162 protein-coding genes (1 of these 162 cut by a window edge) are annotated in these 205,434 nt (G+C 54.6%); 125 read left to right on the forward strand and 37 right to left on the reverse strand.

The window, feature by feature from the left end; all coding sequences use genetic code 11:
* From BLR08_RS00800 to BLR08_RS00815, 4 genes are all read left to right on the forward strand, one after another.
* Positions 1-114: the 3' portion of a carbohydrate ABC transporter permease gene (locus BLR08_RS00800; RefSeq protein ID WP_072330048.1), read on the forward strand. Its footprint begins 723 nt before the window's first position; 114 of the gene's 837 nt are visible here — the last part of the coding sequence; its start codon lies beyond the left edge, outside the window; the stop codon is at positions 112-114.
* Between the two features lie 122 nt (positions 115-236).
* The gene (locus BLR08_RS00805; RefSeq protein WP_072330050.1) at positions 237-1,550 is read left to right on the forward strand and encodes an ABC transporter substrate-binding protein; all 1,314 of its coding nucleotides are present in this window, start codon (positions 237-239) and stop codon (positions 1,548-1,550) included.
* Positions 1,551-1,811: 261 nt separating this feature from the next.
* The gene (locus tag BLR08_RS00810; RefSeq protein WP_072330052.1) at positions 1,812-3,107 is read left to right on the forward strand and encodes an MFS transporter; all 1,296 of its coding nucleotides are present in this window, start codon (positions 1,812-1,814) and stop codon (positions 3,105-3,107) included.
* A 513-nt stretch (positions 3,108-3,620) separates the two neighbouring features.
* Positions 3,621-4,628, forward strand: coding sequence for an NAD(P)/FAD-dependent oxidoreductase (locus BLR08_RS00815; protein ID WP_072330054.1), 1,008 nt, complete (start codon positions 3,621-3,623; stop codon positions 4,626-4,628).
* Between the two features lie 49 nt (positions 4,629-4,677).
* Here BLR08_RS00815 and BLR08_RS00820 read toward each other — a convergent pair whose 3' ends face one another.
* Positions 4,678-5,577 carry a DUF2161 domain-containing phosphodiesterase gene (locus BLR08_RS00820; protein ID WP_083537038.1) on the reverse strand — a complete coding sequence of 300 codons (900 nt, stop codon included), beginning with the start codon at positions 5,575-5,577 and terminating at the stop codon, positions 4,678-4,680.
* A 277-nt stretch (positions 5,578-5,854) separates the two neighbouring features.
* On the opposite strand from BLR08_RS00820, the gene BLR08_RS00825 reads away from it, so the two are divergent.
* Entirely contained in the window at positions 5,855-7,750 is a 1,896-nt protein-coding gene (locus BLR08_RS00825) for a PrkA family serine protein kinase (RefSeq protein ID WP_072330056.1), read from the forward strand.
* Between the two features lie 96 nt (positions 7,751-7,846).
* Here the strand turns inward: BLR08_RS00825 and BLR08_RS00830 are convergent, their stop codons facing one another.
* Positions 7,847-9,406: an ATP-binding protein gene (locus BLR08_RS00830; protein WP_072330058.1), complete on the reverse strand. Its 1,560-nt coding sequence runs from the start codon at positions 9,404-9,406 to the stop codon at positions 7,847-7,849.
* A 264-nt stretch (positions 9,407-9,670) separates the two neighbouring features.
* On the opposite strand from BLR08_RS00830, the gene BLR08_RS00835 reads away from it, so the two are divergent.
* The 22 genes from BLR08_RS00835 to BLR08_RS00935 all read left to right on the forward strand — a co-directional run bounded on the left by BLR08_RS00835 (position 9,671) and on the right by BLR08_RS00935 (position 33,237).
* A complete protein-coding gene (locus BLR08_RS00835; protein WP_072330060.1) occupies positions 9,671-10,435 on the forward strand; it encodes a tyrosine-protein phosphatase in 765 nt (254 codons plus the stop codon).
* Positions 10,436-10,711: 276 nt separating this feature from the next.
* Complete coding sequence (locus tag BLR08_RS00840) at positions 10,712-13,123, forward strand: S-layer homology domain-containing protein (protein WP_072330062.1); 2,412 nt, start codon at positions 10,712-10,714, stop codon at positions 13,121-13,123.
* A 143-nt stretch (positions 13,124-13,266) separates the two neighbouring features.
* Complete coding sequence (locus BLR08_RS00845) at positions 13,267-14,031, forward strand: YveK family protein (RefSeq protein ID WP_072330063.1); 765 nt, start codon at positions 13,267-13,269, stop codon at positions 14,029-14,031.
* Complete coding sequence (locus BLR08_RS00850; RefSeq protein ID WP_072330065.1) at positions 14,012-14,713, forward strand: CpsD/CapB family tyrosine-protein kinase; 702 nt, start codon at positions 14,012-14,014, stop codon at positions 14,711-14,713. Before BLR08_RS00845 ends, BLR08_RS00850 begins: the two co-directional genes overlap by 20 nt.
* Positions 14,714-14,739: 26 nt before the next feature.
* On the forward strand, positions 14,740-16,563 hold the full coding sequence (locus tag BLR08_RS00855) for a polysaccharide biosynthesis protein (protein ID WP_072330067.1): 1,824 nt from the start codon (positions 14,740-14,742) through the stop codon (positions 16,561-16,563).
* Between the two features lie 120 nt (positions 16,564-16,683).
* Complete coding sequence (locus BLR08_RS00860) at positions 16,684-17,799, forward strand: DegT/DnrJ/EryC1/StrS family aminotransferase (protein WP_072330069.1); 1,116 nt, start codon at positions 16,684-16,686, stop codon at positions 17,797-17,799.
* Entirely contained in the window at positions 17,799-18,443 is a 645-nt protein-coding gene (locus BLR08_RS00865) for a sugar transferase (protein ID WP_072330339.1), read from the forward strand. The genes BLR08_RS00860 and BLR08_RS00865 overlap by 1 nt, the downstream gene beginning before the upstream one ends.
* Positions 18,440-19,060 carry an acetyltransferase gene (locus BLR08_RS00870; RefSeq protein ID WP_072330071.1) on the forward strand — a complete coding sequence of 207 codons (621 nt, stop codon included), beginning with the start codon at positions 18,440-18,442 and terminating at the stop codon, positions 19,058-19,060. Before BLR08_RS00865 ends, BLR08_RS00870 begins: the two co-directional genes overlap by 4 nt.
* 16 nt (positions 19,061-19,076) lie before the next feature.
* Positions 19,077-20,300 carry a glycosyltransferase family 4 protein gene (locus BLR08_RS00875; RefSeq protein ID WP_256257579.1) on the forward strand — a complete coding sequence of 408 codons (1,224 nt, stop codon included), beginning with the start codon at positions 19,077-19,079 and terminating at the stop codon, positions 20,298-20,300.
* A 16-nt stretch (positions 20,301-20,316) separates the two neighbouring features.
* Positions 20,317-21,342: a polysaccharide biosynthesis protein gene (locus BLR08_RS00880; RefSeq protein ID WP_072330073.1), complete on the forward strand. Its 1,026-nt coding sequence runs from the start codon at positions 20,317-20,319 to the stop codon at positions 21,340-21,342.
* Positions 21,343-21,473: 131 nt separating this feature from the next.
* The gene (locus BLR08_RS00885; RefSeq protein WP_072330075.1) at positions 21,474-22,466 is read left to right on the forward strand and encodes a glycosyltransferase; all 993 of its coding nucleotides are present in this window, start codon (positions 21,474-21,476) and stop codon (positions 22,464-22,466) included.
* 91 nt (positions 22,467-22,557) lie between these two features.
* On the forward strand, positions 22,558-23,967 hold the full coding sequence (locus BLR08_RS00890) for an oligosaccharide flippase family protein (RefSeq protein WP_072330077.1): 1,410 nt from the start codon (positions 22,558-22,560) through the stop codon (positions 23,965-23,967).
* Between the two features lie 4 nt (positions 23,968-23,971).
* A complete protein-coding gene (locus tag BLR08_RS00895; protein WP_143014309.1) occupies positions 23,972-25,243 on the forward strand; it encodes a glycosyltransferase in 1,272 nt (423 codons plus the stop codon).
* Positions 25,244-25,273: 30 nt separating this feature from the next.
* Entirely contained in the window at positions 25,274-26,092 is an 819-nt protein-coding gene (locus BLR08_RS00900) for a LicD family protein (protein WP_072330081.1), read from the forward strand.
* The gene (gene tagD / locus BLR08_RS00905) at positions 26,093-26,494 is read left to right on the forward strand and encodes a glycerol-3-phosphate cytidylyltransferase (protein WP_072330083.1); all 402 of its coding nucleotides are present in this window, start codon (positions 26,093-26,095) and stop codon (positions 26,492-26,494) included. It abuts the gene before it with no gap.
* A 97-nt stretch (positions 26,495-26,591) separates the two neighbouring features.
* Positions 26,592-27,860, forward strand: a complete 1,269-nt coding sequence (locus BLR08_RS00910; protein WP_072330085.1) for a hypothetical protein — start codon at positions 26,592-26,594, stop codon at positions 27,858-27,860.
* A 121-nt stretch (positions 27,861-27,981) separates the two neighbouring features.
* Positions 27,982-28,473 (forward strand): acyltransferase, encoded by a 492-nt coding sequence (locus BLR08_RS00915; protein ID WP_072330087.1) that lies wholly within the window; start codon positions 27,982-27,984, stop codon positions 28,471-28,473.
* A 209-nt stretch (positions 28,474-28,682) separates the two neighbouring features.
* Complete coding sequence (locus tag BLR08_RS00920) at positions 28,683-29,261, forward strand: hypothetical protein (protein ID WP_072330089.1); 579 nt, start codon at positions 28,683-28,685, stop codon at positions 29,259-29,261.
* Between the two features lie 41 nt (positions 29,262-29,302).
* On the forward strand, positions 29,303-30,331 hold the full coding sequence (locus tag BLR08_RS00925) for a copper amine oxidase N-terminal domain-containing protein (RefSeq protein ID WP_083537039.1): 1,029 nt from the start codon (positions 29,303-29,305) through the stop codon (positions 30,329-30,331).
* A gap of 325 nt (positions 30,332-30,656) precedes the next feature.
* A complete protein-coding gene (locus BLR08_RS32055) occupies positions 30,657-30,842 on the forward strand; it encodes a transposase (RefSeq protein WP_371117076.1) in 186 nt (61 codons plus the stop codon).
* 678 nt (positions 30,843-31,520) lie between these two features.
* On the forward strand, positions 31,521-32,078 hold the full coding sequence (gene rfbC, locus BLR08_RS00930) for a dTDP-4-dehydrorhamnose 3,5-epimerase (protein ID WP_072330092.1): 558 nt from the start codon (positions 31,521-31,523) through the stop codon (positions 32,076-32,078).
* Between the two features lie 370 nt (positions 32,079-32,448).
* Positions 32,449-33,237 carry a class I SAM-dependent methyltransferase gene (locus BLR08_RS00935; protein WP_072330094.1) on the forward strand — a complete coding sequence of 263 codons (789 nt, stop codon included), beginning with the start codon at positions 32,449-32,451 and terminating at the stop codon, positions 33,235-33,237.
* 515 nt (positions 33,238-33,752) lie between these two features.
* On the opposite strand, the gene BLR08_RS30925 is transcribed toward BLR08_RS00935, so the two are convergent.
* Positions 33,753-33,920 carry a hypothetical protein gene (locus BLR08_RS30925; protein WP_176835381.1) on the reverse strand — a complete coding sequence of 56 codons (168 nt, stop codon included), beginning with the start codon at positions 33,918-33,920 and terminating at the stop codon, positions 33,753-33,755.
* Between the two features lie 246 nt (positions 33,921-34,166).
* On the opposite strand from BLR08_RS30925, the gene BLR08_RS00940 reads away from it, so the two are divergent.
* From BLR08_RS00940 to BLR08_RS00985, 10 genes are all read left to right on the forward strand, one after another.
* The gene (locus tag BLR08_RS00940; RefSeq protein ID WP_072330096.1) at positions 34,167-36,086 is read left to right on the forward strand and encodes a DUF2334 domain-containing protein; all 1,920 of its coding nucleotides are present in this window, start codon (positions 34,167-34,169) and stop codon (positions 36,084-36,086) included.
* A gap of 96 nt (positions 36,087-36,182) precedes the next feature.
* Positions 36,183-38,279, forward strand: coding sequence for a sensor histidine kinase (locus tag BLR08_RS00945; RefSeq protein WP_090585816.1), 2,097 nt, complete (start codon positions 36,183-36,185; stop codon positions 38,277-38,279).
* Between the two features lie 79 nt (positions 38,280-38,358).
* Entirely contained in the window at positions 38,359-39,135 is a 777-nt protein-coding gene (locus tag BLR08_RS00950) for a response regulator transcription factor (protein ID WP_083537041.1), read from the forward strand.
* A gap of 16 nt (positions 39,136-39,151) precedes the next feature.
* Positions 39,152-39,436, forward strand: coding sequence for a hypothetical protein (locus BLR08_RS00955; RefSeq protein ID WP_072330098.1), 285 nt, complete (start codon positions 39,152-39,154; stop codon positions 39,434-39,436).
* A 217-nt stretch (positions 39,437-39,653) separates the two neighbouring features.
* The gene (gene glcT, locus BLR08_RS00960) at positions 39,654-40,520 is read left to right on the forward strand and encodes a glucose PTS transporter transcription antiterminator GlcT (protein ID WP_072330100.1); all 867 of its coding nucleotides are present in this window, start codon (positions 39,654-39,656) and stop codon (positions 40,518-40,520) included.
* A 20-nt stretch (positions 40,521-40,540) separates the two neighbouring features.
* Positions 40,541-41,047 (forward strand): PTS sugar transporter subunit IIA, encoded by a 507-nt coding sequence (locus BLR08_RS00965; RefSeq protein WP_072330102.1) that lies wholly within the window; start codon positions 40,541-40,543, stop codon positions 41,045-41,047.
* Positions 41,048-41,072: 25 nt separating this feature from the next.
* Positions 41,073-42,545 carry a PTS transporter subunit EIIC gene (locus BLR08_RS00970; protein ID WP_072330104.1) on the forward strand — a complete coding sequence of 491 codons (1,473 nt, stop codon included), beginning with the start codon at positions 41,073-41,075 and terminating at the stop codon, positions 42,543-42,545.
* Between the two features lie 81 nt (positions 42,546-42,626).
* Positions 42,627-42,908, forward strand: a complete 282-nt coding sequence (locus tag BLR08_RS00975) for an HPr family phosphocarrier protein (RefSeq protein WP_072330106.1) — start codon at positions 42,627-42,629, stop codon at positions 42,906-42,908.
* A 1-nt stretch (position 42,909) separates the two neighbouring features.
* A complete protein-coding gene (ptsP, locus tag BLR08_RS00980; RefSeq protein ID WP_072330108.1) occupies positions 42,910-44,649 on the forward strand; it encodes a phosphoenolpyruvate--protein phosphotransferase in 1,740 nt (579 codons plus the stop codon).
* Positions 44,650-44,907: 258 nt separating this feature from the next.
* On the forward strand, positions 44,908-46,020 hold the full coding sequence (locus tag BLR08_RS00985) for a PQQ-dependent sugar dehydrogenase (RefSeq protein WP_256257584.1): 1,113 nt from the start codon (positions 44,908-44,910) through the stop codon (positions 46,018-46,020).
* Positions 46,021-46,111: 91 nt separating this feature from the next.
* Here BLR08_RS00985 and BLR08_RS00990 read toward each other — a convergent pair whose 3' ends face one another.
* Positions 46,112-48,301, reverse strand: coding sequence for a PAS domain S-box protein (locus BLR08_RS00990; RefSeq protein WP_072330111.1), 2,190 nt, complete (start codon positions 48,299-48,301; stop codon positions 46,112-46,114).
* Positions 48,302-48,514: 213 nt separating this feature from the next.
* Here BLR08_RS00990 and BLR08_RS00995 point away from each other — a divergent pair, with 213 nt between their 5' ends.
* Both BLR08_RS00995 and BLR08_RS01000 read left to right on the forward strand, forming a co-directional pair.
* Complete coding sequence (locus BLR08_RS00995) at positions 48,515-49,297, forward strand: Cof-type HAD-IIB family hydrolase (protein WP_072330113.1); 783 nt, start codon at positions 48,515-48,517, stop codon at positions 49,295-49,297.
* Between the two features lie 280 nt (positions 49,298-49,577).
* Positions 49,578-49,778: a cold-shock protein gene (locus tag BLR08_RS01000; protein WP_072330115.1), complete on the forward strand. Its 201-nt coding sequence runs from the start codon at positions 49,578-49,580 to the stop codon at positions 49,776-49,778.
* A 463-nt stretch (positions 49,779-50,241) separates the two neighbouring features.
* Here the strand turns inward: BLR08_RS01000 and BLR08_RS01005 are convergent, their stop codons facing one another.
* Positions 50,242-51,678, reverse strand: a complete 1,437-nt coding sequence (locus tag BLR08_RS01005; RefSeq protein ID WP_072330117.1) for a SpoVR family protein — start codon at positions 51,676-51,678, stop codon at positions 50,242-50,244.
* Positions 51,675-52,835, reverse strand: a complete 1,161-nt coding sequence (gene yhbH, locus BLR08_RS01010; RefSeq protein ID WP_072330119.1) for a sporulation protein YhbH — start codon at positions 52,833-52,835, stop codon at positions 51,675-51,677. Before yhbH ends, BLR08_RS01005 begins: the two co-directional genes overlap by 4 nt.
* 442 nt (positions 52,836-53,277) lie before the next feature.
* Here yhbH and BLR08_RS01015 point away from each other — a divergent pair, with 442 nt between their 5' ends.
* The 6 genes from BLR08_RS01015 to BLR08_RS01040 all read left to right on the forward strand — a co-directional run bounded on the left by BLR08_RS01015 (position 53,278) and on the right by BLR08_RS01040 (position 64,534).
* A complete protein-coding gene (locus BLR08_RS01015) occupies positions 53,278-53,847 on the forward strand; it encodes a Uma2 family endonuclease (RefSeq protein ID WP_072330121.1) in 570 nt (189 codons plus the stop codon).
* Between the two features lie 350 nt (positions 53,848-54,197).
* The gene (locus tag BLR08_RS01020; protein ID WP_083537043.1) at positions 54,198-56,546 is read left to right on the forward strand and encodes a helix-turn-helix domain-containing protein; all 2,349 of its coding nucleotides are present in this window, start codon (positions 54,198-54,200) and stop codon (positions 56,544-56,546) included.
* 195 nt (positions 56,547-56,741) lie between these two features.
* A complete protein-coding gene (locus BLR08_RS01025) occupies positions 56,742-57,716 on the forward strand; it encodes an ABC transporter permease (RefSeq protein ID WP_256257585.1) in 975 nt (324 codons plus the stop codon).
* A 15-nt stretch (positions 57,717-57,731) separates the two neighbouring features.
* Positions 57,732-58,625, forward strand: a complete 894-nt coding sequence (locus BLR08_RS01030; RefSeq protein ID WP_072330125.1) for a carbohydrate ABC transporter permease — start codon at positions 57,732-57,734, stop codon at positions 58,623-58,625.
* A 55-nt stretch (positions 58,626-58,680) separates the two neighbouring features.
* Positions 58,681-60,150 carry an ABC transporter substrate-binding protein gene (locus BLR08_RS01035; protein WP_072330127.1) on the forward strand — a complete coding sequence of 490 codons (1,470 nt, stop codon included), beginning with the start codon at positions 58,681-58,683 and terminating at the stop codon, positions 60,148-60,150.
* Positions 60,151-60,247: 97 nt separating this feature from the next.
* Complete coding sequence (locus tag BLR08_RS01040) at positions 60,248-64,534, forward strand: CBM96 family carbohydrate-binding protein (RefSeq protein WP_176835382.1); 4,287 nt, start codon at positions 60,248-60,250, stop codon at positions 64,532-64,534.
* 83 nt (positions 64,535-64,617) lie between these two features.
* On the opposite strand, the gene aguB is transcribed toward BLR08_RS01040, so the two are convergent.
* Together aguB and BLR08_RS01050 are read right to left on the reverse strand one after the other, a co-directional pair.
* Positions 64,618-65,493, reverse strand: a complete 876-nt coding sequence (aguB, locus tag BLR08_RS01045; protein WP_072330131.1) for an N-carbamoylputrescine amidase — start codon at positions 65,491-65,493, stop codon at positions 64,618-64,620.
* Positions 65,494-65,547: 54 nt separating this feature from the next.
* Positions 65,548-66,588 (reverse strand): agmatine deiminase family protein, encoded by a 1,041-nt coding sequence (locus BLR08_RS01050; protein WP_072330347.1) that lies wholly within the window; start codon positions 66,586-66,588, stop codon positions 65,548-65,550.
* 107 nt (positions 66,589-66,695) lie between these two features.
* Here BLR08_RS01050 and BLR08_RS30930 point away from each other — a divergent pair, with 107 nt between their 5' ends.
* Both BLR08_RS30930 and BLR08_RS01060 read left to right on the forward strand, forming a co-directional pair.
* Positions 66,696-66,902, forward strand: a complete 207-nt coding sequence (locus tag BLR08_RS30930; RefSeq protein ID WP_072330133.1) for a hypothetical protein — start codon at positions 66,696-66,698, stop codon at positions 66,900-66,902.
* A 2-nt stretch (positions 66,903-66,904) separates the two neighbouring features.
* The gene (locus BLR08_RS01060) at positions 66,905-68,647 is read left to right on the forward strand and encodes a sensor histidine kinase (RefSeq protein ID WP_072330135.1); all 1,743 of its coding nucleotides are present in this window, start codon (positions 66,905-66,907) and stop codon (positions 68,645-68,647) included.
* 103 nt (positions 68,648-68,750) lie between these two features.
* Here the strand turns inward: BLR08_RS01060 and BLR08_RS01065 are convergent, their stop codons facing one another.
* Positions 68,751-74,006 carry an immunoglobulin-like domain-containing protein gene (locus BLR08_RS01065; RefSeq protein ID WP_072330137.1) on the reverse strand — a complete coding sequence of 1,752 codons (5,256 nt, stop codon included), beginning with the start codon at positions 74,004-74,006 and terminating at the stop codon, positions 68,751-68,753.
* A 284-nt stretch (positions 74,007-74,290) separates the two neighbouring features.
* On the opposite strand from BLR08_RS01065, the gene BLR08_RS01070 reads away from it, so the two are divergent.
* The 10 genes from BLR08_RS01070 to BLR08_RS01115 all read left to right on the forward strand — a co-directional run bounded on the left by BLR08_RS01070 (position 74,291) and on the right by BLR08_RS01115 (position 86,775).
* The gene (locus BLR08_RS01070) at positions 74,291-74,920 is read left to right on the forward strand and encodes an SGNH/GDSL hydrolase family protein (RefSeq protein WP_072330349.1); all 630 of its coding nucleotides are present in this window, start codon (positions 74,291-74,293) and stop codon (positions 74,918-74,920) included.
* 343 nt (positions 74,921-75,263) lie between these two features.
* Positions 75,264-76,223, forward strand: coding sequence for an ABC transporter permease (locus tag BLR08_RS01075; protein ID WP_072330139.1), 960 nt, complete (start codon positions 75,264-75,266; stop codon positions 76,221-76,223).
* A 21-nt stretch (positions 76,224-76,244) separates the two neighbouring features.
* Positions 76,245-77,108: a carbohydrate ABC transporter permease gene (locus BLR08_RS01080; RefSeq protein ID WP_072330141.1), complete on the forward strand. Its 864-nt coding sequence runs from the start codon at positions 76,245-76,247 to the stop codon at positions 77,106-77,108.
* 200 nt (positions 77,109-77,308) lie between these two features.
* Complete coding sequence (locus tag BLR08_RS01085; protein ID WP_072330143.1) at positions 77,309-78,325, forward strand: response regulator; 1,017 nt, start codon at positions 77,309-77,311, stop codon at positions 78,323-78,325.
* Positions 78,322-80,142, forward strand: a complete 1,821-nt coding sequence (locus tag BLR08_RS01090; protein ID WP_072330145.1) for a cache domain-containing sensor histidine kinase — start codon at positions 78,322-78,324, stop codon at positions 80,140-80,142. Before BLR08_RS01085 ends, BLR08_RS01090 begins: the two co-directional genes overlap by 4 nt.
* A gap of 195 nt (positions 80,143-80,337) precedes the next feature.
* On the forward strand, positions 80,338-81,525 hold the full coding sequence (locus tag BLR08_RS01095; protein ID WP_072330147.1) for an MGDG synthase family glycosyltransferase: 1,188 nt from the start codon (positions 80,338-80,340) through the stop codon (positions 81,523-81,525).
* Between the two features lie 53 nt (positions 81,526-81,578).
* Entirely contained in the window at positions 81,579-82,928 is a 1,350-nt protein-coding gene (locus BLR08_RS01100; RefSeq protein ID WP_072330149.1) for a polysaccharide deacetylase family protein, read from the forward strand.
* Positions 82,882-84,027 carry an MGDG synthase family glycosyltransferase gene (locus BLR08_RS01105; protein ID WP_072330351.1) on the forward strand — a complete coding sequence of 382 codons (1,146 nt, stop codon included), beginning with the start codon at positions 82,882-82,884 and terminating at the stop codon, positions 84,025-84,027. Before BLR08_RS01100 ends, BLR08_RS01105 begins: the two co-directional genes overlap by 47 nt.
* A 21-nt stretch (positions 84,028-84,048) precedes the next feature.
* Entirely contained in the window at positions 84,049-85,236 is a 1,188-nt protein-coding gene (locus BLR08_RS01110; protein ID WP_072330151.1) for an MFS transporter, read from the forward strand.
* Positions 85,237-85,608: 372 nt separating this feature from the next.
* On the forward strand, positions 85,609-86,775 hold the full coding sequence (locus BLR08_RS01115; protein ID WP_072330153.1) for a sensor histidine kinase: 1,167 nt from the start codon (positions 85,609-85,611) through the stop codon (positions 86,773-86,775).
* A 35-nt stretch (positions 86,776-86,810) separates the two neighbouring features.
* Here the strand turns inward: BLR08_RS01115 and BLR08_RS01120 are convergent, their stop codons facing one another.
* On the reverse strand, positions 86,811-87,017 hold the full coding sequence (locus tag BLR08_RS01120) for a hypothetical protein (RefSeq protein WP_176835383.1): 207 nt from the start codon (positions 87,015-87,017) through the stop codon (positions 86,811-86,813).
* Positions 87,018-87,252: 235 nt separating this feature from the next.
* Between BLR08_RS01120 and BLR08_RS01125 the strand changes: the two genes are divergently transcribed.
* The 3 genes from BLR08_RS01125 to BLR08_RS01135 all read left to right on the forward strand — a co-directional run bounded on the left by BLR08_RS01125 (position 87,253) and on the right by BLR08_RS01135 (position 90,210).
* Entirely contained in the window at positions 87,253-87,552 is a 300-nt protein-coding gene (locus tag BLR08_RS01125) for a hypothetical protein (RefSeq protein ID WP_072330155.1), read from the forward strand.
* Positions 87,553-87,686: 134 nt separating this feature from the next.
* The gene (locus BLR08_RS01130) at positions 87,687-88,058 is read left to right on the forward strand and encodes a DUF423 domain-containing protein (RefSeq protein WP_072330157.1); all 372 of its coding nucleotides are present in this window, start codon (positions 87,687-87,689) and stop codon (positions 88,056-88,058) included.
* Between the two features lie 187 nt (positions 88,059-88,245).
* The gene (locus BLR08_RS01135; protein WP_256257586.1) at positions 88,246-90,210 is read left to right on the forward strand and encodes a putative bifunctional diguanylate cyclase/phosphodiesterase; all 1,965 of its coding nucleotides are present in this window, start codon (positions 88,246-88,248) and stop codon (positions 90,208-90,210) included.
* 32 nt (positions 90,211-90,242) lie between these two features.
* On the opposite strand, the gene BLR08_RS01140 is transcribed toward BLR08_RS01135, so the two are convergent.
* Positions 90,243-90,761, reverse strand: coding sequence for a hypothetical protein (locus BLR08_RS01140; RefSeq protein ID WP_072330159.1), 519 nt, complete (start codon positions 90,759-90,761; stop codon positions 90,243-90,245).
* Between the two features lie 196 nt (positions 90,762-90,957).
* Between BLR08_RS01140 and BLR08_RS01145 the strand changes: the two genes are divergently transcribed.
* The 4 genes from BLR08_RS01145 to BLR08_RS01160 all read left to right on the forward strand — a co-directional run bounded on the left by BLR08_RS01145 (position 90,958) and on the right by BLR08_RS01160 (position 94,034).
* Complete coding sequence (locus BLR08_RS01145) at positions 90,958-91,260, forward strand: YunC family protein (RefSeq protein WP_072330161.1); 303 nt, start codon at positions 90,958-90,960, stop codon at positions 91,258-91,260.
* 198 nt (positions 91,261-91,458) lie between these two features.
* Positions 91,459-92,418, forward strand: a complete 960-nt coding sequence (locus BLR08_RS01150; RefSeq protein ID WP_072330163.1) for an alpha/beta hydrolase — start codon at positions 91,459-91,461, stop codon at positions 92,416-92,418.
* Between the two features lie 73 nt (positions 92,419-92,491).
* Positions 92,492-93,205: a FadR/GntR family transcriptional regulator gene (locus BLR08_RS01155; protein ID WP_072330165.1), complete on the forward strand. Its 714-nt coding sequence runs from the start codon at positions 92,492-92,494 to the stop codon at positions 93,203-93,205.
* Between the two features lie 247 nt (positions 93,206-93,452).
* Positions 93,453-94,034: a hypothetical protein gene (locus BLR08_RS01160; RefSeq protein ID WP_072330167.1), complete on the forward strand. Its 582-nt coding sequence runs from the start codon at positions 93,453-93,455 to the stop codon at positions 94,032-94,034.
* 464 nt (positions 94,035-94,498) lie between these two features.
* On the opposite strand, the gene nagA is transcribed toward BLR08_RS01160, so the two are convergent.
* The 6 genes from nagA to BLR08_RS01195 all read right to left on the reverse strand — a co-directional run bounded on the left by nagA (position 94,499) and on the right by BLR08_RS01195 (position 99,031).
* Complete coding sequence (gene nagA, locus BLR08_RS01165) at positions 94,499-95,680, reverse strand: N-acetylglucosamine-6-phosphate deacetylase (protein WP_072330169.1); 1,182 nt, start codon at positions 95,678-95,680, stop codon at positions 94,499-94,501.
* Positions 95,677-96,405 (reverse strand): glucosamine-6-phosphate deaminase, encoded by a 729-nt coding sequence (nagB, locus tag BLR08_RS01170; protein ID WP_072330171.1) that lies wholly within the window; start codon positions 96,403-96,405, stop codon positions 95,677-95,679. Before nagB ends, nagA begins: the two co-directional genes overlap by 4 nt.
* Before the next feature lie 11 nt (positions 96,406-96,416).
* On the reverse strand, positions 96,417-97,274 hold the full coding sequence (locus BLR08_RS01175) for a MurR/RpiR family transcriptional regulator (protein ID WP_072330173.1): 858 nt from the start codon (positions 97,272-97,274) through the stop codon (positions 96,417-96,419).
* A gap of 644 nt (positions 97,275-97,918) precedes the next feature.
* Positions 97,919-98,107 carry a sporulation histidine kinase inhibitor Sda gene (gene sda, locus BLR08_RS01185; RefSeq protein WP_072330175.1) on the reverse strand — a complete coding sequence of 63 codons (189 nt, stop codon included), beginning with the start codon at positions 98,105-98,107 and terminating at the stop codon, positions 97,919-97,921.
* 19 nt (positions 98,108-98,126) lie between these two features.
* A complete protein-coding gene (locus BLR08_RS01190) occupies positions 98,127-98,564 on the reverse strand; it encodes a hypothetical protein (RefSeq protein WP_072330177.1) in 438 nt (145 codons plus the stop codon).
* A 266-nt stretch (positions 98,565-98,830) separates the two neighbouring features.
* Entirely contained in the window at positions 98,831-99,031 is a 201-nt protein-coding gene (locus BLR08_RS01195) for a hypothetical protein (RefSeq protein ID WP_072330178.1), read from the reverse strand.
* Positions 99,032-99,248: 217 nt separating this feature from the next.
* On the opposite strand from BLR08_RS01195, the gene BLR08_RS01200 reads away from it, so the two are divergent.
* The 3 genes from BLR08_RS01200 to BLR08_RS01210 are packed head-to-tail and all read left to right on the forward strand — an operon-like array spanning position 99,249 to position 103,026.
* Positions 99,249-101,441: a sensor histidine kinase gene (locus BLR08_RS01200; RefSeq protein ID WP_176835384.1), complete on the forward strand. Its 2,193-nt coding sequence runs from the start codon at positions 99,249-99,251 to the stop codon at positions 101,439-101,441.
* Positions 101,438-102,082, forward strand: coding sequence for a response regulator transcription factor (locus BLR08_RS01205; RefSeq protein WP_072330181.1), 645 nt, complete (start codon positions 101,438-101,440; stop codon positions 102,080-102,082). The genes BLR08_RS01200 and BLR08_RS01205 overlap by 4 nt, the downstream gene beginning before the upstream one ends.
* A 2-nt stretch (positions 102,083-102,084) precedes the next feature.
* Positions 102,085-103,026, forward strand: coding sequence for a polyprenyl synthetase family protein (locus BLR08_RS01210; protein WP_072330182.1), 942 nt, complete (start codon positions 102,085-102,087; stop codon positions 103,024-103,026).
* A 246-nt stretch (positions 103,027-103,272) separates the two neighbouring features.
* Here BLR08_RS01210 and mtnA read toward each other — a convergent pair whose 3' ends face one another.
* The 3 genes from mtnA to BLR08_RS01225 all read right to left on the reverse strand — a co-directional run bounded on the left by mtnA (position 103,273) and on the right by BLR08_RS01225 (position 106,084).
* On the reverse strand, positions 103,273-104,361 hold the full coding sequence (mtnA, locus tag BLR08_RS01215) for an S-methyl-5-thioribose-1-phosphate isomerase (protein ID WP_072330184.1): 1,089 nt from the start codon (positions 104,359-104,361) through the stop codon (positions 103,273-103,275).
* A gap of 28 nt (positions 104,362-104,389) precedes the next feature.
* A complete protein-coding gene (gene mtnK, locus BLR08_RS01220; RefSeq protein WP_072330186.1) occupies positions 104,390-105,604 on the reverse strand; it encodes an S-methyl-5-thioribose kinase in 1,215 nt (404 codons plus the stop codon).
* A 309-nt stretch (positions 105,605-105,913) separates the two neighbouring features.
* A complete protein-coding gene (locus BLR08_RS01225; RefSeq protein ID WP_072330189.1) occupies positions 105,914-106,084 on the reverse strand; it encodes an asparagine synthase in 171 nt (56 codons plus the stop codon).
* 196 nt (positions 106,085-106,280) lie between these two features.
* Between BLR08_RS01225 and BLR08_RS01230 the strand changes: the two genes are divergently transcribed.
* The 7 genes from BLR08_RS01230 to BLR08_RS01260 all read left to right on the forward strand — a co-directional run bounded on the left by BLR08_RS01230 (position 106,281) and on the right by BLR08_RS01260 (position 113,730).
* A complete protein-coding gene (locus BLR08_RS01230; RefSeq protein WP_072330191.1) occupies positions 106,281-106,865 on the forward strand; it encodes a DUF1802 family protein in 585 nt (194 codons plus the stop codon).
* A gap of 164 nt (positions 106,866-107,029) precedes the next feature.
* On the forward strand, positions 107,030-107,863 hold the full coding sequence (gene sufC, locus BLR08_RS01235; protein WP_072330193.1) for a Fe-S cluster assembly ATPase SufC: 834 nt from the start codon (positions 107,030-107,032) through the stop codon (positions 107,861-107,863).
* Between the two features lie 34 nt (positions 107,864-107,897).
* Positions 107,898-109,208: a Fe-S cluster assembly protein SufD gene (sufD, locus tag BLR08_RS01240; protein ID WP_072330195.1), complete on the forward strand. Its 1,311-nt coding sequence runs from the start codon at positions 107,898-107,900 to the stop codon at positions 109,206-109,208.
* Positions 109,205-110,431 carry a cysteine desulfurase gene (locus BLR08_RS01245; RefSeq protein ID WP_072330197.1) on the forward strand — a complete coding sequence of 409 codons (1,227 nt, stop codon included), beginning with the start codon at positions 109,205-109,207 and terminating at the stop codon, positions 110,429-110,431. The genes sufD and BLR08_RS01245 overlap by 4 nt, the downstream gene beginning before the upstream one ends.
* Positions 110,418-110,840, forward strand: a complete 423-nt coding sequence (gene sufU / locus BLR08_RS01250) for a Fe-S cluster assembly sulfur transfer protein SufU (protein WP_072330199.1) — start codon at positions 110,418-110,420, stop codon at positions 110,838-110,840. Before BLR08_RS01245 ends, sufU begins: the two co-directional genes overlap by 14 nt.
* Before the next feature lie 44 nt (positions 110,841-110,884).
* Positions 110,885-112,282, forward strand: coding sequence for a Fe-S cluster assembly protein SufB (sufB, locus tag BLR08_RS01255; RefSeq protein WP_072330201.1), 1,398 nt, complete (start codon positions 110,885-110,887; stop codon positions 112,280-112,282).
* 332 nt (positions 112,283-112,614) lie between these two features.
* On the forward strand, positions 112,615-113,730 hold the full coding sequence (locus tag BLR08_RS01260) for a C40 family peptidase (RefSeq protein WP_256257587.1): 1,116 nt from the start codon (positions 112,615-112,617) through the stop codon (positions 113,728-113,730).
* Between the two features lie 117 nt (positions 113,731-113,847).
* Here BLR08_RS01260 and BLR08_RS01265 read toward each other — a convergent pair whose 3' ends face one another.
* The 3 genes from BLR08_RS01265 to BLR08_RS01275 form a co-directional block, all read right to left on the reverse strand.
* Positions 113,848-114,933, reverse strand: a complete 1,086-nt coding sequence (locus tag BLR08_RS01265; protein ID WP_072330357.1) for an HD-GYP domain-containing protein — start codon at positions 114,931-114,933, stop codon at positions 113,848-113,850.
* A 177-nt stretch (positions 114,934-115,110) separates the two neighbouring features.
* On the reverse strand, positions 115,111-116,184 hold the full coding sequence (locus BLR08_RS01270) for a ThiF family adenylyltransferase (protein WP_072330205.1): 1,074 nt from the start codon (positions 116,182-116,184) through the stop codon (positions 115,111-115,113).
* The gene (locus BLR08_RS01275; protein ID WP_072330207.1) at positions 116,181-116,915 is read right to left on the reverse strand and encodes a molybdenum cofactor biosynthesis protein MoaE; all 735 of its coding nucleotides are present in this window, start codon (positions 116,913-116,915) and stop codon (positions 116,181-116,183) included. Before BLR08_RS01275 ends, BLR08_RS01270 begins: the two co-directional genes overlap by 4 nt.
* Before the next feature lie 192 nt (positions 116,916-117,107).
* Between BLR08_RS01275 and BLR08_RS01280 the strand changes: the two genes are divergently transcribed.
* The 15 genes from BLR08_RS01280 (at position 117,108) to BLR08_RS01350 (ending at position 142,402) form a co-directional block, all read left to right on the forward strand.
* Positions 117,108-117,575 carry a hypothetical protein gene (locus BLR08_RS01280; RefSeq protein WP_072330209.1) on the forward strand — a complete coding sequence of 156 codons (468 nt, stop codon included), beginning with the start codon at positions 117,108-117,110 and terminating at the stop codon, positions 117,573-117,575.
* Positions 117,576-117,587: 12 nt separating this feature from the next.
* Positions 117,588-119,042, forward strand: coding sequence for a bifunctional metallophosphatase/5'-nucleotidase (locus BLR08_RS01285; protein WP_072330211.1), 1,455 nt, complete (start codon positions 117,588-117,590; stop codon positions 119,040-119,042).
* A gap of 166 nt (positions 119,043-119,208) precedes the next feature.
* Positions 119,209-120,309: an HD-GYP domain-containing protein gene (locus tag BLR08_RS01290; RefSeq protein WP_072330213.1), complete on the forward strand. Its 1,101-nt coding sequence runs from the start codon at positions 119,209-119,211 to the stop codon at positions 120,307-120,309.
* A gap of 145 nt (positions 120,310-120,454) precedes the next feature.
* Complete coding sequence (gene yfkAB / locus BLR08_RS01295) at positions 120,455-121,588, forward strand: radical SAM/CxCxxxxC motif protein YfkAB (protein WP_072330215.1); 1,134 nt, start codon at positions 120,455-120,457, stop codon at positions 121,586-121,588.
* 47 nt (positions 121,589-121,635) lie between these two features.
* Complete coding sequence (locus BLR08_RS01300) at positions 121,636-123,021, forward strand: hemolysin family protein (RefSeq protein ID WP_072330218.1); 1,386 nt, start codon at positions 121,636-121,638, stop codon at positions 123,019-123,021.
* Positions 123,022-123,045: 24 nt separating this feature from the next.
* The gene (gene ytvI, locus BLR08_RS01305) at positions 123,046-124,098 is read left to right on the forward strand and encodes a sporulation integral membrane protein YtvI (RefSeq protein ID WP_072330220.1); all 1,053 of its coding nucleotides are present in this window, start codon (positions 123,046-123,048) and stop codon (positions 124,096-124,098) included.
* Positions 124,099-124,241: 143 nt separating this feature from the next.
* On the forward strand, positions 124,242-125,051 hold the full coding sequence (locus BLR08_RS01310; protein WP_090585854.1) for a YitT family protein: 810 nt from the start codon (positions 124,242-124,244) through the stop codon (positions 125,049-125,051).
* A gap of 225 nt (positions 125,052-125,276) precedes the next feature.
* Positions 125,277-125,969: a hypothetical protein gene (locus BLR08_RS01315; protein WP_072330224.1), complete on the forward strand. Its 693-nt coding sequence runs from the start codon at positions 125,277-125,279 to the stop codon at positions 125,967-125,969.
* Between the two features lie 384 nt (positions 125,970-126,353).
* A complete protein-coding gene (locus BLR08_RS01320; protein ID WP_371117031.1) occupies positions 126,354-127,847 on the forward strand; it encodes an alpha-L-fucosidase in 1,494 nt (497 codons plus the stop codon).
* Positions 127,844-128,854, forward strand: coding sequence for an SGNH/GDSL hydrolase family protein (locus tag BLR08_RS01325; protein ID WP_072330226.1), 1,011 nt, complete (start codon positions 127,844-127,846; stop codon positions 128,852-128,854). The genes BLR08_RS01320 and BLR08_RS01325 overlap by 4 nt, the downstream gene beginning before the upstream one ends.
* A gap of 42 nt (positions 128,855-128,896) precedes the next feature.
* A complete protein-coding gene (locus BLR08_RS01330) occupies positions 128,897-131,155 on the forward strand; it encodes an AraC family transcriptional regulator (protein ID WP_072330227.1) in 2,259 nt (752 codons plus the stop codon).
* 365 nt (positions 131,156-131,520) lie between these two features.
* A complete protein-coding gene (locus BLR08_RS01335) occupies positions 131,521-132,372 on the forward strand; it encodes an ABC transporter permease (protein ID WP_371117077.1) in 852 nt (283 codons plus the stop codon).
* Between the two features lie 17 nt (positions 132,373-132,389).
* Entirely contained in the window at positions 132,390-133,265 is an 876-nt protein-coding gene (locus BLR08_RS01340) for a carbohydrate ABC transporter permease (RefSeq protein ID WP_072330232.1), read from the forward strand.
* 93 nt (positions 133,266-133,358) lie between these two features.
* Positions 133,359-135,008 (forward strand): extracellular solute-binding protein, encoded by a 1,650-nt coding sequence (locus tag BLR08_RS01345; RefSeq protein WP_072330233.1) that lies wholly within the window; start codon positions 133,359-133,361, stop codon positions 135,006-135,008.
* 131 nt (positions 135,009-135,139) lie between these two features.
* Positions 135,140-142,402 carry an Ig-like domain-containing protein gene (locus tag BLR08_RS01350; RefSeq protein WP_176835385.1) on the forward strand — a complete coding sequence of 2,421 codons (7,263 nt, stop codon included), beginning with the start codon at positions 135,140-135,142 and terminating at the stop codon, positions 142,400-142,402.
* A gap of 125 nt (positions 142,403-142,527) precedes the next feature.
* On the opposite strand, the gene BLR08_RS01355 is transcribed toward BLR08_RS01350, so the two are convergent.
* Positions 142,528-143,226: a C40 family peptidase gene (locus tag BLR08_RS01355; RefSeq protein ID WP_072330237.1), complete on the reverse strand. Its 699-nt coding sequence runs from the start codon at positions 143,224-143,226 to the stop codon at positions 142,528-142,530.
* A gap of 108 nt (positions 143,227-143,334) precedes the next feature.
* Here BLR08_RS01355 and BLR08_RS01360 point away from each other — a divergent pair, with 108 nt between their 5' ends.
* The 6 genes from BLR08_RS01360 (at position 143,335) to BLR08_RS01385 (ending at position 147,303) form a co-directional block, all read left to right on the forward strand.
* Complete coding sequence (locus BLR08_RS01360; protein ID WP_072330239.1) at positions 143,335-143,535, forward strand: spore coat associated protein CotJA; 201 nt, start codon at positions 143,335-143,337, stop codon at positions 143,533-143,535.
* 28 nt (positions 143,536-143,563) lie between these two features.
* Complete coding sequence (locus BLR08_RS01365; RefSeq protein WP_072330241.1) at positions 143,564-143,827, forward strand: spore coat protein CotJB; 264 nt, start codon at positions 143,564-143,566, stop codon at positions 143,825-143,827.
* A gap of 47 nt (positions 143,828-143,874) precedes the next feature.
* Positions 143,875-144,444 (forward strand): manganese catalase family protein, encoded by a 570-nt coding sequence (locus BLR08_RS01370; RefSeq protein WP_072330243.1) that lies wholly within the window; start codon positions 143,875-143,877, stop codon positions 144,442-144,444.
* A 294-nt stretch (positions 144,445-144,738) separates the two neighbouring features.
* Positions 144,739-145,890: a polysaccharide deacetylase family protein gene (locus BLR08_RS01375; RefSeq protein ID WP_083537051.1), complete on the forward strand. Its 1,152-nt coding sequence runs from the start codon at positions 144,739-144,741 to the stop codon at positions 145,888-145,890.
* 127 nt (positions 145,891-146,017) lie between these two features.
* Complete coding sequence (locus BLR08_RS31975) at positions 146,018-146,521, forward strand: CBO0543 family protein (protein WP_305367642.1); 504 nt, start codon at positions 146,018-146,020, stop codon at positions 146,519-146,521.
* A gap of 83 nt (positions 146,522-146,604) precedes the next feature.
* The gene (locus tag BLR08_RS01385) at positions 146,605-147,303 is read left to right on the forward strand and encodes an HAD family hydrolase (RefSeq protein WP_072330247.1); all 699 of its coding nucleotides are present in this window, start codon (positions 146,605-146,607) and stop codon (positions 147,301-147,303) included.
* A 542-nt stretch (positions 147,304-147,845) separates the two neighbouring features.
* On the opposite strand, the gene BLR08_RS01395 is transcribed toward BLR08_RS01385, so the two are convergent.
* The 6 genes from BLR08_RS01395 to BLR08_RS01420 form a co-directional block, all read right to left on the reverse strand.
* On the reverse strand, positions 147,846-148,949 hold the full coding sequence (locus BLR08_RS01395) for a YheC/YheD family endospore coat-associated protein (RefSeq protein ID WP_072330251.1): 1,104 nt from the start codon (positions 148,947-148,949) through the stop codon (positions 147,846-147,848).
* A gap of 15 nt (positions 148,950-148,964) precedes the next feature.
* Positions 148,965-150,095, reverse strand: coding sequence for a YheC/YheD family endospore coat-associated protein (locus BLR08_RS01400; protein ID WP_072330253.1), 1,131 nt, complete (start codon positions 150,093-150,095; stop codon positions 148,965-148,967).
* The gene (locus BLR08_RS01405; RefSeq protein ID WP_072330254.1) at positions 150,096-151,463 is read right to left on the reverse strand and encodes a YheC/YheD family endospore coat-associated protein; all 1,368 of its coding nucleotides are present in this window, start codon (positions 151,461-151,463) and stop codon (positions 150,096-150,098) included. It abuts the gene before it with no gap.
* A gap of 138 nt (positions 151,464-151,601) precedes the next feature.
* On the reverse strand, positions 151,602-152,828 hold the full coding sequence (locus BLR08_RS01410) for a YheC/YheD family endospore coat-associated protein (RefSeq protein ID WP_072330256.1): 1,227 nt from the start codon (positions 152,826-152,828) through the stop codon (positions 151,602-151,604).
* 24 nt (positions 152,829-152,852) lie between these two features.
* Positions 152,853-154,220, reverse strand: a complete 1,368-nt coding sequence (locus BLR08_RS01415; protein ID WP_072330258.1) for a YheC/YheD family endospore coat-associated protein — start codon at positions 154,218-154,220, stop codon at positions 152,853-152,855.
* Positions 154,221-154,503: 283 nt separating this feature from the next.
* Complete coding sequence (locus BLR08_RS01420) at positions 154,504-154,830, reverse strand: hypothetical protein (protein WP_072330260.1); 327 nt, start codon at positions 154,828-154,830, stop codon at positions 154,504-154,506.
* 217 nt (positions 154,831-155,047) lie between these two features.
* On the opposite strand from BLR08_RS01420, the gene BLR08_RS01425 reads away from it, so the two are divergent.
* Both BLR08_RS01425 and BLR08_RS01430 read left to right on the forward strand, forming a co-directional pair.
* A complete protein-coding gene (locus BLR08_RS01425; protein ID WP_072330262.1) occupies positions 155,048-156,145 on the forward strand; it encodes an acyltransferase in 1,098 nt (365 codons plus the stop codon).
* A 68-nt stretch (positions 156,146-156,213) separates the two neighbouring features.
* Positions 156,214-156,495: a hypothetical protein gene (locus BLR08_RS01430; protein WP_072330264.1), complete on the forward strand. Its 282-nt coding sequence runs from the start codon at positions 156,214-156,216 to the stop codon at positions 156,493-156,495.
* Positions 156,496-156,645: 150 nt separating this feature from the next.
* Here BLR08_RS01430 and BLR08_RS01435 read toward each other — a convergent pair whose 3' ends face one another.
* Positions 156,646-156,972, reverse strand: coding sequence for an LSm family protein (locus tag BLR08_RS01435; protein ID WP_256257593.1), 327 nt, complete (start codon positions 156,970-156,972; stop codon positions 156,646-156,648).
* A gap of 203 nt (positions 156,973-157,175) precedes the next feature.
* Between BLR08_RS01435 and BLR08_RS01440 the strand changes: the two genes are divergently transcribed.
* On the forward strand, positions 157,176-158,525 hold the full coding sequence (locus tag BLR08_RS01440; protein WP_072330266.1) for a DRTGG domain-containing protein: 1,350 nt from the start codon (positions 157,176-157,178) through the stop codon (positions 158,523-158,525).
* 83 nt (positions 158,526-158,608) lie between these two features.
* Here the strand turns inward: BLR08_RS01440 and BLR08_RS01445 are convergent, their stop codons facing one another.
* From BLR08_RS01445 to BLR08_RS01455, 3 genes are all read right to left on the reverse strand, one after another.
* On the reverse strand, positions 158,609-158,905 hold the full coding sequence (locus BLR08_RS01445) for a YtpI family protein (protein WP_072330268.1): 297 nt from the start codon (positions 158,903-158,905) through the stop codon (positions 158,609-158,611).
* Between the two features lie 68 nt (positions 158,906-158,973).
* On the reverse strand, positions 158,974-159,495 hold the full coding sequence (locus BLR08_RS01450) for a sporulation membrane protein YtrI (protein WP_072330270.1): 522 nt from the start codon (positions 159,493-159,495) through the stop codon (positions 158,974-158,976).
* Positions 159,492-159,824 carry a YtrH family sporulation protein gene (locus tag BLR08_RS01455; protein ID WP_072330365.1) on the reverse strand — a complete coding sequence of 111 codons (333 nt, stop codon included), beginning with the start codon at positions 159,822-159,824 and terminating at the stop codon, positions 159,492-159,494. The genes BLR08_RS01450 and BLR08_RS01455 overlap by 4 nt, the downstream gene beginning before the upstream one ends.
* Positions 159,825-159,992: 168 nt before the next feature.
* Between BLR08_RS01455 and BLR08_RS01460 the strand changes: the two genes are divergently transcribed.
* The 8 genes from BLR08_RS01460 (at position 159,993) to ppk1 (ending at position 171,253) form a co-directional block, all read left to right on the forward strand.
* On the forward strand, positions 159,993-163,829 hold the full coding sequence (locus tag BLR08_RS01460) for a DNA polymerase III subunit alpha (RefSeq protein ID WP_072330271.1): 3,837 nt from the start codon (positions 159,993-159,995) through the stop codon (positions 163,827-163,829).
* 117 nt (positions 163,830-163,946) lie between these two features.
* On the forward strand, positions 163,947-164,432 hold the full coding sequence (locus BLR08_RS01465; RefSeq protein ID WP_072330273.1) for a phosphatidylglycerophosphatase A family protein: 486 nt from the start codon (positions 163,947-163,949) through the stop codon (positions 164,430-164,432).
* Between the two features lie 137 nt (positions 164,433-164,569).
* Complete coding sequence (locus tag BLR08_RS01470) at positions 164,570-164,761, forward strand: glutamate decarboxylase (protein ID WP_072330275.1); 192 nt, start codon at positions 164,570-164,572, stop codon at positions 164,759-164,761.
* Between the two features lie 66 nt (positions 164,762-164,827).
* On the forward strand, positions 164,828-165,754 hold the full coding sequence (accD, locus tag BLR08_RS01475; protein ID WP_072330277.1) for an acetyl-CoA carboxylase, carboxyltransferase subunit beta: 927 nt from the start codon (positions 164,828-164,830) through the stop codon (positions 165,752-165,754).
* On the forward strand, positions 165,744-166,718 hold the full coding sequence (locus BLR08_RS01480; protein WP_072330279.1) for an acetyl-CoA carboxylase carboxyltransferase subunit alpha: 975 nt from the start codon (positions 165,744-165,746) through the stop codon (positions 166,716-166,718). The genes accD and BLR08_RS01480 overlap by 11 nt, the downstream gene beginning before the upstream one ends.
* The gene (pyk, locus tag BLR08_RS01485; protein WP_072330281.1) at positions 166,711-168,471 is read left to right on the forward strand and encodes a pyruvate kinase; all 1,761 of its coding nucleotides are present in this window, start codon (positions 166,711-166,713) and stop codon (positions 168,469-168,471) included. The genes BLR08_RS01480 and pyk overlap by 8 nt, the downstream gene beginning before the upstream one ends.
* Positions 168,472-168,553: 82 nt before the next feature.
* Positions 168,554-168,976, forward strand: a complete 423-nt coding sequence (locus tag BLR08_RS01490; RefSeq protein WP_072330283.1) for an acyl-CoA thioesterase — start codon at positions 168,554-168,556, stop codon at positions 168,974-168,976.
* A gap of 168 nt (positions 168,977-169,144) precedes the next feature.
* Positions 169,145-171,253: a polyphosphate kinase 1 gene (gene ppk1, locus BLR08_RS01495; protein ID WP_072330285.1), complete on the forward strand. Its 2,109-nt coding sequence runs from the start codon at positions 169,145-169,147 to the stop codon at positions 171,251-171,253.
* On the opposite strand, the gene BLR08_RS01500 is transcribed toward ppk1, so the two are convergent.
* Positions 171,219-172,760, reverse strand: coding sequence for a Ppx/GppA phosphatase family protein (locus BLR08_RS01500; protein ID WP_072330287.1), 1,542 nt, complete (start codon positions 172,758-172,760; stop codon positions 171,219-171,221). The two genes, ppk1 and BLR08_RS01500, sit on opposite strands and share 35 nt — an antisense overlap.
* A gap of 310 nt (positions 172,761-173,070) precedes the next feature.
* On the opposite strand from BLR08_RS01500, the gene citZ reads away from it, so the two are divergent.
* The 9 genes from citZ (at position 173,071) to BLR08_RS01545 (ending at position 190,527) form a co-directional block, all read left to right on the forward strand.
* Positions 173,071-174,183, forward strand: coding sequence for a citrate synthase (gene citZ / locus BLR08_RS01505; RefSeq protein WP_072330289.1), 1,113 nt, complete (start codon positions 173,071-173,073; stop codon positions 174,181-174,183).
* A gap of 177 nt (positions 174,184-174,360) precedes the next feature.
* Entirely contained in the window at positions 174,361-175,656 is a 1,296-nt protein-coding gene (gene icd / locus BLR08_RS01510) for an NADP-dependent isocitrate dehydrogenase (RefSeq protein WP_072330291.1), read from the forward strand.
* Between the two features lie 122 nt (positions 175,657-175,778).
* Positions 175,779-176,720, forward strand: coding sequence for a malate dehydrogenase (mdh, locus tag BLR08_RS01515; protein WP_072330293.1), 942 nt, complete (start codon positions 175,779-175,781; stop codon positions 176,718-176,720).
* A gap of 249 nt (positions 176,721-176,969) precedes the next feature.
* Positions 176,970-179,312: a helix-turn-helix domain-containing protein gene (locus tag BLR08_RS01520; RefSeq protein WP_072330295.1), complete on the forward strand. Its 2,343-nt coding sequence runs from the start codon at positions 176,970-176,972 to the stop codon at positions 179,310-179,312.
* Positions 179,313-179,479: 167 nt separating this feature from the next.
* Positions 179,480-181,108, forward strand: a complete 1,629-nt coding sequence (locus BLR08_RS01525) for an extracellular solute-binding protein (protein WP_072330297.1) — start codon at positions 179,480-179,482, stop codon at positions 181,106-181,108.
* Between the two features lie 153 nt (positions 181,109-181,261).
* On the forward strand, positions 181,262-182,218 hold the full coding sequence (locus tag BLR08_RS01530) for an ABC transporter permease (RefSeq protein ID WP_072330299.1): 957 nt from the start codon (positions 181,262-181,264) through the stop codon (positions 182,216-182,218).
* A 16-nt stretch (positions 182,219-182,234) separates the two neighbouring features.
* Complete coding sequence (locus BLR08_RS01535) at positions 182,235-183,113, forward strand: carbohydrate ABC transporter permease (RefSeq protein ID WP_072330301.1); 879 nt, start codon at positions 182,235-182,237, stop codon at positions 183,111-183,113.
* A gap of 55 nt (positions 183,114-183,168) precedes the next feature.
* The gene (locus tag BLR08_RS01540; protein WP_083537056.1) at positions 183,169-189,948 is read left to right on the forward strand and encodes a polysaccharide lyase family 8 super-sandwich domain-containing protein; all 6,780 of its coding nucleotides are present in this window, start codon (positions 183,169-183,171) and stop codon (positions 189,946-189,948) included.
* A gap of 153 nt (positions 189,949-190,101) precedes the next feature.
* Positions 190,102-190,527, forward strand: coding sequence for a hypothetical protein (locus BLR08_RS01545; RefSeq protein WP_072330304.1), 426 nt, complete (start codon positions 190,102-190,104; stop codon positions 190,525-190,527).
* Positions 190,528-190,595: 68 nt separating this feature from the next.
* Here the strand turns inward: BLR08_RS01545 and yfbR are convergent, their stop codons facing one another.
* Positions 190,596-191,180, reverse strand: coding sequence for a 5'-deoxynucleotidase (yfbR, locus tag BLR08_RS01550; protein ID WP_072330306.1), 585 nt, complete (start codon positions 191,178-191,180; stop codon positions 190,596-190,598).
* 236 nt (positions 191,181-191,416) lie between these two features.
* On the opposite strand from yfbR, the gene BLR08_RS01555 reads away from it, so the two are divergent.
* The 5 genes from BLR08_RS01555 (at position 191,417) to BLR08_RS01575 (ending at position 197,950) form a co-directional block, all read left to right on the forward strand.
* Positions 191,417-192,958 (forward strand): fumarate hydratase, encoded by a 1,542-nt coding sequence (locus BLR08_RS01555; RefSeq protein ID WP_072330367.1) that lies wholly within the window; start codon positions 191,417-191,419, stop codon positions 192,956-192,958.
* Positions 192,959-192,998: 40 nt separating this feature from the next.
* Positions 192,999-193,973, forward strand: a complete 975-nt coding sequence (locus BLR08_RS01560) for a bile acid:sodium symporter family protein (RefSeq protein ID WP_371117032.1) — start codon at positions 192,999-193,001, stop codon at positions 193,971-193,973.
* A 61-nt stretch (positions 193,974-194,034) separates the two neighbouring features.
* Positions 194,035-195,831 carry a two-component system histidine kinase PnpS gene (gene pnpS, locus BLR08_RS01565; RefSeq protein WP_072330310.1) on the forward strand — a complete coding sequence of 599 codons (1,797 nt, stop codon included), beginning with the start codon at positions 194,035-194,037 and terminating at the stop codon, positions 195,829-195,831.
* 102 nt (positions 195,832-195,933) lie between these two features.
* Positions 195,934-196,653 (forward strand): response regulator transcription factor, encoded by a 720-nt coding sequence (locus tag BLR08_RS01570; protein ID WP_072330312.1) that lies wholly within the window; start codon positions 195,934-195,936, stop codon positions 196,651-196,653.
* A 208-nt stretch (positions 196,654-196,861) separates the two neighbouring features.
* Positions 196,862-197,950 (forward strand): Gfo/Idh/MocA family protein, encoded by a 1,089-nt coding sequence (locus tag BLR08_RS01575; RefSeq protein WP_072330314.1) that lies wholly within the window; start codon positions 196,862-196,864, stop codon positions 197,948-197,950.
* A gap of 92 nt (positions 197,951-198,042) precedes the next feature.
* Here BLR08_RS01575 and BLR08_RS01580 read toward each other — a convergent pair whose 3' ends face one another.
* Positions 198,043-200,001 (reverse strand): methyl-accepting chemotaxis protein, encoded by a 1,959-nt coding sequence (locus BLR08_RS01580; RefSeq protein WP_072330316.1) that lies wholly within the window; start codon positions 199,999-200,001, stop codon positions 198,043-198,045.
* 223 nt (positions 200,002-200,224) lie between these two features.
* On the opposite strand from BLR08_RS01580, the gene BLR08_RS01585 reads away from it, so the two are divergent.
* From BLR08_RS01585 to phoU, 5 genes are all read left to right on the forward strand, one after another.
* Positions 200,225-201,223, forward strand: coding sequence for a PstS family phosphate ABC transporter substrate-binding protein (locus tag BLR08_RS01585; RefSeq protein WP_072330318.1), 999 nt, complete (start codon positions 200,225-200,227; stop codon positions 201,221-201,223).
* Between the two features lie 98 nt (positions 201,224-201,321).
* A complete protein-coding gene (gene pstC / locus BLR08_RS01590) occupies positions 201,322-202,266 on the forward strand; it encodes a phosphate ABC transporter permease subunit PstC (protein WP_256257595.1) in 945 nt (314 codons plus the stop codon).
* A complete protein-coding gene (pstA, locus tag BLR08_RS01595) occupies positions 202,266-203,135 on the forward strand; it encodes a phosphate ABC transporter permease PstA (RefSeq protein ID WP_072330320.1) in 870 nt (289 codons plus the stop codon). The genes pstC and pstA overlap by 1 nt, the downstream gene beginning before the upstream one ends.
* Positions 203,136-203,161: 26 nt before the next feature.
* Positions 203,162-203,917 carry a phosphate ABC transporter ATP-binding protein PstB gene (gene pstB / locus BLR08_RS01600; RefSeq protein WP_072330322.1) on the forward strand — a complete coding sequence of 252 codons (756 nt, stop codon included), beginning with the start codon at positions 203,162-203,164 and terminating at the stop codon, positions 203,915-203,917.
* A 23-nt stretch (positions 203,918-203,940) separates the two neighbouring features.
* Complete coding sequence (phoU, locus tag BLR08_RS01605) at positions 203,941-204,600, forward strand: phosphate signaling complex protein PhoU (protein ID WP_072330324.1); 660 nt, start codon at positions 203,941-203,943, stop codon at positions 204,598-204,600.
* The last annotated feature ends 834 nt before the right edge of the window (positions 204,601-205,434 follow it).

A 205,434-nucleotide genomic window follows, 5' to 3' on the forward strand; every position in this document is an offset into this window, starting at 1 on the left:
TGGGATCTGGCGCTCGCCGCGCTGGTGCTTGGGGTCATCCCGATCATTATTTTCTTCCTGTCGATGCAGAAGTATATTATTGAAGGGATTACCGCAGGTTCTGTCAAAGGCTGATCATGGTGTCAACAAATTCCACTATTTCGATCAATTTAATCGGTGTATTTGATAGCGGAACTTTGATTACAATAAAAGTGTAGAAAGTAAAACGTTTTCATAGAACAAGGGAGGTTTTATACATGAAAGCAAAAAAAATCGTTAGCTTGAGCTTGGCCGCGGTACTGGCGATGACAGCCGCCGCAGGCTGCGCGAAAAAAGAAGAAACACCGGCTCCGGGCGGAGGCACAACAGGCGGCACAACGGGCGGAGCCAAAAACGTCACCTTGAAAATGTTCCAGTTCAAAGTCGAAATCGCCGAGCCGCTTGCAAAGCTGGCTGCGGAATACGAGAAGTCGAATCCGGGCGTGAAGATTCAGATCGACACGGTCGGGGGCGGTGCCGACTACGGCGCTGCGCTGATGGCCAAGTTTAACTCGGGCGACAAGCCGGACATTTTCAACAACGGCGGTTTCTCCGACCTCGATAAGTGGATCGAGCATCTGGAAGACTTGTCCGCAGAGCCATGGGTGAAGGATCTGGTTGAAGTAGCGAAGGAGCCTATGACCAAGGACGGCAAGCTGTACGGCCAGCCGCTTAACCTGGAAGGCTACGGCTTCCTGTATAATAAGGATCTGTTCGCGAAAGCCGGCATCACCGAGCTGCCGAAGACGCTCACGCAGCTTGAGGCTGCGGCGAAAAAGCTTCAAGGCGCTGGCATTACGCCATTCGTCAACGGTTACGGAGAATGGTGGGTGCTGGGCAATCACTTCGTAAACCTGCCGTTCGCTTATCAGCCGGACCCTAATAAATTTATTGCCGGGCTGAATGACGGCTCCGCTAAAATTGCCGGCAACGCCGGATTCGAGAATTGGGTGAAGCTGTTCGACCTGCAGCTGCAATATGGCAACAAAAATCCGCTGCAAACGGACTACAAAACCCAAGTAACCGACTTCGCAACAGGCAAAGCGGCTATGACGCAGCAAGGCAACTGGACGCAATTGCAGCTGACGCAAACCAACCCTGATCTCAAGGTAGGCTTCCTGCCGATGCCGATCAGCGATGACGCTGCCGCAAGCGACAAGCTGCCTGTCGGCGTGCCGAACAACTGGGTAATCAACAAAAACTCGGCCAACAAGGAAGAGGCCAAGAAGTTCCTTAACTGGCTCGTGACCTCGGACATGGGCAAGAAATACATGGTGGAAGAGTTCAAGTTCATCCCGGCCTTCACGACCATCTCGGCTGACGAGAAAATTCTCGGACCGCTTGCCGCCGATCTGATGAAGTACAGCAAGGAAAACAAAACGCTTAGCTGGAACTGGTTCAAATTCCCTGGCGGCGAAGCGTCGAGTAAGAAGTTTGCCGCTACTATGCAGGCCTATGCCGCGAAGCAAAAAACGAAGGATCAAATGTTCGCCGAGTTCCAGGAAACATGGGACAGCCTGAAGAAAAAATAAAGCAAGCCGCATGTGACGCCGTCCGGACAGCCGGGCGGCGTTTTTGGCGACTAGGTGACCGGGGGAACACTGGCTTGGGCGAGAAAATGTAGAAGATACTCCTATTCTCCTGCGGAGATCGCGCTCCAGGCCCGATTATGGTCTCAAACGCGCCAAAAGCGGTTTTTTACGGGTTTTCAAGCTGAGGGGGCGTTGATACAATGAACCTGATCGGTACATATTTAAGCAGCGTGAGAGACTAGAGAGGCGGCATGGTGGCGGATGGGCTCAAAGTACGGAGCGGCGTTCACGGAATGGCTGGAAGCGAGAAGGCCGGCGATTCCGCCGGACAAACAGTTATCCAAGGAAGCAGGCGTGTCGCTTTTTATCCATTTTTGTTTTCAATTCGGGGCGTCGATGTCCGGCGTGTTCCTGACTCTGTATTTGTGGCGACTGACGCAGAGCATGATCATTAACGGCATTTATTTTGCGGTGAACTACGTGGTGGTGGCGATAGCGTTCGTGCTGGGAGGCTGGCTTATCAAGCGCAAGGACCGGATGGTCGTATACCGGATCGGGATCGCCATGAATGCTATCTTCTATTTGGCTGTTGTATTCGCTGGAGAACGAGTCGTTACATTCTATCTGCTGTTTGCCATCTGCAACGGAATTGCGAGCGCCTTCTATTGGGTCGGCTATCTGACATTGATGTACGACGTTTCGACCGACCGCAACCGAATACGATATCTGGCGGTGAATACGATCACCTTTACGCTCGGAGGGCTGATCGGGCCCGCGCTTGCCGGCTTTCTGATCCGCTCGGCCGATGGGCTGCAGGGCTATACGATGGTGTTCGGTACAGCCTGCGCCATGTTTCTTATAGCGAGTATCGGCAGCTTGCGTATCCGGACGAAGCCCTCTCATCATAAAGCGTACTATTTGAAATATACGAGTCTGCTGCTGCGCAAACATCCGCGATGGACCAAGTCGCTGCTCTCGTTCTTTACGCTGGGTCTTCAGCAGGGGATTATGCTGTTTCTTCCCAATATCCTGCTGTACCGGATCGTGGGGCGCGAGGATGTCGTCGGCTATTTGGGCGTGTTGTTTGCAGGACTCAGCATCGGGGCAGGCTTCTTCATTTCCCGCTTCGGCACGGAGGAGCGCTCCAGAAGCTTCATTTTATATACCTCGGTTGGCTTTGTCATCGGGGGACTGAGTCTGCAAGCCGGCATAACGCTGCCGACCGTGCTCATTTTCATGATCATCTATTCACTTTGTTCGCCTGTGCAAGGCAATACGGTCAGCTCGTATTTCTACCGGCTGATCGGGGATTTGCCGCTGCGCGGCGAGCTGCGGGTGGAATCGGTCGTGCTTCGGGAAATCTTCATGAATGCCGGACGGGTAGTGTCGATCGTATCGTTTGTGCTGATCTCCGCTCGCTTCGGGTTCGAGCTGCTGCCATGGATCGTACTCGCCGGGGCGCTGCTGCAGTTTTTGATGGTTCGTCTGATCGAACGGGATAAGGCAGCGGGAGCGGGAGAGAGCAAGAACAGGAGCAAGAGCGAGGTGGCCGGCTGACCTAGATAGGAACGTGCTGGAGGCAGGCAGGTTAAAAATGCGGGAGAAGGTGAAAGCAGTTCACCTTCTCTTTTTTTCTCTATAATAACGTTCCTTGCGGTGATGCCGCACATAGCTGTGATTTTGCCAGGAGCCTTCTTTCTTATATAACGTCTTCATGAAGCGGTGATACAGAATCAGAATATGTCGCAGCACATCCAACACCTCACCTTATTGTAAGCGGTTAATTCTTGTCATTCTATTGTAACTGAATGTTTGATATGGGTCAATTTTCCTATAGATTTCTTAATATTTAGGTCTTGGGGTACAAATTTCACAATGCATGATTTGGTCTGGAAAAGGGGGACACTGGTAATAGGAAAGCGATCCGCTCAGGCTGCCGAAAATGATAGGATCGCTGCAGCAAAGCAAATACAGCAGGCGCTTACGCGGCTCCGAGGGTAAAGTTCGTGTGAAGAAGGGGCAGCGTAGGCCGTGCGGGGCCTTGCAAGCTAGAGCAGAGGAGGAAGCAGGATGTACGATTGCTTGATTGTCGGGGGCGGCTTTGCCGGTCTGCAAGCTGCTATCCAGCTGGGCCGTTACCGGTATTCGGTGCTTGTCGTGGATAAAGGGAGAGGGCGCTCTACGCTCTGCGGCAATTACCGCAATATTATCGGCTGGCCGGACGGAGTGTCAGGAGACAGGCTGAGAAGTTTGGGACGGGCGCAGGCGGAAAGCTACGGGGTGCATTTTATTCAGGATGAAGTCATTGGGGCCGCCCGTCACGGGGAAGGCTTTGAGCTCGCGCTCGGATCGAGCGGGGGGAGCTGCAGAGGGAGAACGCTGCTGATCGCGACAGGCATTTCGGACCGTTATCCGGCAATTCCCCGTCTGGAAGAGAAGCTGGGCCACAGCGTGTTCGTCTGCCCGGATTGCGATGGCTATGAGACGGCCGGCAAGCGGACATTGGTGCTTGGCTCAGGCACTGCAGGCGCAGGCATGGCCTTGACGCTGCGGCATTGGTGCGAGGATCTCGTCTACGTCAATCATGAACGTCAGGCTATCGGCAGTGCACAGCTGGACGAGCTTCAAGCTCAGGGGATCGCGTATATCGAAATGGAGATTGCCGAAGTGCTCGACGGCTCCGAAGAGCGGCTGGCGGCGGCGGAAGCCCATGGGGGCGCCGGGGAGCAGGGGGAGAGCAGCGAAAGGGATGGCAAAGTACTGCCTGTCGCCTCCTCGTTTGGCGGCGTGCTGCTGAAGGACGGCACCGTCCTTCGCGGCAGCAGAGGATTTATCGCGTTCGGGGGCAATCAGGTTCACTCCGACTGGGCGGTTCATCTGGGCGTCGAGCGGATGGAGAATCGTCATATCGTGACGGACCCGCGGACGAAGAGGACTCATGTACCCGGCGTCTGGGCGGCTGGGGACATCGGAGTACATGCGGAGCAGTCCGTCATCGCCATGGGAGAGGGGGCCCAGGCCGCGATCTGGATGCATAAGGAGCTGTCCAGGCGGCGCAAGCAGTCTTCGGATTATTAACCCGGACCACGGACTGAAGCGCGGACCGGCAAAACCTCGTCCTCGAACCTCAGGTCGAGCGGCCCGAGCCTGCTTTCCGGCGTGCAGGCCGCCGGGTGCCGCTCGCGGTTGCAGATAGCTCCGCGGCGATGTCTGACAAGGCCGCCGCGGCTTCAGATTTCAGGGTCTCACTCACTGCAGATTTCAAGGGTTCGCGTGCTTCAGAGGGAGGACCCTCCGCTGTTCGATACGCCTCCACCACATGCGCGAACGTAAGCAGCGCTTCCTCGCCCTGCGGCGACAGGCGGTATATTCCCCGCTCCACCCGTTGAAACCACAGGTATACATTCTTTTGAAGCATGTCCGCAGCCCGGCTGTTCCCGCACAGCTCCCGCAGCTTGCGGGGCGGCAGCGGCCCGTGAGTCGCAAGCATGGCGGCCAGGCGCAGCGATTTCTCCCGGTAGGCGGTTACAAGCTTCTGCTTGGAGCTGCCCCCTACATTGTAATCGCCATGGCGCTCGCGGAATTCCTGCTCGAGCTTGTCGGCGGCGTACTTGCTGCGCCTTGGCTTGCGCGCAGACGAAACACCCGCCGCGAGCGTCAGCTCGGGCGGATGGCATTCGACCTCCACGCGGGGCTTGCGGGTGCGATAGAACTGCACGGTCATCATACCGATCCCAAGCATGCCGCACAGCCGCCTCAGCTCGGGCCAGCTCGCTCCGTGCGGCGCGCGTCCTTTGTTCGGCCGCTCGAACGCGACGTAAACCGTCCGCGACAGGCGAAGCCGGTCGATCCCCTGCAGCAGGAGGGGGACGGAGAAGCTCCGCTTCAGCTCTACGATAACCGGCGGCTCTTTTCCCCGGATAGCGACCAGATCGCAATGCCGCACCTCTCCGCGCACTTCATAGCCCTGCTGCTCCAGGTAGGTCTTGACCGGTGCGTACAGCTCCGTTTCGCTCTTGATCGGCACCTCGTTCACATCCCTTGCACGAACATGTTAAGTACCCACATTATAGGCCAATTGAGCTGGTTTGTCTAAAGGCTGCCGGGTATTTCTCCGTTTTTCCAACTTCATTAAAATATCGGTCAAGTTCGTACGAGTTCATGCATAGGTATTTAATACACTTCGGATTTCTGACGAGCGCTCCCTCATAACTTAAGTTAAGTCACTGACCGCCCCAAAAACTGTGCCGACATCTTGAAAGCTGGTTTTGCCTGCTGCGCAAAGCCCGGAGGAGGTAAGAAACATGAACATATTCAAGAAAATCGCCGATTATCGCACCGAGACGGAGAGGCTGGCCTGGACCGGCACCTTTGCCGAGTACATGGAAAAGCTTCGCGACAATCCTCGTCTTGCTATGACGGCGCATGCGCGCGTTTACGAAATGATCGCCTCTCACGGCATCATCGACGAGGGCGGGCATCGGAAGTATCAGTTTTTCGAGAAAGAGATTTTCGGTCTGAACTCCGCCGTAGAGAAGCTGGTAGAGGAATACTTTCATTCGGCGGCAAGGCGTCTGGATGTGCGCAAGCGGATATTGCTGCTGATGGGGCCGGTAAGCGGGGGGAAATCGACGCTCGTGACCATGCTTAAGCGGGGGCTGGAGCAGTTCTCACGCACGGAGGACGGCGCGGTTTATGCGATCAAGGGCTGCCCGATGCATGAAGAGCCGTTGCATCTGATTCCGCATGAGCTGCGCCCCGAAGTGGAGCGCGAGTTCGATGTGAAGATCGAAGGCAATCTGTGCCCTTCCTGCCAGATCCGGCTTCGCGAGGAGTATGGCGGACGGATCGAGGATGTCATCGTGGAGCGCGTGTTCATCTCCGAGGACAGCCGGACGGGCATCGGAACGTTCAGTCCGTCCGATCCGAAGTCGCAGGATATCGCCGATCTGACGGGAAGCATCGACTTTTCGACGATTACGGAATACGGCTCGGAATCCGATCCGCGCGCCTATCGCTTCGACGGCGAGCTGAACAAGGCCAATCGCGGACTCATGGAATTCCAGGAGATGCTCAAGTGCGATGAGAAATTTCTCTGGAATTTGCTGTCGCTGACCCAGGAGGGCAACTTCAAGGCAGGACGGTTTGCGCTGATCAGTGCGGATGAGCTCATCATCGCTCATACGAATGAATCCGAGTACAAGTCGTTTATCGCCAACAAGAAAAATGAAGCGTTGCAGTCGCGCATGATCGTGATGCCGATTCCATATAACCTCAAGGTGTCGGAGGAAGAGAGAATTTATACGAAGCTTATCGGCCAAAGCGACATGAAGCATGTACATATCGCCCCGCACTCGCTCCGCGCCGCAGCCATCTTCTCGATCCTTACCAGGCTGAAGGAGTCCAAGAAGCAGGGGATGGATCTGGTGAAGAAGATGCGCATGTATGACGGTCAGGAAGTGGAGGGATATAAGGAAGCGGATCTGAAGGAGATGCAAAGCGAATATCTGGAGGAAGGGATGACCGGCATCGATCCGCGTTATGTCATCAACCGAATCTCCAGTGCGCTGATTCGCCACGATCTGGAGTTTATCAATGCGCTGGACGTGTTAAGGGCGCTCAAGGACGGTCTGGACCAGCATCCGTCGATCACCAAGGAGGAGCGGGAGAGGTACCTGAACTTCATCTCGATCGCGCGGAAGGAATATGACGAGCTTGCCAAGAAAGAGGTGCAGAAGGCATTCGTATACTCCTTCGACGAATCGGCCAAGACGCTGTTCAACAACTATTTGGACAATATCGAGGCTTATTGCAACTGGTCGAAAATCAAGGACCCGCTGACGGGAGAGGAGATGGACCCGGATGAGCGGCTGATGCGCTCGATCGAGGAGCAGATCGGCATTTCGGAGAATGCAAAGAAAGCATTCCGCGAAGAGATCCTGATTCGCATGTCGTCTTATTCCCGCAAGGGCCGCAGATTCGACTACAGCAGCCATGAACGGCTGCGGGAAGCGATCGAGAAGAAGCTGTTCACCGATCTGAAGGATATCGTCAAAATCACGACGTCCACCAAAACGCCGGACGAGAATCAGCTGAAGCGGATTAACGAAGTGATCAAGCGGCTGGTAGAGGAGCATGGCTATACGACGGCATCGGCCAATGAGCTGCTCCGCTATGTAGGCAGCCTGCTGAACCGGTAGGACGGTTCCACGTACGATATCCCTTCAGGAAAAGGAGAAGCCTGCCGAACCATCAAGCGGCTCAGCAGGCTTCATTTTCTTGTGCGCAGTTATTATTCATAAGTCAGGAAAGGGGGGCGCTTCCGGCGGTTTGACGGCCGGCATATAGATTTCAACGGTCGTGCCTTGGCCGAGCTTGCTGCGGATCTTCATCTCGCCGCCATGATTCTCGATGATCTTGAACGTAACCATCAGTCCGAGCCCGGTTCCCTTCTCCTTGGTCGTATAGAACGGCTCTCCGAGCCGTGAGATGCGGTCATCCGGAATACCGCAGCCCTGATCTGTAAAACGCATCAGCACCCGTCCGTCGGCATTCAGCTTGAACTCGGCCTTGATCGTGCCTCCGTCCTTCATCGAGTCCACGGAGTTGTTCAAAATATTGATGAACACCTGCTTAATCTGATTCTCATCGCAATTGATCATAGGAAGATCGGGATCGGCCAGCGTGTCGATATGAACATTATGGATAATAGCCTGCGAGCCAGTCAGCAAAATCGTATTTTGCAGGATGGCCACAGGGTCCCTCGGCTGAAACAGCACCGCTTGCGGTTTCGCAATGACCAGAAACTCGCTGACGATGAAGTTGATGCGCTCCAGCTCTTCGAGCATAATGTTGAAATAGTGATCGAAGCCGTCCACCCGCGACTGCATCAGCTGAACAAAGCCTTTGAGCGAGGTCAGCGGATTGCGGATCTCGTGAGCGACGCCGGCGGCCATCTGCCCGACGACGGACAGCTTCTCGGAGCGCAGCAGCATCTCCTCGGCCCGCTTGCGCTCGCTGATGTCCTGCCCGATCATAAACACCCCGGCGATCTGCTTGCCAACGAAGATCGGGAAGCTGTGCATGCTCAGCTCAATCCGGTGGCCGTCCTTGCGCCGGAAAGCGATCTCATAATGGGAAGGCGTACCGCCCAAGGTGAGCAGGAAGTTGGTTGACCACACGGTATAGTGCTCCGGAAAAAGCAGCGCATCGATCGTTTTATTCAGCAGCTCCTGCTCGGTGTATCCGGTAGCGGCGTACATGACCGGATTGATGCTCGTAATCTGCCCGTTCAGGTTGAACGAGCAGATCGGGTCCGGGTTATGCTCGAACAAGGACTTGTAGCGAAGCTCGCTTTCCTCCAGCAAAATCTCCGCCTTGCGCTTCTCATACAGCGCTTTGATCATGGCGTACGAGCGGGCGAACCGATGATCCTCCTCCTGAGCCAGGATCGTCTCGAAGATATCGTCCTCTTCCTCCGGAATACCGTGGTCCAGATCTTTCATTTTACGCAAAAGACTGATCACGTTCGTGATATGCTCGCTGTGAATCCATGCCGCCGAAGCGGTTTTGTAGGGCGAGGCAGGCGTGGGCTGCAGCTTGACCGTGCCTTTGCGGGATTCGTATTCGGTCACATGGTTCATATTGACCACATTCATCTGATCAATGAGCCGGAAGCCCTCCTCGAACAGCCATTCCTCGAACGCCTCCAGCGAAGCCGCCCAGTAAAATTTATCGTTTACGGTATGAATGATATATTCCTTATCGCGGATGCACTCGATCTTGACCACTTCATCCGAGGGAATGATAAAAATATCGGAACTCTTCTTATCGCGAGTCACTGGTATTTTTTGCATAAAATGAAATCACCTGCCTGTCACAATTCGATTCATTATATCATGGAAGCTTTCCGTATCCTAGCAAAAAAGCTGCGAGAATCTCGCCAGATTATCTCATTATAGCGCTTGTCAAAATATGAAGTAAATAATCATTGCAGAACGGGGAAAAACAATGCTTTAGTGGAAAAGTTCACATAATCTGGTCATGACAAATGGCGTTATTTTCATTATAATTTAGTAAAGCAAGGATAATAGAGTTCAGGAAGATAAGGAGATTGCATCTTGATCGACATACATACCCATATCCTTCCGGGGATTGATGACGGTGCCGCGAGCGAAGAGCAGGCGGTTCGTATGGCCCAGGCCGCCGAGCAGGAAGGCATCCGGACGCTGATCGCCACTCCACACCACGCCAATGGCAAATATTCGAATCCGGGACTGCATATCCGGCAGGATGTGGAGACGCTGATCCGGCTGTTCTCCGCCCGCGGCGTGTCTGTAGACGTACTGCCCGGCCAGGAGATTCGCATTCACCGCGAGCTGCTGGAGGAGCTGCAGGAGGGAGTAGCGATCGGGCTTCATGACACGCCCTATTTGCTGCTGGAGCTGCCTTCCTCGGACGTGCCTGCTTATACGGAAGAGATGATCCATGAATTGCGCATTCTCGGTCACACGCCCATCATCGCACATCCGGAGCGCAATGCCGTACTGGCCGCCGATTCGGACAGACTGTCGCGGCTGATCGAAGCCGGGGCGCTGTCGCAGCTGACCTCGCACTCCGTCAACGGCGCCTATGGCCGCAAGCTGCAGAAGCTGTGCCTGGAGTGGTGCGGGCAAGGGTTGGCCCAGTTCATTTCCTCGGACGCGCATAATCTGGAGCACCGGGCATTCGGACTCAAGCAGGCCTACTCGCTGATCGCTCAAGAATGCGGAGGAACGCTGAGCGCTTATTTGAGCGATAATGCTCACAGGCTCCTGCAGCATGAGGAGATCAAGTTCCTGACGATGCCCCAGGCTGGCCGCAAGCGTTGGTGGAAGATTTGGTAGTTCTCTTTTAAAGGTGAAATTATGGATATACCTGGAAAAATAAAAAAACCTTTATATTCTTTGAAATCCAGTTTATTGAATTGACCATTTCTTGATAATCATGTAACATTTCACTTTGTACGCGATTGGCTTATATCAATCTTGTAATCTGCCGATAAAGATGTAGAAGAGACGCTTCTCCTGTTCGTTATATACTACAATCGCAGCGGGAGCCGGTGTCTTTTCTACTAAATTCTTTATACATAATATTGTTGGACGAGGAGAGGAATGTAAATAGTGAAGAAAAAAATAATCGCAACTACTGTAGCCGCCAGCTTGACTGTCGCATCCTTCGCGGGCCTGCCGCTTAGCCAGAAGGGTTTGTTCGAGAAAATCGGGTTCAGCAGCACGGCGCATGCCGCTACGCTGGATGATGTAGCGGGCAAGATTCAGACGTTGAAGAGCTTTTTGTGGGAAGAGGGCGAGTTGGCTTCGATTGAGACAGCTAACACAGCGCTTAAGGGACTGACGGACACTTCGTTGATTCAGCCGCTGATTCAAGACATCGACACTACTACTTATCCGATTGACGCCGAAGGCGTATTGGATCTTTTTACTGAGCTTACCCCGTTCTTTGATACGAACAGCACTAATATGAAAGAGTACCTGAATAAACCGTTTGTCCGGGGCATTCTTCATCAGCTGGAGGCGGCCTCGGGCGTGGATCTCAAGGAAGGCGAAGTCACGACGGACGATGTGATCAACTATGCGTCGAAGTTCCAGTCCGAAGTATTCAAACAGCTCGAGAGCGCCGGTTTGGAAAGCTTGGGCAAGTTGGCTCTTAATGACAGGGACGAGCTAAAAAAACTTATCAAACAAGCTGCAGACGTAGTGATGAGCGATACGACCAATTCCTTTAATCAAATCTTGCAAGGACTTAGCATCACCTCCACGGATATCGCTGAGACTAGCGTGAACTTCGTGACTGCCGCCGACCCTGATCATAAAGCTACTTATAACCTTGGCGTAGCGGCGCTTCGTTACAAAATCAACCAAACGTATAAGGTTATTGAGAACTCCAGCAGCAGCGGTACTTATAAAGCGCAATTCAACATTGCCGGCATTAAGTTCCCTGCAGCCTTGTTGAAAGTCAGCTTCGAGCCGGCTAACGGCAATGTCTCGATAAGCTATGACGGTGCCACGGGCACTATCTCGGCTAGCAGTTCTTCTGCGGGCAGCTCGATTGGCGGACAAGTGACAGGACGCATTAACCTGCCGGGTAATGCGCTCCACGACAAGCTGATTATTAAGCAATCCATTACCCTTTCCAAGGATGAAGATAAGCCTTCCAGTGGCGGAGGCGGCGGTGGTGGCGGCTTCTCCAGCACTACTGATCCAGCTGTTGACGCTGTAAGCAAAGAGCTCGACAATGCGGCAGCCGAGATCGCCAAGCTCGAAGGCACTGCCAAGCAGGAGTATCTGGATAAGCTGGTCGAGAAAGCTTCCGAAGCGCTGGCCAAAGCAGCCACGCTCGACCTCGCTAATAAAATGACTGTCACGGACGGCAAGGCTGAGCTGAAGATTGACGCGGCTGATCTGGCCAAGCAAATCCAAAATGTCCTTGACCAAGCAAAGCTGCTCGGCGACAAGCTGGACAAGCTTGGCGTAAAGACAGACCTGGCAGCCAAGCTGGAGCTTAAGCTGAACCTGGGAACGGTCAATGCCGCTTCCATCGCCGTACCGCTGCCGAAGGCTGTTCTGTCCGCCGCACAAACCGGCAAAATCGACAGCATCGCCATTCAAGTGAACGGCGTTGGCGTTGCGCTTGATCCTGATGCATTCAAGGGCGACACGAACCTGGCGATTCAAACGAAGGATGCGTCCGCAGCCAAGGAGGCAACAGATCTTCCGGTCGCTTCCAAGGTTTATGAGTTCACCATCACCGTGGACGGCAAGAACGTATCCACGTTCTCCGAGCCGATCGTGCTGAGCCTGCCGGTTGGCGACGTATCCAAATTCGACGCCGAGAAGCTGACGCTCGCCAAGATTATTGGCGACAAGCTGGAGTTCTACGGCGGTAAGTATGATGCCGGGTCCAAACAGCTCTCGCAGCAACGCAGCTCGTTCTCGTCCTATACGGTTGTAGAGAACAATGTCAAGTTCGACGATACGGCTTCCGTGCAAGCATGGGCTGGCCGTCAGATCGAGGTTGCTGCTGCCAAGGGTATCGTAGAAGGCCGCGCAGACAAGCAATTCGTACCGAACGAAACCGTGACCCGCGCCGAATTTGCGAAAATGATCGTCAATACCTTCGGCCTGCAGGCGCCGAACGCCAGCGAAAGCTTCGATGATGTCGATGCTTCCGACTGGTTCCAGCCTTATGTGGCGTCCGCTGTGAAGCACGGTCTGGTCAACGGCCGCTCCGAAGGCAAGTTTGAGCCGAACGGCAAGATCACTCGTGCCGAGATGGCTACGATTGCGGCACGTGCGCTGACCTCCGTCAAGGAACTGGCTGCCGTTAAGGACACCGATGCAGCGCTGAAGGGCTTCGTAGACAGCGCGGATATCAATGATTCGCTCAAAGCCGGAGTTGCTTTGTCCGCTTCCGCCGGCATCGTCGTCGGCGAAGAAGGCGACAAGTTTAACCCGAACGACAACTCTACCCGCGCGCAAGCTGCGGTTGTTATCTACCGTTTGTTGAACAAGTAATCAAGCTTACAGTTGGATACCTCCTCTCCTCGTGAGGGGAGGTATCACCTTTGGCGATATCCGCGAAATTTGCGGAATGAACTCGAAGATTATTAGGTCACAAGCATGTTCATAAGTTGTTTTTCTAGGAATGGGGGTACATCATGGAACTCGATTTAAAGGATTATATCAAGATCATTCGCAAGCGGATCTGGCTAATCCTTGCTTTTGTATTACTGTGCACACTTTCAACAGGTATTGTCAGCTATTTCTTCATGGAGCCGGTCTATGAGGCTTCTACGAAGCTTATCGTGAACAAGTCAAGCGAACAGCAAGGCCTGCAGCAGGTAGACATCAACTCCGTTAATTTGAATATCCGATTGATCGATACGTACAAAGAGGTCATCAAAACGCCACGGATCATGGACAAAGTTGCCAAGGATTACCCGCAATTTAACCTCAATTCGGATCAACTGATCAAGAAAGTTCGAGTTAGCTCTGTCAACAACACCCAGGTCATGACACTTATCGTACAAGACAACTCTTACAATAAAGCAGCGGATATCGTAAATGCGGTGTCCAAGGTATTCCAGGATCAGATACCATCCATTATGAAGGTAGATAATGTATCACTTCTGAACGAAGCGACTTATCTGGAAAATCCGACTCCCGTGAAGCCCAACCCGAAGCTCAATATTGCGATTAGCCTCGTCGTTTCCTTGATGATTGCCATCGGTCTGGCCTTCCTGATGGAATATCTCGACGACTCGATCAAGACAGAAGAGGATATCAAGCAATATTTGGATCTCCCTACCGTCGCGATGATTGCCAAGATCAAGGACGAAGATTTGCTGGGAACCAAATCAACCGCCTCTTCACATAAATCCGGACAAGTAGGTGAATTGACCCGTGCAACCATCCACAAATAACCGCCGGCCGATCATCACACACGAAAATCCGAAGTCTCCGATCTCCGAAGCCTACCGTACCCTGCGGACGAACATTCAGTTCTCCGCTATTGATGAGGAGCTGCGGGTGATCATGGTCACGTCGGCAGGTCCGGGTGAAGGGAAATCGACCACCTTGACCAACCTGGCCGTAGCCTATGCTCAGACGGATATGAAGGTCGTCGTCATCGATGCCGATCTGCGCAAGCCGACCATGCACCATACGTTCTCTGTGACGAACCGCTGGGGACTAACGTCCATCCTGGCCGGTCAGGCAAAGCTCGGTGACGTGGTCCAACATACCTATGTGGATAATTTGTCACTGATCACATCCGGACCGATCCCTCCGAACCCTTCGGAGATGCTTGCTTCCAAGCGGATGACGGCGCTGCTCGATGAGCTGAAAGGCATCTACGATATTATTCTTATCGATGCTCCGCCTACCTTGGCCGTAACGGATTCCCAGATCGTGGCGACCAAGTGCGACGGTGTCATCCTCGTCGTCGATTCAGGCAAGGTCAAGCGAGACATGGCGATCAAGGCGAAGGCCAACCTGGATCATGTCAAAGCCCGTATCCTGGGCGTCGTCTTGAACAACATGGACCGCAAAAATGCGGAATCGTATTATTACTACTACTACGGGACCACCGAGTCCCCCAAATAAGGGTTGCTAGATAACGGAGGATGGACATGAGTTACGAGAAACGACATTCGCTGCTGGTTGTACTGGACATGGCGATCGTTTGGTTCAGCATTTTAACCGCATATGTACTTCGTTTTGACGGAAGCATCCCATCCTCCTTCATCCGGCAAGCACTCATCTATGGGGCTGTATCCTGTGTCATCTGCTTTCTTACGATGCGATACTTCAAGCTGTACAATCGGGTATGGCAATACGCCAGTATCGGAGAGATTCTGGCGATCTTCAAGTCGGTGACCGTGGGCGTCCTGCTCTCGTTTACCGTTACATACGCTATTACTTTAGAGAGAGTGCCTTTGTCCATCCTGCTGCGGCATTATGAGACCCTGCTGCTTTTTGTCGGAGGCTCAAGATTTGTCTGGCGTATCGTGCGGGATAAATTTCTGATCAAGAAGCCTGCGAGGCAGAAAAGCGCCCTGATCTTCGGTGCAGGGGATTGCGGCGCGCTGATCGCCAAGGAGATGCTCAGTCAGTTGGATGCGGATCTGTATCCGGTGGCCTTCATCGATGACGACCGCTTGAAGCATAAGCAGCGCATTCATGATCTGCCTGTCCTGGGCTCGCGGAAACAACTGGCAACCATAGTAAGTTCGATGCATATTGACGAGATTATTATCGCGATCCCGTCCCTGTCCAAGAAGGCAATCGCCGAGATCATCGAGGTTTGCAAAGGGACAAAAGCCAAGCTGAGAATCATCCCCAATCTCAATGATCTGATCAACGGGAAAGTAACCGTCAGGCAGATTCGCGACGTTGAGGTCGAAGATTTGCTCGGACGCGATCCTATCAAGGTTGACCTGGAGGGTATCGCCAATTACGTAGAAAATAAAACGGTGCTCGTCACAGGGGCCGGAGGCTCCATAGGCTCGGAGCTATGTCGGCAAATCGCTCCTTTCCAGCCAAGCCGTCTGATACTGCTCGGCCATGGCGAGAACAGCATCTACAATATCGAGATGGAGATGCGCAGGAAATATCCTCTAGTTCCGATCGAGACCGTTATTGCCGATATACAAGATAGAGAGAGAATCGATGAAGTATTCCAGATGTACCGGCCTGAGGTCGTCTTCCACGCAGCTGCCCATAAGCATGTGCCGCTGATGGAGCGCAACCCGGCCGAGGCGATCAAGAACAACGTGTTCGGTACGAAGAACGTCGCCGAAGCCGCCGACCGCTATGGCAGCGAGCGCTTCGTCCTCATCTCGACCGACAAAGCCGTCAACCCGACCAGCATCATGGGTACAACGAAACGCATCGCCGAGATGATCGTCCAGTCGCTGGGTCGCACAAGCAAGACCAAGTTCGTCGCCGTTCGTTTCGGCAACGTCCTCGGCAGCCGCGGCAGCGTCATCCCGCATTTCAAACGCCAGATCGCGCTCGGCGGTCCGGTCACCGTCACTCATCCGGACATGATCCGCTACTTCATGACCATACCGGAGGCGGTGCAGCTCGTCATCCAGGCAGGCGCCTTCGCCAAGGGCGGAGAGATCTTCATCCTCGACATGGGCGAGCCGGTGCGGATCGTTCAGCTCGCCGAGGACCTGATCCGGTTGTCCGGCTTCGTGCCGTATGAAGACATCGACATCGAATTCAGCGGCATCCGGCCCGGCGAGAAGCTGTATGAGGAGCTGCTGACGGATGAAGAGGGAATCGGTTCGACGACGCATGACCGGATATTTATCGGCAAGCCGACACTGGTCAATCAAGCGCAGTTCGAACTGGAGCTGAAGATGCTGGAGAAGAGCTTGAGCGGAGATCGTACGGAGATCCGGGAGAGCTTGAAGAGTATGGTGCCTACGTTTTTGAATGTGAGTTAGTATGCTGTCGCGCAGGATAAAGCTTCGGATAGAGTCTGTTCCGTTGGGGCATGGCGGATCGGAGGCTTTATTTGCTTAAGGAGAGCGTGGTTAATACATACGGGAGGAAGTTCTCAAGTCATGGGAAATCGAATATTTCTTTCATCGCCGCATATGAGCGATGAAGGGTATGAAATGCAATATGTCAAGGAAGCTTTCGATACGAACTGGATTGCCCCTCTTGGTGAGAATGTCAACCAGTTTGAGCAAGAGTTAGCGGACAAGGTCGGATCCAAAGCCGCAGCGGCATTGTCCTCAGGCACAGCTGCGATTCATCTGGCCCTCAAAGCAGCCGGAGTTGGGGAAGGGGATATTGTGTTCTGCCCGTCACTGACATTTTCGGCTACAGCCAATCCTATTATTTATCAGAATGCCATTCCTGTTTTTATAGATAGTGATTACGAGACTTGGAATATGTGTCCGCAGGCTCTCGAGAGGGCATTTGAAAAGTATCCGAATGTGAAGGCAGTAATTGTCGTACATCTTTACGGCTTATCGGCGCAGATGGGGGCCATCGTAGACCTCTGCCGGAAGCACAATGTCGTATTAATCGAAGATGCAGCTGAAAGTCTAGGTACTTATTATAAAGGTAAGCATACAGGGACATTTGGGGATTATGGGATATTTTCCTTTAATGGAAACAAGATCATAACAACCTCAGGCGGCGGGATGCTGGTATCGGATAATGTGGAAAGTATCGCCAAGGCCAGATTTTGGGCAACTCAGTCCAGAGATCAGGCCAGACATTATCAGCATAGCGAGTTAGGATTTAATTATCGGATGAGCAATGTAGTTGCCGGTATTGGAAGAGGACAGCTTAAAGTTCTCGATCAGAGAGTCGCAAAGAAACGATATATTTTTGAATTCTACAGAAGCGCGCTGTGTGAGCTGGATGGTATTGAATTTATGCCCAGCAATGATTGGGATGAGCCGAATTATTGGTTAAGCTCTATGATGCTAAACGGGAAGGTCAGACCGATAGATATTATGGAGGCTCTTGAGAAGGAAAATATCGAGTCCAGACCGATCTGGAAGCCCATGCACAAGCAGCCGTTTTTTGAAAAGTACGATTTTATCGGAACGAATGTAGCAGAGCAGCTGTTTGAGAATGGCGTTTGTCTGCCTTCTGATACGAAGATGACGGATGAGGAATTGGAGAGAGTTGTAGAGATTATCAGGAGATTGTGGTGGACATGATGGGGCATTTTAAGGGTGGTTTCTATCAAAAGTTTATGAAGCGGCCTATGGATGTCGTCCTATCTTTGGTGGCTATTATTGTTCTTTGTCCGTTGATTCTGCTGCTAGCGTTGTTAGTAAGGAACAAGTTAGGCAGTCCTGTATTTTTCAAACAACAAAGGCCGGGCCTGCATGAGAAGATTTTTATGATGTACAAATTTAGAACGATGACCGACGAGCGGGACGGTAACGGGGAGCTGCTGCCTGACGCTGTACGGCTGACCAGGTTCGGTAAATTCCTGCGCTCTACATCACTCGATGAACTCCCAGAGTTGTTTAATATTTTAAAGGGTGATATGTCGATTGTAGGGCCGCGGCCTTTGCTTGTGCAATACCTGACTCTATATAACGATCATCAGAAACGACGTCATGAGGTAAGGCCAGGATTATCCGGTCTCGCTCAGATCAGCGGCAGGAATGCTATTGGCTGGGAAGACAAGTTTGATCTGGATGTACAGTATATAGACAATATAAGCTTCATTGAAGATTGGAAGATTATTTTTCTGACGATAAAGAAAGTGTTTGTTAGAGAAGGTATACATTCGGAGACGGCTGTTACGATGGAGCCTTTTAAAGGAACGTCAAGGGAAAGAGTAAACATATGAGAGAACAATTACTCATAATTGGCGCCGGAGGGCACGGAAGAGTTATTGCTGACATTGCGTTGAAAATGAATACTTGGAAAACTATTGCTTTTCTCGACAATGATAAGCTTATCCAATCATCAATGGGGTTAGAGGTTGTCGGTAAATCGGACGATATGCTTGCATTTATTGACGATTGGGACATCTTCGTTGGTATTGGTAATAATGCGTTGAGAGAAAGGATCCAATCAAAGCTAGAGGTTGCGGGAGCACATATAACAACTTTAATTCATCCTAGGGCCGTTATAGGTGAGCAGGTTGAATTGGGCGTGGGAACTGCAGTAATGGCTGGTGTCGTGATTAACTGCTGCACCAAGGTTGGAAAAGGCTGCATTATTAATACTGGAGCTACGATAGACCATGACAGTTTAATTGAAAATTACGTTCATGTATCGCCGGGGGTTCATATGGCTGGGACTGTGAACATTGGTGCTGGAGCTTGGTTAGGCATTGGAAGCATTGTGAGTAATAACGTAAATATCACGAGTAATTGCATAATTGGTGCCGGTGCTGTGGTGGTAAGGGATATTGTTGACGCTGGGACTTATATGGGTGTTCCGGCTAGGAGAGTTTATTAATTTTTGGAGACCAATAATGATGAACATATTGTTTATATCCTTATTAGATTTTGATAGTTTAGATGAACGAAATATATATACAGATTTACTTAGAACTTTTTTAAAACACGGTCACTATGTATGTGTTGTATCTCCTGTTGAAAGACGTAAGCATAAAAGGGCACTTCAGCTAGAAAGCGAAAATTTACTTATTTTGAAGCCGAAAATCGGAAATACGCAAAAGACTAATTTAATTGAGAAAGGTATATCTATTCTAAGGTTAGAGTCGAGATTGAAGCAAAGCATTAAAAAGTTCACAACACATATAAAATTCGATTTGATTATATACACTACCCCGCCGATCACGTTTTACAAGGCGGTTAAATATGTGAAGAAAAGAGATAATGCCAAAACTTATTTGCTTTTAAAAGATATTTTTCCTCAAAATGCTGTAGACTTAGGTATTCTTAGTAAAAAAGGGTTAAAGGGAGTTGTATACAAGCATTTTAGACATAAGGAAAAAAGGTTATATAGAGTATCCGATTATATTGGATGTTTATCTCCAGCAAATATTAGATTTTTATTAAGGCACAATCAGGAAAATGTCTCAAAATCTATTGAGGTTTGTCCAAACAGTATTGAACCTCAGTATATTGTGCCAAGAGACAAAGGATTACTAAAGAGGCAATTTGATATACCTGAAGAAAGTACAGCATTTATTTATGGTGGCAATTTAGGTAAACCTCAAAATATTGATTTTATTATTTTATGTTTGAAGAAAAATATTAATATGGATGATCGTTATTTTATTATCTGTGGTACGGGGACAGACTATTACAAGTTGGAGGAGTTTTTCAGCAAAGAAAAGCCTAGAAATATGAGATTAATAAATGGTTTACCTAAAGAGAAGTATGACGAGTTGGTATCATCTTGCGATGTGGGCTTAATATTTTTAGATTGTCGATTTACAATACCCAATTTTCCTTCTCGATTGCTTTCTTATATGGATTATTCTATGCCTACACTTGCCTGTACAGATATTAATACTGATTTAGGGGAAATAATGGAAAAGGGGAGTTTTGGATGGTGGTGTGAAAGCAATGATGAAGAAATGTTTCTTGAAAAAATAAACTATATTTGTGAACATAAAAATGAGATAGAAAAATTCGGGTTAAATGCTCGGGAGTATCTCGAAAAAAACTATACTTCGGAACGAAGTTATCAAATCATAATGAAACATTTTACGAACAGCGTTTTATAAGATGGGGGTAGTTGAAATGTTTAAAGATAAAATTTTATTAATAACAGGTGGGACAGGTTCGTTCGGAAACGCTGTGATGAAACGTTTTTTAGATACAGAGGTAAAGGAAATACGTATATTCTCTAGAGATGAGAAGAAGCAAGATGATATGAGAAAGTTATACAAGAATGATAAACTTAAATTTTATATTGGTGATGTTCGTGATTTAGCAAGTGTTAAAGATGCAATATATGGGGTAGATTATATTTTTCATGCAGCGGCTCTTAAACAAGTACCGTCATGTGAGTTTTTTCCATTAGAAGCTGTAAAAACTAATGTTATGGGAACTGATAATGTTATTACCGCTGCTATTGAAATGGGAGTAAAGAAAGTCATTTGTCTTTCTACCGATAAGGCTGCATATCCTATTAACGCGATGGGAATCTCCAAAGCTATGATGGAAAAAGTGTTTGTGGCAAAATCAAAAACTGTAAATCCTGAAAGAACACTAATTTGCGGTACCAGATATGGGAATGTAATGGCTTCTAGGGGATCGGTTATTCCGTTGTTCATAGAGCAAATCAAAAATGGACAGGAACTAACTGTTACCGATCCAAAGATGACGAGATTCTTAATGAGTCTTGAAGATGCAGTAGAACTTGTGGTATTTGCTTTTCAAAATGCAGCTGCGGGAGATATCATGGTTCAAAAAGCACCTGCCTCAACAATTGCTGATTTAGCTCAAGCACTTAAAGAGCTATTTAATGTTAATAATGATATAAAAGTTATTGGTACAAGGCACGGAGAGAAGTTATACGAGACTCTTCTTACAAAAGAAGAGTATGTAGTAGCTCATGACTTTGGGGAGTATTATAGAGTCCCTGCTGATACTAGGGATCTAAATTATGACAAATATTTCATTGAAGGAAACGATCAACTACAAAAAATTGATGATTATAACTCACATAATACAAGCCGCCTAGATATTCAAGGAATAAAAAATAAATTACTTAAACTTAACTATATTCAAGAGGAACTGAAGAATTGGAGGTTAAGTAGATGAAAATTCGTGTATTCGGTTCAACTGGTATGGCGGGGGATCTAATTTCTAGATACTGGATGAATAAGGTTACATTCTTTTAAGATTATTCAAAATTATATGGGGATTGTGAATAGAATGGTATGGAAAAAGGTATGAATATTATGGTATTTGATGTGCCTGCTGAAAGTGGTGGAGCCCTTTCGGTCTTAATTGATTTTTACAATGATTACAAAAACGATAAAAACAACAAGTATATTTTTATAGTAAGTAAACCATTATTAACAGATTTCCCTAATATTAAAGTATTACGTTTTCCATGGATTAAGAAAAGTTGGCTGCATCGCCTGTATTTCGATATGTTTATTGCTCCAAAACTAGTAAAAAAGTATGAAGTAGATGAGATTTTGTCACTTCAAAATATTATTATCCCATTCGTAAAGATTCGGCAAATTGTATATGTTCACAATTCTCTCCCTTTTGTGGAATATAGATTTTCGATATTTAATGATAGGTTACTTTGGTTATATCAAAATTTATTGAGTAAAGGTATCTATCGATCGATAAAACGAGCGGATAAGGTAATCGTTCAGACGGAATGGATGAAAGAAGCGTGCGTGGAAAAATTATATATTGATAAGGAGAAAATTGAAGTAAAACCACCAAAAATCGAAATTGAGGTTAAAAGGCCCTATAAGAGGACAAATGAAAGCTTAAAAACTTTTTTCTATCCTGCTAGTGGCTTGCCGTTTAAAAATCATAAGCTAATTATTGATGCTTGCTTGAAATTGAAAGAGGAAGGTTTAATTGATTATGATATTGTATTTACGTTAAATGGAAATGAAAACAAAAACATTGCAAGTTTATATAGAATTGTGAAAGAAAATAAGTTACCAGTAACTTTTATGGGAAAATTATCGAGGGAAAAAGTGTTTGAATATTACTCAAAATCTTCGTTAATTTTTCCTTCATATATTGAAACAGTTGGCTTGCCATTAATCGAAGCGAAAATGCATGGGACTCCTATTTTAGCTTCTAATTGCAATTTTTCACATGAAGTGTTGTTCGATTACACACAAAAAAAATTTTTCAATCCATTTGATTCAAGTGAGTTGTTTAAATTATTGAAAGTTCAGTTATTCAGTTGAGGCAGTGAAACCACAGCATGTTGTTCAATTTGCACAACTTTCCGAAGGAAGCATGTTATCAAAAAATTGATATAAGAGATGAAAAGTAAAAATGTCTAAAGACCAAATTATTAAATCAGGATTAAGAAATATAGTGATAGTGGTTTTCGCACAAGCAACGAGTCTTGTATTAGGAATTATCAAGATTCTCTGTTTGCCTTTAATGCTTGGAATTACAAATAATGGTTACTGGCAAATTTATTTATTGTATCTATCGTATGCTGGCATTTTTGCGTTAGGTGTTAATGATGGAATATATCTACGTTATGGAAAGTATAACTATGAGGATTTGCCTAAGAAATTATTTCGATCAAGTATTAAAATTTTTTTAATACTCCAACTGTTGATTGCTATAATTGTTTCCTTATTTGTTTTACTCGAGACAGATGTAGAGAAGCAAAAAGCGATGATGTGGGCTTCGATTAATATTCCAATTGTAGGACTATCAGGCATCTTACTTTACACTTTGCAAGCTACTAATCAACTGAAGAAATACAGTTTTTACAATATTCTAGATAAATTTATAGTTCTTTTGTCATTATCGGTTATATATTTTTTTTCGATAGACCAGTATACTGTTATAATTATTGCTGATACATTCTCTAAAATTATAGTCTTATTATTGATGGGCTACTCGTGTAAGGATGTATTATTTGGAGAAGGTAGTCGGTTTAAATTAGCGTACACTGAATTAGTTGAGAATATAAGTGTCGGAATAAAATTATTGTTTGCAAATTTAACAGGAATGCTCGTACTAGGATTTGGACGATTCATTGTAGAGCGATTTGAGAGTGTGGAGGCTTATGGAAGTTATTCAGTAGCATTATCTACAATAAATTTGCTAGTTATATTTATCTCAGCGATCGGTCTAGTCATATACCCGACTTTAAATAGATTAGACAAGACTATGTATTCGAAGTATTTCGTGGATTTGAATAAACTGATTAATATTATGGCATTTGGGGTGTTGATACTTTACTTTCCCCTATATATTTTTATTAGTAGAATGATGAAGGAATACGTACTAATTTTTGACTATTTACCTATAGTCTTTGCTATAGTATTTATCCAATTTAAAATGCAGATTTTAATTAATCCATATTACAAGTTACTTCGCAAAGAAAAAGCAATGCTTAATGCAAATATTGTTGGTCTACTTTTCGCAGTTTTCCTAATCACACCACTATATTACATGAGCAAGTCAGTTTTAATGGTTGCTGTGGGAACCTTATTAGCAATGACAATAAGGCTCTACTTATCTGAGTTATACATTGCCAAAATTCTTAAAATAAATAAATCCAATATTTTGTTGGAATTATTGGGGATTGTAATTTTTATTTTGTTTTCATATCAATCAAATATTCTATTTGGTTTTCTTGGCTATTTGATTGTTTTTGGTGTTTTTTTTATCTGTCATATAAAGATTATCAATAGATATTTAACAAAATTTTACAGGGCGTGAGGGTGTGCATATAGTATTTATTGTAGGAAGTTATTATCCGTATTATTCTGCTGTGGGGAAATGTGTGGGGAATGTCGCTGCTGAATTGGAGAAGAACAATAAAGTTACAGTTATTTGTAAAAAAAAATTTACGGAGCAAATAAATATAGAATATTTCCATAACCAACGGATTATTAGAGTAGAGACGTGGGAAGATAAATTTAGAAATAAACTTAATATAGGGATACATTCTAAAAGAAGGATATATAAGCAGATTTGTAAGTTTACCTTAAATGTATATAGAATTTCAAAAGTAATAAAAACTATATTTTCTAAGGTTTCTATTAATAAGGAATTAATAAATTCATATGTAGATGCACTTAATAAAATAGAAGAACCAGTTGATGTAATTATTCCGGCTAGTATGCCCTTTGAAAGTGTGGTAGCGGCATCAAAATTTGTAAATCAGCCCCACAATAAGTCTATATTGATTCCGTATTTATTTGATCAGTTTACTGGTAGTGATACTTTACACAGATATTATATAAATAAATTGTTTAAAAGAAAATGGCACTTAGATTTGGAAAAATTTGTATTTTCAAATTCTTTTAGTATTTTAGCAATGCATTCATTAAATAAACATTTTTTTAATAATCTTTCAGAATTTAAAAATATAAACTTTATTGAACATCCACTTATCTTAGAAAATATATATTCAAATAAAATAAGCAATGATGATAATGAAATTACTATTTCTTACATTGGTGGCCTATACAAAAATTATGTTACACCTCATTATTTACTAGAACTTTTCCGAAACTGCAATTTAGAAAAAGCAAAATTGCACTTTTATATTGTAGGAAATTGTGATGAGATTGTTAATAAGTATTGTTGTAATTTTCCTGAAAAAATTATAAACCATGGAAGTGTCGATAAAGAAATCGTTGATAGAGAGGTTGCACGCAGTAGTATATTAATCAGTATTGCTGAAAAAAAAGGGATCCAAATGTCCAGCAAAATTTTCGAGTACATGTCTGCAGGGAAGCCTATTATTCATTTTTATACTGTAGATGAAGATGTAAATCTAAAAATACTAAAAAAATATTCATTGGCTTTATGTTTAAAACAAGAGCTTGGTAACTTGGAACAAAACATTAAATTATTTGTAGAATTCTGCCAAAAACATTCAAGTTCTCGGATGTTGTATGAAGAGGTAGAGGAGTTATTTTATGATGCTACTCCTAAATTTACTGCAAAGTTGATTAATAAACTTATTGAACCAAATAAATTCAATTAAAGTTATTAATTTGAAAGTGGGCGTTAGGCAATGAATATAATGGAAAAAGTGCATAAAGTACAACTAGAAATGGCATTAGAAGTAAAAAGATTATGCCAAGAACATAATATAAAATATTTTATTATTGCCGGCACGTTGCTAGGAGCTGTTAGACACAAGGGATTTATTCCTTGGGATGATGATCTAGATATTGGAATGATTCGAGAAGATTATGAAAGATTTGTACACATAGCAAAGAAAGAAATGAAAAAAGAATATTTTTTACAAACTTGGGATACAGATGTTCATTTTGCATTACCTATTGCAAAATTAAGGAAGAAGGGGACTAAGTTTATTGAGCAGAACTCTTCTAAATCTAATTTACATAGCGGTATATATATAGATATTTTTCCTTTTGATAATGTTCCAATTAACAATTACAAGAAAAAAAATCAAAATTATAAAACTTATGTGTTAAAACGACTTATTATAACTAAGCAGGGTTACGAGGTATGGGATAAAAATGAGCATTTTAAAAAAATTATATACATGCTTATGAAAATATTAACAAAAACAATATCTCTAGATAAACTGAAAAGAATGCTTGGGGAAGAAATGACTAAATATAATTCTCATAAATCTGATTATGTAGTTACATTTGGTGGGGCCTATGGTTATTGGAAAGAAACGATAAATCGCATTTGGGTGGATTGTTTAACCACTATAAAATTTGAAGGGCATGAATTATCTTGTCCAGGAGAATACAGAGAGTATTTAACTTACTTCTATGGTGATTATATGACACCTCCTCCAGAAGATAAAAGAGGTAACCGTCATAAAATAATTCAAATTGAGTTGGGAGAGGATTAAATGAGAAAGGTGATTACTTACGGGACTTTTGACTTACTACACTATGGACATATAAATCTCTTAAAAAGAGCAAAGAACCACGGTGATTATTTAATAGTAGCACTATCAACGAATGAGTTTAATGAAATCAAAGGTAAAAGATGCTTTTTCTCTTATGAAGAAAGGAAAAAATTGGTCCAGTCAATTCGTTACGTAGACTTGGTCATACCCGAAGAAAGTTGGGATCAAAAAATTGATAATATCAAAGAGTTTAAAGTGGACGTCTTTGTTATGGGGAATGATTGGAGGGGAAAGTTTGATTTTTTAATGGAATATTGCGAGGTAGTTTATTTAGATAGAACACCAGAGATATCGACAACAAAAATAAAAGAAGAGTTAGCTGTAAATAATCGGAAGCATTAATTGGTAGAATGGAGTCATAGGTATAAGGATATATTTTAAATTAGTTGATTTTTAGATATTGAAACGAAATTTGTTAGGTAAAGGGAAGAGTATTATTGTGAGACTAATAAAAAATAATGGTGATAATTTAATAATAAACAAGAAGGTTGACCAGCCAGTAATCTACTTCTTTATACTTTTCATTACCTTTTGTTTTGCTATTTCTGGTAGTGTTGAATCCAGTAGAGTGGTTTATGTTTATCATATTAAAGCAAATGTTCTTTATGTTACGACTCTTATTTGTATTTTATTTGTTTTAGGTTCTTTTTTTAAACGACCATTATTTGATAAAATAACATTAGGTTTATTTTATGGCGCCATTCTAAGTCTCATACCTATTGTTTATGCTGAAATTACTAGTAGCTACTGGGGCAACTACTTCCCCTTGCTAATTTCCTTGACTTCGTACTATATTTGTATGAAGTCTACATTAGATTTTACTAATAAAATATTTAAAATAGTTTGTTTAATATCGGTGATAATTTCAATACAAGTTATTATGACAGAACTCCATTATTTTTCAAATCTTTCCTTTGGTAATTTCAGCAATATTGCAGTAAAAGGCTTTATGAATTTGCCAATCGGCTCTTCTAATTTAATTGCAGCATATTTGTTGCCTCTCTTAATTTTTATAATTACTTTCAAGCGAAATAGATTAACAATTATTATCTCTGGATTGATATTGTATGCGTTAGTCCTCTGCCGTTCCAAAAATGCATTGTCATTGGTGGTTCTGTTTCTATTTTTTATTGTAGTTAAAAAAATATATAAATTTGTTGTTAGTGATAAGTCAGTAGATCGAAAGACCAAGTTATATATTATTGTGTTTTTAACGGCAGTTCTTGGGTGTATTTTTATTTTTGTTTTACAATTTTTGGGTGTTATTGTTTCTGATCTGCAGTTTACTACTTATAACACAAGTTATACCAATCCATATTTAAGTTTTATAGATAAAATAACTTCTGGAAGATTATTAATACTTGAGAATGAATTATTAAGGTTTTCTCAACACATATTTTTAGGTAACGGATTTGGATATGTTTTAGGTCAATCAAAAAGTCATAATTGGATCATTGAACTCTTAGTGCAACGAGGAATAATTGGGTTTATTATTTATATATATTGTATTGTTAAAGTTTTTAAAAGAGGAATACAATTTTACAAACTGGATACTTTTATAAGGGCGGGTATTAATTTACTGTTTATAATCTTCATTCAAGGGCTATTTGAAGTTACGATATTTACTACTGGGATAGAGTTTTTAACTTGGAGCATATCTGGATTTATAATAGCACGATCTAGTTTTTTAGATAAATCTGGTGAATGAAAGATGAATCACTACAATTTTATATTGGAAGATGCATTCTCGGGTTTAAAGTTAATGATATGTCGAAGTAAGGATAAGGGTATCTATTGCTTATAGTAATAAAAAGAACTTGGAGGGGAGTATGAATATATTTAAAAGATTAATAGTAAATGGCTTGGCTAATAGTCACATTTGCCCTTTGAAAATTAGACTTAAATTATATAATTTAATGGGTATTAAAATATTTCCTAAAGAAATAAGACCTAACTGTTATTTCAATTCTGAATTCGTATCTATAGGACAAGGAAGTTTTGTGAATTATTTCTCTCAATTTCATTCTGGTAATGATATGAACGGGAAAATAGAATTAGGGGTGAATTGCTATGTCGGTATGAATGTGACATTTTGCACTATTTCACATGAAGATGGAGGTAACATCCAAAGAGCTGGCCGTAATGTCTACAAACCAATTAAAGTAGGTAACGGGAGTTGGATTGGCGCGAATTGTGTTATCTTGCCTGGAGTAACAATTGGTGAAGGCTGTATTATAGCAGCAGGCTCCATCATTATAAAAGATTGCGAATCAAATTCACTATATGCAGGTAATCCAGCTATTAAGAAGAAAAGTTTGTAACTAATAGGATACAATTGAGATTGAAATTTCTTAATAAGATATACGTGACTGTCGAAACCGGGTATTAAACATCTACTAGTTTTGAATATATGTATCAAAAAAATCTGCTTATTTTCTCGATTCTACGTGTCAACTCTATTTGACAAACATACAATGCAGGGAGGAGTCTAAAAATAACAACCTGCCAAACAAGATAAGGAGTGAGACGATTGAGAAAAAAAGGACTAATTAGTCTAGTCTTTATCGCTGTAGTTCTCAGCGGAGGCGGCTACATGGCTTACAAATATGCTCTGAACCTAGCCGCTGATAAGATCGCTGTAGAGCTCTCCTCCAAGCTGGCTAAGGATTCTGAGCTGTCAGGGGAATTAGATAAGCTGATAGCTTCCAATCTGGATAGCACGGCTACGCCAGGTAAAGAGCCCAGTAAGCCTACCGAGGGTAGCAATGGAGCGGTAACAGGGAAAGTTTCCGAAGGGAATACCTCAGCAGGGTCTGCAGGAGCCGCTCATTCAGCAGGATCAGAAGACGGGCAGACAAACTCGTCCCCGCAGCCACCAACCACAAGTACGGACTCATCTTCCAACCCCAAGTCCGACCTTCAATTCTCGGACAGGCAGGCGGCGGTCAAATTCGTCATGGGTCGATTTACGGCTTCAGAAATTAATAACATCAGGAAGATGGCCAGTGGGGAATTAACTTCCGAGAAAAAGGCTGAGCTGAAGAAGATCGCTTATTCCAAGTTTACGCAAGCCGAGATTGATGCCGTTCGGGTGGCTGTTTCTAAATGATTGTTCTTAATTAAGAATAATAGAGTATAAGGGAGATTGAAATGATGCGTAGTTTGAAAGCAGCTGTATTGGCCGGAGCTTTGTTTGTCTCAAGTTTGTCGGCGACAGCCTTTGCAGCCCAGACCCCTAAAAATGTCAATGTGTTCTATGTTCCGCTCCAATTCGTTTTTGATGGTCAGCAGGTAGCTCCGCCGAAGGATCAACAAGCTTTCATCTTTGAAGGCAATACTTATGTGCCGCTGCGGTTCATCTCGTATTCCCTGAACAAGGCTGTACAATGGGATGGCGACAGTTATACGGTATCCGTAGAAGAACCGAAGGAAAAAGATAAGCTGGAGATTGCCGACTTCAATCTCAACACCAAAGTGCGGGGTGGCAAGCTGCGCGATAAGTTTGATACGACCGAATTGGCCGCTTCGAACATTGAGGTTTATCAGGAAAAGGTAACCTATGTGTTTGACGGCAAAGAGAAGGAGATTAGCGAAGAGCTGCCCGGCTTGTTCGTGGATAACAAGCTGTATGTGCCACTGAGGTTTTTCTCAGAGTCGGTAGGCAATAAGATCGAGTGGAATGCAACGAGCTATACGATTTCGGCCGTCTCGCCGGCCAAAGAGAAAGCCGATAAAGAAGCCGCAGCCAAAGCCGCGGCGGAGAAGGCAGCGGCTCAGAAGGCTGCTGAAGAGAAGAAAGCCGCTGAGGCGAAGAAAGATACTCCTGCTATTCCGGCAGGCGGTGGTGGTGGCGCTATTGGGGGAGGCTCTTCAACTACGGCCAAGTCCGAAACAGATATAGTCACTCCGTACTTAACTCGGAGTGCTGCGTTGGAATCCGAAGCCAGGGCTTATTTTGAAGGGAAATTGAAGGAGTTTTTTGAACACCCGGAAAACTATAAACAAATTAAAGCCGATGCCATAGCTCAATTAGCTGAATATGACAGCAGATTCTACGGTTGGATGGAAGAATTATCGGCTGAATTAATAGCCAATAAATATACAACAGCAAAAGTGACGGAACTCAGCTCACAATATGAAGCCAGAAAAGAAGAGCAGAGAAGGGCACTTGGATATTAAACAAAACTCCCAAGGGAAACACAGTCTTCGGACTGTGTTTTTTTATTCAGTCAAACTATAACCTTATTGCTCTCACGTCCGGACATTTTGATGCATAAATGGGTACCTACCTTCGGTATCAACCGGAATTAAAAATCGAAAGTCGATTAGGGAACGGATGATGGACATGCAGACCAAAAAATTTCGCGATTGAGTGGCCTCATGAACGGATCTGGCGTTGCGTCCTGAGCAGGTGCCAGAGGACTGTCGGACGACCGTAGGTGAGGCCTTTCAACTAGTGCTGAACATACTGAACGGCTGAAATGCCTCAATGAACGGTAGACAAATGAGCAGTGGAGCCACGATTTGGACCAATTGCTTTAACGAGTTGAAATACTGCGGTGTACAGGACATCCTGATTACCAACGTAGATCATCTGACCGGCTTTTCTCAAGCCATCCACCGGAGATTCGTTGGCCGGCTTACACTACGAACATCCTTGAGAGTTATCATCGCCAATTGTGGTGAGTAACTAAGGCAAGAATATCTTCCACAGCGCGAATATTGCTTAAAATGTCTACTTGGCTACCATGGACGTCACTCGCATGTCTGTAGAACTGGGGGACAGATGCTATTCAAACTCTAGGAGCTTTCTTTGGATCGGGTCCGGGTCGGACAAAATTTGCGTTTATGGAAATATCCTCCTCCAGGGAAAGGACCTCAACAGAGCTTACACAGAATTCTTGACAGCCCTAAGACCAATTCATCGGCGATAAATTTTGAATTCAACTAAAGAATCATTTAGCCAAGAAGGCTTAAAAATTCATTTTTTTTTAAAAGGTACATATATATGGAAGGAATTATGAGTGTATCGTCAAGCTTGTATTCGAAATCACGTCCACGTGTCGAATGCTTCCCTGAACCTGGGATAAATCGTCAGTTGTGTTTTCAATAGCACGAATGCCAGGCTTCTCATCATATGATAAATAAACATGGCAAAGTGGCTTCAGCCTCTTCATTTTCCAGTATATGCTCTACCTGCCGGAATTCGGGTCAGGGATGGATGAAATTTAAGTACCTCTGTAAGAAGAGAATTAGAGTTCAGCTTGAAGCTTGTTAGAATATGGGGCGAGAAACTTAGTAAAACTGGATATGATCATACTTGCCAATGGGGGAATACAATATTAGGAATATGAAAGAAGGTTTGAAAATGAAATTTACTAAATGTAATCTAGCTGGAGTGACCATTGTTGAGCCGCAATTATTCGGTGATCATCGTGGCTGGTTCATGGAAACATACAATGAAGCCAAATTTTTAGAGACTGGAAATTTGAAGTTTATTCAGGACAATCATTCATATTCATCAAGCAAAGGTACGTTAAGAGGAATACACTATCAATTAAATCCTAAAGCGCAAACGAAACTTGTTCGTTGCACTAAGGGAGCTATTTACGATGTTGCCATAGATATTCGAAAAGGTAGCCCTACTTTTGGCGGATGGTTTGGCATTGAGTTGACGGCAGAAAACAAAAAGCAATTATTAATTCCAAAAGGCTTTGCGCACGGGTTTATAACTTTAACGGATGATGTTGAAGTACAATATAAAGTAGACGAACTTTATGCACCCGATTGTGATAGGGGTATTATTTGGAATGACCCTGATGTCGGAATAAAATGGCCTTTGGGTATTACCCCGATATTATCAGAGAAAGATGAGAAAGCGCCATTATTAAAGGATGCTGAAAATAATTTCAGCTACGTAGAATAATATCAATGAATATTCGAGTGACAGAATATGAGGTAGCTTACCTTGCAAAAAATGCAAAAGAAGCAAATGCTAAATTCAAGTATTTCAGCACATTATGTGTTTAACGAAGAAGGTTAAGCACCATTAAATGAATCAAATGAGCTTTAGTGAATTGCGTCGCAATACGAATATGAGAAAATACAAACTATGAAACTGTATAATATCAATCCCGATGATTTATAATTTTGACTTAACTAGCACTGTTCTCCATTACGGAAAGCAGTGCTTGTTCTATTATTATAAATATCTATAACCTCTATCACTTCTATATATTTCCCCAATAACCACTCCATCCCCCATAATAAACTCAACAAGAGAGGAGTGGTACTCAATGTCCAACAACCCTATACCAGCCCAGCAATGGAACGCGCAGCATTACGATCAGCAGATTCATTTTGTCTCCGAATTAGGGAAAGGTGTCGTGGCTCTACTGGACCCGCAGCCGGGGGAACGTATTCTGGATCTTGGATGCGGTACCGGAGATTTGGCGGAGGAGATCAGTCGCTCCGGAGCGGAATGTGCGGGCATCGACTATTCGCAGGAGATGATTGATCAGGCGAAGGTGAAATATCCCAAGCTGACGTTTCGTCAGGCGGATGGAGAGGCTTTTCGTCTTCAGCCGGGAGAGCAGCCTTATGATGCGGTATTCTCCAACGCGGCACTGCACTGGATGAAGCGGCCGGAGAGGGTAGCGGAATCGGTCTGGCTGGCGCTTAAGCCGGGAGGGCGGTTTGTAGCGGAATTCGGAGGTTCTGGGAATGTGCAGACGATCGTTCAGGCCATCTGCCAAGAGGTTGAGGCGTATGGCATTGACTGGCGGGCGAGATATCCGTGGTATTTTCCGACGATCGGAGAATATGCATCTGTATTGGAGAGGCAGGGCTTCGAGGTAGGCTATGCCCAGCTTTATGATCGGCCGACACGGTTAAGTGACGGGGAGCAGGGGATGCGGCATTGGTTGAATGCGTTTGCCGGCGTATTTCTGGAGGGGCTGGGTCCGAAGAATCGCGAAGAGGTGATAGAACGCTGCATACGGACCATGAGACCGACTTTGCACAACGGCGAGTATTGGGAAGCGGATTACCGGAGAATTCGGATTCAGGCTATCAAACGCGCATGACAGGGAAGAGCCCCTGTTCACGAGCCTGAGCAAGGAGCCTCATCACTCAATGAGCAGAGCACGAGCCTAAAAACAACGAGCCTCACAACCCAATGAGCAAAGCACGATCCTGAGCAACGAGCCTCATCACCCAATGAGCAGCATACGAGCCCGATCAACGAGCATCACTACACAATGAGCAGTCTACGAGCCCAGCAAACGTTCAGCAACAAGCACTAAGCAGCCCGGGAGATACGCCATGTTGGCGCATTTCCCGGGCTTCGGCTACCGGCAGGATTTATGATTTTGTTCAGAGCTACGCGCGAAATTTTGCAAGCTTACGGACACGCAACCGCCCGCTGTATCAATTCACCAAGCAAGCAGCGATAAGTGAATACTCCTCAGCCAAGGCCAGGCTTTTTTCTCCATGTTTCGACTACGAGCCTGCGTCGATAGGGACGCGGGCCAAGTCTATACCGCTTCCCGGGTGATTTCAAGAGTCAAAAGCTTATACCGATTCGCATACAATGCTGTAATTAGTTCCGGCCAGCCGGCAATTCGGAGGCCTGGGTTTCGAGCTCGGACATCCGGTCCTCGATGGAACTGAACATTTTATCGAGCTTTTTGAAGTTGTCGTCGATGCAGGCGTATTTGCGGTGAAGAGCGAGCAGTTCGGCAGTGATGGATTGAAGGTGGTTTTCCAAACTTTTCTCCTCCTAGCATATTACATTGTCTATTATCTTGTCATATAATAGATTCGACAGCAGGAATCGATTTATGTCGGTAGAACAGGCGCGCACAGCGGCTTTAGGGGACTGAAGGTCCTGGCAGTTCACTATGTACCTGTGTATGAAAGCGCTTGTAAAGCCGGCGTAAACGACGGGAGAAAGTATGCAGAGCCCGCCCTGACACAATAGCGTTACTTCCCGAAGAAAGGGGTCTGCTTAACTATGAATATATGGAAAAATCTTCGGAAGGTCAGGTTGAAATGGGTTCGGCTGGCGTTGTCCATGGCTGTGCTGGGTTCGCTTGTAACGGCTTACCGTCTGACGGACGTTCAAGGAGAACCGCGCGTCCAGCCCTTCGTCCTGATGCGGCTGGAGGACATCGGCCCCGGGGGGCAGTATGCATCGTTGGAGCAGCTGGGGAAGCTGCGGGCGGTGCTGGACTATTTGCAGGAGCAGGGCGTCTCCTATCATATCGGGGTGATCCCGCGTTGGATCGACTACCCCAAGGATGGCCCGGCTTACGATGTCCCGCTGGATAAGGAGGATGATCCTTACACGGCGTCCTTCCGCCGGGTCCTCCTGGAGGCGGCTTCCGGCGGCGCAACGCTCGGCATGCACGGGTACACGCACCAGATCGGCTCGAGCCGCAGAGACGATGGGCATCACGAGTCAGGGATCGGCAACGAGTTTGACGTCGCGGATGTGCCGAATTCATTGACTCCGGCCTTTGCGGAGAAGAGGGTGAAGGAAGGGCTCGCAATCCTGGACCGCGCCGGCATAACGCCGCAGTTCTGGGAGGCTCCGCATTATCATACGACGGGCGCGCAGGATGAGGTGTTCCGCTCCTACTTCGGACTCAGCTACCAGGCCGAGGTGCAATTCCACCGGGATGCTCCGGACGCGTTGTATCTGAATCAACGCAATTCCGGCTACGGAGAGCCGACGCTGGCATCGGCTTATGTCCCGACGCCGCTCGATTATATTCCTTACAATAAGGATGAGAAGGTGATCCTGGATAGGATCGGCAAGACCGGGCAAGCGCCCTCGTTTTTCTACCATCCTTTTCTGGAGTTCAGTCATTTGGCACCTGTGCTGGACGAGGACCGGGAACCCAGCTACCGCGACGGCATTCCTCAATTTCAATATACCGCTCCGAATAAAAGTGTGCTCCAGCGTCTGGTGAGCGGGCTGAAGGCCAAGGGCTACAAGTTTTATTCCATTCAGGATTATGTCCCCTTCACGCCGGCCCATCATATCAAGGCTGATGGACGGATTGGTCCGGCGAAGCAGCTGCTGGGCGATGCGGATGGGGACGGCCAGGCGGATGCGATCTATTGGAGCGAGACGGACGGCAAAATTTATTTGGAGCGGGGACGGTTCCGCGAGCAGCGCAATACGTCGCCAGGCGCCTTGGAGCAATGGGGCAGCGCTGAGTACCGCCAGGGGGCAGCGGCTGCAGTCAGCGACCGAGACAAAGAAAGACCTTGCAGCCTATGGACGGCGGGGCCGGGCGGGAAGCTGCAGCGGTATGAGGCGTCAAACGGCCGCTTTGGGCCGGTAGGCAGCTGGAGAATTGAGCCCCGAGGCTGGAGCCGCCTTTATGCCATGCCGCTTGCGGATGGAGGAACGCTGGTGGCTGGCCTATCGCAGGACCGCCGGGAGCTGTATGGATGGCTGATCCATGGTAACGAGGCGAAGGCGCTGAAGCCTTACAAATTCCGCAGCGAGCTGCGCGCGGACCTTGAGCCCCGGATGGGGGAAAGAGGGGCGCTGATTTCCATAAAGGAAGGTGCCTCGGAAGGCGTCGAGTTTACGCCGGATGCCTCCGCGCTCGCGTGGAAGGTGGAGAGGGTGGAGCTGGATGTTCCTGCCGAGACCGGCAAGCTTCGCTTCGGCGACTTTAACGGCGACGGGCTGGAGGATGTGCTGAGATGGAACAAGCGCCGGATGATAGGCACCGTCTATCTGGCTAAGGCGGACGGAGGCTGGGGGCTGCTGTCAGGCTTCGGACCATGGGGCGCCCCGGCGGACGAGTCCGCGCTTTTGATCGCGGATGTGGACGGCAATGGAAGAAGCGATCTGGTATTGGCGAACAGCCGGCAGGGAGAGCTGGACGCGGCTCTGTCCTTTATTCGTCAGTAAGCTGCTTCCTTCGAGTTAGCAGGAATTGTCATAGGCTTTGTCGAATTTCTGGAAAAGAAGATTAACCGGTTCGTCCGGATAGCCAGGAGTTTACAAGTGCGCCGACATTTGAATATGAAGATAATCCCTTTCCTGCTCCTTGCCCTGCTGCTGTTCGTGCTTGCGCTGGGGAGCAGGCAGGTTGTGTTCAGCCCGCCCGGGCCGTCGGCTGAGGCAGGGGTGCTTGATCTGCGGGGCTGGAAATGGAAGCAGAAGCCGACTGTGCGCTTGAACGGGGAGTGGGAATTTTATTGGGAGCGGCTGCTCAGGCCGGCGGACTTCGGACGCGATGCCGTGCAGGAAGCTCCCGTGTTCCTCAAGGTGCCGGGTCCATGGAACGGTGGACTGGTGAAGGGCGAGGAGATCGGCGGCCGGGGCTACGCCACGTACCGGCTGCGCGTGCTTCTAACCAGGCAGGAGCGTGAGCTGGCCGTTCGGCTGCCGGCTATCAATACCTCCTACAGGCTGTGGATTAACGGCCGGCCGATTGCGGCTGCCGGGCGCGTAGGCACATCGGACCTGCTGTCGAGGCCGCAGTTCTTGCCTGTGCTGGCGGGCACGCCTTCCGGTCAGGAGGAGCTTGAACTGGTGCTTCAGGTGTCCAACTTCGATCATCAGAAGGGCGGGATTCGGCAGCCGATCGAGCTGGGCTGGTTCGAGGCAGTGGCCAGGGAAAAGGAGCTGTCGGTCGCTTTCGACACGCTGGTGATCGGCAGTTTGCTGATCATGGGGCTTTATCAGATTGGCTTGTTTACTGCGCGGACGAAGGAGCGTTCGACGCTATGGTTTGGTATCTTCTGTCTGATCTTTGCGCTGCGGATGTCGCTGCTTGGCGAGATTCTGCTGATCAAGCTGTTCCCCCGCTTCAGTTGGGAGCTGGCCATCACGCTGGAGTATATCACGTCGGCGTTGTCACTGCCGATATTTACCGCATTTTTCACCAGTCTGTATCCCAAAGAGAGCTCTCGGCGCCTGAATACCGTACTGACCGTAGGTGTTATGGCTTATACAGCGGTTATTGTGTCGCTCCCCGCCTATTGGTTTACTAAGGGATTGTGGGTGCTGCAGCTGCTGGTGGCGCTCGGCTTGGCGCATATCGTGTCTGTGATTGCAATAGCCTTCGCCAGAAAGCGCGCCGGCGCGGCCGTGCTGCTGGTACCTTGCTTGCTGCTGGGCGCAGCGGTTCTTAACGATATGCTGTATGCCCACGAGCTGATCCAGACGACTGAGCGGATGGCGGCATTCGCGCTGCTGATCTTCGTGCTGTTCCAGTCGGTGCTGCTGTCTATGAAGCTGTCACGCGCCTTCGTCAACGAAGAGAAGCTGTCGGAGGAGCTGAAAGGGCTAAACGGCGGACTGCAAGAGAAAATACGCGAGCGTACCTATGATCTGGAGGCGGCTAATGAGGCGCTTCGGATCAGCAATGAAGAGATGTCGCGGCTGGAGAAGTCCCGAAGCCAGCTGATCAGCAATATTTCGCATGATCTGGGTACTCCGCTGACGTCGATCCAATGCCATGTGGAGGCGATTCTCGACGGGATTGTCGATACGGAGGAGCAGCGCGAGGCTTACTTGCGGATTATTCGCGATAAAGTGAAAAGCATGGACCGGCTGATCGAAGATCTGTTCCAGCTCTCGCGGCTGGAGGCGGGTCAGGTGGAGTTCAAGCTGAAGCGGATAACGTCCGACCGGCTGATCGAGCATTTGTACCGCCGCTATGAACTCGATGTGCACAAAGCCGGCTTGCACTATGACCTGATCGTCCAGGGAGACGCCCCGTGTGAAGGAGGCTTCTCTACCGTGCAAGCGGATCTGGACAGGCTGCATCAGGTGTACGGCAATCTGATCTACAATTCGCTGAAGTTCACTCGTCCGGGCGGCCGGATTCTCGTAGAGCTCGAGGACGATGGGGTGGAGCTGATATGCCGGGTAAGCGATACAGGGGAGGGCATCAAGGAGCAGGATCAGCCGTTTGTGTTCGACCGGTTCTACACGAGCAATACGTCCCGCAACATGCGAACGGGCGGCAAAGGGCTTGGGCTATCCATCGCCAAAGAGATTGTCGAAGGGCATGGCGGCCGGATTTGGATCGAGCGGACCGGCCCTGAGCAGGGGACGGTCATCTGCTTCTCTCTCCCGGCAGAAAAGGCTTGACTTTCAGGAGGGCGCTTGCCTATTCTTAATCTTAAGTGCCAGCCTCAGGCTGGACCAGTTTGGACGGTGATAGCCATACATGACGATGCAAACAATAATGATCGTGGAAGACGACCCCGAGATTCGAGAGGTGACTCGTCTCTATCTGGAGAAAAGCGGTTACCGTGTTGTCTGGACGGATGACGGAAACGAAGCGGCCCGGCTGATGAAGGCGGAGCGGCCGGATCTGGCGATCCTGGATGTGCTTCTGCCCGGCAAGACCGGCTTCTTGGTATGTCAGGAGCTGCGGGAGATTTCCTCTATCCCTATTCTCTTCCTGAGCTGTATGAAGGACGAATCGGACAAGATTAATGCGCTCAATCTTGGCGGAGACGACTATGTGACGAAGCCCTTCTCCCCTAACGAGCTGATAGCCCGTGTCCGGGCGCATCTGCGCAGGCCGTACCTAAGCAAGGAGGAGCCGCAGTCAGATTCGCCCTCCAAGCTGGTGTACGGCGGCAGGCTCGTGATCGACGGCTGGAGCCGGGTCGTCAGCATCGACGGGCAGGAGATTCCGCTGTCGCGTAAGGAATTCGACCTGCTGCATTTTCTGGCCTCGAACCCGGGGAGAACTTATACGCATGAGCAGCTGTTCCGGCAGATCTGGGGACAAGAGAGCTTTAATGACACGCGTACGATTATCGTGCATGTCAGCAATCTGCGCAAGAAGGTCGAGCCTGATCCGTCATGTCCGGCCTATATTATCAATGTGCATGGGGTCGGTTATAAATTCATGCCGAGCGGCAAAGCTTACGATGAAGAGGTCCGTGACCGCGATCGTGAACCCGGGAACCGGGCCGCAGACTATGCAGACTAGAGGAGGAGACGGAATCATGGACGCGCATATTAAAGAAGCGGCGATGGAGCACAGCAAGGAGGACGGCTATCTGGGACGAGTTATTTTCCAGTGGCAGGAGAAGCCGACCCACTACGAGCTGACGCTGCAGAGCAAAAATTCGCGCGACTGGAATTACAGCCTGAGCTTCGCGGGAGAGTCCGGCAGCGAAGAGGATTTCTATGCGGTGGAAGCGCGTCTGGAAGAAGACGATGAGCTGTTCGACAGCCTGGTCGATGCCGCCATGGAGCAGCTGGAAGCAGCGGAAGCCGAAGGTAAATAAAGGCTGAAAGTTTGCTGTTGACGAATAGCCGAAGTTCGATTATTATGGCATTGTAGCTACGAAATTTTAATTGAACATTAACAACTGGCGTGTTACCGAATAAAGGGCATGAGCCAAGAAAAGACTACTACTGTTCCCAGTAGACTCTTTTTTTGGCTCATTTTTTGTTCCCTGGAAACAGCGGCACGAACTAAGAACAAAGGTGGTGACCCTCGCCTTGCAGCCTAATGGTCTCCTGCGCATCGAACGAGTCATCAGCAACAATGTCATCATGGTTGTCGATCCCGACTCGGGGAAAGAATACGTATTGCTTGGAAAAGGAATAGGCTTCTCTTCCAAAAGCAGCGGGACGATTCAGGCCAAGGACCCTCGGATCGAGAAGCGCTTTCGCTTGGATGACCGGGATCAGCTGAGCGAATACCAGACGCTGCTGGAAGGAATCGACCCGGAGGTGATCCGGATCTCGGAGCAGATCATTGAGCAAGTGACGGATTCCTTCTCGCTTCAGCCGAATAGCAAGGTCTACTTCGCGCTGCCGAGTCACATCCAATTCGCTGTTTACCGGCTTCGCAACGGCATGGACATTACGAATCCGTTTCTGCAGGAGACGCAGCTCTGCTTTCCCAAGGAATACGAGATTGCGAAGCAAGCGGCGGCGATCATCAGTCATACGTTCCATATCGAAGTGCCGGAGGATGAGATCGGCTTCCTGGCCTTCCATGTCCACTCGGCGGTCACGGATGTGTCGGTAGGGGAACTGGTCAAGTTTTCCAATCTGATCAATGAGAGCGTGGATCTTATCGAGGAGAGGCTGAGTATCAAGATTCCCCGCGAAAGCATGGATTATGTCCGGCTCATTACGCATCTGCGCTTTACCGTAGAACGGATTTCGCAGAATAAAGTGGTGGCCAATCCGTTTATGCAGGAGTTTCAGACACGCTACCGCAGGGAATACCAGATAGCTTCGGATATAGGGAAATTGATGACGGAGAGGCTGCACACCGAAGTACCGGAGGACGAAATCGGATACTTGGTCATGCATCTGTACCGGTTGTTCCAAGCTTACATGCCGCATCGGTCTTAACATCAAGGAGGGAATTCAACATGATCAAACAATTGTTCTCTAAACATAAATCCAGCGACAACCGCCTCGACATCGCCTCGCCCTTGACAGGGGAAGCTGTACCTCTGGAGCAGGTGCCGGATCAGGCGTTCGCGGAAAAATACATGGGCGACGGAATGGCGATCGAGCCTGCCGAAGGCAGACTGGTCGCTCCGTTCGACAGCAAGGTGGCTCATCTGATTCACTCGCATCATGCGGTTATTCTGGAGCATGCTTCGGGACTTCAGCTGCTGGTTCATATCGGGATTAATACGGTGGCTCTGCAGGGCGACGGATTTAAAGCTCATGTCCAAACCGGCGATGAGGTGAAGGCCGGCCAGCTGCTGATCGAATTCGACATCGCCAAAATCAAAGCGGCGGGTTATCCGGTCATCACGCCTATCGTGATTGCCAACGGAGATGAGACAGTCGAATCGCTCGAAGCCAAGCTATCCGGGACTGTTCGCGCAGGGGAACAGGGCGCTTTGCAGGTCGTATTGAAAAAATAAGATATTCGCGAAAGGGTTGAGCTCTATGTTAGCTGCTCTTCAAAAAGTAGGCAAAGCGCTGATGCTGCCCGTAGCTTCGATGCCCGCGGCGGCACTGCTGATGCGCTTCGGCGCCGTCGATTACGTGAAGGAATTTCACCTTGGAGACAGCGTAGGAGGCTTCCTGAATCAGTTCATCGCGCCGTTTCTGTTTGCCGGCGGCTCCGCCATCTTCGACAACCTGCCGATGATTTTTGCCGTCGGCGTGGCAATCGGTCTGGCCGGCGACGCTGTTGCAGCTCTTGCCGCTGTAATCGCTTACTTTGTATTGACTAACGTGCTTGGCAAGGTGCCGGCGGCCTTCGGATTCATCCATGATGATGTCAAGCTGAACATGGGGGTCTTAGGGGGGATCGCTTCCGGGGCATTCGCAGCTTACTTTTATAACAAATACCATAATATCAAGCTGCCGGATTGGCTCGGATTTTTCGCCGGCAAGCGCTTCGTGCCGATTATCACCTCGCTCGCGATGGTGTTCATCGGACTGATCTTCGGCTTGATCTGGGGGCCCGTCCAGGAAGCGCTGGATGCCTTCGGCCGGTTTATCGTAGGACTGGGCGCTTATGGCTCGGCAGGGTTTCTCTTGGGGAACCGGTTGCTGCTGCCCTTCGGTTTGCATCATATTCTCAACTCGATCGCCTGGTTCCAGATCGGAGACTTTACGGATGCCGCCGGCAAGGTGATTCATGGGGATTTGACTCGCTTCTTCGCCGGAGACCGTTCTGCCGGCATGTTCATGACAGGCTTCTTCCCGATCATGATGTTCGCTTTGCCTGCCGCTGCGCTGGCTATGGTTCACACAGCGAAGCCGGAGCGGAGGAAGCAGGTGGCTTCAATATTGTTCGGTACGGCGCTTACGTCGTTTCTGACGGGGATCACGGAGCCGCTCGAATTCGCCTTTATGTTCCTATCCCCGCTGCTGTACGGCATCCATGCTGTGCTGACGGGCGTCTCCGGTTACGTTACCTATGTTATCGGCGCGAAGCACGGCTTCGGCTTCTCGGCCGGTCTGATCGACTATTTGCTTAACTACCCGCTTGCAACCAAGCCGCTGGTTCTGATCCCGCTTGGTCTGGCATTCGCCGTCGTTTATTATTTCCTGTTCCGTTTCCTGATCGTCAAGCTGAACCTGCAAACACCCGGACGCGAAGACGAAGAGATGGTCAGCGGCGATGCTGTCCCGGCTCCCGGATCGACAGCGGTCGGCTTCAAGGCTGCGGCTTCCGGCTCCAAGGCGGCTCAGGTGCTTACAGCTATCGGCGGCTCGGACAATGTGATCGGCATCGATGCTTGCATCACGCGGCTGCGGCTGGTAGTGAAGGACGATAAAGCGGTGGACGACAAGTCGCTTAAAGGTCTTGGAGCATCCGGCGTCATGCGTCTCGGTCAGGGAGCGGTGCAGGTTATTTTCGGACCGCAGTCGGAGCGGTTGAAGGATGAGATCAAGAAGCTTGTGTAAGGCAGAGAGATAGCGCACGGTGTGCTTGTTCGGATTCGGACCAGAGTAAATACCCTACTATGAAGCAAGGAGCTGTTTACTATGCAAAAAGAATATGTGATCGAAAATGTACTCGGTCTTCATGTCAGACCCGCCAAAAAAATCGTGCAAACTGCATCCAAGTATGCTGCGGATGTGTTTCTGGAGAAGGACGGCAAGCGTGTCAGCGCTAAAAGCCTTGTAAATGTGCTGACTCTTGGCGTCAAGCATGGGGAAAAGGTTAAGCTGATTACGGAAGGCGACCAGGCGGAGGCGGCGCAGCAGGAGATCGGCGAGATCCTGTCGGAGGCGATCGAAGCGGCGGCTGCCAAGAAGGAGTCTTAGGATGAAGTGGCAGGGGATCGCCGCCGCTCCCGGCATCGCCGTGGGCACGGTCCGCTTGCTGCGGGAGGAGGCGCCGCCTGAGCGGCGGTCCCTTCTTCCGCAGCAGCTGGCGGCCGAGCTTGAGCGTCTTGATGCTGCGCTGAAGCAGGCAGAGGCCCAGCTCGGGTCTATCTGTGCAAGCCTCATTGAACGGGGCCGGGCGGATGAGGCGGAAATATTTGAAGGCCATCTGTTGTTCCTGCAGGATGAGGAGCTGATCGGCCGCGCGCGCCAGATCGTGCAGGAGGAAGGCGTCAATGCAGAGTATGCGGTCCACAGCGCGATGCAGGAAACGGTCTCTGTCATTGAAGCGCTGGATGACGCTTATTTGCGCGAGAGGGCGGCGGATATTCGTGACGTGATGCGCCGAGTCATCCGGATTTTATCGGGCGGGGCAGCCGAAGAGGCCGGCTCGCCGGCCGGCGAGAAGATCGTATGGATCGCAGACGAGCTGTCGCCTTCGGATACGGCCAAGCTGAATCCGCAGACAACGGCGGGGTTTGCCTCGGCTGCGGGCGGACGGACCTCTCACTCTGCGATTCTCGCCCGCTCTTTGGGGATACCGGCTGTCGTTGGCTTAGGTTCTAGGCTGCTGGATGAGCTGAAGGACGGTCAAACTGTCATCGTGGACGGGATGCAAGGCGAGCTGCTGGTCGATCCGTCTGCCGAGCAGCTGGCGGAATACAGGCAGAAAGCCGGGCAGCTGGACGACCGCAAAGCTTTGTACGAGGCTTTCCTGGATCGGCCCACGACGACGCTCGACGGCGCGGCGCCGGAGCTGGTTGCCAATATCGGGACGCCTCAGGATGCGGCGACGGCTGCCGGGAATGGCGCCGAGGGAATCGGCTTATTCCGGACGGAGTTTCTCTATATGGGGCGGGAGCATCTCCCGACGGAGGAAGAGCAGACGGAAGTTTATACAGCTGTCGTGCGTGCGTTCGGCCCGGGCGCGCCTGTCGTTATCCGCACGATGGACATCGGGGGGGACAAGGAGCTTCCGCTGCTGGAGCTTCCGAAGGAAGACAACCCATTCCTGGGTTATCGCGCGATCCGGATCTGCCTGGACCGGCCGGAGCTGTTCCGGACGCAGCTGCGTGCGGTGCTGCGGGCCAGCGCGGAGGGTAACGTCAAGCTGATGTTTCCGATGATAGCGACGATGAGTGAATGGAGACAAGCGAAGGCAAGGCTGGGGGAAGCGAAGGCGGAGCTGAAAGCGGAGGGTGTCCCGTTTAATCCGGAGCTGGAGACCGGTGTGATGATCGAGGTGCCCGGGGCCGCCTTGATGGCCGACCGGCTGGCCAAGGAAGTGGACTTCTTCAGCATCGGGACGAATGATCTGGTCCAGTATACGATGGCGGCAGACCGGATGAATCCGAAGCTGGCTTATCTGAGCGATGCCTTGCATCCTGCGGTATTGCGGCTAATCGCGCAGGTCATCCGCGCGGCTGAGCGCGAGGGCAAGTGGGTAGGCATGTGCGGCGAGATGGCCGGCCAGCCTCTAGCCGTGCCGGTGCTGCTGGGCCTCGGCCTGCACGAGTTCAGCATGAATGGCCTCTCCGTCCCGCGCACGCGGGCGCTGCTGGCCAGGCTGAACCGGGAAGATCTGCGGCCGCTCGCCGAAGCGGTGCTGGACCTGGACGATCCGTCCGAGGTGAAACGCTGTATCGAGGTAAGTCTTCCATGGATTCAGGAATTTGTTTAGCAGGCGGAGCATGCCTGTGTAAATGCAGAAAGACCGTGTATGAGGGCGCCCGTGGCGCGTCGCTCGCTGCACGGTCTTTTTTGAGTGCTAAGAAGTTTGAAGGCTTTAGCGAGCTAAGTTTGGACGGCCTGTCGATTATTTCCCAAGAAATATGACGAAAGAACAGCGATCCCTGCTGTCCATTGCGGCTTTTCATACTGCGATGTTTCCATGATACAATGGGATTATAGGAACAAAGCGACAAGGGAGGAAGCGGAGATGCTTAAAAGCGCGAGCTTGCTTGTAGCGCTGGCCATGGCGGGGACAACGCTGGCCGGCTGTTGGGAGCCGAAAGCGCCGACAGCCGGGAGCGCACCCGGCGATGTTCGGCAGGAGAAGACGGAGGAGCAGGGAAGTCCGGAGCTTATGCTGGAAACGGCAGCCGAGAAGCTGAAGACGCCATGGGCGATCGATTTTCACGGGGATGTCATCTATATCAGCGAACGCGGAGGAAGCATGGTCAAGCTGGCGGACGGTGTGGTCCAGCGTCAGAAGGTGCAGCTGGCCAAGCCGGTGCATCAGGAGGGAGAAGGCGGCTTTATGGGCTTTGTCCTTACTGCGGACTATGCGGACACAGGGCAAGCCTATGCTTATCATACCTACAAGGAAGGCGGCCAGACGCTGAACCGGGTCGTGCTGCTAAAGGAGGACGGGGACAGTTGGCGAGAGGTGAAGCCGCTGCTGGAGCGGATTCCGGGATCGCGCTTTCACAATGGAGGCCGATTGGCTATCGGCCCGGACAAGCAGTTGTATATTACGACGGGAGATGCTCAGGAGGAGAGCGTCGCCCAGCAGAAAGACAGTTTGGCCGGGAAAATATTGCGGATGACGCCGCAAGGGGATATTCCCCCGGATAATCCGACCCCGGGCTCTTATGTGTATTCCTACGGCCACCGCAATCCGCAAGGAATCGCCTGGAGCGGGGACGGAAGTCTGTACAGCTCGGAGCACGGTCCTTCCGGCGCGCCGGGGGGGCATGACGAGATCAACCGGATCAAGCCGGCAGCCAACTACGGATGGCCGCTCATTATCGGCAACGAGCGGAAGGAAGGGATGGAGCTTCCGTTGTACCATTCCGGCGAGAGAGCTATCGCTCCGTCGGGCATCGCGGCGGACGGGACGGGAGGATTTCTGGTCGCCACCTTGGTGGGCGAGACCTTATACCGTTTCAACCCGCAGGATAACCGGATGACCGTCGTTCTGCAGGAGCAGGGAAGGCTCCGCGATGTGAAGGTGAAGGATGGGTATGCTTACGTCATTACGAACAACACGGATGGCAGAGGGCAAGCCGGCGCGTCGGATGACCGGTTGCTGAGATTTAAGCTGCGATGAGCCTGGCCGGTCGGTCAGTCAGCCGGGTGAAGCTCGAAGGCTGCCCGAGAGACGGAAACAGGGAAGTGTTGGCAAAGAAAGAGCCGGGCGCCTATGGGGAGGCAACCGGCTCTTTGGCTGAAACAGGCGAGGAGTGGACCGGGAAGCGAACCTCGATTTTTGTTCCCTTGTTGACCTCGCTCGAAATATTCAGGATACCGCCATGGGTGGCAAGTATTTTCTTGCTGACCATCAGCCCCAGTCCCGTCCCTTTCTCCTTCGTCGAATAGAAAGGCTCGCCGATCCGGCTCAGGCGTTCCGGAGGAATACCGCAGCCCTGATCCTCTATCTCGATAGTGAACTCCCCGTTCTGTTGCTGCCGTACTCTTATATAAATATATCCGCCGCTGCTCATCGCTTCGATTGAGTTTTTAATCATATTTATAAATACCTGCTTCAACTGGTTCTCATCGCATAGGATAGATGGACCCGGTTCGACAAATTCCTTCTCAAGCTGAACGTTATGGATGTTGGCCTGACTTTCCAGCAGCGCGATCACATGATTGAGCAGCGGGATGATCGGCTTCTCCTCACGCTTGGACGGCTGCGGCTTGGCGAGGATCAGCAGCTCGTTAATAATCAGCTCGATTCTGTCCATCTCGGAGAAGATGACTTCGATATAGCTTTTTTTAGCCATGCCTGCATTCATCAGCTGCAGAAAGCCCTTGATCGCGGTGAGCGGATTCCGGATTTCATGAGCGATGCCGGCGGCCAGCTGGCCGGCCACGGAGAGCTTCTCCGAAGAGAGCATCAGCTCTTCGGTTCGCTTGCGCTCGGTGATGTCGATAAATGTGATGACGGCTCCGAGCGGCATATGCTCGCTCCGAATCGGATAGACATGATATTCCGCATGGTAAGAGGTGCCGTCCTTACGGTAGAGCAGATCTTCGCTAACATGAAGCGGGATCCCTTCCTGCAGGGCAAGCATAAGCGGACAGTTCTCTTGGCACAAGGCTGGAAGGTCAGGCTTTATATGACGGACAAGCTCTTCGAAAGTAAGACCTGCTACCTCCTCGTAGGAAAAACCGCTCATTCTCTCTGCCGCTGCGTTCCAGAATATGGTCCGCCCTTCGGCATCTATGCCGTATACCCCATCATTGATACTGTTCAGGATTAGCGAATGCGTGCGGCTGAGCCGCTCGAACTTTTCCCGATTCGCCTTGGTTTCCGTAATATCTCGCCCGATGATGTACACGCCTTGCGTAATGCTGTCATCTGTCATCGGAACGGTACGGATAAATACATCCCGGACAGACCCTTCGGCATGAAGCAGCTGAATGACGAATTCGAAGCTGTCGCCCTGCACGCTCTTCTGGAAGTAGGACCGGAAGAGCTCATGGTCCTGGGGGGCGATCATCTGGAAGAAGGATTGCCCCATACTGAGCCGCTTGCCGTAACCCATCGACGTCAGCACGGACAAGTTCGTATTCAGAATAATGCCCTCCGTATCGACCGAGAAGATCATATCCGGATTTTGCTCGAACAAGGACTGATGATGGCTTTGGCTGGTCTTCATCTGCTTGCCGATAATGGCGAACAGAAGAGCCAGGCAAAAAATAATGACGATCACGATGCCCATCACGATGGCGAGCAGACCGGGCGTTAAGGAAAAGGACCAATGGCGCTCTTGCTGAACCGTCTCTCTTAGGAAGGAAGCGGACCGGACTCCGAAGTAGTGGATGCACCAGACTGCGATTCCGAGAAGAAACGAACTGGCCAGCCTCCAGCGCGGCGCCCGGGTATTCAGCATCGGCTTCCAGAGGAAAGCGGCCAACAGGAGGAAAACCACCAGCCCGACCGCATTAGCGGCAAGAAGCGGACGGTAGCGGATATAACCGTCGAAGCGGATCGACCCTATGGCGGTAAAGTGCATGAGGATGATGCCCGCACTTAGTGTTACCGCTGCCCAGAACAAGCTGCGGAAGCCTGAATCCTTGCGGCTGAGCAGCAGGAGGGCCCCGAGAGACGCTGTAATGGGCCAAAGCAGCGACAGCAGTGTCAGGAATACCTCATATTTGGCATGTATACTGAGATCCAGTGAAAGTATGGACATGAACTGCATGGTCCACATGCCTGTTCCCATCGAGAAGGAACCGCCGACGAGCAGAACGGTTCTCGCGTAGTTATCCGCTTGTCTGAGCTTGATGGCCATATCCATGGCGAAGTAGGACGTCAGGACAGAGATCATAAATGAACAAGCGATCAAGTATACATAATAATTGCCGGGTAAGTACGGATCCATTGGACGACTCCCTTTGTCTTGATGTCGGTTCATTGCCTATGGATGATAAGTTCGCCGATAATTTGGAAAACCCTTCGACTTGTGCTGCGAAATTTTGAAAATATCCGGGAAATATCCGGGAAATCCCCGGGATTCGATCGCGCTAATGCTCGCTCAGTCGCCGATATCTGTGTATACTAGTAGGCAGCATATCGATTGGAGTGAAGGTAAAGCATGATCAAATTAGCCGCATTCGACGTGGACGGCACTTTGCGGGACCGGGAGTATTTGCCCGAATCAACGCGTTTGGCCATCCGGCGTCTAAAGGACCATGGCATTATTCCCGTGCTCTGTACGGGCAGAAGCGAATTCGAGATGGCGTCGCTCCGTCAGGAGCTGGACATGGATTGGGCAATTACTTGCAATGGCAGCCACATCGGCCATCAGGGGAAGACGGTGTTTGGCACTCCTTTCGAACGGGCAAGGGTGCGGGCCTGGCTGGAGGAAGCCGAGCGTTCGAATCATGCGCTGCTGCTGTACGGAGCCGAAGCGATGTATACGAACAGGGCGGGCGATCCGCTGTTCCTGCAGGCCCGGGAGGAGATCGGGTTTATGGAGCCGCAGCTGCTCGATCTGTCGGTCGGCGATGAGGCGCTGCCCGATGTGTATCAGAGCATCATATTCTGCGAGGAGCTTCATGAGAACCTGTACACCTGCGGTCAGGCGCAGGACTATTACATCCACAGGTGGAGGCCGTGGGCTGTCGATCTGAATCCCAGCGGCATGAACAAAGCGGTAGGACTCCGAAAGCTGCTGGAGCATCTGTCGATCGCTCCGGAGGAAGCGGCCGCCTTCGGCGACGGACTAAATGATATGGAGCTGCTCGCGTCGGTGGGAACGGGGATCGCGATGGGGAACGCCATCGGCGAACTGAAGGACATCGCCCGGCATGTGACGCGGACGCTGGATGAGGACGGGATCGCTTACGCCGTAGACACTTGGATTTTGCCTCGTTAATCGGCTGCGGAAGGCGGAGGGCTCGCTGCGGGTTCGCTTTTCGGCGTCCCGGGGCGAGGCTTTTCGGCCTGCCGGCAAATTAATTTATCCGTGGAATGGAAAGTGAGTTGCAATTCGAATCGGAGTGTGGTAGGATAATAAAAGTATCGAATAGAAAATGAATTCACATAATGCAAAGGGTAATCATTTGTGCTATGGAACCTTTTTCAATGTGTGAATTTTTTATTTGCTATATGCGGAATAAAAAGAACATGTTAATAAACTTTTGGAGGAATTTCCCATGCAAACAGGTACAGTAAAATGGTTTAACGCAGAAAAAGGTTTCGGCTTTATCGAAGTTGAAGGCGGCAACGATGTATTCGTTCACTTCAGCGCGATCACTGGCGAAGGCTTCAAAACGTTGGACGAAGGCCAACGCGTTGAGTTCAACGTTGTTCAAGGCAACCGTGGTCCTCAAGCTGAGAACGTTGTAAAACTGTAAGCTTCGCTTACTTCGAAGACTGTCCTAACCTGCGGGTTAGGGCAGTTTTTTGCTTTTCTGGAGATGGGTCAGTCGCGCTGGACTCATGCTGAGTTAGCTTAGTACTATCTGAGCTTCCCTCGCAAGGGGAGCTAAGAAGTAACTTGAAAATCGTATAAAAGTGCCACGACTGCGGAAAAAAATAGGGGATATGTACGGATATTCGTATAAAAACGCTACGACTGAGGACAAAAGTATGGGATTGTATGGAATATCGTATAAATGCCCCAGATGTCCCATAGCCCATAAACGTATGGAAGAGTGCACTCGACATATTTCAGATTCAGCTCGACCATTAACTATGCTCGTAACCCCCTAATAAGGTCCAAACGCGTAGAAGAGGCCGTATAAGCAACGGCCATGGAGCAAGAAAGGGCTGTTTGCCGTTTCTTGCTCCATTTGTGATCACGGACAGGACAATCGACTATAAAAACTTCCGTTGATGCTTCTTCCCGTCATAGCTGAAAAGCACGGGCTTATCCTCGATCTTCGTCTCCAGATGAGTCGGCTTGCCCCATAGCTGATAAACGTATGGAAGAGTGCGTTCGACATATTTCAGATCCAGCTCGATCCCCTCGTAATTATGCTTCAGGTACAGCTCGCCCGTCCGGTTATAATCCCCGTCGATCACGACGATGTACGGAAACCCGCCGTTAACGCGGGAATAGACGAGCTGGTCCCGGATACCCTCCCACGATTTGTCCGTAATTTTCCACTCCGGCCCTTTCTTCTCGAATACATACAGATCCAGGTCATCGCATAGCTGCTTTGTCATGTAGTTGCGCAGGAACGACTGGTCGGAATCGAACTCCCGCACCTCGAAGATTTTCGCCCGGCCTCGTCCGGGCTCGCGTCCGAACCGCTCGCGTTCCTCGGCTGTCGGCTGATCCCACCGCTTCTCGATGTCTTCGAAAATTTTCAGACCCAGGTAATAAGGGTTTAAGCTATGACGAGAAGGCACGACAACCGAGGAGTTCAGCTTGGCGTATTCGATTGTCTCATCCTCGGTCAGATCCAGCTCGCGCAGGATGCGCTGATGCCAATACGAAGCCCAGCCCTCGTTCATGATTTTCGTCTCCAGCTGCGGCCAGAAGTACAGCATCTCGTCGCGCAGCATCGTCAGGATGTCCCGCTGCCACTCCTTCAGATAAGGGGCGTATTCCTCGATAAACAGCAGCAGATCCTTCTCCGGACTCGGCGGAAACCGGGTGTCCTCTTGGGCGGAGGCTTTCGAGCCGCCGTCCTCGTCCTTGGGCTTATCCAGATCCCAGAGATCCTCGTAGCCGAACGAGCGCTCCGCACGGTCCGACAAGCCGCTGCGGGCAGGTCCATGCCGCTCCTTGCCTTGCCTGTAAGGCTTGACGATGACAGGATCTATATGCTCCTGGATGGTCAGTACCGCATCGATGAACTGCTCGACCTCGTGAGCGCCGAACTCAAGCTCATACTGCCGGATGCGCTCCGCGGTGGCGGACATGCTCTCGACCATGTTGCGGTTCGTCTTCGAGAAGCGGGCGTTGTTCTTGAAGAAGTCGCAGTGAGCGAGCACGTGGGCGACGATCAGCTTGTTCTGGATCAGCGAGTTGCCGTCCAGCAGGAAGGCGTAGCAGGGGTCGGAGTTGATCACGAGCTCATAGATTTTACTGAGTCCGAAATCGTACTGCATCTTCATCCGATGGAAGTTTTTTCCGAACGACCAATGGCTGTAACGGGTCGGCATACCATAAGCGCCGAACGTATAAATGATATCGGCCGGACATATCTCATAGCGCATCTGATAGAAGTCCAGGCCGAAGCCGGTGGCGATTTCGGTAATTTCATCAATCGCATATTCAAGCTTGCGCATATCCTCGGGTGTCATCGTGCCAGACCTCCTTCAGCCTGCTTGGGGAAAAACGTTCGCAGCGCTTTGTACACTTCGCCCTTCTCGCGAATGACATAATGCAGAAACTTCGGATCGTGCAAGTTGCGATAGGCCGACATCAAGGTGCTGCTGCGGTTGTATTGGTTGACCTCGCCGTAGCCGAACAGATTGCTGCGCTTGATCAGCTCGCCGATCAGCTTCACGCAGCGTTCATTGTCCGAGGTCAGATTGTCGCCGTCGGAGAAGTGGAACGGATATATATTGTACCGCGAAGGCGGATATTTCTTGTCGATCAGATCCACGGCGAGCTGATAGGCGGAGGAGCAAATCGTGCCGCCGCTCTCTCCCTTGGTGAAAAACTCTTCCTCCGTTACGACCTTCGCTTCCGTATGATGGGCGATGAAGACGATGTCCACATGCTCGTATTTGGAACGCAGGAACCGGGTCATCCAGAAGAAAAAACTGCGTGCGATATATTTCTCGAACGAGCCCATACTGCCGGACGTATCCATCATGGCGAGAATCAACGCGTTCGATTGCGGGGTGACGATCTCCTCCCAGGTGCGGAACCGCAGGTCGTCGGGGCTGATGCCATGAATGCCGGGATCGCCCTCGCGCGAATTGCGCCGCAAATTTTCCAGAATCGTGCGCTTCTTATCGATGTTGGACATGATCCCTTTCTTCCGCACATCGTTGAAAATGATCTCCTTGCTCATCACGTTGTCTTTTTCCTTCTGCTCCAGATTCGGCAGCTCGAGCTCCTCGAACAGCATCGTCTGCAGCTCTTCCATTTGCACCTCGGCGTCATAATAGTCTTCGCCCGGCTGATCGCCGGCTCCCTCGCCCTTGCCGGGACCGGCGGCGGCCTGCGGATCAACGCCAAGCACATCGCCTACCTGGCTGTCGCCGTCTCCCTGTCCGACATGCTTGCTCTTATTGTAGTTATAGCGGAGGCGGTATTCGTCCAGGCTGCGGATCGGGACCTTGACGATTTGCTTGCCGTCGGACATCACGATGCTTTCATCGGTGACCAGATCGGGCAAGTTCTGCTTGATGGCTTCGCGTACCTTCTGCTGGTGGCGCGTTTGATCCTGGTAGCCTTTGCGGTGCAGCGACCAATCCTCGCGGGATACGGTAAATAGCGGTTTCGTCATGCGGGACACCTCCTGGCAGTTTTGCGCTGCGTGTCGTTTCGCGGCCTGGCTCAAATGATGCAAAGCGGCGGACTGTAAGCGGGCCGAACGCTTACTCGTCTTTGTCTGCCCTGCGCATCAATATCCTGTGGAAAAAAGAATGCTTGTTACTAAATATATTCAAGCGGGACGGGGATATGTGAGCGGGATGAATGCCTATTTATCGGAGGGGGAGGGATTGTCGAACAAGTCCAAATCCCGTCGTAATCTCTGTGATTTCTGCAATGGCATATTCCAGTTGTTTAATATCCGTAGATGGCAACGCTAAGAAATCGAAGCGATATGTGTTATAATTCAGGTAAACGCAACCAGATTTCCGAAGAGGATATTAAGCATGGCCAGATATACACGAAGGGTATAGATAAGCCGTAACAGGTGATAAGCTCGAAGGAGGTGGAGCCAAGTGTCGAACCTGGATGACAAGAAGCAACATACGTATCAAGATTGGTTGTCATGGGACGGAGCATGGGAGTTAATTAACGGCAAGGCATATAACATGTCGCCGACTCCAACAGCCCTTCATCAGTTTATCGTAGGTGAGTTGCATTTCGCGCTTCGAACTTACTTGCACAATCAGAGCTGTTACGTGTTTGTCGCTCCATTCGACGTCTTCTTTAGCGAGAGCGGTCAATATGATTCGCCTGATCATGTTACGCAGCCGGACCTATCGGTGGTTTGCTCTAAGAATCAGATCTCGAAGAACGGCTGTCATGGCGCTCCAACGATGATTATTGAAGTGTTGTCACCCTCAACGGCGCTGAAAGACTTCAATGAGAAGTTTAATCTTTATCAAAAATATGGCGTCCAGGAATATTGGATCGTTGATCCCGGCAATCGCACTGTTCATGTGTATGCGCTGCAGGATGGCATGTATCAGGTGCGTAACTTATATACGGAGCAGGATAACGTGCGGTCGAATGTGTTCAAGGATTTTCGGATATCGCTTGGTAAGTTATTCAACTTGGAAGTTTAATACGATAAAGCCGATTCCCGCGGGAATCGGCTTTTTTCTGCTCAGATAGTAAGCATCCTTGCCGTTACGAAGCCTAGTCTTTGCTCATACTCTTCGTCTCCAGCTGCGACCGGAAGTACAGCATCTCGTCGCGCAGCATCGTCTGCATTTCCATCGTCCGCACTGTTATTCAGCAAGGCTGTGGAACGGGACATTGACTCCTTGCTCTCCGTCGCTTCCCCACCCGTCGGACATCCCCGTACTCAGAGGTGTAAAATCAAAGAATTGGTTTAAATTGAACGGAGGCACTATCCACCCACGGCGGCAGCGGCTATAATAAATTTCACCAATTGAACGGGGGATCAGGGCATATGAGGCAGAGGGTACCCAATTACTTTATGAATATGATCGTTAAAATCACATTCTTCACAACGCTTATTGTGCTCATCCTGTCGGTCCTGCTGTACACAAGCTTCAGAAGCTACAATATTAAAGTCGTGAATCAGCTCAATGAATCGCTGATGCATCAGGTGATTCATAATGCCGAGCAGATTCATGCCTATATCCGCAGCTATTCCGTTTCGCTGACCGGGAACACCGATGTGAAAAATTTGATGTACGGAGAAAACTTATCCGTGTATGAAACGCTCGGCAGCATACGCGCCCTGGATCTGGCGCTCGAAGCGAACCCCTATATGGAATCCATGTATGTGTATAATGCGCGAAGCGATACCTACTATGTCATGGGGCCCAATCCGGTTATCCGCAAGGGAGGAGCTTTCGATCCGCAGATTGACGGCTTGTTGAAAGCAGGGACGCCTATTCCGCGCCTTACTCCTATCCCGAGATTCATCGCGCATACGGAAGAGCAGCCGAACAAGGACGCGCAGGTATTTACCTATGTGCTGCCCGAATTTTTCCGGGATGGCAGTACCTTGAAAAGCGCTATCATCATTAATGTCAAAGTGGAGAGCTTCCTCAATAATGTGGCGGCGGACGGCACAAATACCATGGATATGAAAAGCTTGTGGTTTCTCGGCCGCGGAGGCGAGGTTTTTGCTCATACCGATCAGGAGCTGTTCTTACAGCATGTCGGCGAATTGGATTATGTGGGCCGAATTCTCCAATCCCCGCAGTCATCGGGATATTTCACCGCTCCGCTTGAGGGGACTACCTCTGTGGTGACCTATGTACACAGCGACCTGCTGGATTGGAAGCTGGTCGGAGTCACGCCTTACGATACCGTCGCCCGGACAGCGGAGCGCGTGAAAAGTCTGGCCATCGGTATCGGCGTCATTATGATGACGGCCTGCCTGATCGCCGCCGTGATCTTGACGCGCAACTTGTACGCGCCTGTACGTACGCTGCACAACAAGTTCAGTCCCCATATTCCGTCAGATGATCGCGCTGCCGGCAATAATAATGAATTCGAAATGATCTCGGAGGTATTCTCTACGACGCGCCATAAGCTGCTTGATCTTCAGCAATTCAGAAACAGCAATTGGCTCGCGCTCAAGCAGAAGGCACTGGAAGATTTCATGCGCACCGGATTACCGCCGGCCCGAAATGAATACGAATGGCTGCAAACGTATGCAGCCGGGATAAACCCGAACGGGCCATGGGCCGTTGTTGTTATACGGATCGACCGCTATGCCGATTTCTGCGAGAAGTACAGTGAGCCCGATCGCGCGCTGCTGCGCTATGCGCTGACGAATATTGCCGGGGAGATCTTACGGACAAGCTTCGCCTGTGAGACGTTGGATATGGGAGAAGACCGGGTTGCGGTTATCCTGAGCGTCGAGGAAGACGAGGGGGGCAAGGCGGGTCGGAGGGAATCGCTGACGGAGCTGCTGCAGCAAGCTCGGATGAGCTTTGAACATTACTGCGGCTTTGCGTTCTCTGCCTTTGTCAGCGAAGCCGCAATGACGCTGCGCGAAATTCCATATTTATATCGTGACGCGCTGGAGTTGGCCCACAACAGATTCAAAGCCGGGCACGGGTGCCTCTTATTCCGGGAGGAGAGCGAGCCTGCCGGGCCGGAATATTTCAATCTTAATCATCCCCTGGTCGACCAGCTGCTGGAGGGAATTCAAGAGGGCAAGCCGGACAAGGCCGGGGCAGCGTACGGCCTGCTGACGGAGCTGCTGCATCGGTGCGACTATGACAATATGATGTTCGCCGTCTCCTATTTGTCCTCTTCTATCTTCAACCTGCTGCATACGATGGAGAGCAATCGCACCGTTACGTTTGGACTTAGCTTCAGTGAATTCGACAGGAAGCTGAAGAGGATGGAGACGTTCACGGAGATGGACGCCGAATTTCGCCGATTGTTCGAGGCTATCGCCGGACGTATTCACCAGATTCCGAATGAAAAAACCAAGCTTATCGTATCGGAGGCGCTTCGCTATATTGATGAGCATTATGCCGATAACGCGCTGTCGCCGCACCAAATCGCCGATTTGTTCAATTTGACCCCCGCTTATCTGAATAAGCTGTGCCGGGAGCGAACCTCGCATTCGCTGGGGGATTACATCACGCATGTCCGAGTCGAGAAGGCGAAACAGCTTCTGGGCGAAACGAATCTGACGATCGACCAGATTATCGGACGGATCGGCTGGGAGAATAAAAAGTACTTCTTCCGCATCTTCAAAAAGCTGACAGGCGCGACGCCCACAGAGTACCGCTTGAAGCTTAATGTCGATCAGCTGAATGCTCCTTGAGCAAGCTTTGCAGCCTTTGAGCGTTCCGTTCGGAGGCTTTTTTTGCGAAATGCCGCTGTTTCACACCATTTTGCATCCTGTACACCTCCGTTTTACACCAAATCGCCGATTTTGACCCTTACGTCCGGGCGCATTCCTGACATACGATGAGCTCACGACAGGCAAGCCAAAATGAAGCAAAGAAGGTGTACATGTATGAGCAAGGTCCAGCCTGCCATGAAGCTGCGGAGTCATGCAACGAAAAAGACGGCAGGCGTCCCCGGATGGTGGAAGCAATTCCGCAAAAACCGCTTTTTATTGATGCTGACGCTGCCCATGGTCCTCTTTATCTTCCTATTCAAATACGTTCCGATGTTCGGAGTCGTTGTTGCGTTTAAGCGCTTCCAATTTAATCGGGGCATATGGGGCAGCGAATGGATTGGCCTCAGCAACTTCAAGTTTCTTCTGGATTCACCCGATCTATGGCGCATCGTGAGGAATACGCTGGCGTTCAACTCCGTGTTCATCGTCTTAAATCTGGCGGGCGCGCTGTTGATTGCGCTGCTGCTTTATGAGATTTCAAACAGGAGGCTGCTCAAGGCGTATCAGACGGTCATGTTTTTTCCTCATTTCCTTTCCTGGGTCGTCGTGGCTTATATGGCCTACGCATTCCTCAATCCCCGATCCGGGATGATGAATCAGCTGCTGGAATGGATGGGCTACGCATCGCTGGATTACTACAATCTGGCGGGGCCATGGATATACATTCTGCCCATCGCCCAGTTGTGGAAAGAAATTGGGATGGGGGCGATTATTTATTACGCTGCGCTGATGGGAATAGACCCGACCTATTACGAGGCGGCCAAGATAGACGGGGCCAACAAGGTGCAGGTGCTGTTCTATGTGTCGCTGCCGTTCCTGTATCCGGTGATGACGATATTGACCATTCTGGCGATCGGGCAAATTCTGGAGGCCGACTTCGGGTTATTCTACCAGCTGCCTATGAACTCAACAACGATCTATGCCACAACAGACGTCATAGATACGTATATATTCCGGGCTCTGACCGTAAACGGCGATATCGGGATGTCGGCTGCGACCGGCCTGATCAAGTCCTTGGTGGGCTTCATGCTCGTCATCGGAACGAATGCCCTCGTAAGAAAAATCAACTCGGATAACGCGCTGTTCTAGGAAGGAGGTTCTCCCATGCGGGCAACGATTGGGGAGCGCTGGTTCAACGGCTGTACGCACCTGTTCATGATTTTGCTGAGCGTCGCTTTTATTATTCCGATTATTTCGATCGTGTCCATATCTTTGTCGAGTGATGAGAACATCGCGCAATTCGGCTATCGGCTGCTGCCGGTCGAGGTCGACCTGGAGGCTTACCGCTTCATCTTCTCCACGCCTATGACGTTGTTCAATGCCTACAAAGTCACCATCATCATGTCAGCGGCAGGCACCTTCATCTCTCTGTTCATGATATCGACCTGCGCTTACGCTTTGTCGCGCCGCGATTTCATTTATCGCCGTATCATTACGTTCTATCTGTTTTTTACGATGCTGTTCAGCGGCGGACTTGTCCCTTTTTATATCCTGATGACCAATTATTTGCATTTGCAGGATACGTATGCGGCTTTGATTATTCCGGTGCTCGGCAATGTCTGGTACGTTTTCCTGATGCGAACGTTCTTCCAGCAGCTGCCTGAGGCGCTGGCCGAATCGGCCACCATAGACGGGGCTGGTGAGCTGCGTATTTATACAAGCATCATCCTGCCGCTTTCCAAGCCCGTGCTGGCGACGATCGGACTGATGCAGCTGCTGACGTATTGGAACTCCTGGTACCCGGCACTCCTGTTCGTATCGCAGAAGGACATGTACCCGCTGCAATACTTGCTGCAGGTGATGCTGCAGAACATTAGCGAGATCACGAAAAACATGCAGGATAACGTCATGGTCGATCTGTCCGCCGCCGCCAATTTGCCGACGGAAAATATGCGTATGGCGATGTGTATCCTGGCGATCGGTCCGATGCTTCTGGTATTCCCGTTCGTTCAGAAGTATTTCGCCAAGGGGCTTACCGTTGGGTCGGTGAAGGGATAGCCTCGAATGAAACCCGGTTAGCTATTCGCTGTCATTTAAATAAGGAGGGGCTTATATGCAAAAGAAAAAGAAGTTGAGATGGGGATTGCCGCTGGCCAGTCTACTAATCACAGGTTCGGTGCTGGCAGCATGCTCCGGTGCGGATGCACCGAAGCAATCCCCGGCGGAAAGCACCGCCGAAGCCACGAAGGGGCCGCCGGAGAAGCTGATCTGGTACGTTCGCTACAGCGAGCCGGCGAATGCCAAAGCTGTGATAGCGAAGGCCAATGAACGGATTCAGAGCAAGATCAACGCGACGCTCGATCTGCGTTTTATTAATCCGGGCGATTACGATAACAAGATGCAGCTGATTATGGCCTCGGGAGAGGAGTATGATCTGGCCTTTACATCGGCCTGGGCCAATAATTACCTGAACAACGTCGATCGCGGGGCCTATATCCCGCTGGACGATATGCTGGCGAAGTACCCGGACCTCCAGTCGATCCTGCGGAAGGAAGTGTGGAACGCGGTTAAGGTCAAAGGCCACACCTACGGTATCCCGAATAATCAGATCATGGTCAGCCAGGATGGCGTATGGTTCAAGAAGGATATCGCCGAGAAATATGGGCTTGATGTCCAGCATGTGAAAAGTATCCAGGATCTTGGCCAAATCTATGCCGCCGTGAAGGAAAAGGAGCCGGCGCTTATACCGCTGCGAGCGGGCAGTGTTTCGCTTGGCTTCAACAGCTACGTGCCGAGTGTGGAAAACTTGTTCTCCGTCGATACGTCCACTTGGAAGGTGTATGACAAAACGCAAAATTACGTCGATGAATACAAAACGTTCAGAGAATGGTATCAGAAGGGGTATTTCCCGCAGGACGTCGCCACGCTGAAGGACGAAACGAGTCTTATCAAGGCGGGTAAAATATTCAGCCGCTATGGCCGCCAGAAGCCCGGCGGCGACGCGGAGTTAAAAATAGCCTATGGCTTCGATGTTGTGCAGGCGGCGACGAGCAGCCCGATTATCGGTCGAAGCGCGGCCTTGTCCACGCTGACGGCGATCAGTGCTACCTCCAAGAAGCCGGAGCTGGCGATGAAGCTGATCCATCTGATCAATACCGACAAGGAGCTGATCAATCTATTGTCCTTCGGCATCGAAGGGACCGACTATATCAAAACCGGTGACAAGCGCATAGAGAAAAAAACCGGAAGCTATGAGCTGCCAAGCTGGATTCTGGGCAATGTATTCAATACCTATTTGCTCCCGGGACAGCCGGATGATGTATGGGAGCAGACGCAAAAGATCAACGAGACGGCACAGATCGATCCGCTGATTTCATTCAATTTTGACCGGACGAGTGTCGAGAATGAGATGGCTCGCCTGACGGCCATTGAAAAAGAATTTCAGCCGATCCTGGATAATGGGTTGGACGATACGGACAAGACGCTGAAGCTGCGTGAGGAGAAAATGAAAGCGGCGGGGTTCGACAAGGTGCTTGCCGAGGTTCAGCGTCAGTTGGACGAATGGAGGAAAACGCAGAAATAAGCTACGGTGATTTGCGCCGGAAGGTTTGTATCCCGTTGAGGATTACTGACCTTCCGGCTAATCCTATAATCCAATGAAGGGCGGATGAATGATGATCATGGGTAAAGCAAAAGTACGCAAGCTGGCATGTTTGCTGGCTATTATGCTGGCGCTGCAGGGGTGGATGTTTCGTTACGAACTTGTAAGCGCTTCCTCTTCGGTCTATTATGTTTCAGTCAGCGGAAGCGACAGTACAGGCGACGGGAGTGAAGCGAACCCCTGGAGGACTGTGCAAAAAGCCGCTGACAGCATGGCGCCGGGAGACATCTGCTTCATCCGCGAGGGGGTGTACCGGGAGACGGTAACTCCCGTGCAATCCGGGACAGCGGAAGCCCCCATTACGTTCAGAAGCTATCCGGGGGAGACGGTCGTCATTAGCGGAGCCGATCCGCTCGTCGGGTGGACGGAGGACACCGTCGCTCCCGGCGCCATTTTTAAAGCGCCGATGGCGTGGAGCCTGGGGGCCGGAAATCAGCTTTTCATAAACGGAGAGATGGCGGAGGAAGCCAGGTGGCCCAATAATACGGGGACGCGGCTGGAGCCGACACTGGCCGTGATGAGTGCGGGCAGCAATACCAGCCTGACCGATCCTCTGATTCCCGCGAACGTGGATTGGGTGGGGGGAACCGTCTGGTTCGCCGGAGGAGCGGCATGGGTCGGCCAGGATAGCGTCATTACCGGCTTCAACCCGGCAACCGGCGTCTTGACCTATACGTCTGCGCGGGCAAGCAATACCAATTATGACGCTCGCGTCGGTAATTCCTATTTTTTGTCCGGTGTTAAAGGTGCTCTTGATGCGGATAAGGAGTGGTGGTATGACAGCGCCAATCAAGAGCTTTACCTGCAGCCTCCTGCCGGAGCGGCCGTTACTAGCCTGCTGGTCGAAGCGAAGAAACGGCTTTACGGGTTTGATGTATCGGGCAAGTCGCATATCCGGATAGAAGGAATCGATTTGTTCGCAGCCAGCATAAAGACCGATGACCAGACCAAGCATTTGCTGATCGACGACATGAAGGCTTCGTATATTTCCCATAACAGCCGCAATCCGCAGAGCAGTCCGAATGACAGCAATAACGGTCTTACGCTGAGAGGCGAATACAACGAAATCCGAAACAGCGAGCTTGCCTACAGTTCAGGCAGCCTGCTGAATGTGAAGGGCGCGCATCATAAGATCGTCAACAACTACATGCATGACGGCAACTATGCCGGGACATGGAACGGGTTAATCTCGGCGGCGGGCCGGGAGCACTACATCGGCTACAACACCTTGACCCGGTCGGGAAGAGACGTGATGAAGCTGGATAACCCCGATCAGATGATCGTGGAGCACAATGATCTCTCCTACGGAGGACTGGTGACCTACGACAGCGGTCTGATCTACACGGCGGGGGATGATGCGAGACGTTCCGAAATTCGTTACAACACGCTTCACGATATGTATACGCACCTGGGGATGGGCATTTACACGGACAATCAGAGCAGCAACTTCATCATCCACCACAATGTCATCTGGAATGTGCCCCATGCGGACCCGATCCGCTTGAATTCTCCGAGCAACTACAATCTGGTGTTCAACAATACGGCGGGCACGAATACGAAAGGGATGGACACCTGGGCCATCGTATTCCGCGGCGACATGTTCGGGGATCGGGTATTTAACAATATATTCGCCGGAGGCGACATCAGCTTTGGGGATTCGACGGGAGTGGTCACGGGGAACAATGTTGCGGCCGGACTCGATCCGCTGTTCGCAGATCCGCTTCAGCATGACTATCGTCTTCAGGCAGGATCGCCGGCTATTGATGCGGGACGCGTCATTCCTGCCATTACCGACGGGTACGCCGGCGCGGCGCCTGATGTCGGAGCCTACGAATACGGACAGCCGTTATTCCGAACGGGGCACGATTTTCTTGCGCAGCCGGCCATTGGCACTGTTATCAGAAGCATACCGCCCTATGTGAACTTGGTTCGAAACGGCGGCTTCGAGACAGGCACGCTGCAGGAATGGACATCGGTTTCCGGAATCGCCAGTCCCATCTATGCTTCCGGCGGCGCCTGGTCGTCCGAGACGGCAGCGATGCGGACGCAGAGCGGAGGTGTGCAGCTGAAGGGCTCGGGCTCCGAATTGGAGCAGACCGTTGCGGGCCTGGAGCCGAATACGCGTTATACATTCTCATTATGGACGAAGACGAGCTCGGCTTCGGCACAGGCGACCTTCGGCGTGAGGGATTATGGCGGTGCGACCATCGGGCAGAGCGTCTACGGGGCAGATTGGATGCAGCGTACCCTTGACTTCACGACAGGACCTGCGCATACGACGGCCACTGTTTTTCTTGGTCAGACGGGAAGCAGTGCCGGCGGCCCTGAATTAAAGGAGCTGGATACGCAGACGATGGCATCGACGACCTCGGCGGTTATGGAATACGATGCCACATCCTTTATTCAATCGCAAGCCAGCGGCGACGGCGCTGCGACCTTGAACATGAAGGGCGCCGGCAGCAGAACGACCTTCGCGCTAAAGCGAAGCGGAGACAAACAGCCGAAGCTGATCGTTACGGTGGCGGGCTCTTCGACACCGGTGGAAATCGGGGCGACGCACAGCGCAGGCGTGCGCAACCGCACCGGGACGACGGATGCGGATAGCAGTTTCACGAATCCGACCTCTTTCAATGCAGCTAATTGGAACAGCGGTTATCAGGAAGAATTTTATTTGAAATTCCCGTTGAATGAGCTCGCGGGAAGCCAGATTACGCATGTCAAGCTGAGATTGTACGCTACCGGGGCCGCGGCCGCCGGAGCGAAAAGTACGTTGTTCGGCCTGGATGATGACAACTGGTCGGAATCGTCGCTGACCTGGAACAACAAGCCGCAGGCTTTGGAGATGACGGTCAGCTATGATGATATCGGCGTGATTTTGCCGCTGGAGCACCGGTCAGAGGCTGATGCGCTCCGGGATGTTATTCTCGCCTCGCAAGTCATACATGCCAGGGCTTTGGCCGAAGATGAGTTTTCCTCTGAGGTGCTGGAGGATTTGGAGCTCATGATCGAGCAAGCAAAGCTCACAGCGGCCAATCCTGCGGCGACGGATCTGCAATTGGCGACGGCGCGGGAGCTGCTGCAGCAGAAGCAGGAGGCGCTCCAGGCTCGCAAGGAGCTGCTGCTTGCTCTGCAGCAAGCGAATCAGCTGCTGGAGCTGTCTACGGAAGGTACGTTGCCGGGCCAATTCGCGGGAAGCGCCCGGACCGCTTTACAGGATGAAATTTTGCTCGCGGAAGCGGCATTTGCGGATGCGGAGCGGAATCGGCAGCAGCTGGCGGCTGCGAAGCTGGCTCTGGAGGCGGCGGAGAGCATGTATGAGTCACGTGTTGTCACGACCCCCGTGCTGCTGCTGCCCAAGATTCATCTTGACGAGATGCTTGCCAATCCTCAGGGGTGGTCGGAAGCCTATGCTTCGCTCGGGGATGACCGGCATCGTTTCTCCAAGGACTTCACCCGATATACGGCTGAATCGTTCGGTAGCGGCGTGTTCGGCTGGAATCTGAAATACCCCTTCCTGAATATAGCCTCCGAATGGCCGGGTATTCTGTTAAGATCCCAGAAGCCGAGCGGTCCGCTGAACCAGGACACGACCTATCTGGTAATATTCAAGTCCGGGGTATGGGAGCTGCAGAAATGGGTGGACGGCAAGCAAACCATGTTTAAGACGTTCCCTAATACACAGTTTGACGGCTCGTCAACCCCGGTTTATATGGGCGCTGTCAATGTGGATGGAGGCGTGCGGCTGCTCCTCTATGTCGACGGTCAGCCAGTATTCGATCTGATCGACCGGGTGAATCCGATCTACGAAGCAGGTTATTTCGGCTTCGTCTCCGCTGGCCAGTCCGGGGACATCGAGGCGAAGCCGCTGTATCAGCCGTCGGCTGCATTGCTGGGAGTGTCTGAGGTTACCGCCGGCCATCAGCTTACTGTTAAATGGCATGTCAGCGAGTTAAGCAACAGCATCCAGCATAGCGTATACGGTGCTGTGTATGGCGGCACTATCAGGGTGCAGTTCGATGCCGCGGCATTTGAGTATTTGGATGCGGAAGCGCTGCTGGAGACGGCGAATGTTCAGGTGACTCCAGGCAGTGGCACACTCACGGCAGAATGGTCTTCTGACACGGCAGTACGGCTGGAAGAAGGAGAGGCTGTGCTGGAGCTTATCTTCTTAGCGAAGGCCGCCCACGGGTTCCATTCCTTCAAGCTGAAGGAAGCCGTACTTGTGAACGAAGAGCTGTCGACTATTCCGGCAATTCCTCTGTCTCATCGTGTTGAGGTGCTGCCTACTCCTGGAACCTCCGGATAAGACGAAGATTGGTTAAATGTGCAATAAAAAACAGCGAACCAGCCATCCTCACGGATGGCTGGTTCGTATACCCTGATGACGGCCTACAGCACCTGCTTGCCGTCGTATGTCGCGATAGCCTTGTACAGCTCGGGGCGGCGGTCACGGAAGACGCCCCACTCGATCCGCTGTACCTCCAGCTGGTCGAGGTCGAACTCGGCGACGAGCACGGCTTCCTCGTTGCGGCCGGCCTCGGCGATTTTGTTGCCTTGCGGACCGGCGATGAAGGAGGAGCCGTAGAAGTCGATGCTTGACTCCTCGTCTTCTTCGCGGCCGATCCGGTTCGAGGCGATCACCGGCATCAGGTTGGCTGCGGCGTGGCCGAGCATGCACATCTGCCAGTGGTCCTTCGAGTCGATCGAGCCGTCCTGAGGCTCGGAGCCGATCGCGGTCGGGTAGAACAGCAGCTCTGCGCCCATCAGAGCCATGCAGCGGGCGGCTTCCGGGTACCATTGATCCCAGCAGACGCCTACGCCGATTTTGGCATACCGCGTGTTCCATACCTTGAACCCGGTATCGCCGGGATTAAAGTAAAATTTCTCCTCGTAGCCCGGACCGTCGGGAATATGGCTTTTGCGGTAGACGCCGAGCACCTCGCCGTCGGCATCGATGACAGCCAGCGAATTGTAGCGGGCATAGTTTTTCTTCTCATAGAAGCTGATCGGCAGCACGACCTTCAGCTCGCGGGCAATTTCGCGGAAGTGGTTCACGGCCTTATTGGTTTCGAGCTCGGCCGCATAGCGGTAATAGTCCGACTTCTCCTTCTGGCAGAAGTACGGCGTCTCGAACAGCTCCTGGATCAGGATGATCTGGGCGCCTTGGGCAGCAGCCTGGCGCACCAGCGCTTCCGCCTTGCGGATATTGTCTTCGATATCTGTAGAGCAGCTCATCTGCGTAGCGGCTACTTTGACATTTCTCATGGAAATCACCTCATTCTGAAGATTAGCGTCCGGCTAGCGCCGGGTAAGCCTAAGCTATGCTCTGACTCTGGCGCTGGCGGGCATCTGCTGGGTGGTGCAGTGGACGTTGCCGCCCTCCTTGATGATGGACATCCCGTCGATGGTGCGGATGCGGCGGTCCGGGAACGCTTCGCCAAGCACACGCACGGCTTCGCGGTCAGCGGCTTCAGCGGTTCCGCCGAAGACAGGCAGGATAATCCCGCCGTTGACGAAATAAAAGTTCAGATAGCTGAGCGTGAGCCGCTGCTCGCCGAAAAAGGTTTTGGGCGGCTGCTCGATCTGGATGATATCGAGAGCTCGTCCCCGGGCATCGGTGGCTTGACGCAGAATGCTCAGATTCTCTTGCGTAATCTCGTAGTTCTCATCAGCCGGATCGTGGCATACTTGCAGGATAACGCGTCCGGGAGCCGCGAAGCAGGCGATGTTGTCGACATGGCCGTCGGTTTCGTCGCCGTCGAGGCCGCGCTTCAGCCAGATGATCTTGTCGACATTGACGAAGTTTTTCACAAGCTCTTCGATCTGCGCGCGGCTGAGCTCAGGATTGCGGTTCGGATTCAGCAGGCATTCCTCGGTCGTGAGCAGCGTACCCTCGCCGTCGACATGGATGGACCCGCCCTCCATCACGAGCGGAGCGTCGAGACGCTGGATGCCGTAATGCTCCAGCACCTGCGGAGCTACGGCGTCATCGAGGTCCCAAGGCGAGTATTTGCCGCCCCAGGCGTTGAATTTCCAGTTGACTCCGGCAATCTGCCCTTGAGCGTTCAGCAGGAAGGTCGGTCCGTTGTCGCGGAACCAGGCGTCATTGTGCGCGATCACAAGGAATTCCACGTTGTCTTCGGTGAAACGCGCCTTGACCTGCTCCGCATCCGACGGATTGACAATAACGGTAACAGGCTCGAACTCGGCGATCGCATGCACCAGATCCTCGTAGCCCTGGCTTACCGCCGAGTAATCTTCCGGGTAAACCATGGAAGCTTGTACGGGCCAGGATAGGAAGGTGCGCTCATGAGCCGTCCATTCGGCGGGCATTGTATAGTGTAAATCTTTGGCATTCATCTCATCCAACTCGCTTCATTCTTGAATTTGTAGGTCGGGAGCGCATGAAGCCTTATATCGGCAGGCTGCGCCATCTTTCATCATAACCTAAAAGAGCGGCGGGCTCAATGCCGAAGGAGAAAGAGGCGGTTTTGCAGCCCTGGGAGGCGGGCGAAGCCGGCTGGCGCTCTGCAAAGCGCGCGTCCGAGGCCGCCGGGCATTGTTCAATTATTTTCAACCTTTATTCGACACAATTCTACATCCGTTGTTATAATGGAGAGGACTGTTCTGTTCTGGCCTTCCGGCTGACAATGAAAACAGCGATGAGGTGTTAAACGTGCAATGGCTCAAGAAGCTGCCCATTAAGACGACGCTGTTGTTTTTAATTATTTTGATCGGGTTGAATTTAGTTTATTACCAGCATGCCAAAGAAACGATTATCAAGAGCGAGCAGGAGAAGCTGCGGCTCATTTTCCATAGCATCATCGCTACGATCGAGCAAACGGCGGCCGGGGAGAAGTACGTGGAGGACATGATGGGGCAGCATCTGCGCACGGCAGCTATCGCCATCCGCAATCGTCTGGACCCGGACATCGCGCATGTCACGAATGAAGAGCTTGTCCGCTTGAGCCGAGAGCTGGGCATTGACCATATCACGTTGTTCGTGAAAACAGAGGATGACATTATCGGGGCGAGGTCATCCGATCCGCTGGAGCTGGGGGTCAGCTCCAGGTCGTGGTACTATTATTATGAAGCGTTCCAACAACTGCTGGAGGGGCGCGATGTGAATGTCGGCATCGGCCAAAGCTTGCCCAATTATTGGAGCGGACCTATCGAGAATAAATCAAGCATTCCTCAAAAGGTGAACAAGTGGGGCTACTATTACGACGGCACGACGAACTACATCATTAATCCGTTCATGCATGCCACGCACTTCCGGGAATACCAGGAGACCACCGGCATCTCGGACGCCATCGCCAAGCTGGCTCGGGAGTACGAAGGACTGGGGCTCGAGATCGCCGTTCTTAATACGGATAATCTGATGGAGCGTCAGCCGCATGATAAGCTGGCAACGGACAGCATCTGGCTGTCCAAGCACGCCGTTATCCTCGGCAATTACGACGAGTGGGATGAGCGGGAGAAGCAATATGCCCAAGCAGCGCTGGACAAGAATGAACCGACTTTCTTTTTCAGCGAAAAGCAGGGAGGGACCCAGCTCAGGAGCTTTACGCCCATTCATACGGATTATTTGAAATTCAAAGCGGGCGGGCAGCCTCCACTGGTTGCGATCTCCTCCGATTATTCTCAGGTGGAGGCCGAGCTTTCCCGGCAATTGAAGCTGTCTCTGCTGTTCATGCTGATCAGCTCTTTGTTGAGCGTCATGGTGATGGCATTTATCGTGATGATCTATAACCGCAATAAGGAGCGGGCGCTGCAGGAAGCGCAGGAGGCGCATACCGACAGTGTCGAGAAGCTGTTTCAGTCCATACGGGAGCAGCGGCATGATTTCAGCAATCATATCCAGACGATCCATTCCTTCCTGTCGCTTAAACATTATGAGGAGCTGCAAAACTATACCAGCGCGCTTGTCGGAGAGATCCGGGTGGTGCATGATCTGGTCAATATCGAAAATCCGGCGCTCATCGCCCTGATTCAGGCGAAGCTTACCCAGGCCGAATGCCAGAGCATCCAGCTGGAGTATGCCTTCAGCGGCATGGGGAGACTGAATGACGCGACCGTTCAGGCGACGGATGTGGTCAAGGTCGTAAGCAATCTGATCGACAATGCGTTCGACGCTTCGATGGAGCTGGAGCCCGAGGACCGCTACGTGATGGTCGAAGGTTCCGTATCCGAAGACCTGCTGGAGCTTAAGGTGTGCAATTGGGGCAACCCGATTCCGCCGGAGGTGCGGCGCAAGCTGTTCGATTCCGGATTTTCACTCAAGAGCCGGAAACGCAATTCCGGTCTTGGCCTGCATATTGTCAAGCGGATCGTGGATCGGCACAAGGGAGATATTGTCGTGAAAAGCGAGGACGGGGTCACGGAATTTACGATTACGCTTCCGCTGGAACGTGCGTAAGCAGCATCCGATGCTGCTTACGCACGGAGCACGAAGCGGCGGAGCAAGCGCCAACAGCCTTAGTCCGAGCTTGACGGACTAAGGCTGTTGGCATTAACTCGCGTTAGGAAAGGAAGGCCAGCTGCTTCAGCAGCCGCTTGAGCATCACGCCGGCTTCGGCGCGGGAAGCCGTCCGCTGCGGAGCGAAGCGGTCAAGCTCCTGCCCTTCGACCATCCCGAGCTCCCGGAGGCGAAAGACGGAGTCGCGCGCCCAGACCGCGATATCCGCCTGATCCGCATACGCGCTGCCAAGCTTGGCAGCAGGAGCCGACAGGGCGCTCGCGCCGCCTCTCGCCGCAAATGTGTACGCTCGGTCGATCAGCACGGCAAGCTCTTCGCGGCTGACCGGAGCATCCGGCCGGAAGCTGCCGTCCTCATAGCCCTGGATCAGGCCGTGAGCGGTGGCGGTTCCGATGGCAGCTCCATATGGAGCCGTCGCAGGCATGTCGACGAAGGCTGCCGCCGCGCCGGCGTCGCGGGCGTCCGCAAGTCCGAGGCCCCGGACGAGCAGGCTGGCGAATTGGGCGCGGGTTACCCGGCCGTCAGGGTCGAAGCTCCGCTCGGATACGCCGTCCACAATCCGCTTGCTTGCGAGCAGCGACAGATCGTTTGCGGCCCAATGCCCATGCAAGTCATCGAATGTGCGCTTGGTCTGCGCGACGACATACAGGCTGTTGCCGGTCCGCTTGGCCACGGCTTGCCAGCTGCCGGTATTCGTCTTGACGAATACCGAGGGGACGAACTGCATGCGCCCTTCGCCGGGATCAAAGACCAGCACCGTGGCCAGTCCCGGATCGAGCTGAGCCGTCTCCGTGACGGGGATGGTCCGCTCCACGTACATGCCGAAATTATTCCATTCGGTCCGCAGACCGCCAGCAAGGGCCGTCACGCTGTATTCGACCGGAGCGGCGAGCGCGGTCCAGCCGCCGCCCGTCAGCAGCTCCGAGACGCGCCCGGAGGAAGAGTCATCCCCCTTGGCGATGCGGATCTCGATTGTGACGGCTTCAGGCTTCGTCTTCAAGCGCTCCGCCATGGCCGGCAACGGGAGAGCGGCCAGCGGCAGGACATAATCGCCGAGCGTGGTGCTGACCCGCAGCTTCAGCTCCGGATGCTCTGCGGCCAGCTTCGCCAGGGTAGCGTCAGGGAGCCGGAGAACGATAGCCGGGTCCTGGGAGGCTGAGCGGAAGGCCAGCTCTCCATCTGTGACAGGATGCTCCTTCATGAAAGCGTCCAGCTGCTCGGGAGCAAGCTCCAGTAAGGTTTGCCCGTCCTTGGAGGTTTCCGCCAGCGGCTTCGGCTGAGACGAAGGCGAACCGCCGGCGCTTGACGACCCCGTGTCCCCTCCGGCCGATGAACCGGAGGACGATTCCTCCTCCCGTACGCGTACGGTCCGGATAACCTCCTCGGCTGCATTTCCGGACGAATCCTTCACCTGGTACGTCAGTGTATAAACGCCGGGCCTGCTTGTGTCGACTTGGCCGGCTATCACGATGCTGCCTGTCAGATCCCCGTCATACGTGTCCGCGGCCGTGGCGAGCGGATCGTGGAACGCCGAGCCGTAATCGAGCGCGATGTCGGCTGAGCCGTTCAGCCGGATGACCGGGGGCGTCGTGTCCCGGACGTATACGGCGCGCGTAACCGTCTCGGCGGCGTGGCCGTCTGCGTCATACACATCATAGGATACCGTGTATCGGCCGATGCGGTTCGTGTAGACGCTGCCGGATACCGTGATGCGGGAGGTCAGATCGCCGTCCTTCGGATCGTAAGCGGCAGCTCCGGCATCCGTATACGAAGTCATCGCTTCCGCATAAGCGGGGTTGTCGCCCAGCAGCCGGATGGCGGGAACGTCCCCGGCAATGACGATTTCATTCAGATTGTTCCAGGCGTCCTGATCGTTGCCGGTACCGGCGATGCGCACATAACGGGCCATCGTGTCGGGAACGGGGTGGTTCTCCAGCACATCGGCCAGTCCGCTGCTCGTTCCGCTGTACACGGTACTCCACTGGCTGCCGTCCAGGGACAGCTCGATTGTGAAGTTATATTTAAAAGCGCCGAAGCGGGCAAGCAGTACATGGGAGACGAGGCGCGGCCGTCCAAGATCGAACTGAATCCACTGGTTGCCCTTGCCCGCCCAGCGCGTGCCCACATCGCCGTCCGCAGCGTTCTGCGGCGGATAGGACGCGTGAGAATCGCCGGCGGAGGCCGCCGCGATCGGATAAGGCATCAAGCCCTGCGGGAGCGGACCGGATACGGGAAGCGTATGGAACTGCACGGTGTACAGCAGGGATGAGCCGCCCGGACGCCGAACGGTAATGACGGCTTTGCCTCCCGGCGAGTCGGCCTGCATAATCTCCGCCGTATCGCCAGCCTGTGCAGAGGCTTCAACCCGCGGGGCGTTTGTCGTGCCGAGCGGCAAGCTGACCACGTAATCGTACAGATCGGGCTTGAAGCCCGCGACCGTTCTGCCGTCCACCCTAAGGTCGGTCAGAAGCGGCAGCTGCTCCTGGCCGGCCTGCGGATTGTCAAGCTCTCCCCCGCCTACCGGCGATTGGGCGATATGGCTAAGAGCCTGTTCGCCGAGGCGCTCAAGCAGCTGTTGCTTGTACAAGCTGCCAGGCTCTACATGTCGGCCGACAGATTCCCAATACGCTTCCTTGCGCGGCCTTTTGTCATACTTGTCGGGCACTAGGCCGGGGACAACTGTCCCGATATGGCCGATGGCGTAGTTTTGAGCCGTCGGAGGCTGCTGGCTGGTCAATTCTCCCTCCGTATTCCAGGTGACATAGTTGGCCCCGGCCCAGCCGTGTCCGCTTCCGAGCCAGGCGCGGTCGCGGATGGAGATCGGCGCGCGTATCCCGTCGAACAAGCCGCCGACCGACCATTTGTGATGGGGCTCGCTGGTGTTGTAATTCCGCTCGGCGCTGCTGTCCAGGAAGACGTTGGGCCCTTGCACGCGGCTGTCCAGCACGAAGGCATGCCGCGCCGTCTCGGCGTAAGTGCGCTGCACGAGACTTAGCTGTCCCTGGATATAGTACACGTAACGCCGTCCTCCGGTAATAATGCTCACCATATCGTACATCTCGCTGTCCTGGACCGTGACCCACTTGGCGTTGCGTCCGATCTGCGCGAGCGCGTAGGACAGGTGGTAGGCAGTGATGTTGCGCACCCAGGCGTTCTTGACGCTGTTCAGCACGACGAACCGTTCGGCATGCTTCTCATCGGCGTGATAAGGGTCGGTCTTGCCATTGTCCATCACCGTGTCGATGACCGAGGGATCGAACTCCGTATCGACCCGAATATTCTCAACCCCGACATTCTCGATGCGGGCGGCATCGGAATATTTCATCAGCGACGCGCCGCCGTACTTCAGCTCGACGGCGCTAGCGAGCGGAGCGTCCACCGTAACGGTATTGCCGTCTACAGCGGTAATGACGCGGTCAAAGTCGAGATTAAACGTCCCCCACTGAGCGGTGCTGTTCGTCCCCGGACGCATGTAAATATAGTCCATGCCGATGTCCCGGATGAACCGGGCGTTGCCGAAGCGGCGCACAATGACTGTGTCGCCTGCCCGGAAGCCGGAAGCGTCCTTGACCCGGAACGACCGGGCGCCCGCAGGCACATACAGATCGGCTACCGGCGTGGCCGAGGACGTATCTACAGTCAGGGCTGCGCTGCCGCCGATCTCGAGCAGGTTGCGGGCGACGGCGCCGGTCGCATACAGCAGCGTGCCGTCTTCGCCTTGTCCTTCGCCGCGCAGCACGACCCCGCTGGCCGTGATGGTCAGCTTGCCGCCGATCTCGTAGCGGCCCTTCTTCAGCAGCACCGCTCCGCGGAAGCCGTCAGCCGAAAGCGGTAGCTTGGAGACCTGGTCGACGGCGGCTTGGATGCGAGCGGTATCGTCGCCTTCTCCCGGCTCTACGGCTATGCGGGCCTGCACGTCCGGCAGCTTCACGCCGCCGCCCTTGTAGCCGGCATGGGAGAAGTCCAGCACGCGATTGCCTTTGTAATCCGGCACATAAGCGAGCTTGCCGTCCTCGCCGAGGTAAGCTACCGAGCTTTGGCCGGACGGAATGCCTGCCGGAGGGAGGACCGTGAAGTAGAAGCTGTCGTAAACATCCCCCTCTCCGTCGGGGGTCAAGGTCAGCCTCAGCTCATACGAGCCTGGCTCGGCCGCCGTACCTTCCAGGCTCAGCGACCTGCTCTCTCCCTTGCTCCAGACGCCGCCCGGCACTTGCAGCACAGGCGTTCCGTCCCGCAGCAGCACGCCGTGTACCTGCAGCGCCACATTGGCCTGCACGGTTACAGCCGGATAGGCGTCGCCGGGAGCGAGCAACGCCGGCTGTCCGATCTCGGCCTTCATCGTCGGATGAGAGAGGCTGGTGTTCGCGATCAGCGCTTCGGCCAGCAGGTCCGCCGCGTCCGTCACCACGATCCACAGATCGGGGGTCAGCAGCTTTCGGCCGTCCTCCATCGCGACCTCGGCGTACACCCGGCTTGCGCCGGCGGCCAGCGCCTGCACGCTTCCCGACGCGTCGATGGCGACATTTTTGGCCGAAGAAGTCAGCTGGCGCAGTATGCCCCCCATATCGATCTCGCCGCCGCTTGTGCGCCTGCCCTTGAGCGTCAGCTTGGCCAAGCCGTCCTTGGGCAGCCGGATCTCTTCGTTGAGGGTATAAGGCCGTCCGGCTTCATCCGTGAAGTAGATCGCCTCCAGATCGGCCGGAGGGGGCGTCTCCGTGGAAGTATGACGGTAGATGCCCAGCTCGAACAAATTCAGATTCAAATCCCGTGACAGCATAAACTCCACCTTCACATAACGTGCCGCAACCTCTTGGTCCAGCAGCAGCAATTCGTCCTTATTGGACGGTTTTTTGGCCAATGCCGGCGTCCAGCCGGTCTTGTCGTCCGATACATACACGCGGATGCTGCTCAGATTGTCGACGCGGTTCAGATGAACATCGACAGCGTTGAAGGTCCGCTTCTCTCCGAGGTCAACCGACCACCAGACGTTCAGGTCCGTCCTATCCGCGCCGGCAGGCTGCCACCAGGTGCCGGTGGCATCGGTGTCATTGGCTTTGCCGGGCTCGCGGGATGACGTGGAGGAGCTGGCCTCAGCGGGCCGGTTCAAAGCCAGGTTGAGCGGCGGCTCCGCAGCCGCAGTCGCAGCCGCATCCGTCTGGCCGGAAGCGGCTGCCACCACTGCAGGGGCGGGCGCAGCTGCTTGTACGGCGGGGGGCATAGCCGTGTGGCCCGATGTGCCCAGCGCTAGGACGATCGTGCCTATGGCAGCGCGTTTGACCCATCGTCTTGATTTGTCCATATTGCCATCACCTTTCCGTTTCGGTATTGTACGGCCAATTGTTTGAAACCGGTTTCATCTTAACAAATGAAATCTGTACCCAAATAGGTAAAATTTTACGCTTGGCCTGTGTAAAATTGCGAAAAGCTGTGAAGACCTGTTGTTTTCGGCGGCTTTTTCTCTATTACGGCCTTCGCGCTCCGCGGCAAGTCTTGCTAGAATGAGAAAGTCGCATAAGCGTAAGCGCGCTGAGGATTTGCCGACAATTCAGAGGAGAGCCGGAGGGGTTCAGAGGTATGGCTACAATGCCGATCAAGCAGGGAGAGGTTGTGCTGTTCATCGGGGACAGCATTACGGACGCAGGAAGAAACAGAGAGAGTTCGGCCCATATGGGCAGCGGGTATGCCCTGATGGCAGCGGGGGCGTTCGGGGCGCGGTATCCGGAGCTGGGCGTCACCTTCTACAACCGGGGAATCAGCGGCAACCGCGTCAAGGATCTGGTCGGGCGCTGGCAGGAGGATTGCATCGATCTGAAGCCGGACTGGGTATCGATCTATATCGGCATCAACGATGTGTGGAGAAGATTCGACAGAAACGATCCGACAAGCGTCGAAGAGTTTGCCGAAGGCTACCGGTCGCTGCTGGAGCGGACGAAACGCGAGCTAGACGCAGGCCTCGTGCTGATCGAGCCTTTCGTGCTGCCGGTCCCCGAGGACCGCAAGCAGTGGCGCGAAGACCTGGAGCTGAAAATCCGCGTCGTCCGCGAGCTGGCTGTAGAGTTCGGGGCGCGTTACGTGGCGCTGGACGGCCTGTTCGCCGAAGCGGCGACCGAAGCGCCGGCTGCCTTCTGGGCGCCCGACGGCGTCCATCCGTCGCCGGCCGGACATGCGCGCATCGCGGAAGCATGGCTGCGCGTCATGGGCGCGAACGGCTAAAAGTCCGGTGAATAAGAGGCCGGAGAGCCGATGGGGAGTTGAAACAGCGATAGCGGTCGCCTTTGTAGCCGGATTTTCCCCGAACAGGGGATCAACAATCAAAAAATCTGGCTACAACAGCGGGTGGAAACCCGATCGGCCGCAGGCCGCGCATTGTTCACCTGACTTTTAAGCCGCGCTGTGGCAAGCGGCGGCTTTACCTGCTTCCTCAAGGCGGACAAGCCTGGAGAATTTGATATCCGAATCGTAAGAAAACACAGTTCGGATGCAAGTTTCCCCATGGCTGGTCCGTCTTTTGCGTTGTAAGCTAGGAGCAGAACTTACGACACAAGGAGGAAAGCCAATGCCCGCCAATCTGCAGCATGCTACCCGAAGCGCGGTCAAGTCATCGTCGCGGGCCAGCGAAGTCTGGCGTTTGATGAGGAAGTACCCCGCGATTTACCTCATCTCGATACCCGGAATTTTATATTTTCTGGTATTCAAATATATTCCATTGTTCGGCTCGATCATGGCCTTTCAGAATTACAATATTTTCAAAGGCATCGCCGGCAGTCCATGGGTCGGACTGGAGCATTTCAAGCGAATGTTCGCGTATGAGGAATTTACCAACATTTTGATGAATACGATTCTGATCGGCTTGTACGATATTGTATTCGCCTTTCCAGTGCCGATCCTTCTGGCGCTGCTGCTCAACGAGATGCGTCTGGCCTTGTACAAGCGGGTCGTGCAAACCGTCGTCTATGTGCCGCACTTTCTCTCCTGGGTCATCATCGGGGGGATCGCCGTCGGTATTTTGTCGCCGACGACAGGCGTGGTCAACCATATCTTGAATCTCTTCGGGATCGAGTCCATCTACTTCCTCGGGGAAGATTCCTACATCCGTACCATATTGGTCAGCGCAGGCATCTGGAAGGACAGCGGCTGGGGCACGATCGTTTATTTGGCCGCCTTGGCCGGGATCAACCCGGAGCTGTACGAGGCCGCCAGGATGGACGGCGCGAATCGCCTGCGGCAGACGTTATCCGTCACGGTTCCTTGCATTCTGCCGACAATCGTGATCCTGTTCCTGCTGAACATCGGTCATTTCCTCGACTTCGGCTTCGAGCGCGTTTATGTGTTTTTGAACTCGCTGAACTCGGTCAACGGGGATATTCTGGACACTTATATATACCGGGCCGGTCTGCAGGAGCGGCAGTACAGCTATACGACGGCGATCGGACTGTTCAAGTCCGTGGTCGGGCTTATTCTGATCGTCATCGGCAACACGCTCAGCCGCCGCGTGACCGATCAAGGTCTTTATTAGGCGGAGGCGGTGAGAAGCGAAATGAAAACCCAATCTCATACATGGTTCGATTATCTCAACTATATAGTGATGACTCTGCTGGCTTGCGCCATGGTATTTCCGGTGCTTCATGTCATCTCCCTGTCGCTCAGCTCCGATGTGGCTATCAACACGCGCAGCGTGTTCCTGTGGCCAGTGGATGCGACGATAGCGAATTACCGCATTATTTTGAGCGACATGTCGATCTGGCGCGCTTTCGGAGTGAGCGTGTTCGTCACCTTGGCCGGTACGTTCATTAGTCTGACGCTGACGTCGATGCTGGCTTATCCACTGTCCAGACCCGAATTTGCCGGCCGCAAATATGTGCTCCTGCTCATTCTGGTCACGATGATTTTCCATGCGCCGCTTATTCCGAACTATCTGCTGCTGAAAAATCTGCACCTGATCGACAAGATCTGGGTGCTGATCATACCCGGCGCGATCAGCGCCTATAATTTGTTCGTCATGCGTTCTTTTTTCGTGAACCTGCCCAGTGAGCTGATCGACTGCGGCCGGATGGACGGGGCCGGTGAGCTGCGCATCATGTGGAGCATCGTGCTGCCTCTCTCCAAGCCGGCGATGGCGACGATGGGCTTGTTCTACGGCGTGTCATTATGGAACGCTTACTCGAACGCCTTGTACTACATCAACACCCGGACGCTGTACCCGCTGCAGGTGCGGCTGAGGGAGATCGTCATCACCGATCAGTTCGGCTCCTCCGATCAGTTCGAGGTATTCGGCGATATGTCCCCCGAAGGGGTCAAAATGGCGGTTATCGCATTTTCGGCGCTGCCGATTATGATGGTTTATCCGTTCCTGCAGCGCTTCTTCATCAAGGGCATGCTGATCGGCTCGATCAAATCGTGATGCGGATGAACGATCAGAGCATCGCACCGTCAGCTTGGCGGAGGCATGGCTTGAAAAATGGCAAATAGCAACAACTAACGACCGGGCTCCGTCCACGGCCGGCGAACAGGCCGGACGAGGACGGAGCCCTGCTGCACGTTGCCGGGGATTTGCCTGGCATACGGGAGCATAGTAAGATCAAAGCACAGGGAGGCGTAAGCATGCGATTGTTAGTCGTGGACGATGAACCGATCATCCGTAATGGGCTGCTGAAGATGGCCCAGCAGTATGCGCCCGCGTTCGATATGATCGAAACCGCTGCGAACGGGGCGGAGGCAATGGAACGGATCGCCGAGAATGAGCCGGATATCGTCTTGACGGATATCCGTATGCCGAAGGTGGACGGCTTGGAGCTGTGCCGGTATTTGTATCAGGGCTACAGCCATATCCAGACGGTCGTCATCTCGGGTTTCAATGATTTTGATTATGCCCAGAAATGCTTGTCCTACGGGGTTAAGCATTATTTATTGAAGCCGGTTATCGCAACGGACTTGCATGAGCTGTTCGACCAGCTGATGAAGGCGCAGCTGCAGGGTTATGTCCCGATGTCCCGCTATGTGGAGTGGATCGAGAGGATGGAGGAGCATATCTGGTCGCTCCAGGTTGACGAGATGAGCCGGATGTACGGGCAGTGGCGGGAGCAGTGCGCCCATCTGAACGCCCAGCAGCTCCGGAGCAGGCAGCATGATGCGATGGAGATGCTGTACAAGCGGTTTCTGGAGAAAAACCGTCCGATCAAGCCGGGAATCAGAGGCGAGAGCAAGGCGCAGAGCAAGGCGGAGCTGTTCGCCGAGTTCGAGGCCGGCCTGCAGGCGATCGCGGACGGACTGTCCGCCTCGCGCAAAGGGAATTTCAAGGACCCGATGCAGGAAGCGAAGGCGTATATCGACAGTCACCTGTCGCAGGAAATTACGCTCAAGGAAGTGGCGGAGATGGTCGGCTTGACGCCAACCTACTTCAGCGCGCTGTTCAAGAAGCTGACGAACGAGAACTTTGTCAGCTACCGCATCAACCGCCGGATGGAGAAGGCGTGCGAGCTGCTGGCATTTCCTCATCTGCGGACGGTCGATGTCGCGGCCGAGGTCGGGTATGACGATTATCCTCATTTCACCAAGACGTTCAAAAAAATCGTCGGCGTCTCCCCGTCGGAATACCGCGGAACTTTGGGGATCAAATGAAGCGCGCGGGCTTATACCCCAAGCTGCTGCTGTCCTTTGTCATCGTGATCTTCGTTTCGATGACCGGCGTAGGCGTGTTCTCCTACTATATGTCTTCCTCCGAGCTCGATAAGCTGATCGAAACCCAGATGTCGCAAATTTCCGGCAATGCCGTTCATCATACCGATATGTATCTGCAGGCGTACGAACGGTCGATGATATCGCTGCTGTCCAATGTCGAAATGAAGCGGTTCATGGATCTTCCTGCGGATGAGAAGGGATACTTGTATTATGAATACCGCAAGCTGATCAAGGAAGGCGGCATCGATTCGGTATTCATCCGCAATCCCGAGGTAGCGGCAGTCTATCTGATCAGCTTCCAGGGCAATGCCATGACCTTCTATAACGGGACTACAGGCTATTCCTTCACCGAGGAGGAGGTGCGCCAGTATTCCGAATTCTACAGGCAGGCCTCGAAGCCCGACGGCTCCCTGGCGATTCTGAATCACAGCCTGCTCCCCGATCCGCAGACCAAAACGCTGACGCTTGTCAGGCAAATTCGCGGATTAAGCTCGCAAAACAACAAGGGTGTGCTGGCCATCGAGCTGCGTTCGGCCGAGCTCTCGAGCCTGTGGAAGGGGATGGATCTCGGGGATAGCGGGTATTTCTTCATCGCCGATGAAAATGGCGAGATCGTCTATCATCCGGACCCTGCGAGAATCGGTTCGACGCTTCAGCCCGGATTAAGGGAGCCGGCGCTTCAGGCGGGAGAGAAAGCGTTTATTTTCAAGGAGGGAGACGGCGAGCGGATGTACATGAGCCGGCGCTCCTCGTTCGGCGGCTGGCGGCTGGTCATATCGATGCCGTTGGATGAGCTGCTGAAGCCGGTACAGACGATCAGGACCTCGACGATCGTGGTCGGAGCGCTTACGCTCGCTTTATCGTTATGGCTGGCCCGCCGTTTCGGCATCTCGATCACCAGACCTATCCAGGAGCTGAAGGATGCGATGCGGGAGACGGAGAAGGGCAACTGGGCGCTCATCCCCCTGCCTGATCACCGCGATGAGATCGTGGAGCTTCAGAAGCGGTATAATACGATGGTAGGGCGGCTTTCGGAGCTGGTGGACAAGGTGTATCAGGCGGAGCTGCGCGATCAGGAGAACCGGCTGGAGCGGCAGAAGGCCGAGTTCCAGTCGCTGCAGCTGCAGATCAACCCCCATTTTCTGTATAATACGCTCGAGACGATCGTATGTTATGCGTTCGTGCGCGACTCCAAGGAAATATCGGAGATTGTGAAGGCGCTTGCCTACATGCTCCGCTATTCGGTGCAGACGAATCTGGAGGAAATCACGGTAGCCAATGAGCTTAAGCATGTCATGCTGTATATGGTCGTGCTGAGGCACCGGATCGAACGGGACTTCGAGGTCGACGTCATCGTCCATCCCGACCTGCTGCTGCACCGGATGGTGCGTCTGACGCTTCAGCCGCTGGTGGAAAATGCGTTCCAGCACGCGTTCCCGGACGGGCTCGAGGATTACCATTATATTCGCATCGACGGAGGTGTGGATGAGGAGGTGTTCTGGATCAGCGTCGAGGATAACGGGTCGGGCATCGAGCAGGAGCAGCTTGCCGGGCTTCGGGAGAAGCTGAGCGCCAACAGGCTGGCGGATGCGGCTTCCCAGGGCAATACCGGGGGGATCGGCGTGGTGAATGTGCATCGCCGCATTCAGATGGTATACGGGGAGCAATACGGCTTGCGCATTGACAGCGAGCCGGACAAGGGCACGAAGATGACGATGATCATGCCGCGTCCGGGAGCCGGAGCGTCCCCCGGCTGATCTTGGGACGCTGTTCTTGTCCGATTTCGCCGGAAGCGCGAAAATCCGCTCCGAGGCGGGAAATTGAACTCGACTTAGGTCCAGGTCCAAAACAGTTCGCGGGTCCGTACTTTCTTGGCGTATAAAGCGGTAATTTATATAGAGAGCATCACCGCACCGGCCGAGCAAAGCGTAGAACTGAAAGAGGGGCTTCCGATGGATCGTATAAATAAACCCAAGATATTGCTGCTCACCGGCTCCCTGGGAGACGGGCATAATCAGGCGGCCAAAGCCATACTTGAAGCATCGCGCATGATTCGGCCGGATGTGGAGGTCGTAACGGTAGACTTCCTGGAATGGACGCATCCGTACCTGCACGGCGTAGGCAAGTTCTGCTACATGCAGTGGGTCAAAAGCTTGCCGAGCATGTACGGATATTTGTATGACAAGACCCGCAACCCGAACACGATGTCCAACCTGTTCAAGCGCATCAAATCGTTCAGCATCTCCCGTATGCTCAAGCTGCTGGAAGACGTGCGGCCGACTGTTGTCGTAAGCACTTTCCCTTCGGCTGCCGCCGCCATGTCCATGCTGAAGGCGCATGATATGACCCGCATTCCTACAGTGACGGTCATGACCGATTATACGGATCACAGCTATTGGATTCATCCCTGCACGGATCGTTATCTGGTCGGCTCCGAGCAGGTGCGCAGCGCGCTGCTGCGCTACGGGGTGCCGTCCAGCTCGGTCCAGGTGACGGGAATTCCGATCCGCTTGTCCTTCTCCCGGGCTCAGGACCGCGAGCAATTGCGGCGGCGGTACGGTCTGGAGGACGGGCTGCCGACCGTGCTCGTGATGGGCGGCGGTCACGGACTGATCGGCAAGGAGCTGGTCGCGATGATCAGGACGCAGCATGCCGCGGCACCCGCCCGGTATATACTGGTTTGCGGGCGCAATGAGAAGCTTCGCCAGCAGCTTGAGGAAGAATTCGCGGACATGCGGAGGCATGTGACCGTAGTCGGTTTCGTCGATCATATTCATGAGCTGATGGCTGTCTCCGATCTGATCCTTACGAAACCGGGAGGGCTGACCGTCTCGGAAGCGCTTGCCATGGAGCTGCCGATGCTGCTGTACAAACCGATTCCCGGCCAGGAGCAGGCCAACGCCTCCTACCTCGTAGAACTCGGCGCGGCGATCGAGGCGAAGAATGCCGAGCAGCTGCAAAAAAAATTATTTGAGCTTATCACCGATAAAACATCGTTATCGAGATTGAAAAATAGAGCAAAGCTGGGTACCATGAAGGAAGGAGCAATTCAAGCTCTGCATTCGATTCTGGGCGCCGCCCGGGATCATCAGGGCCCGGTTTGGCAGGAAAGCCGACAAGCTGTGTACGCCAATGCTTGAAGCCGCCGTATATTCCTGTGCAACGGGATAGGCTGTTCTCAGGAGGTAAGTTGATGGAGAAGAAACTTGCATTTGCTTTTATGTGTGTGCTTGCCTTGTATATGGTGCTGCCATGGATTATGACGCGAGTATTCGGAATCGGGGTGCTGCGGCATGGAAAAGGAGAGAAGGAGGTAGCGTTTACGTTCGATGACGGCCCGGACCCGGTGTACACGCCGCAATTGCTGGAGCTGCTGGGCAGGCACGGAATTAAGGGAACCTTTTTCGTACTTGGCTCCAAGGCCCAGGAGCACCCGGAGCTTATTCTTCGCATGCATCGGGAAGGGCATCTGATCGGGGTGCATAACTACACGCATACGTCCAATTGGCTGATGCTGCCCTGGACGGTGCAGCGGCGCCAGGTCGAGCGTTCCGCCGATATTATCGAGTCCATTACCGGAGTGCGGCCCGTGTACTACCGTCCTCCGTGGGGGATTATCAATCTGTTCGATTACCTCTTGCGCAGCAAGTATACGATCGTGCTGTGGTCGGTCATGGTTCAGGATTGGCGCAGCAAGGTCGGAACCAAGCGCATGAAGTCCGTTCTGCTGAACCGGATTCGGGACGGTTCTATCGTTCTGCTGCATGACAGCGGCGATACGCTTGGGGCAGATCAGGACGCGCCGGGGTTTATGCTGGAGGCGCTGGAGGAAGTCATCGGCGAGCTTGGACGTCAGGGCTACCGCTATCTGAGGGTGGATGAACTGGCGGCCGGGCCTTCCGTCGTCGGTTTCTCCAAACGGCTGCTCGTCGCGGCCTGGATGTATTGGGAACGCGGATTCGTCAAGCTCATGCACGTCAAGCCGGTCGATTCGGCCAATACCTTGCTGCAGCTGCGGGTGACGGAGTACCGCGGCAAGCAGACGCTGCTGCTGACGGACGGCGAGCAGATTCAGCAGGGGGATCAGATAGCCGAGCTGCATCTGGACAATCATTTGCTCTATCAGCTCGGCGCGACCTCCAGCAGCTCCGTTCATCTGGCTATTCAACTGGTGCGCCGCACCGAGCTGCTGATGCCGCAGATTATCAGTCTGCTCCAGACGGACCCGGCGTACAAGAACGTCAAGGGGCTTTACGGCATCAGCATTATTCACCGGGGGACCAAAAAGCTTGGCTTTACCGTGCTGGATCTGCCCAAGGGAATTTTTTCCCATATGACCCGGCTTTATCTGCGTTTTCTGCTCTATGTGGTTCATCCCAGAGGCAAGGACCGGATGAAGGAAAAGTCCGAGCTCCTGGTGCCGAAGATCATCGCGATATCCAGAAAAGAACTTATGAACCGTTACGTTGCGCGGGCCGTAGAAAGGTGTGTCAGCTATGCAGAAGTTCCGCAACCTCTTGATCCTTACGGCAAGCTACGGTGACGGACACTTGCAGGTGTCCCGGGTGCTCAAGCAGAAATTTGAGCAGTATGGCTTCCGGAGCATCCGCATGATCGATCTGTTTGAGGAAGCGCATCCCCTGCTGAATAAGGTTACCCGCTTTCTATACATGAACAGCGGCGCCTTGTCCGCCTATGGGCTGGATTATTACGGCTGGAGTTATTATTTGACCCGGGATATGAAGCCGGACAGCCTGCTGGCCAGATGCCTGAACGTGCTCGGGATTCAGAAGCTTATGAAAGTGATTTTGAAGGAAGAGCCGGATATGATCATCAGCACCTTTCCGTTCGGCGGCATCTCGGAGCAGTTGAAGCGCCGCGGCATCTCGATCCCGACCTTCACTATCGTAACGGACTTCGCCCTTCACAACCGATGGCTGTATTCGATACCCGACCAATTTTTCGTAGCGACGGAACATCTGCGCCAGAAAATGATCGAAAGAGGGATACCGGAGCATATCATTACCGTGAGCGGCATTCCGATTCGCGATACGTTCTATATGGCCGATCCCGAGACCGAGGAGCATGCCGTAGCGGAGCGCGCCGTCCTTGTGATGGCAGGAGCTTACGGCGTGCTCAGAGACTTGAAGAAAATGATCGAACAGCTGCTGTATCTTCCCGGCGTGCATATTCATGTGGTCTGCGGGAAAAACCAGAAGCTGAAGGGGGAACTGGAGGCCGGTTTCGCTCAAGAGTCGCGGGTGCGCTTGTACGGCTTCGTCGAGCAGATCCATGAGCTGATGAAGCGCTCCTCCTGCGTCATTACGAAGGCCGGGGGGATCACCTTGTCCGAAGCGATCCACGTGAACGTGCCGATCGTCGTGTTCAAGCCATTCCCCGGGCAGGAGAAGGAGAATGCCGGCTATTTGTCCGAGCAGGGAATCGTATTCATCGCAAATAACCTGACGGAGCTGATCCGTTATGCCGATGCGCTGACCAGCGATCATGAGCTCCGCCGGACGGTCAAGGAAAAAACCTGTTCCTTGCAGGCCGGCTATGCGGCCGAGCGCATTGTGTCCGATGTGCTCCATATGCTGAAGGGCCGGACCCAGGTACAGACACATAAAGGCTCAAGCGCTTGAGAAGGCCAGACGGGGGTTTGCATGAAACGTAAAGAAGGAACCATATTCACAGCATCTTTTATTCGCTTGGCGTTGATCCTGTTTTTCACGGAGGTCGTTCGGAGCGCCTTCGTGATTTCGTTTCTGCCGGCCTACGCGGCAGACTATCTGGGCATCTCTGTAGCGGCCGTCGGGTTGGCCGTCTCCGTCCATTATGTGGCCGATACGGCTGTCAAAGCGGTAGCAGGATACTTGCTGGATCGCTTCCCCCCCAAGGCCATCCTGCATATCTCGCTGGCTGTCGCCTTTATCGGCTTATGGCTTGCGTTCTTCAGCGATCTGCCCTGGATGCTGATTACGGGCGCCGCCTTGATGGGGCTTGGCGTATCGCCAATCTGGCTCATCTGTCTGAGCTCGATTCATGAAGATCAGCGCGGGTCGCAGATGGGGACGATCTATACGGTATGGCTGGCGAGCCTGGGTCTTGGTCCGGTTGCCGTTAATTTTGTCATCGACAGCGGCTATCAGCTCACCTTCTGGGTGCTTGCTGCGATCTATGCGGCCGGATGGCTGGTCGCGCTCAGATGGAACGAGCAGCTTCGCCCGATTCAGACCATGCCGCTGCGGGAGCAGCTGGGCCAGCTGAAGCTGAAGCTGGTTCTGATGAAGCCGCTGGTGCCCGGTATGATCCTGCAAACGGCTGCAGCCGGTCTGCTTGTTCCCGTCCTGCCTACGCTGGCCCGTCAGCATCTGGGACTTACCTATTCCCACTATTCGCTGGTGATTATCGCCGGCGGTGCCGTGACTACCTTATGCTTGATACCTTTGGGCCGTTTGTCAGACAGGTGGGGGCATAAATGGTTTCTGGTGGCCGGTTTCGGAGCGCTCGCCGTCGGTCTGATCGCCCTGCTGTTCTCGGCGAATCATCTGTACATGACGATGCTGATGGCCGCTCTGCTCGGCGGCTCCTATGCCGCTGTCCTTCCGGCCTGGAATGCGCTGATGTCCTACTTCGTGCCGCCGGATCAGAAAGGGACGGGCTGGGGAGTGCTATCAAGCATCGAGGGCATCGGCGTTATGATCGGACCGCTTATCGGAGGCTGGGTGGCAAGCCGCTACGATGCTTCGATAACGGTATGGATCAGCGCGGCGCTGCTTGCCTTTATAGCCGTATATTATTTCCGGACTCCCCTGGTCAGGCCGGCCAGGGAGGAAGGGCTGAGGTCCTAGCGTAACGGACAGCAGGGGCCGGTCTTGTTGTTTCCCTCGCCTCCCGGCCGGCTGCTCCGCCAAAGCATGTCCTGCTCCAGGTAACATGTGTTACACGCAAAGACGCCTCCAACCCCGCGGTAGCGGGCCTGGAGGCGTCTTTGCGTCTTGCCCGTCGCCCGGGGCCCGGCTTGACCGGGCGGCTTCCGTCTATCTTAGAGTCCTTCACAATCACGGTTAAAATCATCGGGATTTTCTTCAAAATGGGTTGTCCCGCTCCCTTCATCCGGGCCCGTGTTAAATCGATCTTAGGTCTTTAGTCTCGAAGGAATCCAGGGAACATACGTCGAACTTGTAACCCATCACTTTATCCCAATCAAGGTGGAACATGGCATGAATTATGAGTTGGAGCTCAACTTTTTGATCCAGCGCCGAAACGAAATGATCGGGGAATGGGCCCGGATGATGGCGGATGAATTTCCGTCTTTTTACCAAAGAGGGATATTTACCGGCAGCTCAACAGTTTTTTTTGACTACCTATGCGATATCCGGGTTCCTCTGCAAGACCATCCGATTCGCCATCTGGCCAGTTCCTGGGCACAGAAGCTGATTGAACACGGCATTCCGTTCAATCATATTTTCCGAAGCAGTACGTTCTGGCGAGTATCGTTGTTCCGCCTGTATGAACGCGAACCGCAAGCGAATCCGGAGGGTGTCCTTGGATGCCTGTCGATTCTTCTTGACCGGCTTGATGAATTCATGGTGCTGGTCGCTGAGGAATATGTATCGCTTACGACCAGTCAACTGGAAGTTCATAAAGAGGCCATCACCCAGCTTCATGACGACAGGCTGAATCTCATAGGTAAAATGGCAGCCAGCATGGCCCATGAGATTCGCAATCCGCTTACCTCCATCCTCGGGTTTCTGAAGCTGATACGCGAACAGCTTCCCGAGCGGCTTTCCGAAGAGCAGCAGGATAAGACGCGGCAATATTTATCGATTGTCGAAGCCGAATTCGAGAATATCAACATGCATATTACCGGCTTCCTTAGCTTCTCGAAAAACCGGGTAGCGGAGGAAGCGTGCGTAGCCATGACGGCGGAACAACTGCTCGATTCGGTGATTTCGCTGCTGAAGCCGCGATTTGTCGGTGAAAATGTGCAGTTGTTCGTCAGCATATGCAGCCCGGCCGTGCTTTTTATCCAGAAGGTAGCCGTTCAGCAGGTCATTGCCAATGTGATGAACAATGGGCTGGATGCCTTATGCGGCGTTAGAGGACCCAAAGAAATGTCGGTCCGGTGCTATAGGGAAAAGGACGCCTACACGATCGAGATTTCGAATAACGGTCCGGTCATCCGTCAGGATATGATGGATTCGCTGTTCGAGCCGTTCGTGACGGATAAGCTGGAGAGCACGGGTCTCGGGCTAGCCATCTGCAGAACGATCATGCGCAAGAACAAGGGGGATATTTCATGCGACTCAACGCCGGGAAAAACCTCATTTCAGCTGACCTTCCAGCTGCATGAATCGGCAGCCGCGGCGGCTGCGGCTGCCGAATAGAGGGTAGAGAGGCATGGCTGCCGGCTCCTCTTCCGTCAGACGTAGGCCTTCCCCCGGGTGAGTATGCACGGCACTCCGTTGCCGACGGCGCCTGGGACGGACATTTTCTCCAGATAGCGCACGCCGCGTTCGCATTTGCGGCACTTGGCGCACACATCCGAGAGCACCACCTTCATATTATATTTATTTTTGTCGATTGAGCTGGCCGGAACATTTTTTTTGGCCTTCTTGCTTTTGCTCATAGTGCTCATCTCCCGCGGCTTGATGATGTATTGTATGTGGCTTAGCCTTGCAGGGTGCGGCTTCTTGGGGCGGACTTCTATCATGCGGGCGGGCTGCGCCCCATTGTTCGCGATGAAGAACGACGCTGCCGGGTCAAGCAGGAATTTTGCCGGGAAATGTCGTATTAGAGTTTAAGAAAGTCAAACAGGTCCCTGGGCGCTCAGCGAGTCAGCCGACCTATAAGGAGGCAAATCTGTGGAGTATAACATCTGTCAGACCGTGAAGATTGTGGATATGAATGACGAGATTATTTCCGAGGTGTTGTTTGAACACGGTCAATTCGAAATTTCCTCCCTTACTATTGGTTCCTCCGTATTGTCTTATCAACTGGGACTTAAAGAGTTTGAAGTCGTGTTCGATAAGCGGGACGGCAAATATCAGCGCTATAAAATCGTAGATGTGGAAATCGATCTGATCCAGAAGCCGGCAACCCTGAAAGCATTTTTGGAGCCGGTCACCTTAATCGTCGGACAACATGATATCGGCTTGATGTAGACCCGGGACCCGTTGTGCCCATCCCGCTAGCTGCCCCGAACGGGCGGCAGCGGGATTTTTCTTGCGATCATCGGGATTTGGCATGGGGAGACCGATGATTTATGATAAGGAAAGACTAATGGAGGTGAAACAAAGTGAATCGGACATTTGTCATATGGGGAAGTATATTCGGTTTTTTATCGGTGGCGCTCGGCGCTTTTGGCGCGCATGCGCTCAAAGCGGTGCTGAGTCCGGAGCTGCTGGCGAACTTTCAGACCGGGGTGCAGTATCAGATGATGCATGCGCTCGGGCTGATCGGAGTTGGGCTGGCCTCGCTCGGGCTGGGGCAGCGCCGCGCTTTGACGGTGGCCGGGTGGTCGATGCTGATCGGCATCGTAATATTCTCGGGCAGCTTATACGCTTTGAGCTTGTCGGGCGTCAAGATGCTGGGGGCGATCACCCCGATTGGGGGCGTAGCCTTTCTGATCGGTTGGCTGAGTCTCACTGCTGCCGCCTGGAAGAAATAAATATAGGTCCCTCTATAGGACATCCGTCTCAATCGGCAGAATTGCCGATTTTTTTTGTGAATAATGACACGATTTATCATTTTCAGCCGGTTTAGCAGGAAAATGTGCGAGTTTCGTAGAATTGTTCACGTAGCCGGGCAGTGGGTAAGCATGGGTAATAAGGCGCTTTTCTAGAAGGGGGATATCCATGTTTAGGACAAAAGATACGGGACAACGGAGTATGGAACGGTTTTTCCTTCGCTGCAGCTGGGCGATTACCTTCCTGGCCGCCGTCAGTACAGCCGTATCCGTACTGCTGGCCCCATTTGCGGTCGCCGCAGTATGCGGGATGGTCATGCTCTCTGCGCTCGGGATGAGCATCTGTATGAGAAAAGCCGTTCGCGAAGCAGCGTATGCCCGGGAAGCGGAACGTCACTGCGCGCGTCCCGAGGCGCAAGAGGAAATAGAGGAGCCTCACTCTCTGCTCGGAGCTCTGTATCAGCATATACCAAGCGCCGTAGCTGTTCTGGACATGCAAAATAAGATTACCCGAATCAATGCTTCAGGGACGCATATGACGGGTTATGCGGAGCATGAGATGCGAGGGAAGTCGGTGCTGGAGTACCTGGTGCCGGATCGAATGAAGTCGAACTCGGCGATTTTCGCCGAAGTGCTCAAGGGAACGACCCGTTCGTTCCGTTCGGCGATTATACATAAAGATGGTTACCGCGTAGATGTAGAATCTACGGCCGTGCCGATTAAGCGGGACTCGGAGATCGAAGGGGTCGTCGTCATCAGCAATGACGTATCGTCGGCAAGGCGTACGGAAGAGCAGATCAGACATATGGCCTATTATGACGACATGACGGGGCTCCCCAACCGGCGGATGTTCCTGCAGCAGCTGGATATGGCTCTGAACGCAGAGCTGGCGCGCGGAATCCGGCTCGCCGTATTTTTTATCGATATCGACCGTTTTAAGATGGTGAACGACGGGTTCGGACATGATTATGGAGATATGCTCCTGCTCCAGGTGGCGGAACGGTTTACTCGCTGTATGTCGGAGGATGATTTCCTGGCACGCTCCGAAGGCGATGAGTTTGCGCTGTTCTTTGCGGGATGTACGGTCAGCGGTGAGAGGGACCGGGTGCAGGCGATGGCCGAATCGCTCGCCCAGGTGCTCGAGGAGCCGTTCACACTGGGGCAATACCAGCTTCATATTACGGCAAGCATCGGCATCGCTCTCGTATCGGATGAGGAGAACACCGCCGAGGAGCTGATGAAATGCGCCGATATGGCGCTGACCCGCGCCAAGGAGAAGGGACGCAATAATTATCAGCTGTTCAACCATCTGATGAAATCGGCCTCGCTGGAGAAGCTCACGCTGGAGCAGGAGCTGCGCCGCGCGTTGTCACAAGGCGAGCTGCTGCTGCACTACCAGCCGCAGATGGACGTAAAGAACGAGCGGATAGTCGGCTTCGAGGCGCTCGTGCGCTGGTCCCACCCGAAGCGGGGGCTCGTGCCGCCCGCCCAATTCATTCCTTTCGCCGAGGAGTCCGGCCTTATCGTGCCGATCGGCGAGTGGGTGCTGATCGAGGCGTGCCGGCAAAATAAAGCCTGGGAGGATGCGGGCTACGCTCCGCCTCCGGTAGCGGTTAACATATCGACCAGACAGTTCCTGCAGCATAACCTGACTGGGCGGGTGGCTGAGGTGCTTGCATTGACGGAACTGCATCCCAGCCAGCTGGAGCTGGAAATAACCGAAAGCTGCACGATGGATGTCGAATACGCGATCGAGCAGATGCATGATCTCAAGGAGCTGGGCGTCAAGATCAGCATAGATGATTTCGGTACGGGGTACAGCTCGCTGTCCTATCTGAAGAAATTTCCGATCGACAAGCTGAAGATCGATCAATCCTTTGTCCGCGACATTATGACCGACCCCAACGATGCGGCCATCGTCGCCTCCATCATCGCCATGACCGGCCATCTCAGCTTGAAGGTTATCGCCGAAGGCGTAGAGACGGAGGAGCAGCTGGAGTTTCTCCGCCGCAATCACTGCGACGAAATTCAGGGATATTATTTCAGTCCTCCTCTGCAAGCGGGCAAGGCCGAACAGCTGCTCAAGAACCCCGAATATGCGGCGACGGCAGCCGCTAAGCGACTGCCGTCGTAAGACCCGCCTGGAGGCGGGATGATTCAGCTGATTCAGCGTACTTCATAGTCGTCGATTTCATTGATTTTGAGCAAATATACCTTCTTTTCGTCCACATGATAAACGGACAGGTTGCCGCTGGGCGGATCGATGTTGATGATTCGGCAGGGCATGCTTAGCTTGACGCCCTTGGCTTTGATAATATGAAGCCGGATTAACGTATTGTCCGTTTGAAACCGTTTCATTTCCTCCCAGATCTGACGATGCTGATCGCCGGCCAGCTCAGCGGCAGGGGGAGCGGCGGCTTCCTTGGCGCTACCGCCCGGAGGCTTTGCTTCCTTGGCTGCTGCCTGCGGGAAATCCGGCGCTTTCTGCCGTTGTAAAATCGTCTCTTTCAAGGACTGCTCGATTTGTCTCCCCAGCTCGATCCCTTCCCTGATCTGATAATCCTCGAATGTATTTGAGTTGAGCACATGCAGAAGGGCTTCCAGCGCCCGTCCGTTCGTCTCTTCTTCGATAAGAATGTCGACTTTGAATAAAAATTTCTTGCGCTGTTTTTTCTGGCTATCCATAAGGAACCTCCCTAGTTAGGTAGTACTACTATACCATGAATCAGCTCACTCATGTAGGGGAGATGGCCTTTGTCCCATAATTGCAGGGAGACGGCCGGCTGACGCCTATCCCGGGAATTGGGTGCGGGCCAGCGCACCCCCCGTATCCCGTCCTCATATAGTAAAAGCATACCAAGCCTTAAGGGGGTGCTGGATCATGATGCGAATGGAGCCAGTCGAAGTGAGCGGGGGTATGGCGCTTGCCATCGAGGTAAAGCTGCCGAAGACGACTCTGTTGGCTGTCACGACGGATAAAGGATATATTATGTGCGGAGCGCTGGATGTGGGACTGCTCAACGAAAAGCTGAAGGACCGGGGGATTATCGCGGCGCGGGCCACCGGCGTGCGCACGATCGAGGAGCTGCTGGAAGCTCCGCTCGAATCCGTCACGCATAAAGCCCGGGAGCTTGGCATTGTTCCTGGCATGCGCGGGATCGATGCGGTCGCCCTGATGCTTTAGTTCGATCAGGCCGGGAACTGACAACAGACCGGGCCGCTGCGGCGCTGTCAGCCGAAGGCCGCAGGCGGCCTGATTTTCATGGAACGGCGGGACAAGCCTGCAGGAGGGCAAGGTACCTGGGCTGCTCCCGGCCTGGTACGGCCTGAGGCATTTTCTGGTATAATAAGGTCATCCGATTTATAGGGTAGGGGGCTTTCCATGCGCAATGATCATTTTACGTTCGAAGATCCGGATGGAATTCGCATATATGTATACCGTTGGCTCCCGGACGCCGGCGTTCCGGTCAAGGCCGTCGTTCAAATCTCGCATGGGCTGGCTGAAACCGCAGCCCGTTACGCCGAGTTGGCCGCGAAGCTGACAGCGGCCGGATACGCGGTCTATGCCCATGACCATCGCGGTCACGGGAGAACGGCCGGCACGCCTGAGCAGGTCACGGTGATCGGGACTAACGGCTTTGACCGGATGACGGAAGCCGTCGCGATACTGATCGGACGCATCCGCTCCGCATACCCCGAGCTGCCCGTCTTTCTATTGGGTCACAGCATGGGCTCCTTTGTGGTCATGCAAGCGATGTACCGATACCCCGGACTTGCGGACGGGATTATGCTGTCTGGCACGATGGGACCTCAGCCCATCGCGCATGCCGCAGGCTGGCTGCTGGCGGGGCTGCTCATGCTGACGCAGGGCCCGGACAGACGAAGCAAGCTGCTGAACAGCTTGTCCACCGGCGCTTTCAACAAGCCTTTCCGGCCAAACCGTACCCCGGTAGACTGGTTGAGCCGGGACGAGGCCGAGGTCGACAAGTACATGGAGGATCCGTTCTGCGGCGGGGCTGCGACCAACGGGTTATGGTTCTATACGTTGAAGGGATTGCTGGGCAATCATAAGCCTGCCCATCTGAGGCGGATACCGAAGACGCTGCCTTTGTTTGCCTTTGCGGGCGATCAGGACCCGCTCGGTCTGCAGGGCAAATCCTTTCTGGCCTTGATGCGCCAGTACCGGAGGCTGGGGATGACCGGCGTTACATACAAGCTTTATGAAGGCGGAAGGCACGAGATGCTGCATGAAACGAACCGGGACGAAGTCATGCAGGATGTGCTGGACTGGCTTGACGTCCAGGTTCGCAAATTCTCGGAGAATAAGAATAACGAAGGCTGAGCCGGGAAGCGGCAGGGAGCGCGGACGCGCCATCTGACCGGTCCGGAACGGTCCTGACGACAGGAGCGCTTGGATGGACATTCAGAAGATTACGACGCGTAAAATTTATGAGGTGATTGCCGATCAGATCAAGGACCAGATCACGGGGGGACAGCTGAAGCCGGGGGATAAGCTGCCGTCGACCAAGGAATTGTCCGAACGGTTCCAGGTTGGGCGCTCCACGGTGAGAGAGGCGCTCAGTGCCCTGAAGGCGATGGGGCTCGTGGAAATTCATCAGGGCGAGGGAAGTTATGTGCGCACGATCGATTCCGTCGATGTCGATCTGCCCGAGTGGAATTCGCTGCTGATGAGCCGCGAGACGATACTTGATCTGCTCGAAGCGCGGCAGGCGCTCGAGATTGCCAATGCTGGCTTGGCGGCCGAGAAGCGGAATGAGGAAGACCTGCGCCGGTTCGAAGCCGTTCTGGAGCGGATGGAGCGCCATCTGGGCGATGAGGAGGAGGGAGAGCGGTCCGACATCGAGTTCCACCTGACGCTCGCCCAAGCGACGCATAATGATATTCTCGCGCGGATGATCGATTCGATCTCTTCTCCTATGCAGCTGGCGATCCGGGAAACCCGCCGTCTGCAGATGTACGGCAGCCGTGCGGTATCCGAGCAGCTCTGGAAGGAGCATCAGGCCGTATACGAGGCGATTCGCGACGGCAAGGCCGAGGAGGCCCGCGAGCAGATGCGCCGCCATTTATTCCACGTCGAGCGGGTGCTGGTCACCTTTCTTCAAAAATAAAATCACAGCAATCCCACGTTATCCCGCCCGCCGGTCTGCAGGGCGGGATATTTGCGCTGCGCTCCAAACCGGCGGTTTTAAAGAAGCAAATGATGAGCAATCAGCATAAATTTGTCAATATAGGGTAAATAATAGGCAAAGCGGCACATGAAAGTGGCACACACTAATAATCTCCTAATAATTAACTGAAACTTTCTGAAAGATTGCTAGCTATAGTGAAGTTAACAAGTTGATGGAGGTGATGGAGATGAAAGACATGCAGCTTCTCCATAAAGGAAAGGTATATCGCGGGCAAGTTTCCTATGAAGGCTCTGACCTCATGGAGGTCTCGTTCAACGAATCTTCCGACTTTGAGAACGGCGAGTCGGTGATCTGCTTCAATTACCAGAAGCGTGTGCAGATGAGGGTGCTCCGGGTATCCAAAACAAAGCTGATTCTGGTGCCGGCCGATTCGGAAGTATTCAAGATCGAAGCGCAAAGCGAGCAGCACTACGATATGTACCGGGACGAGGACAAAACGTTTGAAAGCTATAAAATCAATATGTTCGGCACGATCAACGATGATTTCAAAATACTGCCGGTTCGCTACAGCTCGGTCAGCCGGCTTGGATTTGGTTTCGAGGTCAACGACTTCACGGTGAAAATGAACCATGTCTACGATACGATGATCATCTGTGACGACGAAACGATTCATCCGAAGCTTATCGTCCGCTATGCGCATATCCAGGAAAGTACCATCCGCTACGGCGCTGAAATCCATGCAATCTCGCCATCCGACTTGAACAAACTGCGCTATTTCTTGGTGACTCAGCAGTTTCTGAAAAATTGAGCCAGCGCTTCCTTCCTCGTGAATATAATCCGGCCGCAGCCTTCGGGCGCGAGCCGGTTATTTGTGTGCGGCAGACGCCTGGGCGAGCCGGCGAAGCGCAGCAAGCCCTGCCCGGGTTCCGGGCAGGGCTTGCTGCGTACAGAGGCTGTCCGCTATGCAGCGGTAGGCGGCCTCGTTGAACGGACAGACAGGATTGGAGTTGCGGCTTGGAAGTCCGGTGAATAAAAGGCCGAGAGCCGATAGAAAGTTGAAACAGCGAGTTTTGAACCCACGATCGGCTGCAAATCACGCGTTATTCGCCGGCTGAGCTTTTAGATCTGCCGTTCACGGGAGGGCTGAGCGGCAAACGAATGTTGCAGGCAAATCGTATGCTTTTTGACAGGGAGTCGTGGTCGTTTATGCGGTTTTTCGAACAAACGGCATGCGCTCGACTGTCTGTCGTGGTCGTTTATGCGGTTTTTCCGCTACAGCTTGGCTGCTCCTCCGACCCATACCTGCTCGATCTGCAGGTCGGTACTGACGAGCAGTGCGTCGGCCAGCTTGCCGGCTGCAAGGGAACCGGTCTCCTGGAACAGCCCGATGGCCTTGGCGGGGTTGCGGCTGCCCAAGCGGCTGGCTTCCTCGACCGACAAGCCGATCCGCTCAACCATGAAGCGAAGAGCATCGATCATCGTCAAGGTGCTGCCGGCCAGGCTGTTGCCTTCCTTGAGGCGGGCGACGCCTTCCTCGACAATGACAGGAAGACCGCCAAGATCGTATTCGCCGTTGCCGAGGCCGGCAGCGGAGATGGCGTCGGTGATCAGCAGCAGGTTGTCGCTGCGTTTAGCCAGGGTGAGCAGCTTGATGCCGGCCGGGTGGACGTGATGGCCGTCGGCGATGATCTCGGCATGGATGCTGTCCTCGGTCAGTACAGCCCCGACGACGCCCGGATTGCGGTGATGCAGCCCAGTCATCGCATTGAACGTATGGACGGCATGTCCGAGTCCGTAGGAGACCGCCTCCAAGATCTGATCGTAGGTGGCGTCCGTATGACCGGCGGCTACCGCGATGCCCTGCTCCGCCAGCCGGCGGATGACGGCCGGCGCGCCCTCCCGCTCCGGAGCCAAAGTCACAAGCTTGATCAGCCCCGGATATTCGGCCGTCCAGGCGTCGACCCAGTCCAGCCGGGGATTGACGATGAAGGAAGGATTTTGCGCGCCGGGCCACTTCGGACTGATGAACGGTCCTTCCAGATGGACGCCTGCCACTCTCGCATAAGGCGAGCCTTCGCGGACATAATCGCTGACAGCCCGCAGCACCGCTTCGATCGCTTCGCGCGATTGAGTCACCGTCGTCGGCACGATGGTAGTGGTCCCACGGCTGTTATGGAATTTGGTGATCGTATCCAGCGCTTCTTTGGTGGCATCCATCACATCGGAGCCGTATCCTCCATGGATATGCACATCGACGAATCCGGGCAGCAGCCAGCTGCCGGCCGCATCAATGCGGCTTGCGGCGCTCGCGGCCAGCGACTCATCCAGCTCTTCCATAGGACCTAGCGAGACGATTCGCCCGCCGCTCCATGCGGCATACCCAAGCTCCCAAGTGATCTCTTCCGCTGCGACCTTGGCATTGACGATTAAAGTATCCCAATTTACTGTTGTCATACGAGCAGACTCCCCGCTTCCTGATCCAGAAGTACTACGACGTGAGAATGGGTTTGGAGCAGCGATGCCGGGCATTCGGTCGTAATCGGACCTTGCAGCGCTTGCTTCACGATTTCGGCCTTATCTTTGCCGCGAACGACAAGCACGATCAGCTTGGCCTTTAGGATCGTGCCTACGCCCATCGTGATCGCGTGCGTAGGCACCTGCTCCGGCTTGTCGAAGAAACGTGCGTTGGCTTCACGGGTCTGCTCGCGAAGCTCGACGACATGCGTCCCGCACACAAGAGCGCTGTCCGGCTCGTTGAAGCCGATGTGGCCGTTATGGCCGAGCCCGAGCAATTGCAGGTCGATCTGGCCGCTGTCCTTGAGCAGCCGCTCGTAACGGAGGCATTCCTTCTCCAGATCTTCGGCCATGCCGTCAGGAATATGGCAGCGCTCCGGGGAAATATCGACCTGCCCGAGCAGATGCTTCTGCATAAAGGTGTAGTAGCTGGCTTCATGATTCCGCTCCAAGCCGATATATTCGTCGAGGTTGAAGGAAGAAGCGCCTTGGAAGCTGACCAGACCTGCCTGGCAATCGCGGACAAGTTCCTCGTAGATGCCGACAGGCGTTCCGCCGGTCGCGAGCCCGAGGCGGGCGTTCGGATTCGTCTGGAGCAGGGCGGTGATGATGCCGGCTCCGGCTTTGTTCAGAGCTTCTTGGGTTTGAAAAGTCAGGATGTTCATCGGGTTTGTTGTCATCTCCCTTTTTCTTTGCGGTATTTGCGGACTTGCTGAAAAGAATGCTCCAGACGAGGCACATACTCGTCGAAGTTCTCGCTGACAAGCGCAGTGAACAAAATATCCATCACATGCAGTTGGGCGATGCGGGAGGCCATATCTCCGCGCCGCATGCCTTCTTCAAGCGAGGAGGCGAAGAGGCGGATATCGGCTTCCTGCGAGATCCGGTTGGAGCCGAACTTGGTCAAGGAAACCGTCACGGCTCCCCGTTCCTTGGCGCAGAGCAGCGCATCATAGGTCTCGACCGTCTCGCCCGAGTAAGAAATGGCGAAGGCGACGTCCCCTTCCTCCAGGCTGGAAGCCGAGGTAATCTGCATGTGGGCGTCCGGCCAGTAATAGGCTACCTTGCCGATCCGCACCAGCTTCTGCTGGAAGTCCAGCGCGACAACGCCCGAGGTGGCGACGCCGTACAGATCGATCCGCTTGGCTCCCAGCAGGGCGTCCACGGCTGCCGCCACGGCCTGCAGATCAAGCTGGCGCGTGGTGTCGGATATCGAACGCACATGATTCGCTTCGATGGCCTGGACGATGCTGTGCAGCGAGTTGCCTGCAACAATATCCTGGTAGGTCGACTGAGGGGGCGTAACGGCAAGCTCGGCGCCCAATCTCATCCGAAAATCGCTGTAGCCCTTGAGCATCAGACTGCGGCAGAAGCGGGAAACGGTGGCCGTACTGATGCCGGAGCGCTCCGCCAGCTCCGTAATGCTGAGCTGCACCGCTTCATGGGGATGCTCAAGAAGAAAATGCGCCAGCTCCAGTTCCTTGCGGTTCATGCCCGCCTGCTGTTCGCGGATCATTTGGATAATACTGGACAAGGGAATCACCCTCTTTATGAAGGTTTTGAAAATTTTTTGTAAAAAATTTAGTCTGTATAAGAAAATTATTTTCATATCAATCATACCTCAACTTTTGGCAGCTTGCAACCGCCGTCTGAGTTTGAAGAACTGCGCGGCATTCAGAAAAGACAGGCTACAGAAGCAAGGAGAACGCAGCGAAGCGGAGCGGGGGAGCTGCGGAAATCAGCGGCCGCAAGCGCACGGTCGGTCGTTTTTGCTGAGTTCCGTAAGGATGGAAGATTGCGAGAACAGCGACTAAAGGGAGGGGGTGGCGAGTCCCGCTACTGTTCCCGGGGCGCTATCTGCCTAACGTCCGATGTTGGATGTCAGCTTGATGGGGAAGGAGACGAAGAGAAATCTGTCCTAATGATGACCAGAGGTTTCATGGAAACAAATCCCGGATAGAGACCGGAATGGTCCTAGAAGTCCTGGAGAAATCCTAGTCTCGGCGAAATCGAAGAATACATAGATTTAGAAGAAGGGGGATAGATGGGGAAGAAGACTTCAAGAGCGGGAGGAACCGCACAGCCGTTCCTCCCGCGCACCAAAAGTATGGAGCCGTGCGCAGAGATCTTCAGGTCCTTGACGATGGAGCTGTCAACAGCCCCGATGGCCAGGTTTTCTCAAACTCCGCCTGCATCCAAATATAAGGATCGTTCTGCGGCCGACGCTCCTGACGATTCCTCGAGCCTGACAGACAGCTTGCGCGACTGAAGCTCCTGAAGCAGCAGCTCGATGAATTCGCCATCAAGCTGCAACTTAACGGATATCGTATAGGCGGCGGTCAGGTCCTGATCGCTAAGCCATCTCATGATAGTCCCCTCGCCATAGTTATTTTCGTTTCCTGCTGCTTTTCATCAGCGTCATGCGGCGGGAATGCCGCAGCCAGGAGTAGTAGGTTTTCAAATCTCGCAGTTCCATGGACTGCGACATGCAGCCGAGGAAAGTGACGGCAATCAATTTATACAAAGGAGCGCCATATTGCTCCGACTCCTGCTCGGCTGGTACGAACTCGACGACCATCAGCAGATCGCCGTCCACGACAAATACGTCTTCTTCGTTGCGGTAATAGGACTCGATCCGGCCGTCTTTGAGCCTGTCCCATAGAAAGCGGGCTATCTCCGCGGCGCTCCGATGATCTTGAGCGACCCGGGTTTTCCAGCGATCATAGGCGTGGTGGGTAAGAATCAGCTCAATGATTTTCTTATCCTCCAACTCTGCAACGTCTCTCTCTCGGGTGTTGATTTCATTCCGGTTGACGTGCTTCATCGCAGGCACTCCTCTCACTAATAAACAGCCCATATTTTCCATATAATACTATTTATCATAAGCTTAACTGCGCCCGGATGCATCGCATATCTGACCAGAATCCATGCTATTTTTTTTCATCTTGTTGCAAAACATGCAAACAGGAAGCTGCATCGAAGCAAAACCCCCCAGCTATTTGGCCGCAAATAAAAAGAGATCGCACGATTAGCGGAACGCTAAATATGCAATCTCTTTTTAATCTGGTAAAATCATACTAGGAATTCCGTCTAGCCCCAATCGCTTTCGCGATCGGTTAACGCTTTCTTGCCGTCGATGTGAATGCGGGTGAACGTACCGATCAGAGCGGAGGACTCTTCTTTCGACAAAGACAGGTCGGCCGGTACACGGTTGGGTTGGCTTGGGGCGCCCTTGCTGTTGAGTTCGTGAACGACGTTGTGCAATTGCGGATGCAGCTTGATGGTAAGCATGTTAGATACACTCCATTCTCGGGAAAATGGTACTTCAGTCCTAGTATAGCAAATTGTCCCACAGAAAGGATATGATTTTTGGAGAATGTTGAAAAAAAATATTTGGCCCATATGGATTATGACTATTTTCCTAGTCGCCCAAGCTTGGTGCTCCTTTATCACTTTTCATTATCCATATATCGGAATAAGCCTGGAGCAGACGGAAGCCCGGCAGTGGGTGATCAGGGAACTTGAGCAGGAAAACATCAGAGCGCAGCTTGGGCTTAAAGTAGGGGACATCGTAGTTCTTGTGGATCATCTCCCTCCTGAAGAATCTCCTTCCGTACAGAAATGGAAGATGGTCGAGCAGGCGCGCTCACTGACCGTGATAAGAGAAGGCGAGCGGATCGACATCTCGATCGACATTCCAAGCACGACCATCGGGGATATGATCCCGATCGTTCAGGAATTGGTCTGTCTCATCATGGCGGCGCTGCTCTGGTTCAAGGTGCGCCGTTCCAAATCTTCCGTCATGCTGGCGGCCGTCTTCCTGACTATCGCCACCATATACATGAGCTTGGGAGCTTCCGTTCGAGGCGATGCGGTAGGCAAATTGCTGATCACGGGCTTTATGATGGTGCTTCCTGTCGTCTTTTATCATTTTCTCGTTGTTTTTTTCGAGGAGAAAAGCGGATTGACGCTGCCCAGCCGCATGCTGAGCTACCTGTATGCATTTGTGGGAGCGGGCCTTGTAGTCCGGCTGCTGTATTTTTATCCACCCATGTCCTTCACGGTGTACCAGTACAGTCCTACCATCTCGCTGATTTTCTTCGTCATAGGGTTTGCTTGCATTATGGTTGTGCTCTCCAGGCTGTATGTGCGCAAGAAAAAGGAAGCGGGTCACGTGATCTCCATCATCACAAGCATATGGGCGGCCTTTTTCATTTCGTTCCTGCCCGTGATCTGCTTCTCCTTTTTGCCCATTATCTTTACGGGCCAATCGATTATGGACGCCAGATTCACGAGCGGCTTCATTCTGTTTTTCCCGATCTCATTCGCTTATCTGATTGCTTCGGATCAGCTGTATGATATAGGTCTTGTGCTCCGGCGGTTTCTATTCACCTGCTTGCTCGCCGTTGTGCCGGTCGTCGTGTTTACAAGCGTCTACGTCTTCATGTTCCATCGGAATAGCGACTACAGTCAGATTATTTTCCTGTTCGTGGGCTTGATGATCATGGTGTCGCTGGTGCTGTATGCGGCCGAGCATTGGACGACCCGGTTGGAGCCTTATCTGTTTCCGAGAAAGTTTATGCTTCAGGCGGCGCTGAAGAAGATTTCAAGAAATCTGGGCAATATTTCGAATTTGCGGGAGCTGCGGGAGCTGATCCTGGTCGATATCGTCGCTACCTTGCAGGTTTCCGGCAGCGCTATCGTGTTCTGTTACGAGAACGATATGGAGATCGTCCATGAAGGCAAGATAGATCCGGCCGAGATTCGGCAGCTCATCCAGTCGTCCTCGCTGCTTCAAAACCGGTATCTTACTTGCATCGAGATGAACCGTCATGAAGCTTATACAAGCTATCTGATCATTACGCGCAAGAAGACGAATACGATGCTGGCCAAAGAAGAGCTGCAATGGCTGCACCTCATTACGTCCTATCTCGAGGTCAGTCTGGAGAACGTTCACCTGATCCGCAAGCTGACGTTCCGTTTGCAGGAGATGGCCTCACAGCTGCCGCAGGAAAATTCGGCCCGGGATATCCAGTGGTTCCGCAAGGTCATGTTCGATCTGCAGGAGGAAGAGAGGGTGCGCATCGCTACGGAGCTTCACGATACGACGCTGCAGGATCTGTTTTTTCTTAAACGAAGGCTGACCGGGCTGGCCGACAGCGCCGCTATGCACAAGGAGGAGCAGGAGCCTTTGCGCGGGATGATCAATTATGTCGAGATGATCAATGAAAGTCTGCGGCAGAGCTGCTTCGAGCTGAATCCTTATTTGCTCAAAGAAGTAGGGCTGATTAAGACGTTGAACATGTACTTGGAGAAGGAAGCCTATACGACTCCGTTCGAGCTGGAGTTCAAGGTAGAGCCTGTGCCGGTTATCGAGGAGAACGGCATGGCGACCGAGCGTCATCTGTTCCGGATTGTGCAGGAGCTGCTCAATAACGCGAAGAAGCATTCTCAGGCAACGAAGGTGAGCTTCCATATCACGGAAGCCGACGGGCGGCTGCGGCTGGTTTACGAGGATGACGGAGTGGGCTTTGACGAGCAGGAGGAGGTCCGTCTGCAGATCGGAGCCTCCGGTCTCGGGCTGGAGCAGATGAGGACCAGAGTTTTGCAAATGGGCGGGGAAATCGAATATATCACGCAAAAAGGAAAGGGAACAAAGGTAGTCATCATGGTGCCGACTGAGAGGGGAAAACAAAAATGAGCGAAATGATTAAAGCTCTGGTGGTCGACGATCATCCGCTGGTCGCCAATGCAACCAAGACGCTGCTGGAGGATATGGGCCATATTAAGGTGATCGGGACCGTTCCGACGGCAAGACAGTGCATGGAGCAGGCTTCCTTGTATCAGCCGGATCTGGTGTTCCTGGACTATCATTTGCCGGATCAGCCCGGCACGGAGGTGGCCGCCTGGCTCAAAAGCAGGTACCCGGCCATTCATATCGTTATTTTTACCGGAGTGGAGCTGACGGGGATTCTCGACAAGCTTATCGAGATCCGTGTCAGCGGCGTGCTCTCGAAGGAGTCGGGCGAGCACACGATTAGGAATATGGTCAGCTGTATATTGGACGGGCATACGATGCTGCCTTTATCGATCTATCACCGGATGCAGATGAACAGTGGGTATGCTCCTGAGGACGAACGTCTGGAAGAGGAAGAAATACTCATGATGAACCTGATGGTGAAAGGCGCTACGCACGAGCAGATAGCGGCCCGCATTCATATGAGCAAGCGCACGGTCGATAACTATTTACGGAAAATATACGCCAAGCTTGGCGTCAAGTCCAGGGTGGAAGCGCTGGAGAAGTTTATTACGAGTAAATATTATACGCAGGATGAGGTGTAGGGATGAACCCGGATATCCGGCGGCAGATGTGCCGCATTGTGGACGACTATATAACAGTGGAGGAGCTCGGCGCGCTTCTGAAAGCTTTCATCGCGGACAAGGCGCTGGAATACGGGACATGGTCCGACATGACGATCTGCACGCACTATATGCTGGGCGGCTCATCGCCTCATATTGAACGGCTGGCCGCGGTAACGGAGCTGATCGTGCTGACCCTGGACATCGTGGACGATCTCCAGGACCAGGACCAGGGGGGCAAGCCCTGGATGCAGTGCCCGCAGGCGGTTGCGCTTAATGCGGTGCTTGCCTTGCTTCTGGGAGCCATAGGCGAGTTGGGAAGGCTGCAGGTCAGGCCCGAGGCGCTGACGGAGCTGGCCCTTCTGCTGACCCGGTCCGTGAACGGCCAGCAGAAGGATGTGAGCGGAGCGCTGACGACGCCGGATGATTATATCGCCATGACGCAGGAGAAATCCGGCTCCTTGTTCCGGCTCGCCTGCTTTATGGGCCATTCCGCCTTGAATGCCGCGCCCGCCACGATCGAGCGGCTTCATCAGCTGGCTGACTGCGCCGGTCTTATCCACCAGATCCAGAACGATATGAGAGACCTGATCAGCTTCGATATCAAAAGCGATCTGCTCGGCAGGAAGCGTACGCTGCCCGTGCTGTATTTGCTTCAGGTGGAGGAGGAGGCTTTCCGGCCGTTCAAGGATTATTATGAAGGCCGTCTTGACGCAGACTGGCTGCTGGCGCATAAGGAGGAACTGGTGCATACGATCCGGCATTCGGGATGCATTGAATATGCGGGGGTCGTCCAGTCCATATGCGTGCAGAAGGCGCAGGAGATTTATGCGGGTATAGAAGCGGCATCTCCGTGGAAAGAGAAGCTGAAGGCCGCGATGCTCGGCTCGTTCCTGGATGAGGAGCAGGCTGAAAGCACCGCCTGAAGAATATGTAAAGCCAGAAGAACAGCCAGAAGAACAGCCGGAAGAACAGCCAGAAGCACAAGGACACCCAGAAGCGCAAGAAAAGCTAAAAGCACAAGTAACAACCGGAAGGATACCCAGAAGCACAAGGACACCCAGAAGCGCAAGCTGAGTACCAGGAAGAACATGGACAAAAAGCCGCAGGCGGTGCCTGCGGCTTTTTTGCAGCTGTCAGTATCAGATGATGCCAAACGCGCTCTAAGGCTGTTATTTAAACAGCTTCTTGAGGTTTTCCTTGTAAGGTCCGCGGATGACGCCCTTCTCCGTTATGATCGCGGTGACGTATTCATTGGGCGTGACATCGAAGGCCGGGTTGTATACCTTCACGCCAGCCGGCGCGGTGCGTTTGCCGAAGCCTTGGGTGATCTCGTCCTCATGCCGCTCCTCGATAGGAATATCGGCACCTGTCGGCGTATTCAGATCGATCGTGGACATCGGGCAAGCGACATAAAACGGAATGCCGTGCGCCTTGGCCAGCACCGCTACGCTGTAGGTGCCGATCTTGTTGGCGACGTCGCCGTTGGCGGCCACGCGGTCGGTGCCGACGATGACGGCCTGCACCCAGCCCTTGGCCATCACGGCGCCCGCCATATTATCGCAGATCAGCGTCACATCGACCCCGGCCTGCTGCAATTCAAAGGCCGTCAGCCGCGCGCCCTGCAGCACAGGACGGGTCTCATCCGCGAATACCTTAAGCGCGATGCCCTTCTCCTGAGCCAGATACATCGGCGCCAGCGCGGTGCCGTAACGGGCCGTTGCCAGTCCTCCCGCATTGCAATGGGTCAATACGCCCATCCCGTCGCGGAACAGAGAGAGCGCATGCTCGCCGATCAGCCGGCATGTTTCCTCATCTTCCGACTGGATGGCGATCGCTTCATCCAGCAGCGCGCGCTGAGCGGCTGCGGGCTCAGCCGCGCCGTCGCCGGTCAGCAGCGCCGCAGCCCGCGCCCGCATCCGGTCGAGCGCCCAGAACAGATTGACCGCCGTCGGGCGGCTGGTCGCCAGATAGTCGCATTGGCGGTTCACTTCCGCCAGCAGTTCGTCCCGTCCGCCCCGCACCTCGCGGATGCCGAGATAGACGCCGAAGGCGGCGGCGATGCCGATGGCCGGGGCGCCGCGTACGGCGAGCTGCTTGATGGCATCCCACACCTGCTCGGCGGTTGTCAATTCCAAATATACGATTTCATCGGGAAGCAGCCGTTGATCCAGCAGATCCAGCCGGTCCCCCAGCGAGTTCCAGCGTACCGATTGAAGCCAGTCGGCCGCCGGAGCTTGTCCGTTCGTCATAGCACTCATCTCCTCGCGTTATGCTTGTTGTCTCTCGTTAATTGTAGGCCAGCGCAGCCTGCTCGGCGGCTTCGATCAGCTGTTCGATCGAGACGGCCGTGCGGTTCGATTTGATCAGCGATACGCCGATCGTCAAAGCGATGCGCTGGGCGCGCTCGCGGGCCGCACTATCTTCGATCTGGTTAATATCGGCGACCTGAGCCAGGCCATGCACGCGGCGCACCATCTTGCTGCCGGAATAGCCGATGGCGTCCCGCAAAATCTCCTGCATATAATAATCGGCGAAGCCCGGCGTGCGGAACATGCGGTCTGTCCCGTGCTCCTCCCACAGCGCGCGGAATTCAGCCTCGAACTTCGTCCAGATTTCCCGGATCGTTCCTGTCAAATAGGCGCGGTACTCGCGGCGGGAGGCGTTGTCGGAGCTCCATCCCTCCTGGGCGGCGAAGTTCAGCAGCAGGTTGGCGAACACTGCGCCGATATCGAAGCCCATCGGTCCGTAATAAGCGAATTCGGGGTCGATTACCTTGGTGGAATTAGGCTTGATGAAAATGCTGCCTGTATGCAAATCCCCGTGCAGCAAAGACTGCGCCCGGGTCAGAAACTTGTCGCGCAGGATGGCGACTTCGATATGAAGCTGCGTATCCTGCCAGATCGCCTGAACCGCATCTTGGATCGCCGGAGGCACGTTGTTGTTGGGCGAATCGGTATACGGATCGTCGAAGATCAGATCCTCCGTTATTTTGCAAAGCTCGGGATTGATAAACTGCTTCACGCGCTCCTTCTTCTCCTGCTGGTTCATGCCGAGGTCGGAGGTGAAAAAAAGCGTCCGGGCCAGGAAAGTCGCGATATGCCCGGCGAACAGCGGGTATTGCTGCCGCTCGATCAGCCCTTTGCGCATAATGACGTGATCGCTCAAATCCTGCATCACGGTAAGCGCCAGTTCGGGCTCGTATACATGCACATGGGGGACAAGCTCAGGGCAAAGGGCTTCTTGTATGAGAAGGGCTTCGCTCTCGATGCGCGCCCGGTCGAGGGTGAGCGGCCATGACTCTCCTACGACCTTGGCATAGGGAAGCGCCTGCTTGAGTATAATGCTGCGGCCCGAGGCCGGCTCCGAGATATGGAAGACCAGGTTAAGGTTGCCGTCGCCGATCTCGCGGCTGACCAATTCGCTGTCTGGGGCGAACAGTTCGGGAATGCGCCTGGAGTAGGCGATAGCCTCGGCTTCCGTAAAAGGGTGATATGCGGACATTGAGAATAAATTCCTCCTTTTTCCATAGCAAAACAAGTTCATTCCCTCTAGTATAAAACAATTTGCCGCAGGTTGGAATAGCGCTATGGAGTAAGGCGGAAGGGCAGCCCTGGTGACGAGAAACGGGTCATGGACCTGGACAGTCGAAAAAGGGAAGGCCTGGAAGCCTTCCCTTCTCCGCCGAAGCGCGGATGCGCTGCGGCATGCCCCAGAAGTCCGGTGAACAAGAGGCCGGGTTGCCGATGGGGAGTTGAAAAACAAAAGTGGAGACCCCAATCGACCGCAGGCCGCGCGTTAGTCACCGGATTTCTAGAATGGCGATCTTCTGCGGTGCTCCACCAAATCGATCGCGCCGAGCACGACATGAGCAAGCCCGAAGCCGACTACTGCGGCTGCAGCCATCGGATGCTTGCCGCGGAGCATGGCTCCGGATGCTGTTACAGCCGTACCGAGTACCGTTGGAATCAGTCCTTCACGCATCGTCCTGTTTCCTCCTTGGCCAAACGTTTTGGGTTGGTGCCGTCTTAGCATCGAACTTTGCGATTGATTTTATGCTGGTTCGGAATTGCAATGTTTTGCCTAAAAATCTATAATTATTTGAATGGTTGATCCCGTGCGGATAGCGAACCGGACGCGAGACCCGCTATTACGGGATTGCAAAGGAGGGTGAGCGCGGTTGGACGAAGAGGGCCTATGGGCGGCCGGGCTGAAGGAATGGGCCGTCGCGGCGGATGCTTTGGCGCGCGGCGATCAGATCCTGATCATGCGCAAGGGAGGCATCCGCGAGGAAACAAAAGAGTTTCGCGTGGAGAGCGACAGCTTCTATTTGTACCCTACATATGAGCATCAACGCAAGGAGCTGGTGAAGCCTCCGTATGCGGACCGGGTGGAGGAACTGGTGTCCGGCTGGAGCGCCGAGCAGATCGAGATCGGCATCGAGCTGTATGCCGAACTGGCCGAGGACATCCTGATTCATTCGCAGGAGCAGCTGGACAAGCTGGCGCCGTTCCATATCTGGACGGACCGGTTCGCCGAAGAAAGATTGAAGTGGAAGCGCGCCAAGCCGCTTCATCTGATGCTGCTGAGGGTGTACAAGCTGGAGACTCCCGTGAGGATTCCCGTTTTGCCCGCCTACAACGGCTGCAAGTCCTGGATCGAATTGCCAGGCAAGGCGCTTGACGCGGTCGAGCGGCGGCAGGTATTGTCGGAAGAGCAGTTTCAGGTCAAGCAGGCGGAGATTAAGGCGGCGTTAAACCGGTGAGATCCAAAGAAAAAGCGTCAAAATGAGCGCAGGCAGGTATTTATTGATTCCAAATGGTAAGATATAATAGTATATTATGATTGAGAATCATTGAGAATCAGTTTAGAATGATTCTTAAGAAGAAACAATTCCAAAAAATAAAGAAGTACGGAGGCAAACACGCTATGGCAAATTCTCCTCATTTTCAAATAGAGGGCTTGAAAGCATCGATCGAAGGCAAGGAAATTCTTAAAGGATTGAGCCTCGAGATTAAGGGCGGCGAGATCCATGCGATCATGGGACCGAACGGTACGGGGAAAAGTACGCTCGCTTCCACGCTGATGGGACATCCGAAATATGAAGTGGTGGGCGGCTCGGTCACCTTGGACGGGGAAGACGTGCTCGAGATGGCTACAGACGAGAGAGCCCGCGCCGGCCTGTTTCTGGCGATGCAGTATCCGAGCGAAATTACCGGCGTCACCAATGCCGACTTCCTGCGCAGTGCGATCAATGCCCGCCGCGAGGAAGGCAGCGAAATTTCCCTGATCAAGTTTATCCGTCTGATGGAAAGCAAGATGAAGGAGCTGGAGATGAACCCTGAGTTCATGCACCGCTACCTCAACGAAGGCTTCTCCGGCGGCGAGAAGAAGCGCAATGAAATTTTGCAGATGCTGATGCTCGACCCGCGCATCGTCATCCTTGACGAGATCGACTCGGGCCTTGATATCGACGCCCTGCGCATCGTGGCAGCCGGCGTGAACGCGATGCGTTCCGAAGACCGCGGCTTCCTGATCATCACGCACTACCAGCGTCTGCTCGACTACATCAAGCCCGACTTCGTCCATGTCATGATGCAAGGGCGCATAGTCAAATCCGGCGGACCTGAGCTGGCTCAGCGTCTGGAGAGCGAAGGCTATGACTGGGTCAAGGAAGAGCTGGGCATCGTCGATGAGACGGTCGGCGGCAGCGAAGAAGAGGAATTCAAGATTCCGATGAACACGACAGCTCCAAAATATTAATCAGCTACCCGGGAGGGACAGGAGGAAAATACGAATGAGCACACAAACTCTTCCGATCGACCGCGTGAGCTTGGTGGAGCAGTCCAAAGCACGGAAAGAACCCGAATGGATCACCTCTTTGCGTGAACAGGCGCTTCAGCTTGCCGAAACACTCGATTGGCCGGTATTGGAAAAAACAAGAATCGACCGTTGGAATTTGTCTTCCTTCGGCACTTATAAGCAAGCCGAGAAGCTGACGAATCTCGAGTCGCTGCCCGAGTCGGCGAGAACGCTGCTGACCGGCGGCGGCGAAGGCAGCCCGGACAATCTGCTCGTACAGCGCAACTCCGGCGTCGTATACAGCAGCTTGTCGGCCGAGTTGGCCGGCCTTGGCGTCATTTTTTGCAGTCTCGAGGAAGCGCTGGTGCAGCACGAGGAGCTCGTGCGCAAGCATTTCCAGACCGTCATCGCGAAGGATGAGCATCGTCTGACGGCGCTGCATGCCGCTCTGTGGAGCGGCGGGGTATTTTTGTATGTGCCTAAGAACGTCGTAGTCGACGTGCCGGTGCAGGCGCTGTTTCTGACGGACGACGCCGAAGCGAGCTTCTCGCCGCATGTCCTGATCGTGGCCGAGCAGCATTCCTCGGTCACTTATGTCGAGAACTTCGTATCCGAAGGCAGCCTGAACGGCCTCGTGCAGAACGGCGCGGTTGAGGTCGTCGTGAAACCCGGAGCCAAGGTGACTTTCGCTTCCGTTCACAACCTGAACGAAAGCGTCACGGACTTGACATATCGCCGGGCGGCTGTCGAGAACGACGGGTCGATCGAATGGATCGTCGGCGAGATGCATTACGGCAATGCCGTATCGGATACGACGTCCATACTCAAAGGCAACGGCTCTACATCGGACGCCAAAGTGATTTGCGTAGGAACCGGCGAGCAGAAGCTGAACGTCTCGACGCGTGCCGTACACTTCGGCAAAAGCTCGGACAGCCAGATGATCACCCGCGCGGTTATGCGCGATGCGGCGACGGCGATTATCAACGGCATCACAAAGATCGAGCACGGAGCGACGAAAGCGAACGGCGAGCAAACGGAGAAAGTGCTGATGCTCAGTCCGAAATCGCGCGGCGACGCCAACCCGATCCTGCTGATCGACGAGGACGATGTGACGGCAGGTCACGCGGCGAGCGTGGGCCAGGTGAATCCGGAGCAGGTGTATTATCTGATGAGCCGGGGGATATCCAGAGCGGAAGCGGAGCGCCTGATCATCTACGGCTTCCTGGACCCTGTCGTTGCCGAAATTCCGCTTGAGCTTGTGCGCAAGCAGCTGCAGCTTCTCGTCGAAAGGAAGTTGGGACAATGAATACGGCCGATATCCGCAGTCAGTTCCCCATTTTGAAGCAAGAAATTAACGGACATCCGCTCGTCTATCTGGACTCGGCGGCTACCTCGCAGAAGCCGGTATCCGTCATCGAGGCCGTTACCCGGTACTACGAGCAGGACAATGCGAATGTACACCGCGGCGTTCACACGCTCGGCTCCCGTGCGACCGACGCCTACGAAGGCGCGCGCGAGAAGGTCCGCCAATTCTTGAACGCCCGCTCTGCCGAGGAGATCATCTTCACGCGGGGAACGACGACGGCTATCAATCTGGTCGCTTCCAGCTATGCAAGAAGCGTATGCGGACCCGGCGACGAGATCGTCATTACCCCGATGGAGCATCACAGCAATCTCATCCCATGGCAGCAGGTCGCGAAAGCGACCGGCGCCGTGCTGAAGTATATGCCTCTGCAATCCGACGGCACGATCAAGCTGGAGGATGTGGAGAAGACGGTGTCGGAGCGCACGAAGTTTGTCTCCATCGTCTACGCCTCCAATGTGCTGGGCACCGTGAATCCAATCAAGGAAATCGCGGAGATCGCCCATAGGCATGGAGCGAAGATTTTGGTGGACGGCGCTCAGGCGACGCCGCATAAAAAGGTTGACGTGCAGGAGCTGGATTGCGACTTCTACGCCTTCTCGGGTCATAAGATGTGCGCTCCGACCGGGATCGGCGCCTTGTACGGCAAGAAAGAGCTGCTCTTGAATATGGAGCCAATCGAGTTCGGCGGCGAGATGATCGATCACGTGGGCCTGTACGACTCGACATGGAAGGATCTCCCGTGGAGATTCGAGGGCGGCACGCCGATCATCGCCGGCGCCGTCGGGCTCGGGGCGGCGATTGATTTTCTGCAAAGCATCGGGCTGGACGCTATCGAGCAGCACGAACGAAAGCTGACCGCTTATGCGATGGAGCGCATGCTGCAGGTAGAAGGACTGTCGGTATACGGCCCGCATACGAACCGGGTGGGCTTGATTACGTTTAATCTGGATGACGTTCACCCCCATGACGTGGCTACCGTGCTGGATGCGGAGGGCGTGGCCGTCCGCGCCGGCCATCATTGCTGCCAGCCGCTGATGCGCTGGCTGAACGTGACGGCGACGGCACGGGCAAGCTTTTATTTGTACAATAACGAAGACGATGTGGACCGGTTGATCGCTGCCCTTATCAAAACAAAGGAGTACTTCGGTCATGCAATTGGATGATTTATACCGCAGAGTCATTATGGATCATTATAAGAATCCCCGGAACCGCGGGAGCTTCGAAGGGGAGTCGGTCAGCATCGACCTGAACAACCCGACCTGCGGCGACAAAATCCAGCTGCAGATGCAGGTGGAGGACGGCAAGGTAAAGGCTGCCAAGTTCATGGGAGAGGGATGCTCGATCTCTCTCTCCTCCGCTTCGATGATGACGGATGCGATCAAGGGCAAGACGCTGGAGGAAGCGCTGCAGATGGCGGATTCGTTTTCCTCGCTGATGAAGGGCGAGCAAGCCGAGTTCGAGTACGAGGATATCGAAGCGCTGTCGGGGGTCAACAAGTTCCCCGCCCGGATCAAGTGCGCGACACTGGCTTGGAACGCACTGCGCAAAGGAATCGATCAAGTCAAGGCATAAAGGGTAAAGTAAGTATAGATAGTTTCTAAGGAGGTACGAAGGCCATGGCTAAGAAAATGCCGGAGATGGAAGAGTACAAGTATGGGTTTCGCGACGAGCATAAGAACATCTTCCAGAGCGGAAAAGGGCTGACGCGCGAGATCGTAACCGAGATTTCGCGGATGAAGGGCGAGCCGGAATGGATGCTGGAATTCCGGCTGAAATCGCTGGAGCAGTTCCTGAAGATGCCGATGCCGAAGTGGGGCGGCAACATGGACGATCTGGATTTCGACGACATCCAGTACTATGTGAAACCTTCCGAGAAGCAAGGCAAGACGTGGGAGGAAGTGCCTACGGAGATCAAGGAAACGTTCGACAAGCTGGGTATTCCGGAAGCCGAGCAGAAGTTTCTGGCGGGCGTATCCGCCCAATACGAATCCGAGGTTGTTTATCACAGCATGCAGAAAGATCTGGAGGATCAAGGCGTGCTGTTCATGGACACGGACACCGCTTTGAAGGAGCATCCGGAAATTTTCCGGAAGTTTTTCGGGACGATCATCCCTCCGAGCGACAACAAATTCGCCGCTCTGAACAGCGCCGTCTGGTCGGGAGGCAGCTTCATCTATGTCCCTAAAGGCGTGAAGGTGGAAATTCCGCTCCAAGCCTACTTCCGGATCAACTCCGAGAACATGGGACAATTCGAGCGGACGCTGATCATCGCGGACGAAGGCAGCTTTGTCCATTACGTGGAAGGCTGCACAGCTCCGGTTTACAGCACCAACTCTCTGCACAGCGCGGTTGTTGAGATCATCTGTCTCAAGGACTCCCGCGTGCGTTACACGACGATCCAGAACTGGGCGCCGAACATTTACAACCTCGTCACCAAGCGTGCCGTGGCTGAAGAGAACGCGACCATGGAATGGGTGGACGGCAATATCGGCTCCAAGCTGACGATGAAATATCCGGCTGTCGTTCTGAAGGGCCGCGGCGCGAAAGGCATGGTACTTTCCATCGCTGTAGCAGGCAAAGGCCAGCATCAGGACGCCGGCGCCAAAATGACGCACTTGGCTCCGGATACAACGTCCACGATCGTGTCGAAGTCCATCAGCAAGCACGGCGGCAAGGTCACTTACCGCGGACTCGCCTCGTTTGGCCGCAATTCCCAAGGCTCCAAGGCGAACATCAAGTGCGATACGCTGATTATGGATAATCAGTCCACGTCCGACACGATCCCGTACAACGAGATCATGAACGACAATATTACGCTTGAGCATGAAGCGACGGTATCCAAGGTATCGGAAGATCAGCTGTTCTATCTGATGAGCCGGGGCTTGACCGAAGCGGAAGCGACCCAGATGATCGTTATGGGCTTTATTGAGCCGTTCACCAAGGAGCTGCCGATGGAATACGCGGTAGAGATGAACAGGCTGATCAAGTTTGAAATGGAAGGCAGTATCGGATAAAAAGACATCTCAATACGTGTCCGCAGCGACTTCGACGCAAGTATGTCAAAGTCGCTCGGACACGTTTTTTGCGTCTGCCGCCAAGAGGGCGGGATCGTCCGCCCTGCACGTTCCTTCCGCTGCTCCTGCATTGTCCGTGCGGGGTTAGCGGAGAGGCTCCGATCGGCTAAAACACGAATGTATCTTCCTCGAATAGCACGATCAGGAGCTTTATTTATGCGTGTCCGACATATGCATCTGTTCCCAGCGTTTTGCATGCATACCTGATTTCTTCCTATCCCATGCTAAGCTTATAGTTCCATCCATGCGATAACAGACAAGGAGTCGGTATGATGAAGCGTTATAGCAGACGATTGGCAGCATCGGTATTGGTTCTGAGCGTACTTTTTACGTCGGGCTGCGGCCAACTGTCCAAGGAACAGCGGCAGGCTCGTCAGCAAAACCTCTCAAGCCAGGAGCTTCGTCCTTCGCAGAGGCAGCTTAGCGAGGAGAAATATGGAAGAACGACGGCGGTTGGCGAAGGCAGCACAATCCGGATGCAAAGCGGATCGGAGCAGGCTACGATCCCGTTTCGTACGGTGAACGGAGTCGATTATGTCGTGGCTTCCGAGTTCGCTACGATTGCAGGCTTCCGGTTCAAGTGGGATGAAGCCTCAAGCACTTTCAAATTCGGCGATAATGACGCGGCGTTCCAACTGAAGCCGGGCAGTCTGCAGGCGCAAAAAGAGGATAGCAGCGTCCAGCTCGCGGAGCCGCCGATCCTGCATAACTCGCAGGTGCTGATTCCCGTGTCTGCCTTCGCCTTCTTACTGTCGGATGAAGTCAGCTATCAGCTGCAAGGGAAAAATATGATTCTTCAGGCATCCGGAAATGCGGTGTTGGGACCGATCGACGGACCGGATGAAGTGAACACCGGCAGCGAGCTTGATTTCGAGGATGATCCGAATGATCCGAACAAAGGGGAAAGGCAAGCGGCGCCGACGCTGGGCCAGGTCTGGCTGTCCGCAGACGGATGGGAAGATATTCATGCCGTGCCCGCGTTGAAAAATATTGATCTAAACGGGCTGATTACGCAGGCCAAACGGTATATTGGAGTCAAATACGACTTCGGCGCCGATCCATATCCGCAATCTGGCAAGTTCGACTGCTCCACGTTTACCCAATATTTATTCAATAAGCAAGGCATCAGCCTGAGCCGGACCGCCCGCGCACAGGCCAAGCAGGGGGTCACGGTCAGTCGTAAGTCGCTCCGCAAGGGGGATCTGATGTTCTTCTATGTGCCTGGCCGCTTCAAGACCAATAAAGTGGTCGGGCATGTAGGCATCTATATGGGCGATCAGCGAATGATTCATGCTTCCCCGGAACCGAAGGACGGGGTGCAGATTACGAGCATCAACAAAGCCTATTGGAAGCATACCTATCTGAAAGCAACGCGCTTGGCTGATTGACTTTCGTTTAAAAATGCCGGGGTCCAATAGACGTAATGTCCATTGGCCCCGGTATTTCAAAATGTAGCGCGGCGATTCGTTAAAGCGGCAAATAAGGCTGTGCCGACGAATCCTGTTTTAAACGAAAATATGCTCTACGCCCAAGTCCTGACGCAGCGATAAATCAATGAAATGACCGTCAAAATTCACAAGCGGCCGAAAGAAGTCGGTCGGATGGGTCATGACGATTTTGCCGATCTCCCCTGTGCTGAGCTGCAATTGCTTGCCGATAAAGTTGGGCACCATATGCTTGATAAACGCATGGGCGATATGAGGCTCCAGCTCGCCGAAGCTGCACCGGTGAATCTCGCGCAGCACAGACAGCAGATCGCGTTTTTTCTGGTACACCCGGGTCGAGATCATGGCGCTGTATACGTCGGCGACGGCGATGATTTTGGCCAGCGGGTGGATGTCGGGGCCCTTTAGCCGCAGCGGGTAGCCCGTGCCGTCCATTCGTTCATGATGCTGGAGGGCAGCCAGGCACAAGCCTTCGGGCAGACCCGATTTCTTGAGGATATCATATCCGAAGACCGTATGCTGCTTGATGTGCAGGTACTCTTCATCCGTCAGCCGTCCGGGCTTGGTCAGCACGCGCTGGTCCACTCTGCTTTTCCCGATATCATGCAAATAACCGGCCTTGCCCGCGAGTACTGCCTCGTCTTCGGGCTGCCCCATCCATTTGGCGATATAATAGGAGATCATGCCGACCTGGACGCTGTGCTGGTATGTGTAGTCGTCTTTATTGTTCAATACAAGCAGGAGGGAGACGACGTCCTTTTCCTGATGCACCTGCTCGACAAGCGGATTAAACCCTTCATTGATCTGTTCCATCGAAACATAGCCATCGGCAGCTACCTGCTCGAAGACGCTTTTGATGCCGGACACTGCCCCTTGATAGATCGCTCGCGTCTCCGCCAACCGGTTTTTCCCGGGATTGGAGAGTGCGTAAGCTTCCTCCTGCCGGTTGTCCTGCCTTTCTTCGACTGATGATGGCTTCTCGTCACCCGGCTTGATATCCACCTCATCCACATGATGGAGGGATAACTTGAAGATATCGTCTTCCGACAAGACGGTAGCGGCGGACAAGACCAGCAGTCCCGTATGGTTGAAAACATCAGATCCCAAACGATCGCCAATCTTGATTTCGTTAATCGGTATCCGCAAAAAAGTCACCTCTGCGTTTTCGGCATTATACAAAGCTAGTGAGTATCCCAGTAGAGGGCACGTCCTACTATTATACCAATAAAAGTTAATTATGTTAACTATACACGCCAGATGATTACTAAAATTTTTTTAATATTAACTTCATATGAAAATAGGTACATAGACTCTTGATAAGCCTCACATACCGATGTAACGACTGTAAAGGCTTTTGGCAGCAACGGGATCATCCGTGCCTTGTACGATCAGCCGTCCGTCGGGGAAGAGGACCAAAGTCATGCCTTTGTCATCTAAATGCAGCTTCAGCAGAAACGGATTGCGTTCGATCCGGCCGAGCGGGGCGAGCCTCGCTTCCCAGTCGGCTAACGAGAGCCGCTGCGGGCGGCTGGGCTGTACCTGGACAGAATTGCGGCCGCATAAGGATTGAATCGTATCCTCTTCTACGGATGCCTCCAAATAATCGAAGCTGAGCTGTCCACAGCACGGGCAATCGGCTTTGCGGGCCTGGCTGACGTCAATTCCCGCATGCTGGTTGTACCAGATGTCCCAATGCATCATCTTGGGGGTGAGCGCGGCGCGGGCGCCGACCAGCAGCTTGAGAGCTTCGGTGGCCTGATGGGAGGCGACCACGTGGATCAGCGGACCGAGCACCCCGGCTGTATCGCATGTCTCCGCAGTGCCCTGACCGGGCGGTTGTCCGAACAGGCAGCGCAGGCACGGAGTCTCTCCCGGCACAATCGTGAGCGACACGCCGCGGGAGCTTACGGCACCGCCGTATATCCACGGAATGCCGTGTTTGACGCTCACATCGTTGATGAGAAAGCGGACGGCGAAATTGTCGGTGCCATCCAGAATCAGATCCACATCCGTCAGCAGCTCCTCGGCGTTGGTTGCGTTCAAATCGGCTACGACAGGCTCGATGATAATCCCCGAGTTCGCCGCCCGAAGCCGGGCGGCGCCCGCTTCCGCTTTGGGGGAGGATGAGGCGGCATCCTCTTCGTCGTAAAGCATCTGCCGCTGCAGATTGCTGCGCTCCACGAAGTCCCTGTCAATGATCCGGATAAAACCAATACCGGCGCGCGCCATATGATTGGCCAGCACGGTGCCGAGCGCGCCCATCCCGACGATTGCGATGCGGGCTTGGAGCAGCTTGGCCTGGCCCTCTTCGCCGATCGGAGCGAACAGCATCTGCCGCGAATAGCGTTCGCGGTCCAGGCCGGTCAGCGGCGGCAGGAGATGATCGGCGGCATTCATGGCAAATCCCCTCCTTGGGAAGGCGTTGACGGCTCGGACAGCGGGTTCCATGGGCCTTGTTGATGGCCCTTCCACTCGGACCCGTCCGACCATCTCTCCTTCTTCCAGATGGGCACAATCTGCTTAAGCCGCTCGATGGCGTAGCGGCTGGCTTCGTAGACATCTTGACGATGGGGAGCGGAGACGGCAATGACGACACTGATCTCGCCGATCGCGACCTCTCCGAGCCGGTGGGTGATGGCGCACAAGGCTCCGGGCCAGCGCCCTCCAATCTCGTCCGCTATCTGGGTCAAGGTGCGCAGCGCCATAGGCTCGTAAGCTTCATATTCCAGCAGAACGGTGCGCTTCCCATGGGTCCACTCCCGGGTCGTGCCCGTGAAGGTAAGAGCGGCTCCATGATCCGGATGCAGCACCTTGCGCGTTACTTCATCGGGGATGATCGGTTGAGACGTAAGCTCGGTCATCTCGGGCTCCCCTCCGGACACGGGCGGGATAAGGGCGATCTCGTCATTCTCCCGAATAGGCGCGCGATCGTCCGCATATTGTTGATTGATTGCCATATAGGCATTGGCGATGGCCTCGGCAGAGTCGGGATACTGACGGCTCAGGATCGCTTTCAGCTCCGCTGCAGTCAGCGGGCCGAGGTCCGGATTTCGTTCGATGTCAAGCTGCAGGAGACGGGTGCCCCAAAGCTCGGCAAGCCCGGCAAACAGCAGGATATTCAGCTTCATGACCATTCACTCCGTTGCTCGAAAATTTTCGTATATGTACATGGGATTGCAGAATAGCAAGTATGTTCAGCATACCATATCCGCATCCAAAAGTGATATAATGGCTGGTAGGCCGGTCATCAGTTCAGCCTATATGGAATTTGTCTGTTCACTTACATAAAAGCTCAAACAAGAAGCGGAGGCCTATCGGATATGATTGAAGTGGTGGATGATCAAAGAGGAAGCCGAACATTTGCCTCGGCCGGCGAGCTGGCCGCGGTCTCGGGAGAGCCGTTTGCAGCCGGCAGCCGCGTGAAGGGCGCGGAAGGAAACGCCGTTGATTGGCAGCATTGGTACGCCGCCTGGAGCGGAGGGGATGACGCTGCGGCAGCGAGCCGGCCCACGCATCTGCAGGTTTTCGCGGCCGATGAGTTCCAGGCTACGATCCCTTGGCAGGAGCTGCAGGATGCTTTCTTCGTGTATGAGCAGGACAACGGCCTGCCGCTGCAGAAGAGCCAGCCGATCCGTCTCTATGTGCCGAACGGAAGCAGCGAATGTCTGAATGTCAAAAGCGTCATCCGGCTTCGGATCGCCCGCGATCCTCTGCTTGGCGAAGCGGCGACTTACGGCTTCCTGAACCGGATCAGTTCCGAGCAGCTGCTGTCGGCGCGGCGCGGTTGACGAGTTGACGAGATGAGACAAATTGCCGAACAACAAAGGAAGCTTCGTATCGTCCATACGAATGATATACATAGCCATGTCGACCGGATGGGCAAAATCGCCGGCATCATCCGGAAGCTCCGCGAAGAAGCGGGGGAACGCCACACGCTGACGTTGGATATTGGCGATCATATCGACCGCATGCGTCCGGAGACGGAGGGGACCGACGGCGGGGTCAATGTGGCTGTTCTGAACGCAACCGGCTACGATGCGGTGACGCTGGGCAACAATGAAGGATTGACCTACACGCCGGATGTTCTTCAGAAGCTGTATGCCGAGCAGGCGCAATTTACAGTTGTCCTGGGCAATATGTTCGAGGCTTCCACCGGTCTTGTTCCAGCGTGGGCAAAGCCTTGGCATTTGCTGGAGAGGGGAGGCTTGCGGATCGGGCTGATCGGAGCGACCGCGGCTTTCTCCGAGTTTTATCGGCTGCTGGGCTGGGAAGCGCGCGATCCGTTTGCGACGATCGGCGAGGCGGTCCGCGAGCTGCGGCCGCAAGCCGATCTGCTTATCGTGTTGTCTCATCTGGGGCTGCGCAACGATGAGCGTTTGGCGGAAGTTTTCCCCGACATCGATGTCATTTTGGGCGGGCATACGCATCATCTGCTCAGCGAGCCTTTGATCATCGGCAAAACGGTCATTGGCGCGACGGGGAAATTCGGCCAGTACGTCGGCTATATCGATCTGGAGGTGGATACGAAGCAAGGGACGGTTAGTGCGGCAGGGGGAGGCGTCCTGGAAACGGCCGGCCTTCCGGGCGACCCGGAGATCGAAGCCTTGCTGGAGGGCTATGCCCGCTTGGCCCAAGATAAGCTGAAGCGCGAGGTCGCTTATATCGGAATGCCTCTGCCTATCGACTGGCACGGCGAGGCGCCGCTTGGCAATTTGCTGGCATCGGGCTTGAAGCGATGGGTTGGCGCGGAGCTGGCGATCGTCAACACCGGTCAACTGCTGGCAGCGCTGCCGGCGGGTCCGGTCTCGGCGGGCGATCTGCTGGACCTGTGCCCTTCGCCGATCAATCCGTGCAGGCTGAAACTGACCGGGGAGCAGATACTCCGGGCGCTGGAGGAATCGCTGCTGCCGGAATTTCAAGATAAGCCGATAATCGGCTTCGGCTTCCGCGGCAAGGTGCTCGGCTCGCTGGCCGTGGCCGGCATGCGGGTGGAATACGATCCGCAAGCGCAGCCTTACTCCCGCATTGTTTCGGTTTATATAGGCGAAACTCCGCTGCAGCTTCAGCACGACTACTCCGTCGCGACGATCGATATGTTCACCTTCGGCATCGGTTATTTATCCATAGGTCAAGGCGTTGAGCCTGAGTTTTACTTGCCGGAATTTATCCGGGATGTGCTGTTGCAGGAGCTGCTCGACCCCGAGGCCCTGCATGAGAGCGAAATGAAGCGGTGGATCGAGTGTGAGCGAAGCTGACAAAGACGGTTTCGGCAAGCCTAGAGCTTGCCTTTTTTTTACTGTCGGATCGTGCAGGAATTGTCGGAAAAACAAAATTTTTGTTGCTCTTTTTCTGCGAATCCGATACGCTATTAGAACAACGAAAATTCTAAATTTTTCATATAGGAAGAGATGAGGAAACGGTATGCGTCTGCTGCCGCTCAGCATGGTGGAGCCAGGGATGAGGCTCGGTAAAAAAATTTATAATTCAGAAGGATTAACGCTTCTAGGCGAGCAGATCGAGCTGACTCAAAGCATGATACGCCGGCTGGAAAGCCACGGCATCGATTTTGCATATATTGACGATCCTCGTACTGATGATATTATTGTCCGGGATTTGCTTTCCGAGGAAACGCGCGTCCGTGCGGTAACGGAGATTCGCGATTCATTCCGCAAGATTGCGGATGATCAGCTGAGGCGCAAGACGAGCGGACAAGTCCAAGTAGGCAAAGCGTTCCGCAAGCTGATGGAGATGATTATGAGCGACCTGAGCGATCACCGGGATGCGATGATTATGCTCACGAATATCAATGCGATGGATGACTATTTGTTCCATCATTCCTTGAATGTCTGCGTCTACTCGACCATGCTGGGCATAGCCCATGGCTACAGCCAGGACGAGCTGATGACGCTTGGTCTCGGCGCGCTTCTCCACGATGTGGGGAAAACCCAGATCCCCCTCGAGCTGTTGCGCAAGAAAGATCGGCTCTCGGATGAAGAGTTCTCTCATATTAAGCATCATACCTCGTTCGGCTTTCAATTCCTCAAGGACGAGCCCAATATTCCGCTGCTTGCCGCGCATTGCGCGTTCCAGCATCATGAGCGGCTCGACGGAAGCGGGTATCCGCGCGGCCTGAAGGGCGAAGAAATCCATGACTTCGCCAGATGGATCGGCTTGGTGGATTCGTATGATGCGATGACGACCCATCGGGTATACCGGAAGGCGATGCTGCCGCATCAGGCTATGGAGATTTTATTTACAGGCACAGGGAGTCTGTACGACAAGCAGAAGATCGAGCTGTTCCGCGATAAAATTGCCATTTATCCGATCGGCGTCACCGTTACGCTCAGCACGGGGGAGAAGGGCGTTGTCGTCGATCTGAATGCGACGGTGCCTCATCGGCCCGTTGTTCGTCTGCTCCAGGACGAGTTCGGCCAGGATCTGGACGGCAGCCGGGAGATCGACTTGTCCAAATCGCTCAATGTGATGATCGTCGGCGTGAGCGGCGAGATGGTTGTTTCCTGAAGCGCGTGTATATGAAAGCCCGCTCCCCTTGGGAAGCGGGCTTTCGCGCGTCCGGTTTTCTTTTCCGCATGATTGCGCTACAATAAGACTATATCTTTCTAATGAAGAACTACAATCCTACAGAAGAGTCAGGTGTCTTCCTATCATGTCCGAATCATTTTCGTTACCTTCTACGCCTCTGCCCGAGATTTCGCCGCAATACGATCCCTGGGACCCGCTTCCGGCATATCGCCTCTATGGGGAGCACCGATTGACGAGCGTGGAGCTGACCGTAACGAATCTGTGCAATATGCGCTGCGAGCATTGCGCGGTCGGTGAATCGCTGACGTTGACGGAAGGCCCGCGGCTCCCTCTGGCCGATGTGCTGCGCCGTCTGGATGAGGTGGAGCAGCTGGAGACGATCAGCATTACGGGCGGCGAGCCCAGCTTCCATGCGAAGACGGTTAGAGAGTATATCGTGCCCTTGTTGAAATATGCGAGAGAACGCGGCGTAAGATCGCAGATCAATTCCAATCTGACCCTGGATCTTGCCCGCTATGAGGAGCTGGCGCCTTATCTGGATGTCATGCACATCTCGTTCAATTATTTGAATGAGGATGACTTCTACCAGGTCGGCTTCGTTCGTTCCGAACGCCGGACCAGCCGGGAGTCGGCTGTCAAGTTATACGAGCGGATGCTGGAGAATACGCGGGCGTTGTCCGCGGGCGGCCTGTTCGTCTCGGCCGAGTCGATGATTAATTTCCGCACGCATGAGAAGCTGGTCGGCATTCACCGGCTGATCGCCGAGATGGGCTGCTTGAGGCATGAGGTTCACCCGATGTATCCGAGCGCGTTCGCTTCCAATCTTCCGGTACTGACGTTAGATGAGACGCGGACGGCGATCCATGCTCTGCTGGACGGCCGCGACAAGCGGCTGTGGATGCTGTTCGGCACGCTGCCGTTCTACGCCTGCAGCCCTCAGGAAGCGGATAGAAGCATCGTTGCCCGCTTGCGTCAGGAGCCCATGGTGACGGTACGCAACGATCCGGACGGCCGCAACCGATTGAACGTGAATTTGTTCACGGGCGATGTGTTCGTGACCGATTTTTCAGATGTCCCGGCTTTGGGTAATGCGCAGTATGACCGCCTGGACCAAGTCTTCGCCCGCTGGCGACAGCATCCGCTGTATGCGACTGTCGGCTGCTATTGCCCGGCAGCCGCCTGCTGCGGCCCGAATTTGCTAGTGGCGGATACGTACTATAAGGACGTTGATTTCAGGAAGCGTCATGCGGTTGTCTGAAGATGACCGCGCAGGACCATACCCTAAGCAAAGGAGTTTGAACCCCATTGGCCAGTAGTATAGAAAGCCATAGTACAGGCTTGGCAGGCTTTGATTTCGGCTCTATCGCATTGAATCTCGTTCTCGTCGTATTTTTGGTATTGCTTAACGGTTTTTTCGTGGCGGCGGAGTTCTCACTCGTCAAGGTGAGGCAAACACGCCTGCAGCAGCTGGAAAGCGAGGGGAACGGCAAGGCCCGATATGCGCTCGCCGTCACCAAGAAGCTGGATGCATATCTGTCCTCTACTCAGCTTGGCATAACACTGGCCTCACTCGGGCTCGGGTGGGTCGGCGAGCCCGCGATTTCGCATCTGATCGTGGAGCCGCTCTTCGGGCTGATGGGGCTCGGTCATGCCTGGTATGCCGACGCTCTGTCCATCGCGATCGGCTTCGCCGTCATCACGTTTCTTCATATCGTGCTGGGCGAGCTGGCTCCCAAGTCGCTTGCCATCCAGAAGTCGGAGATGACGTCGCTTTGGCTGTCTGCGCCGCTTATGTTTTTCTATAAGCTGTTCTTCCCCGTTATTTGGCTGCTGAACGGGGCGGCAAACCGGCTGCTTCGTCTGGTCGGCATTCACCCGGCGACCGAGCACGAGGCGGCTCATACGGAAGAAGAGATCCGCATTCTGATGGATGAAAGCGCGCGCAGCGGCCATATCGATCAAGACGAGATGGCGCTTTTCGACAATATTTTCGAGTTCTCCGAACGGGTTGCCCGCGAGATCATGCTGCCCCGAACCGATATGGACTGTCTCTTCACGGAACTGTCGTTCGAGGATAATCTGAATATCGTCTACGAGACGAAGCACACGCGCTACCCGGTTGCGACCCATGACAAGGATGAGATCATCGGCTTCGTCCATATTACGGATATGCTCACCGCCAAAGGCGCGCAGCAGGATCTGAAGCGATTCGTCCGTCCCGTCCTGATGGTGCCGGAGTCGATGGAGATCAGTCATGTGCTTCGGATGATGCAGAAGAAGAGATCCCAGCTTGCGATCGTCATCGACGAGTACGGCGGAACAGCCGGCCTGATCACAGCCGAGGACATTCTGGAGGAGATCGTCGGAGAAATTCACGACGAATTCGACGTAACGGAACGTCCCGAAATCGAGAAAGTCGGCGAGGGCTACTCCGTTGACGGCCGGGTGCTGCTCGAGGACCTTGATGACATGCTTGGGCTGGGAATCGAAGATGAGGAGGTCGACTCGATAGGAGGCTGGCTGTTCAAGCAGCTGGAGGGCTCCGTAGACAAAGGCCAGCAGCTTGTTCATGAGCGATTTGTATTAGAGATCACGGAGGTTGACCGGCTGCGGGTGATGAGGCTGACCATTCATCAGCTGCCGGCGGCGCCGGAGCCTGAGGAGAACGGGACTCGGGAAGCGGAAGATTAATATAGAGGAGGGGCTTGGCCGCACATGTCAATACGAACGGTGCTGTTGTGCGTGATCGGTGTGCTGCTGCTCTACGGATTGTTTACGATAGGCTTTCCGTTTCTGCTGGCCATGCTGGTGGCGATTCTGCTCGAACCGGTCGTCCAGATGCTTATCCGGTATGCCCGGATGAGCAGGACGGCAGCCGCCATCACGGCATGCACGTTATTTACCGGCGCAGTTCTTGGATTTTTTTACCTTGTCGGCTTTAAAATGGTTTCTGAGCTTGTCCAATTTCTGAAAAATGTGCCCGGTTATTTCACTGAAGCTCAAAGCTTTATCGAGGATACGACGGTCAAGACGCAATTCTTCTTCGACAAGCTGCCGCCGGCTGTAGCTGCCGACGCTATACACTGGATGGAAGAGGGGCTGGCCGGCCTGACGAGCAATTTGAACACCGTGATCTCGGGAATCACAGGGTATTTGATCGGCTTCGCCAAAACAATCCCGAACCTGTTTATTTTCTTCGTCGTGTTCATCATCGCCCTGTATCTGATCTCTCTGAGCTTGCCCAAGCTTCACCAGTCGTTTCTGAATTTGTTCGACGACGCTTCGCGAACGAAAATGGGCACCGTCCTGCAAGATCTTCGCAAAGCCATCATCGGGTTTATTTTCGCTCAAGCGCTGATCAGCCTTCTGACGTACATCGTCACGCTAGTCGGTCTGCTGCTGCTTAGAGTCGATTATCCGCTGGCCATCGCGCTGGTCATTATTCTGGTGGATATCCTGCCGGTATTGGGCGTAAGCGCCGTGCTGCTGCCTTGGGCGGCCTATGGCTTGCTCGTCGGCAATGTGAAGCTGGCTATCGGGCTGGTCGTCTTGTACCTGGTCATTCTGATTTTCCGCCGAATCGTGGAGCCGAAGATAATCGGGGATGCGGTGGGCATCAACGCGCTGGCCGCTCTGGTTAGTATGTATGTGGGCTTTCAGGCGATTGGCGTAGTCGGCTTGTTCCTGGGTCCGGTTTTGATCATTATTTATCACGCCTTGCGGCGGGTCGGCTTGCTGAAGATCAAGTTCAAGCTTGACGGATCGTAAGGACGCGCCTACCATTAAAACTATACAATATCCTATTATCACTTGAGGAATAAGGGGGAAACAAGCAGTTGCAAGGGGAACTCGCGAATATCAAGCAGCATACCAAACTGTCGCCCGCCAAACTGGTGCGCCGCGCAGTCCTTATGTTCATCGGGGCTGCGCTCGTCTCCGTCGGACTGGAAATTTTCCTGGTACCAAATAATATCATCGATGGCGGAATTGTCGGTATTTCCATCATCACCTCGCATCTCTCCCAATTGCCTATCGGCGTTTTTCTAATTTTATTCAATCTACCGTTTCTTTTTATCGGATACAAGCAGATCGGCAAGACGTTTGCTTTGTCCACCTTATTTGCCGTCGTTGTTATGTCGGTCGGGACCTATTATTTGCACCCGGTAAAGGCATTTACCGCCGATCCTCTGCTGGCGGCCGTATTCGGGGGGATCATACTGGGAGTCGGCGTCGGCATGGTTATCCGCTCCGGGGGATCGCTTGACGGTACGGAGATTATGGCGATTTTGTTCAGCAAAAAAACGCCTTTCTCGGTTGGCGAGATCGTCATGTTCTTCAACCTGTTTATCCTGAGCAGCGCCGGCTTTGTGTTCGGCTGGGATCATGCGATGTATTCTTTGATCGCCTACTATATCGCCTACAAGATGATCGATCTGACGATCGAAGGGTTTGACGAGTCCAAGTCAGTCTGGATCATCAGCGAGAACAGCCGCGAGATCGGCGACGCGATCATTCACCGGCTGGGCAGAGGGGTCACCTATCTGCAAGGCGAAGGCGCCTTCACCGGAGGCAACAAGCTGGTTATTTTCTGCGTCATCAACCGGCTGGAGGAAGCCAAGCTGAAGTCGATCGTCGAGGAGATGGACCGGAGCGCTTTTCTGGCGGTAGGCAATATTCACGATGTCAAGGGCGGAAGATTCCGCAAGAAGGACATTCACTAGCATACAAAGGGAAGAGGGGTCGTCTGCGGACGGCCTTTTTTCCCTATCGGAAGGCTTAAATCGGTGAGACCGACCGAAAACCGGCTTTAAGGAGCGGTGAGTTCCGTTACAGTTCCGGGCGCGCCATCCCTCGTCCGTCTGTGGGTGAGGACATCGTCGGGAGCTTTTCTTACTTGCCGGTCATGGAGGGAGATCCTTTCGGGAGCAAGGGGGAGGTATACGCGGATGAACAAAGTGCTCGGCATTCTAGGTGTTTTGCTGCCTTTTCTCAGTATAATCTGGATGAAGGAAACGTCGATGGGCTTTATTGTCGGCGACTATCTGCTGGGTCTGCTCGGGATTCCGGCTTGGTCGAGGGGCGGGGAAAGCGGACTGCACTGGAGCGCGATTAGCGGACTCGTGCTGCTGCTCTTGGGCTGGCTTGAAGCTCGCCGATATGGCCGGACGGTACGAAGCCGGCGTTGGTGGACCAGGTACAACGTGGTACTCGTATTGTTTTTTATGACCTATTCGACCCTTGCGGGCAAGCTTCCTTATGTATGGATGGCTGGCGCTCAAGGAGTCGAAGCAATCGGTTATTCGCCCAAAGGCTCGGAGTGCAGCTACAAATCCGAGCCTCCGCAGGAACAGGTAGTCATCGTGATGACCTGCAGCTACCGGTTGGTGAATTACAGCGGCAAGCCGGTTACATTCCTGCTCAGTCCGGATGTCAACCGCAGACTGGGCGGCGGCATGAACCTTCACGGAATTATCAGACCGGTGGAGTTCGAGCCGTTCCGGCATACGATGGAGCCGCGTGCGGAAATGTCGTTTACGACAAGCTTCCGGAGCGGGCCGGTCGGCAGCTATTCCGGAGAAGGAAGCTTCAATCAAGTACGGTTCCTTCTCAGCTCGGAGGGCATAACGAGGCAGCTCTGACCGGCGACAGGGCGGAAATATGAAATGTCGCGGCCGGACGAAAGAGTGAGGTGCTGCGGCAGGATGAAGGAATGAAGCGCCGCGGCCGGACGAGTGAGCTGCTGCGGTCTGGATAAAGGATTAAAGCGTTACGGCCGTAAGAAGGAAGCCGCGATGCAGCCCGGATAGAGAGAGCGCTACTGGATCAAAGCTGCTTGGAGGCAGGCCCTTCCTTTTCCCGTCAGGGAGGGGGAAGGGCTTATTCGCATTAAGCTGCGAAGGTTCAGCGCCAGCGCCGGAACCGGCGTCAAAGCGCTGAGCCCGCAAGGGCCATGGACTTGCTCCGAATGGACCGGGCGCATATACAAGAAAAATGTGTATTGCAGGAAGGGCAGATCCTGGACTATGCTGGACCCGATTATGCAGGCTGGGAGAGCAGTCCCTATCGTCCGCGCGGGCGATAAGCGGCTGCTGCCCGGCTGGAGCAAAGCGAAGCATGGATCGGGGGAAGAGAGCATGGGACAAGAGGATACGAAGAGCCTGCCCGCCTACTGGAGCTGGTTCAAGGAAAGCCGGTACGGGGCGTTTATTCATTGGGGACCGTATGCGCAATACGCGCGCGGTGAGCAAATTTTATTCCGTGAGCATATGGATCATCGGGAATATGCGGAGGCGGCATGCCGTTGGAATCCGCAGCATTGGGACCCGGAGCTTTGGGCTTATACGATCCGCAAGGCGGGGATGAAATATGCCTGCTTCACGACCCGCCATCACGACGGTTACTGCATGTGGGATTCGCAGTATACGAATTATTCCAGCGCCAAGCAGGCGCCGGGCCGCGACTTCGTGGCGGACTTTGTCCGCGCCTTCCGGGCGGAGGGGCTGCGCGTCGGCTTGTATTACTCGTGGCTGGACTGGCGGATTCCGGCGTACTTCGACGGGCCGGAGAAGGACCCGGAGGGCTGGCGGGAGATGCGCGATTACTGCCATCATCAGGTGCTGGAGCTGCTTAGCGGTTATGGGCGGATCGATCATTTTTTCTTCGACGGCGCTTGGCCACGCACTCATCGCGAGCTGCGCAGTCTGGAGTTGGTTCAGCAGATGAGGGAGCTGCAGCCGCATATTTTGATCAACAACCGGCTGGGCGTGGCCGAGGAGCTTCAAGGAGCGCATGCCGACGGAGGGGGAGGAGCGGGAGAACGCGACGATCTGGGCGACTTCGGCACACCGGAGCATCGGATCGCCGAAGACCCGAACCGGCTCTGGGAATCCTGCCAGGTGACAACCTCACGGCTGTGGGGCTATGCGGCCGGAGAGAGATGGCGTTCCGCCGAGCAGTGGCTGGATATGCTGTGCGAATGTGCGGAGACGGGGAGCAGCGGCGGCGGCAATCTGTTGTTGAACGTAGGACCGCAGCCTGACGGGCAGCTGCCGGCCGAGTTCGTAGAGCGCGCGCTTGAGGTGGGAAGCTGGCTGGATGTACATGGCGAAGCGATCTATGGAACGGATGGCGGCAGCCTGACGGAATTTGTTACCCGGGGCCGGCAGACGCGGAAGGGATGTTCTCTTTATCTGATCATCCGCTTCTGGGACGGGCGTCCGGAGATGCTGCTGCGGGATCTTCCTACAGAAGTGGCGGGTGTGACGCTGCTGACTACAGGCCAGACGCTCCCCTACCGTCAGAATGGGGACATCCTGACGATTTTCGGCTTGCCGAAGGAACGGCCGACCCGTCTGTTCCCGGTAATCCGGGTGGAATTCACAGAACCGCCCCAAACTACGGTATGGGGGAGGGAACGGCTCTGGCAGGGCGATCCTTCGCGTATTGCGGACTGGGCGCGAACGAGAGGCACGTCCGTGTACGCGGACGGCGAACCTGGAAAGGGGAGTCAGAGATGATCCGGGACGAGGTTTATATTCACAATGCGGCTGAGCTGGAACCGGACCCGCGGACCGGAGGCATATATGTGCGCCGGTTTCCGCGAGAGGTGCGTCATGCGCTGGAAGACCGGGGCCGGTGGATTTCAGAGGAAGCGAGCGGCTGCGAGCTTCGCTTCGTGACGACGGCGAAGACGATTCGCGTAAGCCTGTGCATCCCTGAATGCGACGGAGAAATATTCGTCTACAAGGGCGGCCTGTTTCATTCCCAGCACCGGCTGCAGGCAGGCCAGTTCCGGACGCTGCAGCTGGAGGAACCGGTAAGGCCGAATCAGACCGATCGCGCGCAGCTGCTGCAGTCCGGCTTCGCGCCGGAGGTATGGCGCATTTGCCTCGGCCGCTACACTTGCGTTTGGGGCGGGGTGCAAGCTTTCGGACACCCGGTCCGTCCGCCGCAGGCAGACGAAATGCCGCAGCTGCGCTGGCTCGCTTACGGGTCCTCCATCACCCATGGATTGTATAACCATCCGATGACCTACATTCATCAAGCTGCCCGGCATCTGGGAGCCGATGTGATGAATAAGGCGCTTAGCGGCTCCTGCCTGATCGAAAAGGAGGCAGCCGATTTTCTGGCGGCGGCGGACGACTGGCAGATCGCCACGCTGGAGCTGGGCGTCAATATGCGGGGCCGGTTTACCCCGGAGCAGTTCCTTGAGCGCTCCGCCTATCTGCTGGACCGTATCCGGGCCCGGCATCCGGACAAGCCGTTGTTTCTGATCACGATCTTTCCGAACTTCGCGACATTCGCCGATAATGAAGTGACAGAGACGGATTTGCGTTATAATGACATGTTGAGGGAGCATGCGCATCGTCTGAACGACCCGCAGCTGCATGTTATTGAGGGAAGCCGGGTGCTTGACGACTTCTCTGGGCTGTCGGTCGACCTGGTGCATCCGAGCGAATACGGCCATGTGCGGATGGGCTGTAACTTGGCTGGCTTGATGAAGCAAGCTCTGAATAACGCCTGATCGGCCGGCATGAAGCGATAGTAGGAGAGAGGGGGATGCTTCTTGCAAAAAAAATGGTTGTATCGTCTGATTATGTCCTACATCCCGATCTTTTTTGCGGTCGTGTTCTGCCTGATGCTGTTGTTCTTCATGACGATGAGCGATCTGGTCCGCAAGCAGTCGGTGCAGGCAAGCGGCGTGTTCGCCTCCCAGGTTATGCAGATTGTGGACTCCACGCTGAAAAATATCGATACCGCCGCCAGCAAAAGCCTGCTGCTGAACGAGAAAATAGCCGGTTACTTCAACAGCAGCGGGCCTCAGGCTACTTATGCCTATTATGAAGTGACCGAAGTGCTGCTTGATTTTATGACCCAGGTCGGGCTGGTTGATTCCATTTATTTGTACCGGGAATCGGATGGAAAAGTGCTGATGCAGCATTTTTCCTCCGAGCTGGCGGAATTCGGCGACCGCGCCTTCATCGCGGAGGCGATGAAAACGCCGGGCAGTCTGATGTGGAGCGATATTCGGCAATTTGCGCTCTTCGATACGCCCGATACGTCCAAGCGGGTAGTATCGCTTGTCAAGAAAGTGCCGTATTATTCGGGCGAGCAAGGCTTGATCGTCGTCAATATCAGAACGGATTCGCTGCACGCCTTGATCAGGGAGATGAGTCTGGACGGCGTCTCGTCCTTATGCATGACCGACGGCCGCGGCAGCAGCTTCGAAGGTTCCGACCGCACATGCCCTTCCGGCAGCGGAGAGCAGGGCAACGTGATGGAGCTGCAGTCCGATTACAGCAGCTGGCATCTGCGGATCGGGATGAAGCAGGCCGGGTTGTTTACTTATGTTTCGGCCTTTTCTTACGTCTGGTTTGCCCTTGGCTTCGTGGCGATTGCCGGCGGTATGCTGGCGATGACCTACATCAGCCACCGCCATTACCGGCCGCTCGAGCAGGTGCTGCGCCGGATTCACGCCTTCGCCGACAAGCGAAGCAGCTTAGCGCGCCGCGAAGCGGCGGAGGATGAGTTTGCATTTATCGATAAATCGCTGGAAAGTCTGATCGAGCACACGAATAATTATGACAAGCTGCAGGCCGAGGGAAAGCTGTACCGCCGGGTGCAGCTGTTCAACGAACTGATGGACGGGTCGCGTGCCTGGTCCATGGAGCAGTTGAAGAGAGAGCTTAGACAGGTCGGCTTGAACGGGGACTTCGATGGTTTGGCGGTCGGGCTTGTGGAGATCGATTATTATGCGCCTTTCGCCGAGCAGTACTCCCCGTCCGACCAGTCATTGTTCAAATTCACGCTGCGCAGCGCCGTTCAGGAGATTGCCGAAGCGGAGAATGAGCAGCTTTGGACGGAATGGGTAGCCCCGAATCGGCTTGGTCTGATCTACCGGCTGGAGGGGACCGGCAAGGAGCGCCAGCAGCTGCTTAAGCTGAAGCAGCTTGCGGAGCGGGCACGCGTATGGGTCGGGCAATATCTGAAGTTTACGGTCACTATCGGAATGAGCGAGCCCGTCAAGCGAGGAGAGGAATTGCCTGCCGCGTTCCATCAGGCTGCTGCCGCCGTCGAGCGCAAAATCTCGTTTGGTCCCAATCAGGTCTACGTCTATGAGGCGCACTGGGCGCAGACGGCTTCGAACCGCGGACATGACGTGCTGCTGCAGGAGATGCGGGAGACGGCGCAGCTGTACCGGCTGGGAAACCCGGATTGGGAGCTTCTGCTGGAGCAAACTTGCCGGACGATGGCCGCCGGTCTGTACACTCGCGAGGACTTGACCGGCTTGATCCGGATCTTCAAGTCCGAGATCAACCGCGAGATGCAGGAGCTGCCTCAGGAATCGCTGGGACAGTGGCAGGCAAGCGGCTGGAGCCGGCTGAGCGGCATGCCGGAGGAATTCGAATGGATCGGTGACGCTCGCGAGCTTCTGCACCCGCTGCTTCAGGACGCTCAGCAGCAGCTTCAGAGCTTGCGGATGAATCGCCAGCAGTATATGCTGGCTTCCGAAGTTCGCAATTATATCGCCGGGCATTACGCCGATCAGGAGCTGTCGCTGTCTCATCTGAGCGAAGCGTTCGATATGAACACGAAAACCTTGAGCCGTATATTCAAGGAAGAAATTGGCGAGAAGTTCGTCGATTATTTGGCCCGGGTGCGGATCGAAAAAGCGAAGCAGCTGCTGGAGGAGACGAATGAACCGGTCCAATCGATCGCCGAGAAAATCGGGTATTTGTACCCGATGTCGTTTATCCGCGTCTTCAAGAAGCTGGTCGGCATGACGCCCGGCGATTATCGCAAGGAAATGGAGCATAGGAAGTAAACGATCTAAAAAAAGGCTGCGCCTGGGCGCAGCCTTTTTTCGGCATACTGGGAGTTGCAGTCAGAGCTATATCGGCCAAGACGGGCATGCGAGCCGATAAACGGCTTCCGCAGCTATCTTCAGAAATCTTAGCAGCCTTTGTCCGGTATACGAGAAAACTGAATATTGCCCCGTGCGGCGCCCTCCCCTAAAGTGAGTGACAGGCAATAGCTCAGACACAGCAACAGGAGCGAAGAGAGGGGAATACCTGCATGCAATCGGAACAGGCGGGAAGCGTAAGGCAAGGAGGCAGCGCGGCGCTGCCGGCGGGGAAGCGGTCGTCGCAGCTCAGCCGCCGCTTCAAGCAAAATGTACCGCTGTGGATCATGTTCATCCCGGTGGCGGTCTTTTATATCGTATTCAAATACACGCCCATGCTTGGGCTGGTCATCGCCTTCAAAAACTATACGTTTTATGAAGGCATATGGGGAAGCGCCTGGACGGGCCTGCAAAACTTCGAGCATCTGTTCACGCAGGCCCAGTCGGTGCAGATCATCCGCAATACTTTGCTGCTCAGCGTCTTAACGGTGTTCGTAGGCTTTCCGTTCCCGATTATGCTGGCGATCATGATGAATGAAGCGCGCAAAATGTGGTTCAAGCGCACGGTGCAGACGCTCGTCTATCTGCCTCATTTCTTCTCCTGGGTCATCGTCGGCGGGATCGTCGTTACCTTGTTCTCGCAAAGCGGCGCGGTCAATGCGCTGGTGGAGAAGCTGACCGGCGAGGCGTATCCGTTCCTGTTCCGCGAATGGTCGTGGATCGCGGTTTTTCTCGGCTCAGGCATCTGGAAGGAGGCAGGCTTCAGCGCCATCATTTATTTGGCGGCCTTGACGACGATCGATCCGAGTCTGTATGAAGCGTCCAGTATGGACGGCGCAGGCAAGTGGAAGCAGCTGTGGCATGTGACGCTGCCGGGCATCAGCTCCACGATTGTGCTTATGCTGATTTTGGCGATGGGACGGGTGATGGAGGTCGGTTTCGATCAGGTGTATGTCTTGCAAAATTCGATCGTCGCCAACATATCCGAGGTTATCAGCACCTTTATCTATCAGATCGGTCTACAGGGAGGACAGTTCAGTCTTACGGCGGCGCTTGGCTTGTTCGAGTCGCTTGTCGGCCTGGTGCTTGTCTTGATCACGAATGCGATCGCCAAACGATTTAACAAAGGGCTCTGGTAGGAAGGGAGGATGCTTATATGAAATCAACCGCAAGCGAAAAGCTGTTTTACGGCATCAACTATGTGCTGTTGGCCATAGTGGCCCTACTCTGTCTGCTTCCCCTGGTTCACCTGGCTTCCGTTTCCCTCAGCGGCAAGGATGCGGTGCTGTCCGGCTTCGTCTCCTTTTGGCCGGTCGAGGCCACCAAGGAATCTTATGAGATGCTGTTCGCCGGGACGCCCGTTGTCCGCGCCTTTATGAACAGCGTGACGATCACCGTCGTCGGCGTGGCGCTAAGCATGGTATTCACGATATTCGCCGCCTACCCGCTGTCGCGCAAAGTATTTTTCGGGCGTCGGTATTTGACGCTGGCGATTGTGTTCACCATGCTGTTCCAGGGCGGCTTGATTCCGACCTATCTGGTCATCAAGCAGCTTGGGCTGATCGACTCCTACGGCTCTCTCTGGCTGCCGGGGCTGGTCAGCACGTTCAATATGCTGATTATGCGTTCATTTTTCGAAAACATCCCCGAGGAGCTGGAGGAGGCGGCGCGCATCGACGGAAGCGGAGAATGGAGACTGCTGCTGCGCATCGTGCTGCCGCTGTCGCTGCCGATGCTGGCGACGATCGCTTTGTTCTACGGGGTGCATTACTGGAACTCGTTCTTCAACGTGCTGATCTACATGAACAGTCCCGAGAAATACAACCTGACGGTGCTCATTCAGCAGATGGTGCGAAGTCAGGCCGTACTTCAGGAGCTGAATGCGATGAATGCGGAAGACGTGGCCAACGTGACGCCGGAAGGAATCAAGGCTGCGGGAATTATGGTTATGATCATCCCGATGCTGATCGTGTACCCGCTGCTGCAAAAGTATTTCGTCAAGGGGGTGATGATCGGCGCGATCAAGGGATAGCCGGGAGCTGTCCGATTGCAGGCTGGCTGGAACCGATGGAGAGGCAGTAAACTGAATGTAAGGAAGAGGAACATCCGGGGAGGTCTTGATCACATGTTCAAGAAGATGAGAAGAAATAAAGCCGGGGCGGTTTCGGCCATTCTGGCGCTGGCGCTTATGGCGGCGGGCTGCAGCGGAACCGGCGGCAAGCCGGCGGACACGGCGGAAGCCGGAGACAAGGGCGCCAAGACGGAGGAAAAGCGCGGCTCGATCACCGTTTCGCTGTACGACCGCGGCACAGTACCCGCCGAGGAAGGCACGATGGACAACAACCGCTGGACCAAGTGGGTTAATGAGAAAGGGCCGGCCGATGTCAAATATATGACCGTACCGCGGTTCGAGTCGCTGCAAAAGTATAATGTCATGTTCGCCTCCGGCTCTGCGCCCGATTTGATCTTCGAATTCGACACCGCTTACCATGGCCAGCTGTACAGCCAGAAGCAGCTGATGCCGCTCGATGATCTGATTGCGAAGCATAGCACGACCTACAAGGCGATGCTGGAGCAGTACCCGGCGCTGAAGAAAGCCGGCACGATGCCGGACGGCAAGCTGTACACGGTTGGCCGCCCGATGCAGCTCGCGCCGCAGCATTATTTGTTCGTGCGGGCGGATTGGCTGAAGAAGCTGAACCTGAAGACGCCGACGACGCCGGAGGAACTGCTTGAGGTAGTCAAGGCATTCACGCTCAACGATCCGGACGGCAACGGCAAGGCGGACACGCAGGGCATCGGTCTGAGCTTTGTATCGGGCATTATTTTGAACAATATGTTTGGCACCGGCTTCACCCTGTTCGGCACGGATCAATACCCTTGGTACGTGAAGGACGGCAAGGTCGTCCATGACTGGGAGCGGCTGAAGGCGGCGCTTGACTACCAAAAGCAGATCTATGAGGGCGGCTATGCGGACAAAGACTTCGTGACCGACAAAAACGGCGAGAAGCAGAAGCAAGCGTGGATCACCGGCAAGCTGGGCATCTACGGAGGCAATGGCGCAGATGTCAACACGTATGCCGCGCTGAAGAAAAATGTGCCGGATGCCGAGGTTATTCCGATCGCTCTCCCGAAAACGGAGTTCGGCCAGTTCAGTCCGACGCTGAGCAACCCGATCCAGATGACGGGGATGGTCAATGCGGCGGCGAAGGACCCGGTGTCAGTCATCAAAATGATCGATTTCATGGCGTCGGAGACATTCACCCATACGATCGAATACGGTATCGAGGGGCAGCACTGGAAGGTCAGCGCAAACGGCTGCCCGGAGCCGATCGACGCGGAGAAAAACAAGAAGGAACGCGATTACAACCGCGACATGAACATGCTGTTCCCGCTGCTCGGCAAATGCTACGGGCTGGCCAACAAGCCTAATCCGTCGGCTACCGACAAAGAAATGATCGAAATTATTAATCAGGCCAAGACAGCCTACATGGACCAAAGCCGTCCGATGGTCGGCATTACGCAGAAAGCTTATCTGCCGATTCTCCCGCAGGATCTGGCGCAGATCAACAACAACTCCAACAAGACGATTCTGGATCTGGCGCTCAAGGCGATCGTCAGCGGCAAATCCTACACCGTCGACCAGTTCCTTCAGGAAGCGAAGGCAGCCTGGGAAAAGGCGGGCGGAGCCAAAGTCGACGAGTTTTATGACAAGTGGTACCAGGAGAACAAGGGAACGGCTATTCTGATGGACGATATTTATAAAATGAAATAAGAGCATCCTTCATACCGGCATGCAAGTCGGCATCAGGTCTAAGCGGGAGGCGGTCTTCACGGAACGCTTCCCGACTTAGCGACTTACAGCTTAGCGGCTTAGGCCAAATCGGAAAAAGGTGGGATATGATGATGAAGAACGCCAAGCGGCGTGGAAGCAAAATTGCAACCGTTTTCCTTATAGCAACGCTTATGCTGGGGCTGGCCGCTCCGGGTGCTGTTCCTGTTCCGGCCGCGTTTGCTGCATCAGCTGTGGCTGCGGATGACAGCGGGGACGTGCTGGCCGAGACATTCGACGCGATGACGCTCGGACAGAAGCCTGCAGGTTGGACGGGCAATCCGCCTGCCGCAGCCGTGCCCGATGCTTCCTACATAGCGAAGGCTTCGGTGGAAGAGCTGGACGGGCATGGGTCCCGACTGCTCAAGCTGGAGAAAAACGCCAAGTCAACGGCCACCTACAATCTTGAGCGCGCCGTCAGCGGGGCGACCTCGCGCAGCGAGCTGACGTATAAGGTTCGAGCCGAGCAGACAGGGGCAGTCGTTTATTTGCCATCGCCCAAGAACGGCACTTCCTCCATCAAGTTTGCCTTGAACGGAGGGCAGTTCGCCTATATGAAACAGGGCGCATCAAGCTGGACGAATCTGATGCCTTATGACAGCGGCGTCTGGTACGAGGTTCGTCTTGTCCATGATGCGGAGGCCGGGCGGTTCGATCTGTTCATTAACGGGCAGCAGCTTCTGTTCCGGGAGCCATTTCAGGCGGGAGGCCAGCTGACGGCCTTTTATCTGGGCATGTACAAGGACAGCGCAGGGGTCGTCTATTTCGACGACTTTTATGTACGCGCTTACAAGCCGGCCATAGCCATTACGCCGGCGAAGGCGGTTTACCAGCTGACGAAGGGCGTCAGCGAGACGATTAATCTCGCCTTTCAGCCCGCCGATGCGACTTTCCGGACGGTGGACTGGAGCTCCAGCGATCCGGCTGTAGCGGAGGTGTCCCGTACGGGGGTTGTCACCGCCAAGGCGGTCGGTACGGCGCTTATTACGGCGCAGTCCTACGATCCGCTGCCACCGGTGACGGTCACGGTCAAAGTGACGGAGGCGGGACAAAGCGGCGGGGATGTGCTGTCGGAGAGCTTCGATACGATGACGCTGGGGCAGCGGCCATCCACATGGACCGGTAATCCGCCGCCTGCCGCCCCGTCCGCCTCCCTGCCGTATATCGCCAAGGCAAGCGTAGAGGAAATAGCCGCTTACCCTGGCCGCGTGTTTAAGATAGAGAAAAACGGCATGTCCGCGTCGACTTATACGCTGGACCGGAAGGTGCCGGCGACGACATCCAAGTTTCAGCTGACGTACAAGGTGCGGGCCGAGCAGACGAATGCCGTGATCTATTTGCCTTCGCCCAAAATCGGAGCCGCCGCGGTCAAGTTCGCGATGAACGGCGGGCAGTTTGCTTATACGAAGAAGGACGCCGAGGGCTGGACGAATATCGCTCCTTATGAGAGCGGGGAATGGTACGAGATCAAGCTCGTGCAGGACGGCGATGAAGGCGTGTTCGATTTCTACATCGACAATGCGCTGAAGCTGACCAGAGAGCCCAGCCTGGAAGGGGCGGGACCCAGTTCCTTCTACTTAGGTATGTACAAGGACAGTGCAGGCATCGTCTATTTCGACGATTTTAACCTTTATTCCTACACGCCGGCGGCCGGTGCAGCGCTGGAGCAGGCTTCTTATAACCTCGCCAAGGGCGCTCGCTTTCAAATACCGCTTGTCTTCGACCCGGTGAACGCCACGATCCAGAGCGCCAGCTGGACCTCCGCTCGGCCGGATATCGCTTCCGTGACGAACAGCGGAGTAGTAAGCGGCCTGCAGACCGGCTCGGCCGTTATCACGGTCCAGCCTTATGCGCTGGAGAACCCGCTTGAGGTGACGGTGCATGTATACGAGGTGCCGCTGACCGGCATTTCGCTGGAACCGCTGGCGGCTCCGGTGCCAACCGGCTCCCGTGTTTTGTTGAAAGGCGCGGCAATCCCGGCGAATACCACATCACCGGAGCTGACCTGGACCACGGAGCATCCGGAGATCGCGACGGTTGACCGCTATGGAGAGCTGACAGCGGCGGCCCTCGGGACGACCAAGGTGTATGTGAGCGGGGCAGAGGGAACTATCCGCAATGAAATCAGTGTGACGGTCGTGCCTCGCGGCGTCGCCCAGACATTGTACGTCTCGCCGTCGGGCAGCGACTTGAACCCGGGGACGGAGCAGCTGCCGCTGGGAACGCTGGCGGGAGCGCAGCGGCTGGTGCGCCAGATGAACGGCAGCATGACGGGAGATATCGTCGTCCGGCTGAGGGGAGGCGTTTATACGCTGTCCGAGCCGCTCCGTTTCGATGAAAGCGATTCGGGCAGCAACGGCTACTTCGTCCGTTACGAGAGCTACCCGGGCGAGCAGGCTGTCCTCAGCGGAGGCCGTAAGATTACCGGCTGGACGGAGCATGACAGCGAACGGGGCATCTATAAAGCGCAGGTCGGGTTGAACTTTGCGACCCGGCAGCTGTTCGTAGACGGGGTGCGTGCCACCCGGGCCCGCAGCGAGGGCGGGTTGACCCGGGCGATCAAAACTACGAACGGCTACACATCGGACGATACGTTTCTGGCCGGCTGGAGCAAGCCGGATGATCTGGAATTTGTGTTCCACGAGCTGTGGACCAATCCGCGCGCGGGTGTGGAAAGCGTAACCCTGGCGAACGGCAAGGCGGAGATCAAGCTGGAGAATCCGGGCTGGTATGCCGTCGCCAACAAAGGCATGACCTCGGCCACCGTGCCGGTCTATTATGAGAATGCCTACGAGCTGCTCGACCAGCCGGGCGAATGGTACTACAACAGCACGGACGGCTATTTGTATTACAAGCCCCGGGCATGGGAGCGGCTGGAAACAGCTGAAGTGACAGCTCCGGTGCTGGAGCGGCTTATGGAGATCAAGGGAGCATCACCCGATCGTCCGGTGCGCAATCTGCAATTCGAAGGGCTGGGCTTCCGGTATACGACCTGGATGCGCCCGAGCACCAGTGTCGGTCATGCAGACGCCCAGAACAATTATTTGCGTTACCCGGGCTCGCCCGACGAGCTGGCGGACGGCGCGATCATGCTGGAGCTGGCGAATACGATCAATTTCAAGCGCAATGATTTCAGCAAGCTGGGCATTACGGGCATCGTAATGAACAACGGCGTTCAGAATTCGCAGATCGAGGGCAACAAATTTTATGACATCTCGGGCGGTGCGATCAATATCGGCCAGCCGTTCTCGGGCGTAAGAGACAATTTCAATCCGGCCGACCACCGCAAGACGCTGAAGAATAACAATATCGTCAATAACTATATTCATGATATCGGCGTGGACTATAAATCGGCGGCTGCAATCTCCGGAGGCTTCCCGCTCGACATGGAGATCAGTCATAATGAAATCTACAATATCCCCTATAGCGGGACACATTTCGGCTACGGCTGGGCGAAGGACTTCGACCCGGTCATGAAAAATATCCGGATCAAGCACAACATGATCTATGACTTGATGGGCATGGGATTGCGCGATGGCGGCGCGATCTACAGTTTGGGTGTGTCCGGAGCGACTGCGGCGGATAAAAATCTCGTTTACGGCAACTATATCCGCAACCAGATGGACGACAGCGCGGCGCTGTATGCGGACGAAGGCTCGGCCTATTGGCGGTATGAGCGCAATGTCATCGACCTGCGCGAGTCGGGGCCGTGGCACAGCAAGATGCGTTGGGCGCAGGCATGGGCCGTGACCATTCACGATCAGGATTTTATCGACAATTATACGACGGAGGCTTATTACGTCAACAACGGCTTCGATAATCGGTTCGAAGGCACGAAGGTAGTGCCTGACGGCAATTGGCCGGAAGAGGCGCGCAACATCATTGCGGCCTCGGGACTGGAGCCTGCCTATGCCGATCTGGCGGCGGGCCAAGTGAGCCGCTGGTCGGCTGAGCCTGTGCAGCTGAACGTCGGAGGCTCGGCGGCGGTGAAGGTGACGGCGCGCGACGGCAAGGATCGGATCGTCGGCACGGAGGGCAGCCGGATATATTACGCTTCGAACAATCCGGAGATTGCCGCGGTCGATAGCCAAGGGCAAGTGACCGGGCTGCAGACCGGCCAGACGAAGGTCGTGATCAGCATCGTCAACGGCACCATGCTGCGGACGCTGGAGGCGGATGTATTTGTCGGCGATACGCTCAGCGACATCCGCCTGGAGCAGACGACAGGCCAGATCGTCTTTGCCGAGGCGGGCAAGAGGCAGCAGCTGCATGCGTTCGGCAGCACATCGTTCGGCAACAAGATCGAGCTGGACAGCGTCACATTCGATTCGCTGAATCCGCAGGTTGCGACGGTATCGCCGGATGGTCTGCTGACTGCTCATCAGGCGGGCTCGGCGGTGCTGAGATTGCGCGGCTCCTTCCTCGGACAGGAGCGGGACGGCTACTATCATCTGAAGGTGTGGAGCGGCTCGTCTACCGGCACTCATCCGCTGATCGATGAGGTTGCGGATACCGATTCGTGGTACGTGTACCCGTCCGCGGTCAATAATGTGCAGACGGGAGCGGACTCGATTACGATTACGACCCCCAACAGCGGTCACGCCGTCTACCAGGGGCGGCAGTATGTGAATGAGCTGCTGGATTTCAAGCTGACCATCAACGCGACCAGCAGCTGGTACGCCCTGCTCTTCGGCAAGCGGAGCGATACGCTCGGCTACAGCAATGACAGCAACTATCTGGTTGTCGTCTCGGAGTCGGGTCTTGAGCTGCAGCGCTATAACGACGGCAAGCGAACCGTCATCTACGGCACGATCGCGGGCCATACGAGCCTGGCCGGTCCGGCGATTCCGAATACGATGCTCCCGTTCAACGCGGAACGCCGCATCCAGCTCGGCACCTATAATGAAGCGGGCGGGGTCCGGATCATTCTGAAGGTGGACGGCGAGGAGATCATCAATTACCTCGATACGGCGGATGATGCCCTGAGAGGCCCCGGTTACTTCGGTCTGGTGGCCCGCAGCGGCAGCCTGACCTTCGCCAAGCCGACTCCGGAGCCGATGCCTATTATCGGCCTGGCGGCGGACGGCCCGGAGATGATTGCGCCGGGTGAAAGCGGAGCGACGGTAGTCCGCGCCGTTTATGACAACGGGAAGCATGCTGTACTTGCGGAAGGAATCAGCTATACAAGCAGCGACCCGTCCGTCGTCTCTGTCGATGCCTTTGGCATCGTGAAGGCCCACAGGCCGGGCATGGCGTACATTACCGCTTCGTATGAAGGTCATGAGGCTTCCTTCCGGGTAACGGTCGGCGGGACGGCCGGCATCGTCTGGCCGGAGGATGCTTTCGCGGTGGCTCAGCCGTTCGGACCGAACAGCATGAGGCTGAGCTGGACCTCGGCGGGCGGAGACGCGGTGAAGGGTTATACCGTTTATATGAAAACTGTGTCTGACGATGTTTACGCCGAGGTTGTCTCGGCGCCTGCCGGTTCATTTACGGTGACGGAGGGCGTATATCGGTTGTACTCCTACGAGACGGGCGGCTTGCGCCACGAGACCGTCTACGACTTCAAGATCGAGGCGTTAAACGGGGACGGCGCCGCCAGCACGAACGGTCCGTCGGCCCGAGCGGCAACGCTGCCGGGCGAAGGGCCATCCGATACGGAGAAGCCGGTATGGCCTCCGGGGGCGGCTCTCTCAGCTCCGCTGACGGGTATCCGAACGGATAGCGTCATGCTGGGGTGGCCGTCTGCCGCCGATACATCCGGCATTGCCGGGTATGAAGTGTTTCAAGGCCCGGCGCTCATTCGGACGGTAGCCGCCGATGTATACGGCTATCAGGCGACGGGCCTGACGGCTGACACGGTCTATGCGTTCAAGGTTACGGCGCTCGACGCTGCCGGCAACCGGAGCGAAGCGCTGGAGACGCAGGTGAGAACGGCGCGCGCCGCTTGGCCGGAGGATCCGGAAGAGCCGGACAACAACTCTGGCGGCGATTCCGGCGAGAATGTGGGTTCGCCGTCCGGATCGGGGCCGGGAACCGCACTGCCTCTTGCGGAGCCGCAGGAGCCGGCGATTACAGAGCAAGGCGTGCTGCTGAACGGCGATGCGCTTCATATTGTTAGCGGAACGAACAGCGACGGCAAGCCGATAGAACGCGTGGAGGTGTCGGTCGCAGCGTTGAAGCAAGCATTTGCCGCTCTGGCCGGCCAGCCGGACGCTGCCCGTCAGCTGATCGTAGCGGCCCCGGCTCCGGGCGGAGGGAAGGGAGTGCAAGTTGAACTGTCCGCCTCCGCTTGGGCCGAAGGCTTGAGCCGGGTTCCGGGAGCGGTTGTCGTGGTCCGCGCGGGCTCAGCCGCCTATCATCTGCCTGCCGGGCTTGCGGACATCCCGCAGTGGGCCGGCCAGCTCGGAGCGGCTGCCCGGGACCTGCAGCTTGTCGTTGCTGTAGAGCGGGTGGAGGGCCCGGCAGCCAGCGGGGCAGCCCGTCAGCTGGCCGATCTGGACGCTGCGCCGGTGTCCGATATGGTAGAGTTCAAGCTGCTGGCGCAAGCGGGCGAGCGTACGATGGAGATTAACGATTTCAACGTGTATGTAGAGCGCAGTCTGAGCTTGACCAAGCGGGTAGATCCGGCGCAGGCCGCCGGCATGACGGTCGATGCGGACGGAAACCTCAGCTTCGTTCCCACGATCATCCGGGAGGAACAGGGCACACAGGTTGCCTGGCTGAAGCGCCGGGGGAACAGTATTTATATGGTCGCGGAGCGCAGTCAGTCGTTCGCTGATCTCGGCGGGCATTGGGCAAAAGCGGATGTCGAGCTGCTCGCCTCCAAGCTGATCGTTCGGGGGCGCTCCGCGGACCGCTTCGCCCCGGACCAGCCTGTTACGCGTGCGGAATTCACCGCATTGCTGGTCCGCTCGCTGGGGCTGCAGGACGCTCCGGCGGCCTCGACTTACAAGGACGTGACCTCGGAAGCCTGGTATGCGGGCGCAGTCGGGGCCGCAGCGCGGGCGGGTCTGGCGGAGGGCATGGATGACGGGCGCTTCCGGCCGGATGAGCCGATCACGCGGGAGCAGTTGGCCGTGATGCTGCTCCGGGCCGCCGAAGCGGCAGGAGGCTTGCCGCAGCGGTCTCCATTGTCCGCTCAGGCTCACGCGACTGTCTTCACGGATGGCGCATCCGTCTCCACATGGGCGGCAGACGGCGTGGAGCAAGCTGTCCGCGCCGGCCTGCTGCAAGGTGTGGCGAACGGCAGCTTCGCTCCGGCGGAGCAGGCTACGCGCGCACAGTCGGCCGCTGCGCTGAGACGCTTGCTGCAGGCCGTGCAGTTTATCAACTAACCCCGCCCGGCGGGGAGTAAGCAAAAATCCCGGAGCAGCCTGCTTAGGCCGCTTCGGGATTTTTAATGGGGCAAGGACATATGCCGAATCCGGCCGGCTTTCGATCGCTGCATCGCGGGAGCGGGCTAATACACCCGTCTGGCCCCCGTGTATTTCGGTCCCCAATAGCTGCTGTCCAGCTTCTGAACATAAATGCCCGCGGAACGGGTAGCCGAAATAAACTCCCCGTTGCCGATATAGAAGCCGACATGCGAGACGACGCCGGGATCATTCAGCGCAAAAAAGACGAGATCGCCGGGCTGAAGCTTGGAACGGCTGATGGGCGTTCCCATCTCAGCCATTGCGGCCGAATTGGTCCGGGACATGGCAACGCCGTATTTATTGAACATGAAATAAACGAAGCCCGAGCAATCGAAGCCTGCCGGCGTTACGCCTCCCCATACATAGGGGGTACCGATATAGGAGTTGGCGTTTGCGAGCAGCTTCCTCTTCACCAGCGCCCGGTCGATCGCCGAACGGGTAGCGACGTCGGACTGTCCGGTAGCTGTCAGCCCGTATGCCGATTGAAAGGCTCGCACGGCTTGCGCCGTGATCGTGCCGAAGTAGCCGGTAGCGGTCTTGTATGTGAAATAGCCAAGCGTCTGCAAATCCTGCTGGAGGAGCGAGACGTCGCTGCCGGACATGCCGATGGATACGGCAGCGGCCGAGGAAGCGGCGGTTTGCGCACCGGCTGCCTGGGCCGGCTGGACAGCGCTCGGAGCGGCGGCAGAGGCCCCGCTGACAATCAAAGTTGCGATCATGAATTGAGCAAACGGTTTCTTCATGAGCGAGCAGCTCCTTTTCAGCGTGAGTTTAACAAATTTTATACGCATAGGGCCAAGCCGGGCAATGTATAAATAATGGTAGCCTATGTAAATGAGGAGGAACGGCTCATGGAGCAAGTCCGAGTATGGCACCCTTATGTCAGTCCGTTTGACCCTTGTCCGCCGATGCGCGTAAAGACCTACAGCACCCCGCCCCAGCTGTTTATTCCTTTCCAGCCGCCGGGGCTGCCGCAGTTTTCCCCGATGGAGGCGCTGAAGCACGGCACCTTGTGGCCTGCGCTGTACAGTCCGTACGAACCGAGAAAATAGCTTCGCGCAAAAAGGAGGAGAAGGCCGCATGTCCCACACGGTTCCCGAACACTACTACACGAAGCTGAAGGAGCTGCAGGCGATTGATTTCGTCATCGTAGAGCTGACGCTGTATCTCGATACGCATCCTGATGATACTCAGGCCATCGAGCAGTATAACCGGTTTGTGCAGCATCGCATGCAGATTGCGCAGGAATTTCAGGCCGAGTTCGGTCCGCTGACCAGCTTCGGCTACAGCTTTTCCAAGGCCCCCTGGCAGTGGAAGGAAGCTCCGTGGCCTTGGCAGGTATGAACGGGCGCCTGGCCGGCGCGTGAGGTGAAGAAGGAGGGAGAATCGGCATGTGGGTGTATGAGAAGAAGCTTCAATACCCGGTCAGAGTCAGCAAATGCGATCCTCAGATGGCCAAATTCCTGACCGAGCAGTACGGAGGCGCTGACGGTGAGCTGTCTGCGGCGCTTCGGTATTTAAATCAGCGGTACACGATACCGGATAAAGTGGTCGGATTACTTACGGACATCGGAACGGAGGAGTTTGCGCATCTGGAAATGATTGCCACTATGGTGTATAAGCTGACTAAAGACGCTACGGTTGAGCAGCTGAAGGCCGTTGGGCTGGGCGATCATTATGCCAATCACGATAAAGCGCTGTATTACGAGAACGCCAGCGGGGTGCCATGGACAGCTTCCTATATCCAGGCCAAAGGCGATCCGATCGCAGACCTGTACGAGGATATCGCTGCCGAAGAGAAGGCGAGGGCTACTTATCAATGGCTGATCGATATGACCGACGATGTCGATCTGCAGGACAGCCTGAAGTTTTTGCGGGAACGGGAGATTGTGCATTCGCTGCGCTTCCGGGAGGCGGTGGAGATTCTGAAGGCGGAGCAGGGGGCGAAGAAGTTTTATTGAAACGATGCGACAATGGCGTACAAGACCACCGCTAGCCGAGACTAGAGGTGGTCTTTACGCGCGGCGGCGAATGGCTTGGGCCGATAACCGGCCGAGCTTTTTGGACAATTCGGCCAGTTTGCAGGCGTGGAATGGCGAGTAGGCCATATCCCGTTTGACGCCGCTTGAAACAACTTTCCGAAAATTTTGTCGTTTTTTAATATTAGCCCGATATTCAACTTCTCTTGGTTTCGTTATTATTAGAGGTATCCTTCTATTAAACCACTCCATTATTCTACCAAGAGGTGTCAGCGATTGAACCGGCTTTCTTTCTTCAAACGATCGGCTATGTTTGCGCTCGGAGGGCTGCTGGTGACCATGTCGTCCCTGGCTCCGGCCGATGATGTATATTACCGGGACCAGGTGGCCGTACTGCTCTACCATCATGTCAGCAAGGCGGATCAAAGCAATGTCACGATCACACCCGAACTTTTCGGCAAGCAGCTGGCCTATTTGCAGCACAAAGGCTACCATTTTATCGATATGCCCGCTTTCCAGCGTTATATGAAGGGAGAACAGGTGCCGAGCAATGCGGTGCTGGTCACCTTCGACGACAGCTATAAAAGCATTGCGGAGGAAGCGCTGCCGGTCCTGGAGAAGATGGACGTGCCGGCTGTCAACTTCGTCATTACACAGGACCTGGACGGACCTTTCAGCAGCCAGCTGCCTTCTCTGAATGAAGCCGATGTGGAGCGGATGTCGGCGTCCGGCATCGATATCGAATGCCACTCCAACCGGCTTCACCGCAAGCATAATGGAATTGCGCCGTTTCTGACCACCAGACTGTCGGAGGAGGGGTTGAGCGAGTCGGAAGAAGAGTACCGCGGGCGGGTCGAACGGGATACGATCTTATGTGCCAGGCGGCTTGAGCGGCTGACGGGACGCAAGATCAACGCTTACGCCTATCCTTTCGGAAGCTATAATCAGACGGCTATCGAAGAACTCAAGAAGGCAGGGATCGAATACGGCTTCACGATCGTCCCCGAGATGGCGACCCGCGGAGACAACGAGATGCTCATCCCCCGTATTAACGCCGGAAGTCCGGGCATCACCCCCCAAACGCTGCACAATACGATCGTGCGCCAGGCCGTGGAGCCGGACAAACGTGAGGATTATGTGCCGCTGCGGGATACATTTGCCCAGTTGGGCGGCGTCGTCATCCGGGACGAGAGCGGACAGGTCAATTTGTATTATGGGGAAGAACGCTGGATCGTCCAAGTCGACAAGGGGATCGTTTCCAAGAATGGAGTGGAGACACGGCTCGCGCATCCCTTGATCAAGAGGAATAAAAAGCTGTGGATTCATCAAAGCGATCTGGAAACGGTAACCGGATTTGATATTATGTATCAGCCGAACAGCGGAAAATACGGCATTCGTCAGACTCCGGCAATTATAAAGAAAATTTAATATAAGAAATGTAAAAAAACGGTTTTTTCGGAGCATCCTATGATAGAGGTTCTCATACCTTGCTTGATCATCCCGTCATAGGAAAGAGGAGAGCGTCATACATCTCATTCTGACAGGCGTTACGCTTATATGTTTCTTTCGGTCAAGGGATTGGAAATCGGGGGAGCATCACGCGACAGCGCTATACATGATACTTGGCAGTCTTCTGTATCTTGTATTGACCGCCGGATATTTATTGTGGTCGTTCGTGCCGGATGTCCCGATGCTGCGATTGTACTGTGAGCTTATATATTCTTTAATCGTCTTTCCGCTTGCCGTGCTTATGTTCTTGAATAATTATCCAGAAAACAGCAAAAAAAGCAAGGTACTGCTTCATCATCTGAGATGGATCGGTTACTTCTCCGGAACAGAGTTGCTGCTGGTTTGGACGAATCGGATCGAGTACGGGAACGGCTGGAGCTGGTATTGCTCCGTCCTGTTTGATACGATGATGTTTCCTATGCTTCGGCTGCACAGCCGCAGGCCTCTAACCGCTTACGTCTGCTCGGTGTTCATCATCATCGGACTGCTGCTCGTCTTTCGCGTACCGCTGCCGCAGGTATCCGAGGCTATACTTCCTACAAGGCCCTGATCCAATTGACATTACGGACAAAACGTGATTGTATTAATTTAGCATAGGGGTCCGTAAAGGTTTATGTAGGAGGGGGAGCATTCATGGGAACAAAGTCGCTGCCTGAAGCGATGATATTTGACGTAGACGGTACTTTATTTCGGACAGAGACTCTGCTGCTGCCGGCTTACCATACTACGTTCGACCGGCTTCGCTCGGAAGGTTTGTTCCGGGGTGAAACGCCGCCTGAACACTATATTATCAATGGTCTCGGCATGCTGCTGGAGCACATATGGGAGCGGGTGCTTCCGGATTACGGGCGTGATGTCCGCAGACGAGCGGATGAACTGCTGCTTAAGCTTCAGCTGGACGGTTTGAAGCGCGGGGAAGGCGAGCTGTATGAAGGGGTACAGGAAACGCTGCAGGGACTCAGAGAGCGAGGCGTGCGCTTGTTCACTGCCAGCAACGGCCTGGAGGCTTATGTCAAGGGCGTGATCCGTCACCAAGGGCTGGAGCCGTTGTTCGAGCCGGACGGGCTGTACAGCGCCGGTGAGTTCCGCACCCGCTCCAAAGTGGATTTGGTCAAGCTGCTGCTGGAAAAACACAATATTCGCAGCGCATGGATGGTCGGCGACCGTTCCTCCGACGTGGAGGCGGGACGGGAGAATGGCCTCTATGTGGTCGGCTGTGATTATGCGGGCTTCCGCAAGCCCCGTGAGCTGGAAGGGGCGGATGTGCGCATCGCGTCTTTTAGCGAGCTTCTGTCGCTGGCGGATGAATCGATGAAGCAATCGCCCGCCTGACTGCCGGATCAAGCTGCAACGATAGAACGCTCTTGGCATGCTGCGCGCATGACGGAGCGTTTTTTTTGGAAAACGTTACTCCCGGACCTCACTCGAAAGGGACGGCCAGGCCGTAAACGAAAAATCGTATAAATGGGCTCGGCTGGCGGGCAAAAGTAGGGGAAATGGGCGGAAAATCGTATAAACTTGCCCGACTGGCGGACAAACGTAGAGGAATTGTACGATAATTCGTATGAATAGTCGAAAATGTATCGCGAAGTGATCATAGTTGTACGAAAAATCGTACAAAGTCGGCGTCAGAGACGAGGTCGGCGCCAAAGACGAGGTCGGCGTCGGAGACGAGGTTGGAGCCGGAGAAGAACTCCGAACCGAACCCGAGATCAGAATCGAAGTCGAGACAGAACCCGCGGGTGACGGTGCCCGTCCGCTCAATTTGCGCCGTCGCTCGCCAAACGCTATGGGCCGCGGCCAACGCGTGCCGGCGAAAGCGCCGCTGCGCCCGCATGACCAAGAACCGTCCGGCTGCCCGGACGGTTCTTGCTTTAGCTCGATTCCGACTGCTTCTGGCGAATGAGCCACAGGCCGTATTCCAGCGGCCGGCTGATCGCTCGCCGGTACGTTTCCTTCTCCCCGATCCGGCTGAACACCTCGCGGGAAGGCTTGGGGTTGACCTCCAGCAGCCAGACATGCCCCCTGGGATCGACGGCAAGGTCGAGGCCGGCTTCGCAGAACGGGCCGAACTTGGCTTCCAGATGGTGAGCGATGCGGATGCCAAGGTCATAAGCCTCCTTGCGGATGTCGCTCACCTTTTTCCCGCTGCCGAAGCGGCTTCTCAGCAAGGACTCCATGGATATCGCCGACCCGCCGCCATGCAGATTGGAGGTGACGGACTGCCTGGGGCCGATCCGGCCGGCGCAGCCGGTTACCCGCCATTGTCCTTGACCGTCCTTCTGCACGAGCATTCGGAAGTCATGCACCCTGCCATCCTTCAGCTCCAGCGGAATTCCCTGCTGCACGATGTAGCGCTCGCCAAGCTTCCAGCCTGCCAGCCGGGCGGGGATTTGCTCGACCGTTACTTTGCGGGCCGAGATGATGCGCCGATCGGAATCACGCCCCTGCATCAGGCAGGCATTCGCCCCCGGGAGCCGCTGCAGCCGGATAATGCCCCTGCCGCCGGTGCCGCTTTTGGGCTTCATGAACACGATCGCATGCTTTTTCAGAAATTCGCCCAGCTCCTTGGTGTTCTTATAGCGCAAGGTCGCAGGCAGATGAGGGGCGATGCCCGGATGCTCGGAGAGCAGCTGATGCATCGTCCACTTGTTGGCCAGCGGCTTGCTCAAGTAGCGGAGCTTCGTATATTTCTTGCGGAATTGCGATATTTTGCGAAAGTTGTCTATCCCGTGATAGCGGCATCTGTCATAGATGACCTGCGGAAAACCGCTCCACTTTCGCACCCATCTGCGTTCGGACGCCTTGTAAGTCAGCGTGTGTATCCGGGTCCCATTCTCATGGACGTCATCAGGAGTGAACACAAGAACTTCCACGCCCAGCTTCTCCCCCGACACGCACAGCTTGCGGAAGAACGACAGCTCTTCGAGCCGCCGTCCGTTCATGTACATGGCCAGCACGCCTATCTGTTTGCTCATCTGACATTCACCTGCCTACCCTTGGCTGCCGTTTTTTCGGGACAAAAAAATGGAGTAGCGAATCAAGTTCTCCAGCGATTTTTGCCGGATCGGCGGCTCATCGAATTTCATCGGCTTGGAATTGGCCTCGAAAAACCAGATGTGCCCGTCGTTGTCCACACCCAGGTCCATCGACATCTCTCCCAAAGTTTGCCCGCTTGACGCTTCGACCTGCTTGGCGATCAGAAGCGCCGCCTGCTTGGCGGTGCGAATAATTTTTTTTCCTTCCGTCTGACCGAACGCATGGGCAAGCAGCTTGCCGGGATCGTCGATCGAGCCGCCTCTGGGCACATGGGTCGTGATGCTGGATCTCCCGGCAAGACGGGCGCCGACCCCCGCCACGGTCCAGTGGCCCTTATAATTTTTTTGGACCAGCACGCGCAGATCGAACGGACGGCGCTTGTAGCTGGAGAGGGCGATGCCCTGTTGAATGATATAATCCTTGGAGCCCACAAGCTCCCGGACCTGCGACCAGAGCTGGGAAACGGTAGGATACCGTGAAATTTGACTTCGCGTTTTATCCTGGATGCTTAGCTCGAACTGCCCGGCCCTTGCCCGGCCCTCCGTCCGGCTGACCTTCATGATGCCTTTGCCTGCTTTGCCGCGAATCGGTTTGAGATACAGGAACGGGTACGATTGCAGCAGCTTGTCGATATCCTCGCCGGAGGACAGCTTTTTCGTTTCCGGAATATAAGGTTTTGTCAGCTTGGATTTGTTCAGCCACTCGAACATCGTCCACTTGTTGAAGAACGATGGGTTGAAAAACCGGACCCGGCTATGGCGCAAGCAGGTCTGGATGACCTGCTGCACCTCCGGCAGCACTTCAAACTTCCGATAGGGAATCCGGTTGTAGATGACATGGGGCATCGGGAGCAGCTCCCGCTTCCAGGACTTGGTGGCCGCCCGGTAGCGGTAGCCGACGGCCTGCTTGCCGCTGAGCTTGAAGTCGGCGGTGGTCATCACATAGACCAGCACGCCGCGCTCCTCTCCGGCCCGGATCAGATCGATAAAATTTTCCTGATTCCCCCGAAAAACTCTTTTTTCATCCGCATACGTGAGAATGGCAAGGGTCGGACGCTGACGGGTGTTCTGGATTCGGCCCTCCACTCAAGAATCCCTCCTTGCGCGAAATCGGCTTAAATACAGGCAGTAGTCATATATATACTGAAGAGACGCCCTGCCTTGTTCCTTCAGCGCCGGATGCTTGAAGATCGAGCGGCCGGGCTTGGAGTTGGCTTCGAACATCCAGATCCGCTCATTTTTGTCGATGCCGATATCGAAGCCGAGCTCGCCCAGCGTATGCCTGTAGTTGCGCTCGATGTCTTGCGCCAGCTTGATGGCCGCTTCCTTGGCATGCGACAGCACCGAATCGGCACGACTGCCGAATACCTGGCGCAGCACCTGCTCGGGCGTCATCAGCATGCCTCCGGTGCGCACATGCGTCGTTACGCTGCCTTTGCCGGCCTTCTTGGCTCCGATGGCGGCGACGACCCATTGGTTCGAGCTATTTTTGGTCATGTGGAAGCGGAAGTCGATCGGACAGCTGTCCAGCTCGATCAGGCGAATGCCCTGCTGGGCGACATAGCCGTTTAATCCGCCGCTTTGGCGGTTCAGCATCGTCATCAGCGAGTCGAACTTGCTGAAGCGGAGCAGCACATTGCGTCCGGCCCGGCGGAAGCGGGCGTAATAGCCGCGCTGCGGATTATAGGTCAGCCGGTAAATCCCGATGCCGAGGCTGCCTCCGGTCGGCTTGAAGTAGATGAACTTATGCTTGTCGAGCATCTCCTTGATCTGCGAGGCGCTCGGATTGATGTGGGATTCGGGCACATGGCGGAACGCTTCGGTTCCGGCGAGCAGGTTATATACATCCCACTTGTCGAAGAAGCTCCAGTTGAACAGCGGAATTCCCCGCCTTACAAAGCGCTGCTTGAAGGCGTTGTTGGAGGCCAGCTTCTCGGCCTTGCGGCTAGGAAGCCTGTTGTAGACGACGTCGGGCAGCGGAACCACCTTGCGCACCCAGCCTCCTTCGCTTCTCGGGACGGTGGCGGTGATCGTGCCTTGGGTCCAGTTGACGTCGCCGGGAGAGAACCCGAAGTAAAAGGCCCGATCCGCTCCGACCCTCATGAACTGGCGAATGAACTCGGTCCGCGAACCGAAGGGAGCCGAGCTGCCACGGACGACGCTGGTCAAAATGCCGATCATCGGTCCAAGCCGCAGCTCCCTGCCGTTCGAGCTGGTCACCAGCGTCGTGCCCGCTCTGGGCAGCCTCAGCTGGGAGTAGACGGACGGTGTAAGGTACAGATGATTTCCGCTTTTCTTCAGCAGCTTGAGCCCCAAGGAGATGCTTTTGCTGCCGAGCTTTAAAGTTATGCTGCGGGATTTGGCCAGCTTCAGCGCTTTGGCCAAATCGCCGCTGACATATACGACGCGTTCCTGCCGGCTAGCGACATGAATCGTGCAGGTTGTCAAGCTCATGTTGAACCTCCTAAAGGACGATGCCGCTTAGGCATTGATTTGAGGTACAGGATGCCGGGAGCCCGGGAAAACGGATGGGCATATCGGCATATGCTGTACCCGGTGTACCCGGACTGGCTGTTTCTTGCTCGCGCGAATCTATTTCTGCTCACGAAGCTCTGCCTGGCCTTCCGTCCGGTCAGCCGTGCGATATGCCTTCACAGTCATTGCCGCGCCCGGAGCGAGACCGCTGCCCCCGGCATGACGGAGCAAGTAATCGGCGTACCGGAGCGGAGAGGAAGCAGCAGCCAGTTGCGCTCGTTCATCGTGTAAATGAGTAAAGATAGAGCGGCCGGGTTTGGAATTGGCTTCCAGCAGCCAAATATGTCCGCCGCGGTCGATCCCGAAGTCGAGACCCAGCTCGGCGAGCCGCCCATGACCGGCTTCCAGCGCTTCTGGCACGATCTCGCAGAGCCGGCTCAGCTCTTCCAGAAGAGCGTCAGCGCGTTCCCGTCCGAATTCCCGGGCGAGCCATGGCTCGGCTGCCGCCACGCGGCCGCCTCCGTGCAGATTGGAGGTCAGGCTGCCGTTCTGCCCGAGACGGACGCCGAACCCGGTGAGCCGCCAGCTGCCGCCAGCGGCCTTCTGCACCAGAGCGCGCACATCGAAGGCGTCGCCGTCTCCGGTATGCAGCTGCAAATAGCGCTGCACCAGGTAACGGCGGCGGCCGATGAGCCGGCGCAGCCAGCCAAACAGCTCGCCGGCGTTCGGGAAGCTGCGCGAGATGACGTTGTTGCAGGCGTCGCGGCCGCGCACGGTGAAGCGCGGGAAGCTGCCTTGCGCTTCGCGCCGCACATGCAGCACGCCGCGGCCCTGCGAGCCGCCGGCCGGCTTCAGCACGGCTTCGCCGTACTGCTTCAGCCACTCTGCCGCCGTGCGCATGCTGCGCAGCGGCTCGGTTTCGGGCAAGTACCGGGCGATCCGGCTGTCGGCTGCGAGCAGACGGTGCACCTCCCACTTCCCCTTCAAGCCGCAGCCGAGGAGGCGGATGCCGGGGCGGCGGTGAAGCTCAGCTATCGCAAGGCGGTAGTCGGCATATTGGCGGCGTGTCGTGCAGAAGCAGCGGTCATAGACGAGCGGCGGCAGGGCGAAGCTGCCGCTTACCCAGCTATGCGTCCCGGCGTCGTAATAGAAACCCGCGATGCGGGATTGCTTCCAGTCCGCACCCTCCGGCGTGAACACGAACACCCGCAGGCCGAGCTTGCGGCCGAGCAGGCATAAGCGGCGGTAGAAGCCGCGATTTTCGAACGGAGGAAATTGCTCCGCGGACGTAGTCAAAATACCCAGCGAGCGGGTGCTGCCCGGAGGCATTCCGGTTGTCGGCATAAGCTTTGCACCTCGCTATCCGTCCTAAAATTTCGCGGCAAACCGCGAATACTGCACCAGCTGTCTGACCGAAGGACGAATTTTGTTCTCGGCGGACAGCGGGGTGTTATCTTCCTTGGAAGGCTTCGAGTTCACCTCGATCAGCCAGACGCGTCCGTTCGCATCCAGCGCCAGATCCACGCCAAGCTCCGCAAAATGGCCCTGCACCTGGGCTTCGATTCCTTTGGCAATCTGCAGAGAGGCGCGCCGCAGCTTGGCGAGCCCTCCGGCAGCGGATGCCGAGCCGGAACGGGCCAGCGCGTCCTTGACCGTGCTGAGCGTGCCTCCTCTGGCGATGTTCGAGACGAAGTGATGATTGCCGGCGATCCGGGCCACGATGGAGGTTACGCTCCATTGCCCGGTCTCCCCGCGCTGCACGACCGCCCTGAAGTCGACGGGCCGTCCGCCGACCGTCAGCAGGTTAAGGCCCTGCTGGATTTGGTAGCGCTGTGTTTTGATCTTGCCGGCCAGCGCCGAATACAGCGCAGTCACCGACGGATACGAAAGCTTCCTGGACCCGTTCAGACTGGCGAAATGACAGGCGTAGCCTCCGCCCTCCTGCCTGCGGATGCGGATGATCCCTTTGCCGAGACTGCCGGTCACCGGCTTCAGGAACACAGTCGGGTACTTGGCGCACATCGACTTGAGCTGCTGAAGCGACTTAAGCAGGTGGGACTCCGGCAAATACACCTGCAGGCCGGCTTCATGACGGAGCGCGTCGAACACCTCCGACTTGTTCAAGTATTTCTCATTGAACAGCAGCGTGTTCTGCTTCGCTCTCGCATGGGCGATAAACTGCTGCACGCTTGAGCGGTTTTCCAGCTTACGGCTGGTCAGCCGGTTATACAGCACATGCGGGAGCGGGAATGCCGCCTTTTTCCAGCCGCCGGCATAATGCCAGCCGCGTACCGTATCTCCTTGGGCGACGAGATCGTCGGGAGTGCTGAAGAATACGGCCGCCCCGTAGAGCCGGCATGCCTCGGTCAGTTCCCGGCAGAAAGCGGTATTGGCGCCGAACGGCTTGTCGGGAGTTCCGGCATAGACGCGGCTGACCATAACGCCGATCAGCGGGCCGAGCGTCAGCGCTTTGGCGGCCGATTTGTACTGCAGGCAGAGCCGGTGGCCGGTCGTCAATCCCATGCGCGCTGCCAGCGCGCCGTTCAGACGCAGCACGCCCGGGGTGCCGGAAGGGATAACCCTTACGTCCTGACGGAAAGAACCGAACCGGAGCTGGAGCGGCTGGTGAGGCGGGATTTTCCATTTGCGCAGAAGCGAATCGCTGACCGCCACGATGGAGCCGTCTGTGGACGCGCCGGGAGCCTGTATCTGGATCTTTACCTTTGTTCTTTTCATACGGTACTCCTTCCCAGCAAGAAGCGTCCTCCCAAGGTCCGATCATGCTTGGAACATTAAGAAACGAACTACTTCATCATATGAGGGCATTTATCCCTTGGTGAGAGAAAACGAACGATTCTTGCAGGGCTCTTGTCCGCGCCGCCGCTTTGCGCAGGCTGAAACGGAGGCCCGTCTCCGGCAGGAGAAGACCGCCGCAGGCCGGCATGACGGGGCATGCCAAAGAGCCCCCTTCGCCGTTCCATACAGGAAAGGCGAAGGGGGCTGGGCAGCATGCCTAGGATTACATCAAATTGGAGCTTCCCGCAGAGCTGTACGGCTGCGACTGGGAGCTTTGGATGATCGAGTCCATCTGCTGGATGCACTGCTGCAGGCGGCCTTGAATGTCTTGAATACGGCGCTGCTGAGCCTGCATCTGAATCTCGACCTGAGACTGGGCTTGCTGAAGATCCGTCTGAACCTGGACAAATTGCTGCTGCAGCTGGCGGAGCTTCTGGGAGCTGTTGCTGAGTCCGGACTGGGCGAGCGCCATCTGAGCCTCCTGAGCCTGCTGCATCCGCTGCTGCTGCTGCTGTTCCAGAAACTGCTGATAAGATACGTTGTTCTGCATCAGGGAACATCCTCCTTGGAAATGGATTCACCGATCCTTAGTATGAGCCGAACGGCTGGATTTATTCACCAGACAGCCGGCTGCCCGCCATTTTTCCCGGAGATGTCGCAATTAAACGCCGCCCGGCCATTCCCTCAGCTGCTTAAACAGGATATACTTGGGGTATTTGCATCAGACTATCTATAACTAATTATGATTGAGAGAAGGTTGAAACGGTTTGTCAGAGATCACCAAGCCTCGCCCCAAGCTCCTGGAGCTTGATATCGTTCGGGCCGTAGCCATACTTGCCGTACTCGCGATCCATAACTCCTCCGACGCTCTGGTTGAGCTTCAGCCAGGCGGCTCGCAGACGATGTATGTGCTTATCAACAAACTTAGCAATTTTGCGGTGCCGGTATTTCTGCTTCTCAGCGGGATCGTCCTGTTCTACAGGTATCAGTCGGATTTCGACGGCAAGCAGGCTTTGATGTTTTATGTCAAACGGGTCAGGCAGGTGCTGATTCCCTATGTCGTCTGGTCTCTGTTTTATTATCTGTATTACCAATGGATGTTCGAGAAACCCGGGCTGCACTTCAATGCGGCGGCGTTCTGGGAGCTGCTCCCGTGGGCCGACGCCTGGTACCATCTTTATTTTATGGTTATTATTATCCAGTTTTATTTGCTGTTCCCGGCGCTTATGTGGCTGTGCCGCTGGGGCTGGTTCCGCCGGTGGCTCGGATGGATTGGCCTGGCCGTGCAGGCGGGCTTTTATTCGTATCATTACTGGATCGAGCCGTTCGAGCATGTCGCTTCGTTATGCTTTACCTATTTCAGCATGTTCACGCTGGGGGGCTGGATCGGACTTCATTACGCCTCCTTCACCGCCTGGCTGCGGCGCAGCTTCCTTCCCGTGCTTGCGGCCACGGTAATTGCGGGCGCGGCCTTCGCCGGCATTTTTCTCGCTGAGGGACGGATTGCGCTGCAGGTGCATCCCTATGCTTATCAGGCGTTGTTTTTCAGCTATGCCGCGCTCGCTGCGCTTACGCTCATCCGGATCGGTCAGCTTATCGTGGAGAAGACCAGGGCGCTGGCCCGCCTGCTGTTCAGCCTCGGCTCCGTCTCGTTCGGGGTATATCTGATGCATCCGGCGCTGCTGACCTATTACCGGGTTCATTATCATTATGACGGCGGCTCGGTGCTGCTGTACCATGCCTACACGCTGGCCGGCTTCGCGCTTTCCCTGGGGATTCCGTGGCTGCTTGTCCATATGTACCAGCGTACCGCGAGGAAGCTGGTTCGCCGTAAAGCGCCGCGGGCCAATCCCCAGTCCGGTTAACCGGAGTGCTATTCCCGCCAGTCCGCACATACATATATAAGGTACAAGCTGCGGAGGAGGATAAACGCATGGGAAAAGGGTGGAAAAACATCCTGTATATGGGATTGTCGCTTGGGATGATCGCGTTCGCGGTGCCCCGGATCGACCTGGGAGATTGGGCGAATCCAAGTACGATTTTCGGCGTCGTCTGGATTGCGTTTGCGCTGCTTATCGTGGCCGCTCATCTGCATGAGCTGCTGGGCGTAGAGGAAGAGAAAAAACGGCAGCTGCTGCGAATCAAGCGGATGAAGCGCTGGCAGCTGCAGCAGGCGGTTACCGGCAAGCGCAGAGTGCTGCAGGTAAGGCGTTAGACGGCGTTGCGGCTGGCCCGGCTGTCGGGCGGCCCCGGCCGGCTATGCCAGCCACAATGCCATGAGAAACAACCGCGGCTAGACTCCGGGAAGGGAGGCTGGTCGCGGTTGTTTTTTGCATGAATCGCCGCGGCGGGACGGATCGGAGAATCAGGCAACCAAAGCGATCGCAAGCAGATTAAACAGAGCGAGAGGCAGTACGACATTGTTGTAATAGGGATTGAACGGCGGAAACGGGCCAGGGAAAAAAGCGCGCGTATGGCTGGCCGGCATCTGCAGATACACAAAGGTGTGATCGACATGCACGATGATTCCTTCGTGCGTGCTGCCGTCGACCGTCTGTACGCGTACCGGCTTATGCAGATGCTGCGTGCAGATCGAGTGAATTTTTTGCTTGCATTTGTGCAGAACTTCCATGTCATTCGCATCCAGCTCATAGATGGACTGCGGCTGCCCGGTATACGGCATATTAGGCATGAGTCAACGCACCTCCCGTGAAGTTTGAGCTATTATCATGTCTATGCGCGATTGTCCGGGGTTATGGGTGGAAAATAAATTGGCGCCCCGTATCAGCGGGAACATGGCTCGCCGGCTGACTGAACCAGATGCAATAGGCCGCCTGGACATGGTATGATCATGAATACAGAACTATCACAGCGTACATGAGGATGGTAGAACAGATGGATCAGCAATCAGGACCGGTATTGCCGGATGCGGCGACCAAGCATGAGCAGATTATCAAATATATTGAAGGACTCAAGATCGGCAGCAAAATTTCTGTCCGCAAAATCGCCGAGAAGCTCGGCGTAAGCGAAGGGACGGCTTACCGGGCCATCAAGGAAGCGGATGCTATCGGACTTGTGGCGACCAAGGAACGGGTCGGGACGGTTCGGGTGGAGAAAAAGCTGCGCGATGAGCTGGACAAGCTTACCTTCGCCGAGGTCGTCAATATGGTGGACGGCGATGTGCTGGGGGGCAGAAGCGGACTGGAGAAGACGCTGCACAAGTTCGTCATCGGCGCGATGCAGCAGGATGCGATGATGCGCTACATCGACCCGGGCAGCCTGCTGATCGTCGGGAACCGGGCGAAGGCGCATATATGCGCGCTGGAGCAGGGAGCGGGCGTGCTGATTACGGGCGGCTTCGGCACGAGCGAAGAGGTGGTGCAGCTCGCCGATCAGCTCAAGCTGCCGATCATCTCGAGCAGCTACGATACGTTTACGGTAGCTTCCATGATCAACCGGGCGATCTACGACCGGCTGATTAAGAAAAAAATATTGCTGATCGACGACATCATCGTCCAGCCGATGCAGGTGTACACGCTGCGCAGCCACCAGGGGACGGAGGACTGGAAGCGTCTGCACGAGGAAACCGGACACAGCCGTTTCCCTGTCGTGGACGAATGGAATCGGGTGATCGGCATGATTACCCCGCGCGATCTGATCGGCGCCTCCGGCAGCCAGACGATCGACAAGCTGATGACGCGCAACCCGGTAACGGCCCTCGCCAATACGTCGGTGGCCTCGGCCGCCCACCTGATGGTATGGGAGGGCATCGAGCTGCTGCCGATCGTCGATGCCGGCCGCAAAATCGTCGGCGTCATCAGCCGGCAGGACGTACTGAAGGCGATGCAGCATGTGCAGCGGCAGCCTCAGCACGGCGAGACGTTCGAGGATCTGATCTGGTCGGGCTTTACCCAGGACAAGGACGCCTCCGGCCAGCTGCTGTTCCGGGGGGCGATCACGCCCCAGATGACCGGCAGGCTCGGCACGGTGTCGGAGGGGGTGCTGACGGTGCTGTTGACGCAGGCGGCTTATCATTCCATCCAGGATATGAAGAAAGTCGATCTGGTAGTCGACAATATGTCGTCCTACTTCGTGAAGCCGCTGCAGATCGACAGCATCGTGGAGATCCGGCCGAAGATCATCGAGATCAGCCGCAAATTCGGCAAGCTGGACGTGGAGATGTACTTGAACGGAGCGCTGGTCGCGAAGGCGATGCTGACGGCGCAGGTCATCGAGCCGGCTTAGTGGGCGGGGAGGGTGAAGGAACTGGGAGGAACGGCAAAAGCCTGACAGGAAGCTGTCAGGCTTTTGCCGCAGGCGCCGTCCGGCTAAGCCTTGCGGCTGTAATGCATGTGGTTGCGCAGGCCCGCGAACAGATTCCAGACGCCGAGCAGCAGGCAGACGGTTCCGAATATGCGGCGGGTTACCGAATCTGTGAAGAAAAACAACTGGGTCAAAGCAATGAGGATCAGCATCACGCCCATCGCTATGTTCATCCGGGCGGACAAGATCCCCCGCTTGGTCTGGTCGGCCTGCCGGCGGTACCGGAAGCTGTAATAGACGGAGAAGGCGACGGCGATAACGATAAGCGTGCTGAGGGTGAGCTGGATCGTTTGCAGCGTCATGAGAGCACATCCTTAAACTGGGTTGTTCATATGTATGTATACACTTTAGCCCATAAGCGGCAGGGAAATCAACCTCCTGCCATGGAAACCGGAATTCGCTTCCATTCCTTGACGGTTACCCATACTTTCAGCTCCGACTGGGTCAGCACGATCCATCTGACGGACAGAACCAGGTAGTCTTTGTCCAGCACGCCGAGCAGCGGCTTTTCCTTCAGAATTTGCTCGTAAACGTCAGGCATCGCCGCGAACTCGGATATTTTCCGTCCGACCACGACCGGCTTGAGCTGAGCATGCACGCGGCGCTGGAGCTCGCTCTCCGTCACCTTGTCGATTTCCGTATGCTCGTCCGGGTCGATATACACATTGAGCAGATTGATCGTCGTCTGCTGATTTTTTGTTTTCCGCAGGTTGGCGACATCGCCTTCCAGCCGGCTGTTTTCCGTCAGCAGCTCCCGGTTCTGCTCGATCATCATATTAAGCCGCGCATTATAGATGCTGAGGAACAGCGCCGCACCGATCACCATCCCGGCGATGACCAGGCCGATGGCCTGCAGATGCTTGAAGCCGAGTCCTTCCGGAGGCACTCTCACCCGGCGCTCCCCCCCCGGCATATCCACTGGATCAGCGTCGTTCCCATATGGGCGCCGGTGAAGGCGCAGACAATATACAGAATTTGCTGAATGGCAGGCGAGATATGACCATCCTGAAAATGCGTCTCAATGGCGCGAATCGGGTCAATCGTGCCGCCGATCGCCGCAACCATCGCCCATATCTTGATCTGCTCGGCCACCGTCAGCATCCTGTGAACCGGCGGGTCGAGCGTGATGACGGAGGAGATGCCCGCCAGCATAGTTCCTCCCAAGACGACCCCGAACGCAATGAAGAAATCCAGCAAGCATTTGGACAGAAAAACAGCCACGTACGAACACCCTTTCTTGGCATTGACCTTTCCGCTTTCTTCGGACGGCGTCTGAAGAGCCAAGCAGGAGCTTGGCCGCCGGGCGGTTACTATCATCTATATGGCACACTTGTTCGTATTATGCTAAAATATATGAATGAAGACAGAGAACGGGGAGGCGTCGGGCGCGTGAGCGATTTTGTCCATTTGCATGTACATAGTGAATACAGTCTTCTTGATGGCGCCGCGCGCATCGACGAACTGGTCGGACAGGCGGCTTCCATGGGCATGAAGGCGCTGGCGCTTACGGATCATGGCGTGATGTACGGGGCGATTCCGTTCTACAAAGCGTGCAAGGCCAAGGGAATCAAGCCGATCATCGGCTGCGAGGTTTATTTCACGACGGGATCGCTTCGGCAGAAGGGCAGCAGACAGGAGCAGCCGATCTATCATCTGATCCTGCTGGCGAAAAATTTGGCCGGCTACCGGAACCTGATGAGACTTGTATCGGTCGCCCATCTGGAAGGCTTTCACTACAAGCCCCGGATCGATCTGGAGCATCTGGAGCGCTACTCGGAAGGGCTGATCTGCACCAGCGCCTGCCTGGGGAGTGAGGTGTCCCAGCATCTGCTGCACGGCCGCTACGAGGAGGCGAAGGCGGCTGCGCACAGGTACCGGCATATTTTCGGAGATGACTTCTATCTGGAGGTCCAGGACCACGGGATGACCGAGCAGAAGAAGGTGCTTCAGGAGACGCTTCGCCTCAGCGCGGAGACGGGCATCCGGATGGTTGCGACCAATGACGTGCATTACGTGCGGGAGCCTGACCATGAAGTGCAGGATGTGCTGATCTGTATCGGAACCGGCAAGACGGTGGAGGATGAGGACCGTCTGAAGATCGGCACCTCGCAGCTGTATTTGAAGAGCCAGCAGCAGATGGCCGAGCTGTTCGCCCAAGTGCCGGAGGCCATCCGGAATGCGGCGGCGATTGCCGATGCTTGTCAGGTGGAGCTTGAATTCGGCCGCTCGATCCTGCCGCAATTCGACCCGATTCCCTCGGGGATGACGGCGGGCGACTATTTGGCCGAGCTGTGCCGGCAAGGGCTGGAGGCCCGGTATGCGGGCAGCTTGGAGTGGCAGGATACGCAGTGGCGCGCGGAAGTGGAAGAGCGGCTGTCCTACGAGCTTGGCGTCATCGAGCGGATGGGCTACTCGGATTACTTCCTGATCGTATGGGACTTTATCCGCTTCGCCCATGAGCAGGGCATCGTGACCGGACCTGGCCGCGGCTCGTCCGCAGGCAGTCTGGTCGCGTACACGCTGAGCATTACGGATGTCGATCCGATCAAGTACCGGCTGCTGTTCGAGCGCTTCCTGAATCCGGAGCGGGTGACGATGCCCGATATCGATATCGACTTCAGCGATCTGCGGCGCGATGAGGTCATCGACTACGTAGTCCGCAAGTACGGCCGGGATCGGGTGGCGCAGATCATCACGTTCGGCACGATGGCGGCGAAGGCCGCCGTCCGCGATGTGGGCCGGGCGCTGAACGTCCCGTTCCAGGAGGTGGACCGGGCGGCCAAGATGATTCCCCATCAGCTCGGCATGACGCTGGAGGAAGCGCTGCGGGTCAGTCCCGAGCTGCAGGCGCTTTCCGCCAAGCAGCCAAAAACCGCCGAGCTGCTTCGCTTCGCGATGAAAGTCGAGGGCATGCCGCGCCATGCTTCCACCCATGCGGCGGGCGTCATCATCTCCCGCGAGCCGCTGACGGAGTATGTGCCGCTGCAGGAGGGCAGCGAGCAGACGGCGCTTACGCAATACACGATGGAGCATCTGGAATCGATCGGTCTGCTGAAGATGGACTTTCTTGGTTTGCGGACGTTGTCCATCATCGAGCGGACGCTCGGCTGGATTAGCGAGCAGACGGGCACGGAGATCGATTGGACTAAGATTTCTACCGATGATCCTCTGACCTACGAGCTGCTCGGCAAAGGCGATACGACCGGCGTATTCCAGCTGGAGTCCGCCGGGATGCGAAGGGTGCTCAAGGAGCTGCGGCCGTCTCACTTCGAAGATGTGATTTCGGTTCTGGCACTGTACCGGCCGGGTCCGATGGATTTCATACCCAAGTATATCAGCTCCAAGCATGGGGAGACCGAGGTCGAGTATCCGCATCCGGACCTCGAGCCGATTCTCCGGGACACGTACGGCATCATCGTTTACCAGGAGCAAATCATGCAGATCGCCTCCCGGATGGCGGGCTTTAATCTCGGTGAAGCGGATCTGCTGCGACGGGCCGTCAGCAAGAAGAAGCGCGAGGTGCTTGACGAGCAGCGCGAGCATTTTGTGCAGGGCAGCTTAAGGCAGGGCTACGGGGAGCAGGATGCCCACCGGGTGTACGACATGATCGTACGCTTCGCCGACTACGGCTTCCCCCGGGCCCACGCGGCAGCCTACGGCGTTCTCGCCTTCCAGACGGCTTATCTGAAGGCGCATTACCCGGTTCAATTTATGGCGTCCATGCTGACAGCCGTGATGGGCAGCCACCACAAGGTGGCGGAGTATGTGGACGAATGCCGGAGGATGGGAATCGCGGTGCTGCCGCCTGATGTGAACGAAAGCGGCTTTCTGTTCACGCCGACGTTGTCCGGCGGCAGTCCGGCTATCCGCTTCGGCTTGGCGGCGATCAAGAACGTCGGCACCCACGCGATCGAGTCGGTCATCGAGGGGCGCCGGGAAGGGCCATATGGAAGCCTGAGCGACCTGTGCCGCCGCGTGGACCTGCGCGTGTGCAACAAGCGGGTGCTGGAATCGCTGGTCCAGGGAGGCGCGCTGGGCACGCTGCCGGGCCACCGGGCCCAGCAGCTGGCTATGCTCGAGGAGGCCGTCGATGCGGCGGTCAAGTGGCGCAAGGACCGCGAGGCGCTGCAGCTGGTGCTCGACGGCTTCGATGAAGAGGTGACCTGGGAGCTGGAGTATCCCGACATCTCCCCCTATACGCTGATGCAGCAGCTGGAGCTGGAGCGTGAGCTGCTCGGTTTGTATATTTCGGGCAGTCCGCTGGACGACTACGAGGAGCTGCTGCGGAAGCTGGAGCCGGACACGATGGCGCTGCTGTCCGAATATGCGGAAGGCAGCGAGGTGCTGGTGGCGGGGCTTGTCGTGTCGAACAAGACGATCGTGACGAAGAAGGGCCAGCCGATGGCTTTCATGGAGCTGGAGGACCGGGTGGGCAAAGCCGAGGTGGTGTTGTTCCCCGAGGTGTGGAAGACGTATGCTCCGCTCGTGCAGAAAGGCAACCCGGTGCTGGTCGTCGCGAAGCTGCAGCATGGCGACGAGCAGTTCAAGCTGCTGGCCGACCGGCTGATAGCGCTGAGCGATCCGGAGGCTGAGCTGAAGGCAGCGAAGCACGGCGCGCAGAGCGCGGCGGTCCCGGCGGGACGCGCGGCCGGAGGCAGCGGCTACGCGCGGGGCATGCGGCAGGCTAGGCCGCCGGCCGAAGCCGCTGCGGCAGCCGGCAGCCGGGCACAGCCTGCGGCGGTGGGCGGTGCCGCGCCAGCGGGCCCGCCGGTGCCGGGAGCCGGCGATGCCCGCGCCCGGCCGCCGCAGCGTGGCGCAGGCGCAGGCTCCGGCCCGCAGGGCGGCGCAGCCGCCGCCCCGAGCCGCGGCGCGCAGCCGCCGAAGGCATCGCCGCAGCAGGCCGCCGCCAGGCCGGCCCGGCGGCAGCCCGGCGGCCCGGCGGCTGCGCCGCAGGCTCGCGGCGCGGCCGCAGACGCGGCCCGGCCCGCGTCTGCGGCGGGCCAGCGCGTCTACGTGCGCATCGCCGCAGACCGGGAGCAGCCGGCGGTGCTGGCCGCGCTCAAGGAGCTGATCGCCGGGCACAGCGGCCCGCTGCAGGTCGTCCTCTATTACGAGAGGACGCAGAAGACGCTTGCGCTCAGCGGCGAATTTAACGTGAAGCCGTCTCCTCAGCTGTTCGCGCGGATCGAGGAGCTGCTGGGCAAGCAGAGCGTAAAGGTGAAATAATACAAGCCTCCTTCGCATACATTTAGTAACCCGAGCTATCGTCGGCCCGCCGCATGCCAAGCGGCCGGAGAACAGCGTGACGCGTGTTACGAATGAATCGAAGGAGGCGTTGTTGTTATGTCGCATCAACCTATCGTGGCTTATCTGGAGAAGCGCGGAGTAACGGTGGAGCGGATCGCGGATATCGTCTATGAGCTGCAGGCTCCCTACAATCCGGCTCTGTCCAAAGAGGCGTGCCAAGAGAGTGTGCTGACCGTGCTGCAGAAGCGGGAGGTGCAGTATGTGCTCTACACAGGGATTGCGCTCGACGAGCTCGCGGAGCAGAAGCTTCTGCCCCAGCCGCTGCAACAGTTGATGGAGACGGACGCTTCGCTGTATGGCGTGGATGAGACGCTTGCCCTCGGCATCGTACATGTGTACGGAATGATCGGACTTACCAGCTTCGGCTATTTGGATAAAAATAAAATCGGCATAATTCGCGATTTGAACGATCATGCGGATGCGATCCATGTGTTCCTCGACGATCTGGTTGCAGGCTTGGCGGCCGCGGCTTCCGCGCGCATCGCCCATAGGCAGCAGGATGAGGCGGACCGGCAAACCTGAGGAGCTGGCGCTGCGATTTCGAGTGAATCCGCGTTGTTTCGCCGAATTTCTGGTACACGGAGTCCTCCTGAGCTCGGTTGCGGGAAAAAGTGGAGTTATGATATCATTATTCCATTATGTTCGGGAGGTCTTTTTTCATGTGGACCGTGATCTATATCGCACCTACGGCGAAAATAGCCGATAGAATCAAGCTGAAGTTGACCGAAGAAGGCTTTCTGGTACAGGTTCGGGCTATTAACATGACCAAAAATCAGTTTGAAATCCTTGTTCCCGAAGGCGAAGTGGAAGAAGTTCAAGAGGTGCTGAATACCATTTTGCATAGATCCTGAATGCTCGGATGACGAAAAGCTGCGGTATGCACGGACAAGTCCAACAAAGTAAGGCGAGGTGTGATCGTGCAATTTAAAGACTTGTTTCAGAAGAAAAGAAAGTACGCGACCGTCCCCAATACGGAAAGGCCTGTCGCCGGCCAGCCGCTGGACGGCGGCATCGACGTGCCCGAGGAAAGGCCAAGGCGCGAAATTCCCGAGGGATTGATGAACAAATGCCCGAAGTGCGGGACGATTCAGTACAATAAAGAGCTGGACAAGAACCTGAAGGTATGCTCCTCCTGCGATTATCATTATCGGCTGAGCGCAGTGGAGCGCATCCAGATGACGATGGACGAGGGAGAGTTCACGGAGCTGGACAGCGAGATGATCTCGGAGGACCCGCTCGGCTTTCCGGACTATGCCGGCAAGTACGCGAAGGCGATGGAATCGACGGGCATGCAGGATGCGGTCATCACCGGCGAAGGGCGCATTGGCGGTCATCCTGTCGTAATGGCCGTGATGAGCTTTGATTTTATGGGCGGCTCGCTTGGCTCCGTAGTCGGGGAGAAAGTCACCCGGGCTATCGAGTATGCGATCGAGACAGGCCATCCGATGATTATCTTCTCGACCTCGGGCGGCGCGCGCATGCAGGAAAGCATTCTCAGCCTGATGCAGATGGCGAAAACCAGCGCGGCCTTGGCCAAGCTGAACGACCGCGGGGGATTATACGTCTCGGTCATCACCGATCCGACCTTCGGAGGCGTGTCGGCAAGCTTCGCGATGCTGGGCGATTATATTATCGCGGAGCCGGGGGCCGCTTTCGGCTTCACGGGCCGCCGCGTCATCGAGCAGACGATCAGGCAGAAGCTGCCGGACAACTTCCAGACTTCGGAGTTCAATCTGAAGCATGGCCAAGTGGATATGGTTGCCCATCGCAAGGATCTGCGGGGGATGCTGGCCAAGCTGCTCGGCATGCATACGGTAAAGGAGGAAGTCGTCCATGGCCAATGAAATGCCCTTTGAGCTGCCGTTAGCGGAGCTTCGCGCCAAGATTGAGGAGCTGCGCAAGTTCAGCCGGGACAAGCAGATCGACTTCTCCGAAGAGATTGCACGTCTGGAGCAGCGGCTGGCCCAGCTGGAGGGGGAGCTCTACGAGAGCATGTCCACCCAGCAGAAAATGCAGGTCGCGCGCCATCCGCAGCGGCCGACGACGCTGGATTATATCCAGCATTTGTTTACGGATTTCATGGAGCTTCACGGTGACCGTCTATATGGCGACGACCTCGCGATTGTAGGCGGCATTGCCCGTTTCAACGGTATTCCCGTTACGGTGATCGGCCATCAGAAGGGCAGAGACACCAAGGAAAATATCGCCCGTTTCTTCGGCTCCCCCCATCCCGACGGCTTCCGCAAGGCGCTGCGGCTGATGAAGCAGGCCGACAAGTTCAATCGTCCGATCCTGACCTTCATCGATACGAAAGGAGCTTATCCGGGCAATGCGGCGGAGGAACGCGGACAAGGCGAAGCCATTGCGCGCAATTTGCTGGAGATGGCGGCGATGCGGGTGCCGATATTGTGCGTCGTGATCGGCGAGGGCGGCAGCGGCGGCGCGTTGGCGCTCGGCGTCGGCAATCGCGTGTTCATGCTTGAGAATTCGATCTATTCGGTTATCAGTCCGGAAGGCGCGGCTTCGATTCTTTATAAAGATGCTTCCAAGTCGATGGAAGCGGCGGAAGCGATGAAGATCACCGCCGATGAGATTTTGAAGCAAGGCGTGATCGATGCCATCATCCCCGAACCGAAGGGCGGCGCCCATCGGGATATTGCGATGCAGGCAGAAGCGATCAAGACGACGCTGTGGCAGCATCTGCAGGAGCTGATGGCGATGTCCGGGGAGCAGCTCATCGAAGACCGTTACCGCAAGTTTAGACAAATAGGCAGATTTACAACCATCCAGGAGGGTAACCATGCGTAGAACCAAAATTGTATGTACTATCGGTCCAGTGAGCGAATCGCTGGAAATGTTCAAGAAACTGATCGGAGCAGGCATGAACGTCGCCCGCCTCAATTTCTCTCACGGCGATTTCGAGGAGCATGGCAACCGGATTAAAAACGTCCGCGAGGCGTGCAGGGAGCTGGGCCGCAGCGATGTGGCGATTTTGCTCGATACCAAGGGTCCGGAGATTCGTACCGGCAAGCTGAAAGACGACCAGAAGGTCGAGCTGATCCAGGATCAGCTGATTACGCTGACAACGGAAGAGATCGTCGGAGATGCCGAGCGCGTCCATATTACGTATCGGGATTTGTACAAGGATGTGCGGATCGGCTCGACGATTCTGATCGACGACGGTCTGATCGGTCTGACGGTTGAAGACATCCGGGGCACGGATATCGTCTGCCGCATCAAGAACGGCGGGCTCCTCGGCGGCAAGAAAGGCGTGAACGTGCCTGGCGTGAAGATCAACCTGCCGGGCATCACCGAGAAGGATGCCAACGATATTATTTTCGGCATTCAACAGGGCGTTGATTTCATCGCCGCTTCGTTCGTCCGCAAAGCGAGCGACGTTATCGAAATCCGGGAAATTCTGGAGCGTCACAACGCGAATCATATCCAGATCATCTCCAAGATCGAAAACCAGGAAGGCGTCGACAACCTCGACGAAATTCTGGAAGTATCCGACGGCCTGATGGTTGCGCGCGGAGACCTTGGCGTGGAGATTCCGGCCGAGGATGTGCCGATCGTCCAGAAGGCGATGATCAAGAAATGTAACCAGGCCGGCAAGCCGGTTATTACCGCGACTATGATGCTCGACTCCATGCAGCGCAACCCGCGTCCGACCCGTGCGGAAGCGAGCGACGTGGCCAATGCCATCTTCGACGGCACGGATGCCGTCATGCTGTCCGGCGAGACGGCTGCCGGGAAATATCCGGTCGAGTCCGTCCAGACGATGGCCCGCATCGCCGAGCGTGCGGAGAGCGCGCTGGAGCACCGCGAGATTTTCATTCGCCAGAGCAACGCCCAGCAGACGACGGTGACCGAGGCGATCAGCCAAGCGGTTGCGAACTCGGCTCTGGACCTGCATGCACGCGCGATCCTGACCGCTACCGAAAGCGGATATACGGCACGGATGGTGTCCAAATATCGTCCGAAGGCGCCGATTATCGCCGTTACGCCGGATGACAGCGTGCTCCGCCGCCTGTCCCTCGTCTGGGGCGTTGTGGCGCTCAAAGGCGAGTCGTGTACGTCGACGGACCAGTTGTTTGAGATGGCTGTCGATGCCAGCGTGAAGACCGGGCTGGTCAGCCTCGGCGATATCGTCGTCATCACGGCGGGCGTGCCGGTAGGCCGCTCCGGAACGACGAACCTGATCAAGGTGCATCAGGTCGGCGAGATGATCGCCAAAGGACAAGGCATCGGCACGCAGAACGCGACGGGCAAGGTCATCGTCGCCCGCAGCGCCGAAGAAGCGAATGCCAAAGCGACCGAAGGCTGCATTCTCATCACGCCAACCACCGACAAGGAATATATGCCGGCCTTCGAAAGAGCGGCAGCGGTCATTACCGAGACCGGCGGCATTACCTCCCATGCGGCTGTCGTCGGCATCAGCCTCGGCAAGCCGGTTATCGTCGGCGTAGAAAATGCGCTGTCCATCCTGAAGGACGGAGCGGAAGTATCCATTTATCCTGAGGTCGGCGTGATTTATTCGGGCCGCGCACGGGTATTGTAAGAGGGTAAGGGTTGAATAGGAAAGAAGGGAGCGAAATCGAATACCGGTTTCGCTCTTTTGTTTGCCGACAAGAGGTAAGGAGATGACTCGGGCGATGTGGCATAACTATGAAATTCGGGTACGCTATCAGGAGACGGATCAGATGGGGGTCGTATATCATGCCAATTATTTGACCTGGCTGGAGATCGGCCGGACGGAAATGATCCGCGAGCTGGGCATCCCCTACGAACGGCTGGAAGCCCAGGGCTTGCTGCTGCCGGTCCTGGAGGCCGATCTCAAGTTCAGGCAGCCGGCCCGCTACGATGACCGGGTCACGGTATATACGCGGCTGGAGTCCTTGACCCCGATGCGACTGCATTTTGCCTATGAAGTGAAGCGGGATGACGACCTGCTCGTCGCGGGCGCCACGCGGCATGTATGGGTGAACCGGAGCTGGAAGCCGGTGCGTCTCGACCGGGAAGCGCCCGCCGTATACGCGCTGCTGACGGAAGCAGGCTCCCGTTAAACCGGAACTGAGAGCTTAGACTCAGAAAGTCGGGATATGCCGCCTGGTATTTACATAAAGTTTACAAAAGATGCATTGTCTCTTAACATTGTCGAATTACGATGGAGGAAACAGAAGCCCGCAGACGGAATTAGACAATGATGCGGATGCCATGGGGGTATAGTACCGATGAAGGAAAGGGCTTCTCGAGAGATGCATGTCAAGGAAACGGCCAACCATTACCTGAACCGGGATTTGAGCTGGGTGGAATTTAACCGGCGGGTGCTGGAAGAGGCGCAGGACCCGACCACACCGCTGCTGGAGAGAGTAAAGTTTCTGTCCATCGTCTCCTCGAATCTGGATGAGTTCATGAGCGTCCGGGTAGCGGGTATCGTGGATCAGATCAAGGCCGGCTATACGAAGAAAGATTTTACGGGGTATACGCCTGCCGGTCTGTTCAAGAGGATCATGAAGCGGGCCGCGAAGATGGTGGCGGAGCAGTACAAGACGTACCGGGAGATTTCCAGGTCGCTGGGCAAGGAAGGCATTCATTTTACGAAATACGATGATTTGAATGTCACCCAGCGGAAGGCGATGGACGAATACTTCCATCACTTCATGTTTCCCGTGCTGACGCCGATGGCCGTCGATCAAGCCAGACCCTTCCCGCTTGTCCATACGCAGGGCGTTTACCTGGCGGTCGTATTGAAGAAGGAAGGCGAAGAGGAGCCGGAGGAGGAGCCGTACTTCGCTATATTGGAGGTTCCCTCCAACCTGAATCGGCTGATCGAGGTTCCGGTACGGGCCAACAGCAAGAAAAGGGAATATATTTTGATGGAAGAGCTGATCGAGCGGCATATTCAAACCTTGTTCAACGGCTATCGGGCCGTATCCGTCCATGCTTTCCGCTTGACACGCAATGCGGACTTGACCCTCAACGAAGAGGGAGCCGAGGATTTGCTGGAGGAGATCGAGCTGCAGCTTCGCCGGCGGCGATGGGGAGCTCCGGTGCGGCTTGAGGTGCAGAAGGGCATTCATCCCTATGCGCTGGCTCAGCTGGAGTATGAATTCGAGATCGCGGACAATATATTCGAGATCGACGGTCCGCTTGATCTGACCTTCCTGATGAAGCTGGCTGGCTCGCTCAAGGGTTATGATCAGCTGCGTTACGCACCGGTGCAGCAGGCGTATCCGGCCGAATTCGACGATGTCTCCGATATATTCGGACGGCTGCGTCAGCGCGATGTGCTGGTCTATCATCCTTACGAGTCCTTCGATGCGGTGACGGATTTCGTCTGCCAGGCGGCTTACGATCCCCAGGTGCTCGCCATCAAGATGACGCTGTATCGCGTCAGCGGCAATTCTCCGCTAATCCAGGCGCTGGCCAGAGCGGCCGAATCCGGCATGCAGGTCACCGTCGTCGTCGAGCTGAAGGCCCGTTTCGACGAGGAGCGCAACATCGCGTGGGCGCGGAAGCTGGAGCAGAGCGGCTGCCACGTCGTCTATGGCCTGGTGGGACTGAAGACACATGCGAAGATTACGCTCGTCGTCCGCCAGGAGCAGGACGGTCTCCGCCGTTATGTTCATGTCGGCACAGGCAATTACAACGATAACACAGCCAAGCTTTACACGGATATCGGACTGTTCACGACCCATACGGATATCGGCGAGGACGCCTCGGCGCTGTTCAACGAGGTAACCGGGTATTCGGCGCCGCATAACTGGAAGGCTTTTGGCGTGGCGCCTACCGATATGATGGATAAATTGATCGGGAAGTTCCGGCGTGAAGCGGAGTTCGCTTCCCAGGGCAAGCCTGCCCGCATCATTGCGAAGTTTAATTCGCTGTCCAATCAGCAGCTGGTCGATGAGCTGTATTTGGCCTCTCAGGCCGGGGTCCGGATTGATCTGATCGTTCGCGGCGTATGCTGTTTGAGACCGGGCGTGGAAGGGTTAAGCGAAAATATTACGGTGCGCAGCATCGTGGACCGGTTTCTCGAGCATTCCCGCATCTTTTACTTTGAAAATGGCGGCGAGCCGGAGATTTATATCGCCAGCGCGGACTGGATGACGCGCAATCTGCTGCGCCGTGTCGAGCTGATGTGTCCGGTATACGATGCGGATATTAAGCAGACGATGATCAACATCCTGCAGCTCAGCTTGAAGGATAATGTAAAAGCCCGCCGGCTTCAGCCAAACGGGCTTTACGAAAGAATACAGCCGGGCACGGATGCGCCGCAGCGAAGTCAATTCGAAGCGATGCGCATCAGCTCATGGAAAACAACGGCTCCCGAGGCTTGAGCTGCAGTCCCCACAGCTTTTTGAAATCTTTCTGCAGCGCCGCGACCTCTCTGTATTCCGCAGAGGGGTCGTGAATTGCCCGCAGACCCAGCTGCAGCGACTCGGCGTCGGCCGACGCCTCCACCAGCTCCAGCGCTTGCGTCTCGCTAATGTCTAAGGCGACAGCCAGGTGAAGCAGTTCGCCGAGTTTGGCGACAAGCTCCAGATCCTCGCCCGGCAGGATATCCTTGTAATCGGACATGACCTGCTGCGTGCGGTTCTTCGCCTTGTAGGAGGCGATGAAGGCGCAGAGCAGCATCTCCCGATGCGTCAGACCGTCGATGCGGGTCTGGGAGATCAGGTGGAAGGAATGCTTGGGATACTGGTAATATTGCAGCGAAGCGCCGATCCGGTACAGCATGGCGGCGATGCCGAAGCAGAGACGCATACGCTCCGGATACTGGTGACAGCCCGCATCCTCCAGTGCGTCGTACAGCTTCAGAGCGGCCCCGCGAACCTGCTCGATATGCTGCGCCGGCGCCGTGGAGTGGAGCGCCAGCAGATTGGCCGCGCTGAATTCCGCCACCTGCCCGGCGGCAGGCTGACGGGGAGCGAACGATTCGAAAAACAAGCCGTCCCGCAGACCCGCTCCGCTGACGATGTACTGCGTAGCTCCCGCCAGACGGAACAACGTCTGGAGGATGATGACGCCCGGAATGATGATGTCGTAGCGATCCTTGGACAAACCGTCCACCTTCTTGCGCTTTTCAGCCGGGAGAGAGGGCAGCCAGGCGGCAATGCCGTCCATCTCCTCAGCCGGGACGGTGTAATGATGAGTCTGAGGGAAGGAGTATTTCCGCCGGCGCTGGCTGATTTTGCATAGCGTGCGGACGCCGCCTCCGAGGCCGATCAACGGCAGCCCGGGACATTCCCTGATCCACGGCTCCGCGTCCACGGACTCTTCGACCATACGCCGGATATCGTTTAGCTGGGCTTCGCCGAACTCGCCGTCCTGCGAAAATTTCCGTGTCGTATTGACCGCGCCGAAAGGAAAGGATACGCTGCGCAAGAGCTTCCGCTCCCGAAACAGGCTGACTTCCGTGCTTCCTCCTCCGATATCGACGAGAATGCCGTCCTTCACGTCCATCGTCCGGATCATCCCGAGGAAGCCGATGCGGGCTTCGTCTTCGCCGGAAAGAATTTCGACAGGAAGCCCCGTCTCACGGCGGAGCACTTCCCGGATATGGTCCGAATTGGAGGCGTTGCGGACAGCAGCCGTAGCCGCTACCCGGTATTCGCCGGCTTTATAAGTATCGCCGATCCGCTTGAAGCGGGCCAGGATGTTGACAAGCCGCTGAATCTCTTCTTCGGGAAGGGAGCCGTCAGGGACGATCCGGCTGCTGAGACGGGCCGATTCCTTGAATTCTCCTACGACCCGGTAGCCTCCCGTCGCGGTTAATTCATAGATAGCCAACCGGATAGAGTTGGAGCCGATATCGATAATGCCGATGATGCGACTGCTAGTCATGGGTGGGACCCTCCTTCCTTGTGCAGCGGAATGGCTGGATATAGAGTGATTTTTATTTTACCCTGTTCCAGCGGGTGAAGTCCACTTTCGGAGTCTGGAAGCGGAGGGATTTTGCAGCCGGATCGCGATGAAATTTCTTGAGCAAGCATGAATTGTCAGTCTTAGGGGAATGATTGATTTGTCAGTAAACATAAGGGATAGTATATGTTTATGATGCTGATAATGAACTTTTATGTCTAAATTTGTTCACTTTGATTGCCAAATCAATTATAGTAGACATATGTGAATTGACGCAAAAGGAGAGATTATCTTGACTGCTACCAAAGGATTGGAAGGAATCGTAGCCACCACGTCTTCCATAAGCTCCATTATCGACGGCGTGCTTACGTACCGCGGCATCAATATTGACGACCTCGCGGAGAAAGCCACCTTCGAAGAGGTTGTCTATTTGTTATGGTACGGCAAGCTGCCTAATCGCTCCGAGCTCGCCGGATTGGTCAAGGACCTCAGCGATAACGCTTCCGTCCCGGCGGAAGTTTTGAGCCAAATTAAATTATATCCGCAGAATGTCAATACGATGGCAGCTCTGCGTACCGCGGTTTCCAGTCTTGCCTTGTACGATGCGGAAGCCAACGATATGACTCCCGAATCGAACCTGCGCAAGGCGATTAAATTGCAAGCCAAGCTGCCTACGATCGTGGCCGCTTTCGATCGCATCCGCAAAGGCCAGGAGCCGATCGCTCCCAAGCAAGGCGCCAGCATTGCCGAGAACTTCCTGTACATGCTGACCGGCAAAGATCCGGAGAAAATCGCGATCGAAGCGCTGGACAAGGCGCTTGTTCTCCATGCTGACCATGAGCTGAACGCATCGACGTTCGCCGCTCGCGTGACTGTCGCCACGCTGTCGGATATTTACTCCGGCGTCACATCGGCTATCGGCGCGCTCAAGGGCCCGCTGCACGGCGGAGCGAACGAAGCGGTTATGGCTATGCTGGAAGAGATCGGCACAGCCGATAACGTATCCAGCTACATCAATGAGAAGCTTGAGAATAAAGTGAAGATCATGGGCTTCGGCCACCGCGTCTACAAAAACGGGGATCCTCGCGCGAAGCATCTGCAGAAGATGTCCCAGGAGCTCGGCAAGCTGACCGGCAACATGAACTGGTACGACATGTCGATCCAGATCGAAGAGATTGTAACCGGGCAAAAAGGTCTGAAGCCAAATGTAGACTTCTACTCGGCTTCCGTATACACTTCTTTGGAAATCCCGCGCGATCTGTTCACTCCGATCTTTGCGATCAGCCGCACATCCGGATGGACCGCTCACATTCTCGAGCAATATGAGAACAACCGTCTGATTCGTCCTCGCGCCGAATACACGGGCCCTTCTCACCAGGCATACGTTCCGATCGACAACCGTTAATCGCAGCGACTATGGCCGTCATCATTTTGTTTACCCGCATGGGCTGTCTGCGGCAGTCAGCCTGATCCCCCCGGGGCGAAGGCAGACTGCGGCGGCTCCCGTTTGTCTTTTTTAGATGGTAATTTTATTCATGGGTCAGCCCTGCTGACTCTACTTTTACGAGGAGGATTACATATCATGGCACAATTCGAGCAATATGCACTGCCTACTGAGGGCGAGCGCATCACGATCACTAACGGCAAATTAAACGTTCCTAACCAGCCGATCATCCCTTTCATCGAGGGCGACGGTACAGGCCCGGACATCTGGGCGGCTTCCAAGCGCGTGCTGGACGCAGCTGTTGAGAAAGCCTACAACGGCGAGAAGAAAATTGCCTGGTACGAAGTGTTTGCCGGCGAGAAAGCTTTCAATAAATATAACAACTGGCTGCCAGCCGACACGCTGACAGCGATCCGCGAGTACATCGTAGCGATCAAAGGCCCGCTGACGACTCCGATCGGCGGCGGTATCCGTTCCCTGAACGTTGCGCTTCGTCAGGAGCTGGATCTGTACGTTTGCTCCCGTCCCGTGCGCTACTTCAACGGCGTTCCTTCCCCGGTTAAGCGCCCTGAGCTGGTTGACATGGTTATTTTCCGTGAAAATACAGAAGATATCTATGCTGGCATCGAGTGGGCCGAAGGCTCCGCCGAAGTGAAGAAAGTGCTGGAGTTCCTGCAAAACGAGATGGGCGTTAAGAAAATCCGCTTCCCTGAAACTTCCGGTATCGGCGTAAAGCCGGTGTCCAGAGAAGGCTCCCAGCGTCTGGTTCGCGCGGCTATCGAATATGCAATCCAGCATAACCGCAAGAGCGTCACGCTCGTTCACAAGGGCAACATCATGAAGTTCACGGAAGGCGCGTTCAAGAACTGGGGCTACGAGCTGGCCGAGCAGGAGTTCGGCGACAAAACCTTCACTTGGGCGCAATACGACAAGATCAAGGAAGAGCAAGGCACGGATGCGGCTAACAAGGCGCAGAAGGAAGCAGAAGCTGCCGGCAAAATCATCGTTAAGGATGCGATTGCCGATATCGCGCTGCAGCAAGTTCTGACTCGTCCGACCGACTTCGACGTTATCGCTACGCTGAACCTGAACGGCGACTATCTCTCCGACGCTCTGGCTGCACAAGTCGGCGGCATCGGTATAGCACCGGGCGCCAACATCAACTATGTAACCGGCCACGCGATCTTCGAAGCTACGCATGGTACGGCTCCTAAGTATGCAGGTCTTGACGTTGTTAACCCGGGTTCCGTTATCCTCTCCGGCGTTATGCTGCTTGAGCACCTTGGCTGGCAGGAAGCGGCTGACCTGATCTACAAAGGTCTGGAGACGGCTATCAACAACAAGACAGTAACTTATGATTTTGCACGTCTGATGGAAGGCGCTACGGAAGTAAAATGCTCCGAGTTCGCTAACCAGGTTATCGCTAATTTCTAATTTCACTGCGTAATGCGCCCTGATTGCCAGGCAACTGAACCATATGGCTGAGTCCAGCCCGGCAAGAGGGCGCCTTGCTGCGTTTTCACCCAAAAAACGTATGAATTAGGAGGAATTCCCTTATGGCTATCCAACGTAAAAAAATTACGGTTGTCGGCGCAGGCTTTACAGGAGCGACGACCGCGTTGATGCTGGCGCAAAAAGAACTGGGCGACATCGTACTGCTCGATATCCCGCAGCTGGAAAACCCGACTAAAGGCAAGGCGCTCGATATGCTGGAGGCTTCTCCGGTTCAGGGCTTTGACGCTCAAATTACCGGTACGTCCAATTATGATGATTCCGCTAATTCCGATATCGTCATCATCACCGCCGGTATCGCCCGCAAGCCCGGCATGAGCCGCGACGACCTCGTCAATACGAACGCCGGCATCGTGAAATCCGTTTGTGAAAACATCAAGCGGACGAGCCCGCAGTCGATCGTGATCATCCTCTCCAATCCGGTGGACGCGATGACTTACGTCGCCTTTGAAACGCTGGGCTTCCCGAAAAACCGCGTGATCGGCCAGTCCGGCGTGCTGGATACTGCCCGTTACTGCACATTTATCGCGCAGGAGCTGAACGTATCGGTCGAAGATGTCCGCGGCTTCGTGCTGGGCGGCCACGGCGATGATATGGTTCCGCTTGTCCGTTACTCCAATGTGGGCGGTATTCCGATCGAGAAGCTGATACCGGCTGAACGGATCGAGGCTATCGTGAAGCGTACGCGTACAGGCGGCGGCGAGATCGTCAATTTGCTTGGCAACGGATCAGCTTATTATGCCCCGGCCGCGTCGCTTGTTCAGATGACGGAAGCGATCCTGAAGGACAAGAAACGGATCATCCCTTCGATCGCTTTGCTGCAGGGCGAATACGGCTACGACAATCTGTTCATGGGCGTGCCTACCTTGCTGGGAGGAGACGGCATCGAGAAAATTTTCGAGCTGGAGCTGCTTCCGGAAGAGAAGGCGGCGCTGGATAAGTCCGCCGAATCCGTACGCAATGTCATCAAAGTTGTAACGGGTTAAGACTATTACAATATGGCACATCCACAGCTATCGGTTTACGCCGGTAGCTGTTTTTTTGTTCCAAAAATAAGAAGATTCGGGTTGTCAATTTTTAAGATTTGTTAACATTTGATTCGATGTCGCTCAGAAAGCCGGAATAGCCCGCGTTTCCGGATGGAAACGGTCCAAGGATGTTTTATAATGGAGGCCAAGACGCGATCGAGAAACATACGACAAGCCGCTATGAGGCGGCGGCCGGGGGGCAATGCGATGATACGGATATCCATAAAAAACAGCAGTGTATTTCTTTCGTTGCTCATTTCCTTCGTCATCGTCATGCTTGTGCCGATCGGCATTGGGAGCTTCCTGTACGCCCGGATGTCGGCGGAGTTGACGGACAACGCCAATCGGGCCCATATCAGAACACTGGAGCAGATCAGGCTTAGTGTGGACAATCGAATGGTGGAGGTAGATCAGTTGACCAGCCAGCTTGCGCTGTATCCCAAGCTGCAGTGGCTGCTGTCCCATCCGCATATTGACGAACTTCAGCGGCAGTTTACGTCGATGGACATGATGAAGCAGATGCAGAACTACCGCCAGGTAAACAATTCATTCGTTACGGATTTTTATCTCTATGTCGCACAAACGCATGAAGTGCTGACCTCTTATGTGAAATCGGACGCACGGCTGTTCTTTGATAGACTGGGCTACGACGACAGCGGCTACGAGTCATTTGTCCGCAGCGTTTGGCAGAGCTACCACAACGGAACATATATGCCGGCCGTCGTATCCAGACTGGGAACCGTCCCCAGGCAGGTTATTCCATATGTACAGTCGCTGCCGTTAGGCGAGACTCAGGACATAGAGGGAACTTTGGTCATCCTTATCGACCAAGAGAAGCTGGTGCAGATGCTCGATCACGCCCGGGAGTCGAGCCGGGGAGCCGTCTTTATCCTGAATAGTCAGCGGGATATTTTGGCGCAAAGCGGCGGTGAGGGGATAAACCTGCAGCTGCAGGAGGTCTTGCCGTCCATGCAAGGCGATCATGGGGCCGTCTCCGCTGTATGGGATGGCGAGGAGATGCTGCTGACCTTTGCAGCCTCGCGGCAAAACGGCTGGATCTATATCTCGGCAGTGCCCAGAAGCGAGGTGATGGCAAAGGCAATGGAGGCGGAGCGATGGGCGCTTGCCTTGCTGCTCGTCTGTCTGATTGCCGGTATAGCCGTATCCTATATGCTTGCATACCGCAGCTACCGCCCTCTGAAGCAGATGGTCGGGACGATTCTTTCCCTGCAGGGAAAAGGAAGCAAGGAGCCGCAGAACGAATTCGACTTCATCCGTATGACCTTAATCGATACGCTGGAGGAGGAGCGGCATTTGCGACACACCCTCGACCGGCAGATGCCGGTCATCCAGGCCAACTATTTATCGCGCGTTATTCGCGGTCATGCGGATCCGGAAAGCGTCTCCGAGGGGGCGCTGGACTTTATGGGTTTGAGCTTTGAGTCGGAACGGTTCGCTGTCATGGTGTTCGACATCGGGAATATTTCATTATTCGCAGCCGGCGATACCGAGAAAGAGTGGGCGCTTGTTCGTTTTATCGTTTCAAACGTAACCCAGGAGCTGCTCGAAGGGCGTGGATACGTCTCGGAGATGGATCGCAGCCGTATCACGGTGCTTGTCAATTTCCGGGAGTCGGACGAGCCGCGCCAATTGCTGCGCGACCTGTCAGAACGGTTCCAGGTTATGATCCGCGAGCGGTTCCGGATGAAGGTTGCAATCGGGATAGGAGGCGTACACGAGACATTGGGGCTGATCGCGGATTCGTACCGGGAAGCGCTGTACGCGCTGGATTATACGATCGTTCGCGGCGAAAATGCGATTATTTTCTATGAGGAGGTTGCAGGGAGTGTGCCGACCGCCCTCTATTACCCGGTGGACCTGGAAGTGAGACTGATGAATGTGACGAGGCAGGGAGACAGCGACAAGGTGGAGGAGCTGCTGGAGCATATCCGAACGATGAATCTGCACGAAAAGGAGGCGTCGCCGGAGAAAGCGCGTTACCTGTGCTGGGAGCTGAGCGCGACGCTGCTCAAGCTGCGGCAGGCCGTCGGGCTGCCTGTTCAAGAGACAGGGCATCCTTCTGATCCGCTCAAGTCAGCGATGGAGGCGGGAACGGTGGAAGAAATGCTGGATCGGCTGAAGGAGCAGTACCGGAGTCTGTGCGAGCATGTGAAGCAGACGCGGCCAGACGCGGCCGAGCAGATGTACCGGCGGATGGAGCAGTATGTACACGAACATTGCACGGATGCGTCATTCAGCGCCGCGGCCATGGCGGAGCATTTCCGCCTCACTTCCCCGTATTTGTCCTCCTTCTTCAAGAAGCAGGGCGGCAGCAGCATAACGGACTATGTCGCCAGGGTGCGTGTCGAGCGGGCCAAGGAGCTGCTGCGGCAATCAACGCTGACGCTGACGGAAATAGCGGATCAGGTTGGATTTCTCAACAATGTAGGATTTATTCGTGTTTTCAAAAAGCTGGAGGGCATCACGCCCGGGAAATATCGCGAAGCGGCTGGCCAGGACTCAAACGAGCTCGGAGGCAGTTCAAAGTAACATTGGATAATGCCTGATCTTATTGGAGGATAACAGATCTTATCATTTGTCTATAGCCGCAGAGAGCTTCCGGCTCCTATGATGGGTTCAGGTCCAAGGCCGAACGAGAGGCTGTGATGCCGCTCAACGGTCGGCCGTTCAGAGACTATATCCGGGGAGGTTCAAGTATGAGTACGAAACGAAAAGCGGCCATATCCATTACGATGTCCATCACGCTTGCAGGAGGAATGCTCGTCGGCTGCGCCGGCGGAGGCAATGAGGAGCCGAAGGAAGCGCCGCCCGCGGGCAAAGACTCCGGGCAAGCGGCGCAGGCGGCGTATCCGGCGTCTGTAACGTATTGGGCGGCGCTTAACGCCAATGCGGCTGCAACCATGAAAAGTTTCGGAGAAATCGCCGCCTATCAAGAGCTGGAGAAGCGGACAGGGACGAAGGTCGAATTCCAGCATCCGCCTGTCGGGATGGAGAAGGATCAGTTCAATCTTATGATCGCCACGTCCTCAAAGCTGCCCGACGTGATCGAATACAACTGGAATACGGTGTCCAAAGGTCCGGACAACGCGATTAAGGAAAAGAAGATCATCCGGCTCAACGAGTTGATCGACCAGCATGCGCCGAATCTGAAGAAGTATTTATCCGAGAATCCGATGATCAAGAAGGCAGTGACGACAGATGAAGGGAACATTTATGTTTTTCCTTTCATCCGCGGCGACGATTATCTGCTGACCTTTCACGGACCGTCGATCCGCCAGGACTGGCTTGACAAGCTGAAGCTTCCGATGCCCAAGACGGTCGCGGAGTGGGAGGAAACGCTGCGCGCCTTCCGAGACAAGGACCCGAACGGCAACGGCAAGCCGGACGAAATTCCGTTCCTGCTGTCGATGGGCGATATCGAGATGAATCACGCGTTTGTCGGGGCATGGGGCATTACCGCAGGCTTCTACCAGAAGGACGGCAAGGTTCAATACGGGCCTATTCAGCCTGAATACAAAGAATTTCTGATGACGATGAACCGCTGGTACAAGGAAGGGTTGATCGACAAGGATTATGCCACCGTGGATGCGAAGCTGCGCGATGCCAAGGTGACAGGCGATCAGCTTGGTGCTCTTATGACGTATTCGGGTAGCGGAATCGGCAGATATGAGGACTTGGCCAAGAGCAAGATTCCCAGCTTCAAGCTGGTAGGCACGCCTTATCCGACGCTGAAAGCAGGCGATAAGCCTATTTTAGGACAAAAGGATCAGCCGTTCACCGGCATTGGCTCCGCCGTTACATCGGCTGCCAAAAACCCGGAGCAGATCGTCAAGTGGCTCGATTATAAGTATGGGACCGAAGGACATATGCTGTTTAATTTCGGTGTAGAAGGGACCAGCTATACTCAAGTAAACGGTTACCCGACCTACACGGACGCGGTGCTGAAGAACCCCGACAAGCTGCCGGTAGCGCAGGCGATCGCGAAGTACGCGCTTGCCAGCTTCAGTGGCCCGTTTATTCAGGACAAGCGCTATATGGAGCAGTTTGCCGCCAAGCAGGAACAGAAAAACGCTATCTCTGTCTGGATGCAGCCAAGCAACGAAAGGCTCATGCCTACCGTGACGATGACGTCGGAGGAAGGGACCAAGTTCGCTTCCATCATGAACGATGTCAAGACGTACAACGATGAAATGGTTGCCAAATTTATCATGGGCAGCCAGCCTCTCGATAACTTCGAGACGTATACGAAGACGCTCCGCTCCATGGGAATCGAGGAAGCCATTCGCATTCAGCAGAGCGCACTGGAACGCTATACCAAACGGTAATACACCAAACGGTAAGCGTCGAAGCTCCTTGAGCATGACGGCCACGTAAGGCTGACCGGCTGCAGAAGCCGGCCAGTCCTCGGCGGGGTCAGCTTCGTCATGCATAAAAAGCAGGAAAATATAGAGGAAAAGCGGGAAAAGGAGGAGAGGACCATGTCTCTCATCGCAAAGGCCGGCAAGTCTTCTGCAGCGGATCGGGAAACGTTTGGCCGGCGCGTGCGCAATGATTTCCGGATGAACCGGACGATCTATGCCATGCTGTTGCCGGTGGTGCTGTATTTTGCCTTATTTTATTATGGTCCGCTCTATGGTCTGCAGATCGCCTTCAAGGATTACTCGCCTGTGGCCGGCATATGGGGGAGCGAGTGGGTTGGTTTTCAGCATTTTCAGGATTTTTTTAATAGCTTTTATTTCTTGCGCTTGCTTAAAAATACACTGCTTCTCAGTTTCTATGAGCTGATAATTGCGTTTCCGGCCGGTATCTTGCTGGCGCTGCTGCTCAACGAGATTCGGATGGAGCGGTTCAAGAAGACCGTGCAGACGATTACTTATCTGCCGCACTTCATTTCCGTCGTCGTCGTTGTTGGTTTTATGGTCGATTTCCTGGCACGCGACGGACTCATCAATCAGCTTCTGGCCGGTTTCGGGATTGAGCCGATTGCCTTCCTCAGGGAGCCGGGCTGGTTCCGGACGCTGTTTATCGGCTCGGGCGTGTGGCAGAACGTAGGCTGGAGCTCGATCGTCTTCCTGGCGGCCATCTCCAATATCGACCCGTCGCTCTATGAGGCGGCTAAGGTGGACGGAGCAGGCAGACTGAGGCAGATGCTTAGCATCACCATCCCGGGCATGGCGCCGACAGTCATCATCATGTTTATTCTGCAGATCGGGACGCTAATGGCGGTCGGCTCGGAGAAGATTTTGCTGATGTACAATCCGGTCACCTACGAGACGGCGGACGTTATCGGCACCTACGTCTACCGCAAAGGGATTCTTGAAGCCAGTTTCAGCTATAGCTCGGCGGTAGGGTTGTTTAATGCGGTTATCAATTTTACTTTGCTCGTATTCGCCAACAGCCTTAGCAAGCGGGTTAGCGAAACTAAGTTGTGGTAGAAAGGGAGGATGCCTTATGAAAGGAAGCACATGGGGCGAGCGGTCGTTTGACGTAGCGAATATCGTGTTGATGACTGCCTTGTCCTTCGTTTCGCTGTACCCGTTTTTGTATGTGTTGTTCGCTTCGCTCAGCGATCCGGCTTTTATCACGCAGCAGAGGGGCATGCTGCTTTACCCGGTCAATATGACGCTAGAGGCCTACAGGCTTGTCTTTCAGAATCCGATGATCGGCATCGGCTATCTGAACACCATTCTCTATGTCGTCCTAGGCACAACGCTGAACATCGTGATGACGTCGTTAGGCGCTTACGGCTTGTCCCGCAAGCAGGTGATGTGGAAAAATCCGATTATGTTCATGATTGTATTTACGATGTTTTTTCAGGGCGGTCTGATTCCTTCATATATACTGATCGACAATCTGGGTATGCTGGATACCCGCTGGGCGCTTATCATTCCAACGGCGATCAGCGCCTATAATCTGATTATTATGAGGACCGCTTTTCAGGGCGTGCCTGTCAGTCTTGAGGAATCGGCGCGCATCGACGGAGCCGGCGACATGACGATTTTGCTGCGAGTCGTTGTGCCGCTGTCCATGCCGGTTATTGCTGTCATGGTGCTGTTCTACGGCGTTGCCCACTGGAATTCCTGGTTTAACGCCATGGTCTATTTGCGCACCCGGGAGTTGTTCCCGCTACAGCTCATTCTGCGCGAGATATTGATTACGAACAGTACGGACTCTATGCTGACGGGCATTGGAGGGGGAGATCGGATGCCGATCGGGGAAACGATCAAGTATGCGACGATCATCGTAGCAACGATCCCCATTTTGTTTTTATACCCGTTTTTGCAGAAATATTTTGTCAAGGGCGTTATGATCGGCGCTATCAAGGAATAAGGGCGGATACGGTAACAAACGTTCAGGAGCATAACAGCAGAGAAAGGGGAGGCTTATGACACGTATTGTTCGACAACGCAGTTTGATCATCATGCTTATTTGTACCGTTTGGCTTGCCTCGCTGCCAGCGCTGACCCCGCTGTCCGCAGCGGCCGTCGCTCCGGGGGGAGCGGGGGGCGATGAGTTCGACTTTCTCCGGGAGCGATGGCTTCGTGTGCTTACGGGCGGGGAAGGTCTGCCGAAGGACGACCCCGATCTCGCAGCCCGGCAGGCTGCGGAGGACGACCGTGTGAAGAACGGAACGGCCGGCGTTTGGGATTTGCTGCAGACCGGAGCTTCGCGCGATGCATGCGGCTGTCTTTGGACAGACCTTGCAGACTCGGACAAATCCGGCAGACTGGTCGTGGCGTACGAGCGACTGCGCTTGATGGCATTGGCTTACCGCACGGAGGGGAGCCGGTTTTACGGAAGCGAGGAGTTGAAGCAGACGGTCGCAGAGGCGCTCGACTGGATGTACGAGAACTGGTATAACGAGCGGACGGTTCGCTACGACAACTGGTATCACTGGGAAATGTCGGGACCGCAGCATCTAATGGATACGGTCATTCTGCTGTACGACGAGCTCCCGGCGGAGCGGATTGCGGCTTACATGAAGGCAGTGGCGGCATTCTCGCCCGATCCGAATCTGACCAACGGCAGCCCGGCTACCGGAGCTAACCGTGTGGAGAAGGCCTGGGTCTTTATGCTCCGTGCGATCATTGTCAAGAATGGTTCGGAGCTGGCGTTAGGGCGCGATGCGCTTAGCGACCGGACGGGTACTCCGACCTCGAACAACGGCCTCTACAGTGTGTTCGCTTACACGAAGATGCCTGAAACCGACGGCATGCATACGGATGGCTCCTTCCTCCAGCATGGCCCTCATCCGTATATCGGCAATTACGGAACGACGTTCTTTCAGCTTGTTGCCAATGCGATGTACTTGCTGAGCGGATCGTCATGGGACATTCGCGATCCGGAGGCTGTTCATCTGTACCGATGGATTTACGATTCCTTCGCTCCGACGCTGTACAAGGGCGGACAGATGGATATGTTCCGGGGGCGCCTCATCTCCAACCCTTCGGTACAGAGCCATGTTGCCGGGCACAGAGTCATTCAGGCGGTGCTGCTGACTGCGGAATTTGCCCCCGAGCAGGATGCAGAGGCGTTTCGCCGGCTGGCCAAGGCGTGGCTGCAGGACGATACCTACCGTCCCTTCTCGAGAAATGCGCCGGCGTTCTATGCGCTGCTTGCCAAGAGGCTTCTCGCCGACCAGACCATCGTTCCCCGACGGGACGATACGGTGAACAAGCTGTATACGCAGTCGGATCGCTTCGTGCACCGTCGTCCTTCATTTGCCGTCGGACTGGCGATGTCATCGTCGCGCGTTTACCGCTACGAATCGATTAATGGTAACAATCTGCAAGGCTGGCGAACCGGGGACGGCGTGACCTATCTGTACAACGGAGACCTGGCTCAATACGACGAGGACTATTGGGCAACGGTCGATAAATACCGGCTTCCGGGCATTACCGCCGATGCTCGCAAGCTGAACCCGGCCGCGGGCCAGAGCACCAAGACCCCGCACAATTGGGTGGGAGGCGTATCGGACGGGGAATTCGGAATGGCCGGGATGCAGGTTACGCCTTATGGCACAACATTGACGGCCAAGAAGTCGTGGTTTTTCGGCGACGATGAATTCATAGCGCTTGGCGCAGGCATTACTTCGTCTTCCGCAGAGCGGGCGGAAACGATTGTCGACGCGAGGAAGCTGAGCAATCCATCCCGCCAGCCGCTGACCGTGCAGGGAGCGCAGCAGCCCACGGAGCCTGCAGCCGGAGAGCGATCGCTGCTGGGAACGGGCTGGGCACACCTGAGCGGAGAGGAGACGAATGCCGACATCGGGTATTACTTCCCTGAGCCGGTCGAGCTGGGCACCCTGCGGGAGGAACGTACCGCAACGTGGGGAGACAGCCAGACGGGGGCGGCGACGGAGCCGATTACAAGAGCTTACCAAACGCTGGCGCTGAACCACGGAGTGAAGCCAGCCGGCGCGACCTATCTCTACGCTGTGCTGCCGGGGAAGACGGCCGCCGGGACGGAGCAATATGCCATGAATCCGGATTTCACGGTGCTGGCCAATACGCCTGAGGTGCAGGCAGTGCAGGAAAGGAAGCTGCAGCGGATCGGGGCCAACTTCTGGAACGACCGCGAGGCTACGGTGGAGGCAGACGGACAGCCCTGGCTGACTAGCCGCTCCCAAGCCTCGGTCCTGACCTTCATGAATAACAACGGAGTGGATATCTATGCAGCCGATCCGACCCAGCGGCGGACGACGCCGCTGGAACTGGAGCTGCATCGTCCGGCGTTGGGCATCGCCGCACTGGACCCGGGAGTGACAGTGACTCAGTTGCAGCCGACTGTCCGCCTGTCTATAGATGTCAACGGAGCGAAGGGAGCTTCAAAGCATATCAGGCTGCTGTTCACGGGGGGCGACGACTCGAAGCCGCCGGAGCAGCCTCAGGGACTTCTGGCAATGGCGGCCTCGCGAAGCGAGATAAGGCTGCAGTGGGAGCATGCTGTTGACGATCAGGGCGTCGCAGGATACGAAGTATTCCGTGGAGGCGTCCATGTAGCGACGGTTCATTCCCCGGGTTGGACGGACAGCCGTCTAGCTGCCGATACGGCTTATACGTACACGGTTCGGGCAATCGACACGGCGGGAAGACGTTCGTCCTTCAGTGAGCCGGCGACCGCCCGAACGCTCCAGACAAGCTTTTATCTGATACGGGATTCGTTCGATGGCGCCCTGCCGGGGCAGCCGCCTGCCGGCTATGAGCTGGACACTGCCGGCGGTTCCGTTACGACCGAGGAGGTGCAAGGGCGCGGAAGCGCTGTCCGGCTGGAAGACAACCGGACGGACAAAGCCGTTGTGCTTTCCAAGTCGCTCGGCGTGCAGAGTCGCCCTATCTATATCGGCTTTGACCTCATGCTGCCGACGCGCAGCGATTACCATTCCTGGATACTGAAAGGAGACGGAGGGGCCAACGCAGTGACGCTGGCGACGGCCGGAGGTCAACTTGTATACAAGAATTCGGCTGGCGGCGATGTCGCACTTATGCCTTACGAAGCAAACCGGTGGTACGCCATCGCGATGCTGGCAGATCCGGTTACTGATCGCCTGTCTGTGTATGTGGACGGTGTGCTGCGCGCCAGTGGCGTGCCGTTTCGGACCAATGTGACGACGTTGACCCAGTGGACGGCGGCGACCGGCGTAGCGGGCACGGGCGCCCACTATGTGGATGAGGTGACCGCGTATGCGTGGGCTCCGTTCATCGAGGATGCCTTTGACGCGGAATCTGAAAGAGCCGCCCCGGCGGGATACAAGCTGAAGGGCGGGGACTGGCTGCAGGTTCGGAAAGTGCCGGGACATGACGGGCTCGCCGCTTGGGCTGATGCGGAGGGAGCGGAGGAGCGGGTCACGGCGGTCAAGTCATTTCCCCCGCAGCGGCATATGGTCGGACTGCAGGCCGAGCTGTACTTGACGGAAAAAAGTGAAGGAGCGGCATGGGGGCTAATCGGCGCTTCCGAGCAGGAGGCAGTCACGCTGTCCGTATACGGGGGACGCTTCCAGGTGCATGGAGGGGCGGAGCATCCCGTCGATGCGGGGCCGATCCGCGGCAATGGCTGGCAGACGATTCGCCTTCTGGCCGACATACAGCGGCAAAGCTACGACCTGTTTGTGAACGGGGCGCTTCGCGCGGAAAACATCCCGTTCGTGAACAGCGCCGATGTGCTGGAGGGAGTGCGGTTCACTGCCGGCGGCAAGGAAGGCGGGACGTACGGATTGGACGAGGTGAAGGTATACCCGCTTGTCTATTTGATCGATGATCGGTACGACGAGTTGCCTGCCAGCGCTGCTCCTCCTGCATATACGCTGGATCTGGGAGGGAATACAATCCGGGTGGAGGACACGGATGGAGGCCAGCGCCGCAGCTTGAAATTCACCGATACGACGAACAAGGCGGCCGTCGCTACCAAAACCTTTGCCACCCGAACCGACCCGGTTGTCACCGAATTCGAGATCATGCTGCCCAGTCAAGTGGCGTATCACTCCTGGAATGTAAAGGATGAGGCGGGAACGAATGCCGTCACGGTCATGACGTCGGTTCTTAACGGACGGCATGTGCTGATCTACAAAAATGCCGAGGGCGGCGATACATTCCTGGCGGATTATGAGGTTGGGCGATGGCACCGGTTGAAGCTGATCGCCGATCCGCAGCGTGGAAGGTTTACCGCTTATGTGGACGGCGAACCGAAGGCTGTGGACGTGCCTTTCCGGTATCCTGCATCGACCGTTGGCCGTTTTGCCGCGTCTACGGCCACAGGCGGGTCGGGCGTATTCTACATGGATAATTTGCGCGCCTATCCGCTCGGGGAACGGGAGTCGGAGCTGCCGCTCGTCGAACTTCTCGGCGAGCCGCTGATCGACATGTCGCTGGAGGATTCTTATGCGGAGCCGGGCTACCGGGCGACCAGCGTGTATTACGGTGATGTAACCGACCGCGTTCAGGTAACCGGTAAGGTCGATGCCGGGCGGGAGGGAGGTTATGAGCTGCAGTACACGGCGAGCGATCCCTCCGGCCGAACAGGGCCGCCCTCCTTCCGATTCGTACAGGTGAGACAGCGGATGGGTATTGCCGAGGCGACTGCAAGTTCGTCGTTCGTCAACAACGACGGTATACTGGAGATAAAAGCTCGCGTCTGGCATAAGGAAGGAGCCAAGCTGATCGTGCGGGCAGCGGTCGGAGGCGTGGAGAAGAGCGTTGTTCTGGACCCGCCGCCTACCTCCCCTGCGGGAGAAGCCGTTATCCTGCGCTGGGCGGGCACGGAGCTGCCCGAAGGACGATGGACGGCCGAGGTGACTGCGAGTACGGAGGATGAAAAGGTCGTGACGGCCTCACTCTCTGAGGCGATTATCGTAGACCGGACGGCGCCGAGTGTGGCCCTGACGATGACCCTCCCGGACGGAAGCCGTTACGAGCCTGGAGAGGTCAGCTTGAGCAGCGTTACGGTGACTGCCGATGCCTATGATGCGCACAGCGGCATAGGGGAGATTCAATACCGGTTAAACGAAGCGGACTGGTTCGTTTATGAGCTTCCGGTGCTGATCGAGGAGTCTGGAAGGCATCGGCTGGAATGGCAGGCCGTCGACCGGGCAGGAAACCGAAGTATGCCGGTAGTGGCGGACGTGTATATCAGCAGGCAGGAGCCGGTGATTGTGCTGCTCGGAGACAATCCGCTGACGGTGCCATGGCAGGGCGTGTATGAAGAGCCGGGCTATCGGGCAAGCAGTTTGTATTATGGCGATTTGACCTCGCAAGTTACGGTGACCGGTGATGTATACACGAACCGTCCGGGCGTCTATCGGCTCCTGTATGCAGTGACAGACCCTGGAGGAACGCCGAGCGCCGTCAAGGAGCGGCTGGTGATCGTGAAGAAGAGCGATTATGAAGAGCCGGATGAATCGCATGAACCCGAAGAGACGGGCAACTCGAACCAAGGCGGCAGCGGATCTCAGCATCCGTCCACCGGCATGCCGGATGTTCCGGCAGCAGATGCGCCGGTCCTGCGCGTTCATGGACGGAGCGAACCGTTTCAGGATATGCGCTTGGTCGGCGGAGAGCTGGTCGCTGCAATCCCTGCCTCCGGCGGCGGCTACGAGCTTGAGCTGCCCGAGGCCGTGATTCGCTCTTGGGCGAAGCAGGCAGATACGGTTCGGCTGGAGACAACGTGGAGCAGCATATTGCTGCCTGCGGCCGGGCTGCTTCGGCTGTTAGGCCATGAAAACGGCAAGCTCCTCCTTCAGGTGGAGCAATCGGAGATGCGAAACGAACTGCTCGCCCAGCTCCCGGGTGAGGCGATCGGGAAGCCCCTTGCTGTCAAACTGAGCTGGGTGCCTGAGCGAGGACCGGCCAGGGAACTGTCAGGTCCCGGCTTCCTTGATCTCATTACCATGTCACTGCGGCAGCCTTCTCTGACGGATGCAGCCATTGCCGGACGGAGCGTTGGCGTTGTCCGGTTCGACCCTGCGACGGGCGATATCCGCCCGGTGCCTGCTAATCTGAGACTGAGGGTTGGAGGCGAGGCGGAGATGCTTTTCCGTTCCAACAGCGGGGGCATATATGTGGCTGCAACGAGCTCCGGCGCGAAAGAGTGGAGAGACCTCGCCGGTCATTGGGCAGAGAAGACCGTGCTGGATCTCGGCGGCCAACTGCTGCTGCAGGGTACGAAGGCTGACGCATTCGAGCCCGAACGCCCTGTGAACCGCGCAGAATTTGCGGCGATGCTGGTGAGAGGACTGGGACTGCTAGAGACTGGCGGCAAGAACGAAGCGCTCTGGCCGGATGTGTCTCCGACTTCCTGGTATGCGCATGCAGCTGCGGCAGCGGCAGAGCATAGGCTCATCGAGGGTTATCCAGACGGCACGTTCCGGCCGGATGGAGAGGTGACCCGGCAAGAGGCTGCCGTGATGCTGGAGCGTGCGATGCGCAGCTTGATGCGGCTCCATGAAGAGGCGAACGGCGAATCGAACAAGCTGGGCGAAGACACAGCGGCAAGTAAATATTTCGGAGACGCCGAGGAGATAGCGGAGTTTGCTCGTGAAGCAGTCGCGCGCTTGGCCGAAGCAGGCTGGCTGCAGGGCGACGAGAGCAACCGGTTCAATCCGGCAGATGCTCTATCGCGAGCGGAGGCGGCGACCTTGCTGAAGCGTCTCATCCTTGCCTCATTTCCTTGAATGAATGGATGGGGAGGGAGGCATCGTCCTTCATTTGAAGGAAACGGTCCTGCTTGGTCGTAGAAAACGCGATGCCGTGTGCATTTGCTCACAGGCCGTGCTTTCGATTATACTAGAGTCAAACCTTACATACCTTAGGGAGGCTCTGGCATTATGCTTCAGGTCTTGTTGTATCTTCACGTATTAAGCGCGATTCTGATGGGAATTTATTTGGTGCTGCCTTTTTTAGTGGGCCGCGTGGACAAGCTTCAATCTGGCGCGGCCAAGGTCGGCTTTCTGAACGTTTTGTTTGCGACCAATCGCGTCGGCCAATTTTCCTTGATCCTTGCCTTTCTTACCGGAGGCTACATGGTGAGTAAGGGGGATTATTCGGTCCTCTGGATGGTGTTAGCGGTTGTGCTGTTCCTGGCTCTGGCCGCACTGACGGGCATCATGGGCAAGCGGATGCGTCTGGCCGTCGGCGAGGCGTCGGGCACTTCGGTGGCCGCTCAGCTTGGCTCGATCAAGACGCTGTCGTTGATCAACGGCGTCGTGTTTTTTCTGATCGTGACGATGATGAAGTTTCCGAATCTGTTTTAACCAAGAAGAAAAGCCTGCCGGATTTTTTATACCGGCAGGCTTTTTTTCATTCGCCGCGAGGCGCTGTGCTACAGCTCGTCGACCGTCTTCTCGAAGCTGGGAGCCATATGCTCCAGGAAGTAATTGAGCTCGGGCAAAGCCAGCTCGGCCATGGACTCCTCGATCTGCTTTTTGGCCGTGGCAAATTCACGATTGCCCGCCGACAGCTCGGTTACGCATTTCAGATAAGCATCGAGCAGGTCGGCCGCCTTGAGGTATACCTTGAACGCGGCATCCTGGTCATTTTTCTTCGCATCGATCAACGGATCATAGACCTGCCGCAGAGGCTCGGGGATCATATCCAGCAGCCGTTCTGCGGCAAGCTGCTCGATTTCGCGGAAGTTGGACAAAATTTTCGGGTTATGGTGCTTGACCGGCGTCGGGATGTCCCCGGTGAACACTTCCGTAGCGTCATGGAAAAGCGCCATGCTGACGATCCGGTCGGTCGGCACGCTGCGCTCGAATACCGTATTGGCGATTGTACAAAGCGCATGAGTAAGCATGGCTACATGAAAGGAATGCTCGGCCACGTTCTCCTTCATCACATTGCGCATCAGGCTCCAGCGCTCGATATATCGCAGTCTGTACATATAAGCGAAGAAATGGCTGTTCATGAAGTCATCATCCTTACGTGAGGGTACTTGGCGAAACATGCCGCAGAACGAATTATACACGATTCGGACGTCTCGTGCGTCTGTTTACTTGTAAAACCTCCGTGACAATTTTTGGACCATTTTGTGGACCATGGAATGAAACGCGGTTTCTATCTATGAAAAGGAAGTGCCGGAGCGAGGAGCTCTATGGTATGATAGAATCATATGCCAACCACCGAAAGGAGTCTTTATTCATCATGAAGCAATTTCAAGAAAGTATGTATAAATTGATTGTGGAGACCTCCACCAACCTGCCGGCCGACGTCCGGGAGGCGATCCAGGAAGCAAGGGCCAAGGAGGATGCGGGCACGCGCTCAGCGCTGTCGCTGTCCACCATTGCCGACAATATCCGGATGGCGGAGTGCAACGTTTCTCCGATCTGTCAGGACACAGGCATGCCGACTTTTATCGTTCATACGCCGGTCGGGGCAAACCAGATCGAGATGAAAAAGGCGATTATCGCAGCGGTGGCTCAGGCGACGAAGGACAGCAAGCTGCGGACCAATTCCGTCGACAGCCTGACGGGAGCGAACAGCGGAGACAATATCGGACCGGGAACGCCAGTTATTCATTTTGAGCAGTGGGAACGCGACGAGATCGAAGCGAGCCTGATCTTGAAGGGCGGCGGCTGCGAGAATAAAAACATCCAATATAGCCTTCCTACGGAGCTGGAAGGCCTCGGCAAGGCCGGCCGCGATCTGGACGGCATTCGCAAGTGCATCCTTCACGCCGTCTACCAGGCGCAGGGCCAGGGCTGTAGCGCGGGTTTCATCGGAGTCGGCATCGGAGGAGACCGAACCACGGGCTACGAGCTGGCCAAGCATCAGCTGTTCCGTACCGTAGACGATGTAAACCCGAATGAAGAGCTTCGCAAGCTCGAGGACTATGTGATGGAGAACGCCAACAAGCTCGGCATCGGCACGATGGGCTTCGGCGGTCAAGTTTCGCTGCTCGGCTGCAAGATTGGCGTGATGAATCGGCTGCCGGCCAGCTTCTTCGTGTCCGTAGCCTATAACTGTTGGGCGTTCCGCCGTCAAGGGGTTCGGATCGACGCCGGTACGGGCGAGATTACGGAATGGGTATACCGCAGAGGCAGCGAGCTGCCGATGCAGAAGGACGAGCCGTCTGTGGCTGCAGCGGCAAATGGCGGAGAGCGCCGTGAGATCGTGCTGCAAACGCCGATTTCCGAAGAACAGATCCGATCGCTGCGCGTAGGCGATGTGGTCATCATCAACGGACCGATGTACACGGGCCGCGATGCGCTGCACAAATATTTGATGGACCACGATTCCCCGGTGGATCTGAATGGCGCCGCCATCTACCACTGCGGTCCTGTCATGGCCAAGGACAGCGAAGGCGGCTGGGTCGTGAAGGCAGCCGGACCGACGACGAGCATACGCGAGGAGCCTTATCAGGGCGACATTATCAAGAAGTTCGGCATCCGCGCCGTGATCGGCAAAGGCGGCATGGGAGCCAAGACGCTTAAGGCGCTGCAGGAGCATGGCGGCGTTTATTTGAACGCGATCGGCGGCGCAGCCCAATATTATGCGGAGTGCTTCAAGAAGGTGGAAGGCGTCGATTTCCTGGAATTCGGTATTCCGGAAGCGATGTGGCATCTGCAAACGGAAGGATTCGCGGCGATCGTCACGATGGACTCGCATGGCAACAGCCTGCATGCCGATGTCGAGCAGGACTCGCGTGCGAAGCTGGAGCAGTTCAAGTCTCCGGTTTTCGTCTAAGCGCGGTCAGCGGCCCGATATGAGAGAGAATGGGAACCGATTGAACAGGCTGCTTGAACAATATTTATTTCTGTTGACCCCGGTATCGCTGATACTCGGGTTTCTTTTATCTGGTCAGATGCACACCTGGGTGGATGCGATTCCGTGGCTGTTTGCTTATCTGACCTTCGTGATGGCCTCCGGCTGCAGTCTGAAGCAAATACGAGATGCGCTGAGAATGCCCGGGGCGATGCTGCTGACATTCGGCCTCACCCATGTGCTCGCTCCGGTTATCGCTTACGGAATCGGCAGCTGGATATTCGGAGCCGAGTCGCCGTACGTCATAGGCTTCGTCTTGTTCGCCGTCATTCCGCTCGGCGTGTCGTCCGTAATCTGGGTATCCTTGTCGCAGGGACATGTGCCGTTCACCCTCGCGATGATCGTCATCGACACGGCTCTCAGTCCGTTCGTGATTCCGCTGGCGCTTGAAACGTTGTTCGGTGCCTCCGTCGAGCTCGACCATGCGGGCATGCTGGCCGACCTGCTGAAGATCGTGGTCGCCCCGACGCTGATCGGGGTGGCTGTGAACGAGCTGTCCCGCGGCCGGTTCAAAGCTTGGTCGGCTCCGGTATGCGGTCCGACCTCCAAAGTTGCCCTGTGTACAGTCATTATGATCAATGCGGCCGCTATCGCCCCTTACGTCGTGGAGCTGAAGCGGGATATGGTCGTCGTTGTGCCGCTTGTCGTGCTGCTTGTTATCCTCTGTTACCTGATCGGCTTCGCAGGATCGGTATGGCTGCGCAGGCCGGAGTTGATGATCGCGATCACGTTCAGCTCAGGCATGCGCAATATTTCGCTCGGGCTTGTGCTGGCGCTCACCTATTTCAATCCGCTGACGGCCGTGCCCGTTGTGCTGGCGATCCTGATTCAGCAGCCTTTCGCTACGCTGAACCATACGTTTATGAAGGCGTTTATGCGTACGAATCTTTACAAAAAAATAACTGGTATTCCTCCAGGCGAACAGGTACGATATTGAGTAAAATTCGTTTCTTGCTGAACCGCTAAGCAGGTTAACCGGCTGGAGGGACCTTTACACGATGAACATGTTTCGTGCGCGGCTTACGCTTACCTTTATGGCCTTGATCGGGGCTTCGGTGCTGGCCGTCGGTATTTTTATGGGCAGCATGCTGAGGAACTCCTATATGGATTCGCTGAAGCTGAACATGGAACGAGAGCTTCGGATTATTATGACGACGGTCAATATGCAGCAGACCGGCACGGAAGAGGAGAAGCAGCGGTATTATACGGAGCAGGCTCAGCTGCTGGAGAAGTCGGCGGATGCGAGGGTGACGTTCCTGCAGGCCGACGGCAAGGTGCTTGGGGACTCCGACCGCCGCGCTTCCGAGCTTGGGTCCCATGCCGACCGGGAAGAGATTGTCGAAGCGGCGGCGGGCGGAATTGGCTATGCGACCCGTTACAGCGATTCCGTAGGCCGGAATCTGCTGTATGTGGCGCTGCTTGTTACGCCTGTCGGGGGGACGGTCGGATTTTTGCGGCTGTCCATGAGCCTCACCGAGATCGAAAATGCCATCCGCAACGTATGGCTGGTTCTGCTTGGCGGGCTGGCCGCCGTCTTCGCTCTCGCGGCGCTGATCAGCTACAGGGTAGCCTTTAATGTCACCCGGCCGATCGAGCTGATCACAAGCGTGGCGCAGCAAATCACGGATATGAATTATAAATACCGGGTAACGGTCGGCAAAAAAGATGAAATCGGCCAGCTTGGCAATGCCATTAACCGGATGGCCGACAGTCTGCAGCTCCAGATGGAACGTATTCTGGAGGACGAGAGCCGGCTGAAAAGCGTGCTGGAAAATATGATCAGCGGCGTCGTCATGGTAGATCGTGAAGGCAGAATTGTGCTGCTGAACCGGTCGGCCGAGGAAATTCTCGGCTTCTCATCCCAGGAGCTGCTCGGCAAGCGGTTCGACCAGGCCAAGCAGCAATACGAATTTACCCAGCTGATCCAGGAATGCATCGAGTCCAGAGAGCACATCCGGGACGAGGTTGTCTTTTACTTTCCATCCGAGCGCATTCTGGAGATCAATTTGAATCCTATCTCGCAGCAGGGACAGGACTGGTCGGGGCTGCTTATCGTGCTGCACGACATTACGGCTGTCAGAAGGCTGGAGCGGATGAGAAGCGAGTTCGTGGCCAATGTGTCGCATGAGCTGAAGACGCCGATCGCCGCGGTCAAAGGCTTCGCCGAAACCTTGCTGGCCGGGGCGTTGAACGATAAGGAGACGGCCAGGTCGTTCCTGCAAATTATTTTCGATGAAAGCGAGCGGTTGAACAGGCTGATCGGAGATATTCTGGAGCTTTCCAAAATCGAGTCGAAGCGGATTCCGCTGCAGTTCTCGCCGATCCACCTCGAATCCTTCGTAAGTAACTGTCTGAGCGTGCTGCACGCACAGGCGTCATCCAAGTCCATCACGATGAGCATGGAGGTGCCGTCCGATCTTTATATGGAGGCGGATGAGGACCGGCTGAGGCAGATTCTCATCAATCTGTTGTCCAATGGGATCGGCTACACGCCTGAGGGCGGCCAGGTCAGCGTCACAGTGCAGCATGTTCCGAGCGCGACGGGGCTTGCTGAAGCGGATCAAGTCAGATTTATAATCAGCGATACCGGGATCGGCATTCCGAAGAAAGACATTCCGCGTATTTTCGAACGCTTTTATCGGGTGGACAAAGCCCGTTCCCGCGTTTCCGGAGGCACCGGCCTGGGGCTTTCCATCGTCAAGCATCTGATCGATCTGCACAAGGGGTCTATCCAGGTAGAAAGCGAGATAGGAGTCGGCACGACATTTAAGATCGATATGCCGCTGATTCATTAGACGCCTCAGGAGACGGCAGCATGCGGATTAATCGTTTGTCAATCATCACATGCTATGATAAGCTTGAACTATAGAATTTGGATTCGGGGTCGGGGGATACGCATGCCGCAGAAGATATTAGTGATTGAGGACGAACCTACGTTAGCGCGCCTATTAACTTATAACCTGTCGCAGGAAGGCTATGAGATTAAGGTTGCCGATCACGGCGGGGACGGCTTGCAGGCAGCGCTGCAACAACCGTTCGATCTGATTGTACTGGATATCATGCTTCCAGGCATGAACGGATTTGAGATATTGTCCAAGCTGAGACAGAAAGGCAATAAGACGCCGGTCATCATTTTGACCGCCCGCAATGCGGAGGAGGAAGTGGTCCAGGGGCTGAAGTACGGGGCCGATGATTATATCACCAAGCCCTTCGGCGTAGCCGAGCTGCTGGCCCGCGTATCGGCGGTGCTGCGGCGCACGATGTCAGGGGATGGACTCCAGGAGAAGGCTGCGAACGGCGAGAAAGTCATTACAGCCGGAGACCTGCATATTTATCCGGAGAAATACGAGGTTGTGCTCGGCGGAGAGTCGATCCCGCTGCGGCCGAAGGAATTTGAAGTGCTGCTTTACCTCGTTCAGCGGCCGGGAGTCGTTATTACGCGGGATGATCTGATGAACATTGTGTGGGGATTTGATTATATCGGCGGTCAACGGACCGTAGATGTGCACGTCAGTTCTCTGCGCAAGAAGCTGGAGATGAACCAGCAGTCGGTGCAGATCGAATCGATTCGCGGCGTTGGCTACAAGCTGGTCACCTCACCGGTGAAAAAAGCTTAGGCGTTTCATGCAAAAGGTAACACAGGCATATGACGAAGGGCTCCCTTGGCTGCCGAGGGGCCCTTACTTTTTTTTGCAGAAGACACAATCGGATGCAAAGAAAGCCAAATCAGGCATATCTTTTCCCTGTGCATTGTCTATACTAAACGTATTGCGCTGCAACTTGGTGCGGCGGATGATTCGTTTATGTGCAGAGGAGGAGCAAGGAATGTCTAAGGAATTCAGAATCGGAATTATCGGGTGCGGAGGAATTGCGTTCGGCAAACATATGCCGGCCTTGAACAATCAACCGAATGCCCGGATGGTCGCGTTTTGCGATATTGTAGAAGAACGCGCCCGGGATGCGGCAGAGAAGTTTGGAGCCGAAGGCGCCCAAGTATACACGGATTACAGAGAACTGCTCAAAGACTCAAGTCTGGATGTCGTACATATATGCACGCCCAACGACTCCCATGCGGAGATCACGATCGCATCCCTGGAGTCGGACAAGCATGTGATGTGCGAGAAGCCGATGGCGAAGACGGCGGCTGACGCCAGAAAAATGGTGGATGCGGCCAAGCGGACCGGCAAAAAGCTGACGATCGGCTATCAGAACCGGTTTCGGCCGGACAGCCAGTATTTGAAGCAAATATGCCAGGATGGCGAGCTGGGCGAAGTTTATTATGCGAAGGCTCATGCGATCCGGCGCCGCGCAGTTCCGACATGGGGCGTATTTCTGGACGAGGAGAAGCAGGGCGGAGGACCGCTGATCGATATCGGGACCCATGCGCTCGACCTGACGCTGTGGATGATGGACAATTACAAGCCGAAGGCCGTACTGGGTACTGCTTTTCACAAGCTGTCCCAGCGGGAGAATGCAGCCAACGCCTGGGGACCATGGGACCCTAAGCAGTTCACCGTAGAGGACTCGGCGTTCGGTATGATCACAATGGAGAACGGCGCGACGATCGTACTGGAGTCCAGCTGGGCGCTTAACCTGCTGCAGACCGGCGAAGCGAAGACGACGCTGTGCGGCACGGAAGGAGGCGCAGATATGTGGGACGGACTGCGCATCAACGGCGAGAAGCACAGCCGGCTGTTTGCGAACGAAATTCAGCTCAGCGCCAAAGGCGTTGACTTCTACGACGGCTCGAAGGAAAGCCCTGCGGACCTGGAGGCCAAACTGTGGCTGAAAGCGATCGAAGACGACACCGACCCCGTCGTGACGCCTGAACAAGCCTGCGTGGTGTCTGAAATTTTGGAGGCGATCTACGAATCGTCACGGACCGGCAAAGCCGTTTATTTCAACGAAAATTAAGCACAACAGCCAAGCAAGTACCAGCAGCTCCGGACCTCCGCGGCGGCTGGTACTTTGTTTTTTCAAGCACCGGACACAAAGACACAGAGGTTTTACACGGGAAGCAGTTTCTTGTCTTGCGCTTCCTCCTGTTCTTGCTTGACTGGCTCATCCTGTCCTTGCTGGGTTGCATCCTCCTGAGACGGTTTCCCGCTCTCGGACTCACCTGTTGTTGGCCCCACGTTATCACGTTCCTCTATGCTTGGTTCATCTTGGACCGGTTGCTTCCTATCGTTTTCTCCCTGAACATGTCTATGGTCAGAGTCTGTCGGCTCTTCTTGTCCGATCTTGAATTGATTGATTTCCTCAAATAGCCGCTGAGCCAGCATCATCATATCATCCGATTCCTGCGCGATGCGATGAATCGCGGCGTCTTGGCGGAGCGACGAGGCATTTACTTCCTCCACGCCGGCCGCCGTCTCCTGTGCGATGGCCGCGACATGCTGAACGGAGCGGACCAGCTCATGGTTTTTGCCTTCGGCGGCTTCGATACGCTTGTGGATCAAGCCGATATGTCCGGCCAACTCTTCCATCGATAAGCGGATATCTTGGAAAGCGGCGGAGCTCAGCGCCATCTTGCTGTTTTGAGCTTCCAGCGACTGTCTGGCCTCCCCTAGGCTGGCTTCAAGCTCTTGAATTTGCCGGGTCAGCGTTTTGACGATCGTTCCGACCTGCTTGGAGGAGTCATTTGTCAGACTCGACAGCAGCCGCACTTCTTCCGCGATAACCGAAAATCCTCTGCCGTGTACGCCCGCGCGTGCAGCTTCGATAGCGGCGTTCAAGGCAAGCACATTGGTTTGTGACGATATATCCGTAATCGTACTGACGATTTGGCCGATCCGGGCCGAGCTTGCCGTCAACGTATCCATAGCGGTAAACACTTGCTGCAGCACCGCCTCCGAATGCCTGGCAGATGTCTGAAGTCCTTCCATGGATTCGGTGCCCGTGTACGTATTGAAGGCTGCCTCGCGGCTCTTGCGCTGAACCTCGTTCGTCAGGCTGGCCATATCCCGGATCTGGGCGGCCAACTCGGAGATCGTCGCTGAGCTGGACTCCGAATGCCTTGCCTGCTGCTCGGTTCCTGCGGAAATTTCCTCGATCGCTCGTACGATGTCGCGATTAACCGCCGCCGTAGATCCCGAGAACTCGCGGAAGGTTTCGGATTGGACAGATAACGTGGAGGCTATCCGCTTCGTATTGGCGAGCATCGAGCGCACCTGCTCCACCATATGATCGAAGTCCCGGCTCAGCATACCGAGTTCATCCCGGGAATTTTGATTGATGGTTTCGCTTAAGTCTCCTTGGGCGATGCGTTTGACTGCTTCTTGCAGCCGCCTGACAGGTCTGACGAATGAGCGGATTAATAAGGCCGCCACGGTCACATTGACGAGCACTACCGCCGATAGCGAGAGGAGCGATGCATGTAAGGAAGAGTCTACATAAGCGTTGGAGCCGGCGATTGCCGCTTGAACATCCTGGGCGTAAGCCTGATTGAATTGATCGACAAGTTCGAAGATATATTCTTTATGTACTTGCGAAAGTTCGTGCAGCTTGGCCAACTGGCTGTTCATCTCGGCAGGCATCAAGCTTTTATTGCGGACGATGTCTACGGCGGAGCCGAAAGTGGCCGTATATTCGGTTGAGGTATTTTTCAGCTTGGCGCTCCACTTGCGCTGATCCGCATTGGAGGCCGTATCGGCAATTTGTTCGACCAGCGTATAAAATTCCTTCTGACTATCCTCGAATTTGCCAATCAGCGCCTCATCCTTCGAGATGAGGAACCCCGACTTGATCGCATCGATTTCATTTGTTTTTATTTTAAGCTCCAAAGCCAGCTGCTGCTTGCTCATCTCGCGGTTCTGATGCAGAACCTGATTATGTATGCCGTTCACCTGATTTCTATGATAGACGGACACGCTGGCGAAAATGGCAAGTAATACGGCAAAGCTTAGCAGCAGCTTGGCCTGCAGCGTCAATTGCAGCTTGGACAGAGGCTTGGGTCTAATAGACATGTGAATTCCTCCTAATAATGAGTTGTTGGTTGGATAATAGGAATACAGGACCATTGTACGATTGCATAATTAAGTCTAAATACACATTGTGTTAACGCTTTGTAAATGTTTGTGGACTTTCGAATTTCAACATTTTTAACATTGCGTTAACAAAGGAACGAATTAGCGAAAACATTAGAGCTGTAACATTGCCCTTGTGAGCAAATACACAAACACTTAAGGAGTGGTCAAGTTGTTTAAGAAAAGTACGTTGGCAGTAACCGCAACAGTTTTGGCATTATCTCTGGCAGCATGTGGAACCAAACCGGAAACGACTACGCAAGGCGGTGGCACTACTCCTGCACCAGCTCCTTCTAAAGAAACACCTGCAGCCTCCAACCTGAAGGGTGAAATTAAAATTGACGGTTCCTCTACGGTATTCCCGATTTCTCAGGCGGTAGCCGAGGAATTCATGAAAAAACATAAAGACGTTAAAATTACAGTCGGCGAGTCCGGCTCAGGGAATGGAGCCAAAAAGCTGATTGCCGGCGAGATCGATATTGCCGACATGTCCCGGAAGTTCAAAAAGGAAGAGCTTGAAGAGATCAAGACAAAGCAAAATACGGAAGCGGTAGAGATGCCTGTAGCTCTCGACGGCGTAACCGTGGTCGTCAACAAGAAAAACACATTTGCCAAAGAAATGACTGTGGAAGAATTGAAGAAGATTTGGAGCAAGGACAGCACGATCAAGAAATGGAACGAGGTTCGTCCCGAGTGGCCGGACAAAGAGATCAAGCTGTACGGCCCGGGCACGGCTTCCGGTACCTTCGAATTTTTCACGGAAGCGATCAATGGCAAAGCGAAAGAATCGCGTTCCGACTACACGGCTTCCGAGGATGACAACGTACTCGTTAAAGGTGTTGCCGGCGACGAGTTCTCCATGGGATACTTCGGCTTCTCCTACTATAAAGAGAACGAAGCCAAGCTGAATGCCGTAGCTATCAAAAAGGATGCCAATTCGCCAGCCGTACTGCCAAGCCATGATACGATCGAGAAGATGACTTATGCGCCGCTGTCCCGTTACATTTTCATCTACCCTTCGAAAAAAGCTTTGGAGCAGCCGCATATCAAGGAATTCATCAAATACTATAACAGCGCTGACGGTGCCGCTTTGGTAGAAGCAGTCAAATATATTAAGCTTCCGCAAGATATCGTGAACAAAAACCTGGAACTTGTGAAGTAATTATCGAATTGTTGGTATCTGGCCGCGCGCTCACCGGATCAGGTTATGTGGGCGTCGCGGCTTTTACACTATCATTTGCTTTAAGCGGGGGAATGGGTATGGAGAAAATGGCAGGCAGATTAGCCGCAGCTGTGCCAGAAACAAAGGTTAATTACAAAAGAAAAAAAAGCATCATATCCTCTGATGTTCTGATTCCGAAAATACTGGCGTTTTTTGCCGTTATCTCGATTCTTACTACCGTAGGCATCGTCTTTATACTGGTTTTTGAGTCGGTAGGATTTTTCCGGGAGGTTGCTTTCTGGGATTTCATAACGGGCCTCAAATGGACACCGCTGTTCGAGCCTGCTGAATATGGCGTAGTTCCGCTTATCACCGGCACGCTGCTGATTACGGTAATAGCGAGCATTGTCGCTATTCCGATCGGACTGGGCAGCGCCATCTATCTAAGCGAATATGCTCCTGCCAAGGTACGCAATATCATCAAGCCGATTTTGGAAATTTTGGCCGGTATTCCAACGATTGTATACGGCTTCTTTGCTCTGACATTTGTCACTCCTGTACTCCGGTTTATTATTCCGCAGACCGAAATTTTTAACGCGCTCAGCGCTGGTATTGTCGTAGGAATTATGATTATTCCGATTATTTCTTCGTTAAGCGAGGATGCGATGGTGGCGGTTCCCGCCTCGCTGCGTAATGGCGCTTATGCGCTCGGGGCAACCAAACTGGAGGTCGCCATCAAGATCGTGGTGCCTGCCGCATTGTCCGGTATCGTATCGTCCTTCGTCCTGGGGCTGTCCCGAGCAATTGGCGAAACGATGATCGTTACCTTGGCCGCGGGCAATATGGCTGTTCTTGCCTATAATCCGCTGCAAAGCCTGCAAACCTTAACCGCCTATATCGTCTCGGTGAGCTCCGGGGATACGCGCTACGGGTCCACGGAATACTTAACCATTTACGCGGTAGGGATGACCTTGTTCGTCCTAACGCTGATCATGAATATTCTGGCAAGCTATATCTCGAAAAAGTTCAGGGAGGAATACTGATGGAGAGTCAGGAGACGCTGCTACACATCAACCGCCGCAAGCGGAAAAATAAGCTCTACCATCGGCTGTATTTGGCCTCGACCTGCTTTGGCGTGCTAGCGCTTGCCTTGCTGCTGATACAAGTCCTTATCCAAGGGGCCGGCTGGCTGGATTGGGATTTTCTAACCAACTATTCTTCGCGGCTGCCGGAACGGGCCGGTATTTTGGCCGCCTTCGTCGGGACGCTTTGGCTTATGGCCATCACGGCGCCGCTGACCTTTATTATCGGAGTTGCCACGGCAATCTACTTGGAGGAGTATGCCAAGGATACCCGCTTCAGCCGGATTGTCCAAACGAATATTGCGAACCTGGCGGGTGTGCCGTCCATTGTGTACGGACTGCTTGGACTGACTATTTTTGTACGCATGCTCCATCTGGAGCGCAGTATCTTATCCGGTGCGCTTACCATGACCCTGCTGGTGCTGCCTATCATCATCGTATCGTCCCAGGAGGCAATCAAAACCGTACCGCAATCGCTTCGCAATGCGTCATTCGCCCTCGGAGCGAACCGTTGGCAGACGATTGTCCGCGTCGTGCTTCCGTCGTCTTTGCCCGGCATTTTGACAGGTTCCATACTGTCCATGTCCAGAGCTATTGGCGAAACCGCTCCGCTGATCGTAGTTGGCGCCGTCGCCTATGTAGCGTTTCTGCCGCATTCGCCGCTTGATACGTTTACGGTCATGCCGATTCAGATTTTTAACTGGGCGAGCCAGCCGCAAGCGGAATTTCAGAATGTCGCGGCCGCAGGTATTATCTTACTCCTCATTATGCTGCTGAGCATGAACGCTTTCGCTATCTATCTGCGCAACAAATATCAGAAAAAGCACTAGAAGACGGGTCAGGGGGAACAAAGGATATGTCAACGATTGTCGATATCAAGCAGCTTGAGCTGTACTATTCCGAATTCCATGCGCTTAAGAAAGTCAATATGAACATTTCGGAGAATTCCGTCACCGCCTTTATCGGTCCGTCCGGCTGCGGCAAATCCACTTTGCTGCGGACGCTAAATAGAATGAACGATATGATCAAGGGAATCCGAATCGAAGGCCAAGTTAATGTGGACGGGCAAAATATATACGACCCGGACGTCAACGTCGAGCTGCTGCGAAAAAATATCGGAATGGTGTTTCAGCAGCCCAATCCATTCCCAAAATCGATCTACGATAACATTGCTTATGGGCCTAGAATACATGGCATCAAAGATAAAGAACAGCTCGATCATATCGTAGAATCCAGCCTGAAGGCCTCCGCCTTGTGGACGGAAGTTAGCGGCAATCTGAAGAAGTCGGCTTACGGCTTGTCTGGCGGTCAACAGCAGCGATTATGCATCGCGCGGGCCTTGGCCGTTAATCCGCGAATTCTGCTGATGGATGAGCCGACCTCGGCGCTTGATCCTATTTCTACCTTGAAAATAGAGGAATTGATCCGGGAGCTTCGCGACAAGTACACCATCGTTATTGTTACTCATAACATGCAGCAGGCCGCGCGTATCTCGGACTTCACCTCCTTCTTCCTGAATGGAGAAGTCATCGAGTCCGACCAGACGGAGAAGATTTTCACCACACCGACGGATCAACGTACGGAGGATTATATTACAGGACGCTTCGGATAAGAATACAGGGGGAGAATGCCAGAATGGATACAAGATCGAATTTTCATTCCGCGGTGGAAAGTCTGCAAAACGAACTGCTTCACATGGGAAGCCTGGTCGAACAAAGTATTGAAGGCGCGGTGGAGGCGCTTGACAAGCGGGATGAAGCTCTAGCCAAGCTCGTTATTGACCGAGATGATCAGATCGATGACCTGCTGCTCGTAATTGAAGAAAATTGCTTGAGACTTATCGCTCTTCAGCAGCCGATGGCCAGCGACCTCCGTATTATCGGAACAGCTATCAAAATCGCCATTGATTTGGAGCGGATCGGCGATCATGCGGTCGACATCGCCAAAATAGCCCGCCGCCTGGCGGGAAAAACACCGGTTAAACCCCTGGAGATCATTCCAAACATGGCGGTGCTGGTCAAAGAAATGCTCAGTGAAAGTTTATTGTCCTACACAGAACGCAACATTCACCGCGCTGCCTGCCTGGCCGAACGCGACGATGAGGTCGATAAGTTGTACAGCGCTGTCGTCGACGAAATCAACGGCTTGATGAACGTCGATCTGTCCCGCAACAGGGAACTATCCCAGCTCATGCTGGCAGCCTTATATTTGGAGAGAGTCGCTGATCACACAACCAACATCGGCGAAAGCGTTATTTATATGGTGACAGGCAAGCGCAAAGATTTAAACTTATAACGGATTTGATCGCTTTATACTTTAAACGGCAGTCTGTGTGAGCCCGCTCTTCGGAAATTTCCGGAGAGCTTTTATTCGTCACGGTATAGGGAGAGGGACTGAGGAAGCGTTGGGCGGCTGGAACAATGAACTGATGAAGCGCGTGGACCGACGGACCCCGATAGACCGACGGACCAAAGGACCAACAGACCAACAGACCAACAGACCAACAGACCAACAGACCAACAGACTGACAGACTGACAGACCGACAGACCGACAGACCGACAAACCGACAGACCGACAGACCGACAGACCGACAGACCGACAGACCGACAGACCGACAGACCGACAGATCGACGGACCGACAGATCGACGGACCGACAGATCGACGGACCAACAGACCGACGGACGGATGAAGCGCTGGACCGTAAATTGGGAAAAATAGCAGGTTGGTTACCGTGATTTTAAGAGGCGGAGGGGTGGGGGGCATGCTAGTATGCGAACGTTTTTGGGGATTATCCCGGTCGCTCAGGAGGCAGTAATCCTTCATACAGCCTGAACTGCTTGTCAACAAACTGGAGACTACTTAACTCACTTAGGTCGCAGGAAACGGAAATGGGAACATAATGATAAAAACCTTACAAAGGCTACACGGCAGATTCGCGGAACAGAACCGAAGAGCAGAGCCGAGGAGCAGAACCGAGGAGCAGAACCGAAAAGGAGGACTTTCGAGTAGCACCGAAGAACAGGCTTGAAGAACAGAACCCCAAGGCAGAACCCCAAGGCAGAACCCCAAGGCAGAACCCCAAGGCAGAACCCCAAGGCAGAACCCCAAGGCAGAACCCCAAGGCAGA

The sequence above is a fragment of the Paenibacillus sp. cl123 genome (assembly GCF_900101595.1).
In the GTDB taxonomy this organism is placed as follows: domain Bacteria; phylum Bacillota; class Bacilli; order Paenibacillales; family NBRC-103111; genus Paenibacillus_G.

Bases quoted from the DNA above. Each gene is read 5' to 3' on its own strand.
- BLR08_RS00985 (WP_256257584.1), top strand. From the start codon at position 44,908: ATGCTTAAAAGCGCGAGCTTGCTTGTAGCGCTGGCCATGGCGGGGACA.
- yhbH (WP_072330119.1), bottom strand. From the start codon at position 52,835: ATGACGAAACCGCTATTTACCGTATCCCGCGAGGATTGGTCGCTGCAC.
- BLR08_RS01355 (WP_072330237.1), bottom strand. From the start codon at position 143,226: ATGAAGAAACCGTTTGCTCAATTCATGATCGCAACTTTGATTGTCAGC.
- mtnK (WP_072330186.1), bottom strand. From the start codon at position 105,604: ATGTCCGCATATCACCCTTTTACGGAAGCCGAGGCTATCGCCTACTCC.
- BLR08_RS01395 (WP_072330251.1), bottom strand. From the start codon at position 148,949: ATGAGCAAACAGATAGGCGTGCTGGCCATGTACATGAACGGACGGCGG.
- BLR08_RS01040 (WP_176835382.1), top strand. From the start codon at position 60,248: ATGGGTAAAGCAAAAGTACGCAAGCTGGCATGTTTGCTGGCTATTATG.
- BLR08_RS01480 (WP_072330279.1), top strand. From the start codon at position 165,744: ATGGCCAATGAAATGCCCTTTGAGCTGCCGTTAGCGGAGCTTCGCGCC.
- BLR08_RS01465 (WP_072330273.1), top strand. From the start codon at position 163,947: ATGTCGCATCAACCTATCGTGGCTTATCTGGAGAAGCGCGGAGTAACG.
- BLR08_RS01030 (WP_072330125.1), top strand. From the start codon at position 57,732: ATGCGGGCAACGATTGGGGAGCGCTGGTTCAACGGCTGTACGCACCTG.
- pstC (WP_256257595.1), top strand. From the start codon at position 201,322: ATGGAGAAAATGGCAGGCAGATTAGCCGCAGCTGTGCCAGAAACAAAG.
- BLR08_RS01315 (WP_072330224.1), top strand. From the start codon at position 125,277: ATGAACAAAGTGCTCGGCATTCTAGGTGTTTTGCTGCCTTTTCTCAGT.
- BLR08_RS00805 (WP_072330050.1), top strand. From the start codon at position 237: ATGAAAGCAAAAAAAATCGTTAGCTTGAGCTTGGCCGCGGTACTGGCG.
- BLR08_RS01490 (WP_072330283.1), top strand. From the start codon at position 168,554: ATGACTCGGGCGATGTGGCATAACTATGAAATTCGGGTACGCTATCAG.
- BLR08_RS01270 (WP_072330205.1), bottom strand. From the start codon at position 116,184: ATGAATGCCGCCGATCATCTCCTGCCGCCGCTGACCGGCCTGGACCGC.
- BLR08_RS01350 (WP_176835385.1), top strand. From the start codon at position 135,140: ATGAAGAACGCCAAGCGGCGTGGAAGCAAAATTGCAACCGTTTTCCTT.
- BLR08_RS01260 (WP_256257587.1), top strand. From the start codon at position 112,615: ATGAAGCGTTATAGCAGACGATTGGCAGCATCGGTATTGGTTCTGAGC.
- BLR08_RS00890 (WP_072330077.1), top strand. From the start codon at position 22,558: ATGTCTAAAGACCAAATTATTAAATCAGGATTAAGAAATATAGTGATA.
- BLR08_RS01415 (WP_072330258.1), bottom strand. From the start codon at position 154,220: ATGAAAAGAACAAAGGTAAAGATCCAGATACAGGCTCCCGGCGCGTCC.
- pyk (WP_072330281.1), top strand. From the start codon at position 166,711: ATGCGTAGAACCAAAATTGTATGTACTATCGGTCCAGTGAGCGAATCG.
- BLR08_RS30930 (WP_072330133.1), top strand. From the start codon at position 66,696: ATGCCGAAGGAGAAAGAGGCGGTTTTGCAGCCCTGGGAGGCGGGCGAA.
- sufB (WP_072330201.1), top strand. From the start codon at position 110,885: ATGGCTAAGAAAATGCCGGAGATGGAAGAGTACAAGTATGGGTTTCGC.
- BLR08_RS00950 (WP_083537041.1), top strand. From the start codon at position 38,359: ATGACGATGCAAACAATAATGATCGTGGAAGACGACCCCGAGATTCGA.
- icd (WP_072330291.1), top strand. From the start codon at position 174,361: ATGGCACAATTCGAGCAATATGCACTGCCTACTGAGGGCGAGCGCATC.
- BLR08_RS01545 (WP_072330304.1), top strand. From the start codon at position 190,102: ATGCTTCAGGTCTTGTTGTATCTTCACGTATTAAGCGCGATTCTGATG.
- BLR08_RS01370 (WP_072330243.1), top strand. From the start codon at position 143,875: ATGTGGGTGTATGAGAAGAAGCTTCAATACCCGGTCAGAGTCAGCAAA.
- BLR08_RS01385 (WP_072330247.1), top strand. From the start codon at position 146,605: ATGGGAACAAAGTCGCTGCCTGAAGCGATGATATTTGACGTAGACGGT.
- BLR08_RS00865 (WP_072330339.1), top strand. From the start codon at position 17,799: ATGGGGCATTTTAAGGGTGGTTTCTATCAAAAGTTTATGAAGCGGCCT.
- BLR08_RS01530 (WP_072330299.1), top strand. From the start codon at position 181,262: ATGTCTCTCATCGCAAAGGCCGGCAAGTCTTCTGCAGCGGATCGGGAA.
- BLR08_RS01025 (WP_256257585.1), top strand. From the start codon at position 56,742: ATGAGCAAGGTCCAGCCTGCCATGAAGCTGCGGAGTCATGCAACGAAA.
- yfbR (WP_072330306.1), bottom strand. From the start codon at position 191,180: ATGAACAGCCATTTCTTCGCTTATATGTACAGACTGCGATATATCGAG.
- BLR08_RS01500 (WP_072330287.1), bottom strand. From the start codon at position 172,760: ATGACTAGCAGTCGCATCATCGGCATTATCGATATCGGCTCCAACTCT.
- BLR08_RS01035 (WP_072330127.1), top strand. From the start codon at position 58,681: ATGCAAAAGAAAAAGAAGTTGAGATGGGGATTGCCGCTGGCCAGTCTA.
- sufC (WP_072330193.1), top strand. From the start codon at position 107,030: ATGGCAAATTCTCCTCATTTTCAAATAGAGGGCTTGAAAGCATCGATC.
- BLR08_RS01140 (WP_072330159.1), bottom strand. From the start codon at position 90,761: ATGGATAGCCAGAAAAAACAGCGCAAGAAATTTTTATTCAAAGTCGAC.
- BLR08_RS01080 (WP_072330141.1), top strand. From the start codon at position 76,245: ATGAAAACCCAATCTCATACATGGTTCGATTATCTCAACTATATAGTG.
- BLR08_RS01050 (WP_072330347.1), bottom strand. From the start codon at position 66,588: ATGAATGCCAAAGATTTACACTATACAATGCCCGCCGAATGGACGGCT.
- BLR08_RS00955 (WP_072330098.1), top strand. From the start codon at position 39,152: ATGGACGCGCATATTAAAGAAGCGGCGATGGAGCACAGCAAGGAGGAC.
- BLR08_RS01335 (WP_371117077.1), top strand. From the start codon at position 131,521: ATGTTCATCCCGGTGGCGGTCTTTTATATCGTATTCAAATACACGCCC.
- phoU (WP_072330324.1), top strand. From the start codon at position 203,941: ATGGATACAAGATCGAATTTTCATTCCGCGGTGGAAAGTCTGCAAAAC.
- BLR08_RS01275 (WP_072330207.1), bottom strand. From the start codon at position 116,915: ATGAAGCTGAATATCCTGCTGTTTGCCGGGCTTGCCGAGCTTTGGGGC.
- BLR08_RS01085 (WP_072330143.1), top strand. From the start codon at position 77,309: ATGCGATTGTTAGTCGTGGACGATGAACCGATCATCCGTAATGGGCTG.
- BLR08_RS00830 (WP_072330058.1), bottom strand. From the start codon at position 9,406: ATGCAAAAAATACCAGTGACTCGCGATAAGAAGAGTTCCGATATTTTT.
- BLR08_RS01440 (WP_072330266.1), top strand. From the start codon at position 157,176: ATGGATCAGCAATCAGGACCGGTATTGCCGGATGCGGCGACCAAGCAT.
- BLR08_RS01090 (WP_072330145.1), top strand. From the start codon at position 78,322: ATGAAGCGCGCGGGCTTATACCCCAAGCTGCTGCTGTCCTTTGTCATC.
- BLR08_RS01290 (WP_072330213.1), top strand. From the start codon at position 119,209: ATGCGTCTGCTGCCGCTCAGCATGGTGGAGCCAGGGATGAGGCTCGGT.
- BLR08_RS00845 (WP_072330063.1), top strand. From the start codon at position 13,267: ATGGAACTCGATTTAAAGGATTATATCAAGATCATTCGCAAGCGGATC.
- BLR08_RS00870 (WP_072330071.1), top strand. From the start codon at position 18,440: ATGAGAGAACAATTACTCATAATTGGCGCCGGAGGGCACGGAAGAGTT.
- yfkAB (WP_072330215.1), top strand. From the start codon at position 120,455: ATGTCCGAATCATTTTCGTTACCTTCTACGCCTCTGCCCGAGATTTCG.
- BLR08_RS00825 (WP_072330056.1), top strand. From the start codon at position 5,855: ATGAACATATTCAAGAAAATCGCCGATTATCGCACCGAGACGGAGAGG.
- BLR08_RS01410 (WP_072330256.1), bottom strand. From the start codon at position 152,828: ATGCCGACAACCGGAATGCCTCCGGGCAGCACCCGCTCGCTGGGTATT.
- BLR08_RS01280 (WP_072330209.1), top strand. From the start codon at position 117,108: ATGATTGAAGTGGTGGATGATCAAAGAGGAAGCCGAACATTTGCCTCG.
- ptsP (WP_072330108.1), top strand. From the start codon at position 42,910: ATGAAGTGGCAGGGGATCGCCGCCGCTCCCGGCATCGCCGTGGGCACG.
- BLR08_RS01065 (WP_072330137.1), bottom strand. From the start codon at position 74,006: ATGGACAAATCAAGACGATGGGTCAAACGCGCTGCCATAGGCACGATC.
- pstA (WP_072330320.1), top strand. From the start codon at position 202,266: ATGGAGAGTCAGGAGACGCTGCTACACATCAACCGCCGCAAGCGGAAA.
- ytvI (WP_072330220.1), top strand. From the start codon at position 123,046: ATGTCAATACGAACGGTGCTGTTGTGCGTGATCGGTGTGCTGCTGCTC.
- BLR08_RS01405 (WP_072330254.1), bottom strand. From the start codon at position 151,463: ATGAGCTTGACAACCTGCACGATTCATGTCGCTAGCCGGCAGGAACGC.
- rfbC (WP_072330092.1), top strand. From the start codon at position 31,521: ATGAAATTTACTAAATGTAATCTAGCTGGAGTGACCATTGTTGAGCCG.
- BLR08_RS01150 (WP_072330163.1), top strand. From the start codon at position 91,459: ATGCGCAATGATCATTTTACGTTCGAAGATCCGGATGGAATTCGCATA.
- BLR08_RS01540 (WP_083537056.1), top strand. From the start codon at position 183,169: ATGACACGTATTGTTCGACAACGCAGTTTGATCATCATGCTTATTTGT.
- BLR08_RS01145 (WP_072330161.1), top strand. From the start codon at position 90,958: ATGATGCGAATGGAGCCAGTCGAAGTGAGCGGGGGTATGGCGCTTGCC.
- BLR08_RS00965 (WP_072330102.1), top strand. From the start codon at position 40,541: ATGATCAAACAATTGTTCTCTAAACATAAATCCAGCGACAACCGCCTC.
- BLR08_RS00900 (WP_072330081.1), top strand. From the start codon at position 25,274: ATGAATATAATGGAAAAAGTGCATAAAGTACAACTAGAAATGGCATTA.
- BLR08_RS01345 (WP_072330233.1), top strand. From the start codon at position 133,359: ATGTTCAAGAAGATGAGAAGAAATAAAGCCGGGGCGGTTTCGGCCATT.
- BLR08_RS01535 (WP_072330301.1), top strand. From the start codon at position 182,235: ATGAAAGGAAGCACATGGGGCGAGCGGTCGTTTGACGTAGCGAATATC.
- BLR08_RS00995 (WP_072330113.1), top strand. From the start codon at position 48,515: ATGATCAAATTAGCCGCATTCGACGTGGACGGCACTTTGCGGGACCGG.
- BLR08_RS01310 (WP_090585854.1), top strand. From the start codon at position 124,242: ATGTTCATCGGGGCTGCGCTCGTCTCCGTCGGACTGGAAATTTTCCTG.
- BLR08_RS01435 (WP_256257593.1), bottom strand. From the start codon at position 156,972: ATGCCTAATATGCCGTATACCGGGCAGCCGCAGTCCATCTATGAGCTG.
- BLR08_RS01430 (WP_072330264.1), top strand. From the start codon at position 156,214: ATGGGAAAAGGGTGGAAAAACATCCTGTATATGGGATTGTCGCTTGGG.
- BLR08_RS00875 (WP_256257579.1), top strand. From the start codon at position 19,077: ATGATGAACATATTGTTTATATCCTTATTAGATTTTGATAGTTTAGAT.
- BLR08_RS01135 (WP_256257586.1), top strand. From the start codon at position 88,246: ATGTTTAGGACAAAAGATACGGGACAACGGAGTATGGAACGGTTTTTC.
- BLR08_RS01360 (WP_072330239.1), top strand. From the start codon at position 143,335: ATGGAGCAAGTCCGAGTATGGCACCCTTATGTCAGTCCGTTTGACCCT.
- BLR08_RS01110 (WP_072330151.1), top strand. From the start codon at position 84,049: ATGAAACGTAAAGAAGGAACCATATTCACAGCATCTTTTATTCGCTTG.
- BLR08_RS00990 (WP_072330111.1), bottom strand. From the start codon at position 48,301: ATGGATCCGTACTTACCCGGCAATTATTATGTATACTTGATCGCTTGT.
- BLR08_RS01225 (WP_072330189.1), bottom strand. From the start codon at position 106,084: ATGCGTGAAGGACTGATTCCAACGGTACTCGGTACGGCTGTAACAGCA.
- BLR08_RS01570 (WP_072330312.1), top strand. From the start codon at position 195,934: ATGCCGCAGAAGATATTAGTGATTGAGGACGAACCTACGTTAGCGCGC.
- BLR08_RS01245 (WP_072330197.1), top strand. From the start codon at position 109,205: ATGAATACGGCCGATATCCGCAGTCAGTTCCCCATTTTGAAGCAAGAA.
- BLR08_RS00810 (WP_072330052.1), top strand. From the start codon at position 1,812: ATGGGCTCAAAGTACGGAGCGGCGTTCACGGAATGGCTGGAAGCGAGA.
- BLR08_RS00860 (WP_072330069.1), top strand. From the start codon at position 16,684: ATGGGAAATCGAATATTTCTTTCATCGCCGCATATGAGCGATGAAGGG.
- BLR08_RS00970 (WP_072330104.1), top strand. From the start codon at position 41,073: ATGTTAGCTGCTCTTCAAAAAGTAGGCAAAGCGCTGATGCTGCCCGTA.
- BLR08_RS01105 (WP_072330351.1), top strand. From the start codon at position 82,882: ATGCAGAAGTTCCGCAACCTCTTGATCCTTACGGCAAGCTACGGTGAC.
- BLR08_RS00885 (WP_072330075.1), top strand. From the start codon at position 21,474: ATGAATATTATGGTATTTGATGTGCCTGCTGAAAGTGGTGGAGCCCTT.
- BLR08_RS01365 (WP_072330241.1), top strand. From the start codon at position 143,564: ATGTCCCACACGGTTCCCGAACACTACTACACGAAGCTGAAGGAGCTG.
- nagA (WP_072330169.1), bottom strand. From the start codon at position 95,680: ATGACAACAGTAAATTGGGATACTTTAATCGTCAATGCCAAGGTCGCA.
- BLR08_RS01100 (WP_072330149.1), top strand. From the start codon at position 81,579: ATGGAGAAGAAACTTGCATTTGCTTTTATGTGTGTGCTTGCCTTGTAT.
- BLR08_RS01470 (WP_072330275.1), top strand. From the start codon at position 164,570: ATGTGGACCGTGATCTATATCGCACCTACGGCGAAAATAGCCGATAGA.
- BLR08_RS00975 (WP_072330106.1), top strand. From the start codon at position 42,627: ATGCAAAAAGAATATGTGATCGAAAATGTACTCGGTCTTCATGTCAGA.
- BLR08_RS00815 (WP_072330054.1), top strand. From the start codon at position 3,621: ATGTACGATTGCTTGATTGTCGGGGGCGGCTTTGCCGGTCTGCAAGCT.
- BLR08_RS01575 (WP_072330314.1), top strand. From the start codon at position 196,862: ATGTCTAAGGAATTCAGAATCGGAATTATCGGGTGCGGAGGAATTGCG.
- BLR08_RS01160 (WP_072330167.1), top strand. From the start codon at position 93,453: ATGAAAGACATGCAGCTTCTCCATAAAGGAAAGGTATATCGCGGGCAA.
- BLR08_RS00915 (WP_072330087.1), top strand. From the start codon at position 27,982: ATGAATATATTTAAAAGATTAATAGTAAATGGCTTGGCTAATAGTCAC.
- mdh (WP_072330293.1), top strand. From the start codon at position 175,779: ATGGCTATCCAACGTAAAAAAATTACGGTTGTCGGCGCAGGCTTTACA.
- BLR08_RS01195 (WP_072330178.1), bottom strand. From the start codon at position 99,031: ATGCTTACCATCAAGCTGCATCCGCAATTGCACAACGTCGTTCACGAA.
- ppk1 (WP_072330285.1), top strand. From the start codon at position 169,145: ATGAAGGAAAGGGCTTCTCGAGAGATGCATGTCAAGGAAACGGCCAAC.
- BLR08_RS01000 (WP_072330115.1), top strand. From the start codon at position 49,578: ATGCAAACAGGTACAGTAAAATGGTTTAACGCAGAAAAAGGTTTCGGC.
- BLR08_RS01120 (WP_176835383.1), bottom strand. From the start codon at position 87,017: ATGAGCAAAAGCAAGAAGGCCAAAAAAAATGTTCCGGCCAGCTCAATC.
- BLR08_RS01525 (WP_072330297.1), top strand. From the start codon at position 179,480: ATGAGTACGAAACGAAAAGCGGCCATATCCATTACGATGTCCATCACG.
- BLR08_RS00935 (WP_072330094.1), top strand. From the start codon at position 32,449: ATGTCCAACAACCCTATACCAGCCCAGCAATGGAACGCGCAGCATTAC.
- sufU (WP_072330199.1), top strand. From the start codon at position 110,418: ATGCAATTGGATGATTTATACCGCAGAGTCATTATGGATCATTATAAG.
- BLR08_RS01320 (WP_371117031.1), top strand. From the start codon at position 126,354: ATGCTGGACCCGATTATGCAGGCTGGGAGAGCAGTCCCTATCGTCCGC.
- BLR08_RS01555 (WP_072330367.1), top strand. From the start codon at position 191,417: ATGAAGCAATTTCAAGAAAGTATGTATAAATTGATTGTGGAGACCTCC.
- BLR08_RS00940 (WP_072330096.1), top strand. From the start codon at position 34,167: ATGAATATATGGAAAAATCTTCGGAAGGTCAGGTTGAAATGGGTTCGG.
- BLR08_RS01445 (WP_072330268.1), bottom strand. From the start codon at position 158,905: ATGACGCTGCAAACGATCCAGCTCACCCTCAGCACGCTTATCGTTATC.
- sufD (WP_072330195.1), top strand. From the start codon at position 107,898: ATGAGCACACAAACTCTTCCGATCGACCGCGTGAGCTTGGTGGAGCAG.
- BLR08_RS00855 (WP_072330067.1), top strand. From the start codon at position 14,740: ATGAGTTACGAGAAACGACATTCGCTGCTGGTTGTACTGGACATGGCG.
- BLR08_RS01520 (WP_072330295.1), top strand. From the start codon at position 176,970: ATGATACGGATATCCATAAAAAACAGCAGTGTATTTCTTTCGTTGCTC.
- BLR08_RS01075 (WP_072330139.1), top strand. From the start codon at position 75,264: ATGCCCGCCAATCTGCAGCATGCTACCCGAAGCGCGGTCAAGTCATCG.
- BLR08_RS01095 (WP_072330147.1), top strand. From the start codon at position 80,338: ATGGATCGTATAAATAAACCCAAGATATTGCTGCTCACCGGCTCCCTG.
- BLR08_RS01020 (WP_083537043.1), top strand. From the start codon at position 54,198: ATGAGGCAGAGGGTACCCAATTACTTTATGAATATGATCGTTAAAATC.
- BLR08_RS01325 (WP_072330226.1), top strand. From the start codon at position 127,844: ATGATCCGGGACGAGGTTTATATTCACAATGCGGCTGAGCTGGAACCG.
- BLR08_RS00925 (WP_083537039.1), top strand. From the start codon at position 29,303: ATGATGCGTAGTTTGAAAGCAGCTGTATTGGCCGGAGCTTTGTTTGTC.
- BLR08_RS01340 (WP_072330232.1), top strand. From the start codon at position 132,390: ATGAAATCAACCGCAAGCGAAAAGCTGTTTTACGGCATCAACTATGTG.
- pstB (WP_072330322.1), top strand. From the start codon at position 203,162: ATGTCAACGATTGTCGATATCAAGCAGCTTGAGCTGTACTATTCCGAA.
- BLR08_RS01005 (WP_072330117.1), bottom strand. From the start codon at position 51,678: ATGACACCCGAGGATATGCGCAAGCTTGAATATGCGATTGATGAAATT.
- tagD (WP_072330083.1), top strand. From the start codon at position 26,093: ATGAGAAAGGTGATTACTTACGGGACTTTTGACTTACTACACTATGGA.
- BLR08_RS32055 (WP_371117076.1), top strand. From the start codon at position 30,657: ATGAGCAGTGGAGCCACGATTTGGACCAATTGCTTTAACGAGTTGAAA.
- nagB (WP_072330171.1), bottom strand. From the start codon at position 96,405: ATGAACATCCTGACTTTTCAAACCCAAGAAGCTCTGAACAAAGCCGGA.
- BLR08_RS00880 (WP_072330073.1), top strand. From the start codon at position 20,317: ATGTTTAAAGATAAAATTTTATTAATAACAGGTGGGACAGGTTCGTTC.
- BLR08_RS01205 (WP_072330181.1), top strand. From the start codon at position 101,438: ATGAGCGAAATGATTAAAGCTCTGGTGGTCGACGATCATCCGCTGGTC.
- BLR08_RS01115 (WP_072330153.1), top strand. From the start codon at position 85,609: ATGAATTATGAGTTGGAGCTCAACTTTTTGATCCAGCGCCGAAACGAA.
- BLR08_RS01420 (WP_072330260.1), bottom strand. From the start codon at position 154,830: ATGCAGAACAACGTATCTTATCAGCAGTTTCTGGAACAGCAGCAGCAG.
- BLR08_RS01285 (WP_072330211.1), top strand. From the start codon at position 117,588: ATGAGACAAATTGCCGAACAACAAAGGAAGCTTCGTATCGTCCATACG.
- aguB (WP_072330131.1), bottom strand. From the start codon at position 65,493: ATGAGAAATGTCAAAGTAGCCGCTACGCAGATGAGCTGCTCTACAGAT.
- BLR08_RS01070 (WP_072330349.1), top strand. From the start codon at position 74,291: ATGCCGATCAAGCAGGGAGAGGTTGTGCTGTTCATCGGGGACAGCATT.
- BLR08_RS01210 (WP_072330182.1), top strand. From the start codon at position 102,085: ATGAACCCGGATATCCGGCGGCAGATGTGCCGCATTGTGGACGACTAT.
- BLR08_RS01190 (WP_072330177.1), bottom strand. From the start codon at position 98,564: ATGAAGCACGTCAACCGGAATGAAATCAACACCCGAGAGAGAGACGTT.
- mtnA (WP_072330184.1), bottom strand. From the start codon at position 104,361: ATGAGTGCTATGACGAACGGACAAGCTCCGGCGGCCGACTGGCTTCAA.
- sda (WP_072330175.1), bottom strand. From the start codon at position 98,107: ATGAGATGGCTTAGCGATCAGGACCTGACCGCCGCCTATACGATATCC.
- BLR08_RS01580 (WP_072330316.1), bottom strand. From the start codon at position 200,001: ATGTCTATTAGACCCAAGCCTCTGTCCAAGCTGCAATTGACGCTGCAG.
- BLR08_RS01155 (WP_072330165.1), top strand. From the start codon at position 92,492: ATGGACATTCAGAAGATTACGACGCGTAAAATTTATGAGGTGATTGCC.
- pnpS (WP_072330310.1), top strand. From the start codon at position 194,035: ATGAACATGTTTCGTGCGCGGCTTACGCTTACCTTTATGGCCTTGATC.